We start from the raw sequence: 225,376 nt of genomic DNA, 5'->3' as shown, positions 1-225,376 counted from the left end.
GTCGGACACAAAACGAACGCCCCTTCCCCACCCCTTTCTCTTATCCACATCGAGATGTTAAAAAGAGAGAGGTGGGGTCCCGCCGCAACCGCAAGAATCGGGAAGAAAAGCAGTTGGACGCGGCGCGGACGATCGCGCCGGATGACACCGCGGATCTCGCCTCCCAGCCCACGCACGTGCTGCGCGCGCTGGCGGATGAGGAGCTGCACAGCACGGATGAATCCATCCGCAAGGGCTCCGAGGAGCTGGACCTGGCGGTGGCGGAATTCGGCGAGGAACGCACGCGCAGCTTGTCCCGCGCGCTGTCTAACTCCCGCAAGACGCTGAACAACGCTTATGGCCTGCACCAGCGCATACGCAGCGAGCTGTACGCGGATGAGAACGAGCAGCGATCGATCCTGGTGGAAATTGTATCCACGTGTGGGCAGGCCGATGACGAGCTGGATGCGCGCTCCGAGGAGTTCGCCCAGCTGCGGCGCGAGCTGATTGACGCACCGAAGTTGGTGGACGAGCTACGGCAGGAGAACATCGCGCTGCGCACGCGCATTCCGGATGCGCGACAGAAGTTGGCGCAACTGGAGCAGCGCTACTCCCGCGAGCAGCTGGTCTCTATCGTAGACAACCCGGACGTGGCCGAGCACGAGATTGACGAGGCGGAGAAAGCTCTGGATGAAGCACGTACGATGCTGAACCTGCCCGCCGGGCGGCAATCCGGGCTGGTGGATGCGCTGAATGCCGCACGCATGGCGTGCCAGCAGGCGGACAAGCAGCTTTCGGCCGTGGAGCGGGCTGAAGAGCACATGACCGCTGCGAACCGGAACTTGGACGCGCTGAAAACTGAAGTAGCCGAAGAGCTAGCTGAGGCCGCTGATCTGCGGAAATCCGGCGCGGACTTTGACCGCTCCGGCTTGGACGCCGCGGTGGCGCGCGCGGAAAGCGCCTTGCAGCGGGCCCAGGAGATGGGCGATACGGATCCGCTGGGATGTTACTCCGAGCTGCTCGAAGCGGACGGCCAGCTAGACCTGGAGATGGACGAAGCGCGCGGCGCCGATAACAACTACCAGCGCACCATCCAGATGGTGGACCGGACGATCCACGACGTGCAGCAGCGCTTGCAGGCCGTAGAGGACACGATTTCCAACCGCGGAAAGATCATTAGCGTGGATACGCGATCCTCGGCACGGGCCGCCCGGGAGGCGCTGGACTTTGCCGTGCAGCGGCGGACTGAGCAGCCGAAGGAGGCGTTCCTGGCGGCCCAGCGAGCAAGCCAGATGGCCACGACGGCATCAGCGCAGGCCCAGCGGGATATCGAGGAGTTCAACCGGAGGAATAGTTACCGCGGCGGAGGTGGCGGCGACATGATCACCGGCATGGTGCTGGGTAGCTTGCTCAGTGGAAATGGTGGCTTCGGTGGAGGCTGGGGCGGCGGTTTCGGCGATGGTGGCTTTGGCGGGGGCTTCGGTGGCGGAGGTGACTTCGGCGGCGGTGGCTCCAGCAGCTTCTAGCTCGGCTCTGTTTGGCACACCAGCGCGGATGCCAAACAGGAGCTAGATAAGTCCGATCCAGTACATCACCGCGAACGGAATGAACAGCAGCATCAGCAGCGTCCATGCCCAGACGGAGGAAACCATCCGGACTTCCATGCAGCGTCGCGCCACCCAAGACACGAAGATCTGCACGTCAAGAGGGAGCTTCTCCCCCGGTCCCTCAAATTCCACATGCAGGTTTCGCAGCCCACGGTTGTTCGAGGTGAACTGACCCGCCTTCTGTCCGTCGATGTCGAGCACAAAGTTCTTGCTGGATTCCGCCACAATCTCAATGACGTGCCGGTCTGCCTTCACTGTGTACCGGTCAGACTTCTTGAATGACTCGTCGTTGCCGACCGCCGTCCACTCACCAGTCCCAGTTTGCGCGGTAAGTCCCTCAACTTTGCCGCCAGCGTCACCATCACCATCACCACCAACACCACTGTCGGAAACCTCAGCCGTCTCCAGCTTCCACACATCTCCACCGAAGCGGATGTGCGTCACGCCGCGCTCGTCAGCAAACTCAGCCACTCGATCCATGTCATCGGCTGGACCAGCATAAATAGGGAACGTGTGCCCATCACTTGGCACACCCCAGCGAATATCCTTGTTCATCTGCCGTTTAGCAACCAGCCAGGCGCTGCGCCAAGTAACCCTGCAGGTCCTCGATCTGCACGCGCTCCTGCTCCATCGTGTCGCGCTCGCGCACGGTCACCGCATTGTCTTCGAGCGTGTCGAAGTCCACGGTCACGCAGAACGGCGTACCGATCTCATCTTGACGGCGGTAACGGCGGCCAATAGCGCCGGAGGTGTCGTATTCCACGTTCCAGAATCCACGCAGCTGTGCGGCAACCTTCTCCGCGGTCGGTGTCAGCGTCTCCTTCTTAGACAGTGGCAGCACCGCGACCTTCACTGGAGCTAATCGGCGGTCTAGGCGAAGCACGGTCCGAGAATCCGTTCCGCCCTTGGAGTTAGGTACTTCTTCCTCGTCGTAGGCGTCGACAAGGAACGCCATCATCGCACGGGTCAGACCGAAGGAAGGCTCGATGACCCAAGGAACGTAACGCTCGCCGGTGGCCTGCTCGAAGAAGCTGAGATCCTCGCCAGACTCCTCGATGTGGCACTTCAGGTCGTAGTCCGTTCGGTTGGCCACGCCCATCAGCTCGCCCCATGGGTTGCCCTGGAAGCCGAAGTTGTACTCCATGTCGATGGTGCCGGCGGAGTAGTGCGCGCGCTCGTCCTCTGGCACGTCGAACTGACGCATGTTTTCTGGGTCAATGCCCAGTTCAACGAACCAATTCCAGCAGGCGTCTACCCATTCCTGGAACTTCTCGTCCGCCATGTCTTCGGGCACGAAGTACTCGATTTCCATCTGCTCGAACTCTCGGGTGCGGAAGATGAAGTTGCCCGGGGTGATCTCGTTGCGGAAGGACTTACCCACCTGGCCGATGCCGAACGGCGGCTTCTGGCGGGAGGTGGTCAGAACGTTCTTGAAGTTGACGAAGATGCCCTGCGCGGTTTCCGGACGCAGGTAGTGCAGGCCTTGCTCATTGTCGACTGGGCCGAGGAAGGTCTTCATCAGGCCGGAGAACATCTGCGGCTCAGTCCACTTGCCGGGCTGGCCGGTCTCAGGATCATTGATGTCCGCCAGGCCGTTCTCCGGTGGGTGGCCGTGCTTTTCCTCATATGCTTCCAGCAGGTGGTCAGCACGGTAGCGCTTGTGAGTGTGCAGGGATTCCACCAGCGGGTCGGTGAAGGTAGCCACATGGCCGGAGGCCTTCCACACCTGGCGAGGCAGGATGATGGAAGAATCGAGGCCCACCACGTCGCCACGGCCTTGGACGAAGGTGCGCCACCACTGCTTCTTGATGTTTTCCTTGAGCTCCACGCCTAGCGGGCCGTAGTCCCATGCGGAGCGTGTTCCGCCGTAGATTTCTCCACATGGGTAGACCAGACCTCTACGCTTAGCGAGGTTTACAACAGCATCGACAGTGCCAGCCATGTTTCGCGGTGCTCCTTGGAAATCTATGTAGGAAACGGTGTGGGAAGACTCTGGGTTGAGGTTTCCCAACGGAAGATAGTGCGTGCTTACTGGTTCACATCCTAGCGGTTTGGCAGGACAATGCAGCTACCGGGGTTTGCGGCGTTTGCGCGCCCACTTCCGCTCCCTGTTTCCGTGTGTTGTTGTGTTCTTCTTCCCGACGGCATACTCCTCCCACCCTCCGCGTTGGGGTAACCAAGAAGCTCAATGACAAGACTCCGGATAGTAACCGGGACTCCACTCCTGACTCGCGGGAGCAGCACACCCCGCGTTGACTGAGCCTCGTTTTGCACAATGATCCCCCGAAAGTGCCACGCACCTTTTCGCGACCTGGGGAAATGCAAAACCCGTGGCACTTCCGGGGGATCGTTGTGCAAACCGCTGGACCAGACGCCAGAAATGGACGGCTCGGGCCGAAGTAACGGAGCGGAAAACCTGGCACACGGGCCATACTCGGACAACGCAGTAACCGCACACAAGCACACGGGCGATACTCGGGAACCCCTGTGAACCAGCAGAAGATATAAAAGAACCCGCAGCTAGGGGGGGTTGCTGCGGGTTCCGGCCACGCTGTTCTCCGAAGAGAATGGGGCCTGTTCCCATAAGTTGGCGCAGCGTAGGGGGGGGTTAACACTGCGCCAGGGAACTACGTACATTAAACGTCCCACGTTGGTGGGTGTCAAGTCCTGGAGGGTTCTTTCCTCGCGCTTACTCGGCGGGCAAGGGCTGGATTATTGACACCTAATTGAAAACGATGATCTTGACGCTTAAGCTGGGGCTCTACCTGCAGAATCTCCGTATCCCACTAGCCGAGATGTCGCGAGCGACACACGAGAATACGCCAGCAATCCGTAGAAATAAGATTCACTCAACGCAGGCACAACGTACACACCGCAAACTCGCGATGCATTGCGCGCCAAGGAGCTTTCCATGACCCGTTCGACCGCTGAAACTCAGAACACTTCCGAGGGTTCACGGCCCAAGATCGGGCAGCGCAACACCCGACAGCGCGCTGCCGTCCAAGACGTGTTGGAGGGAATCACTACCTTCGCCTCCGCCCAGGACATCCACATGAAGCTCAGCAACGAAGAGAAAAAAGTGGGTTTAACCACCGTCTATCGCACGCTGCAGCAACTTTCTGAGCTAGGCGCCATAGACACTCTCCAGGACGATTCCGGCGAAACCCTCTACCGCAGCTGTGCCATGGATACCCATCATCACCACCTGGTGTGCACTAACTGCCGCACCACCGTGGAAATCGACGGCGGGCCCGTGGAAGATTGGGCGGAAAACACCGCCACAAAGTACGGCTTCCAGAAGTCCGGCCACACCGCCGAGATCTTCGGCCTTTGCAAGAACTGCCAAAAGACCAGCTAGCCCGCGCTGACCCCAAACAGGGTTCCCAGCAGGAACGTCACGCCAGCCGCGCCAAAGCCGATCAACAGCTGGCGCAGCGCACGCTTGCCCGGAGCCACGCCGGAAAGCAGCCCCACAATAGCGCCCGTCATCAGCAGCGCAATCCCCACCGTCACGCTGGCGATAATCGCCGCGGAGGTGCCGGAAGCACCGAACACATACGGCACCACAGGGATCACCGCGCCCACGGCGAAGCAGAAGAAACTAGAGATCGCCGCGGACATACCCGAACCGCCTGGCTCCTCAATATCCTCGACCGCCGAGCGCTCCAGATCAGACTTATTCCAATCATTGGCGCCCGCCTGGATGTGCTCAAACACGTCCTGAGCCTTGGCGCGGGCATCGTCCGCGCTCATGCCGCGGGCACGATAAACCAACTCCAGCTCGTTTTCTTCCATGTCCAACTTGGGAACGGATTCTTGAGTGTGGGGATCGGGGCGGTTGGCGTCGAGCAATTCCTGCTGCGAACTGACCGAAACATACTCACCCGCCGCCATCGACAACGCACCGGCCAGCAAACCAGTCAGACCCGTAATCAGCACCACGTGCGACGACGCGCCCGTGCCGACCATGCCCAACACCAGAGCCAAATTGGATACCAGACCATCGTTGGCACCGAAGATCGCCGCGCGGAAATCGCCGGACATCTTCGCGCGCCCACGAGCCGCCAGCCCGCGCACTACCTCGGCGTGAATCGCTTCGTCCGCGATCATCTGCTCCGAGGCATCCGCATCCTTGATGTAGTTGTTGCGGGACTCCGCGGACTGCAGCAGCGCCAACACAAACACGCTGCCGAAGCGCTTGGCCATCCACGCCATCAGGCGTGTGCTCAGGCTCGCCTGCCGCGGCAGACCTACGTGCTCACCCAGGCGGGCGCGCCAGTACTCCTCGTGACGAGTCTCCGCCTCCGCGATGCCCATGAGAATCTCGCGCTCCTCGCCGGTTTTCTTCCGCGCCAACTCGCGGTAGACCGCACCCTCGGCACGCTCGTCGGCGAGGTGCTTCCGCCACCGCGAGATCTGCTGGCGCGTCGGCTCAATCCCAGTTTCTTCGACCACCGCTCTCCCCTACTTCGTCCCGCCGAAACGGCGATCGCGCTTGGCGTATTCCAACACAGCCGCACGCAGGTGTTTCGGCGTGTAGTCCGGAAACAGTACGTCCTGGTAGACCATCTCCGCATACACGGACTGCCACGGCAGGAAGTTGCTGGTCCGCTGCTCACCCGAAGGCCGCAGGAACAAGTCCACATCCGGCATGTCCGGCTCATCCAAGTACTGCGCAAACAGTTTCTCGTTGACGTGACGAGGTTTGATCCGACCCTTCGCCACCGCGTCCGCCACCCCGCGCGCCGCGTCCACGATCTCCGCGCGCCCCCCGTAGTTCACGCACATCGCTAAGGTCATCTTGGTGTTGTCTTGGGTCAGCTCCTCGGCCTTTTCCAGTTCGGAAATGACCGACCGCCACAGCCTGGGCCTTCTGCCCGCCCATCGCACGCGCACGCCGAGGCTGTTGAGGTAGTCGCGTTGTCGCCGTAGGACGTCCCTGTTGAACCCCATCAGGAACCGGACCTCTTCGGAAGATCGACGCCAGTTCTCCGTGGAAAAAGCGTATGCCGAAAGGTAATCCACTCCGAGTTCCAAGCACTCCTCCACCAGAGAGATCAGAACGCCCTCGCCCCTCTCGTGACCTTCAGTGCGCACCATCCCCCGCTCTTCGGCCCAACGGCCGTTGCCGTCCATCACGATGGCGATGTGACGAGGAGTTAACTCCGTGGGGATATCTGCGCGATCAATATGGTCAAAGTTCACCAGTCCCATATTGCCAAAGAGTGCGCCTTAAATAAATAAGCGCACGGTGATCTTCTTGGGTGGTCCCTCGATGAATTCCGGGGGATCTCGGGATTTTCTACAGCGCGCCATACGCCGTGCATGGCGCTTCCAACTGCTGGCGGACATGCCCCAGCAATAGCTCGTGGGCTGCGCGGGCGATTGTGGAATCCTGCAAGATATCCGCCGCAACATCCGTGCGCCCCTTCGAAAGCAGCCACAGCGCATGCACCGCTTCTGCCGGCGGATGTGTGGCACCCGGGGGACGACACAACCCGCAGACAGCGCCACCCGCTAGGGCGTGAAACGCCCGGTGTGGCCCCCGGGCTCCGCACTGCGCACAATCCACCAAAGACGGCGCCCATCCAGCTTGCTGGAGACTCTGCAGGACAAACTGATCCACGGCAGATACCGGTGGCAGATGGGAATCGGGCGTGGCGAGGGTGTTGAGTGTGGCGTCGAGAAGAAAAAAGACCTCAGAATCGCCAAACAATAAGGCCATCTCCAACAGTGCGGACGCGGCGAAAAAGAGGTCCGGATCAGCCACAATGGCGGGCGCGTAAGTGGCCACGGTGGTCGCATCCGTCACATTCGCCAACCCGGAGGGGCCGGACTTGCGCGAGGGGTAGATCTGCACGTTCACCCGGGAAAAGCGATCCAACCTCGCGCCGAAACGAGACTTCGTCTTGCGGATACCCTTGGCCACCCCGCGCACCACGCCGTGCTTTGCGGTCAGCATCACCAGAATCAGATCCGCCTCACCCAGCTTGTGGGTGCGCAACACAAAAGCCTCGTCGCGGTAGTTCGGGGGACTACCGTAATGAGGCATGTGGACTTCCTAATTGAGCGAGAGCCCTTAGAAGGACTGGTTGTTGTAACCACCGAAAGGATCGTTGGTGGCAGAGGCCTGAGTGTTGGACTGTGCGAGGCGGTTGTTCATGCTCATCGCAGCCTCCGAGGTGCGGATCTGCGCTACAGAGACTTCCAGAGACACGCGGAACAAAGCCAGCATCGTCAGACCCAGCAGCAAGACGATAGGGACACCGAAGATGAGGCCGAATACAGCTTCTGCGCCACCGTCTGCCAACAGTGCCAGGCAGGCGATGATTCCGAAAAGCGTGTACAGGCTGATGACCACCATCGAAATGATGTAAACGGTCTTAGCCACAGATGGGGTGGCGTACTTGGTAAAGCTCAGATCGAACAGAGCGCTGAAGAAGCTGTCCTTCTTGGCACCGGCGATGGGAGCCTGCTGCTGCGGGTAGGCGCCAAACGCGGCCTGGTTCTGGCCGTAAGCACCGTACTGCTGATCCTGACCGTACTGCTGGGTCTGGCCGTAGCCGCCGGACTGCTGATCCTGACCGAACTGTTGATTCTGGTTGAACTGCTGGTCTTGACCGAATTGCTGAGTCTGGTCGTAGCCGCCGAACTGCTGATCCTGACCAAACTGCTGAGTCTGGTCATTGGCACCGAACTGAGTGGTGTGATCCTGGTTGTCCTGGGAAGAACCAAACGAAGAGCTGGCGGCGTGGGAGCCGTAACCGGTGGAGCCGGTGGAATCGTTACTTCCGTTGAACTCAGAGTTGGATGCTGAGTTGGATTCTGGGTTGGAATCAGAGTTGTTGGGATCTTGTGGAGTAGTCATAAGTGTGGGGATACCTTTCGGTCAGTGCCTTACAGTGCCTTCGAGATTCAGATTTAAAACCTACCAGCCTAGAAGCCCATCCGGCCCAGTTGCTTCGGATCAGACTGCCAGTTTTTCGCGACCTTCAAACGCACGTCCAAAAAGACGTTCTGCCCCACCAAATCAATGATCTGCTTGCGCGCATCATGCACCGTCTTGGACAGCCTACGTCCGTCCTTGCCACGCAGTATCGCCTTCTGGCCTTCGCGCTCCACGTAAATCACCGCGTGCACATCCAGCACGCCCTCGCGCGTGGGGTTGGGCAGTACTTCGTCGATCTGCACGGCCACGGAGTGCGGGAGCTCATCGTGCAGCCCGGACAAGGCCGCTTCGCGAATGAGTTCCGCCATGCGGGTATCGCGGTCATCATCGGTGATGTGATCATCCGGGTAGTAGCGCGGGCCCTCCGGAAGATGCTGAACCAGCACATCCATGAGCACCTCCAGCTGCACATCCTTGGTCGCGGACACGGGAACCACGTCACCGCCCAGCAGATCGTGCAAAGCCAGCAGCTGAGCACCCACCTCATCCTTGGATGCCTTATCCAGCTTGGTCACCACACCCACCAGCGGAGTCTTCGGCGCGGCAGCACGCACAGCCTCCACGATCCAACGGTCGCCCGGACCAATCTTCTCGTCCGCCGCCACGCACATGCAGATCAGATCCACATCGGAGTAAGTCTCCTTGACCATCTCATTGAGGCGCTCGCCCAGCAGCGTGCGCGGACGGTGCAGCCCCGGCGTGTCCACCAGAATGATCTGCGCATCCTCGCGGTGCACAATGCCACGGATTGGGTGGCGCGTGGTCTCCGGCTGGTCAGCGGTGATGGCGATCTTCTCACCCACCAAGGCATTCGTCAGCGTGGACTTACCCGTGTTCGGGCGCCCCACAAAGCTCACGAAGCCCGAGCGGAACCCCTCTGGGGCGGAGAAATCAGCGCGCGCGACAGGGGCATCTACACCCGCAGAGGCATCTGCCATCGCATCCTCGGGTAAAGCGGACTCATCGGGGAAGTCGGGGAAATCTGGAAAGCCAGTAGCCATGGGGTGTCATTTCTCTTGGTGTGAATGGGGTGTGGCGTCGGAGACAGAATCAACACGCTGCACCACCGCGCTACGAATCTTCATGCGACCACGCCTATCGCGGCCACCCTCGAACAAAAAGTGCAGTCCAGCAGTGGTGATCTCGGCGCCGGGAAGCGGAACACGGCCCAGCTCAAACGCGCCCAGACCAGCCACGGTCTCCACTTCCTCGTGTTGCTCATCGGAGAACTCAATATCCGGAGTGTCCTCGAGGATCTCCACGGGATCCTCGTCCAGATCCTCTGGGCTCGTGTCCTCGTCCTCATCGCGGCTTTCCAGCTCGGTGATCATCTCGGGGTCATTGAACAACTCCTCGACTTCCTCCAAGCTCAGACGCGCGACCACGCGGAAACGGCCGTCGCCCAGATCCTCGACAGGAGAAACCTCGGTGGCATCGTACTCATCCGCGATCTCACCCACGATCTCCTCCAGGATGTCCTCGATGGTGATCAAACCAGCGATGCCGCCGTACTCATCCACAAGCAAAGACAGGTGGATCTGCTCAGACTGCATGTCCTGCAGCAAATCATCCAGCAAGCGGGAATCCGGCACGAACTTCGCCGGGCGCATCACCTCCCGAACCTGGATCGCCCGCTGAACATCCGTCACGGAACCGCCAGTACGGGAGGTCTCCACGATGATGTCCTTCAGATAGACCACGCCGATCACGTCATCCACGTCCTCACCGATCACCGGCACGCGGGAATGACCAGAGCGGATGCACAGGTTCAGCGCCTGGTGAAGGTTCTTATCGCCCTCAATCCACAGCATCTCCGTGCGCGGCACCATCACGGTGCGCGCCGTGGTGCTGGCCAGGTCAAACACGGACTGGATCATGCGCCGCTCGTCGGATTCCACGATGCCGCGCTCCGAGGCGATGTCCACCATCTCGCGCAGCTCGATCTCCGTGGCGAAAGGACCGTCGCGGAAACCCTTGCCAGGAATCAGCACGTTGCCGGCCTTCACCAGCAAGTGAGAAACCGGGCTGAGCAGCGTTCCCACTGCCAACAGCACAGGAGCGGCCAACAAGCTGACCGTATACGGATTCTTGCGGCCCAGCGTGCGGGAGAGCACGCCGATAACCACGAAGGAATAGATGGTCACCACAGCGATAGTGGCCACGATCGCCCACGTCTCGCTGTCCATAACGCGCAGCAACACAGCCGCCGCCAGCACCGCGCCCGTGACCTCAGAGATGGTGCGCAGCAGCACCAGCAAGTTCACATGCCGCGCCTTGTCCGTCACCAAACGCAGCAGACGCTCCGCACCCGGCTTGTCCTCCTTGACCAGGTTTTCCACCCGCGCCCGAGAGATAGTCACCACTGCGGCTTCCACCGAGGACAGCACACCGCCCAAGGCCAGGGTCAGGAACCCGATGAGGATCCCCACCACCGTTAATGTGTCCATGCGGCTCGCTTTCCGTCGTGCTGAATCATGCTGTTAACCCTTGCCCATGCTGGAGGAATCATCGCGATCCGCCGCGGAAGGGAACGCGCCGGCGCCGGAAGGCTTCGGCCCGAACTTCACGCCGCGCTCCACTTGCGAGTCGTACCAATTGGCCAAGATCTCATTCTGCAGCGAGAACATCTTCTGCTCCTCGGCCGGGGTGACGTGGTCAAAGCCCAGCAGGTGCAGCACACCGTGCACGGTCAGCAGATCCAGCTCGTGAGCCAGCGAATGGCCCGCGCGGGTCGCCTGGCCTTCCGCGAAATCGGGGCAGAGCATGATGTCTCCGAGCATCGCCGGCGAGGTCGGTGGACCATCCTTGCGGCCCCACCCTGGGGTCAGCTCGTCCATCGGAAAGCTCATCACGTCCGTGGGACCAGGCAGATCCATCCATCGAACGTGCAGGTCAGCGATAGTATCCTCGTCCACGATGTGGATGGATAGCTCCGCGGCGGAGTGCACGTCCATCGTCCATAGCGCGTAGCGCGCCACGTCAATCAATTCTTCCTCGTTGACCTCACCGCGCCCGGATTCGTTAAAAACCTCGATGCTCACTGCTTGCCCTTCTTGCTGGTCGCCCTGGTTGCGGCCTGTTCCCGTAGCCGTTCTTTTTCATCTTCTCGACGCAATTCTTCTTCCGCCTCAAAGTGGTCATACGCTGCCACGATGCGGCTGACCAGGTGGTGCCGGACCACGTCGTCCTGATCCAGGCGAGCGATGTGCACCCCATCAACATCGTTCAGGATCTTCTGCGCCACGGACAGTCCGGACTCTTGGTGCCCGGGGAGGTCGACCTGCGTGAGGTCGCCCGTGACCACCATCTTCGAGCCGAAGCCCAAGCGGGTGAGGAACATCTTCATCTGCGCCGGAGTGGTGTTCTGCGCCTCGTCCAGAATCACGAAGCTGCCGTTGAGGGTGCGCCCGCGCATGTAGGCCAGCGGAGCCACCTCGATCACGCCAGTTTCCATCAGCTTGGGGATGGACTCAGGATCCACCATCTCCCGCAGGGCATCGTGCAAGGGGCGCAGGTAGGGATCAATCTTGTCCCCCAGCGTGCCGGGGAGGAATCCCAGCTTCTCGCCCGCTTCCACCGCGGGGCGAGTGAGGATGATCCGCTGCACGTCCTTGTTCATCAGCGCCTGCACGGCCTTGGCCATCGCCAGGTACGTCTTGCCCGTACCAGCAGGCCCGATGCCTACCACCACGGTGCTTTTATCGATCGCGTCCACGTACTCGCGCTGTCCCAACGTCTTTGGGCGCACGGACTTGCCGCGGTAGCTGACGATGGGTGCGGTGGACGTGGTTGCTTCTGCGAACGACGCCGAGGTGGATTCATCCACCAGCTGGATCACTCGCCTGGTGGTATCGGGCGTGATCTGAGATCCCCTAGCGGCCAGGGTGATCAGCTCCTGGACGATGCGCCGGGCACGAGAGACTTCCGAGGCCTCGCCACGAATGGTGATGTGATTGCCACGGGTCAGCAGATCCGCGTCCACTGCATCTTCCACGACGCGCAGGTTTTCATCGGCGGCTCCGGCCACCTGCACCACTGCGTCTGGATCTACCTCCACCGTGGAGCTGGCGACCCGAGGGCGAGCAGCGCTGCGCATACGCGCATCAATTGGTGGTGTCATGTCAGCCGATTGTAGCCTTACCCGTCTCGTTTCCCCAGCGTGCAGTCAGTACGCCTAGCGCGCCCAAAGCTACGCTGGCTGCCGTGGCGGTGCGCAACACCTCCGGACCCAGCCGAATGGGCTGTGCGCCCAGCGCGGCAAACTGCTCCAGTTCGTCCTCACTGACACCGCCCTCAGGACCGACCACCAGCACCACGTCTTCCACCCCGGAAAAGTCCACGGCTTGGATCCCCTGGGTGGCGGACTCGTGGAGAATCAAGATTTTTGGTGCGGAGGAGGCGGGGTTGGCGTCGAAAAAAGAACCCAGATCCTGTGGGTGGCGCAACAGCTCCGTGACCTCGGGAAGCAGTAAGCGCCGGGACTGCTTAGCTGCGGAACGGGCAGCATTTTCCCACTTCATCCGCGCTTTTTCTTCCTTGCCGTCCCACTTGGCGATGCTGCGCGAGGCAGCCCACGGAATGATCCGGTCCGCACCCGCCTGGGACATCAGATCCACCGCGAGCTCAGCGCGGTCGGACTTCGGGATGGCCTGCACCACGGTCACGCGAGGCACCTGGGGGGTAACCCCCAGCTGCTCGTCAACCACCACTTGGCCTGCGGACCAGTGCCCACGAATGGCGCTGCCCACGCCATCGGTGACCACCAGGGGTTCACCGTCGCGCATGCGCTTGACCTCAGTGTGGCGTGCCTCGGCACCCGTCAAGGCAAACGCGGAACCCGCACCGCAATCCTGCGGCAACGGGTGGATGAAGACCGGATCCGTCATCTAGCGCCCGAACTTGGCGCGCAGGCGGGAGAACAATCCGCTGCTGCGGCCCTCGGACAAGGTGGCCACGCCCGCGGTCTGCTTGGAGTGCGCGCGCAGCTTTTCCAGCAACTCCTGGCTCTGCTTATCCACGGAGGTAGGAATCATGACGTCCACGTGGGCGATCAAGCTGCCGGAGCCCTCGCGGCGCAACCGCGGCATGCCCAGCCCGGACTGACGGACCGTGGAATTAGGCTGCGTACCAGGGACAACGTTCACGGTGGTCACGGAGCCATCGAGCATCGTCACGTCCACCGAGGCGCCCAGAGTGGCGTCCACTGCGGGCACCTGGAGGGTGACGTGCAGGTCATCGCCATCGCGGAGGAAGTAGGGGTGCTCTTCCACGTGGATATCCACGTAAATGTCGCCGTTCGGGCCGCCGCCGGGGCCTACCTCGCCCTTGCCTGCCAAGCGGATGCGCATGCCATCGGCGATGCCGGCTGGCACCGCAATGTCGAGATCGCGACGGGAACGCACGCGGCCATCGCCGGAGCAGTTCTCGCACGGATCCTTGATGATCTCGCCGGTGCCCTGGCAACGTGAACACGTGCGCGCCACCTGCACGCGGCCCAAGATGGAGTTCTGCAGCTCCGCGACCTGGCCCTGACCCTGACAGGTCGGGCAGGTTTCGGGCTCGGACTTGTTGGCAGAGCCGGTGGCATCGCAGACATCACACTGCACGGCGGTATCCACGGTGACATCGCGCTGCACGCCCGTGAAGGCGTCCTCCAGGGAGATCTCCATCTGCAGCAGCGCATCGGCGCCGGGGCGCACGCGGGATACGCGCGGGCCGCGGTCGCCACCTTGGCCGCCAAAGAAGGCGTCAAAGATATCGCCCAGACCGCCGCCGCTGAAGCCACCGAAGCCGCCGCCTGGCTGTCCGCCGAAGCCGCCCTGCTCTTCCGGATCGCCTCCGGCATCAACGATGGAGCGCTTCTGCGGGTCGGTCAGCACTTCCTGTGCCAGCGCCGCTTCGCGGAACTTCTCCGCGGCCTCCTCAGTAGAATTTACGTCTGGGTGATACTTGCGCGCGAGCTTGCGGTACGCCTTCTTAATCTCCGCATCAGTTGCATCGCGATCCACACCGAGGATGCCGTAGTAATCTCGTGCCACGTTTCGGTCTCGCCCCTTCACATCAGGTAGTTGGCATAGTGAGTCCTCGATAACCGTATTTTCTGGAAAGGTTCTTCCAGATAATTTCTATCGAGGTAAGTTAATCAACTTTCACAGTCTACTCGCCCTACTCGCCCGCCAAAATGCGAGACACATAGTGCGCCACAGCAGCCACGCTGGAAATAGTCCCGGGATAGTCCAAGTGCGTTGGCCCCACCACGCCCAGGCTTCCCAGCACGGCAGATTGGCTGCCGTACCCAGCGGAAATGACCGAGGCATGGCGAAGCTCTTCATCCTCGTTCTCCTCGCCGATGCGCACTTGCCAGTTCATGTCTCGCGCTCCGTTGAGCATCTTGAGGAACACCACTTGCTCTTCCAGCGCGTCGATCAGCGGGGCGAACTCTCCAGCACCGATGAGGTTGGAGGTGCCAGCCAGGATGAGCTTTTCGTTGGGCCGTTCCAACAGCGTTTCCACCAGCACGGTGGTCACGGCCACGATTGCCACGCGCAATCGCTCGGCCATAGAAGGCCCCTTCGCCTCACCTGCCTGCGCGGAAATCTGGGCGCAGGCCTCATCCAACGTTCTGCCCACCATCGCGCGGTTGACGAACTCGCGCAGCCGGGACACGTCTTCCTCAGACAGCGCTTCCGGAAGGTCCACATTGCGTTGGTCCACGCGCCCGGTATCGGTGATCAGCACCAACAGCAGCCGCTGCGTTCCCAGGGAGACCACTTCGCAGTGCTTGACCCGCCCCACGCGCAAATCCGGCATCTGCACCACTGCCACCTGGCGAGTCAACTGCGCGAGCAACTGCACGCTGCGGCGCAGCACGTCCTCCAAGTCCACGCCGTTTTCCAAAAAGTCCAGGATGGCATGCCGTTCCGCGCGACTAAGCGGCTTGACCCGATGGATGGCATCCACGAACTGGCGGTAGCCCTTGGCTGTGGGGATACGCCCGGAGCTGGTGTGCTGCTGAGTAATGAAGCCCTCGGCCTCCAGCACGGCCATATCGTTGCGGATCGTGGCGGAAGAAACCCCCAGCTTGTGCCGATCCACCAGCATTTTCGAGCCCACGGGCTCCTGCGTGGAAATGAAATCGGAGACGATGGCCCGCAGGACCTCGTTGCGGCGTTGTTCAGTTCCTGCTGACATAAGCCCTCCTCTTTCCTCTGTGTACCGCAGAGTAGCGCCGCTGCGCTTTACTCCTGCGCTTTTCTCCTGCGCCCTACTCCTGCGCCACGATGATATCTGTCACGATACCGTCTGCTAAGTAACGTCCCTGCTCAGTCAACTTGATCCAGGAACCTTCCCCGCTGTTGAACGGGCGATCCTCCCCCGCCTCGCGGGTCAGCAATCCCAGCAAGACGTACTTATCGATCACCGCAGCTACCGCGCGCGCGGAATCGTCCACCACGATCCCCTCGGCCAAACGCAACCCCAGCATGATGCGCTCCGTGCGCAGATCCTGGTCCGTCAGCAGCTCGGTGGAGGTGATGGATGCGGGCTGGTCGATGTGTGCGTCGGACTCAATCAGACCAGCGAAGTACGTACCCGGACGCTTGGCATTGACCGTGCGCGTCAACCCGCCTGGGTTGTGCCCGAAGGCCTGCGGCTTCAACGACACGCAACCGTGCGCACCCGGGCCTGCGCCCCACCACTGGCCGCCGCGCCAATAGATGAGGTTGTGCTGGCACTCGCCGCCGGGCTTGGACCAGTTGGAGACCTCGTACCAGGAGAACCCGTGCTCCTGCAGGGCGCGGTCGATCATCGTGTAGCGATCCGCCAGGACGTCCTCATCGGGCGCGGGCAGCTCTCCCCGGCGAACCTTGCGCGCCATCGCAGTGCCGTCCTCCACGATCAGCGAATACGCGCTGACGTGATCCACGCCCGCGCCCAGCACGGCGTCCAGGGAAGCGTGCAGGTCATCGTCGGTTTCGGTGGGTGTGCCGTAGATCAGATCCAGGTTAACGTGCTCGAAACCCGCAGCCATCGCCTCCTGGGCGGCGGCCACAGGGCGGCCCGGCGTGTGCTGACGCTCCAGCACCTTGAGCACGTGCCCAGCCGCGGACTGCATGCCGAGCGAGATGCGGGTGAAGCCTTCCTCACGCAGCTTCTCGAAGTACTCCGGGCTAGTGGATTCCGGGTTGGACTCGGTGGTGACTTCCGCTCCTGGGGCCAGCCCCACCGTGCGCTTGACTGCCCGCAGAGCGCGGTTGAGGCCCTCGTGTCCCAGCATCGAGGGCGTACCTCCGCCGAAGAACACCGTCTGCACTCCCGCGAAGTCCCCGGGCACGTCCCACATCGCCGCGGCCCGGTCCAGCTCCGCTTCCAAAGCGTTCAGGTAGCCAGGGATGCTGTTACCGTGTTGGTCCCCCAGCTCCTGCGGGGTGTAGGTGTTGAAATCGCAGTATCCGCAGCGTGTGGCGCAAAACGGGACGTGGATGTAGAGCCCGTGCGTGGGGTGTGTGGTGGAAAGAGAGTCAGGTGAAACAGCGTCTGTCATGATGTGACTAGACTACTGCGTCCCGCGCTTGGCGCCGCTGGAGGATGCGCGCAACCACCGCATCTACCCGCGCCCGCTCCTGCAGAAACTCCGGTGGAGCCTCGCCTCGCATGGAGTGCGCCAGCGCCGGCTGCCGGTCGATGATCGCCCCGAAACGCCCCGCGATCTCCACGGTGTGCTGGCGCGCCTTCGAGTACGTCTGCGGCAGCAGCACGGACTGCGCCTCCAGCGCCAGGCTGGTCTGCTCCACCACCCATTCGGCCAGCTCAGTCAGCTCGGCGATGTGCCGTTCCACGTTGCTGCGCATCCACAGCCGCCACGCCGCGGTGGAAGCCATCGCGCCCGGTTCCTCCGGTGCGGTCTCCGTGGTGGTTGCGTTGCTATTTTTTTCCGACGCCAACTCCGCCACGTCCGCGCCCGTCTTATGCAGGAAGCTCAGCGTGCGGCCGGGGTGGGGATAGGTGGAGGTGATCCCGGACATCTGCCCGGAGCGGACACCAGAGACGAACGCTTGGCGCAGTCCGTTGAGCTCGGAAAGTTCAGGGCGAACCTCGGAGCGACCTTGCTCCACGATCTCGTCCAGTTCCATCAGACAGTCTTGGACCAACTCTGGGTCCCAATCCCCGATGGCTTGGGAGACGTTATCGATGTACCCGGCTATCTCATCGCCGATGTCATAGATGTTCTGGGTGAGTTCACGAACGCGCAAGGCAGCATCGTAGTGCACGCGTGACACTCCTCTCCCAGTCGCGGCGCTTTTCAGGGCCGGGCCCTAGAAAATTGCTCGCGGGCCGCGTCAGCCGGCCTGCGATATTCACGCCTGCAACCATAAAACAAGGCCACGCCTCCGGGGCGGAGGCGTGGCCGGTGTGGGGCGGACTTATTTGTCCCTATTTGCCGGAGTAGATCCAGGCGATGTCATCCGCGAAGTGCTCTGCCACCACAAAGCGCTTGAGTTTCATGGATGGCGTGACCTCGCCCTTTTCCTCGGAGAAGTCACGGGACAAGATGCGGAACTTCTTGATGCCTTCCGCGTTGGACACGGACTGGTTGGCCTCGTTGACTGCATCCTGGATGGAGGAGCGCAGAATCGGGTTCTTTGCTGCTTCCCTGACTGACGTGTTGGCAGGCAGGCCGTTTTCCTTCTTGAAGCGCTCAAAGGCTTCTTCGTCCAGAGAGATCAGTGCGCCGACGAACTTCTGATCGTCACCCACCACCATGGCCTGGGAGATCAGCGGTGCGGATCGAAGGATGTCCTCCATCGGTCCTGGAGAGACGTTCTTGCCACCGGCGGTGACCAGGATTTCCTTCTTGCGGCCGGTGATCTTCAGGTGGCCGGTAGGCAGCAGCTTGCCTAGGTCTCCGGTCTTGTAGAAGCCGTCTTCGGTGAAGTCCTTCTCCGTGGCTTCTTCGTTCTTCCAGTAGTAAGGGAAGACCACGCTGCCCTTGAGCTCGATCTCACCGTCTTCGGCGATGCGCACGGTGTTGCCGCCAACGGGCTTGCCCACGGTCCCGATGATGTTGTCTGGATCAAAGTTCACGGCGATGGCCGCGGTGGACTCGGTCAGGCCGTAGCCCTCGAAGATGCGCACGCCTGCGCCGCGGAAGAAGTGCATGAGTTCCGGGTTGAGCGCGGAGCCGCCGGAGATACAGTATTTCAAGCGTCCACCCAGCAGCTTGCGCAACGTGGAGTACACCAGGCGGTCGAACACTAGGTGCTTGGCGCGCAGCGCCAGGCTTGGGCCTTCGGAGCTGTCTTGCGCCTTGGAGTATTCGATTGCCACCTTTTCGGAGGCCAGGAAGATTTTATTCTTGATTCCGCCAGCCTCGGCTGCCTTTGCCTTGGCGCCGGCGTGCACCTTTTCGAAGATGCGTGGAACGCCCAGGATCATGTGCGGCTGGGAACGTTGGAAGGCGTCCAGCAGGGTGGAGACCTCAGACCACAGGGTCTGCTGCCCGCCACCGATGAACACGGTATAAGACACCGCCCGCGCTAGCACGTGCGCAAGTGGCAAGAACATTAGCGTTTCATAACCGGGTCCACAGGCTTCGCCAATAGGGTTCGTGATCAGGCCGCGGACTTCCGAAAGCCAGTTGTAGTGGCTCAGCGCCACGCCCTTGGGGCGGCCGGTGGTGCCGGAGGTGTAGACGATGGAGTTGATGGACTCCGAGGTCATGTCATTGATGCGCTTGTCCAGCTCATCTTGTTCGATGCCCGCGTCCGTGCCCTCTTGGATCAGGTCCTTGATGGCGCCGTTGTTGATGGAGAAGACCCGACGCAAGTGCGCAGTGCCCTCCTGCGGCTCGCCTTCCTTGACGAAAGTCTCCAGGCGCTGGGTGTGCTCGCTGTCTTCCGCAATAGCCACCACGGCACCGGAATCTTGCACGATCCATTCGCACTGAGAGGTAGAGGAAGAAGGGTAAATGGGCACGGAAATGGCGCCACATGCCTGGATGGCGAAGTCCACCAGAACCCATTCGTAACGGGTGCCGGACATGATGCACACTCGATCGCCTGGCTGTACGCCATTGGCCACCAGACCCTTGGCCACCACATAGGCTTCCTCGAGGAATTCGGACACCGTGACGGTGGTCCATTCAAAGTTCACTGGGCGGTGGAAGCTCACCGCATCTGGCTGCTCCGCAGCGAAATCTCGCGCGGCGGAGATCACTGTCTCGCGTTCGCCCACCGTGTACAGAGCCTCGGAAGTGAAGTCCGTCATTGTTCTCCTCAAATTGACACTCAAGAGTCTTGGTCAGGTTCCCTGGCACTCTTTCGGCTGCGTCCGGCGGCACTTCAAATCAGCGGTGCGAACCGTAACGGTCTGCGTCAGAGTTACTCACGCTTCTAATAATATATATGAGTGAAGCAGATCACGTTTCCACGCTAAATCGCGGGGTGGGTTATTGGCGAACTCCGCTGGCACAGGCATCCCCCAACCGGCACAATGAAACACGTGACTTCCCAGCCCCCACACACCACCGCACCCGTTCTGTCCACCACTGATCGCGAAAAGCTCGTTCAACTTGCACAGTTGTGCGGAGTCTCCACGGGGTACACCGGCCAAGACGGCCAGCGAATGGAGGTCTCCCCCGCCACGATGATTTTCGCATTGCGCGAACTCGGGGTAGCACTACCGGAACCGGTCGATGGCGAGTCCATTGAGCTCGCTACAACCCGCCTACGCCAGCAACACTTGGAGGCGGTGCTGGAGCCCACCATCACCGCGATCGCCGATACTCACCGCGATATCCGAGTGCATTGCCACGATGGTGACGCAGTGCGCGTCTGGGTAGAAACCGAAGCAGAGGGACATCGCATCGATTGCGTGCAGACGGACACGTGGGTGCAGCCCGTCACCATCGGCGCCACCACATATGGCACCGCCACCTTCACTCTCCCGGCCCTGCCTGCGGGATGGCACACTCTCCATGCGGAAACAGAGGGCGGACAGCAATCTCGCCACGTAAACTCTACCTTTTTGGTCTCCCCTCCCAGGCTCAGCTCCGCGGAGAAGTTCGCAAAAGAACCGGCGGTCGGCGTGATGGCCCAGCTCTACTCCCTGCGGGACCGGGAATCCTGGGGCATCGGCGATTACCGCACCCTCCACGCCTTCGGCGATGCCTTGCAGCGACTCGGCGGTGCGGACTTTGTATTGGTCAATCCGATGCACGCGGCGGAGCCCACCCCACCGGTAGAAGATTCCCCCTATTTGCCCACCACGCGACGGTTCACCAACCCCATCTACATCCGCGTGGAAGACACCCCGGAATACCGCGCTCACCCGGAACTGCGGGAAACTATCGCAGGTATGAAGGAATCGCTGTCCGAAGTCAACGGTTCCGCAGAAGAGCTGGAGAGAAACCCCGTTCTGGCGTCGAAAATAAGGGCGTTGTACCTGCTGTGGGCCGCAGGGCTCGGCGAACAACGCGAGGAACATTTGCGCGCCTACCGCGAACGGGAAGGCGAGGGCCTAGAAGGCTTTGTCACCTGGTGCGCGCAGGAGGCTCGCTCCTACGGCGCTGAGCACCACATGGAGCTGAGCGCGGACTTCTATGCATGGGTGCAGATGTTGTGCCAGGAGCAGGAAACTGCTGCTCAGCAGGCTCTGCAGGAGAGCATGCGCATCGGGCTGATGGCCGACCTCGCCGTGGGCGTGCACCCTGACGGCGCGGACGCGCACACGCTGGACAACGTGCTGGCGCCCGGCGCGAGCGTGGGCGCTCCTCCAGACGGATACAACCAGCTGGGCCAGGACTGGTCGCAGCCACCGTGGCACCCGTGGAAGCTGGCTGAGCAGGGCTACAAGCCATGGCGGGACATGCTGCGCACCATCTTGCGCAGCGCCGGCGGCATCCGCGTGGATCATGTGCTGGGTCTGTTCCGTTTGTGGTGGATTCCGCGAATGAGCTCGCCCACGCAGGGCACGTATGTGCAGTATGACCACGAGGCGCTGATCGGGACCCTGGTCCTCGAGGCCGAGCGCGCAGGAGCCGTGGTGATTGGCGAGGACTTAGGCACGTTCGAGCCGTGGGTGCAGGACTACCTGGCCAGCCGCGGAGTGATGGGCACCTCCGTGACTTGGTTCGAGGGCGACGAAAACGGTGCGAAGACTCCAGAGCGCTACCGCCAGCTGGCGCTGGCCTCCGTGACCACGCACGATCTGCCGCCCACGGCCAGCTACCTGCGCGGCGGCCACATTGAGTTGCGCGAACAGCTGGGCGTACTCACTCGTGACACGGAAGAAGAGTACGCGGATGACGCGCAGTGGCAACAGCAGGTGCTGTCCACCATGGGCAGCGTGGGAGCTTTCCGGGGGCTGGCCTGCCAGGACTACTTTGGGCCCGGCGGCGGCATCCACAACGAGGCACAGCAGCCCCAAACCGGCCGGGACCAGCGCCCGGGAGGCGCCGACGGTCTAGAGGGCGAACAATCCAGCGGCATCCTCGAAGGCATGCACCGCTTCCTGTCCTTTACCCCCTCGGCGCTCAAGTGCGTGGCGCTGGTGGACATGGTGGGTGACCTGCGCGCGCAGAACCAGCCGGGCACCACGCACGAGCTCTACCCCAACTGGTGCATCCCCCTGTGCGACCACGATGGCACCCCGCTATTCGTGGATGATCTCATTGAGCATCCACTGGCTCGCCGCGTGTTGGCCGCAGCCAAGGGCGAGCTATAGCGAGTAGCTGGTTCGGCTAGAAGATTTGCGTGGCGATCCACGCCACCACGAGCAGCACGATCAGCAGGATCAGTGCCTGGCGGACCTTGGAATGGTGCTTCATGTTCTAGCGGTCCTTTCGGGGAGTGGATTCTTGCGGCGTGTTTACTACTGGCGCGATGCGCTCCGGATCTGTGGCTGACGTTGGCTGATTCGGCACGGTATCAATGCCCAGCATCGCACGTTCCTCGTGGTTCGGCGGAATCACCCTCCACATCAGTGCATTGAGCCCCCATCCCACGATCGCCGTGATGAGCAGCACCACCGCGACCATCAGCGGGGTCTGCAACCACACTGGTAGGTTGATCAGCCATTCAAACATCACCGTTGAATCTTAGCCTCACTGTCCCCCGGCGCCAGTCAGCCCTCGCCGCACCAGCAGTGGTTCCACGCTGCGTTGCATTCCGCGGAACATCCAGAAGGCGTCGTCATAATCGATGGTCGCGCCGCGCGAAAGGATCATGCGACGGAATCGGTCGCCAGCGAAGCGCACGTCGTCAGGATCGATCGCCGTTTCTTGTTCTTCTTTATTTTCGACGCCACCGCGAGCCGCTCCGGTATCCACGAAGGCCTTGAAGCCGTCCGCATCCAGCACTTCTGCCCACAGGTAGCTCCAGTAATCCGCGGAGTAGCCACCGGCAAAGATGTGGTTGAAGTACGCGGAGCGGTAGCGAGGAGCCAGCGCGGACTCCATATCCACTCCTGCCTCTTCCAAGGCTCGGCGCTCGAATTCCTCCACGTCCGTGACCTGTTCTGCCTGCTGGGCATCCAGCTTGTGCCACGCCAGATCCAGCCAGCACGCGGCCACAAATTCCGTGGTGCTAAAGCCCTGTCCCCACTGCGCCTGCTTGGTCACGGCAGCTGCCAGGTGCTCCGGCAGCGGTTCTCCGGTGTCCACGTGCTTGGCATAGTTGCGCAGTACGTCTGGCTCCAGCGCCCAGTTCTCGTTGATCTGCGAGGGGAACTCCACGAAGTCGCGTGGCACCGAAGTGCCGGACAGGCTGGGGTAACGAACGTCGGACAGCAGTCCGTGCAAGGCGTGCCCGAACTCGTGGAAGACGGTAGCCACCTCGTCCATACTCAGCAGTGCCTGCTCACCCGCGGCGGGCTTGGCCACGTTCAGGACGTTGACCACCACGGGCAGCTGCCCGATCAGGTTGGACTGGTCCACAAAGCTGCTCATCCACGCGCCGCCGCGCTTGGTGGGGCGGGCGTACATGTCCGTCAGCAGCAGACCGATCTCCGCGCCGGGGTTCAGCGAATCCTCCCCCTCGCGGACTTCCCACACCCGCACGTCCTCGTGGTAGCCAGCGAGGTCATCGCGCGGAGTCACGGTGATGCCGTACAAGCGTTGTGCGGCGAAGAACGCGCCGTCTTCCAGCACGCGGTCCAGCGCGAAGTATTTCTTCAGCTCGGCCTCGTCCACGTCCAGCTCCTCGGCGCGCTGCTGGGCGGACCAGTACGGCCAGTCCGCTGCGGTCATCGGCTGGTCGTGTTCCCCCGAAGCGTTCTCTGTAGCGCTGAGCGTCACGTTCCGCTGATCCTGCGCACGCTTGAACTCGCCCCACGCATTGGCCACCGCTGCTGGCGTTAGCTGCCCCAGCAGCTCCTCCACCGCGTCCACGGAACCCGCGGTCTCCACCTCAGTGACGTATTCCGCGTGATTGGCGTACCCCAGCAGCTTCGCGCGCCGGGCGCGCAGGCGGACGATCTCCAGCAGCGTCTCCTGGTTCTGCTGGCCGCCCCTGCCCAGCGATGCTTCATGCACCAGTTGGCGCGCCCGAGGGTTGGCCAACTCCTCCAGCACCGGCTGTACGCTGGGCAGACCTAGGCGAATCAACCAGCCCTGCTGCCCGGAACTGGCCGCGTCTTCGGCAAACCGGCGCTGTGTCTCCTTGTCCAGGCCTTCCAGCAAGGACTCGTCCGTCAACAACACCGCAGAAGCCTCAGTGGAGGCTTGCAGGTGGCTTCCGAATTGGGTGGTCAGGGTGGCGAGTTTGGCGTCGATACCACGAAGATCCTCACGCTCCTGCGCGTTCAAATTCGCGCCACCACGCACGAAACGGCGGCGCCAATACGTCTGCAAAGCCTCCTCCTCGCTGCCTTCAGGAGCAGCAGGGATCGCCTGCACGCGCTCCCACAGCTGCTCGTTGAGCAGCATGTCGCTGACGTGCGCAGCCAACTCCGGCGAGACGGTCGCCTCTACCTCACGCACCTCAGGGGTGGCCATCGTGCCCGCGTAATTGAACACAATCGCCAGCACCCTGTGCAGCATCTGCCCCGCTGATTCCAGGGCCTCGAAGGTGTTCTCCCACGTCGGCGCCTCCGGATTGTGTGCAATCGCGGCGATCTCCGCAGCGTGATCCGCCAACGCAGTGCGGAACGCGGGAACCAGACTGTCCACCTGAATCTGGGCAAAATCCGGGAGCTCGTAAGGCAGTTCTGATGGGGTGACAAAATCTTCCATAGTCACCACTGTAACCACCCTCCCCGCTAGGATCGCAGACCATGAGCCTTGCCCCAGAGCCGAATCCTGAGTTGGACGTATCAACCCACCTAGGCACGTATCGCGGGTGGAGCGGACCCAGGGCCTCGCACTGGTCGGCCATCGAATACGCCGAGCCGCCGCGCACCGTGAAAGAAAAATTCAGCCCCACGCGGCCCGCCGAGCCGTTCACCGGGGTACGGGAGTGCCTACCGCACGCGGACATTGGCCGCCACACTTTGTCCGTCACCGCTCCCGCCGGCCCAGTGGATCCGCAGGCTGGTTTGCCAGTCATCGTGTTTGTGCACGGCGGTCGCTTCCAGTCCGGCCACGCCAACGGCCCGTGGTACCGCGGCGATGCCTTCGCGGAATCCGGGTGCATCGTAATCAGCGTGAATTACCGCTACCGTTTCGAGGGATTCTTGCCGTTAGAAGGCGAACCTCTTCCTTTTGACTTCGGTGCCAATTCTTCTAAGGCAAACTCCGAGCCTCCCTACTACCGCGCCGTTGAAGACTTGATCACGGCCCTGCGCTGGATCCGGGACAGTATCTCCGCGTTCGGGGGAGACCCGCACAACGTCACGGCCATGGGCCAATCCGCAGGCGGCTCCCTGATCACCTACACCTTGGGCAGCCCGCGCGCCCGCGACCTGGTGCAGCGCTGCGTGATTCTCTCCCAAGGCCTGCCCCGCGTTCCCTGGACGGCGCGCACCCGCATGGCCCGGCGCGCGCTGCGCGGACCGCTGTCCTTTGAGCACGTCAGCACCTTGTCCGACGAGCAGGTGGCGCACGGATTTTCTCGCTACGCCCGCCGCTACTTCGATGACTGCGCCATCGGCCTATTTCCCCACTCCCCGGAAAACATGCCGCCGATCCCTATGCTGATCGGCACGCTGCGTGACGAATTCGTTCGGATGGGCGTAGCAGAGCGCTTGGACACGGCCTACCGCGAAGGCAACCCCGTGACCCGAGCGCTGGCAGACAGGGCCATCCGACTTTTCTCGAGGAGTTTGGGAGTGCCGAGTGCAGCGTCGAAACAAGAAAAGAAGGCCTGGCGCGAGTACTGCGACAGCATCGAACCACCGCGTCCACTAGGCCGGGCAATTGGCGATGCGGCGATCCGGAAGTTCGACGTGGCCACGATGGAAGCCCACGCCCCACAGGCTCCCACCTGGGTCTACGAGTTCCACGGCGGTGCGGGCGACGTGCGCGCCCGCGGCACAGACGCCCAGCACTGCGCGGACATTCCGCTGGCGTTTAACTGCTTGGACGTGGCGCCCGTGTCCATCGCTCGCTTCTGCGGACCCAATGCACAGCAACGCCTGCAGCCATTAGCGGATCGCTTCCACCATCTGATCGTGGATTTTGCCCACGGCAGCGAACCAGACTGGCCCACCTTCCATCCGGATACTGGGCGGCTGACTAAGCAATTCGACATGTCCACCTGTGCCGAGGACCTCGTGGTGGATGCGCATGGTCCTGTTCGCCGCTTCTTCCTGGAAACGTACAGTAGAAAACATGTCTAACTCGCAACCCACTACCCCATCCCTGCACGTCCCCGATGTCGCCACGTTGCGCGCCCGCGGCACCATGAAGTGGACGCGGTATCCAGAGGATGTGCTGCCGTTGTGGGTGGCCGAGTCTGATTTCGATACGTGCCCGCCCGTGCTTGAGGCTGTTAGCGATGCGGTGCAGCGCCAGTACTTCGGCTACAAGGGGGACGGCCGCCCCGTGGAGGAGGCGCTCGCCGCATTCAGCGAGGATCGCTTTGGTTGGCAGATCCAGCCCGAGTGGGTGCGCGTAGTTCCGGACGTGGTCAAGGGCGTGGCCGTTGCTGTGGACGAGCTCACGCCCGCCGGTTCCTCCGTGGTCGTCCCGCTGCCGTCCTACTACCCATTCTTCGACGTGCCGCGCTCCACGAACCGCCCCACCGTGCATATCCCGATGATCGTTGTGGAGCGCGAGGGCAAGTCCGAGTGGACCTTTGATTTCGACGCCATGGAGAAGGCATTTGCCGCCGAGGATGCCGAGCAGCCAGTGGGCGCGCTGATACTGTGCAGCCCGTATAACCCTCTGGGCAGGGCTTTCCGTGCAGAGGAACTGAACCGCATCGTGGAGCTAGCGGATACCTACGGCGTGCGAATTATCTCTGACGAGATTCACGCGCCGATCGTATACCCGGGCGCCACGCACATCCCTACCGCATCTTTGAGTGAGAGGGCTGCGGAGCTGACTGTGACGGTAACGGCCACTTCCAAGGGCTGGAATACCGCGGGCCTGCACTGCGCGCAGATGATCTTCACCAATCCTTCGGATCGCGAAAAGATGGCGAACGTGCACAACCTGCGCACGGGTGAGGCATCCACGCTAGGCCTGATCGCTGCGGCGACGGCCTACAACGAAGGCCGCGAGTGGCTGGACGAGGAAGTGGCCTACTTGAACGGCAACCTGGACCTACTAGAAGAGCGCATCCCAGAGGTGCTCCCGGGTGCTACGTTCATCCGCCCGCAGGCCAGCTACCTGCTGTGGATTGATGTTTCCGCAGTGCCCGGTTTGGCGATCCAGCCGGCCAAGACCCTGCTGGAGACGGCGCGGGTCGCTGTGTCCGAGGGATCGGTGTTTGATCTGGGGCGCGACGGGCACATTCGCCTGAACTTTGCCACCTCCCGAGAGATCCTGAATGAGGCCCTGGACCGCAAAGGTGCAGCCGTGCGCAACCTTCAGTAGCAACTCTTGTCTGGGTGGCAGTTATGCTTGCCCGTATGTTCAAGGCCTTTTCCAGAATTCTTCGTTTTACCCGTGAGCTGTGGCCCTTCTATGTGCTGGTGATGATCAGCTCCGTGGTCACGGCTCTGCTGGCGCTGGCCACGCCATTCCTGGTGGGGCGAGCCACCGATGTGATCGTGGAAACGTTGCGCAACGATTCCCCTGCCGAAGCCGCCATGAAGAGCATCATGTGGATCGCTCTGGCTCTGCTGGCAGTGGAGCTGACCAGCACGGTTGTGCGCAACGTGGGTGGCTGGTTCGGCGATGTGCTGTCTACTCGCATGCGCCAGATCCTGTCTGATCGCTACTACGCCAAGCTGCTGTCCTTGCCACAGAGCTACTACGACAACCAGGTCACGGGCACCATCATCTCCCGCCTGGACCGCTCCATTTTAGGTCTGACGGACTTCGTCAACTCTTTTGCCAACAACTTCTTCTCCATGTTGCTGACAGTGGTGATGATTCTGGGCATAACCGCCGCCTACTACTGGCCGCTGGCTCTGCTGCTGGCCATCATCTTCCCGATGTACCTCTACTTCACCACGCTGACCTCCAAGAAGTGGATGGTGTGGGAGAAGGAAAAGAACTCCAACATCGACCTCGCCCAGGGCCGCTTCGCCGAGGTAGTGGGCCAGGTGAAGGTGGTGAAGTCCTTCGTCACCGAGCTGCGAGAGCTCAGCCTGTTCCAGAAGCACTTCAGCAACGTAGTGAACCTGACCCGCGGGCAGTCGCGGTACTGGCACATGATGGACATCATCCGCCTGGGCATCATGAACCTGATCTTCTGCGCCATCTACTTCACCTTGTTCTGGCGCACGCTGACCGGGCACTTCAGCCTGGGCGACATGGTTCTGCTGCTGCAGTTCGTGGTGATGGCCCGCCAGCCAGCACAAATGATGAGCTGGTTGGTGGACACCGCCCAGCGCGCGGCTGCCGGTTCCATCGATTACTTCAAGGCCATGGACGAGCTCGAGGAAAAGTCCGCCAACCCGGTGCTGGTAGATGCCTCCCGTCCGAGTGGTGCGATGAGCATCTCCGAGGCAGACGTCAACGCGTCCGTGCGTCCTCGTATGCAGGCGCCGGCAACCGGGCCGGTCATTGAGTTCGACGACGTCACCTTCGAATACATAGAGGGCGAGCCCGTGATCCACAACGTGTCCTTCTCCGCCTCCAAGGGACAAAAGATCGCTCTAGTCGGTGAGTCCGGCGGCGGTAAGTCCACGCTGGTCAACCTCCTGCTGGGGCTCTACTCCCCCACCAGCGGCGCGCTGCGCGTGTGCGGCCAGGAGCTCTCAGACACCACCGCCTCGGAGCTGCGCAGCTCCGTGGGCGTGGTCTTCCAGGAGCCCGCACTGTTCTCCGGCACAGTCCGGGAAAACATTGCCTACGCCCGTCCGGATGCCACCCAGGAGGAAATCGAGGCAGTGGCCAAGAAGGCCTATGCGCACGATTTCATCTCCAACTTCGCCCAAGGCTATGACACCCTCATCGGCGAGCGAGGCCTGCGCCTATCCGGTGGACAGAAGCAACGCATCGCGGTGGCTCGAGCAATGCTCAAGGACGCCCCCGTTCTGGTGCTGGACGAGGCAACCTCCGCCCTAGACACCAAGGCCGAGCGTGTAGTCCAGGCCGGTCTGGAAAAGCTCATGGTGGGGCGCACCACGCTGGTCATCGCCCACCGGCTGTCCACGATCGCGAATGTGGACATCATCGTCACCCTGGATCAGGGACGCGTGGAAGAAGTAGGCACGCCCGCGGAACTGGCAGTCTCTGGCGGTATCTACTCCGAGCTTCTGCGCTTGACTGCCTCCAGCTCCGCCGCGGATCGCGAGCGGCTCAAGCGGTTCGGCTTCCACGATGGGGCTGAGGATGATGAGGATGAAGACGAGCTTGGCGTCGAACTCAAGGAAGACGAGCGAGGCGCAACCTCGCAGACCACATCCACCACCAATTAGGTGACTTGGCACCGTAAAGGTGCCTGCAGGCTGGCAGAACCAGGCTCAACGGCGAAGATCCCGCAGGTAGGACTACAATTAGAACCTATGACTGAATCATTCCCATTGACCATCACCGAATTCGAGGATCGACAGGGAAAGACGATCGCCGTCGGCTCTGACGAAGCCAAGGCTGCAGAAAAGCTGACTCGTGAGAACGACCGCGGCCACGTCTTCCACAGCTGGTCCGCGCAAGCCAAGATCAACCCACTGCCCGTGGCCAAGGCCCAGGGCTCGTGGTTTTATGACTACTCCGGCAAGGGTTACTTCGACGCCGGCTCTCAGCTCGTCTCCGCCAACCTGGGGCACAACCACCCCAAGCTGGTCGAGGCCATCAACAACCAGCTGGGCCGCGTCACAAACCTCAACCCTGCGTTCGCCAGCGACGTGCGTGGCGAACTAGCCGAGGAAATCGTCCGCAAGGCACAGGGTGATTTCTCCCACGTGTTCTTCACCAACGGTGGCGCGGATGCCGTGGAGCACGCCATCCGCATGGCCCGCAAGCACACCGGCAAGGCGAAGATTCTGACTGCCTACCGCAGCTACCACGGCGCCACCGGCTCCGCGATTATGGCCACCGGTGAGGCTCGCCGCCACGGCAACCCCACCACCGACGGCGATATCAAGCACTTCTGGGGACCATTCCTCTACCGCTCCGCCTTCCACGCCACCACCGAGGCCGAAGAGTGCGAGCGCGCGCTGCAGCACCTCGAGGACACGATTGACTTCGAGTCCGACGTAGCCGCGGTAATGGTGGAATCCATGGTTGGCTCCTCCGGAGTCATCGCCCCACCCGAGGGCTACCTGAAGGGCATCCGCGAGATCTGCGACCGCAAGGGCATCCTGTGGATCGCCGACGAAGTCATGGTTGGCTTCGGCCGCGCGGGCCGGATGTTCGCCTACGAAAACGGCGGCGAGGACATCCAGCCTGACCTGATCACGTTCGCCAAGGGCGTCAACGCTGGTATCGCTCCGCTGGGTGGCGTGGTCATGACTGAGGCCATCAAGTCCACGTTCGACGAGACCCCTTACCCAGGCGGATTGACCTACTCCGGTCACCCACTGGCGTGCGCCCCTGGCGTGGCCGCGCTGAAGGTCTACGACCTAGAGAACATCTACTCCACCGTGCGTGAGCTGTCCTCCAGCATTTTGGAGCCACGCCTGCGCCAGCTCACAGACAAGCACCCGTCCGTGGGCAACGTGCGCGGCACCGGCTTCTTCTGGGCGCTCGAATTTGTGGGCGACCAAGAGGCCAAGACCCCGCTGGGCGCTGAGGCTATGAGCGCGCTTGGCGCGGCAGCGAAGGAAGCAGGTGTGTGGCCAATGGTCTCCGGCCACCGCGTGCACATCGCTCCTCCGCTGACCTCTTCCGCTGCTGAGCTGCAGTTCTTCCTCGATGTGCTGGATAGCGCCATCGACAAGGCAGACGCCGCTCTGTAGTCAATACTTGCGGTTCAATAGCCGCATTTAGGCACAAAGAAAGGAGGGTCGAGGTTTCCACCTCGGCCCTCCTATTGTGTGCTCAGTGCGCGAATTCTACAAGGAGTAGAAGTTCTTACTTCTCGCCTGCGTCGCCCAGAACCTTGTTCACGCCATCGGCGATCTTGTTCTTGGCTTCGTTAGCCTTCTCCTTGGCACCAGCTACGGTCTGGTCAGCGCGGCCTTCGTTCTCCAGCTGCTCGTTGCCCGATGCGGAGCCAGCAGCTTCCTTAGCCTTGCCGCCCAGACCTTCAGCCTTGTTCTTCAGTTCATCAGTAGACATAAAGCTTCTCCTTTTGCCTTTGTGACCCCTGCGAGGGGGCTTGCTCTTTCGATCGTAGCGAAAAAGCAAACCGAAGCTATGTAGCCTGCAAACTGCCAGGAAAGTGACAGGTTACTGGCACCGTCCTACTTGGAGTAGTCGTAGAAGCCCTTGCCGGACTTACGTCCAGTGTGGCCTGCAGTCACCATGCGGCGCAGCAGTGGGGGGCATGCGTAGGAGGGATCGCCATACTCCTTGTACATCACGTCAGCGATGAAGGCGCAGGTATCTAGGCCAACCATGTCCGCCAGGGTCAATGGACCCATTGGGTGGGAAGCACCCAGCTTCATGCCGGTATCGATGTCTTCTGGAGTAGCCACGCCCTGCTCCACCATGCGTACTGCGGAGAGCATGTAAGGCACCAGCAGGAAGTTCACGATGAAGCCGGAACGGTCCTTAGCGCGCACGGCCGTCTTGCCCAGGGTCTCGGTCGCGTAGCCCTCTGCGCGCGCGATGACCTCTTCATCGGTGGTCAGCGCGGGGATGACCTCGACCAGTGGCAGGACAGGGACGGGGTTGAAGAAGTGCAGGCCGATCACGCGGCCAGGTTTCTTCGTTGCCGACGCAATCGTCTGGATAGGCAGCGAAGACGTGTTGGAGCACAATGCTGCCTTCGGATCTTCCACGATCTCATCCAGCTGAGAGAAGACGTCCTTCTTGACCTCTTCGTTCTCGATGATCGCTTCGATAACGATCTCGCGGTCAGCGAAGTCCTTCAGCTCAGTGGTGAAGGTCAGGCGACCAAGCGCTGCGTCGCGATCCTCTTCGCTGAGCTTGCCACGCTCAACAGCCTTGCTGAGGGACTTCTCGATGCGACCCTTGCCTGCGTCGGCAAACTCCTGCTTGGCGTCCCAGACCAGAACGTCACTGCCAGCTTTGGCTGCAACCTCTGCGATTCCGGAACCCATCAGACCTGCACCGATAACACCTACGCGCTGAACCATTGTCACTCCTTATTTGTTGGGGATGTGATTTATCCATATCTAGCCTAGTTGCGAGTTAAGGAAGATGGGGAGACTCCCCTCACTTATGTGAGTTTTCCTTAAGGCTCGCGCACTCTCTGAACGGCTAAGACTTTTCCTCCGTAGAGCTCTCCTGAGACTCACCGCCGACAGAACTATCGGTTAATCCCTCCGTATCGTCCGTAACTTGACCCACCACACCGAGGTCACCTTCAACGCGTACGTTGCCGGGGATGATCAGGTTGCCCTCTTCGTCATATTCGAAGCGAGGCAGTTCGTTGCCCTCTTCGTCATAACCAGGGGCTGGCTTGGACTCATACATCTCCAGCTTCTCCGCAGAATCCGCCTTACCCCACTCGCGGGTGTTTGGCTCGGGACGGTACTGCATGTCGTCCGACATACCGCGGACCAGCGAATACATCATCACGAAGAAGACCAAGAAGAACGGGAACCCAATGATGATCACGGTCTCCTGCAACGCCGTAATGCCGGCGTCTGGAGACATGACCAGGATCGCTCCTGCCACCGCACCGATGGCGATGGCCCAGCCCACGCGGTAGTACGTGGGGGTCTTGTCCTCCTCGCCAGCGGCGAACATGTCATTAATCAGCGCGGCGGAGTCAATGGAGGTGACGAAGAAGATGGCCACCACAATCAGCGCAACGATGGAGGTAAACGTGCTCAGAGGGAAGTAATCCAGGAAGCCGAACAAGGCGAATGCTGTGTCACCTTCGTGGACAACCGGGTTGGTCAGCGAACCTGGATCCTCGCGCTCGATGTGCACGCCAGCAAAGCCAAAGATGGCAAACCAAATGATGGTGAACAAGGTGGGCGCTACCAGCACACCACCGACGAACTCACGGACCGTGCGTCCGCGGGAGATACGGGCGGCGAACATGCCCATGAATGGCGACCAGCAGATGGTCCACGCGAAGTAGAAGACCGTCCACATGCCCTGCCAACCCGGGTTGACCTCCATGGAGTCTGACCAGAACATCAGCTTTGGCAGCCACTCCGCGTAGATGGACACGGAATCCAGCGTGCCGCGCAGCAAGAACAGGGTCGGTCCCACAGCCAGCACGAACAGCATCAAAGCTGCCGCCATCAACACGTTGATATTGGAGAGCAACTTAATGCCCTTTTCCAAACCAGCGGCCGCGGACAGGCAGGACACGCCCACGATCACCACGATGATCGCGATCTGCATCCACGCCACGGTCGGCGCTCCGAAGACCTTCGCCATGCCGGAGTTGATCTGCAGCACGCCCAGGCCCACGGACACGGCGATACCGAACACGGTGCCCACGATGGACAGCGCATCGATGACCTTGCCTGGCCACTTGTAAATCGCTCCGCCCAGAATCGGCGAGAAGATCGAGGACAGGCGTGGCGGCAGGTTGCGCTTGTAGATGAAGTAACCCATGCCCAGGCCGGGCAGAGCAAAGATCACCCACATGTGCAGGCCGAAGTGGAACATGGTGAAGCCGATGGCCTCGCGGATGGCGGGGAGCGAGCCCGGTTCCGCGTCCTGCATCGGCACGTTGGTCATGTGGTTGAGCGGCTCGGCCACGCCCCAGAACATGAGCACGGAGCCCAGCCCGCCGGCGAAGAGCATGGCGAACCAGGACGGCGTGGAGTGCTCTGGGCGTTCGCCATCCTGGCCCAAGCGCATGCGGCCGTATCCACTGACGAACAGGAAGACCAAGAACAGGAATGCGATGGAGACACCACCGACGTACAGCCAGTTCAGGTTCGTGAGCAACCAGTCCGAGACGTTGCCCAAGCCGCTGGCCGCTTGGTCCGGGAAGATGATGGTGGCGGCCACGAACAGGACGATGAATCCTGCGGCCAACCCGAAGATGGTCGGGTCTACCTTGCCGTTCTTTTTCTCTTCTTTATTTTCGGCGCCAGCCTTCGCTGCATCCGCAGCGTGTGGCGTGGACTTACTTGGCGTGGTGCCGGGCGAGTTCGAGCCCATGGCAAACCAACATCCTTTCTAGAAGTTCCTGCAGGTCGCAGTGCTGGCTGAGCCTGCGGTGTCTTGTAGTGGTGGAAAGTTCATTTCCCTGTACTCAGGCCACGTTACCTACGCCCCGAGACATCTTTGCCTGTTTGCACACATCTTTTTTGAGGATTTCTTAACCCGCATATAGGAACAACCACAAGTGAACCTCTAATGACCTGTCAGAGCGGTCACAGCTTCTTTCAAGATTCTCGCCTTAACGTAGTCATCACTGGTCAACAGAAAGGAAGCAATTCACGAACGGTCATTTTTCTCCTCTTGAAACGTCAGCACTGAAGCCCCCGGGATCCGCATGGACCTGGGGGTTAAGTGTTTTTGTTGATGTTCGTGAGGTGTCTAGGCGCTCGCCCCGCGCGACCGTTTCCAAAATGATCCCTCGGAACCCTTCCAGAAAGACCACTGCAATCCGCCCGGCCAGTACCATTACCGTTCGTGAGCACAGACGCACAGTATCTTGAGCAACTCATCCGCGACGTCCGCAGCGCGATCCAGCACCGCGACGCCACCCAGTGGCGTCTAGACACCATCAGCTCCGGCGGCACCGCCCCGACGATCGGCAGCGATGACGATGCCCGCGTCTTTGCCTTCCCACCCACCGCGGAAACCGCCGCCTACCTGGCACAATTCCGCAATGTGAACTTCGGCCAGCTCCGCCAGGACCTCGCGGGGATCCAGCTACCCGTCCTCAACCAGTTCGAAGCGCAAGCCAACGAAGCACGCAAAACCAGCGCCTACCGCGGCCTGCGCCGCATCTTCTCCTCCCGCCCCATCGAAGGCGAGCAGGTCGTCGCGTGGATGGAATCCGTCAACGTCCCGGCCATCCATTCCATCCTCTCCGGCATCGACGCCGCCCTGGGCTCCACGGATCGCAACGAGTTCATCAACCTCCATCCGGAATCTCTCCGTGGTCAGATCGAGGCCGACCTGGTGCGTCTCACCGGGTGGCCCGTGAGTTGGGTCGACGCCAACCTCGTCAATCGCCACGTCCAAGCCTTAGGGTCCATACAAGCGGCCCGTGCCACTGAGCACGCTTTGGAAGCCACCGTGCAGAGGGCAGCCCGGGAGCTCAATACCGCCCAGGCACAGGCGGAACTCAACCGGACTGATGTATCTGTGCTGGATCAGATCACCGATGGTCGCGTGAGGCTGAATCAACTGGCGCATATGACGATCCCGCAGATTGCGGCGAGCCAGGCGTCGGAACTCATGAAGATCGATGGAGTGGGCGAGAAGACCGCGAACCAGGCAATCGCGGCGGCGCGGAGCTACTCCGCGGACGTGATTAATTCGCAAGTGCCGGTGATCAACTATCAGGACAAGGTGCCGTGCACGGAGTACGTCACGGCGCTGGCGAACCTGCTGACATACCGCGATGACCTGCGAGATCTACCGGTGGACCCGCTGAATCTCACGCCGGTTCCGGACGGGACGATGGTGGCGGTCGCGGGTGTCAATGACCTCATCGAGGGTGGGACGTTTGAGCGTCCGCACCGTCCTATCGGCAGTGACGAGGCGTGGAATCTCTACGCGGTGCGGGCGGCGGAATTCCACGCGTACGGAGACTCGGGCTCCGGTTCTGAGGTGCCCAAGGAGATCGCGGAGCGGATCGCGGATATTACGCTGCGGGGCACGCTGCATGCGTCGCTGCGTGGGTACCAGTCCTTCGGCTCCAAGTTCATCCTGGCGCAGCAGAAGGTGCTGATCGGCGACGAGATGGGCCTAGGCAAGACGATGCAGGCGCTCGCTGTGTTCGCGCACCTGGCGGACGAGGGCAAGAAGCACGCTCTAGTGGTGTGCCCGCCGTCCCTGCGCATCAACTGGCAGCGCGAAATTGCGAAATTCACGGATCTGCCCACGCACATGCTGCACGGAGCGGACAAGGACGTGGAATTTGAGGCGTGGCAGCATTCTGGCGGTGTGGCGATCGCGGGTTATCCGGAGACTCGTAAGGGAAAGATGCTGGCAGAAAGTCTCCGTACCAGCATCGATGTCCTGGTGGTGGACGAGGCTCACCGTGCGAAGAATCCGGATTCCCAGCAGTCCCAAGGTGTGCACTCGCTGACCCAGCAGGCCGAACTGGCGGTGTACCTCACGGGCACGCCGCTGGAAAACCGCGTGTCCGAATTCGAGGTGCTGCTAGGTTATTTGGACGCGGAAATGCCCAAGAAGTTGGAGGAGGTTCGCGGGACGGCCAGCGGGTTCCAGAACGCCATCGCAGGGGTTTACCTGCGACGCAACCAGGTGGACGTGCTGAACGAGCTGCCTCCGCTGACGGAAGTCGAAGAGTGGGTGGAACCCAAGCCCGGCGACGTGGAGCGCTACGAGGACGCGGTGCGACGCGGACACTTCATGGACATGCGGCAGGCGTTCTCTAGCAAGGAATCCGCCAAGATGGAGCGCGTCACCGAGCTGCTGGACGACGGCGCGGAGGCTGGCAAAACCATCATTTTCACCTATTTCCGCAGTGTGCTGGAGAGCCTGACATCCACCTTGGGCGATCGTGCCTATGGCCCGATCGCAGGCGGGGTCAGCCACGAGGACCGGCAAAAAGCCGTGGACGAATTCACCGCGGCCGAGGCCGGAGCCGTGCTGGTATGCCAGATCACCGCGGCCAGCGAGGGTTTGAATATTCAGGCCGCCAACCGCATCGTGCTATTCGAGCCGCAGCTCAACCCCGCCACGGAGGCCCAGGCTATTGCTCGTGCGCACCGCATGGGCCAGGTCAACACGGTGGAGGTCCACCGCCTGCTCACCCCACACTCGGTGGAGGAGCGACTAATGGAGATGCTGGACAGCAAGCGCGCGTTGTTCGATCGTTTCGCCCGAGATTCCGTCACGGCGGATTCCACCCCGGAGGCCGTGGATGTCTCCGAGGCCAAGCTGATCGATCAGGTCATCGCCGCTGAGCGCGAGCGCATCGGTGAAACACCCCGCCTCTAGGCCGAAATCGCCACACTGTGCCGCTGGCCTTCGTCGCCCCCCAAACAGCGCCTCCGGCCAGCACCACCAGCTGTTATTCCTTCAGGAAGTCCGCCACCGGTACGCGGCTAATCACCAGGTCCACGATGCATGCGCTGCCACGGTGATCCGCCAGGAACTGTGCCAGCTCTCCCCCATCGGCTAGCTGCTCCGGCACGCTCACGCGCAGGCCGGGCACACCAAACGCTCGCCCAATCTCCGCGAAATTGACCTCGTCCAGCAGCATCGGCTGCTCCTCCAGGCCCTTCGGCACATACTGGTGTACTTCCGCGCCGTAGGCTGCGTCGTTCATCACGAACAGCGCACCGCCTGCACCCTGAGAGGCAGCGTTGAGGAACGGCCCCAGATCGGCCATCGCCATCTGCGTGCCCCCATCGCCGCTGATCAGGGCGGTGAAGCGATCCGGACGCGCCGTGGCCACGCCCGTGGCCGAAGACAGTCCCAATCCGATGGTCATGATCGCCCCACCCACCAACACGGTAGCCTGCGGATCGGGGCAGCTCAGGTACTTGCCCACCCATCCCAGGAAGTGGCCACCGTCTGTGACCACGCTTCTTTCCTGCGGCAACAATGTATCTAGCCGACGCAAAACGTGCCGGGGATCCAGCTTTCCGTCCTCGCCGCGCTCGGCGAAGCAACCCGGGTCCAGAGCCTCGTCCTCGGCATCCGGGATCTGGCCAATGGTCTCGCGCCAGGTCTTTTTATCCCGCGTCACCCCTGCCGAATCCGCGTCTCCCAGTTCCTGCAGTATCACCGGCAGCAGCTGTTCCAAAGGAACACGGTGCAGCTGATCGACCTGGATGAACGGTGCGCGAAGCGCGCTGGTTTTTGGAGTAGGGTCCCAGTCCACGCGCAAAATCTTGGCTTCAGAGTTAAAAATCGTGCCCTTGCGCATCTGCAGCAAGTTCATGCTGGCGCCCAGCACCAGCACCACATCAGCCGCGCGGAAGGTCTCCAGCCGTCCGCGCTGAGCGAAACCGCCACAGATCCCCAAGCTCCACTCGGAGTCCACAGCCCCGCGGGCCATCGCGGTGGTCGCGAACAGCGCGCCCAGGCGATCGCCCAGCAGCTTGGTTTCCACGGCAGTTGCGGACTCCACTACTCCACGCCCTACCAGCAACAACGGCCGTTCAGCATTCTGCAGCTGCTCAATAATGGACTCCGCTGCGCGTTGCGCGTCGTCCGCCCCGGCGGTGTCCGTCAGCGATGTCGTCACGGGTAGTTCGTGGGCCACGCCGTCCTCAATCGCCTCGCGCTCCAGCTGAGCGTCCACCAGGTTGTGTGGCACGGCTACCACCACTGGCTGCCGCGCATCGCGGGCAAACTCGAAGGCCGTATAAACGGCAGCTTCTGCCGAGGTCGGTCCGGCGATGATGGTCCGGACTTTCAGCGCATTGAGGATCCCTAGGGAATCCACGTCCATAGCTCGGGGGAGCAGGGTGTCGTCGACAAACGGCTCCACACCAGCTACATAAACCAACGGAATGCGCGCGGCCAAAGCCTCGGAGAGCGGCGTGAGCGCGTTGGTGAAACCCGGCCCGTACGTGGTTGTGGCCACGGCAATATCGCCGGTGGCGCGATAGTGCGCATCCGCGGCGGCGATAGCTCCCGCCTCATGGCGCATGCCCGTATACGGGGACTCCAGGCGCTGCAGTTCGCTGGCCAAGTAGATGTTTCCGTTGCCCACCACGCCGTAGGTTCGCGCGCCACGACGCTGAATCTCCAGAGCGATCGCGTGGGAAACCGTGCGCGGAGTCTGCCGCAAAGAATTCCTCATTACTGTTCCAATAGTTCAGTTGGCAGGTTCAATTCCGGCAAGCTCGGCAGCTCTTCCGGGTTCGGTGGCTGGATGGTGGGAGCCTCAAAGGTGGGCAAGGTTGGGACTTCCGGCAACGATGGCAACGGGTTGCTGCTGGTTTCCGGGGTGCTCTCGGTGGTCGGCGCCTGCGTGCTTTCCGTGGTGGTCGTGGTGTTTTCAGCAGTGCTGCGCGTGGTGGACGAGCGATCCTCGGATGAGGAATCATCTCCACTGAGCAGGATGTATCCAGCCATAAACAGCGCTAACAACAAGATGCCGATGCCCAGAACCCAAGCGGCAATGCGCCCGCTGTTGCCCGAGCGTCGCTGCTCGGCGGGCTGGTAGTCGCGAGCGCGGGGATTCGGCTGAGGGGCGTAACCGGGGCCATCGTTGCGGTAGGGACCACCAGCTGGCGGGTAGTTGTTTCCGGCCGGCGCGTAGCCACCTGGGTTGTGCGCGCCCGCTGGATATCCATTGCGGCCCTGCGGTGGGTAGCCTCCCTGCGGTGGATAGCCGCCCGGCGCGCCACGGTAGCCCGGATCTGGTCGCTGGAATTCCTCAGCGCGGTGATACTCCGGTGGCTTGGGTCCGTTCGGATCGGCAGGCTGCTCGCGCGCATCATCGCGGTGGCCGTCACGCGGAGAATCGGCGGGCGGCTGGACACGATCAAACATCTGGGTGGGCTGATCGTCGGGGTTGTCGAACTCCGAGTGGCGAGTCTCCCATTCGTCGGGGTTTCCGCCCGTGTGCTTATCCGTCATGTCTAGTGAATGTACGCGTTTGCGCTGCGAACATCCACGTTCTGCGTGCCCGGTCCACCGAACGTGAACGCTGCGGCGGTGTAGGTTGGTGAGATCGACGCCGAGGCGACCGTCGGCTCACCGTAATCCGACCAGCCCCACTTGGTGCCGGTGACACCGCGGAGCGTCGACGTTCCCCAGTTCTGCTGGGTGCCATCGGCAGCTACCGGCGAAGCCTGGCGCATCCAGTTCAGAATCAGGGAATTAGGGCGTGACAGGCGCACCTTGTTTAGGTATCGAGCGGTATCCATGGCGGAGGTGTAGGACAGTCCCCAGTGGGAGCCCCGCCACGTGTTACCCAGGCCAAATTCCCTGGCCACGGAGTTGATAGCCTGCGGGTACTTGCGGTCGATAATCTTTGCTGCATTATCGTCAGAGAAACGGATCATGCGTTTTGCCAAGTACGTATCGCGGTCCGAGCCGTCACCCTTGCGCAGGGCATAATCTGCCAAGTACAGCTTGACGATAGACAACCCTGGACGAGCCTCGTTTGCGTTCGGGGTTTGTAACACGCGGCCTGGCATGATCACCGCCATCGAGGTGCGAGCAGGCACGTTGGTCAGCATCACGTCGCCCTGCGGGGCGGCCTGGCCGTTATCGATGGAACCCAAAGGATCCGGGAAAGCTGGGTTATCGGTGATCCCGGGAACGGCAGGCAGTTGTGGAACGGGCACGTTGCCCAGCACATCAGATGAGCTCGGCACAGCTGGCGCTGGTGGCAAAGCCTGAGCGGGATCGAAACCAGGAAGCGCGGGCAAAGCAGGCAACTGTGGAAGAGCGTTTTGTGCTCCTGCTGCCGGGTCAGCAACTCCGACCGTGACCGCCATTGCGATCGCTACGCTGGTCACCCAGCGCGTCACGCGCCGAATGGAAAAGGCTGAGCTGCTCTTGTGCACGTCAGTGTTCCTTGGTTCATGAAAGTTTATTTCGATTATTCCCAAGGAATCTTAAACCAACGGACAGGTTCTAGGAACTTTATCGGGCGCTCTCGAACAAAGTTTGTTCCACTATGTGCTGGCTGACGGGGCTCAGCCCCCAGGCTTCCACTCCCACGTCCACCTGCCCTGGCGCAGTTACTGGTGTGGAGGAATGCAGGTGACCATGCACCAAGTACGGAACAGTCAGGCGCAGCTCGTCGAAACGGGAGGCCATGCCTTCATGTTCAAAGCCAGGCCGAGGAAAGTGGCTCAACCACACGTTTTGTTCCTGCCAGCGCATGATCTGCTGATCTTGCACCGAATCAAATACTTCAAGAAATCGCGCTTGGCGTTCATAGGCCATCTCGTGCAACGAGTGGCACGAGTCATGGTTGCCACTGATCAAGTGCACGTGCAGAGGTTCGCTCGCCTGGCGCAAAGGAGTGAGCAGATCATCCAGCAGCTCAAGCGCACGTTCTTCCTGCGGCCTCCAGCCACTCGAAATATCCCCGAGTACCCACAGAGTGTCGCCCGGCCGCACACTATCGCGGAGGTTGTTCAAGATCACGCGGTCGTGCTCTTCTACGTCATCAAAACCTCGCAGTTCAGCGACGAAAGGGTGCCCCAAGTGCAGGTCGCTGGTGAACCAGGTGGTTGGCATGTCCCTCTCCTTCGCTCTTTTCCCGCAATCGGACCGCTGCCGCTGGCGCCTCGAACGCGCTATGTCGAGCAGCTACTTCTAAAGCTCTTCGCCCCAGCCTAGTGAAAACTTCCACTCCCCCTTTTCTTCTCCCCTTGTCCTCCGCTCCATTCCCCCAAATTTCATTCTTTAGGATCCCTATCCCATAAGGTGATTTACATGACGTTTCACGCAAATAGCTCTCCCGGATCCTCTGCTCCACAGCCACCTTCGGCCTCCGCACGAGAAGAGCGCTCCGCCCGCATCGCCGTCTTCGCGTTCCCCGCCTTCATTCTCCTAGGCGCCATCCTCGCCCTATTCATGCCGAGCCCCTTCCTCCCCTTGGCGCAACACATCTCCGTGATGATCGCCATCATCATGTTGTGCATGGGCCTCACCTTGACCCTCCCAGACTTCGCCCTGGTGATCCGCCGTCCACTCCCCATCCTGGTGGGTGTCATCGCCCAGTTCGTGATCATGCCTCTCGGCGCCGTGTTGGTGGCCAAGTTGCTGGGTCTCAACCCGATGCTGGCTATCGGCCTGTTGATGCTCGGATCCGTCCCCGGTGGCACTACCTCCAACGTCGTGGCTTATCTCGCCCGTGGCGACGTCGCCCTCTCCGTGACCATGACCAGCGTCTCCACCCTGCTTTCTCCCCTGGTCACGCCCATCATCATGCTGCTGCTCGCCGGCGAGGAGACTCCCGTCAACGGAACCTCCATGGCCTGGTCACTCGTCCAAACCGTGCTGTTGCCGGTGATCGGCGGCCTAGTCATCCGTGTCATCTTCGACCGCTTCGTCTCCCTTATCCTGCCGATCCTCCCGTGGCTGTCCATCTTGGCCATCGGCGGAGTGGTGTTCCCTGCCGTCGCCAAATCTTCCGAAACGTTGCTGTCCATCGGCCTGATCATCATCGCGGCCGTGATCATCCACAACCTCTTGGGCTACGCGTTCGGCTACGGCGCCGCTAAGGTCTTCGGCTTCAGCGTGCCGGTCGCGCGCACTACATCCATCGAGGTCGCCACCCAGTCCGCCGGCCTGGCTTCCGGTATGTCCGGCAAGTACTGGTCCGCTGAGGCAGCCATCCCCGGTGCGGTGGCTGCGGTGTGGCACAACATTTCAGGTGCGTTGTTCGCATTCCTGATGCGCAGGATCGACGCCAAGAAGGGCGTTGCCGCCACCTCCCCACAGTCGCACGAGGATCCCTCCACGGTTGTGACCTAGGTGGTCCTCGTTATCCACAGTCAAAGTGAGTGTGGATAACCGAACCGGCATGCCCGCTGATCCAGCGGGACTGTCCGACCCGTTTGTTATCGTGACCAAGCGCGCACAAGTACGGGCGTGACGTCGAACAAACAAACTTGTAGGGAGGGGACGGCGATGGCGACACTAGAGACAATCACGCTCAAAGTGGAAAAGCTTCTGCGCATGGCCGCAGATCGCGAGGGCACAGCCGAGGGGGATGTGTTCCGCGATAAGGCCTTCGAGCTGATGGCGCAATACGGGGTGGAAAAATCCCAGCTCAACGCCGGGGAGAAAGCAACGGCTGAGCGGCGAGATATTGACCTCGTGGGCACGTATACGGACATGCAGTTCATGCTGCTCAATGCCTTGGGAACGGTGCTGCACTCTCAAGTGGTGATGTTTAAGGTGCCACGCAGCTCCAAGGTGTCCAAAGCGGTGATTTTTGGGCGCCCACACCACGTCGAACGGGCGATCATGCTCTATGGATTCTTGAGCACCGCGATGATTGCGGGAGCCACCACGATGACGGACATGTGGCCGGATCCAAATGTCTCAGTGACCACGCGCAAGCGCAGCTGGATGACGGGATTCATCTCGGAAATTTCTGCACGTCTGCGGATCATCGAAGCCGATCACACTGAGGACTACGGCCAGGCCGCCAGCTCTGATGGCTCACACGCCGACAGTTCTTCTGGACGCAGCGGTGGCATGAGTGGCGCATTGGTACTGCAGAAGGATCGAGAACTGGCCGAAGATCTCGCGCGCGAGCACTTCCCTTTTCTGCGCAGGAGCAGATCCGGGCACAGGACGTTCGATGCACAGAGTTTTCACCACGGTGCCAAAGAAGGCCAAGCCATGGACTTGGGGCAAACCCGTGTGGGGCGCACTGTGGGCGTGCTTCCCCGAGGCAACGCGGGCTAGCTGTTCTGGCCGCCTGCGTGATGAGGGTTTTCCCTACACTAGGTCAGCATGCGCATGTTTGGATTTTCTGAATACGGTGGCCCCGAGGTTATGCAGTTCTTTGATGTCCCTCGGCCTCGGCCGGGTAACAAGGACATCCTCATCGAAATGCGCGCAGCCAGCGTCAACCCTGCAGACATCAAAGTGCGCAACGGTGATCGGCGCGGCAAAGTAGACGTGGAATTTCCGATGGCGATCGGCCGCGAAGCCGCGGGGATTGTCCGCGAAGCCCCAATGGACTCCCCTTTCCATGCCGGTCAGCTCGTCTTCGGCAGCACATCGGCAGGCACCGGAGCGATGCAGCAGTTTGTCCTGTTGAACATGGAACAATCCGCAGTGGTGCCCCGCGGACTCGCAGCAGGACATGCAGCCTGCATTCCGGTCGCCTTCGGCACCGCGTGGGATGCTCTGCACGAACTCGACCTCGCTGAGGAAGATACCGTGCTGGTCAACGGCGCAGGCGGTGGGGTGGGCTCGGCCTCCGTGCAGCTGGCGCGCGTATTGGGATTTCGCGTAGTGGGCATTGCCAGCAGCGCAAAGAAGGGCTTCGTTGAAGAACTTGGGGCCACCTTCGTTCCTTACGATGCTAACGATTGGACCGAACAGCTAGACAGCGCCGCTGAACAGTTCCACGCGGTGGTCGACGCTGCTGGTGGGGAGACACTCCGGCGTGCTGCAACGCTGGTGCCACAGGGCCAAATTCGCAGTGCGGCCGACCAGAAGCTGGCAGAACAGCTCGGTGGTTCGGGGATAACTCGGCGTCGAAACACGGCAGTGTTCGAAGAACTCGCGGACCTCATGGCCGAAGGAAAGATCAACGCCCACCTGCGCCGAACCTACTCCATGGACGATGCTGCGCAAGCCGTGGCAGACGTGGAAACCGGCCATGCCCAGGGCAAAACTGTGGTCACGCTACCCGGCCAGCCGGTCTAGGTAACGACCTGGATCGAGCCCTGGCAAGGCGCCATGGCACCCGTGAAGTGGTTAGTACTGTGTGCCCGGAACGGAAGTTTGCGGAGCAATTGAATCTGTCGTGTCCGGACTCACCACGCTGAACACGACTAGCGCCACGATCACCGCAGCCCAGATCGATAGCCAGCGCCGTTTCGGCAGCACCGGAACCTGATCAGGCTCCGAAAATAGTTGAGCGTCCTGCGGACTCATCCGTCCCAAATCCCTGCGGTAGGCAACGTTAGCCTGGGTCCAGTTGCGCACGAGCTTCTGATCCTCGTGGTTGCGCCACAACCAATAACTACCGGGCACACCGAACATCACGGCCATGGACAGCCCATAAAGCAAGTTCTGTAGGTATGGCATGCTACTGGACGGAATCACCGCTCCGAACAGCATCAATCCGCCGATTCCAGCGCCGATCCACGCCGCAATCTTCTTCGGCTTCGTGGGCCGGTACTTCTCTAGTCTGTGCTGAGCGTCCTGGTTTGCCAACTGCGTGTGCAGCCCTTGTTGATCCCTGACCTGCAACTGAGGCGGTGCGGACAGTCCCTGCAACCACGCATTCAACGCCTGGTTATTAGTGGGCGACGTTTCGCCATAGGGCGATCCATACGGAGAATTCATGCGCGCTGCACCTTGCTTCCTGTGCTTTCTTTGGCCTTTAACCCGCAATACCACTCAGCCCGCGTGAAAAATCTTAAGACATCACAAGCAGATTAATCGGAATCCGTGGACAGCGCAGCCACAAACGCTTCTTGAGGCACAGAAACACTGCCGATATTCTTCATGCGCTTCTTGCCCTCCTTCTGCTTTTCCAGCAGCTTGCGCTTACGGCTGATATCGCCGCCGTAGCACTTGGCCAGTACGTCCTTGCGCAGTGCGCGAATGTTCTCGCGGGCAATGATCTTGGAACCAATGGCCGCCTGCACAGGCACCTCGAACTGCTGACGCGGGATCAGTTCCTTAAGCTTGACAGTCATCTTGTTGCCGTACCACTGCGCGTTGTCGCGGTGCACGATCGCCGAGAACGCATCCACTGGCTCGCCCTGCAGCAGGATATCCACCTTGACCAGGTCAGAAAGCTGATCGCCGCTCTCCTCGTAGTTCAAAGACGCGTACCCCTTGGTGCGAGACTTCAACTGATCGAAGAAGTCGAAGATGATCTCACCCAGCGGCATCGTGTAGCGCAGCTCCACGCGATCCTCGGACAAGTAATCCATGCCGCCCATTTGTCCACGCTTGGACTGACACAGCTCCATGGTTGGACCCAAGAACTCGGAAGGCACAATCACGGTCATCTTGACCATCGGCTCGTAAACCTCGCGGATCTTGCCGCCCGGCCAGTCGGAAGGGTTGCGCACGATCAGTTCGGATCCGTCTTCCGAAACCACGCGGTAGACCACGCTCGGTGCAGTAGAGATCAGATCCAAGTCGAACTCGCGCTCCAGGCGCGTGCGGGTGATCTCCATGTGCAACAGGCCCAAGAAGCCACAGCGGAAGCCGAAGCCCAGGGCCACGGAGGTCTCGGGCTCGAAGGTCAAAGACGCATCGTTGAGCTGTAACTTCTCAATCGCCTCGCGCAGGTCGGGGTACTGATCTGCAGAAATCGGGAACAGTCCCGAATAGACCATCGGGTTCGGCTCGGCATAGCCCTTCAGCGGAACGTCAGCGCCGTTGGCAGCCCACGTGATCGTGTCACCCACCTTGGACTGACGCACGTCCTTCACGCCCGTGATGATGTAGCCCACTTCGCCCACGCCTAGACCCTTGGACTTCAGCGGCTGTGGGGACACCACTCCGATCTCCAAGGTTTCGTGGTTGGCGCCCGTGCTCATCATTTGGATCTTCTGCCGTGGCTCTAGGGCACCATCCATCATGCGCACATAGGTCACCACACCGCGGTAGGTGTCATAGACAGAGTCGAAGATCAGCGCACGCGCAGGGGCGTCCGCATCGCCCACTGGAGCTGGCACCAGCTCGCACACGCGGTCCAGCAGTTCCGGGACACCCTCGCCCGTCTTACCGGATACCCGCAGTACATCTTCCGGCTCACAGCCAATGATGTGCGCGATCTCGGAGGCGTACTTCTCCGGATCGGCAGAAGGCAAGTCGATCTTGTTCAGAACCGGGATGATCTCCAGCTCATTTTCCATGGCCAGATACAGGTTGGCCAGGGTCTGTGCTTCGATGCCCTGAGCGGCGTCGACAAGAAGAATCGCACCCTCACACGCCTCCAAGGCGCGGGAGACCTCATAGGTGAAGTCCACGTGACCGGGCGTATCAATCAGGTGCATGACCAGCTGCTCGCCCTCGTGCATGCCAGTGCGTGGCGTCCACGGCAAGCGCACGTTCTGCGCCTTGATGGTGATGCCGCGCTCGCGCTCGATATCCATGTTGTCCAAGTACTGGTCGCGCATATCGCGATCCTCAATGACACCGGAGAGCTGCAAAATACGGTCCGCCAATGTGGACTTGCCGTGATCGATGTGGGCAATGATGCAGAAGTTGCGAATTCGGCTCGGATCAGTGAACGTCTCCGCGGCGTAATTCTGCTTCTTGCCTGCCATACGTGGAACCCCTTAAAAAATATCGGTAACTGCCCCTGAACCTTACTAGAGACCAGCCCAAACCCAGACATTCCCGTCAAGGGCACCTCTAGCGAGTGTCACTCGCGTTATGATCAAGCCCATGACTGCGCGCCCCGCCTCCCACACTTCCCAGAAGGGCCAATCAGACAAGCCTTCTGGGAGCGCTGTGCGCCGTTTTCTGCGCAAGAATTTCACCACAAAGAACAACCTGGAAGACGGCCTCGAACTGCTCAACGAGTACTTGGGCCTGACGTCGGGCGCCCAGATCTATTCGGCCACCAAGGACGAGACCGTCAAGGTCCCCACCCAACAACTTGCGCGCGCGGTGATGTACGCCCCGGACATGGATGGCCAGGCGGACCCCGGCGAGGTCATTTGGACCTACATCCGCACTCAAAAGGGCGGCGACCTGCAGCTGCGGTCCATCTTGATTGTCGGCCGTCACAAGCACACGCTGTTTGGTTTGCTCATCAGCTCTGATCCCGCGCACATGCACAAGCACAACTGGATGCGCATCGGTGCGGGTCCGTGGGATCGAGAAAGCCGCGAGTCTTCCGTGTGTTTGGACAAGGTGTTGGAGATCCCCGAATCCGAGATCCAGCGTCGCGGTGTGTCCATGCCGGAGCGTCGTTTTGATCGCATCGCCGCCCGTTTGCGTTCCGAGTTCGGCTGGACCTAGCCCGCTGTTTGTTCCCGGCCCTCTTTTTCCCGACGCAAGCAATTAGCTATTCGGGCAATTGTGCTGGTAAGTTAGTAACTCGTTCATATGTGGGCTCATCTTTTGGGGGCTCGTGTCGCACACCGCAGGACCTTGGGCGGTTTGTCAGAGAACACACGGGCACACACTCCTGGTGAGCCACTAGTGACGCACACACTGATTTATAGAAAGAGGTATGCCACTCATGGCAAACATCAAGCAGCAAAAGAAGCGCGTTCTCACTAACGAGATCGCTCGCCAGCGCAACCAGGCCATCCGTGCCCGTCTGCGCACTGAAGCCAACAAGTTCAACTCCCTCGTTGACGCCGGCGACAAGGAAGGCGCTGAAGCTCAGCTTCGCACCGCTTCCCGCCTGTTCGACAAAGCAGTGACCAAGGGCACCATTCACCGCAACAACGCGGCGAACAAGAAGTCCAGTATGGCTCAGCGTCTGAACAAGCTGTCTTAATAGCAGCTCGTTCGGCTTGCTTGAAACAAGTCTCCATGTGGAATTTTTTCACGTGGAGACTTTTTCTTATGCGCACCCATCTGGCTTTATGCCTTTATAGTGCTTAGGGGTACGCTGGTGAGTCACTAACCGCCATTGTGATCTGACATGTTTCAAGGATTTCAAGGAGAAGTCTCACGATGAACGACCGTTTCCGGTCAGCTCTTTTGGGTACAGCCCTCGGCGATGCGTGGGGCTACCCCTACGAGAACGAGGACGATCCACAGTGCACTCCCCTCCCAGAAAAGTTGGTTGTCAGCGATGACACACTGATGACTCTGGCTTTGTCCTCCGCGATGCGCAGGATCGATCAGGACGATCTGGATCGAGACAAAGGCATGGCTGTCATCGGCGAGAAGTTCTTGGATTACTACCAAGATCCGGATTACGAGCGCTCCTCCGGCACCGCCACCACGGAATCTCTGGACCGACTAGAAGATTTGGGCACCAACCACTGGGAAGCCTGCTCTTCACATTCCAACGGTGCCGCGGCCATCATGCGTGCCTCCGCCAGTGCCCTGTTGGCGCCTTCCGATCAAGGTGTGGGTTGGTCCGTGTTGCAGGCGATCATCACCCACGATTCTGATCTCGCCCGCGCCGCTGCTGCCACCATGGCGACGGTCATGCTGGCACCACGAGGAAGCAACCTGTTCGACATCGCCGAGGGCTTGGCGGGCGATTCCCACTTCGACCACGATGTGCTGCTCAGCGATCAGGAAAAGTCGGAGATTCTGAAGTCCATCAACTCCGCGGCTATTCGGAAGTTGCAGGGTCCAGCGGTTCCGCTCACGGAAATCTACGCGCGCCTGCGCGAGGTGCGTAAATTCCTCACGCCTCACCTGAAGGACGGTAACTTCGAGGAGCTCTATGCCCACCGCAATAAGTTCGCGAAGATCTTCGGCAAGAGCTACGACGCGGCCTCCTGTACCGCGTCCGCGCTTCTGCTAGCGCAGCTGTACCTAGACCACAAGGATCAGTACGCGCCGCACGATTTCCTGCACGTGGCCGTCAGCTGGCCGGGCAACCGCAACACCCGCGCGGCCGTCACCGGCGCCATGATCGGTGCGCATTTGAAATCCGCTGACCTGTGGGAGCAGGACTGCAGCTACGTGTTCGAGGATCGCTACAACGAGGCAATTCACACCGGCCGCTGGAAGGGCTTCAAGAAGACTCGTCCTGCGGCAGACGCTCGCTAATTCGAGCGGGCCAGCTCCGCGATCGTGCGGACGGCTAACTCGATGGCGAAGTCATTGTTCGCGGCCTGGCCTTTCACGCCTGCGTCCAGGTCAGCGGTGACTTGCACGGCGCGGGCTACTGCCCCAGGGGACCAGCGGCGGGCCAGCTTGATGGTCTTATCCAGTTTCCAAGGGGGCATGCCGAATTCGGCGGCTTGGCGTCGGGAATCAATACGACGATTCTCTGCCACCTTGGCGATGTCTGCGACCATTCCGGACAGGGCGCTGGCCAGCAACACCGGGGACACCCCCAGCTGAAGGGCGCGGCGAACCGCGGCCATGGCATCCGCCACCCGACCGTTAACCGCCAGGTCTGCGACCTCGAAACCACTGACTTCGGCCTTGCCCGAGTAGTACTTCTTCACGGCCTTCACGGTCACTTCACCATGAGTATCGGCGACTAGCTGGCTGACCGCGCTGGATAGCTCGCGGAGGTTGGTGCCCACGGCTTCGACCAGCAGGTTGGATACCTCGGGCGTGACGCGCACTCTCCGATCCTGGAACTCTTGGTCCACAAAGGATGCCAGTTCGCGTCCCCGCAGCTCTTCGGCAGAGGTCACCACCGCACCCAACTTCGGCCAGGACTGCACCAGCTTCTTGTTCCGGCCTTTGCCGGTGTGCAGCAGGATCAGCACCACGCCCGGCGCGGGATCCTTGATGGAGGCTTCCAACGCATCCACGATTTCCTTGGCCACGTCCTCGATTCCCCAGACCACAATGATGCGATCCTCCGCGAAAAGCGAGGGGCTGAGCAGCTCGATGATCTCCGGCGCGGACAGTTCCGATGCCTTGCGGATTTCCACTGGCAGATCGTCATTTCCCGCGTGCTTGCGGGTGGCCTCGACGATGACCTGACGGCGACGTTCTGCGAGGAATTCATCGGCGCCCACGATGAGGTTGACGGGGGCCGGCGCGGCGGTGGAACTCATGCGTTCGATCATTCCATACCGCCGGTGTAGTCCGTCAGTTCTGTTCCGTCGCGGCACGGGTAGAACACCGGCACGCCGTCGTGGGTGACGCTCGGCCGGTTATGAGGGCGGCCGCAGCTGCGGTTGACGATGACATCCACGCGCGGATCCAGTCCTTCGAGGCGTAGTGCGTACTCGTCATCGCTGACCTCATGGACTCGTTTCCCAGCGAGGCTCACCGTGCTGGGCACCGCGGCCATGTCGCGCTCTTCAGGAGGCGGCTCCTCGAAGTTCAGCGTCAGGGCGAGTGCGGTAGCAACGGCTAACCACGCCCATCTGAGCTGCCGCCAACGGTGCAGGAAGAACGCGCTGGAGATCACCAGGGCGAGAACCGCTGCCCAGATGACGCCCCAAACGGCTCCGCCCGGTGTTTCCACTCGCGGCACCTGGGCTAAGCTTTCCGCGACCGTGACGATCCACCACGCAGGTGGCAAGAGCCCTCCGCTCAGCAACCACGCTAGTTGTTGTGGCACGTGGAAAGAGCTGAGCACGCCACCGATGGGAGCAAGCCCTAGGCCCACCACCGTGATGGGAGGCACGCACCAGGCCACCAGTAGATTCGCTGCAATCGCGGTCACTGAAACCGTACCGGTCATCAGCACAATCACCGGAGCTGTAACAGCATCCGCCGCAATGGACACGCACACCAACCGCACTAGCAGCGCTTCTGCCACGGTGGGCTCTCGAGCCCACCAGTCGTGACAACGGTGGGTCCACCACCTCAAGAAGCTAGTGCTCATCCGCGGTGCCAACAGCACGATGCCCACGGTCGCGACCACAGACAACGCAAAGCCGAAACTTACGGCCAGCCCGGGTGACAGCAGCAAGAGCACAATCACCGCAAAGCACAGCGAAGCCACCACATCCGACCACCGCACCGTCGCCACAGCCACCACTCCCACGGAACCCATCACAGTGGCTCGCAGCACGCTGGGCTCTGGCCCCACCACCAGTACAAATGCGCCAAGTGCCACCGCGCAACCCAGCGCCGTCCACCGTCGCGGCACCGACAATGCAGTCAGCATCACCAACACTGTCCCGATCACCACAGCAACGTTGGCCCCACTGACCGCCGTCAGGTGACTCAGTCCCGTGGAGACAAACCAGTCCCCCGCCTCGGGCGATTGCCTGCTGGTATCCCCCACCACCATGCCAGGTATTAGCCCCGCCTCGTCGCTTGGTAACGGCGAGACCGCCCATCGCAGTCCGCCCCTCAGCCACGCCGTCCATGCCCACACGCCGTCTGGTTCGGGATCGTGTGCCCATTCGACACCACGCTCACCCCGTAGCGTCACGGGAGCCAATCCCGGGCGGTCGTCTAGCTGCATCGTTGCGGACATGCTGATTCGGTGTCCCGGCTGAAGGTTCAGAGCATCGATCTCACCTGCTTCAGCTCCGCTGACTGACGCGGCCTCGGCCGAGTCTTGGTGTGCTGAACCGTGCGCCCTCTCCACGTTGAGGAACAGCGGAATAGTCCCGAGCTGCGGTACATCAACGGGGATCAGAACGCTTCCCTCTGCCAGTTGCTTCGGAGTGCCCGCCACCGTGAACTCGCCGACGATACGCGGGCTGTCACCTGCGAAGACCTGTGTGAGCGCCGGGGTGGCGTCGAGAATAAGAACCCGAGCCCATGCACTCCCGGCACCAATCACGCCACTTGCCAGAGCCACGACCGCGGTGCGCCACCAGGTCAGAAGATGGTCGGTGAAAGCGCTCGTCGGGCCGAAGGCACCCCGCCAACGGAACGCCACGAGCACAACCACCAGAGTGAAACAGACGGCGGTCGGCCACGGCCCACGAGTGATAATGGTCGCGGCGACGGCCAGCCACATAACCAGTGCTGCAGGAACCAGCCGGAAGTCGTGCCCGCGGCGCTCACGGATGGCCTCCGGAGAATGCGCATCCCGATCAGCACGCTGCCGGTGGGTAGCGATGAGTGCATGCGCACTATCAGACGGTGACATGATCTTTCATCGCTTCGAACTTGGCGGGCCCGATGCCACGGACCTCCATGAGCTGCTCGATGGAGGTGAACGCGCCGTTGGATTCCCGCCAGGTAATGATCGCCGTCGCGGTGGCTGGCCCTACCCCGTCCAGGGTCTCCAGTGCAGTGGAATCTGCGGTGTTAATGTCGATCTTCGCGTTCGCTGCGTCCCCCGTGGCGCCACTGCCCGCTCCCCCGCCACCGCCAGTTGGCGCACCAGTCCCCGCACCAGGGGCACCGGCGCCAGAACTTCCTCCAGCACTTCCTCCAGCTGCCAGCCCTCCGGGATACGTCACCGCGCTGCCTTGCGCATCCACGAGGATCTGCATGCCGTCCACCACCTTCTCTGCCAGGTTGATGTGATGCAACTGCGCACCCGCAAGGCCTCCACCGGCCTGTTCAATCGCTTGTCCCACGCGGGTGTTCGCGGGAACCTCCAACAAGCCTGGCCGTGGGACTTTTCCCTGCACGCTCACCACCAACGGCACCTCGGGGTCGTCGGTCTGCGAATTCGCACTCGCAGCATCAGTCGCGCTGACGGAGGCGGAAGATTCAGCAGGCACGTCCGTTGCCGCCATCTGTCCGGGCAAAGCACTTGCTTCGCTCGGCGCGCCACCAAGAGAGTTCTGCGGGGACGATCCCACCGGAGATTCGGACTGCATGCTGCACCCAAAGAGCACCGCTCCTGCCATTGCCAGCACCGCCACCATCGCGATGACTGCTTTGGCAGAAACTCGCCCCATCCCCACGGTGGTATCAAAGTCCACCGGCTCTACCTCGTGATCCGGCATGGGCTGAACCAGCGCATCGATCCGTTGCCGGATCTGTGCGCTTCCTGATTGCTTCGTCCACTGTGCCCCCATGGGGACGAGTCGACCACGAACATGCGCCGAACTATCGCCCGAACCCCACCGTTACTCCGCTGAAAGTGCAGGAGCCTGTGGAAAATGCAACGTTGTGGAAAGTTCAGCTCACCACAGCACGGTCGATACCGCGATCGCTCCCGGTCCAGAGTGAATCGCAAGCACTTCACTAGCTTCCATGAGTTCAAAATCCACCTCTGGAATCTTCGGTGCCGGAGCCTCGGATTCCTTGGCCGCATCTTCCGCAGCAGCTGCCGTGCACGCAATGTTTTCTCGCATGGACGTCACCAGCTTCTCAGCTACCTCGACCGCGGAAACCTGCTGTACGGCCACCTTGACCGTGCGCGGGTCTGTACCTGCCTCTGCCGCACGCTGGACCTCGTCGGTGACCACCGCAGTGACCATCTCCACCATCTTCTCCATGGCCTTGTGCTGGGTGCGAGTCTTGGCCGCCAGAGCAATCTTGCCTTCGGTCAGACGCAGAATCGGCTTGATCGCCAGGGCCGTGGACAGCAGTGTCTGGCCGGGAGACAAGCGTCCGCCCTTGCGCATCGTATCCAGCCGGTGCAGGTACAACAGCAGGTTGGACTCCGCGATGACAGCCTGAGCGGCCTTGGCCACCTCGTCCAAGCTGCCGCCTTCGCGCGCCACCTCGGCGGCCTTGAGTGCAGCAAAGCCGTTGGTCATGGCCACGCTGTTAGTGTCCAACACGCGCACTAGACCATCGAAAATACCCGCAGCCGTGGTGGCGTTGCTCCACGTGGCAGACAGTTCCTTGGAGATGTGCACGGCCACCACACCGTCATCTCCTCCACGCTCCAGCAGTCGCGCATAGCAGGCGGTTAGTTCGAGCGCGCCCAGCCCTGCGGTGGTGCGCTCTGCACCCTTGCCGCTGGTGTGCAGGTCAACGATGGTTACGCCTGCTTTGTCCGCCATCTCCTGGGTCAGGCAGGAGGAAGAATCGGTCACTACGTGAACGGTCATGCTGGTGCGTCCTCTCCACCTTCGTCGGGGCTCGCGGACTGCGCGTTCGGGGCGGTGCCTGGGGTGGCTGCCATGTTCCATCCCTCGAGGTGCCAGCGCGGATCTCGCCACCAGTTCTCGCTGTCCATGACAGTCATGGGCACGCGGGAGCCGTCGATCGCAGCAGGCGATTGTTCCGTAGCCTCCACCGGGAATTTGGGGCGGGCCACCAACTGTGACCAGCGCACATTGCCCAGACCGGAGAACATGGAGAAGTGCAAGATCGGCAAATTCAGCAGTTGCGCAGTCAACGCGCCGATGGTCCCGCCGTGGGCCACCATCACCACGGTGCCGCGGTCAAAAACATCGGTTTCCATCAGCTCGTTGACCGCTTCGTGCGCCCGGCTGGCCACCTGCACGCGCGTTTCTGCTCCGGGTGGCGCCCACTGTGGGTCGTGTCGCCAATACGCGCGTTGGCCTGGGTAGTCGCGGTCGATTTCCTCGTGGCTGGCCCCCGTCCATTCCCCCAAGTCCGTTTCGCGCAGGCGTGCATCTGTTTCGACGCCAACTCCCCAAAACTCACTCAGCAATTCCGCCGTATGCTGAGCTCGCTTGAGGTCGCTGGAGTACACCGCAGCTACGTTCCAATCGGCAATTTCTCGTGCCGTTGCGGTGGCCTGAGCGATGCCTACGTCAGACAGCTCGGTATCCAGCTGTCCTTGCATCCGTCCGGTGGCGTTATAGGTGGTTTCGCCGTGCCGCACCAGAACTATTCTTCGCTCTGCCATGGTTTTTCCGCTTTCCCTGTGCCTAAAGTGGCCGGGCTTAGAGCTCGTCGCTATCGGGAGTAGGACCTGCCAATGGCAAGTCATCGATGCTCATTGCTTCCAGGACGTCCACGTCTACGTCGTCATCCCAGTTGCTGCTGCGCTGCGCCTGCTCCACGCCCTCAACGGGGATCTGCGGAGCGTCACGCCACAGGCGATCGAGCGCGTAGAACTCGCGCTCCTGGTTGCGCTGCACATGCACCACGATGGAGCCGTAGTCCAGCAGCACCCAGTGTCCATCGCCGCGTCCTTCACGACGCAACGGCTTGATGCCTTGGACGGTCAGTGCTTCTTCAACTTCATCGACGATGGAGTTGACCATGCGCTCGTTATCGCCGGTAGCGATGACAAAGCAGTCGGTAATGGCCATGCGGTCAGAAACATCGATAACCAAGATGTCTTCTGCCAGCCGGTCCGAGGCAGCACGCGCTGCTACGGAGGCTAGGTCAATGGCTTCAGGGGTGGCAGTCAAAAATAAACCTTTCACAGTGTCTTGAGCGGCCGTCGAGAAACCTCATGGGAATCTCAAAACAGGCTCAAGAATCGAAATAGAAAAATGGCGGACGTGCGCTTCGCGCAAACACACTTATCGTATCGCGTTGTGGCCGCTAGCCCCTAGTCAGCAAGTGTCCTAGTCTGCGGATTCCCTCGAGTCCGCGAGATCCATCACTGACGTCTGATTCGCAGCATTGTCTTTTGGGGCATACATGCGGTGCTTAGCGATGTACTGCACCACTCCATCAGGCACCAAGTACCAGACAGGCCGACCTTGTGCCGCGCGGTCTCGGCAATCAGTGGAGCTGATGGACATTGCCGGAATCTCCACGAGGCTCAAGCGCCCAGCGTCGACTTCAGACTGAAGTGGGGCAAGGGTGGCGTCGGCGTCTTCACCATCACCAATACCCGGCAAGGTGTAACCCGGGCGCGTCACGCCAACGAAGTGAGCGAGATCAAACATGGACTCCCAGTCGCGCCAGGTGACGATCTTGCTGAGGGCATCCGCACCCGTAATGAAAAACAGCTCAGCATCGGGGTATTCGCGCTGCATATCGGCCAGAGTGTCGATGGTGAAGGTGTCTCCCCCTCGATCAATATCCACGCGGGAGACTTGAAAGCGCGGGTTGGACGCGGTGGCGATCACGGTCATGAGGTAGCGATCCTCCGCTGGGGAGACGTGCTTGTCCTTCTTCTGCCACGGTTGCCCGGTGGGGACAAAGACCACCTCGTCCAGGTGAAAAAGATCCGCCACTTCGCTTCCCGCCACTAGGTGTCCGTGGTGGATTGGGTCGAATGTGCCGCCCATGATGCCGATCCGGCGCGTGGGTCGCTGAAAAGTCATGCGCACCAGCATACGTTCTCGTGAAGGGGTTTTCCGGGCTGTGGCTCTCAGAAAACTCGCAGGCAGCCAGGAGAAGATGACATGTCCCTCATAGGATTCTCAGATTCGTTTCCTGTGCTACCTGAATGCGGATGGGACATCCATCACAGCAGCGGATCTTAGTCTCAATTTTGTTCGCATGACCACTTGCCCCCTCGACTAGAAAGGGACACCCCGCTATGTCTCCCATTCAGAACACCAACAACCAGACGACCTTTGAAGGTCGTCCCCTTGATCGCCCGGAAGAGGACATCGAAGACCAGGGTCTACACTTCGATCTGACCACCATTCAGAACCGCGTTTCTCGCCGCGGCTTGCTGGGCATGTTCGGCATTGGCGCTGGCGCCACGGTCCTCGCCGCATGCTCTCCTGGTTCCGGTACTTCTGCAGCGAGCAGCTCCGCTACCTCCTCCGCTGCTGCCACAACTGCCGCCTCAGTGGACAACATCACCGAGATGAACACCGAAACTGGTGGCCCCTACCCTGGCGACGGCAGCAACGGCCCCGACGTGCTCGAGGAAGTCGGCGTGGAGCGCCAAGACATCCGCAGCAGCATCGGTGGCGGCGCCACGGCAGACGGCATTCCTATGACGCTGACCATGAACATCATCGACATGGCCAACAACAACGGTCCAATGACCGGCGCCGCCGTCTACCTCTGGCACTGCGATGCACAAGGTCGCTACTCCATGTACAGCGAAGGCGTGGAGGATGAAACTTACTGCCGTGGCGTACAGGTGGTAGGCGAAGACGGCAAGGTAACGTTCACCAGCATCATCCCTGGCTGTTACGACGGCCGCTGGCCACACCTGCACTTCGAAGTGTTCCCGGACAAGGAGTCCATTTCCGACGCCACTAATGCCGTGCTGACCAGCCAAATCGCGATCCCTGAAGACGTCTGTAATGACGTCTACGCCGTGAGCAACTATGACGGCTCCGCGGAAAACCTCGCCAAGGTCAGCCTGGATACGGATGGAATCTTCAGCGATGGCGCGGATGCGCAGCTGCCGGAGACCACCGGCGATATCAAGTCCGGCTACACCATGAACATCAACGTGGGCGTGGACACTACCACGGAGCAAGAATCTCCGAGCATGGGCGGCGGCCAGGGTGGCCCCGGCGGCACTCCCCCGTCCGGCGATATGGGAGGCCCGGGCGGCACTCCTCCTAACGCTAGCTCCAGCAGTGCCAGCTCTTAAGATTCACTAGAGCTTCACCCAAGATGAGGGGTCAGGCGCGGAAATCATGCTTTCGCGCTAGGCCCCTCTTCCCATAGGCTTAAAGATGTATCATATAAACACCTTTTATGTCTAAGCAGAGGTATCGATGTCCACGCGTCGCCCGCCCACTCCCACCACGCCCGAAGCAAGTGCCGAAGCCAAGTCCAAAACAAGGCCCAAATTCAAGCGAGGCGGTATCAACCCGTGGGTCCCCAATCAGCACGGCGCGTGGGCCATGCTCATCCTGCCGCTGCTGATCGGCTTCATCCTCGGACTACGCATGTCCCCCGCCCCTTTCCAGAGCCCGCGCACTCTTGTTCTCCTGCTGAGCATCGCCGCCACCTGGATCCTCGGTTACTTCATGTTTTTCGCCTTTGACCTCTGGTTTAAGGCCCGTAATCCGCAGCGCAAGCGCCGTTATCGCACGCCCATGCTCACATACGGCAGCCTCGTGGCAGGCTTCGGCCTCCTCACACTCGCCTTACGCTGGCAGATGGTGCTGTGGGTGTTCTTCTTTCTTCCGTTGGTCACGTGGGCATTCGTCGAAGTTGTCCGACGCCAACCTCGTTCCCTCTCCAGCGGCATCTCCACCACACTCGCGAGCTCTCTGATGATCCCCGTGATGGTCTCGGCCGCCACTGTGCCCTTGCCGGAGTTCTTGTCTTTCCAGCCTCTCGAACTCCTCACCGCCACCGTGGCGGTTGCCTTGTATTTCGTCGGCACCATTCCGTATGTCAAGACGCTGATCAGGGAAAAGGGCAATCCCGCCTACCTGAAGCTATCGTTCTTCTACCACTTCGCCGCGCTTCTCATCGTCGCTGCCTTCAGCCTCTGGCTCATGGCCGGTGGACGCTTCCTCGTCAGTGGTGGGCTGCTGATAGGGCTGTTCGGCTGGTGTCTCTACCGCACTCGGAAAATTCCCGCCCTGGCAGCACAAAACCCACGCGCGTGGACTCCCAAGCGCGTGGGTGTGTGGGAAATGCCGCCGACTCTCGTCCTCGGCATCGCCTGCGTGCTGTGCCTCTAGCGGCTCACGCAGCCCTCATCGGGCTGCCTCTAACGAGCCGCCTCTTACTGCTCTTATGGGCGCACGTGACCGTCACCATTGATGACCCACTTCGTGGAGGTCAGCTCTGGCAGTGCCATTGGGCCACGGGCGTGCAGCTTCTGGGTGGAGATGCCGATCTCCGCACCGAATCCGAACATCTCTCCATCGGTCCATGCAGTGGAGGTGTTGATGGACAGTGCCGCTGCGTCCACGTAGGTCTCGAAATGGTTGATCGCGGAGTAGTCGCGAGCGGAGATAGCTTCGGTGTGTCCGGAGCTGTACTTCGTGATGTGCTCCACGGCACCCTGCACGCCATCGACGATGGCGGCAGCGATATCGAAGCTCAAGTACTCATCGGTCCAGTCCTTGTCCTCTGCTTCCACCACGTCATCGACCAGGGAGTCCAGCTCGGACTTCTCACCGTGGATCGTCACGCCTGCTTCCTGCAGGGCGGTCAGGACGCGCTTCTTGTCTTCGTCAGACAGCGCCTTGTCCAGCAGAACCACCTCGGTAGCGTTGCAGACGGAGCAACGGCGAGTCTTGCCGTTGATCACCAGCTGGATGGCTTCGTCAACGTCCGCGGAGGCATCGACATAGAAGTGGCAGTTGCCCGTACCGGTCTCGATGGCGGGCACGGTAGCACCGGTGACCACGGCGTTGATCAGGCCGGCACCACCGCGAGGGATAACCATATCCACCAAGCCACGAGCGGTGATTAGGTCCTGCACGGAGTCATGAGTCTCGCAAGGGAGCAGCTGGACGATGTCGCGGGATACGCCGTGCTTTTCAGCGACGTCCTGCAGGATCTCCACGACCTGCTCGTTGGTGTGGCGAGCGGACTTCGAACCACGCAGCAGTGGGACATTGCCGGACTTGATAGCGAGGCCAAAGGCATCCACGGTCACGTTGGGACGAGCCTCGTAGACCATGCCCATCACACCCAGTGGCACGCGAACCTGCTTCATGCGCAGGCCGTTGGGGCGGGTGAAACCACGGACGATCTCTCCCACCGGATCAGGCAAGCCCACAACCTGGCGCAGACCGTCGGCGATACCGGCGATGCGCTCCTTATCCAGGGACAGACGATCCAGGAGGGAATCATCAAAACCGCGCTCACGGCCGGCTTCGAGATCCTTCTCGTTGGCAGCCAAGATGGACTCGGTATTGGCCTCAAGTGCATCGGCTGCATCGAGCAGGAGGTCATTCTTCTGCTCGGTGGTCAAGAGAGTGGTTTGGCTAACGTCCTTGGCCTTGCGTGCCTTGGCGAGAACTTCATCGCGTTCTGCTTGGCGCTCGGGGGTCAGGTCAGTTGCGTTCTGATTGTTCTCGTTAGTCATGTCCTTCCACTTTACCGAGGTTGAACGCAACCTGCAGATATGCATGTAGCGAGTGCAAAAATCTCATTGCACTCGCTACATGGGATGAGCTATTCGGGTCTCGCTACCTGGACGCCGGTGAGTTACTCGGGTCTCGCTACCTCGGCGCCCACCGACGAAGCGCTCAAGCAAGAACTACCGAGGAAGCTCGGCGCGGTTGGAGTACGTGGACAGGTAGTCCGCGTGCACCACTGGGCGCTGCGCGATATCAGGCAAGTCATTGGTGGACTTTCCGATGATGCCGTCCAGCATCGTGGAATCGTAGCTGACCTCGCCACGGCCCACCAGGCGCCCTTCGTCGGACACGATGTCCACTACGTCGCCCTGGGAGAAATCGCCTTCCACGCGGGTAATACCCACGGACAACAGCGACTTGCGTCCCTCGATGACCGCATCCACAGCACCCTTATCCAAGTGCAAGCGACCATGGGACTCGGCCGCGTAGAGGACCCAGAACTTCCATGCGGACAAACGATCTTCGCGTGGCCAGAAGCAGGTTCCCACCTGGGCTTCATTCAGTGCGGCGCCGATGTTATCCATAGAGGTCAGCAGCACGGGCACGCCCGCGCGGGAAGCCAGCCGGGCTGCGGAAACCTTGGCTGCCATGCCGCCGGTACCCAAGCGGCCACCGTCGCCGGCCACCACTCCGCGCAAATCCTTGCCGGACTTCACCTCGGGCACAAACTGCGCGCCAGGCTCAGCGGGGTTACGGTCAAACAGGCCGTCCACGTCAGAGAGCAAGAACAGAGCATCAGCGAAGGCGAGGTGGCTGACCAGTGCAGCGAGGCGATCGTTATCGCCGAAGCGCATATCGGAGGTGGCCACCGTGTCGTTCTCGTTCACAATCGGAACGGCCTTCAACTGGCGCAGACGGTCCACAGTGCGCTGGGCATTACGTGCGCGATCGCGAACCCCGGCGTCGGACGCAGTCAACAACACCTGGCCGATCGTTCGACCGTAACGGGCAAAACTACGCGCCCACTCCTGAGCCAACAGCACCTGTCCCACGGAGGCAGCAGCCTGCTTGGTCGCCAAGTCGGTGGGCTTCTGGCTGAGCTCCAAAGGACCCATGCCGCAGGCCACAGCACCGGAGGACACCACGATCACGTCGGTGCCTCGTGCCATGCGCGCCTCGAGGGCATCGGCAATGGTATCGATGCGATCTGGGTCCACGCGGCCGTCGTCGTCGGTCAAAGAAGAAGAACCAATCTTCACCACGATGCGGCGCGCGGACGCGATGTCCTCACGGTAGCGAGAGGCATGGCCAAACGCTGGGTGATCCTCATCGATGTCCGGATCCGGGAACTCGATGGTGGTCGCTGGAACCACCGGACCTGGGCGGTGCACCGGCCTGGTGCCGTAGCCCCCAACAGGTTGAAAGGGCTCGGCGATCTCGCTTGGGCCGGAATACACAAAACCCGATGCCGCGCTGGAGGCCCCTGGCACCTCGCTCGGCTGTGCGAAATTCTCTTCGTTATCCGCAGTTGACATGCGTCCCAGTATGCCAGCTACTTAATGTTTCGGTGAAAAACTACGCTGCATTAAGCGCATTAAGTGCGCTTAACCTTCCCAGCGCTCGGTATCCGCCTGCTCGCCGTCGCCGAAATCCAACTCGTCGATCAAGCCTCGGCGCGCCTGGGAGGCACGCTTGCGCTCGTCGGAGGTCACACGCTGGTTCTTCTCCAAACGCTGGTCCGTACCGCGGCCGGTAGGAGTCATGTCCACGCCCGCAGCGGTCTGTGGATCCCATTCGAACGTGATTGCTCCGATGGTCACCTCAGAGCCCTCCACTGCTCCGGCCTTCCACAGCTCCTGCTCCACGCCAGCCTTGGCCAGACGGTCCGCGAGGAAGCCCACGGCCTCGTCGTTTTCAAAGTCTGTCTGCTTGATCCAGCGCTCCAGCTTCTCGCCAGACACGATAAATGCATCTGGGTACTCGGGGTCCACGGAGACCTCGAAGTCCGCAAAGTGTCCACCGCGAGAGTTCTTGCGCAAAGACTGCGGGGTGATCACCTGCGCCGGCTTGGACTCAATCGGGTGATCCTTACGGTGCTGGGCGATGATCTCTGCCAGGGCGTACTTCAGCTCATTGAGTCCCTTGTGCGCCACGGTAGAGATGCGGAAGATCGGCCAGCCGAACTGCTTGAGCTCTTCTTCCTGCAGGTCAGCCATGTCTTCCGCGTCCGGAACATCCATCTTGTTGAGGATGATCACGCGCGGGCGGTCTCGCAGATCGCCCAAACCGGAATCCGTGGACAGTTCAGACTGGTAATTGGCCAGTTCCTTCTCCAAAGCCTGAATGTCATCGATCGGGTTGCGCTCGGCCTCCAAGCTCGCGGCATCCACCACGTGAGCCAGCACGGCAGTGCGCTCAATGTGGCGCAGGAAGTCAAGGCCAAGACCCTTGCCTTCGCTGGCACCAGGGATCAGACCCGGCACGTCCGCCATAGTGAACACTTCATTGCCCACATTAACCACGCCCAGGTTGGGAGCCAGCGTGGTGAAGGGGTAGTCAGCAATCTTCGGCTTAGCCGCCGAGAGTACGGAGATCAGCGAGGACTTGCCCGCAGACGGGAAGCCCACCAATCCCACGTCGGCCATGGACTTCAGCTCCAGGGTGACGTCCTTGTGCTCCCCCGGCTCACCGAGCAGTGCGAAACCCGGAGCCTTGCGTGCCTTAGAGACCAGCGACGCATTGCCCAGGCCACCGTGGCCACCTTGAGCGACGATCATCCGTGTGCCCACACCCGTAAGGTCCGCCAGCACGTCCCCGCGTTCGTTGATAACCACGGTGCCCTCGGGCACGGGCAGTACGCGGTCTTCACCGCGGGCACCGTGACGGTGATCGCCAGCGCCGTTGGCTCCACGCCCGGACTTAATGTGCGGGTGGAAGTGGAAGTCCAGCAGGGTGTGCACCTGGGAAGAGACCTCGAGGACGATGTCTCCGCCGTGTCCGCCATTACCGCCGTCCGGTCCGCCGAGGGGTACGAACTTCTCGCGGTGGACGGAGGCACAGCCGTGGCCTCCGTCGCCGGCCTGCAGGTGCAAGACCACACGGTCAACGAATTGCGGCATGGGCGGATTCCTTTCCTCATGCTGAGGGTGTTGTCTAAAGACAAAGCTACAACGAAACTGCGAGTGCTCAACGAGTTCATCTCGCACTCATAAAAAATCCGCCAGCAGGATGTCTTCCATCCCACTGGCGGTAAAACGAAGTTCGGGGCTTTAGGCCTCGACAACCTCGTCTTCAACGATGCTCACGGTGCGGCGATTGCGCTTGGTGCCGAACTGCACGGCGCCTGCCTTGAGAGCGAACAAGGTGTCGTCGCCACCACGGCCGACGTTCTCACCTGGGTGGAAAGAAGTTCCACGCTGACGGATCAGGATCTCGCCAGCCTTGACCTGCTGACCGCCAAAGCGCTTCACACCGAGACGCTTGGACTCGGAATCGCGACCATTGCTGGAGCTAGATGCACCCTTCTTGTGTGCCATGAGTGTCTCCCTCCTTAAGGAAGAGTAAGTGTCTCGGTAGTTTACTTGATACCGGCGACCTTCAGAACCGTGAGGTCCTGGCGGTGGCCGTAACGGCGCTTGTAGCCGGTCTTGTTGCGGTAGTGCATGCCGCGGATCTTAGGGCCACGGATGTGCTCCACGATCTCAGCATTAACAGTGATCTTGGCAAGCTTGTCACCGGTGGTGACATCTGCTCCGTCGACGACGAGAACCGGGGTGAGAGCCACGGACTTACCCGGCTCACCCTCGATCTTCTCGACCTTGACGAGGTCACCTTCGGCAACCTTGTACTGCTTGCCGCCGGTCTTGACGATCGCGTACATGGTAGGGCTACCCCTTTTTTCTCTCTTCGACTCAGGAACTCGCGCGCGGCTTTGCCGAAGCTAGGCTGCGTGTTCGCCCTGACTGGACAATAGTTTTCACTGCGTTCTTTTCGCTGGAGCGCTTCGGGAACTCGCGGCGATGCAAAGGGCATCTGCTAGGTGTTTCACGAACCGTCTGGGAATCCCGCGGGCAGGATTCTGGTGCGCAGCAAACGCGCACGTCGCCAGCGATTTGAACAGCGACTGCTCAAGACTACCCGCTGACCGCCGTATAACCAAAATCTCCCTGGATTGGCTCACGGCGGCGATTTTCCGCGCCATGCCAGCGCGGAACCTCCGTGCGTGGCCGGCCTAGTTGGACCGACGTACCACGCGCCGTCCGCGTCCCCTCTTTTTGTTCGACGCCACCTTCGCCTCCTTCGGCTTCTGGGCAGTGTCCTTGGGCGCAGAGTCCTTCCGGGCAGTATCCCTGCGTGCATCGTCCTTAGGTGCATCCGCCTGCTGCTGGAAGTCCTCCGGACGCGGAGGGATATCCGACCGGGAATTGCCTCGAGTATTGCGCTTGCGACGTGGCGAGGAATCGAACTCCGCCTTTGCCTCCGCAAAACTCTGTCGTGCCTCAGCGGGCTTCCGCTGCTGCTTCCGCTGGTCGCGATCTTGCCGGCCACGATCCTGCTGAGTCTGATCCTGCCGAGCCTGATCGTGCTGAGCTTGCCCCTGCTGACCCTGGTCCTGCTGAACCGCAGGCGCAGCAGAGCGAACTACCCGGCGTACTCGACGCTTCGTGCGCTTGGACTCCGAACGCTGCGCCGCTACACGGTCAGCAGAGCTGGTGGCGCGGTGGGAAGCGGAACGGGAAGAACCGGAACCCTGCTTCGCATCCTGGGCAGACTTACCGCGGCCGGACTCCTTCTTCTTGCCACCCGCAGACTGATCCGAGGAGGTCTGGTGGTCGGCGGGAGCATGGCGTCGGACAACACGACGAACCCGACGGCGCTGCGTGGCCGTGGCACCACTGCCGGAACCACCGCGGCCATTGGCCTTGTTCTCCTCGCGCGGCTGCTTGTGCTCGCGAGACTCCTCCGCGCGCTTGTTCGACTGCTCGGCATCGCGCTTGCCGTGGTTGCGCTCGGACTTGCGCTCAGGCTTGCTCTCGGACTTCTGCTCGGCCTTGTTTGGAGCCCTGCGATCGTCCTTGCGAGTTTCCTTCCGCTCTTCCTTATGCTCCTCACGGCGCTGCTTTTCCCGCTTGGCCTGCTGGCGCTCCTTACGGTGACCATGATCCCGACGCGGATGAGTGTCCTCTTCTTCCTCGTGCTCCACGGGATCTGCGTGCACAATCACGCCACGCCCACCACAGTGCTCGCACACGGTGGAAAACGTCTCCAACAAACCGATACCCAAGCGCTTGCGGGTCATCTGCACCAGACCCAGAGAGGTCACCTCTGAGACCTTGTGACGGGTGCGATCGCGTCCCAAGAACTCGGTCAATCGGCGCAGCACCAGATCCTGGTTTTCCTCCAGCACCATGTCGATGAAGTCCACCACGATCATGCCGCCCAGGTCACGCAGGCGCATCTGCCGCACGATCTCCTCGGCTGCCTCGAGGTTGTTCTGCGTGACCGTCTCTTCCAGGTTGCCGCCAGAGCCGATGAAAGATCCGGTGTTGACATCCACCACCGTCATCGCCTCGGTGTGGTCGATGACCAGGTGACCGCCCGATGGCAGCCACACCTTGCGGCTCAGCGCCTTGGACAGCTGCTCATCCAGCTCCATGCCGGCGAAGATGTCCTGGTCTGCATGCTGCTCTGGGTGCCACTTGACCACTCGGTCCTTGAGATCCGGCGCCATGCGGCTGACGTAATCACGCACGGTGGCCCAGGACTTGTCGCCATCCACGATGAGCTGGGAGAAGTCCGGATTCAAGATGTCCCGGATCACCTTGATCAGCATGTTCGGCTCTTCGTAGAGCGTGACCGGCTGGGAGCCCTTGGAGGAACGCGCCTTGTTCTCTTGCTCCAGCACGTTTTCCCACGCGCTGTGCAGACGGTTGACGTCCTCGCCGATGTTGTCCTCGGAGGCATTTTCCGCAGCCGTGCGGATGATCGCGCCACCCTCGCCCGGGATCACTCGCGAAAGGATCCCCTTCAGGCGCTTGCGCTCTGCCTCTGGCAGCTTGCGGGAAATCCCCGCGGTGGTGCCGCCTGGGAAGTACACGAGGTAACGCCCGGCAAAGCTCACGCGGGCAGTCAGGCGTGCGCCCTTGTGGCCCACGGGATCCTTGATGACCTGCACCATGATCTGATCACCCGGTCGCAGCGCGGAATCGATGCGACGGTTCTTGCTGTGCAAGTGGGGGGAATGCCAGTTCATCTCGCCGGAGTACAGCACCGCATTGCGACCGGTTCCCAAGTCGATGAATGCAGCTTCCATGCTGGCCAGCACATTTTGCACGGTGCCCAGGTAGACGTTGCCCACCATCGAGTGCTGGGTTTCGCTGGTCACAAAGTGCTCCACCAGCATGCCGTCTTCCACCACGCCCACCTGCGTGGTCAGACCCTCGTGGTCGGTGCGCTGAGAATCCCGCACCACCATGACGCGGTCCACGGATTCCCGGCGCGCCAAGAACTCGCTGCGGCTCACCACATGGCGGGATTCCTTGCGGTTCTCCTGCTTCCACCGGCGGCGGGACTCCAGGCGCGTGCTGCCCTTGAAGCGCACTGGCTCATCGACGATGTCTGCCTCGTCGCGTTCTGCGGGGTGCAGGTCGGAAGGGTCGTGGTCGGCATTATCGTCGGCGCTGTCTACCTGCTGATCGTCGGTGCGATCTTCCGCCTGGTCGCCTCGTCGGTTGTTCTTTGCCCGACGCCGGTTCCGATTATTTCCACGCCCCTTCTTCTCTGGGGCGGTTTCGTCCGCATCGGAATTCTGCGCGTCAGACTTCTCCGGCTGGGTGTCTTCCGGCTGGGTGTCTTCCGACTGCGCGCTGTCCGACTCGGTTTGTGCTGAGTCTGACTTCTCCGGCTGAGAACCATCTGCTGCAGTTCCCGCATCCACGCCGACTCGTCGCACCACACGACGAACCCGGCGCACCCGACGCTTGGGCTTCTGCTCGGACTCCGTGGACTCATTGGACTGCACCGATTCGGAGGAATCCGCATCGCCATCGTTGTTAAACAGCGGCGCGATGATCTGATCCACCGTGGCATCCGAAGGATCGTTCTCAGCCTCAGGCTCAGCCTCAGACTTAGCTTCATCAGCACTCTCAGTGTGCGCCTCAGCCACCTGTGGCGCGACCTCCGTCGCTGGCTCTGCCACCGCAACGAACTCGCCGGTAGCTCCCCCATCAGCCAACTGCTCGGCAGATACGGACTCCGGCGCCTGCTCACCCTGTACCGCAGGTTCTTCGACAACCTTGACGTCCGGCTTGGCGGACGTCTTCGTCTCCGCCTTCCTTGCCGTCTTCTTGGTGGACTTCTTAGCGGTCTTCGTCGTCGACTTTCTGGTCGCAGTCTCCTTCGCGGCCTTCTTTACCGTCTTCTTCGCCGCCTTCTTGGCAGTCTTCTTCGCGGCGGTCTTGGGTTCATCCTTTTTATCCGACGCCAAGCTATCCAGCACGGTCTCTATCTGCTGCTTGGTGACGGTCGAGGCAGCGCGCTTGTCACTGATGCCCTGCGAAGTCAGGACGCTAAGCATTTCATTGCTGGATACTCCCAGCATTTTTGCCAACGCGTGGACTCGGGTCTTCTCCCCCAATTCCGTGCGATTAATTTGTGCAGCTTGAGCTGCTAGTTTTTGGGCTTGGTTAGCCACATTTCTCCTTCATGCAGGCGGAAATCGCCTCTGAGGAATGCGTCGCAACCGAAAGCATGCCTCGGGCGACCGCTGCGCAATAAAAAGTACAGTGAGGTCTGGTTAGACATCGGCCGCATCGTCGTTGTGGGTCAATATCCATGTTCCATTCTTGCACACTCGCGGGACAGGCTGCGCATGAAGCCTGTCCGGTGGACCACTAAAGTGAGCTGCATGGAAATCACGGCGCAGCAGTTTATTGACCTCGGCAAGAACAGAAGCATCGGCGTAGGAACGCGGGCTGCTTTTGCTGCGCTCCTCGCCGTGGCCATTGCCGTGACGGTTGCCCAGCCGGGACGAACTGTGGGATTTCTGATTCTGTTGGTCTGTCTTGCCGGGTGCGCAGTGGTGTGGTGGAAGGCGATGCGCCGTCCCGGGGAGCGCTTCAATAACTACGATCCGCTCAAGACGGATGTGGAAGCCCAGCGCACGGCTACCAATTGGAGAGAAGAGATGCGGCTGTTGGGAGTGGTTGTCTCCGGATTCTTCCTCGTCAACATCGGTCGCATCTGGCCAGGTTGGGGCACCGGCCTCATCGTGGGGCTCATTGGATTCGCACTGTTCTACACGCTTCTTGGACGCCAGTTGTCTCGGCCGCAGTATTACACGCTGCCGGAGGATCTCCTGGAGGCTCGCGACGGGTCTGCAGGTGGGGAGCATGGCGTCGAAGAAAAGGGCGCTGCACAAGAAGATGCCGTGCTAGCCCGCGGCCCCGAGGCACTGATCGCCGGAGCCTATGCACTGCTGCTGGTTCCGGGCGGATTTCAAATGCACAACGCGGTAATGGTGAAGATCCTCTCTGAAAAGCTGCGCGCTTCTGAGGCGGATATCAACAACGCTCTGACGCAGGCCAAGAAGTCCGGTGACGTGGTGACCATCCGCGAACTGCGCAGCCGGGATGAAGCACTGGAGTGGGTCACCCTATCCCCCAAGTCCAGCCATCAGTACCAGGAACGGATCAAAAACGGCCAATAGCAGGACACACTCCACTAGCAAAGGCACAAGCAAAAGTCCCCGGTTACACCGATTAAATGGTGCTACCGGGGATTGCTCGTTGGGCGGGCGCAAGGCCCCACCGACAGCGTGAAGGCTTACAGGTTGGGGAACCAGATGCCGATCTCGCGCTCTGCGGACTCTGGGGAGTCAGAGCCGTGAACCACGTTCTCGCCCACGGTCAGAGCGAAGTCGCCGCGGATGGTGCCTGGAGTGGCCTTGGACACTGGGTCCGTGCCGCCGGCCAGCTGACGCCAAGCGTCGATGGCGCGCTCGCCTTCAACGATGCCTGCAACCAGTGGTGCGGAGGTGATGAAGTCCACCAGCTCGCCGAAGAATGGCTTGTCGGAGTGCTCTTCGTAGTGCTTCTCAGCGGTCTCGCGGTCAGCGGTGCGGAGATCCAGCTCCACCAACTTCAGGCCCTTGCGCTCGATGCGGGCGATGATTTCGCCAACGTGGCCGTTCTTGACGCCGTCTGGCTTGATCAGGATGAGTGTACGTTCAGTCATGGTTGCCGATTCTACAGCCCACGCGCTCCCCTCGCGCGTTCGCAGTCCCCCTTTTGCGCGGGCCTAAATGTCTAGGTGCTGGCTCGGCAACAAGCCCCGCTTCATGCGCTCCTGCAGGTTATTTCGCAGGTGGTAGATGTACCACCACACGGCGGCGAACATCAGCGCCACCACCCCCATGGAAATGTGGACGAAAAATCCCGCCACGGCCACTACCTGCAGACCGATATTCAGTACGTCGGCAAACTTGGCCTTCTGCACGAACGCGGCGGCCACCATCAGCAGTCCCAAGCCAGACACATAGATCAGGTTGAGCGTGGTGGCAGCCTCGCCATTGTCCACGCGGGTCACCACGGTCAGCACCAGCAGGATCACGATGGCTTCCATGATGTGAGTACCAGCCATCACACCGCGCACGCCCTTCAGAGGATCGTTCTTCGGCGCATGCCCGGGGCCTAGTGGCCCCATCTTGTCTTGCTGCTTGCTCGCCATGTGTCTGGCACTCCTGTCGGCTGATTCACGCGATACGTGAGGTGTACTCCGATTGGTTACTGTACTGCGCTGCAGTTCCGCCGCGAAAAATTGTCTGCTATACGGAACTAGGCAGGATCCTTGCCGAACAAGGTTCGCGCCTCACCTGCGGTGACCACGGATCCGGTGATGATTACGCCGGAACCAGAGAGCATGCCATCGTCATCTTCCTCCGCCAGTTGGGTGGCCAGCTCCACCGCTCCGGGCAGGTTGTAGGCCACATGGACGCGCTCTTCCCCAAAGGCATCGCGAGCGTATTCCGCCAACACATCCGCATCCAATGCGCGAGGCGAATTCGTTTGGGTCACCACTACTTCGTCCAACACGGGCTCCAGGTTGGTGAGGATGCCACGCGCATCCTTATCGCCCAGCACTCCGACCACGCCGATCAGGCGTCGGAAAGAAAAATCGCGATCCATCGCCGCGGCCAGCGCCTTGGCACCGTGGGGGTTGTGGGAGGCATCGATGAATACGTTCGGCGCAGAGCGCACGCGCTCCAAACGGCCCGGCGATTCCACGGTAGCGAAGCCCTCGCGGACGCGGTCGATGTCCAGCTGGCGCTCACCACCGGCGCCGAAAAAGGCTTCCACGGCGGCCAGCGCCATCGCTGCGTTATCTGCCTGATGAGCTCCCGAAAGGGGCAGGAAAATGTCATCGTAAACACCACCCAAACCTTGGATGGTCAAACGCTGTCCCCCCACGGCCACGCTGGATTCCAACACGGCGAATTCCGCACCGTCACGCGCCACCGCGGAATCCTTCTCCACGGCTTCCTCCAGCAGCACGCTCATCGCGGCCGGATCCTGCTTGCCGATCACCGTGACGTTATCCGGCGGAGTGAGCAAATCTTCGGCGTCCCAGCGGGACTTGATGATGCCTGCCTTCTCCCCCGCGATCAGCTCGATGGTCTCGCCCAGGTAATCCGTATGGTCCAGCCCGATGGGCGTGATCACGGCCACGTCTGCATTGACCACGTTGGTGGCATCCCAACGACCGCCCATCCCGGTTTCCACCACGGCCACGTCCACGGGCGCGTCCGCGAAGGCAGCGTAGGCGATGGCCACGAGCACCTCGAACTTGCTCATCTTCGGGCCACTGTCGGCCTCGCTACGCGCATCGACCATCTCCACGTACGGCTTGATCTCGTTCCAGATCGCCACGTAATCGGCGGGGTGAATGGGCTTGCCATCCACCGCGATACGCTCGGTGACCAGCTGCAAGTGCGGGCTCGTGGTCCGCCCGGTGCGACGGTGGAATGCGCGCAGAAGGGATTCCACCATGCGCACCACGGACGTCTTGCCGTTTGTGCCAGCCACGTGCACAGAAGGGAATGCGCGCTCGGGGTTACCCAGCAGATCCATGAGCAGCTCGATGCGCTCCATCGACGGATCGATCTTCGTCTCTGGCCAGCGCAAATCCAGCTCTGCTTCGGTCTCCGCTAGCGCCCGCATTTCCTCGGCGGTCACGGGGCGGACAATCGCCTCCTCGGAGTCAGCTGCAGAGGTGTGCTCGGCGTTGGCGTCGATCGGCAAGGCCAGTCCGGACTCATCGAGCGTGACTTCGCCGAACTCGGGAAGTTGCTCCAGGGCCGCCTCGATCGTCGCGTCATCGGTGGGCGCGTCCTGAGTTGTGGCTTCGAGATCTGCGTTCTCCGCGCCACGGTTGTCCTTGCTCACTGATGTCTCCGTTTCTCTGTTCTGGCTGGCGAGGTGCGTGCTAAGTAACTGAATGCGACAGCTGGCTCTAGGCCTGCGGCAGTTCGGCCAAGCGGGTAGAGATGCGCTCGTGCTCCTCGTGTGCCACGCGCTGACGCTCCTTGATGCCTTCCACGACCTTCTCTGGCGCCTTGGCCAGGAAGTTCTCGTTGCTCAGCTTCTTGGCTGCGTTGTCCAGCTCCTTCTGCGCCTCGGCTAGGTCCTTCTCCAGTCGCTTGCGCTCGGCAGCCACGTCCACGGTGCCGGAGGTATCCAGTTCCACGGTGATGGTGGCTTGAGACAAGCGCACCTCCAGCGAGGCGGTAGCGGTGAAATCTGCTTCCGGCTGTCCCAAGCGCACCAGCGAACGCACGGCTGGCTCCAGCTCCACCAGATCAGCTGCAGCGAAGTCCACGCTGGCAGGGACCTTCTGCGTGGGCTTGACTCCCTGATCACTACGGAAACGGCGGATTTCCGTGACCATCTTCTCCACGTCTTCCATACGACGCACAGCGTCCTGGTCCTGCTCTGCTCCACCGTTGGTCAGCGACTGGTCTGGCCACGGGCTGATCGCCAAGGATTCTTCGTAGCCCTCCACGCCTTCAGTGAGCGTCGTCCACAGTGTCTCTGTGACAAACGGCATCGCTGGGTGCAGCAAGCGCAACACGGAATCCAGCACCCGGCCCAGCACCAGCTGGGTATTGATGCCGCGAGCAATCTCCTCCTGGCTGGCAGCATCCCAATCACGCGGGATCTGCACCTTGGCGATTTCCAGGTACCAATCGCAGAACTCGCCCCAGGCAAAGCGGTAGAGGGACTCATTAGCCCAGGAAAACTCGTAGCGATCCAGCGCCATGTCCACGTGCTCGCGCACGGCTTCTAGACGATCCAGGATCCAGCGGTCCGCGTCAGTCAGCTCGTCACGGGCAGGCAGTTCACCCACCTGAGCGCCGTTCATCAGCGCAAACTTGGTGGCGTTATACAGCTTGGTGGCAAAGTTTCGGGAAGACTGCGCGGAATCATCGCCCACGGGCAGATCGCTGCCCGGGTTGGCGCCACGAGCCAGGGTAAAGCGCAGCGCATCGGCGCCGTAGTCCCGCACCCAATCCATAGGGTCGATGCCGTTGCCCAAAGACTTGGACATCTTGCGGCCCTGCTCATCACGCACCAGTCCGTGCAGGAACACGTCGCGGAACGGCACCTGCGGACGTCCACCGCGCTCTGCAGACGGCACGCCATTAGGGCCGCCCGCCAGCGGGGAACCGTCCAGGGTGTCCGCGAAGGTGGAGAACATCATCATGCGCGCCACCCAGAAGAACAGGATGTCGTAGCCGGTGACCAACACGGATGTCGGATAGAACTTGGCTAGCTCATCAGTAGCATCCGGCCAGCCCATCGTGGAGAACGGCCACAGCGCAGAGCTAAACCAGGTATCCAGAACGTCTTCGTCCTGCCGCCAGCCTTCGCCGGTCGGGGCATCGTCGTCGGGACCACAACACACCACTTCGCCGTCTGGCCCGTACCAAATCGGGATTCGGTGACCCCACCACAGCTGGCGGGAAATGGACCAATCGTGCATGTCATCCACCCAGTCAAACCAACGTGGTTCCTGGGAGGCGGGGTGAATCACGGTATCGCCCTCGCGCACAGCATCGCCGGCCATCTTGGCCAGCTGGTCTACCTTGACGTACCACTGCAGCGACAGGCGCGGCTCGATGGCCTCACCGGAGCGCTCGGAGTGGCCCACGGAGTGAACGTACGGGAACTTTCGGCCTACGATCCGTCCCTGCTCCTCCAAAGCTAGGCGGATCTGCTCGCGCGCCTCGTAGCGTTCCATTCCATCGAACTGTGTCCCCGTGTTGGCGATGTGCCCGGTTTCGTCCATGATCTCCGGCATGGGCAGATCGTGGCGCTTGCCCAGCTCGAAGTCGTTCGGATCGTGCGCCGGGGTGATCTTCACCGCACCGGTTCCGAATTCGGGGTCCACATAATCATCGGCCACCACGATCATGCGGCGGTCATCCAGGAATGGGTGCGGCAGCGTGGTGCCCACCAGATCTGCGTAGCGCTCGTCGTCTGGGTGCACGGCCACGGCCACATCGCCCAGCATGGTTTCCACGCGAGTGGTGGCCACAATCACGTGCGGCTCATCATCGTTGAGGGAACCGTAGCGGATAGAAACGAGCTCGCCCTCGTCATCCGAGTGCACAACCTCGATATCGGAAATCGCGGTCTGCAAGGTCGTAGACCAATTCACCAGGCGGTTCGCGCGGTAGATCAGCCCTTGATCAAACAGAGCCTTGAAGATCTTCTGCACGGCTCGGGACAACCCCTCATCCAAGGTGAAGCGCTCACGGGACCAGTCCACAGAGTCACCGATGGCCCGCATCTGGTTCTGGATGACCCCACCGTAGCGCTCCTTCCACTCCCACACGCGCTCAATGAACTCTTCGCGGGAGTAATCAAAACGGCCCTTGCCTTCGGTCTCCTTCAGGCTGGCTTCTACCTTGGTCTGGGTAGCGATGCCTGCGTGGTCAGCACCAGGCAGCCACAGCACCTCAAAGCCCTGCATGCGCTTGCGGCGCGCCATATGGTCCATCAGGGTGTGGTCTAGGGCATGGCCCATGTGCAGCTGGCCGGTGACGTTCGGCGGTGGCAACACGATGCTAAAAGGTGGCTTCGAGCTGGACGCATCCGCCGTGAAGTATCCCTTGTCTACCCACCCTTGGTAGAGGTCCTTTTCTACCTCTGCCGGGTTCCATGCAGCAGGCAGTTGGGAGGAACGGTCGGCGCCGATGGAACGTCCAGCAGCGCCGGAGGACTGGGGGTTCAGGCTAGATGTGCTCACGAATCACCAGTGTAATAGACCTCCGGACAGCCCCTTCATTCAAGGCGTAACCACGCCCAAGCCCAAGCGCAATGCGCCCACTGCTTCGTCGAGTGCGGCCCGTGCTCCTCTCCATACCCCGGTGGAATTCACGAAGGGGTGCACCAATCCTGGGTGTCGACGCAAACTCACCAGCACTCCCGCGTCTCGCATCCTCCTTGCATACTCCTCCCCCTCATCACGCAAAGGATCGAATCCCGCCACAGCTACATAAGCAGCCGGTAACCCGGAAAGGTCCTGCGCCGCGAGCGGGGAGACATACGGGCTATCCCTATCGTCCTCATTGGGTGTGTAGTGCTCGCGGTACCAACGCATGTGCTTGGCCGTGAGGAAGTAATCTTTCGCAAACTCTCTGTGGCTTGCGGTATCCAGGGTGCGCAGATCGGTCGCAGGGACAAACAACATTTGTAGCCGAGGTAGCGCTTTGCCTTCGTCCCGCAGCCGCAGACACAGTGCGGCAGCGAGGTTGCCTCCTGCGGAGTCCCCTCCCACTGCCACGCGGTGACGGTCCACCCCCGGGATCTTTCCGGACAAGGCGGCGCTGGCCACGGCCGTGACGTCGACCAATCCGGCGGGAAACGGTGCCTCCGGTGCCAGGCGATAATCCACGCTGATCACGGCCACCTCGGCTTTTGCGCAGATCCAGCGGCAGGTGGAATCGTGTGAATTCAGCGAGCCGAGCACCCATCCTCCGCCGTGCATGTAGATCAAGGTGGGCATCTCCTCTGACTCCGGTGCGGTGCCGCCTCGCCTAGCCGGGCGGTAATGACGAACTCGTACGCCGTCGACCAGATACTCCGTGACAGAGCCGACCTGCATATACGTCAGCGCGCCGTGGTGCGCCTCGTGGTCAATGATGGTGCGCCCAGCCGACGGCTCGAGGTCCGCGAAGTCTTCGCCAGATACCACTTTTAGCGCCAGCAAGGAGGCGCGGACATCAGCGTCCAGCGTGTCGCCATCGGTGTTGGTGGGTTGCCCGAACAGACGCAACACGGCGGGTGGAAGCGATGTTAGCGCACCAGCAGCACGGGCGGTGATGCGTGTGGCCAGCGGGAACGTCGGTGGTGAGACGGTGGTAGGCGCGTGAGGAGAGGTAATGTTTTATAGCCAAACATAACTCCCTTATTCCGTGGGCAGAAACGGCAATCCTCGCCGGGAGAAAGTTAGACCAGTCCTTGGTCCTTGACGGTCTGGAACTCCTCCTGCAGCTCCGCCACGGTCTTATCAATGCGCTCCTGCTGGAACTCGTTGATGCTTAGCCCTTGGACGATCTCCCACTGGCCATCAACCAACCGGCACGGGAAGGAGCACACGATGCCCTCCGGCACCCCATAGGAACCATCGGAAGGCAGCGCCACAGAAACCCAGTCATCGTCGATGCCATTGAACCAATCGCGCATGTGATCCACCGCGCTGCTTGCTGCGGAGGCTGCGGAAGAACGCCCGCGCACCTCAATGATCTCCGCGCCGCGCTTGGCCACGCGAGGGATGAACTCCTCCGTCAGCCACGCCTGATCCAACTGGTCCGCCACCGGCTTTCCATTCAGCGTTAGCTCTGTGACATCAGGGAACTGCGATGCCGAGTGGTTGCCCCACACAATCATCCGATCCAGCTCGGCCACGCCCACACCCAACTTCTCCGCAACTTGTCCCAACGCGCGGTTGTGGTCCAGGCGAGTCATGGCCGTGATCTGTCGCGGGTCGGTTCCCTCGGCATGTGCCGCCACGATCGCCGCGTTCGTGTTCGCTGGGTTGCCCACCACCAGGACGCGCACATCGGGAGAGGCAACCTCGCCGATCGCCTTGCCCTGCGGGCCAAAGATTCCACCGTTGGCCGCCAGCAGATCAGAGCGCTCCTCGCCCTTTTGCCGAGGCTTCGCACCCACCAAGAACACGGCGTGAGCGTCACGGAAGCCCTCGTGCAGATCCTCCGTCACGGTAATCTGCCCCAGCAGCGGGAACGCGCTATCGAGCAGTTCCATAGCCACGCCCTGGGCGGCCTTCACGCCCTCGCCCACCTCGATGAGTCGCAGGTTCACGCGGCGCTCGCCGAACACCTCGCCAGTGGCCAGACGCCACAGCAGGGAGTAGCCAATCTGCCCGGCAGCGCCCGTGATAGCCACGTTGACTTCTGCATTGTGCGGCTCGCCGTTGCCCTGGGTCTGGCCTGCGAGGTTGGCGGAGGTGGGTTCTTGAATAGTCATCGTGAACTCCTGCGATGGTGATGGTTTAAGGTTCAACTTCCACGGTAGTCGAACCTGCGCCTAGGGGTTTCGCTCTCAAGCTTCCCGCTGATTCCCCTCCATTCGTCTCCCCTCCACTCACCTCCCCCTCCGGGTGCCAGCAGGCAGGCCGTGACTAGCATGAGGACGTGTCTTCCCCATCAGATCCTGCGGCTTCATCTCGGCGAGACAGTGGCTCCGTACCGCTGCCTTCGTCGTGGTCGCGCTATGGGTTAACCGCCACGCAGTACCAGGAACTCATGCAACAGGCGCTGTCCGTGTTAGTGCGCACTGGTCCCGCGGTTCCAGAGGCCACCATCGCAGAGCTGGCGGAATCCGCCGGTCACGAGCCCTCTCACCAGCTCTTTCAGGACACTGAGTTGCTCTACGACGAGTGCCTGCGCTTTGCCTTATCCCAACTGTGGCCCGCGGCTGACGTGGTCTCCGCCGATTCCGTCTCCTCCGCCGTGCCCGCCGATGCGATCCGCACCCTGTTCCGCGAGTTATTCCGATGCGGACGAAACAATCCGCAGGCGCTGCGTTTCATTGTGTCGGAGAACCTCTTCGATTCCGCGCAGCTGTCCCGCCGTCACGTCCCCTTGGACGATTCCCCAATGATGCTGCAGCTGGATCGAATTCTCATGCGCGGCCACGATGTCGGAGCTTTCCGCGCGGGCATCTCCGCCGAGGATGTATACGTCCTCATGCTGTCCCTGTGCAGTTTCCCCGTCTCCATGGGGTCAACGTTTCACAAGCTCTACGGCATGAACGCCACCGATGCCAGCAACACAGCTGGTCTGGAAGCTCTGGCGACTGATGCCGTCCTCGCGTTCCTCACCACCCCCATGCCCACCTCGCAGGGCAGTAGCTACACGCATTCGTCGCTCTCGTTGGCTGTCGGCCCGTCGGTAGCAGCGACGTTGTACTCCCGCGAGCAGTCCCCCGCCCCGTTGTCTCGTGGTGTTGTTTCTTCTTCGTCCGACGCAAACACCGACTACTCAGCTACCGATCTGTATCGGCACGAGTAGCCGGTGTGCTTATCCGCTAGGCGGATTTCTTGTCCCGCTTAGCTACTTCTTCGTGGGTCAGCAGCGTGGGCTCAGCCTTGCCCGCAGCACAGTCTGCGGTGATGATGACCTCTCCGGTGTCCTCATCTTCCGGAATGGAGAACATCACTGGCAGCAGAATGGATTCCATGATGGAACGCAATCCGCGGGCTCCAGTTTCGCGAGCCAGCGCCTGCCGAGCGATCTCCTTGAGCGCATCTTCTTCAAAGGTCAGGCGCACGCCGTCCATATCGAAGAGGCGCTCGTACTGACGCACCAGTGAGTTCTTCGGCTCGGTGAGCACGCGCACCAATGCTTCTTCGTCCAAGTGCCCCACGTGAGTGAGCACCGGAAGGCGACCGATGAGCTCTGGTATCAGGCCGAACTTCACCAGATCTTCCGGCTCCACGAACTCGAACGGATTATCGTCCGCCTCAGACTTAGAAGAGATCTCTGCACCGAAGCCCAGACCCTTCTTGCCACGACGTTCCGCGATCACGCCTTCCAGACCGGCAAAAGCGCCCGCCACGATGAACAGAACGTTCTTCGTATCAAACTGAATGAACTCCTGGTTGGGGTGCTTGCGCCCACCCTGCGGTGGAACAGACGCCACAGTGCCTTCCAGAATCTTCAGCAGCGCCTGCTGCACGCCCTCGCCGGACACGTCACGCGTAATCGAGGGGTTCTCAGACTTGCGGGAGATCTTATCCACCTCATCCACGTAGATAATTCCGCGCTGGGCCTTATCCACATCGAAATCCGCCGCCTGCAGCAGCTTCAGCAGAATATTCTCCACGTCTTCACCCACGTATCCCGCTTCGGTGAGAGAGGTGGCGTCGGCGATAGCAAAAGGAACATCCAACATACGAGCCAGCGACTGGGCAAGATACGTCTTACCCGAACCCGTCGGGCCCAACATCAAAATGTTGGACTTGGACAGTTCCACCTCGTCATCAGAACGGCGGGCGGTCGCGTTGGACTGCTCCACCTGGATGCGCTTGTAGTGGTTGTACACAGCCACGGCTAGAGTGCGCTTGGCCTCGTCCTGCCCGATGACGTACTTGTCCAAGAACTTGGCGATAGCAGAAGGAGTGGGCAGCTGCTCGGAATTCTCCGAGGACGGAGCCGCGAGCATCTCCTCTTCGATGATTTCATTGCACAGCTCGATGCACTCATCGCAGATGTAGACGCCCGGGCCGGCGATGAGCTTGCGCACTTGCTTTTGGCTCTTCCCACAGAAGGAGCACTTCAGCAGTTCAGCACTTTCTGGCATACGACTTTGCTACTGCTTTCTATCGACGCGCGCAGAAGCGAGTTCCGCGCGCATTGACTGGTTGAAACGACTGCCCCCAAGAATACTCCGGGGTGAGACAAAAAAGGTGTTCCCCAGTGCCGTGTCGGACACTGGGGAAACGTACCCGCCGAACAATCGGCAGGCATATGGTGACTGCCGCGGATTACTCCTGAGCGGACAGCTTGCGGTACTCGAATACCTGGTCGATGATGCCGTATTCCTTGGCTTCTTTGGCGGTGAGGATCTTATCGCGGTCCGTATCGATGCGAACCTGCTCCTCGGTGCGGCCGGTGTGGCGAGCCAGCGTCTTTTCCATCAAGGTACGCATGCGCTCGATTTCCTTGGCCTGGATCTCCAAGTCAGAAACCTGGCCCTGTACGCCGCCGGAAGCGGGCTGGTGGATCAGGACGCGGGCATTTGGCAGTGCCGCACGCTTGCCGGGAGTGCCGGCGGCCAACAGCACAGCGGCTGCGGATGCAGCCTGGCCGAGGCAGACAGTCTGCACGTCTGGGCGGACGTACTGCATCGTGTCATAAATGGCCATCAAGCTGGTGAAAGAGCCACCTGGGGAGTTGATGTACATCGTAATATCGCGATCAGGGTCCAGTCCCTCCAGGACCAGAAGCTGCGCCATGATGTCATTCGCAGAAGCATCGTCCACCTGGGTTCCCAGGAAGATGATGCGCTCTTCGAACAGCTTGTTATAAGGGTTGGATTCCTTCGCTCCGTACGTGGAGTGCTCCACGAAGGAAGGAAGGATGTAACGCATATCAGGCATCTTCATTCTTACTTCTCCTTCGCAGAAGTGATGACGTGATCAACAAAGCCGTAGTCCTTGGCCTGCTTGGCCGTGAACCAACGGTCGCGGTCAGAATCCTTGGCGATCTGCTCCACGGACTGGCCAGTGAACTCAGCGATGAGCTCTGCCATTTCCTTCTTCGTGTGAGCAAACTGCTCGGCCTGGATGGCGATGTCCGCTGCAGTGCCGCCCACACCAGCGGATGGCTGGTGCATCATAATGCGGGAGTGTGGCAGAGCGTAGCGCTTGCCCTTGGTACCTGCGGAGAGCAGGAATTGGCCCATGGATGCGGCCAAGCCCATGCCATAGGTAGCGATATCGCACGGTGCGTACTGCATGGTGTCAAAGATGGCCATGCCCGCAGTGACAGATCCGCCCGGAGAGTTGATGTACAAGGAAATGTCCTTGGTGGGATCCTCTGCAGAAAGCAGCAGGATCTGGGCGCACAGCTTGTTGGCGATCTCGTCATCAACCTGGCTACCGAGGAAGATAATGCGCTCCTTCAGCAGACGCTCAAATACCGAATCAGTCATGTTCGGCATTTCCCCGCCGCCGTTAGCCAGCGGAATGGAATGAGTACTCATGGTGCTCCTCATGGAATGGACGTTGATGTATGGGTCTCAAGCCTAGTCATCGCTAGGCCAAGGTTGTGCCTCGGATCGGGGTTGTTCGCTGACAGCGCACGGACTTCCCGCGCCGCTGCCTTTCGGACCTTGAGGCTCCCGATCCCAGGCAACGAAAAACCTCGAATCGTTGTGCCGTAAAGGCGCCGCAGATTCGAGGTGCTTCGAGAATTTAGAGAGTCAGAGACTACTCAGAGTCCTTCTTGGTGGATTTCTTCGTGGTCTTCTTCTCTTCCTTCTTCTCGGTCTTCTTGGCAGCCTTCTTCGCAGGAGCCTTCTTGGCTGATGGCTTGGCATCCTTGTCAGCCTTCTTGCCTTCGTACTTCTTGGACTCGGACTTATCGTCCTTCTTGTCCTCAGCCTTGTCAGCAGATTCCTCAGACTCAGCACCCTCGGCAGCTGCCTCGTCGATGCCGAAGAACTGCTTCGGATCAACGTCGTTGCCGTCCGTATCCTTCACGGAAGTCTTGGCAATGTTGATAGCCAAGGACTTGCCGCGGCGAACGTCGGCAAACAGGCTCGCCAGCTGGCCGGCCTGCTGCAGCTGCATGATGAACTGATTGGGATCCATGCCGTACTGCGCAGCGGTGAAGTTGATGTGATCCATCAACTCGTCCTGAGAAACCTCAGGCTGCTCCTTGTCTGCCAGGGCATCCAAGAACAGCTGGGTGCGCACGGAATCCTCGGCAGCTTCGCGGGAGTCCTCTTCAAACTTTTCGCGGGTGATGTCCTGGGCTGCGAGCATGGCCTCGAAGGTCTTCTCGTCGCCACCGAACTGGCCGATGATCTGCTGGATCTGTCCCTCAACCTGGTCGTTGACAACAGCCTCAGGCAGAGCAACCTCAGTCTGCTCCAGAGCAGCGGCCAGAACCTTGTCGCGGATCTCTCCGGCCTGGGTGTTCTTCATCTGCTCTTCAACCTGAGTCTTCAGGGAGTCGCGCAGCTCGTCCAGGGTGTCGAACTCACTTGCCAGCTGAGCGAAGTCATCGTCCAGCTCAGGCAGCTCGCGCTCCTTGACGGAGCTCACCTTGACGGTGACCTCTGCCTCTTCGTCGGCGTGCTCGCCGGCGACCAACTTGGAGGTGAAGGTGTTCTCTTCGTCGGCCTTCATGCCAACCAGTGCGTCGTCCAAGCCCTCAACGAGGGAGTCGGTTCCGACTTCGTGGGACAGACCCTCGGTAGTGGCCTCTTCCACTGACTCGCCGTCGATGGTGGCGGACAGGTCGATGGAGACGAAGTCGCCCTTCTTGACCTTGCGGTCAACGTTCTTCAGGGTGCCGAAGCGTGCCTGCAGGTTCTCCAGCTCGGCGGCGATCGCGTCGTCGTCAGCCTTCAGCGGCGCAACCTCAACGGAGATCGTGGAGAAATCAGGAACCTCGATCTCTGGGCGTACGTCCACCTCAGCGGTGAAGGTGACCTGCTCGCCGTCCTTCAGCTCTGCGATGTCGATGTCTGGCTGGCCCAGCACCTTGAGGTCGTGCTCTTCCACGGCTTGGCTGTAACGAGAAGGAATCATCTCGTTGAGCACCTGGTCCAGCACCACGCCGCGGCCCAGACGAGCCTCGAGGATCTTGGCTGGGACCTTGCCCTTACGGAAGCCCGGCATATTAACCTGCTGAGCCAGGGCCTTGTACGCCTGATCGAACTCTGGCTTGAGCTCCTCAAAAGGAACCTCGACGGTGAGCTTGGTGCGGGTGGCGCTCAGCTTCTCTACAGAGCTCTTCACGAATGCACACTCCTGTTTTTCTTTGGTTTACAGGCTGGCCGATCTGGGCATGCCTGTGTGGTCGGCTCTCAATTTTATCTGGTCGGCAACATCCACGTCGTTGGGGGTCGCTTTTGCACGTTCTGTTGGCCAAGTAGCAAACCGTTCCCCCGCTCTCGTGCGCACCTTCGTTGGCCATATTTTTCGACGCCAACCTCGTCCCAGCCATACTTCCGTACCAAAACTCACCGGGCTCCCATTATTTCCGCTGGACAATGTGGCGCGTGTGACTAGCTGGTGGCAGTTTTTGTACAGAAGCTTGATCTACCCCAAGCGCCCGCGCCCTAAGCGCCCGCGCCCCCAGTGGCCGAGACTCGCCCAGGTCACGCACTCAGCTCGCCCCGGAAACGAGCTTGGCGTCGGAACGATAAGGACGGGAAGAAAAAGAGAATAAGAAAACCGGCCTGCCAGAATATTCTGACAAGCCGGTTGACGTTAATGGTCGGGATGACAGGATTTGAACCTGCGACCCTCCGCTCCCAAAGCGGATGCGCTACCAACCTGCGCCACATCCCGACGAGAGGGAACGACGGGAATCGAACCCGCGTCTTCAGCTTGGAAGGCTGAGGTATTAGCCACTATACGACGTTCCCGTGTCCATCACTAATCGGTGTCACCCCAAGGGGTGACCATGTGAAATGCGGACCGAAGTCCGTGTGATTTCCACGAGAAGTTACTCTACATCATCACCTCCCAAGGGCAATAATCACAGGCCCTTGAAACCTGAAAGCCGAGGTACATTGCGCAAATTGGAACGCGCCAAGTCCACCATCTTGCCCACTCCGCCTTCCAAAACCGTCTCCACGGCGGCTCGAGAAAAGCCCGCAACTTGCTCCAGAGATATCTCCGGCGGGATGCTCAACGCGTTCGGATCGGTAACCACGTCCACCAGAACCGGTCCCGGATGGGCGAAGGCTTCGCGCAAGGTCGACTCGATGTCCTCGGGGCGCTCCACGCGGTAGCCCTTCATACCGGCAGCATTGGCGATGTCCGCGTAGTTAACGAGCTCGTGGTCCGTGCCGAAGTCCGGCAGGCCGGCCACCATCATCTCCAGCTTGACCATGCCCAGCGAGGAATTATTGAACACCACGGCCTTCATCGGCAGGTCGTGCAGCTTCGCTGTCAGCAGCTCACCCAGCAACATGCCAATGCCACCGTCGCCGCACATGGCGATGACCTGCCGGTCCCGATCCGCGAACTGCGCGCCAATGGCCTGCGGGAACGCGTTGGCCATCGTGCCGTGGCGGAAACTCGCGAGCAGCTTCCGCTTGCCGTTGGGATTGATGTAACGCGCGTGCCAGACGTTGCACATGCCGGTATCGGCGGTGAACACGGCATCCTCGTCCGCGACCGTATCGATGATGTCCGCGAGGTATTCGGGGTGGATCGGCGTGCGTTGGTGGTGCTTTTTCGTATAAGCCTCGACGACATGGCTCAGGTTCTTTTCCTGCTCCACCAGCATGTCATCCAGGAAGTCCCGGTTGGGCTTGTCCTCCACCAGCGTCATCAGCGCTTCACATGTTGCTGCCACATCGCCGTGAACCGGAACGTCTACGGACGTGCGGCGCCCGATGTTCTCTCCCTTAATGTCCACTTGCGCCGTGCGGGTCTTCTCCGGCAGGAACTCGGAGTAAGGAAAATCGGTGCCCATCAGGATGAGCAGGTCTGCGTCATGGAACGCCTTGGAGCAGGCGCCGTAGCCCAATAGGCCGGACATGCCCACGTCAAAGGGGTTGTCGTAGTGCAGGTATTCCTTGCCTCCATAGGCGTGCCCCACGGGCGCCTTGATCTTTTCCGCCAGCGCCAGGACTTGCTCACGGGCATTGGCACAGCCAGCTCCGCCGAAGATGGTGATTTTATCCGCTTGGTTGATGGCATCTGCCAACTGTTGGACTTGCTCCTGAGCAGGCACCACAGTGGGACGAGCAGCGGAAATGGTGGACTGTAGCTGTGGAGCATCAACCGCTTGCTCCGAAGACACGTCACCGGGGATGACCAGAACGGACACTCCCTTGCCAGCCATCGTGGATTGGATGCCGTGCTGCAGAATCTTGGCGCCCTGCTCCGCAGAATTGGCCATCTCGCAGTAGCCGGAACACTCGGCGAACAGCTGCTCTGGGTGGGTCTCCTGGAAGAAGTGCGAGCCGATGAACTGGCTCGGGATATGGCTGGCGATGGCCAGGACCTTTGCACCGTTTCGGTGCGAATCATAAAGTCCCTGCAGCAGGTGGAGGTTTCCCGGTCCGCAGCTGCCCGCACACACGGCGAGCTTGTCCGTCATCAACGATTCCGCGCCCGCAGCGAATGCCGCCGCTTCTTCATTGCGCACGTGGACCCATTCGATGGAGCTGCGCTTGACCGCATCCACAATCGGGTTGAGGCTATCGCCCACCACTCCGTAGATCCGCTGTACCCCGTTGTTTTCTAGAGTTTCGACCAACTGTTCTGCGTACGTACGTGACACGGTTTCGTGACCTTTCCGAAAAATGTTTTGTGGGAAGTTCGTCACATGCCTTCAGCTGCACCTAGTGGCACGGTCGAGATGTTGCCGCGGAACCCGGGCGCTGCCTTGGTGGGTGTGAACGTTTTCCATGTTACGCGGAGCAAAAATAGAGGTGGACTGTCCAAAAAATGTAGCAATCTTTGCAATTTCCTAGCGTGCGCTTAGTTTTCCTCTAAAGTTCATACACATGGAACCGGTAATCATTGATCGAGTCAGCAGTGTGGAATTGTGGACCGCAATCCAATGCGCAGAGTTCTCTGGAACGGCTCGCGGGACATTCACCAGCTATGCAGGCAGGGGACGCGCTCCCAAGCCCGTCACTAAGTTCCACGGACTGACGTTGTGGAACTCCGATGACATTAAGCAGTGGCAAGAAAAGCGCACCGCCCAGCGGGGTTAAAACCTCCCAGCACGATTAATCACAGAGCACGGCTGATTGAGACATCACCACGTGGCTTAGCGTCTCAACTCATCAGCAAAATGCAGTGAGCCTAAAGCCGTTAGCCAATGAACAAAGGCGCTGAGTAGGAAAACCTACTCAGCGCCTTTGGCTTGTGCTTTTACTATTGCCCTTAGTTTTCCGGCAATGCCGGAGCGTCTCCGGTGCGCTCGTATTCAGACAGAATGTCGATACGGCGCTGGTGACGCTCTTCGCCGCTCCACGGCTGCTCCACGAAGGCATCCACGATCGCCAGTGCTTCTTCCTCGGAGTGCATGCGGCCACCGAGTCCGATGAGCTGGGCCTTGTTGTGCTCGCGAGCCAGCTTGGCGGTTTCCACGGACCACGCCAGTGCGCAGCGTGCGCCCTTGACCTTGTTCGCGGCGATCTGCTCGCCGTTTCCGGAACCGCCCAGCACGATGCCCAGGGATCCTTCGTCCTCTACAACGCGGCGTGCTGCCTCGATGCAAAATGCTGGGTAGTCATCGTTGGCGTCGTACTCGTGTGCACCGCAATCGATGACCTCCAGACCCTTGTTGGTCAGGTGATCTTTGATCACGTTCTTCATTTCAAAGCCGGCATGGTCGGCACCAAGATAAATACGCATGTCTGCAGATCTTAGCGAATAGCTTCCGAGCCGTTTCGCTTAAGCGAATTCTGGCTTGGGGTCTTCGGTGCGGGAGCGCTTCAGTTCGAAGAAGTGCGGGTAGCCGCCCAAGGTCACGGATGCGTCGAAGAGTGCGCCTGCCGTCTCGCCTTCTGGGATGCGAGTGAGCACGGGACCGAAGAATGCGCGCTCTCCCAGCTGTACTACTGGGGTTCCCACGTCGTCGCCCACCAGGCTGATGGCGTGATCGTGGCTGTCTTGCAGCTGCTTCATGACTGAGCCCTCAGCGTCCGCATCCTTGTGCGCTACGTCGAACAGTTCCGCCTTGGCGCCGATTTCCGCCAGGGTTTCCTTGATGAGCTCGTCGTAGCCGTGCGGATCCTGCTTGTGGCTGTTGCCTTCGGAGTGAATCTTGGTTCCCAGCACGGTGTAGTACGGATCCACCAGCTCTGGGCTTTCGGTGTGCAGAGCCGCAGCCACGAGTGCTGGTCCACGAGCTGCGGTCATGGCGCGCTCGTAGCCTTCGGACAGGCCTTCGCGTCCGTCGTTGAGGATGAACAGGCTCATGGGTGCGAAGTTGAGCTCAATTTCGCGGACTTTTTCTACTTCCTTGAGCCAGCGGCTGGTGACCCAGGCAAAGGGGCAGGTGGCATCGAAGTACATGGTGACGGGTTGCTTAGTAGTCATGTCAGCCACTGTAGACAAATCAGTCTCCCCGGCGCTGTCTGGCGGTTGAAATTGCTCTTCACCTGTCCCCTCAAGGTCTTGTCCGAGCCGGTTTAGTCTGGGCCGTGAGTAGGGTGTGAAACATGACTTCAACAAACCTGAATCGCCATGAGGCCGCACAGCGCGCGCAGTTGATCAGCGACGTGCACTACACCATCGATTTGGATCTCAGCGGCGGTGGCGAACCGTCCACCACCACGTTTGCTACCAACACCACCATCGGCTTTACCTCCCAGGCAGGCTCCACTTTCGTTGACCTGCGTGCCCCGGAGGTTCACAGCGTGATCCTGGATGGTCAGGACATCACCGATGCTGCCGTTCCCCGTGTTGATTCTGTATTCGACGCCACCAGCGGCATTCAGCTCCAGGGCCTCTCTGAAGGCCAGCATGAGTTGATCATCCGCGCCGATGGCGCGTACTCCACCACGGGCGAGGGCTTGCACCGCTTTACCGACCCAGCGGACGGTGAGGTGTACATGTACACCCAGTTTGAGACAGCCGATGCCAAGCGGGTATTTGCATGCTTTGACCAGCCAGATATCAAGGCAACGTATGACGTCTCCGTGACCACCCCGGACGGTTGGAGTGTGGTGACCAATAACGTGGTCGCGCAGGAGCATGGCGTCGAAGAAAACAAGACCGTGCACACATCCACGGTGGACTACCTGCTGTCCACCTACTTGATCGCATTCTGCGTGGGGCCATGGCACGTGGTGCGCGACGAATGGACGGGCACGGTGACTCCCCACCCAGAGACCTCCGCGGACGCGGCAGCAGCTGCTCGCGAGCGTGGCCAATTGACCACCGAGGGCGAAATGACCGTGCCGCTGGCGCTGTACTGCCGCAAGTCCTTGGCGGAATACCTGGATGCGGATGAGCTCTTCGAAGTTACCAAGCAGGGCTTTAACTACTACGCCGAGCACTTCGGGGTGGGCTACCCGTTCTACAAGTACGACCAGATCTTCTGCCCCGAGTACAACATGGGCGCGATGGAAAACGCGGGCTGCGTGACTATTCGCGACGAGTACATCTTCCGCTCGGCGGCCAGCCACTACCAGTACGAACGCCGTGCGGACACGATTCTGCACGAGCTGGCGCACATGTGGTTCGGCGATCTAGTGACCATGCAGTGGTGGGATGATCTGTGGCTCAACGAATCCTTTGCCACGTGGTCTGCGGCCATGAGCCAAGCAGGAGCCACCAAGTACACCACCGCGTGGGTGACCTTTGCCAACAAGGAAAAGGCGTGGGCCTACGGGCAGGATCAGCTCTCCTCCACGCACCCCGTGTTCAGCGATGCCTCGGACATCGTCACGGTGGATGCCAACTTTGACGGCATTACCTACGCCAAGGGTGCCAGCGTACTCAAGCAATTGGCCGCCTACGTGGGGCTGGAAGCCTTCTTCTCCGGAATCCGTGCGCACTTCGCTGCGCACGCTTGGGACAATGCAACGTTTGATGACCTGTTGCAGGCCTTGGAGAAATCCTCTGGCCGCGACTTGTCCGCATGGGCAGATCAGTGGCTCAAGACCACCGGCATTAATACTTTGGCGCCGAAGTTCGAGATTGCTGAGGACGGCACGTATTCCAGCTTCTCCGTGAGCCAGTCCGGTGCGCAGCCCGGCGCGGGCGAAACCCGCACGCACCGCGCGGCAGTGGGCGTCTACTCGCTGAACCAGGACAGCGGAAAGTTGGAGCGCACGGCGCGCGCCGAGCTGGACATTGCGGGCGAGCTGACGGACGTCACCGAGCTGATCGGTGCGCAGTCCGGCGATTTGGTGCTGGTCAATGACGATGATCTAACCTACGCGTTCATCGAGATGGATCAGGAATCGCTGCGCACGGCGACGGAGAACATCGACAAGATCGCCGATCCGATGCCTCGCTCTCTGATCTGGTCCGCGGCCTGGCAGATGACGCGCAACGCGCAGATGAAGGCGCGGGACTTCGTGGCACTCGTGGCTCGAGGAGCCGCATCCGAGACGGAAATGGCTGTCCTGGAACAGCTGCTGTTGCAGAGCCGGGCGGCGGTCAGCAATTACGCAGACGAGCAGTGGGCACGCACGGAAGGTTGGCGCGAACTGCGTGGCGCGTTGCTCAATGGGGTGACGTCCTCGACTGGCCAGGCACAGCTGGCCTTCGCTCGTGCTTTCGCGGGGTCCAAGCACTCTGAGCACTCCGCGGATGTCCTGCGCGTTCTGTTGGGTGAAGCTGATGCGGTCAGCACGGCTGGCCCGCTGCAAGGCAAGGCTGCACAGGAAATGGCACCTGGTCTGGAGATTGACCAAGACCTGCGATGGACCTTCATCATCGCGCTGTCCGGTGCACAGGATGCCACCGGCGAATCCGCCGAGGACGTGGAGAAGCGCATCGCTGCGGGGCTGGAACGGGATTCTTCCTCAACCGGCAGCATGTTGGCTGTGCAAGCTCGGGCCGCACTCCCTGATGCGGAGATCAAGGCACGAGTCTGGGAGGACATCACCGTGCGCGGACCAGAGCTGTCCAACCTCAAGCTGCGCCACAGCATGGCCGGTTTCGCGCATGTCGGACAAGGCCACCTATTGGACGAGTTCGGCCCGAAGTACGTCACCGTTGCTCCAGAGCTGTGGGAGGCGCTGTCCCCAGAGATGGCCTTGCGCACTCTCGAGGGCATGTACCCATCGTGGGATCACCGGGACAGCACGGATCAGGCCATCGCGGAGCTGATTGAAGCACCAGCTACTCCCGCAGGCTTGCGCCGTACGCTGCGCGAGGGACGCGATCGCGTTGCTCGGGCTAAGGCGGCACGCGAGTTCGACCGCTCTTAAGAACCGACCTCACGTGCCTCTACACTGGAGGTATCGGATCCACTTTCTCTTGAGGAGGAACCTCCAGTGAGCAACTTCTACGAGGCCGTTGGCGGGGAGCAGACGTTCCGCGCCATCGTCCACGAGTTCTACAAGCAAGTTCCAGACGATGACATCCTCGGCCCGATGTACCCGGCCGAGGATCTCGACGGCGCCGAAGATCGCCTGCGTTGGTTCTTGGCTCAATACTGGGGCGGCCCGCAGGAATTCAATGAAAAGCGCGGGCATCCTCGCCTGCGCATGCGCCATGCGCAGTTCACCATCGATGAGGCTGGTCGTGACCGCTGGCTGCAGCTGATGTCCAACGCTCTTGAAAAGATCAGCCCGGAACAACTGCCCAACGAGTACCGCGCGGCGATCTGGGAGCACATGGAGCGGGTTGCCAACATGCTCATCAATGCCCCTTCCGGTGGGCACGGCGAAATGCACCCCGGTATGCACCCGGGCATGGGCACCAGCAGTGGCCAAGGTATGACCCCCGAGACGATCCCTCACGATACACAGCACAGTTCCTCCACCAGCTCCACGCCAAATGAGCACTCGGGTTCCTAGAACGTGGAGCTAGCTCCCCATGCCATCGCGTTGTTGATCAGCGGCAGCGCGATCGCCGGATTCATCGACGCCATCGTCGGCGGTGGCGGACTGATCATGATCCCACTGCTGCTCATCGCAGCTCCCGGCCTGCACGAAGCCACGGCGCTGGGTACAAACAAGCTCACCTCGATTGGCGGCACCACTTCCGCAGCCATCAGCATGCTCCGGCGCGTCAAGGTGGACCGAAGGCTGCTGACCATCGCCGCGCCACTGGCATGTCTGTGCAGCGCAGGAGGCGCTCTGCTGGCCACCCTGATCAGCAGCGATGTGATGCGTCCTGTGGTGATCGTGCTGCTGGTGTGCGTGGGCGTGTACGTGACGTTGCGCCCCGGTTTCGGCACGGAGATCGAGCGTGCCACCACCGTCACGAAGGCCAAATGGCTGGGCGCCATCGCGGTGATCGGCACCATCGGCCTATACGACGGTTTCTTTGGCCCAGGCACCGGTACCTTCTTGATTATCGTGCTGACGGCGCTGCTGTCCCGCAGCTTTATCCAGTCCTCCGCGATGACGAAGGTCATCAACTCCTCCACCAACCTGGGCGCTTTCGTGGTCTTCGCAGTGTCCGGTCACGTCTGGTGGGCGCTGGGCTTCGCCCTGATCATCGGCAATATTGTGGGTGCACAGTTCGGCGCGCGCATGGTCATGACCCGAGGTGCTGGTTTTGTACGTCTCATGTTGCTGGTGGTGGTCATCGCCATGAGCATCAAGCTCACCTACGACCTCGTCGCTGCCTAACTTGCGAACTTGGTTGGAGCCTAACTTGGTTGGGGCACCCGAGCCAGACCGCCCGGCCGCGGCGAGTAGATCGTGCCAAAGAGTGCGTCAATTCTGATCCACGACCCAGTCACAGACACCCGCACCAGGTCGTATTCTTCCATTCGCGGGTCCCCTGGTTTGGCCGCAATGCCGAGTCCACCCAGTGCGGCGATGTGTCGGCCCGTCAGTGCTACTTGTTCTTTATCCGACGCCAACGTCACCACATCCTGCTCCAGCAAAGATCGCGCTACTCCCCCGGGCGCTGCTGCGTCTGCGTTCTCTTTGCCCATTGCAGCGTGCGCCGAACGGATCTCTCCTGCTGGAACGAAGTCCACCACGGTAAATCCCTCGTGCGGGGGCAATGAACCGGTCCACATGAAGTCCATTCCGCCGGTCAGCTGGATGGATTCCTCCGCGGCGGCCTCACCTGCTATCTCGCGAAGCTTCGCAGGCAGGTCGCGGGCAGCCACGACCGTCTCTGAGCTGACGATTCCCGGGACTCGCTGTACCAGCACGCTGTGCAGCGGTGTGGTGACGAAAATGTCCACGGCCCCTTCGGTCACCGAGGGGCGAATGCGAGCCAGCGCGTTGCCATCCATGGACAGCGCGCGTTCCACGCTGAGTGCGGCTCGCTGGTACGGGCCAGCAATTTTCTGTGCGGTCTGGGAATCGTTCGCGGTGGGGACAGTCAGCTGAGCAGTCATTCCCCCAGTGTAGGCAATGAGCCTATAACTGAATCAGCTGTATGCCTCTTGCTCTTCCTCCACTGGGATGAGGAAGAGGCCGAGGTTGGCGATATCCTGCTCCGACCATTCGCGAGACTTGCCGGTCATCATGTCCACTCCCACCATGACGGTGTCCACGGTGCACACGATGCGACTGTTGGAATCACGGCATTCCTGGCGCATGATGCAGGATTTTGTTCCCACTTGCGTGATAAAGGAGCGGACCGCTACTTCGTTCTCTCCGGGAGAGAGCGGGCGTGGGTAGTCGATGGTGGTGTGGCGGACGAAGAAGGGCGGTACGGCGATGTCCATCTCTGTGAGCACGTCTCGCAGGAAGACCATGCGGGCATCTTGAGCGAACTCGAGGTATTTGGCGTTGTTGACGTGCTGGTACTGGTCGAAGTCAGTCCATCGCAATTCGCGATGGCAGGTGTGCCACCGCGTTCCGAGTTCTTCGTGCTTCACAAAAGACATTGCTAATGAAACGTCCTTTCATACAGGAGTCGCGTTGTTGAGGTGTTTCCAGTCTTGTTATCTACTACAAGACTGTTTTAGTTAACAACATTTTTAAGTGTTATGCGCCTCCGGCATGCAAAAATCCCCATCTTTTGAACCAATGTTCAAGAAATGAGGATCGCTGCGCAGGTTTTTAGCGGGTCAGCCTACGGTGCGTCACGCGGTGTGGGCGTGCCGCATCCGGGCCGAGACGCTCCACCTTGTTCTTCTCGTAGTCTTCGAAATTGCCCTCGAACCAGTACCACTGGCCTTCTTCCACGTTGCCCTCCCACGCGAGAATGTGGGTACAGGTGCGGTCCAGGAACCAGCGGTCGTGGGAAATCACCACAGCACAGCCGGGGAACTTCTCCAGCGCGTTCTCGAGGGAGCCCAGGGTTTCCACGTCCAGGTCATTTGTCGGCTCATCCAGCAGGATCAGGTTTCCGCCCTGCTTGAGGGTCAGCGCCAGGTTCAGTCGGTTGCGCTCACCACCGGAGAGCACCTTGGATGGCTTCTGCTGGTCTGGACCCTTGAAGCCGAAGGCGGACAGGTAGGCGCGGGATGGCATCTCGTTTTGCCCGACGACAATGTAGTCCAATCCGTCAGAGACGACTTCCCACACGGTCTTTTCCGGATCGATGTTCGCACGGTTCTGATCCACGTAGCTCAACTCAACCGTGGAGCCGACCTTGACCTCACCGGCGTCTGGCTCTTCCAAGCCAACGATGGTCTTGAACAGGGTGGTCTTACCCACACCATTGGGTCCAATCACGCCGACGATGCCGTTGCGCGGCAGGGTGAAGGAAAGGTCTTTAATCAAGACGCGGTCGCCGAACCCCTTGGTCAGGTTCCTCACGTCCACCACCTGGTTGCCCAGGCGTGGAGGGGTAGGAATCTGAATTTCTTCGAAGTCCAGCTTCTTGAACTGCTCTGCCTCCGCAGCCATTTCTTCGTAGCGCTGCAGACGAGCCTTGTTCTTAGCCTGGCGAGCCTTCGCACCGGAACGAACCCACGCGAGCTCTTCCTTCAGGCGACGCTGGAGCTTCTGGTCCTTTTTGCCAGCCACTTCGAGACGCTTCTGCTTGGTCTCCAGGTAAGTGGAGTAATTGCCCTCGTAGGGGTAGAGCTTTCCGCGGTCGACCTCACAGATCCAGCCTGCGACGTGATCGAGGAAATAACGATCGTGTGTCACGGCCAGCACGGCGCCCGGGTAGTTCGCTAGGTGCTGCTCCAGCCACAACACGGACTCGGCATCCAGGTGGTTCGTAGGCTCATCGAGCAGCAGCAAATCCGGCTCGCTAAGCAGGAGCTTAGCCAGTGCAACACGGCGACGCTCACCACCGGAGAGCTTGGTGACGTCCGCATCAGCAGGAGGACAACGCAACGCATCCATGGCCTGCTCAATCTTGGAATCGAGCTCCCATGCATCTGCAGCGTCAATCTTCTCCTGCAGAGTGGTCATCTCTTCCATGAGCTCGTCGGTGTAATTGGTCGCCATCTCCTCGGCGATTTCCTCATACCGCTGACGAATCTGGAAGATTTCGCCCATGCCCTCTTCCACGTTCTGACGAACGTTCTTTTCTTCGTTCAGAGGTGGCTCCTGCAACAGGATTCCCACGGTTGCTCCGGGATCCAAGAAGGACTCGCCATTGGAAGGCTGATCGATGCCCGCCATGATCTTGAGGATCGAAGACTTACCAGCGCCGTTCGGACCCACCACGCCGATCTTGGCTCCCGGGTAGAACGACATGGTGACGTTATCGAGGATGACCTTATCGCCGTGCGCCTTGCGCACGTTCTTCATCGTGTAAATGAACTCGCCCACGGTGAACTCTTCTTACCTTTCGACATATGTGTGTGCCGTCTGTACCCACTGAACGCTGGACTAGCGCAACGCTAAACTCGCGGCATCCAGCGGGAACTCACCGGAGCTCTTTCCAGCTCCAGTGACGACGTGCATGAATTTCCCCCTTCAGTGTACGTCCTCTACTCAGGCAGTCCTGAATTAAGCATCGCCTACCGAACTAGCGCCCCGCGACAGCACCGGCGAAGGTGGAATCATCGACAGGCAATTCCCTGCCACCTGACTGCGTGGAGGCTGACGAGTTTCCATATCCTTGCGTATTGGCCGTGCTCGATTGACCATTTGCACTCCCCACAAAATATGAGTCCTTCGGCTGAGACTGCTCTTCCTGCTCCGCTTGAGCCTGTGCTTCCGCCTTCTTCTGCTCTTCTTCTTGCAATCGCCGGTGCTGATCCGCACAGACACGAGCCTCCCGCTGATTCAAATCCGGTCCCACGTGTGAGGCACGCAAGCGCAGCATGCTGCGTACCGTTCCCGCCTCAGGGCCTTCCTGCACGGTCCACGTGGACTGCAGCAAGCGACCGTAGACAATCACTGGCATTCCCTTACGCAAGGTAGCCAGCACATTGGTACCCAGGCGATCCCAGCACTGAACCTGGAAAAACGACGTATCGCCATCCTTCCACTGACCATCGCGGTTCTTGAAACTGTGGTTCGTGGCGATGCGAAACTCCACAACCCGCGAATTTTCCCCAAAAGTCTTTTCTTTGAAGTCGCTGGCGATGCGCCCAGCAATAAACATTTGTGATTGGTCCGTACTCATGACGTGGCCTCCCCGCCCTATCGATACCCCGCGCCAGGCTTGTCCCGATGCGGTTGTGCCACTCACTGTGTCACGAGCCCAGGACAATACGAGGCCGCGTCAGATCACGCCTGTGGAGACGACCAGTGTGGATTGCCCGTTATTCACAGGCAAAAAATGGGGATTGACTGGGTGGTGGGGAGTATGGCGTCGGGAAGGAAACAACACCTACACCTACTCCCGGTGACGCTGCTGACGCTTGTGCTTATCCGAATGCAGTGCGCCCTGGACCTCGTTCTTTTGGTAATCGGAGGTGTAGTAATCCCGCGTGGAACCATCTGCATTGCCGGAGGCCAAGCCCGCCAACATCTGGTTGTAGGCCTCCAAGTCCTGCTCGCCGGAACGCTCCTCCTTGCGGTCATGCCGCTCGCCTTCCCGACGATCCGAACGCGCCCACTGAATACCGTGCGCAACGGACACAATGACCAGCGGCACCTCACCGATGGCCCACGCCAGGCCGCCACCCACCAGCTGCTGATGCAATAGATCCACGTGGAACGGCAGATCCAGCGAATTATAAAACTCCTGGTTGAGAGGCTCGCTCATCTGCATCATCGCGATACCAAACCACGCGTGGAACGCAGTTACCGCAAACAGCGTCAACATCTTCACAAACGGCGACAACTGACGCGGAGCCGCATCCACACCCACGATCACCCAGTAGAACAAGTAACCCGAAATGATGAAGTGCAACATCATGAACAGGTGGCCACCGTGCTGCGGCGCCAACCAATCGAACAACGGCGAGAGATACAAGTAATAAAAACCAAGCGTGAACTGCACACCCGCCACAATGGGATTAGTCAGGAAGCGGGACACAGGGTTGTTAATGAACACCACCAGCCACTCACGAGGACCAGGTACCCCGTTGCGTCCCGCGGGGGGAAGCGCGCGCAACAGCAGGGTCATCGGACCGCCCAGCACCCAGAAAATGGGCACGGTCATGGACAGCATCATGTGCTGCAGCATGTGCGGAGCAAACATCGCCATGGAATACATGCCCAGCCCGGAGCTGGTGCACACGAATAGCAAGACGTTGCCGGCGGTCCACCACAGCAGGCGGGAAATCGGCCACTGAACGCCCCGCTTACGCACCACAAAGTACGCCCACATGTAAATGGCCTGCAACAAGATGGCGCCCACGCCAAAGACCAGGTCCAAGCGCCAATTAGTCAAAAATACGCCCAGGCTGGGCGGCTCGGTCAGGGTGTATCCCAGAAGCACGTCCTGGCGAGTGAGATCCAGCTGCTCAGGCAGCGGAGGCGGGATCCTAGACAGGGAGATAGCCACGCCCACGGCCGCAGCCATGAACAGCACTTCGCCGATGGCCAGACGGATAAACGGCTTGCGCTGAGCTTTGTCACCCTTGCCATCCGGACCGGACAACGCCTCCAGCTGCGGAATGATCTTCGAGCGCTGCATCCAACCGAAGCCCGCCAGGATCACCAACAACACGAACTTCGCGGTGATAGCCAGGCCATAATCGGTAGTCAACCAGGCGGAAAACTTCACGCGCAGGGAGGCGTTGATGAGACCAGAGATGGCAACACCGATGACCGCGCACAGCGCCAAGAAGCTATAGCGCTGTGTGATGACCGCCAGGTGAGGTCCGCGACGCTTGGCATGAGCAATCAAGGCCAGCAGACCACCCACCCACAGCGCGGACAGGATGATGTGCCACAGCAGGGAGTTCACACCGAAATCGTGATTACCACCGCTGGCCGAGTGACCTTCCAAGGCGATCGGCACCAGCGACAGGATGGACAAAGCCAAAAACACTGGCTGCCAGATCCACCGCCTCGTCAGCAGAGAAACGAATCCGGCCAAGAATCCAAAAATGGCCACCCACTGCCACGCCTTGGCCGCAGAGACCTGCTCCAGCGCCACGCCCCAGTAATCCGGCTGGATCGCCTCATTCAGCGGTGAGCCGGACACATCGGACAAGCTCAGTGGAATCATGAACACAGCACAAATAGCCCACAGGAACATCGACCACGTTCCCGTGCGAGCTGCGCGGAAACCGTCCAAGTCTAAATAACCGTCCTTACGCGGCGGGGTGCCGAGGGCAGACATCAAGAATCCGCCGACACCGAGACATGCAACGAAAGTGCCCATCGCACGTACCAACGGCAGACCAAGCGTGGTGGCCTCGCCAGGATCAGGAATGCCCAGTGCAACCAAAGAATCTGAGGTAAATGAGTACCCGATGAGTCCACCCACAAGCCCCGCCACCACCGTGGCCAAGATGTAAACCAAAGCCGGAGAGCTCATTTTTTCCGGCGATGCCGAGGTGGAAGTTATAGGCAAATCCGCTGGCTGTGGCTCGGGGTTGTCCGTCCGTGCCGCATTGGAGGTCTGATCATACATAGTCTTACCGTACCGCTCGCCCCAATGAACTCCACCTTCGTGTGCCGTGGCATACTTTATGCGGATCCCCCAGATGGACGCTTCTTGTGGTACAGCACTATGCAGCCCGCCAGTGAGCGTCCGCGTGATGGTGGGGTTCCGCGCCTCCGTAGCTCAGTGGATTAGAGCAGTGGGTTTCTACCCCACGTGTCGCGGGTTCGATTCCTGCCGGGGGCACAAATTAGACGCGAAACCTAGCGAAGCTAGCTGCGCGCTGCCATCACATTAACGACGTTATCGTGCACCCACAGAGCCATAGTCTCAGCTGCTGGCACCGCAGAACGGCCCAAGTCCGTCAGGGTGTAAACCACGCGAGGTGGGGTCTCAGGATAAGAAGTGCGGGTCATCATTCCACTGTCCGTGAGCATGGTTAGACGCTGGGACAACACTTTCTGGGAGATCCCCTCAACGCTGTTGAGAATCTCGCTGTAGCGCTTGGGCTCCTGATCCAGGGTGAGCAAGATGAGGATCACCCATTTGTCCGCGACTGCTTTCAGCAGTTTCCTACTAGCTTCATTGCTTTTCAGGAGAGCAAGAGGATCATTTTCGCGTCCTCGTACGGCCACGGCTGGTTCGTTCATAGGAAAACCTTAACATTCAATGAGCATACAGATGCAGATTATAAGATTCTTCATTATCAGGCAGCATTGCAAAGCGTGAATCTTCCGCTGATTCAAACTTCTTAAGAAGTATGACACTTCAACTACCCTTTGCGCTCAATGGGGAGAGAACCTGTCTCGGGTACAGGTAACGTGGGATAGACGAAAGTGGCGTCGGACAAAGAGAAACAACAACAACTCACCGCACCGAACGCCTCACAAACACTGCTCGCGCAACCAAGGAGAAACGGCATGTCACACGAAGGCTCCCCGGCCATTCCCGCACCTACCAGCGGAAGTTACGCGGTAGTGACGGGTGCCTCGTCCGGAATCGGGCGGGCTATCGCGCTGGAGCTCGGCAAGCGTGGACATAACCTCATTCTGGTCGCCCGCAGCACGGGGCCCATGGAAGAGGTTGCCGCAGAGCTTCCTAACGTGGAGGTTCAAGTTCGCTCCGTGGATCTGTCCCAGGCTGAGGTGCGCCTGCCGTTCCTGGACGAACTGCGCAACACGGACGTGCACATCATCATCAACTCCGCCGGAATTGCAACCTTCGGCAATTTCATCGACTTGGACTACAGCTACGAGCGCGCCCAATTCGAACTCAACGCCACTGCCCTTTTCGAGCTCACCGCTGCCGTCATTCCAGGAATGGTTGCACGAGGCGAGGGCGGCATCGTCAACGTGGGCTCCGCGGCCGGAAACATGGCGATTCCCGGCAACGCCACCTACGTGGGCACCAAAGCCATGGTCAACACCTTCACGGAGGCGCTGCACTACGAGCTCAAGCCCGCGGGCGTGAACTGCACCCTGCTGGCCCCAGGTCCCGTGCGCGAAGCCCGCAAGGAAGGCGAAGACCTCACCGAGGTTGACGATGCCGTTCCGGACTTCCTGTGGACCACATACGAAGACTGCGCACTGGACACTCTCGACGCACTCGCCAAGGGCAAGCTGCGCGTTGTACCCGGGCCGCTGTCCAAGGTGATGAACCTGGTCTCAACCTACGTCCCCCGCCGAGTCACCGCCCCAATCATGGGCAAGTTCTACTCCAAGATGGCAGCCGAGGAGGCTGAAAAGAAGTGAGCGAAAATTTGAACACTGAGAACACCGCGCGTACCAGCAGTGCAACCACCCCGAACCAGATCTCAAAGCAGGATCGGATTGTCTGGGCTGATTGCGAGATGACCGGCCTGGAACCGGACCGGCACGTGCTGGTGGAGATCGCGGTCATCGTCACCGACTCACAGCTCAACCCGCTGGACGAGGGCATCGACCTAGTCATCCACGCCTCCGAGGACGAGCTAGCGGAAATGGATGACTACGTTACCAAGATGCACGGCTCCTCTGGCCTGACCGAGCAGATCCGCGAATCCTCCATCACCGTCACAGAGGCCGAAGCCCAGGTTCTGGACTACATCAAGCAGTTCGTGCCCATGTCCGGCATGGCGCCGCTGGCAGGAAATTCCATCGCCACCGACCGCACCTTCATCACTAAGTACATGCCTGATCTGGACAATTACCTGCACTACCGCATGGTTGATGTCTCCAGCATCAAGGAACTCGCCCGTCGCTGGCACCCGCGGATCTACAACGGGCAGCCGGACAAAGGAATGTCCCACCGCGCGCTGGCCGATATCCGCGAATCCATCCGCGAGCTGGCCTTCTACCGCGAGGCAATGTTTGTTAGCCAGTCTCCTGATTCCAAGCAGGTCAAGCAAGCGGCTCAGCGGGTCACCGAGCAGTTCCCCATCGACTAGCCCGGTTGACCGCGGCCACCACCGGCCCCGGCCCTGATCACGACCACGACCACGTTGGAATAACCCCCGCGTAACTAGGTTTTTTGGATTGCGCGCAGCCGTGGTCTAACATGAACTTCGCTGCTCGTACGGCGGTTTGAAACCGTGCTGCAAAGCAACGAGCACAAATGGTGACTGTAGTTCAGTTGGTAGAGCACCAGGTTGTGATCCTGGGTGTCGCGGGTTCGAGTCCCGTCAGTCACCCCAAAGCTTCATTTCGGCGTCTCGCGCATTAGTGCACGGGGCGCCGTTTTGCATTGTGCGCACCCTAGTACGCTGGTAAGTACATTTCCTCACTCTGCGCGCGTCCGCACGCCGGTTAGGGACCTTGACTAAGCGCACACCAATCGCGAGCTAAAGAAAGGACATTCGGTGAATCAGCACCTTCCCGCATCCCCGGAACTCCAGGACGCGTTTCGCACCGTCTTCCGTGGACATCCCGCTGGAGTCACCCTGATCACCGGAACCGTCGACGGCCAGCCGGTAGGCATCACCGCCACCTCGGTGTCCTCCCTCTCCCTCGACCCGCTCGCCGTCAGTTTCTCCTTCATGAAGCCCACCGGGTCCGCAGAGCGGTTGTTGCGCGCCCATTCCTTGTTGATCCATTTTCTTTCCGACGCCCACGCCGACGTGGCCGCAGCCTTTGCCTCCTCCACCGCGGAGCGCTTTTCCGCGCAGCAGGGCTGGGTGACCGCCCCCACGGGCGAGCCTTACCTGCCCGGAGCGCGGGCAGTGATCCGCGTGAAGGTCGCGGATACCGCGCACTCTGGTTCGGCCACGCTCGTGGCCGCAGAGGTGCTGGAGGTCCACAATCTGCAGGAAACTTCGGCTCTTCTCTACCAGGGGCATCGCTTCTACAGCATTGAAAATGCGCTGCCTTTGGCGTCGGAAGAAGAACACAAACACCCCTGACCAGCCGCAACAAAAAGAACAGACCCTCGACCATTTTCGGTCGGGGGTCTGAATTATTTGACCGGAGCGGGCGCTGACCTAGCCCTGATCAGCGTTGCCGGCGCTCCAGGTCTCCCACGGGATGTTCCAATCGCCGAGGCCGTCGTGTCCATCCAGCTGCTCGCCTGTGGTGTTCTTGACCTCTACGATGTCGCCGCGCTTGAAGTTTTCGTAGACCCACTTCGCATCCGCCGGCGAGACGTTGATGCATCCGTGCGACTGGTTAGTGTTGCCGAACGCCCACGATGCCCACGGTGCCGAGTGGATGTAAATGCCCGAGTAGCTCATCTGCGTGGCGTAATCCACGTCCGTGATGTAGCCGCCCTCAGCCTCTGAGTAACCGAAGGTGTTGGAGTCCATCGTCAGGCGGTCGTACTGATCGCCGATCTGGTAGACGCCATTGGGCGTGGACCAGCGGCCACCATCGCGCCCAAGGGACACGGGCATGGTCTTGATGACCTCGCCGTTTTGGTAGATGGTCATGGTCTTATCGGAATCGTCGACGACAGCTCGCAGCGCATCGCCGATGGTGAAGCTCGCCGAACGGTCTGCCTCGCCATAGACACCGCCGCCGAGATCGTGGCCGTAGAAATCGCCCTCAACATCAACCTTGGTTCCTGGTGCCCAGTACTCCTCGGGGCGCCAGCGCAGCGTCTGGTTGGAGATCCAGTAGAACGCACCTTCGACGTGCGGGGTGGTCTTGATGCTGATGAGGTCCTCGACAGCCTTCCGATCCGTGATCGCGGTATCGAACTGGAAACTCACGGACTGCCCCACGCCGACCATGGAGCCATCCAAGGGCGAGAGCGCCGCGTTGGTCTGACCAGCAGGAGATTCGGTGGTGAACTCTGCAGTGAACGTCTCATCCTTGTTCTTAGCTTCCAAGGTGTAGGTCCGTCCGTAGCCCAGCTTTTCGCTGGCGGTCCACTTCTTGCCGTCCTTGGACTTCTTGCCTTCCACTTCCCCACCGGCTTCGTTGGTGAGGGTCACTTCGGTGAGCTTGGAATCCGAGTTCACGTCCACCATATCCGCGACAGGAGTGGAATCATCCCCGTCTTCAACGTTGGCAGTGATTGTGTCCTTGGGGGCTTCCTCGCTCTGGGCGACTTGATCCGCTGTCCCTCGGGATTCTTCACCTTCGCCCGTATTGATGGTGCAGGCTGCAACGGTGAGGGTAAGACCCACTGCCGCGACCGCTGCAGTCACGCGACGCAGAGTGGAAGCAACCGAAATTGTGGTGTGAAAACGCATTGCTCTCCGAACAACATATAGCTTGTGAAAATAGACGCAGACCTGCGCCATCATGGCCCTCAAGCGGGGCATATTCTTTGAGACCCTACTCCCCCGTCCCCGCAATGACTATATGGAAACGCCAAACGAAACCCAACTGTTATCTTATGAGAATCAGCGAGTCTTCTTCGGTTTCGGCTGGGTTGTGGTGGTCGTTTTTCGGAAGCCCGACGCAGACTCACCTGCAGCCTCCACAAAGCTTGCCGGATGCTTCTCTAAAGCCCTGCGAGCAGGCGATTTGGCACCTGCAGAGAGTGCGTATATAGTTTTTCTTCGTTGCAGAGAACACAGCGCGGTTCCGCTGCACGAATCAGTAACTGGGCTAATAGCTCAACTGGCAGAGCAGCTGACTCTTAATCAGCGGGTTCGGGGTTCGAGTCCCTGTTAGCCCACCAGTTATCTTGATCACCCTCGATCGCATCCCCGCAGGATCGCAATCGGGGGTTTTTCCATGCCTTTTGCAGCATAACTTTCACCTCAAACCACCTCTCATGGAATGAACTCCTCCGCGCAGGCATTGTAGGGAGTATGAGTTCACCTTCCATTCCACTTTCTCTGATCGACTTTGCCAACGTCTACAGTGGCGAGCGACCCGCCGATTCCTACCGGCGCAGCGTCCAGTGGGCTCAGCTTGCGGAGAAGCTGGGCTACAAGCGCATCTGGTACGCCGAGCACCACAACATGAAGTCCATCGCCAGCGCCGCCCCAGCGGTGCTGATCGCCCATGTTGCAGCTAATACTGAGTCCATCAACTTGGGCGCAGGCGGCGTGATGCTGCCCAACCACTCGCCTCTGGTTATCGCTGAGCAGTTCGGCACCCTCGGAGAGCTCCACCCTGGACGCATTGACTTGGGTCTAGGCCGCGCCCCCGGCACGGATCAGATGACGCTGCGGGCACTGCGCCGCGAGCCCTCGGCCGCAGAGAATTTCCCCAACGATGTCGCCGAGTTGGCAGGCTACTTGGGTTCGGAATCGCGAATCCCTGGCGTCGAGGCAACACCCGGCAAGAACACCAATGTTCCGCTCTACATCTTGGGCTCTTCCCTATTCGGCGCGCAATTGGCTGCACACTTGGGACTGCCGTACTCTTTCGCTTCGCACTTCGCACCGGCCGCACTGCAGCAAGCGGTACGCGTCTACCGCGAAAATTACCAGCCCTCGGAACGCCACCCGGAGCCCTACGTCATCGCCGCGGTGAACGTCACCACTGCCGATTCAGAAGAGGAGGCCGCCCGCCAAGTTGAACACGTGAAGCGCTCCCGCGTGCGCGCCATGGCTGGCCGCGGACGGACGCTGTCCGAGGAAGAGTTGGACATGCTGGTGGACTCCCCGGCAGGCGAGCAAATCCTCGGCATGCTGCAGTACTGGGCACAGGGCACGCCAGACCAAGTGCGCGCCTACCTGGACGATTTCGCCAAGCACGCGGATGCAGACGAGCTGATGGTTTCGCTGAACTCCACGTCCACTGAAGAATCGCTACGCTCAATGGAACTGCTGGCGAAGGCTTGGGAGCTGTAGCCACACGGAACTGAGAGTTGGGAGAAGACACGAGCGATGTCGATCCGCTGTTCTCCCACTTCTACGACTTTTTCGACCTCACCGGAGCACTGCCCCAAGGAGCCGACCTTTGAGTACTACGATATCTACCCCCTGACGGACCATGATGCCGATGCCACCGAGGCCGTCCACGCCGCCTTCGACGAGCACTTCGGCGAGGATTCCCTGGTCATCAATCCCCTTCCCGCCTCTGAGGATTTCTCCTACATCCCCGACAAGCTCGGCGTTCCCTACGTCTACTGGGGTCTAGGCGGCTTCGCGGACATGGATAGCAGCCCTACCAACCACAATCTCGGTTTCGCACCGGATCTTTAGCCCACGTTGGATCGCGGTGCCGAGGCCGCAGTGGTTTCCGCGGGCGTGTGGTTGGCGACCTCTAAGTAGGTTACCGTGGTGGGGCTGTGCCGGCCTTATCGTTAGGTGGAGGTGTTTTCTTTCCGACGCCACAGCTCAATAATCTGCGGCGCATACGCCCCCACCACGAGCATGGCGATCATCCGCATGACCTGCACCACTGTCACCACCGGGTCGGAGCCTGCCTCGTGGGCAAATGCCAGCACCGCGTAGATTCCGCCCGGAACGGTTGCTAGGTATGCATCCAGCACTCGCAGGTCCGATACCCCGCTGATGATTAGCGCGACTCCCAAAGAGCTAATGATCATTAGCAGAACCACGCCGATGATGATCGGCAGCGCCCCAGCGAAGTGACGCAATGAACTCTTGGTCAGTGTGCCACCGGCTTGGATGCCAATCAACGCGTATGCCGCGTTCACCAGAAGGCCATCGGGCTGTAGAAATGCTTCCGGCGCACCCAGCAGGTTCGCGATGACGGCAAAGGCCACCCCGAGCAGCAAGTAAGGCGAGGACACACTGAACCAACGCTGCGTGAGCTTGGTGAACAGCCACACTACCGCGATAGTCAAAGCCACGCCCACGATAGGTTCCCAGTTGGTCGCCCACCACGGGCCGGACTGCTCTGCGCCACCGGAGCCCCCGGAGCTTCCCACTCCCCCGAGAACATGCACCATCACTGGCAGCGTTAGCACAACAATGGACAGGCGCAGGTACTGGGTCAAGGTGGTAAAGCGCATGTCTGCGTCGTCCATATCGCGAGCCAACATGACCATGGCGCTGGCACCACCGGCCATCACCGAAAGAATCGAGGTGGCCGGGGTAACCCGGCGAAACCGCACCAACAACCAAGCACCCAGGGCACAGACTGCGAAGGTGGTGGCCAGGGACAGCACCACCGCGCCCGTGTAACTCAACGCGGAGGACATTCCCACGGTGGCCAGCGGCGCGGCACATAACAGGGAAATGATGACTTGGGCGGGGATCATCGCCTTTTTAACGGGCTGAATCTTGCGGTCGCCAAAGATGGCGAAGATGCCGAAGACCAGCAAGAAGCTGAAGATCCATGCGGCCGGAATACCGGCCTTCGTGCCGAAGATGCCACCCAGCCCAGCCACCACGATCAGGGCAACAATTGCACCCCAACGTGCAACAACCCCGGATGCCTCAGCGGCAGTCCGGGGTCGGAAGAAACGAAGCTTACTCACTTAGCGAGTAGCAGCCAGCAAACGCTGGATCTCCTTGATCTGCTTCTTTTCCTTGCGCTTGGAAGAGACAGTCAGAGCGACCAAAGTCACCACGCCCAGAGCCACGCCACCGGCGATCATCTGGAACTTTGGCTCCTTGGCAGCGCCGAAAGCCTGAGACTTGGCATCGTTAGCCAGGTTCTTAGGAGCTGCACGCACAGACAACTCATCCAAGGTGTGGGCAAGCTGGTTGCGGGTGCGCTCAATATCGCGCTGGATGGCATCGATGCTACGGGCCACGGAAATTCTCCCTTGTACATGTACGGCAGGCTTCACAAACTAATTAACTCGATCCATTGTAAAGGATCACGGGGAAGCTGACAGCAGTTCGGGGGCGACTATCCCATGGTGCGAGGCTCGGTACACTGGCAAACATGGCTGAAAACACTGACACTCAGAACACTGACAACCCCAACGTGCGTCTTGAGGAGGGTCAGGCTGCACCGCAGTTTTCCCTGCTCAACGCGGACGGCGAGACCGTTTCCTTGAGCGATTACAAGGGCAAGAAAGTCATTGTGTACTTCTACCCCAAGGCTGATACGCCGGGCTGCACCACCGAGGCCTGCGATTTCCGCGATTCACTGACTGAGCTCAACGGCCAGGACGTGGAGGTCGTAGGAATCTCTCCAGATAAGCCGGAAGCGCTGAAGAAGTTCACCGATAAGTACGAGCTAACGTTCCCGTTGCTCTCCGATGCTGACAAGTCCGTCATGAAGGCCTACGGCGCGTATGGAGAAAAGAAGAACTACGGCAAGGTCGTGGAGGGAGTTATCCGCTCCACTTTCGTGGTGGATGAGCAGGGCAACATCGCCCTGGCGAAGTACAACGTGAAGGCAACGGGCCACGTGGCGCGCATCATCAAGGAGCTGGAGAAGTAGTTTTCCGGTTTCTCTCGATCCCGGTTCCTCGGTTCCACTTAAGTCCTCGCCACCGGGCTCCCCCTAGTTCCTTGCCACTGGGTTCGCGGGCGCTCCGGGCTCCCCATAAATCCTCGTCGCCAGGTTCGAAGGGCTCCTAGGCTAGGGATTGAGTAGTTTTCCGGGGCGGTTTGCACAATGATCCCCCAGAAGCGTCACGCCCTTTCCTGCGACCTGGGAAAACGCAAATCATGTGGCACTTCTGGGGGATCATTGTGCACATGCCCTTGTGATAAGCGGGATCATCGTGACGAGCGGGATTATCGCGGGAACAAGGGATTCGGCGGGTATGGGAAAACCCCATCTATTGAGGTAGATGGGGTGTGGTGCGCCTGGGGAGACTTGAACTCCCACGTCATAAGACACTGGAACCTAAATCCAGCGCGTCTGCCAATTCCGCCACAGGCGCATCGTGTCGCATTCACTTTCACGTTCGCACGCTAAGGCAACACCGAGCTTAATCCTAGCAAGACAGCGGTTGGATTCTTCAACCCGCAGGTAGGTAGAGTGTTTCACTGTGAGCACCCAGCAGCATCGGGACGATTTCCCCGCCAACCAGCACGCTAAGAAGGCTCAGCCCTTCCCGCTGCGGGTTCGAATCATCCAAATTTGCTTTCTCGTCGTGGCCGTTTTAGCCACCATTGGACTCGCATTCTGGCAGTGGGAACGCTTCACGTCCGCCTCCGGGGACTTCCAGAACTTGGGCTATGCCCTGCAGTGGCCAATTTTCGGCAGCTTCATGGTGTTCGCCTATTACAAGTACATGCAGTACGAGCGCGAACGCCTCGAGGGCGAGGACATGGCCGCCGTTCCAAAAAAGGTCCGCGAGTCCATGCGCGAGATCCCAGATGATTTCATCGAGTTGCCGGGCAACAGTTCCGGTACGGATCTTCAATCCAACGCCCTAGTCGATGATCGACGGCGCTCCTCCCGCACGGTCCCGCGGGATAAATAACCCCAGTCCTTCACAACCCCTAGTCTTCGTTTTCTAGAAAGAAGCACAGAAATAATGACTAATGCCACTATCCACCCCGAGCGTCAAAAGCGCGTGGCCAAGAGCCTGAAGTTCTACTCCATCGCCGCGATCATCACCGGTATTTGGCTGTTGGTACTAGTTGTGGAGATGATCGCAAAGTATCTCGTGTTCGGCTCTGGCAATGAGCCAGCGTGGTTTTCGTTTATTGGCCCAGCCCACGGCCTGTTCTTCATGGTGTATGGCATAGCCTGCTTGGACCTCGGCACGAAGGCCCGCTGGGAGCCAGCCAAGTGGCTCACTACTATCTTGGCTGGTGTGGTGCCTTTCTTGAGCTTCTACGTGGAGCGCAAGCGCCGCCTGGAGGTTAAGGAAGCCTTCCAGCTTCCTTAACCCGCGCCGGCAGTTTTAATCCGCGCCGGCAGTCTCCACTGCCACTTCGTCGATGTCCTGATCGGTCGGTGCGGTGGGCCGGTAGGTGGAATCATCGGCCTGATCCTCTGGACGTTCCCAAGCGCGCTGCAGGCAAGAGAGCACGCCCACGGCCGCCGCGCGTACGCCCACTGGAAGGGTCTTCAGATCCGGCAAGAACATCGGATTGTGGTTGGTCGGGATGTCGATATCCAACCGACCAGCCTTGTCCGCACGGTCCCACTGCCACCGTGGCGTAATGCCCACCGTCCACAGCATGTACGGAGCGCCAAACGCCCTGGGGAGCACGGGGAAATCCTCGGATGCCGTCCATGGCTCCATGTCCACGGATTCCGCAGCGAATGCCTGGTCGAAGTTCTGACGAATGGTGGTGAAAACTTCCTCGGAGTTGTTGGTCGCTCCCAACATGCCCACGAACTTGAAGCTCGGCTCACGCTCGGCACCCATGGACATCGCCTCGGCGCGCACCACGCGTTTAATGGAATCCACGCACTTCTTACGCAGCGCTTCATCATAAAAACGGCAGCTCAGCGAGATCTTCGCGGAATCCGGAATCACGTTATTCGCCTTGCCCGCTTCCACCGAGGCAACGGTGATCACAGCGAACTGGTTGGGCGGAACCTCGCGAGAAACCACGGTCTGCAGCTTCATCACCGTGGATGCAGCTAGCACCACGGGATCCACAGAGCGGTGTGGCATGGAGGCGTGAGCGCCGCGACCGTACAGCGTGATTTCGATGGTGGTGGAGCTGGTCATCACCGGTCCCGGCGCGGTAAACACGCGCCCTGCAGGCCCAGCGATGATGTGCTGCGCAAGACACACATCCGGGCGCGGGATCTTGGTGCCCAGTCCATCGGAAATCATTCCGTTGGCACCGATCGAAGCCTCCTCGGCGGGCTGGAACAATGCCACCACGGTGCCCGACCAGCGATCCCGGGTTCCATCCAGCACTCGCATGGCACCCAGCAGGGACATGGTGTGGTGATCGTGTCCACAGGCGTGCATCGTGGGAACACGCTGCCCTTGTGCATCCAGCTGGGAGTGCTTGGACTTGTAGTCCACGTCTGTTTTCTCTGCCACTGGCAGGCCGTCGAAATCCGCACGGAACAGCACGGTGGGGCCTTCCCCGTTTTCCAGCACTGCGGTGATGCCGTAGCCACCAATTCCGGTGGTCACGTCCCAATCTTTGAAGTAGCCGAGCTCGCGGATGATGCGTTCTGCGGTCCTTTCCTCCGCCGTGGAGAGTTCCGGCTCTCGGTGGAATTCCTTGTAGGTTTCTTCCAGCCACTCCAAGTCCAGCTGGCCTCCGTCGGCCACCGTTTCCTTGTCGAACCGTCCGCCGTACAGCGGGCCCATGTAATCCTCGACGATTTCCGCGGGGCTAGCGGCCAAATGTCCTCGAGGGCTCAGGGTGCGACCTGATGTGGATCCCGTTTCGGCGGTCACGGACTGATGTTCCTTTCAGCAGAGTGGGAGTGCTTATGTACTTACTGGAGCAAAAGCCACCAAAGGCGTTTTACTCAGGCTGTCTCTAGTCTACTGAGCCTTTCCAAAAGCGGTACTAACTTCGCCAAAGCCTTTCCGCGGTGGGAAAGTTCGTCCTTCCTTTCGGCGGATAGCTGCGCCACGGACTTGCCTGGTTCCTCGTCAGGCAGGAACAGCGGATCGTAGCCGAAGCCACCCACACCCTGCTCTTCCCGGGCGATGCGCCCCTCCCAGCGGCCTTCTGCCACGTTGACCGTATCCATGCCAGCAGCTACAGCAATCTCCTGGGGTAGTTCCATCACGCACACAGACACGTAGTGCGCGCCGCGTCGTTCGTCGGGAGTATCGGACAATTGTCCCAGCAGCAAACGGTTATTCGCGGCGTCGTCGCCATGCACACCAGACCACCGTGCGGACAGCACACCGGGCATGCCACGCAGCTCGTCGACAGAGATGCCGGAATCATCGGCGATGGTGACCAGCCCGCTGTGGCGCACTCCGTCGGCAGTTTTGATGCGCGCGTTGTCCACAAAATCCGCGCCGGTCTCCGGAGTCTCCGGGTATTCGGCCACGTCGCGCAGGCTCACCAGCTCGATGCCGGTCACCCCCGCGTTATCGAGGACCCGGTTGAGTTCCTTGAGTTTCTTTTCGTTTCTCGACGCCACCAGCACCCGCATTAGTTCAATTCTCCTGCGAGTGCTTCCTTTTGTTTTGCGATGAGCTCTTGCAGGCCGCCTTCGGCGAGGTCTAGGAGTTGGTTCAGCTCGTCTCGGGTGAATTCGTTGTGCTCGCCGGTGCCTTGGATCTCCACGAAGCGGCCTTCCTCGGTCATGACCACGTTCATGTCGACGTCCGCACGGGAATCCTCCTCATAGGGAAGGTCCAGGCATGGCACGCCGTTGATGAGGCCCACGGAAATAGCGGCGACTGGGCTGCGAAGTGGCTGGCCCGGAACCACGCCCTGCTCCTGCAGGTATGCCAGCGCATCGGCCAGTGCTACGTAGGCGCCAGTGATGGCAGCGGTACGGGTGCCGCCGTCTGCCTGGAGCACATCGCAGTCGATGGCGATGGTGTTTTCGCCCAGTTCGCGCAGGTCAACAGCTGCGCGCAAGGAGCGGCCAACCAGACGAGAGATCTCGTGCGTGCGTCCCTTGACCTTGCCGCGCATGGACTCGCGCGGCATGCGCTCATGGGTGGAGGAAGGAAGCATGGCGTACTCGGCGGTCAGCCAGCCTTCGCCGGAATCGCGCTTGAAGCGTGGAACACCAAATTCCACGGAAGCTGTGCACATCACGCGGGTGTTGCCGAACTCCACCAGCACGCTGCCGGCGGGATTGGAGGTGAATCCTCGGGTGATGCGCACGGGGCGCAGTTCGTTGGTGGCGCGGCCGTCCGCGCGGGTAAAGGTTGTGTCGTTAGCCATGTCTGCCACCTTACAAGGCGGTCAGGACAACTCTCCGAGCGGCAAATTTGGACGACCGCTCAATTAACTTCCTAGAAGTTGAGCACCATTCCGGCGTGCGCCACGATGATCTCCCCATCGAACTCTCGCTGGGCACCCCGCAGCGCTGCGTCTTTGTCACCCCAAGGCGGTACGTGGGTCAGCACCAACGTGGTCACCCCAGCTTCTGCGGCCGCACGCCCCGCTTCCTGCCCAGACATGTGCATGCCCGTGGGCTTGCCCTCGGAGGTCTCGCCCCATCCAGCCTCGCACAGCAGCAGGTCCGCTCCCTGGGCAAACTGCGCCAAAGTATCCGTGGCAGCGGTGTCGCCGGAGTACACAAAGCTCTTGCCCTGGGCATCGTGAATACGCGTGAGGTAGGCCTCCGTTGTGTGCACAGCGGGGGCGGCGAAAACCTGGAAATCACCGACGGTGTGGGATGGCCAGGAGTTGGCGTCGAAAACACCAAAACCCACCTCATGAACACGGACGTCGAAGGTGTCAGAAATGTCGTCTGGAGAATCTGGGTAATCCGCGCCGGCCATGGACAGGTGCTTTTGGGCGATCGCCGGCCCCAGCAACGTGTGCGTGCGCGTGGCCGCGGCCGTGGGGTGGAAACGCCGCCAGACCAGCAACGATGGGAAATCTAGGCAGTGGTCGGCGTGCATGTGGGAGAACACCACGTGGCACTCGGACGGCTCGATGCCTTCGGTGGCCTGCATGGCCGTCAGCACTCCCGGGCCTATGTCTAGCAACACGCTCTCTTGGCCGGAACCGCGCACGAAGTACCCAGACGCGGGGGAATCCGGGCCCGCTACGCTGCCAGAACAGCCCAAGACAATCAGTTCCATAGATGCACATTGTCACATGGATTGGGCATTTTGCCCTAAGGAAAACTCCATAAGTTAGGAAACGTCACACGGGGTGCGCCGTTGCCTGCTTCCTCACTTGTGCACATTTGCCCCGGTGAAGGCGCCTAACGCGCATAAATCCCCGAAAAACTTAGCGGAACAATTCCGGGATGTGAGACACGGACGTAATCGCCGGGCCCAAAAACCGCGTGGCCAAGGAGGCGAAGCGCGCCGGATCGCCCGTGGATTCGAAGCTCAGGCTCACCTCGCGATCGGGATCCGTATCCGCGAGCTGACCGGATTCGCTCAAGGTGCGGTACACGGATTTCGCGGTCTCCTCCGCGCTGGATACCAGCGTGACCTCATCGCCCATCACCAGCTGCACCACGCCCGTGAGCAGCGGATAGTGGGTACAACCCAGCACCACTGTGTCCACCCCGGCTTCCTTCAACGGCTCCAGGTAGTTCTCCGTGATGCCCAGTATCTGCCGTCCGGTGGTGATTCCCCGCTCCACGAAGGGCACGAATAGCGGGCATGCCTCGGAATACACGTCCACCTCCGCCAGGCCTTCGTCCGCGATGTAGCGCTCGAAGGTGCGCTCATATTCGCCCGAGGCGACGGTAGCGGCCGTTCCAATCACTCCGACCTTGCGGTTGTGTGTGGTCGACGTGGCCCGTTTTACCGCGGGCAGGATCACGGGGATGACGGGCACGTCGTAGTCCTCGATCGCAATGTCTGCAAACGCCGCGGACGCCGAGTTGCACGCGATCACGATCATCTTGCAGCCGCGAGCCACCAAGTCATCCGCCACCGCCCGCGCGTACGTGCGCACCTCGTCCAGGGACTTATCCCCGTAGGGCGAGTGCGCCGTATCGCCGATGTAGATCAGCGATTCGTGCGGCAGCTGGTCCACGATCGTGCGCGCCACGGTCAGCCCGCCCACGCCGGAATCGAATACGCCGATGGGTGCGTTGTTGAACGTCTCCGGTCCGATGTCGGCAAGGTCAACGTTGTTCGTCACCTGGTCATCGCCCATGGTTGATTCCTCTCTGTGGCGCAAGCAGTTGGTCATTGTTCTTTTTGTTCGACGCCACCCCGCTCGCCGCGGCGATTACTCCGCCGATAGCTCCAAACAAGTGCCCTTGCCAGCTAACGCCTTCTTGGCCGGGGAGCATGCCCCACACCGATCCCGCATACGTAAAGCCGATGATGATGCCCAGCATGATTTGTGTGGCGTTGCGGGTGAAGAACCCGCGGACGATGAGATAAGCCATCCACCCATAGATGAGTCCCGAGGCACCCACGTGGACGGTGTACGGATTGCCGAAGTACCAGACGGCACCGCCTGCCACCAGCGCGATGATGATGGAACTAATCCACACTTCTCGCTGCCCGGACAAAGCCAGGACGAACAGTAGTATTGCCACGGCGGAAGAATTCATCACCAGGTGCGTGAAATCAACGTGAATGAAGGGGGCGAACAGGATGCCCCACAGTCCGTCGGTATCGCCGGGACGAATTCCGTAGTAGATCAGCCGGTGGTGCATGAATGCATTGACGATGTGCACGACCCACAGCACCACCAAGAAGGTAAACGTGGTCAGCCCGGCAGAGACGAAACGGTTAGGCTTCTGCTTTCTCTTCGCTGGAGGAGTGCCTGCAAAGTTGGGACCGCCAAACTGAGAGCCTCCGTAGTGAGGCCCGCCGTAGCTAGGACCTGTCATAACCGGCGGCCTCCTTCCACGAGGGAGTTTCATAGGCAGTGGTGGCGTTCAACACTGCGTGGACAATCGCGCGCTCCACGCAGTTGGCTCCCGTTGCAGAGAGCATGCTCATGCCAATCGGATCCACGCTCGTGGCCTTGTCCGAGGGACCCTCCTGCTGCTGGGCTGTGGACAATGCAAACAGCGTATCGCCGTCCATCGGCATATGCACTGGTCGGATGGCTCGGCTCAGCCCATCGTGTGAAGACATCGCCAGCCGCTTGGCTTGCGCTTTGCTGATCGGCGCATCCGTGGCCACCACGCCAATGGTGGTGTTGAGCTCAGAAAAGCCCACCATCTCCGGCAAGATCTTGGTTCCCAGCACGTTCATCGCTGCCATCTTCTCCACGTTGTCCATAGGCACCGTGACATCCTTCAGGTTTCCGAACTCCTCGCCGAGTTCCGCCTCCGCTCCCCACAACATCCCTGTTGCTGGGTTGAACACGGTCCCTTGAGGATTGACCACCACGGCAGCGCTGACGGTGTATCCAGCTAAAAGCGTGCCTTCCGGAAATACTGCGCTGGCCTGGCCGAAGCCGCCTTTGAGCGCTCCAGCAGCAGCACCCAAACCCGCGCCCACGTTGCCCTGTTCGTGAGTTGCGTTCGTGTCCTCATTCCCGGCGCGATAATTCTTTAAGGCGCGCCGGGCAACCTCCACTCCCGTGGCTTGGGTGGGACGGGACTCCCACTTCCCCAACAACAGGTCAAAAATGACCGCTCCCGGAACAATCGGGATCTTCAGCTCCGGGGCGAGTTCTCCGAGAACGGGAAAACCAATACCCTGGGACTCCAGCTCGGACATGACGCCCGCGATGGCGTCGAGACCAAATGCGGACCCACCGCACAGCGCCACCGCATGGATCGCACCCACGGTGTTTTCCGGAGACAACAAATCCGTCTCCCTGGTTCCGGGACCTCCCCCGCGAACATCGACGCTGGCCACGGCACCTTCCGGGGCCACAACCACCGTCACACCGGAATCTCCCTGGCCCTCGTCACAGATCGCATGGCCCAGACCCAACCCCGGTACATCCAGCAAGCCATTGCGCGCGCCGGGCGTACAACCGAACAGCTCCACGCTCATTAGCGCGACCCGTCAGGACGATCCTCGGGGTTGCCTGGCTCATCGCCGAAGGAGTCATCGATATCCAGGTCCCCCATCATCGCAAACATCAAAGAATCCAAGTGCCCGCCGAGCCAATCCATGTACTGCTGGGCGGCCACGCAGCGTTCGTCGTCCTCGCCGTGACGCGCGATCAGCGTCTGCAGCTGCTGGTAGTGATAGGTGCGGATATCGCTGACAGCGTTAGTCCACAACCGCGCCTCGGACTCGGAGAGCGTCAAGTTCACCGAGCCATCCGGTCCCAGGGCATCGGCCACCACGCGCAGGCTCAACAGCTTATTGCGAATGATGTCCGTCTCGTTGAGCTGACGCATCAGGGAGGCATCGCCCTCGACTTCCTCCGCGCCGTCTTTGAAGAAGGACGGCAGCAAGCGGGCGAGCGCGGGGTTGTCCGGGGCATCGGCGTGCCCCGAGGTCATGCCGGTCAGCTCGGCCAGCTCATCTTTTGGTGCGCTGCGCACACGTTCCATCAGCGCATCGGCGATGGTGGATGCACTCTCCCCCAGCATTTCCCGCTCCAACGGCTCCAGCCTGGTCACATACCGTGTGCCACGCATCATGCCTTTTTTCTTCGACCATGCATCCATGGGTGCTAGCTTCCTCCTCGAAGCGGGTGGGTCGTAATGAAACCTAGAGAGTGAAATCTGGAGAACCAACCAGGGAAAAGTTAACCGTCCGAGCGCTGCATCGTGGCCCACAGACCGGCAGTTTGCAGCTTCTTCACGTCTGCTTCTACCTTGTCGCGCTCCCCAGAGCTGACCACGGCTTTGCCTTCGTTGTGCACCTGCATCATCAACTCCGTGGCCTTCTTGCGCGAATAGCCCAAGGTGGTTTGGAAAACATAGGTCACGTAGCTCATCAGGTTCACGGGATCATCCCAGCAGATGCACAACCAGGGCAGGTTGGCTTCCGTGAGTGTGTCCGGAACCTTTTCCTCTACTGGCGTTGCTGTTGGTGCTGCTGGAGACGTCATGACCTACACCATACCGACCTCTCCCCTGCTGTGTCCCTGCCCAACCGACGCATGCTGTCCGAACGGGGTACTAGAGTGATACGGGTGACTTCCACTGAGAACCGTGAATCCGCGAACGCCCGCAGTACTCGTCAGCGCTCTTCTGCCTTGCTGACGGATAAATACGAGCTCACCATGCTGGAAGCAGCACTTGCTGATGGCTCCGCGCACCGCCAGTGTGCCTTCGAGGTCTTCACCCGGCGCCTGCCTAACGAGCGCCGCTATGGCGTGGTCGCGGGCACCGCCCGCGTCCTGGCAGCTGTGCAGGACTTCGTGTTCACGGAAGAGCAGCTGGAGGACTTGGACTTCCTTAACGAACAAACGCTGGAGTACCTGCGCAATTACCGGTTCACCGGGCAGATTGATGGGTACCGCGAAGGCGAACTGTACTTCCCCAACTCCCCGATTCTCTCCGTGCGCGGCACGTTTGCCGAATGCGTGATCCTGGAGACGGTGATCCTGTCCATCCTGAACTCCGATTCTGCCGTGGCTTCGGCCGCCGCCCGTATGGTCACCGCCGCCGCGGGGCGTTCCATCATCGAGATGGGGTCGCGGCGCACGCACGAGTATGCCGCCGTCACCGCCGCGCGTGCTGCGTACCTTGCGGGATTCGACGCCACCTCGAATCTGGAAGCCGCTCGTCGCTACGGCATCCCTGCCTCCGGTACCGCTGCGCACGCATGGACTCTCCTGCACGTGGATGACAACGGAATGCCTGATGAAAAGGCCGCTTTCCAAGCACAGATCGATGCCCTCGGCGTAGGTACCGTGCTGCTGGTAGACACCTTCGACATTGCCCAGGGCGTGAAGAATGCCGTGGAGGTCGCTGGTCCGGAGCTCGGCGGCGTGCGCATCGATTCCGGCGACCTGGGTGTTCTCACCCGCGAGGTTCGGACGCAACTCGATGAGCTAGGTGCCACGAAGACCAAGATCGTGGTCTCCAGCGACCTCGACGAATTCACCATCGCGGCACTGCGCTCCGAGCCCGTCGATACCTTCGGCGTGGGCACCTCCGTGGTCACTGGCTCCGATGCTCCTACCGCCGGCTTGGTCTACAAGCTGGTCGAGGTAGAAGGCCACCCCGTGGCCAAGCGCGCCCGCGGAAAGGCTTCGCAGGGCGGGGCCAAGGCCGCGGTCCGCCTTTGCCGAGCAACGGGCACAGCAGTGGAAGAACTGACGTACCCATTTGGTGGCGAGGAGCCGGCGTCGAACGGCTTCACCACCCGCGCGCTAACCGTGCCTTTGGTTCACGACGGCGAGCTGGTGGACAACCTGCCCACCCTGCAAGAATCCCGCGACTACCTGGCCGCACAGCTGGTCACCCTGCCGTGGGAAGGCCTGGCGCTGACTCGTGACGAACCTGCACTGACCGTGCGCCACATTTCCCAGTGACGGACAAGCAGAACTCCACACAGAAGCTGCTCGCGACCGCTGTAGATTCGCTGGGCGGCACCCCGCGCGCGGGCCAGCAGAAGATGGCCGATGCGGTGCATTCCGCCATGTCAGAGCACAAGCACCTGGCGGTTCAGGCCGGCACGGGCACGGGTAAGTCGCTGGCCTACCTGATCCCGGCTATTCAGCGTGCCATGGGTGATGACCTGCCAGTGATTATCTCCACCGCCACCATCGCCCTGCAGCGCCAACTGGTGGAGCGCGACCTCCCGCGGCTGAGCAAGGCACTTAAAGAAGAGCTTCCCCGGCCACTGGAATCTGCAATTCTCAAGGGCCGCAACAACTACTTGTGTCTGAACAAGGTCCACGGCGGCGCGAAGGAGGCCAACAGCGATACGGGTGTGCATCCCGATGCCGAAGCCTTGCTCTCCTCCGAGGAGATTTCCCACACCGGTGCGCAGGTCAAACGCCTGCACGAATGGGCCAATGAGACTGAAGATGGAGACCGCGACAACCTGGAACGCGGTGTCAGCGATCAGGCGTGGCGCCAGGTCTCCGTGGCTTCTCGCGAGTGCCTGGGTGCCTCGCGGTGCCCGTTCGGCGAACAGTGCTTCGCGGAGCTCGCGCGTGCCAAGGCCGCGCAGGCGGATGTGGTGGTGACTAATCACGCACTGCTGGCCATCGATGCGATGGCCGATGCGCCCGTGCTGCCGGAGCACGACGTGGTGGTGGTCGATGAGGCCCACGAGCTGGTCTCGCGGATCACCTCCGCTGCCACCGCCGAGCTGTCCCCCACCGCCATCGCCATCCTGGCCAAACGCGTGGAAAAGCTCGCGCCGAAGGCGGGCGAGAGTGGCAAGGACGCTGGCTCCGAGCTCGAGGACGCCGGGGATGCGTGGACCAAAGCTTTGGATTCCGCCATCGCCGCCTCTGAGCCCGTGGGCCGTCCGGGTTCCATCATCGGCAGGTGGACCGAGGTGCCCGTTGGTTTGGACGTCACGCTGGCATCCCTCCGCGATGCCGCGTGGAAAGCTAACCGCACCATCAGCGGGATCCCCGCGGGCGAGTTCAGCAACGATCCCGCCCAAGCCGCCGAACGCCAGGCTCTGATCGCCGCCACCGAGGAGTTGCACGATACCGCCCAGCGCGTGCTGTCTGCCTCTGCCCCTGATGCCGCCGATAAGCCCGCTGACCTGCTGGGTGAAGATGTGGTGTGGCTGTCTTCAGACCTCAAGCGAAAGCAGATCTTCGTGGCGCCGTTGAGCGTTGCCGATCTGCTTCGCCAGCGATTGTTCTCCCAGTCCACAGTCATTTTGACGTCCGCAACCCTCGCCCTCGGAGGCAAGTTCACCGGGATGATGGCGCAGTGGGGTCTTTCTTCCGACGCCACCACCCTGGACGTCGGCACTCCCTTCGATGCCCGCACGCACGGCATCCTCTACGTGGCCACGCACTTGGATAAGCCAGGGCGCGAAGGGCTTTCTGCCGATGCCATCGACGAGACCGCGCAGCTCATCAACGCTGCCGGTGGGCGCACGCTCGGGCTATTTTCTTCCCGGCGCGCCGCGGAGGAGATGGCGGATCAGCTCCGCGGAGTGGTCCCGCACAAGATTCTGTTGCAGGGCGAGGATTCCATGTCCTCGCTGGTCGAGCAGTTCCGTGAGGACGAGTCCACGTGTCTGTTCGGCACATTGGGCCTATGGCAGGGCGTGGACGTGCCTGGGCCGAGCTTGTCCCTGGTGATCATCGATCGCATTCCGTTTCCACGCCCTGATGATCCCTTGATGAAGGCGCGGCAGGAAGCCGCGGCGAAGGCTGGCCGCAATGGCTTCATGGAGGTTGCCGCGACCCATGCCGCACTACTGCTGGCCCAAGGCGCGGGACGGTTGCTGCGTTCGGTGGATGATCGCGGGATGGTCGCCGTGTTGGATCAACGTTTAGCGACGGCACGCTATGGCAGCTTTTTGCGTAATTCGATGCCGGACTTCTGGGAGACCAACTCGCAGAAGACGGCGCTGGGCGCGCTGCGCCGTCTTAAGCCATGATCCTAGTGCGTTCGATGCCATCGTTAATGCGACGGTTGTAGCCGTCGAGTCCGCGTCGCAATACCAGCCCCAAGAACAAGGTTGGGATCACAAACAGCAACAGGGTGCCCAGCTGAATCCAAATATCGCCCTGGTAGATTCCCGCCATCGCGGAGCGCATCGCGTTGATCGCGTGAGTGGCGGGCAGCCAGCCGCTAATGTGCTGGAACCAGTCTGGCAGCAGTGGCAGCGGATAGGCGCCGCCAGAGCCTGAGACCTGGATAATTAGTATGAGCACCGCTATGGCCTTGCCCGCATTACCGAAAGACAGCACCAGTGTGTAGACGATGAGCATGAACACCAGGCTCGTCACCATGCACGTGAGCAGGAGCAGAAATGGATGCTTTGGTTCTGCGTGGGTGAAGACAAGTAGACCCGCCACAGCCAAGGTGGCCTGCACCAAGCCGATCAGCGCGAAAATACAGTACCGGCCGAAGTAGCTCTGTGCCGGGGAGAATGCTGGTTCGTCGGCATCGGAGGCTTCCTCTTCGGAATCTTCCTCGCCTGCTACTTCGTCAGGATCGTCGCCGGCTCCTACCTCTTCAGCATCCTCGTCGTTGTACTCAGCTTCGTCTTCGTATTCAGCGTCTTCGTCGGCGAGTTCGGCGTCGGACTCAGAATCCGTACCCATCATCTGCCGCTTGGTATACGTGACTGCTGGACGCACCAACACGGCGGTGAGCAGCGCGCCCACCCACAGCGCCAACGTTGTGTACAGAGGTAGCATGCCGGCGCCGAAGCTCACCACGGGGTAGACCTCTTCACGCGCTACCGAAACAGGAGAAACCAACTGGCTAGCCAGGGCCTCCGGGTCTGCCCCCGTGATTTGGGCCAGACGAGAGAGATCTCCGGTCTTGCCCGCATTGGCGAGCTCACCTTCCAGATCAGAGAAGCGCTGGCTCTGCTCATCGAGCTTGTCCGCCATTGTGCGAGCCGAATACTGTGCACTGGCGAGACTCTGGTCCAACGATCCCGGCGAATCGCCCAGCTGGCCTTTGACCGTGTCCAAGTTCTGCCGAACAGCAGCGATGTCATCGCCCAGCTGGTTGAGGGTGCCGCCCAATTGCTGGAGCTGAGGGCGGAGATTCGTGTTGTACGAATTGCGGGCATTCTCCACGGCGTTGCGCGCCCTCTCGATCGCATCACGCACGCCTTGGCTGGATTCTTGCGCCGATGCGCCCCCTGCACGGATATCGCTACTGGTCTGAGTCAAGCGATCGTGCAGGTCCTGGCTGCGTCCGATGGCAGCATCCAGACCAGCCAGCGCTCGCTCGATATCGGGCTGTGCCTGAGCTGGGGTGGGCTGCACAACCGTCTGGTCAAGGGTATCTCGCAACTTCTGCAGACCGTCAGTCTGTGTCTGCACTCGCTGCGCGATGGAATCAAAGGTGTCCGCAGCGGAGTTCCCGGTACTGTCCACGTTCTCGAACAGCGCATCTAGGCGCTGCCCCACGAGGTCATAGCTATTCGACGTCGCATTCAGCGAGGCCTCGACCGAATCCGAGGCGCCGCCAACTGTCGCTTCCAATCCGGAGGCATCCTCAGTGGCACCGCCGATGCTCGTATTGGAATCATCGAACTGCGCACCCGCCGCAGACGCGATATCGCCCGCGCTCTGAATCAGTGGCCGGGACGTGTCCAAAAGATCCGCGAAGGAGCGCACGGTCTGGGCTCCGGAATGTAGCCGCACGCTCACGTTTCCCACGCGGGATTGAATGCGTTCGAGGGCGGCTTGAGTATCGGCCTCATTGAGGTAATCGTCCAGCGAAGAAACCACACCGAGACCAACCGCGCTCACCGTCTTAGTGAAGTTCGCATTGATCTGGTTGATTACACCGTCAGCGCCCTGAGAAGTGATGACCGTGGACAGGGCATTCTTCTTCTGGTTGGTATACAGGTCCAGCTTTGTGGACTCGGTACCCGTGACATAGAAGTTCAGCAGTGAAGTACTGAAGTCTGGCGGCAGGACGATCGAGGCGTAGTATTCACCAGATTTAGTTCCCTCAATGGCCTCGTCCTTGCTCGTGATGACCCAATCGATCTGATGGTTCCGGCTCAGCTGTGCCAGAACCTGGTCACCTACGTTGACATCCAGCGCAGCCAGATCGCTCTTGTATCCCTCGTCGGTGCTTGCAACCGCGATCTTCAGCTCGTCCGTGCGCGAGAACGGATCCCAGCTGGCCAGAACATTGAACACGGAAAATAGCATCGGGATAATGACTAGGCCAAACACCACTAGAGCGGTCATGGTGTTGTGTCTAATGGACCAAATATCCTGTGTGAAGATTCTTCGCGCGCTCATCATGATGGGCTACCTTGGCCGTCGTTCGTGGAATCCTGACGGGATTCGCCGTGGCTACTCGCGGTGAGGGTGGATTTTGGTTCGTTGGACTCTCTTGGCATTGAGCTGGCAGACATCGTTGAAGAGAGTTCGTCTCGTAGCTCCTTCGACGGCAATTCAGACAGGGTGTAAGCGTGCCGGTAGCTTTGCTTGACGTACTCCAATCCGGCCACAAAGGCAATGATCAGGAAGAACCATACGCACAGCAATCCAAATAGGATGTCGCTGTGATCTCGGAGGAACTGTGCCAACAGCGCGATCACCACGCTGCCAACGAGTCCCACGATTGCCACTAAACGCAGCAAGAACGAGTAGTTTGTGCGTAACGTCTTCCATCGATGGTCGAGCGTATCGCGGAAAGCATCCTGATCGCGCACGGCGATGAGCACATCGCGCAGGCGATATCCATGCCCCGCAACTTCCACTCGGTCGCTAACGATTAGCTCGCCCCTGTCCAGCTGTTCGTTGACCAAGCGCATCACATTGGCGAGTCCGCGCTTCAGCAGGACTCCCACCACGTAGGCCATCAGCGCCATGAATCCCAAGACTCCCACGGACTTCCAGTAGAAGGTGCCATAAAAGCCGCCAATGGTTTCACGCAGCGCATCCACACCGTACGTAATCGGCAATAGCGGGTGGATCAGTTGGAAGAAGTCTGGCGTCATTTCAATCGGATACAATCCCGAGGCCCCCGTGATCTGTAGGAAAGCAAGCACCACTACGATTCCTCGGCCTAAGTGCCCCAAGGTAGCGACCAAGCTATAGACGATCGTGACGTAGCTAATACCGATGAACACCGCCGTGCCGATAAAGACCAACGGGTTTACGGTTTGCACGCCAATGATGAGGTTACCGATCGATACGATCACAGCCTGACAAAAAGCAAATATGCCGAGCAAAGCCAATCGCCCGCTCAAGGCCTGCCTGACAGACAGCCTCCTGAGGCCTTCCCTATCCACCTCCACGCGGAAGATGATCGTCAACATGAAGGCGCCGATCCACAGCGACAGGTTGGTAAACAGAGCCGCCATACCGGAGCCATAGGAGCTCACGGGGTAGACAGCGTGGCTGTTGATCTCAGCAGGTGAGGCGAGGAAGCGGGAAATTCCCACGGAATCTAAAGATGTCACGGTATCCAGCAAGCTGCCATCTTCGGCGAACTTCAAAGCCGCCACATCCATCTTCGCGGTGTTCAGACCATCGGCCGTCTCCTCGAGTTCGCTCCCAAAAGTGCCCAGCACATTGCTGGTTTTTCCCAACTGCTCACGCACTCCATCCAGGAGCGTGATCGAGCTTCCGATCTGGTTTCGGGTAGCACCAATCGCGCCGGAAAACCCGCCGGCAGTGTTGTTCAATCGGGTGATGGCCGCTTGGACTTTAGGCAGCGTCTCTCCCGTGGCTTTGTGCAACGCTTCAGCGGAATCATTGGCTTGTCCGGTAGCTTGTTCCAGCGCATCGCTGGCATCATTCAGAGCCGTCAGCGATTCGGAAGTATTGGTACCCAGTGCATCAAGGTCATCCAAGATGGCCCGGTTTTCCGCGTTACGCTCCTCCAAACCGTTGAGAGCGTCCTGCAATGGCTGCGTAGCACCCGGGGCCAGCGCCGTGGCACGCAGCATTCCCTGCAGCTGTTCCACTGTCCGCTCGCCCTGTCTCAGAGCATCTGAGGCATCACGGCGTGCGGTTCCCACAGTGGAGTTTGCTCGTTCCAGCTCTCCGGCGACTGAGGCCACCGCCGAGTTCGCAGATGCCGTTCCATCAGCCAATGCACCCGTGCCATCCACGAAGGCGCCGGAAGTCTCCGTGGCGAATGTAGAGATCTCACCTTGCACGTCCGTCATGATCGATTGAACTTCTGATAAAGACTGCTGCGCCGTATCCAGGGAGGTATCAACCGAACGCAAGGTATCTTGAGCCGCGACGATAGTCGGGTCCGCATCAGCTATCTTCTGCTGCACCCCAGCCAGCTCATTGCTGGCATTATCCAGCGTCCGTGAGGTCTCATCAAAGGCATCGATCGCATTGCCTTGCGCGCTATCCAAATGATCTTCCAGGCGACCGCCCTGCTTCTTGAGCTCCTTGGTCACCGCGTCAGCGACCTTTTCCTTGACCACCGAATTGATGACGGCATCCAGGCTGTTTGCGCCCGTGTCCGTGATCTTGGGAGAGATCGCGGAGATCTTTTCGTTGACCTGATACTTCAGTTCAGGTTCCGAGTACTTGCCCTCGAAAATGCCGAGAATATCAGCGGTGAACGAGGGAGGAATGGTGATGGAGGCGTAAACATCGCCTTTACGCAAGGCCTCGTCGGCCTCCTGGGCATCCATGAACGCCCATCCCAGCTGGTCATTCTCCTTGAGGTTGTCCTCAAGTTGGCCGCCCACATCCAGCGGACCAGTCAGAGAAGAGGTATCCCCCGTGTCCTCATTAACAACCGCCACCTGAATGTTTTCTACATTCTCGTAAGGATCCCAGAAGGCCGCAACGTTAAACCAAGAGTACAAAGCCGGGGTAACCATCACGCCGATGAGGATCACCCATACCTGAGGCACCCTCAATAGGCGGGCGATATCCCTTAGCAGTACGGTCCACGTTGTCCTCACGGTTCATCATGCTAGCACCTTGAGCTACGCCCTCTAGCAACGATGCTAGTTCTAAATGTAGAAATATTTTTGTAATGCTCGCGCTTGTTGGAGCTTGGCGTCGACTCGAAAAAACGAACTTTCACCCCTCGCCACGTGACCGCGAGGCCCATTTATCGCATTGCGACTATTTGCCTTCAGAAACAAACTATGATTGGGGCTTCACGGATCCCAACCAAGGAGAACCATATGCCAATCGCCAGCTCTCAAACGGATATCGAGTCCCCACAACTCGGACTTTTCGACCTCCTCTACGGTGATATCGATTCCGAACTAGAGGACAAGGTAGCAATCATCGATGTGGCCGACGGCACCGAAACCACCTACGCCGAGCTGCGGACTCACACCGAATCCGCCGCCGGAGGCCTGTACCACCTGGGCGTTCAACCCGGCGATGTGGTGGCGCTACACTGCCCCAATTCCGTGGGCTTCATCGTCGCCGCGCACGCTGTGTGGCGACTCGGCGCTGTACTGAGCCCCGTGTCCCTGCTGGCCACCGAAGATTCCATCGCCGCCCAACTCGAGGACAGTGGCGCGTCCATGTTGCTCACCGTCGCTGCCCTCGGTGAGACGTCCGCCAACGCCGCCAAAAAGGTCGGTGTGGAGCAGGTTATTTTTCTCGACGCCAACAACGGGCTGCAACAGTGGTTCGCCGAGCGCCGCACCGCTCCTAAAGTCAAGATCAACAGCGCGTCTCACCTGGCCGCACTCCCCTATTCGTCTGGCACTACTGCTTTGCCCAAGGGAGTCCAGCTAACTCATGAGAACTTGGCGATGAATGTCATGCAGGCCAAATCCATGGGCTTGGTGAAGAAGGACGATGTGGTCTTCGGCGTGCTGCCGTTCTTCCACATCTATGGACTCACGGCGCTAGTCAACCTCGCCCTGGCTACAGGAGCCACGCTGGTCACGCTGCCGCGCTTCGAGATTGACAGCTTCTTGCGCGCTCACCAGCGCTTCAACGTCACGTTCTCCTTCATTGCCCCGCCCATCGCGGTGCTGCTAGCCAAGCACCCGGCCGTGGACAACTACGACCTCTCCTCGCTACGCGCGCTGTTTTCCGGCGCTGCCAGCCTGAACGCGGACCTCGCAGCTGCGGTGGAAGAGCGCTTGGGCGTGCACATGCAGCAGGGCTACGGCATGACGGAAACCTCTCCGATGACGCACATCAACATCAAGCCAGAGTATGACCGCGGCGCCATCGGCGAGGCAGTGCCCAATACCTCGCACAAACTGATGGATCCGGAGACGCTGGAGGAAATCGATCTGCCAGCTGGCGAGGAGCTCTCTGAAGTCGGCGAACTGTGGATCCAAGGGCCACAGGTCATGCGCGGCTACCTCAACCGCCCCGAAGAAACCGCAGCCACCCTCACGGATGACGGATGGCTGCGCACCGGCGATCTGGCCGTGCAAAACGCGCAAGGCCACGTGTTCATCGTGGACCGCCTCAAGGAACTGATCAAGTACAAGGGCTACCAGGTTCCGCCAGCCGAGCTAGAAGCCGCCCTGCTCACCCACCACAACGTCGCAGATTCCGCCGCCATCGGCGTACAGCGCGAGGGCGAGGAGATCCCTAAGGGCTTCGTGGTTCTTCAGCCCGGAGTGGAGGCCACCGAAGAGGAAAAGAACGCGATCATGGCACACGTGGCCGATCGTGTTGCCCCATACAAGAAGATCCGGGAATTGGAATTCTTGGACCAGATCCCTAAGTCTGCGACCGGCAAGATATTGCGTCGAGAATTAAAGAAACGCGAAACCGAACGCTAGTCCTCCAGCGGAACGCGACGGTAAGTACCGTCGCGCAGGTCCGCGTCCTCGATCTCATGGCGCGAGATTCCCAACAGGAACAGCACTTGGTCGAGGAACGGGTGGTTCACTGCAGCGTCCGCCACCTCACGCAGAGCAGGCTTGGCGTTGAAGGCAATACCCAAGCCGGCCGTGGAGAGCATGTCAATATCGTTGGCGCCATCGCCCACGGCCACGGTCTGGGACAGCTGAATGCCATTGGACCACGCGAACTCCTTCAATGACTCCGCCTTGGCACGACGGTCAATAACCGGGCCGATGACCCGTCCCGTGAGCTTGCCCTCCTTGATCTCCAAGGTGTTGGCTCGTGCGAAGTCCAGCTCCAGCTCCCGCGCCAGCGGCTCAATCACTTGGATGAACCCGCCAGACACCACGCCCGTCTTGTAACCCAACCGCTTCAACGTGCGGATTGTGGTGCGTGCACCTGGGGTGAGCTTGATATCGCGCGCCACGTTGTCCACCACGGAGGCATCCAGTCCGGCCAGAGCCTTCACGCGCTCGTGGAGGGATTCCGAGAAGTCCAGCTCGCCGCGCATCGCGCGCTCGGTGACCTCGGCAACCTCCGCTTCCTTCCCTGCGTACGCGGCCAGCATTTCGATGACCTCGTGCTGAATCAGAGTGGAGTCCACGTCGAAACAAATCAAACGCTTCGCACGCCGCGCCAATCCGCCGCGCTCGATGGCGATGTCCACGCCAATCTCGCCGGTGAGCTCCGCCAGAGCCTTACGAAGAGGCACACCGCCCCCGGGAGACGCATTGGCCACGGTCAGCTCCAGCTCCAACCCGGTGACTGGGTAATCGGCGATGCCATGAATCGAATCAATGTTGGCACCGTAATCCGCGAGCGTCTGTCCGATCTGCGAGATGTGCGCCGCGGTCACCGGCTGCCCAATCACCACCATGACGTGGGTAGAGCGTGGACGGGTCGATTCCAGGTCTCGGTCCGCTTGCACCTGCACGCCCATGCCATAGGAACTCAGCGTGGCCTGCATGCCGTCGCGCAGTGAATCGAGGTCTTGTTTCCCCACGCCGGCCAGCGCAGCCAAGGACAGATTGCCGCGGAAGACGGACTGCTCAATATCCAGCAGCTGCACCTGGAAGTCAGACAGGATGCTAAAGAACGCTGCGGTCACGCCGGGGCGGTCCGGGCCGGTGACGGTCAGTAGTGCCGGCACGAGTCCGTCTTCGAGGGTGTCAGTCACGGTGCCTTCGAATTGCGAGTCAGCGTGTGGGTTGGATACGGGGCTTGTGTCAGAAGTCATTGTCCCTAGGTTCTTTGTCTGTGCTTATGTGTGGCGCGTTGTGTCCGCCGGAAGCAATTATCAATCTCTGACTAGGTTACGTCATAGCAGAAGCCACACCCTGCGTAGTTAGGGTGTGGCTTTTGTCTTGCTAGCTCACAAGCAGTGCACTGCAGTTGTGTACTTTCGTGCGCGCCGGAAGCAGGTGCTGCTTAGAAGTGGCGTCCCACGTGAGCTTCGTCGCGCATGCGCTTGACCATGTGTGGGTAGTGCAGCTCGAACGCTGGGCGCTCGGAGCGGATACGTGGCATGGAGGTGAAGTTGTGGCGTGGAGGAGGGCAAGACGTTGCCCACTCCAGGGAGTTGCCGTAGCCCCATGGATCGTCCACGGTGACAACCTCGCCGTAGCGGTAGGACTTGAACACGTTCCAGAGGAATGGCAGCACGGAGATTGCCAGGATCAAGGTACCGATGGTGGATACCTGGTTGTAGATGGTGAAGCCATCCGTTGGCAGGTAGTCCGCGTAGCGGCGTGGCATGCCCTTGTTACCAACCCAGTGCTGGATCAGGAACGTGGTGTGGAAGCCGATCGTGGTCAGCCAGAAGTGCAGCTTGCCCAACTTCTCGTCCAGCATGCGGCCGGTCATCTTCGGGAACCAGAAGTAGATTCCGGCGAAGGATGCGAAGGTCACGGTACCGAACAGGGTGTAGTGGAAGTGAGCCACCACGAAGTAGGTGTCAGAGACGTGGAAGTCCAGCGCTGGGGAAGCCAGCATGACACCGGTCAGACCACCGAAGAGGAAGGTAGCGAAGAAGCCGATGGAGAAGATCATCGGAGTCTCGAAGGTCAAGCGACCCTTCCACATGGTGCCCAGCCAGTTGAAGAACTTCATGCCGGTTGGCACGGCGATCAGATAGGTCATGAACGCGAAGAATGGAAGCATCACGGCGCCGGTCACGAACATGTGGTGAGCCCACACGGCCATGGACAGTGCAGCGATGGACAGCGTTGCGAAGACCAGACCCACGTAGCCGAACATTGGCTTCCGGGAGAACACTGGGAAGATCTCGGAGACAATGCCGAAGAATGGCAGAGCCAAGATGTAAACCTCAGGGTGTCCGAAGAACCAGAACAGGTGCTGCCACAGGATGGCGCCGCCGTTGGCGCTGTCGAAGATGTGGCCACCGAGCTTGCGGTCGTAGTACACGCCCAGGGCAGCTGCGGTCAGCAGTGGGAAGATGAGCAGAACCAGCAGGGAGGTCACCAGGATGTTCCAGGTGAAGATCGGCATGCGGAACATGGTCATACCCGGTGCACGCAGACACAGGATGGTGGTGATCATGTTGACTGCAGAGGCAATGGTACCCACGCCGCCGACACCCACGCCGAGGATCCAGAGGTCAGAACCCACACCTGGGGAGTTAATGGCGTTAGCCAGCGGCTGGTACATGGTCCAGCCGAAGTCAGCCGCACCACCTGGGGTGAGGAAGCCGGTCAGCATGATGACACCACCGGCGGTGGTCAGCCAGAAGCCGAATGCGTTCAGACGTGGGAACGCCACGTCTGGGGCACCGATCTGCAGCGGCATCACGTAGTTAGCGAAGCCGAACACCATCGGGGATCCGTACAGCAGCAGCATGATGGTGCCGTGCATGGTGAACAGCTGGTTGAACTGCTCGTTAGACAGGAACTGAAGTCCTGGCTTAAACAGCTCGAGGCGCATGAGCAGGGCCATCAGGCCACCGATCATGAAGAAGCTGAAGGACATCATCATGTACATGATGCCCAGCTGCTTGTGGTCGGTCGTGGTCAGCATCAGCCATGCTTTGCTGCCCCGTCGACCTTGCTCGTTGAGCGGCGCCGGGCGGCTCGGAGCGACCTCGTGGGTCTCCCGTGGCGCTACTGCGGTCATTGGTTCCTCCTGACTACGCAATGATGTACTCGTCTTGCACATCATCAATTTTTTTTCTCTGCTGCTCAGAGGGCATTGATCGTCACGCATGTCCTTCTGAGGGCAGGAACATCTTCATCGTAATGGCTGGCAGCAGATTTCAATAGTCTGGCAGCGGCCTGTGTGAATGTTTTGTTCTTTTTGGGGGTGCTTAAAAAGCCCAGTCGTCGTCAGTCGTATTTTCCGCCTTGCCGATCACGTAGGAAGAGCCGGAGCCGGAGAAGAAGTCGTGGTTTTCGTCGCCACCAGGGTTCAGCGCGGACAGGATCGCCGGGGAAACGCGGGTCTCTTCGGCTGGGAACAGCCCTTCGTAACCCAGGTTGTTCAGAGCCTTGTTCGCGTTGTAGCGCAGGAAGCGCTTGACGTCCTCAGACCATCCCAAGTCGTCGTAGAGGTCCTCGGTGTACTGGGCTTCGTTGTCGTAGAGGTCAAACATCAGCTCGAAGGTGTGATCCTTGAGCTCCTGCTGGCGCTCTGGGGTCTCCTGCTCGAGCGCACGCTGGTACTTGTAGCCGATGTAGTAACCGTGCACGGACTCATCACGGATGATCAAGCGGATGATGTCTGCCGTGTTAGTCAGCTTCGCGTGGGAGGACCAGTACATCGGCAGATAGAAGCCGGAGTAGAACAGGAAGCTTTCCAGCAGCACGGAGGCAATCTTGCGCTTGAGCGGATCGTTGCCCTCGTAGAAGCCGAGGATGATGTCTGCCTTCTTCTGCAGCTTGTCGTTTTCCTCGGACCAGCGGAATGCGTCGTTGATCTCCGGGGTACTGGCCAGCGTCATGAAGATGGAAGAATAGGACTTCGCGTGCACGCTCTCCATGAAGGAGATATTGGTGAACACGGCTTCCTCGTGCATGGTCTGCGAGTCTTCAATGAGCTTGACCGCGCCCACGGTGCCTTGGATGGTGTCCAGCATGGTCAGGCCGGTGAACACGCGCATCGTGGTCTGTCGTTCGATGTCGTTGAGCGTGTGCCAGCTCTGCACGTCATTGGACAGCGGCACCTTTTCTGGCAGCCAGAAGTTGGCGGTCAACCGATCCCAGACCTCGAGGTCCTTGTCATCGGTGATGGCGTTCCAGTTGATGGCTGATACTGGGCTGCCAACCTCGTGGTGCGCAGGCGACTTCGGAGCATGATCGCTCATTGAAAAACCCCTTATTTTCTACCGCGCTAAATCTTGACGGTTTGCGCAGTTGAAGTACTTATTTTGTGTAATTTACCTTCATGGCATTGCAGCCTGTTCAGGCACTGGGAGCCATGTTACCTGTTGGTCTAGGGCGTCACCTATGCTGTCCGTCACCTCTTTGCTGCCCGACGCCAAACCCCTCCCTCACCAGCTTTTTCTACCCACTCCGGTTGGTTATATTTCCATTAATTGATCGCGCCTATCCTTGCCTTACCTTTCATTAGGCAAGGCTAGTAATCCTAGCGCAGCTGGAATTTTGCTCTTAAACTTCATGGCATGGCTATCAACGAGAAGTTTTCCGAGCAACTGAACCACCAAGTAAACGCTGAGCACCAGGCAGCGTTGATTTACACCCAGCTGGCTTACGAGCTGGATCAGCTGAGCCTTGTCGGCATGCGCGACTGGATGTTCGCCCAGGCTGCTGAAGAGCGTGAGCACGCACAGAAGTTCGCGGATCACCTGCTGGATCGCGGCGAGCGCGTCCTGCTCAAGGAGATCGACGTTCCTGAGCTGAAGGTAGGATCCGCACTGGAGGCTTTCGAGCACTCACTGTCTCACGAGCGCAAGGTCTCTGAGATGATCCGCGAGCTGGTCCGCACTGCTGATCAGGTCGGCGATATCGATTCTCGCTCCGTGCTGAACTGGTTCCTCTCCGAGCAGATCGAAGAAGAGGCTTCTGTCGAGGAGATCATCGAGCGCATCAAGCTGGTCGGCAACGATGGCGCTGGTCTGCTGCGCATCGATGGTGAGCTGGGACAGCGCGACCCAGAGTAAAAAAAACTGCTTCAGAGCTGCAATGCTCTGAAGCTCTTCACCACAAGTAGTGCACCGCACACTAACCACCCCATTAAAAAGGCCGGGTCCGGAAGAAAACTTCCGGGCCCGGCCTTTTAGCTGCCGTTACAGCATGCAGCTCACGCAACCCTCAACTTCAGTACCCATCAGCGCGGTCTGGCGCAGACGGATGTAGTAGATGGTCTTGATGCCCTTGCGCCATGCGTAGATCTGCGCACGGTTGATATCGCGGGTAGTGGCGGTGTCCTTGAAGAACAGGGTCAGGGACAGTCCCTGGTCCACGTACTTAGTTGCCACCGCGTATGTGTCGATGATCTTTTCGTAGCCGATCTCGTAGGCATCCTCGTAGTACTCGAGGTTGTCGTTCGTCATGTACGGCGCTGGGTAGTACACGCGGCCGATCTTGCCTTCCTTGCGGATTTCAATGCGGGAGGCGATCGGGTGAATCGAGGAGGTCGAGTTGTTGATGTAGGAGATCGATCCTGTGGGAGGAACGGCCTGCAGGTTCCGGTTGTAGAGGCCGTGCTCCTGCACGGATGCGCGCAGCTCGTCCCATTCCTTCTGGGTAGGGATCTGCACGGAGGAGTTGTCAAACAGTTCCTTGACCCGCTGCGTGGTGGGCTGGAATTCCTCCACGTTGTAGCGGTCGAAGAACTCGCCAGTGGCGTACTCGGAGTTTTCGAAGCCGTTGAACTTCTCGCCGCGTTCCTTAGCGATGGCGTTGGAGGACTTGATGGCCTCGAACATCACGGCGGCGAAGTACACGTTGGTGAAGTCCAGCGCCTCTTCGGAGCCGTAGTGAATGTGCTCGCGTCCCAGGTAGCCGTGCAGGTTCATCTGGCCCAGGCCGATGGCGTGAGAGTTGTCATTGCCCTGGCGAATGGACGGCACGGAATCGATGCTCGTCTGGTCTGCCACGGCGGTCAATCCACGGATGGCGGTATCGATGGTGCGGGAGAAGTCCTCGGAATCCATCGCGCGGGCGATATTCATGGAGCCCAGGTTGCAGGAGATGTCGTCGCCCACGGTGTCGTAGGTGAGGTCGTCATTGAATACGGACGGGGTAGAGACCTGCAGGATCTCGGAGCACAGGTTGGAGTGCGTGATGCGCCCCTCGATGGGGTTCGCGCGGTTCACGGTGTCCTCGAACATGATGTACGGGTAACCGGACTCGAACTGGATCTCGGCGAGCGTCTGGAAGAACTGACGCGCGTTGATCTTCTTCTTGGAGATGCGTGGGTCTTCCACCATCTCGTCGTAGTGCTCGGTCACGGAAACGTCCGCGAAAGGCTTGCCGTAGATGCGCTCTACGTCGTATGGGGAGAACAGGTACATGTCGTCGTTACGGCGGGCCAGTTCAAAGGTGATGTCCGGAATAACCACGCCCAGAGAAAGCGTCTTGATGCGGATCTTCTCATCCGCATTCTCGCGCTTGGTATCCAGGAAACGCAGGATGTCCGGGTGGTGGGCGTGCAAATAGACAGCACCTGCACCCTGGCGCGCACCCAGCTGATTGGCGTAGCTGAAGGCATCTTCCAGCAGCTTCATCACGGGGATCACGCCGGAGGACTGATTTTCGATGTGCTTGATCGGCGCGCCGTGCTCACGCACGTTGCTCAGCAGCAGCGCCACACCACCGCCGCGCTTGGACAGCTGCAGCGCGGAGTTGATGGAACGGCCGATGGATTCCATGTTGTCTTCGATACGCAGCAGGAAGCAGGACACGGGCTCACCGCGCTGGGCCTTGCCGATATTGAGGAAGGTCGGGGTGGCGGGCTGGAAGCGTCCGTCCATGACCTCGTCCACCAGGGCCTCAGCCAGCGTGCGGTCGCCGTCGGCCAGTCCCAGTGCCACCATGGACACACGATCTTCAAAGCGCTCCAGGTAACGGCGGCCATCGAAGGTCTTCAGGGTGTACGAGGTGTAGTACTTGTACGCACCGAGGAAGCTCTGGAAGCGGAACTTCTTGGCGTAGGCGCGCTTGAACAGGGACTTAATGAAGGCGAAATCGTACTTCTCCAGCACTGCTGGGTCGTAGTACTTGTTTTCCAGCAGGTAGTCGATCTTTTCTTCCAGGTCGTGGAAGTAGACCGTGTTCTGGTTGACGTGCTGAAGGAAGAACTGGTTGGCCGCCTCGCGGTCCTTATCAAACTGGATGTTGCCCTGATCGTCGTACAGGTTCAGCATCGCGTTGAGGGCGTGGAAGTCTAGTTGATCTGCCTGGCTAACGGGCTCTGCCACGTTCTTGCCAAGTTCGGTCGTGCTGGTCATCGGCCTTGCTCTTTCCTGATTGTTTTCTTGCCTGGTCACCACGTGGGTGGCTGGCGGGTGCTGTCTTTTTGTGTCCGTGTTAGCGAGCGCGGTGTGCGCGTGGCCCCGATGGCATACCTATGTCATGCTACGGATTCCCATCGCCCGTTGTGCCTTAACGTGCGCTCAAATTCTTCGAGCCCCTCTTGAACTCGACGAACGTCGTGGTCGGTGCCCATGAGCTCAAATCTGTAGAGGTATGGCACCCCACATTTGGCCGCCACGATGTCTCCAGCCTTGCAGAAATCTGGTCCGAAGTTGAGGTTGCCCGAGGCGACAACTCCCCGCAATAGTGAGCGGTTCTGCTCGTTGTTGAGGAATTTGATCACTTGTTTAGGTACGGGCCGGCTGTAATCACCGGTCATGCCCGCTCCTCCGCCGTAGGTGGGGACGATCAGCACGTGGGGCTGGTCTACCACCAGTTCGCCTTCGGACTTTCGCAGTGGGATCCGGCGGGATTCCACGTCTAGTTTTTGGACGAATCGGTGGGTGTTGAGCGAGGTGGAGGAGAAATATGTCACCAACATGGTTGTTCTACGTCCTTTCCTTTTCGACGCCAAACTCGTCAATATCTGCACTCTCCCCATCGTCTGCAGCAATGGGCTGATCTGGTGTCCACGTGAGAAAGCGCGGTACGAGGGCTACGGCGATGAGCGTGCCGATGATCACCAGCACTCCCCCGGCTGCGGTGACCGTGCCCGCGCTGAAACGCGTGCCCGCCGCGCCGTGGACGATGTCTGCCAAGCGTGGGCCACCTACCACCACAACGATGAACACTCCTTGCAAGCGGCCGCGCATGGAATCCGTGACTCCCTCTTGCAGCATGGTGGAGCGCAGGACGGCGCTGAACATGTCTGCGGTGCCACCCACGGCGAAGGCGAGGAACGCGATCCACGCCCATAGGCCGATTGTGCCGTCGGCCTGGGACACCGCCAGTCCCATCACCACGATGGCGGCGCCCCACACCAGGATCGCCAACGTCACGCCCAACCCGCGCCGTGCGATGGCGGTGACGCGCCCGGAGAACACGCCGCCCAGCACAGCACCGATGGGCAGTGCTGCGAACAGCAGGGCGTACATGAGTCCGCCGTCTGTGCCTTCGCCGAAGTCCACGTGGGACATCTGCGGAATCAGTGCGCGCGGGGAGCCGAAGATCATCGCGATCAGATCCACGACAAAAGTCATGAGAATAATCGGCTGGGTCAGCAGGAATGCGAAACCTTCGGCTACGGAGCGGAAGCCGGGGCGCTGAGTGGTGGCGTCGGAAGAAGAGGAATCAGGGCGCAACGAAGGCAGACGGTGCACGGCCCACAGGGTGGCGAACAGAGCGAGGAAATCCAGGAAGTAGAGCCAGGAAAAGCCCAGTACGGGGATCAACGCGCCGCCGACGAGGGGTCCCACGATCGCGCCGAGCTGCATAACCGTCATGTTGAGGCTGACGGCCGCGGCGATGTTCTCCTTGCCCACCAGCTTGGGGATGATCGCGGTGCGGGTGGGCTGGTTGATCGCGAAGAAGGCCTGCTGCACAGCGAACAGGCTCAGGATGAGCCACACGTTGTTTAGACCCATTGCGGCCTGTGCCCAGAACCCAGCGGCGGAGACGATCATGCCGATGGTGGTGATATGCAGAAGGATGCGCCTATCCATCGCATCCGCGAGTGCGCCGCCATAGAGGCCAAAAATGACGAGCGGCACGAGGCCGAACAAGCCGGACAAACCGACATAACCGGAGCTGCCAGTGACGGCGTAAATCTGGGCGGGAACGGCGAGGATGTTGAGCTGTGCGCCGATGACAGTGACGATGTTAGCTAGCCAGAGATGGCGGAAATCATCGTGCTTCAGCGGGGCGGTATCCGCCATCAGCGAGCGCAAAGCCATGAGACATTCCTTTAAGCGACCATAAGAAAAGCCAGCCGGATTGAGCAGAGATACCGACTGGAAAGAGCGCTGTAAATTAGCGCGAAAGATGCGGCAACGTGGTGTGCCGCCGCCCGCACTTTTGTAGCGCGGTGCGAGCTAGTTACGCAGCTGCAGAAGAAAGCTCGCGGATGCGGTCTGGGCGGTAGCCCGACCAGTTGTCCTCGCCGGCAACCACAACAGGTGCCTGCAGGTGACCCATGGCCATGACGTAATCGCGCGCGTCATCATCCAGGCTGATGTCCACCATGGTGTACTCCAAGCCGGCCTTATCGAGAGCGCGCTTGGTAGCGGTGCACTGAACGCAAGCTGGTTTGGTGTAAAGGGTGATCATTCTGCTGCTCCTTGGGAAGATCCGGCGTTTCGCCGGATGAAGTGTGGCGGTTCAGACGCGGGCGCTAGGGCTGTTAGCGGTGAGCTCCTATGTCCGCGTGACTTGTCTGAGATTACACATCACACCGCTGTGACACAACCCGAAAAAACACAATATTTTGGGCAGTTGCATGCATGTAAGCACTACATATAGTGGTTTTAAGGAGCGAACCTGCAGGTGGTCGAAAACCCTGCCACTAGATATTGGTCGCTAAAAAAAACATTCTTGTAATTTCAACCGCGTTGCCCGTGCGTTGCCCACCGTATGAGACAGCGCAGTTCAGGGGCCCCAAAAAACTCTAGAAGGCGAACTGCTCCAGGATTACAGCAATAAAGCCCAGATACCACGCCACCAGAATCACCGTCGCAGGCATCACAACCCCGGCAGCAGACGCGCCGTCACGCCTTTTTCGGCCCTGGCTGATGATGTGTGCCACCGTCATGACGAACAGCGGGAGCATCACGGACCACACCACCATGCAGTACGGACACAAAGCCACGATCTCGTAAATCGCCGCATAAGCCAGGTAGTGCACGAACAGCACGCCGAGCCCCAACCCCGCAGCCGTGGAGTACCAGATCCATCGTGGCAGCGTCACGCCACTAGCAATCAACACGCCGAGAGTCATCACCACGGGAAACCCGATCATCCCCAGGAAGGGATTAGGAAAACCAAACGCCGAGGCTTGATCCGACTGCATCACATCCGTACAAGAAATCACCTCGTTGAGCGTGCAGGCGGGGCTGAAGCTGGCATCCAGCATCAGCTGGATCTTGTCGTACATAATCAGTGTGGAGAACCCCAGCCCGATCGTCGCCAGTACCAACATGGCGATTCCAAAAGCTCTACTGGCGGGCATAGTCTTCATGGCGGGCACTCCCTAGAGGCAACAATCGAGGCAATTTAAGACGCGTGGTCTCAATTCATCCTATCGCGAGAAACTTTCCCCACATACGCCAAACCCCTCGCCACACAGAATGTGACGAGGGGCTCAGTGAGCGTAGGAACCTACGCGGGCACGAGGGTCTTAGCCCTGACGAGCCTTGAAACGTGGGTCCTTCTTGTTGATCACGAAGACCTTACCGTGGCGACGCACAACCTGGGCACCCGGCTTGTTCTTTAGCGACCGAAGCGACTTACGAACCTTCATCGGGCGCTCCTTTCTTCATCGGCGACTTTTTAGCTGGTCAACGGAGCAGTTACACCGTCAGTTTCCAGCGACCCGGTGGCACCTTCCACGCACCGGGCACAAACACAAGGGTTGAGTTTACCCACATTCCGCCCTTGAACCAAATGCTTGCTGACCCCAGCACTACAACCGCGCATCGCGCTACCATCAAACCATGACTTCCCTGCACAACCGCATTATCAATGAACTCGGCGCGCAGCCGTCCATCGACCCCGCCGACGAGGCCGAACGCCGCATCTCCTTCATCGCGGATTACCTCAAATCCACCGGCGCCCGCGCCTTGGTGCTGGGCATTTCGGGAGGGCAAGATTCCACTCTGGCTGGTCGTCTCTGCCAGCTTGCGGTGGAACGTCTAAATTCCTCTGAGACCGACGCCACCTCCGTCTCCCCCGCCGTAGCGAACACTGCCATTGACACTCGCTACCGCTTTATCGCGGTACGCCTCCCCTATGGCGTGCAGGCTGACGAAGACGATGCACAGATTGCGCTGAAGTTCATCGAGCCTTCGCAGTCCGTGGTGGTCAACATCAAGGAAGCTACTGACGCGGCAGCAGCGGCGGTGACCCTGGCAATGGATATTGAGGAAGTCTCAGACTTCAACAAGGGAAACATCAAGGCTCGACAGCGCATGGTGGCACAGTACGCCATTGCCGGGGAAGTCGGTGGGCTTGTCGTCGGCACGGATCACGCAGCTGAGGCAGTGACGGGTTTCTATACGAAGCACGGCGATGGTGCGGCGGACCTCGTTCCCTTGGCCGGTCTGACGAAGAACCAGGGTGCGGCCATTCTGGAGTACCTGGGCGCGCCGGAATCCACGTGGAAGAAGGTGCCCACCGCGGATCTGGAGGAGGACCGTCCGGCGCTGGCGGATGAACAGGCGCTCGGCGTGACCTACCGCGATATCGACGGCTACCTGCAGAGCACACACAACGGAGATGACGTGCCGAAGGAATCCGCGCAGCGCATCGAAGACCTCTGGTTCCGCAGTAGGCACAAGCGCGCGCTGCCCGCCACCCCTGATGACCAGTGGTGGTTGGAGACCAAGCACTCGCTGGGCAACTAGGTCACGCTGTGAGCCGTAACCAAAGCAGCCGGATGATCCTGCAGAACCAAGCTGCCTAGCAAAGGGTCAACGGTGGCAGCTGCCATTTCACGAGGGACTGGCACAAGTATCGGCGCCATCATGGGTTGAGACACTTACCAATCAGCTCCCAATACTGAGAACTAATGTCGCATCCAGAGGTTTCGCAAAATCTATTTCCAAGTTTTAAACGAAAGGAAACTTTGCCTCGGGCATTCATGCACCGCAAACGTGAGACCAATTCTTAACTAACGTTTCCTCGAATTCACCTTATGACACTGAAAAACCCCGCCTCCAAGGGCGGGGTCTTTCTATCCCATGAATGCTGGGATTTTTCGAGGCTTAGACAAACAAGCCAGCGACAGCCGAGACGAAGCCGGTGAGGCCTCCGGAAACCAGGCCAACCAGGGTGCTCAGGAAGGTTGCAAAAATGTCGATCATGACAGATCCTCTCTCTTGGTGGCGCCTTGGGGACAGTGGGTGTTGTTTTCGGCGCCGTTACTTAAACAATCGTCAGGCTCCCCACTTAGTTACACCGGGGGGAGAAACTACCCCGCCCCAAAACGCATGTTCTCTTCCCTCAGTGAGCCCCACCTGTCGTTTCCGGCGCCACCCCGCACATCTATAGATACCCCCGCCAATCCTGGTTCAGCACGGGGAGATATGCACTGGAGTGAAACTTTATAATAACTACATCGCAAGCATCAAACAGGTTGAGCAATCCCCTGCGCGCTCGAACAGCCCCCTAAGGCAAACCCTTCGCGGCAAATTGGGAACCTCAGTTCAACAACCTCCACCATTGCAAAATTGAAAATTCCTAGCCTTTGAACCGCTGCACTGCCAAGCAAAAATCACTCTCATGAGGTGCAAAAAAGGCATAAAAAACCCGGCCGCCGTAGCGGCCGGGTTTAGACGTTTAGAACTTAAAACGTCAGGTCAGGCTCGTCTTAGTTGAACAGACCAGCAACAGCCTCGACGAAGCCGGTGATGCCGCCGGAGAGCAGGGAGACGATGGTGGATGCAAAAGTAGCGAAGATCTCGATCATGAGATAATCCTTTCAGTTAGCGGCGCCGCGGGGACAATGTTTTGGTGTCGGCGCCTTCACGTAGACAATCGTTCGCGTCTGGCATTAGTTACACGCGCCGGAAAATCAACCCCGCCTGCGTATAACGTTTTGTGATTTATACATGCGCTCACCACCATTTTTACACTGTTGCGAAACCACCGAAAATTACCCCCGTTGGCGCCTGAGCGATCCTCGTTGATCCCCTCGATGCCTGCACCCTCACAATCAACGATGTCGTCACTGATCTGCTGTCGGTTCAAGACCATGAGGTCATGACCCGCAGACTCCGGTTGGCTGAGCACTTCCACCTTGAAGTACCTATCGCCTTGCTGAACCTGGCGCCCTCCGAACGCCGGGATGGCACATTCCACATGGCGAGACCACACAATGAAAGTGTTTTTCCCCTGCGATATCGATTTGTAGAACGCAGGTAGCCATACCTAGTGCCTCATCTTCGCCTCTGACCAACCGAGCCTCGTTTCCCAACTGCTCACATTCTCGGCGCACACCACACCAATACCCTCAGAGGTAGCAACACCCATTATGGTTCCCCCGCGGTCACTATATCGATGCCATTGCTTGGCGATAGCAAAGTTTGAGCACCTAGCTGCACCAACACCGGTTTCAATCCCCCGGAAATTTACGCTTCCCCAGCCCCGCATCAAAACAAGAGAAAACCCGGTCAAAAGACCGGGTTGAAATTCTTTCCGTGGAGCTAAGGGGACTCGAACCCCTGACCCCCACACTGCCAGTGTGGTGCGCTACCAGCTGCGCCATAGCCCCGTACATTTCGGCTGATTATCAAGCCCAAAGACCCGAATCTCAACTGCGAATTGAACGTCCTTAAAGCTACCCGAACAGCTTGCAGCCAAACAAATCGCCAGTTCGCAAGGGGTTGTGGGGAGCATGGCGTCGGGCAAAAAGAAACCCAGCCGCCTCACTGCGACTGGGCACCTCAACGTCAGGAATTCACAGAGGCTACTTCACCACGTCCGGAACCCAGGACTGCACCTTGTTGTCCGATCCCTTCTTCAGCTCTACCCGCTTGCCGTCTGCGTAAACCAACGGAGAAGATACGGAGCCTTCGCGCTCGGTCAGGTCATCGGCGTTGGCCTTGACCACGGGAAGCACGGCATCCTGAACCTCACCACTGGAGATGGAATCAATCACAGACTGGTCCAGGTCGTACGCCTGCAGAGCCTGACCAAACTCCTCGTAATCCCACTTGCGGGCAACCTCAGTCTGGTTAGTCAGGAACTCGCTGTGAGCGTTCCAAAAAGCCTTCGCATTGCCAGTCTCAGCAACTGCCAGGGCCACAGCCGCACCGCGGGTAGAAGAACCGGTGGCCTCGCCGTCCAAGAAGTTCAGGAAGTTGAACTTGATCTTGACCTTGCCCTCGTTCAGAGCCTGCAGAGAATCCTCGTGATCCGCTTCCGCCAGCTCAGCACAGTGAGGGCAGCTGAAGTCCTCGAAGATCTCCACCACGGGAGCGTCCTCCTTCAGGTCCTGGGAAGCCAACACCACGGAGTTACCCTCGCGCGCCACAGTGAAGTTCACATCTTCCTGCGGCATCTCAGCTGCCAGCTGATCCCCACCGGTGTTGTTACGCACCACCAGGAAAACTACTACTGCGGCAATCGCGAGAATCGCGACGATAATCCATAAAAAGCCACTTCCACCTTTAGAGTTTGGGGCTTTGATCTTCTGGCTCACAGACGTGAATCCTTTCAGGAGTTGTCAGCAACGTGCACCGCTCGCGCACGATTTTGCGCGCGACGCGCATGATAATGAATCAACCCTAACCCTTGAAGGGGCCTTGTCTCCAATGACTTCCCCGGTCAGAGCCCAATTGCCAGCAAACTGTTAGGCCATCACTTGGTCAATCACAGCCTGAGCTTCCTCAAGCACGCGTTGCAAATGTTCTTTGCCCTTGAAGGACTCCGCGTAAATCTTGTACTTGTCCTCGGTGCCCGATGGGCGAGCCGCGAACCACGCATTGTCCGTGGTTACCTTCAGGCCGCCGATGGCAGCACCGTTACTTGGTGCCTCCGTGAGAATGGCAGTGATGGGTTCACCTGCCAGTTCCTCGGCCGTCACATCAGCAGCGGAGAGCTTCTTCAGCGTCTCGCGCTGCTCGCGATCCGCAGGCGCATCGATGCGGGAGTAAACCGGCGCACCGTACTTCTCCTCCAGCTCCGCGTATCGCTGGGATGGAGTCTTGCCCGTCACCGCGAGGATCTCCGCGGCCAACAAGTCCGCGATAATGCCGTCCTTATCGGTAGACCACACCGTGCCGTCCCTGCGCAGGAAGGATGCCCCGGCGGATTCCTCACCACCGAAGCCCACGCTGCCGTTGACCAGCCCGGGCACGAACCACTTGAATCCCACCGGCACCTCGTTGAGCGTGCGCCCCAGGCCGTCCACCACGCGGTCGATCATCGTGGAGCTGACCAGAGTCTTGCCCACAGCTGCTTCTGCCGGCCACTGCTCGCGGTGCGAGAACAAGTAGTCCACAGCCACAGCCAGGTAGTGGTTCGGGTTCATCAAGCCGGCATCCGGGGTGACGATGCCGTGGCGGTCAGAGTCTGCGTCGTTACCCGTGGCGATGTCGTACGAGCTGGCCCCGTGCCCCGCCACCGCGCTGACCAAGCTCGCCATAGCCGAAGGAGAAGAGCAGTCCATGCGGATCTTGCCGTCCGAATCCAAAGTCATGAAGCCAAAAGCGGGGTCCACCTGGTCATTGACCACCGTCAGGTCCAGGTTGTGCACCTCGGCGATGCGCGCCCAATACGCCACAGAAGCACCGCCCATCGGATCGGCACCGATACGCACGCCCGCCCCCCGGATCGCGTCGATGTCGATGACCTCCGGAAGAGCGTTCACATAGGTATTGAGGAAGTCAAACTTCTCGATGCACTCGGCCTCTTCGGAGCCAGCACCAACACCGGAGCCAGCAGAATCTGCCCGTTGCACGCCCTCCAGCCCCGTATCCAGGTAGGCATTCGCCTTGTCCGCGATCCACGAGGTCACGTCTGTATCCGCAGGTCCACCCGTGGGCGGGTTGTACTTAAATCCGCCATCGCGTGGCGGGTTGTGCGACGGCGTGATCACGATGCCATCCGCGCGCCCCTGGTCCGTTCCCTCCGGTCCACCCGGCAGCCGCTTGTTGTGTTCCAGAATCGCAAAGGAGATCGCCGGGGTGGGTACAAAGCCATCCTCGGCATCCACAAAAGTGCGCACACCGTTGCCGGCCAGCACCTCCAGTGCGGTGGCATGAGCAGGTTCGGACAGCGCGTGTGGATCCCTGCCGATGAACAGAGGGCCATTAATGCCCTGTTCGCGGCGATAATCGACGATTGCTTGCGTCATCGCCAAAATATGCGCCTCATTAAACGCACCATCGAAAGAACTGCCACGGTGACCCGAGGTACCAAAGGAGACTCGCTGGCCCGCATCCGTGAGATCCGGCTGGATGCCTTTGTACGCCGCTAGGAGGGCGGGGATGTCTGTGAGGTCTTCTGGGAGGGCAGGCTGCCCGGCGCGTGGGTGCATGACGTGCTCCTTTGTTGTGGGTATGTCTCCAGCCTGCCCTAGTTTGCGGCGGGTGTCGCGGGCACTCTCCCCCAAATGCGTGCGTTGATGTGGTGTTGTTTTCTCGACGCCAACCACCTCCCCTTTTCCACCCCCTTGATCGAGAAACCACGGGGAAGTTGTCCAAATAGGTTCTCGAGGTGAGATTTTCCTAGTACGTTTTTCCCATGACTGACGTTTCATTTGCTGAAAGCCTCAATGAGAAGCTCAGCGCTATCGACTCGATTGTGTGGGGTCCGTTCCTACTCATTCCGCTGTTGCTGGGCACCGGGCTGTTCCTCACTATTCGCTTGGCCGGTATCCAATTCCGCTATCTCGCGGTTGCTCTTCGCCACGGTCTGATCGACCGCAACGACGACGGCGGCGAGGGTGACATCTCCCAGTACCAGGCTCTGACCACCGCTCTCGCTGCCACCGTGGGTGTGGGCAACATCGTGGGCGTGGCCACGGCGATTGGTGTGGGAGGACCGGGCGCTTTGTTCTGGATGTGGATCACGGGCCTGGCCGGCATGGCCTCGAAGTACAGCGAGGCATTCCTGGGTGTGCGCTTCCGCACCCGTGATTCCCGCGGCAATATCAATGGTGGTCCGCAGTACTACTTGGCCAACGGGCTGTCGAGCGGTTTCGGCAAGTTCCTCGCGTGGTTCTTCACCATCGCAGCCATCATCGCCTCCTTCGGCATCGGCAACCTCACGCAGGCCAACGCCGTGTCTGCTGGCCTGCATGACACGTTCAACATCGAGCCGTGGATCAGTGGCGTGGTGATGTTCGTGTTCGTGGGTGCAGTTCTGCTGGGTGGCGTGCAGGCCATCGGGCGCGTGACCAGTGCTTTCGTGCCGCTGATGATCATCATCTACTTGATCGGTGGATTCATCGTCCTAGGTATCCACGTCTCCAAGATCCCCTCCGCACTGGGTTTGATCTTCAGCGATGCTTTTAGCGGTACCGCTGCAGTGGGTGGCTTCTTGGGCTCCGGCATCATCATGGCGCTGCAGATGGGCGTGGCTCGCGGCATCTTCTCCAATGAGTCCGGCATGGGTTCGGCGGCTATTGCGGCTGCTGCGGCAAAGACCACGCACCCGGTCCGCCAGGGACTGGTGTCCATGACTCAGACCTTCATCGACACGATCATCGTGGTCAGCATGACTGGTCTGGTGATCGTGACCACGGGCGCGTGGGAAGAAGGCAAGGAAGCTGCGGGGACGATGACCGCCACGGCGTTTAGCACTGGCATCGGCAGCCAATGGGGCGGAACCATCGTCTCCGTATCCGTGGTGTTTTTCGCCTTCTCCACCATCTTGGGTTGGTCCTACTACGGTGAGCGCAACGCGGAGCGTGCGTTTGGCGCGTGGGCTTCGCTTCCTTACCGCATGATCTTTACCTGCGTGGTGTTCGTGGGCGCCACAACCGAGCTGGAGCTGGCGTGGACTTTCGCGGACTTGGCTAACGGCCTGATGGCGCTACCAAACTTGATTGGCCTGATCCTGCTATCCGGCCTGGTGGTTCGCGAGACCAAGGCTTACCTGGCGTTTGACCCGAAGCTGCGGGCGCGCCCGGATGACGTTCACCAATTCCTGGTGGAGACCAAGAATCCTTGGCGTACGTAGGTTTTGCTCCTGGGCTGGTTTAGTTCCTGGGCTGAGCTAGTGGCAGCGCCAAGACAAAAATGAAGGGCATCGCACAGTGTGTGCGGTGCCCCTTATTTAGGGTTGTTGGGGATTACTCAGCAGCAGGAACGTCACCGGTGGTCTCGGTAGGAACCTCGGCCGGATCCGCTCATGGCACAGTTGCACCACATCATTCGCCCCACTTTGCTCTACTCTGAACTTTATGGGCGATGCAGTTTCCTCTGACACTTACACTCCAAAACAGCGCACGCGTTACCGCCAGCGCCTGATGGGAGACCTCGAGGTTTTCGATCGCCTCCTACAGACCGCAGATTTTATCGACGAAGGCACCATCGGCTTGGAGCTGGAGCTCAACCTTGTCGATGATCAGATGCAGCCGAGCCGCAGCAGCGAGGCCGTTCTTGCCGAGCTGTCCGACGAGTACCAATCGGAAATTGGCTCGTTCAACGTCGAGCTCAACCTTCCCCCGCACACCATCAACGGCACTGGTCTCAGCCAGCTGCAGGACGAGTTAACCGCGCGGTTGGATGCAGTCAAGGACGCTGCAAGTAAGGCCGACGCAAGCGTCGCGATGATCGGCACTCTCCCCTCGTTAACCACGGAATTTCTCACCGACCCTGCATGGATGACTCGCGAGAACCGCTACCGAGCACTGAGCAACTCCGTGATCGAGGCACGCGGCGAGCTGGTGCGGATCGACATTTCACGAGACGAGCACTACCTCCACGAGTTCGAGGACATCGCTCCAGAATCCGCCTGCACCTCGATGCAGTTGCACTTGCAGGTGGCGCCGAAGCGGTTTGCGGATGCATGGAATGCGTCCCAGGCCATCGCCGGCATTCAGGTGGCAGCTAGTGCCAACTCTCCCCTGTTCGCTGGTCACCAGCTGTGGCACGAGTCCCGCGTGCCGCTGTTCTATCAAGCCATCGATACCCGCACGAATGAGCTCGTCAACCAAGGCGTGCGCCCTCGCGTATGGTTCGGCGAACGCTGGATCACCAGTGTGTTCGACTTGTTTGAGGAAAACGTCCGCTACTTCTCTCCACTCTTGCCCGAGGACCGCTCGGATGCGGGCACGCCGATTCTGGACGGCGAGAACCCCGCGTTGCATTACCTGAACTTGCAGAACGGCACGGTATGGCGCTGGAACCGTCCGATCTACGATCCGGGCACGGATCAGCCGCACATTCGTATCGAAAACCGTCTGCTGCCCGCGGGGCCCACCCCGGCGGATATCGTTGCGGATGCTGCTTTCTACTACGGCCTAGTGAAGTACTTGAGCAACCAGGCTCGACCTGTTTGGTCCCGCCTGCCATTTACTGATGCTCACGATAACTTCAACGCGGGAGCCCGTGATGGTCTGAACGCGGAGATGGTGTGGCCCACCCTGGGACGCATTCCGGTGACCAAGCTGATTTCTGAGTACCTGCTGGATCAGGCTCGTCAGGGCTTGGAAGCGCTAAATGTGGATGCGGAACTGATCGACAAGTACCTGGGCATCATCGAAGGGCGCATGCGCAATCATCAGAACGGCGCGTCTTGGCAGATCGCGGCACTACGCCAAGCAGGCGGAGAGATGACAACCCCGGACTCCCCGGAACGACGCGAAGCTATCGCCAAGGTTCTTCGGCGCTACCTCGAGCTGCAGGAAACGGGCGAGCCTGTGCACACCTGGCCCACGACGATGCAATAATCCCGGCTTCGCCCGCTCATCCCGCGCAAGCATTGCTTCGAGTCAAAAATTCCCCTCACCTGCACAAACAGGTGAGGGGAACTTTTCCTTCTGTGGAGCCGCCGGGAATTGAACCCGGCCTGCCCTCAGGTCAGAGAAGCAGAAAGTCGCATCTACCTGCCATTTCGATCACGGTGGATAAGATTCAATTCCCCCGAATCAAGGGAAAGTGTGGGCAAAATGTGGGCAGGGAACGAATCTGGAGAATCCTCGGGGAGAGAGAAGGCCTAATCGAGGCAGCCAAGGAGGATCAGGGGCGGTACCACCTCAAGAATTGGCGCGGCTTCAGACGCCATAGTTGACGCCATGCCTCTTTAACGCGCGCGAGCCCCCTTAGACTCACGGGGAGGGAGACTGGGCAACCCCACTCTCCTTTGACCTCCAGGCAAAGCTCGTGAATTAAGAAGCCCCTCCCCTCGAGCGCGCGAAGCACTCAAGAGAAGGGGGGGCTCAGCTACTTCCAGCAGAGTTAGCGTTAGGCGGAAAGGTCTAGCTTGACCACACCGGATTCTCGAGTCACAACTGGCTTGAAACGGCCTTCCACACGGAAAGTGAGCTGGTTGCGAGAGAAGTCTTCTCCACTTGAGTTCCATGCCGCTTCGAGATTGCCGTCACTGTAGAGCTTGATGGACTCCTGCGAGATGAGGTAGCCCGCGCCGGTAGGTACTCGATGGGACACCACGGTCGGCACTGACCAGAGGGTACGTTCGATCTGATTCACTGGTGTGGCGCCGAAGATGAACTGTCCACTTCCTGATGTCTTGGATAGTTCGATTGACTGCCAATCGGATGGTGACAACACGAATGCGGCGGGGTTGAGTCCTGAGCTCTGGAGCTGGGTCAGTCCGCTTCGAGTGGTAGCGAAGACGTCGGTGTCGAAGGCCTGGGTCTTGGCTCCTCCTGCAGTTTCGAGCGCTTCAACGATCAGGCCTTCTACTCGCTCCATGACGCCTGCGGTCATTTCCGAGGCGAGGAAAGAGTTCAGCGCTGCAATGTCGCTGAGGAGATACTTGTCGATGCCCTTAGACAGGTGCGCCACGACTTGGAGTGCCGCGTCGACGCGCTCGAATCCGTAGTCCGAGGTTGGCTTAACTGCTCCTGTTTCAACAACATCTGCGTTGTTGGTGCGTGCAGTCTGTCGAAGGTAGGAGAACTGAGGGCTTGCCACTCGTTCGTGAGGGATGAGCTCCAAGATGGACAGTGCTGGCGCCTCAGACTTCTGGATTTCGATGGAAGTCATTGCAGGAACGAGGACGTCTCCTGAGGCGGGGATTGCCTTTTGGTTCCAGACGTCGTGTTCACCTCCTCGCATGGCTTTGACGGTGGCTTCGGCAACACGTTCGTGTCCGATGCGGGAGACGGGTAGTTGAGATTTGGTGTCCAAGGTATGGCCTTCCATATGAGATGCGCCCGCGCTTTTGGCACGGCGGATTTGATCGAATATCTTGTTTGCTTCTGCGTTCTTCTTCGCTGTGGAGATGAACTTTTGAGCGGCGCGGAGAGCGCGCTGCTCGGGCGACGTTAGGCGTCGATCATTGTTTGAAGCGGTTGTGGCAATGGTCTTGATGAGATCTTCAGCTTCCGGGATGAGGGACTTGTGGATCCCTCGTCGAGCTTCTTGAGCGGCCGTAAGGTCGCCACGCAACAACTCTGACCGGAATTTGGCGATTGCTTCAGCTTCAACCGTGCGTTGTGCCAGTTCGGACAGGGAGGTGTCTGGGTCGCTTCCTTCGAGAGCGGTAAGCAGTTCATGTCCGTCTACCGAGTCGAGCCGGGACGAGTCCGAAACGCTTTTTGTGCCATTGACTAGCGCTTGGGAATCTGCTGGGTTCAGTACAAGTGAGACCTCTTTGAGGTCAATCTTGTTGATCTTGTTGACTGGGGTTCCGTCGATCTCGCTGGGTTCTACTTCGGTTGCGTTGAACCCGATTGAAAGTCCCCGGATTCGTCCGGCCTTCACCAGCTTGTGAGCTTTCACACCGGATTCTGAGTCAGTGTCAATGACAGCGGAGATTTGGAGGCCTTGTTCATCTTCTTCCGCTTGTGTGATTTCTCCGATGTGGGATGTGATTGAGCGGTCGTGTTCGAAGAGCAGGGGCACTTTGGTGCCGTCCTGGAGATGCTTCTGGAGCGATTCTTTGAATGCTCCGGGGGCGATGGTGTCCCCGTATGCATCTATGTTGTTGAAGGTGCTGGCATATCCGGAGATCATGCCGTCTTGTGCTGGGTCTGTTTTGACCTTGAGGTCTGCCAGCTTGGTGGTTAGATCCATTGTGATCCTTAGGATTTTGAGGTTCTAGCGCATGCGAATTGCGCTCTTGTCGTTGTGCGGCTGTTAATGCGGCGGAGCTGATGCTCTACGCGGCTTTTTGCGGCGAACAAGCGGTCTAACACTTAACGGCTACGCATGCGGTTCCCTGAGGGAATGGCATGTCTTTAGCGGTTTGGTGGAACCTGAGTTCGATTATATCATGTCTCGTTTTCTATGAACTCACGGAGATTTTCTTAATTTTCTTTCGTTCCTTGCATGACGGAATGGGGCAGGCGTGGCAGTGGTGGTGGATGTAGGTGAGGCGGTCTTGGTATTCGGTATCGGTCTCGGTGGTGGTCTTCTCCAGATCGAACAGTGGGGCTTTGCCCGCGCATAGAGCGCCGTCGAAGCGTTGCGGACGGATGCGGGCGATGAGGCGGGTGACGTTATCGAGGGATAAGTCCCATTGGTCGCGGACTTGATGCGGCGAGGGCAAGGGTGGCTTGTGAGACGAGGCCATTAGGCGGCCTTCCTCTTGATGAACTTGCCGGGCGAAGACTCAGCAATCAGGCCTTCAGACTTCATGCGGTCGAGCTCGTCTGGAACATCAGCACCACTTCCTATGACCTCTCTGACCTGTCGCATGATCGCGCCCTGGCTGAGCGCGTGAGAGTCGCTGAGCGCTTCGAGAATCACCGAGCGACCGTCGGGAAGTCCGGAGCTATTGCGAGGGGCGTCTGTGTACACATTTCCATCACCATCGCCGGCCGCCTTAGTTGGTTCAGGCCATAATCCGTACTCTGCAGCTGGATCATTCGGGTCGCTATCGCCGTTGCCTTGCCCCGAAGATTCCCCCGAAGGTGCCGAAGATGCCCGTATATATGTGCGGGAACCTTCGGAATCTTCGGGCACCTTCGGGAATGGAATATCAATCGTCCACATCCATCCGGCACCCATTCCCGCCTTGGTCGTGGAGACGCCAAACTTCTTACGAGCCTTCTTCACTGCGTTGTCTGACAGTCCAGCAGCATTGGTGACTTTCAGGACATCCTTCGCTGGAGCGCTACCGCCTTGACTGATGAGGTAGTCCACAACAACCGCTTCAATCTCGCTTCGTTCGTCGAACTCTCCCTCCTGCTTTTGCTCTAGGAAGTCGCTAGCTTTGTCATCCGTGAATTCACCCCACTGGATCACGCCAACCTGAGTGAGCTCACCGTCATCAGTTTGAACCGGCGTGGAGGCAATAGACGCCTTGCGGTTCACAATCTTGCTCGCAAGGTTCGCCTTGGTGTTTGAGACCACCAATTCCCCTGCATCGTCCAATGCGACGGCAAGCACACTTCGCGCGATCTGAGACCATGCAATCGAACCCAAGAGCAGCTTTCCCGTGTCCTTGCCCTCTTGCTTACCGAAGTGAGCCAGCCCCACAATCGTGATGCCGTAACGATCAGCACACGACGCAAGCGGCTCGAGGAACTGCCGCACGTGGTCATCTTTATACCCATCGAGCTTCGGATCCATTGACGACTTCGCAGCGTCAAGAATGACGAACTTCACGCCCTTGGATGCCAACTCATAGAACAAGATTTCAGTATCCGACGGCAGGCGAAGATGACCTTCGGCGCCGGTTTCGGTCACAACGTCAATGAAGTAGACGTTGTTCAGATCAGCGCCGGCCGCCTGGAGCCGAGGCTTGACCGTGAACGCTCGAGAGTCTTCAGAGTTGAGATAGGCACACTTCATACCCTTCTTGCTGAACTCCGCGACCCATGAACAAGCGATCGTTGATTTGCCCAACCCTTCTCGCCCCGCCAAGAGGGTGAGCATGCCTGCAGGGATCCACTCGTCAATCAGCCACGAAACTTTCTCCGTCTTCACCTGTGTGGCTTGGATTAGTTTCACGCGACGGCGAGCAACGGTGTCTCCAACGGTGACAAAATCCTGAGGGGAATGGCCGGTGACGATATGGTCTGCCGCGTCTTTACCTTCAGCAGCACGAACAACAGAGATAGAAGCCGGTGGCTTGTCGAGCTTCTGGAGATGCATAGCGAGCTTCTGGGCACGCTTGATACCAGGGTCATCATTGTCTGCAACGATAGTCACATCTCGAGAGTCGAGAACAGACCAATCCGAAGTGTTCAGACGAGCATTCGCGCCACCGTGCTGAGAGACCGCGGGTAGAGACCAGGACGCATGAATCGCGTCGACATCTTTTTCTCCTTCGGTGATGAACACCATCCCGTCAAGGTTGAGTGATTCGACGCCGTAGAGTGCTCGGATCTTGTCCTTGCATCCCTTAGTGCACTTGCTTGGCGCTACACCGTGGGCACAGCATTGAGTGAACGTCTTCTGAGCAGAACGCACAACGGAAAAGCCATCGGAGTAGTTGTACGTGCGGCTGTAATTCTCGTCGTATAGATCCCCAACCGTGAGTCCGATGTGCTCGAGAAATTCAGTCACACTGGACTGTTGGTCAACGTTGTCATCGTTGAAGGAATAGATCAGCGTCTTTTGCTCGTGCGGAATGTAGGTCACTGAGGTACCGCGGTCTCTGTCCCCATGCCCTGGTGTTTGGATCTGGGCTTTGTGGGTATCAGAGACGCGAACTTCAAGACCTTCATGTTTCGCAGCGGTGATAATGCGATCGAATGAGGTGGCGGTAGCAGCCATGAATCAGCGGAACCTTAAGAGGATAGAAGGGTGGGCAGGGGGTCAGAAGAACCGGTGTGTGCCGGTGTGTTGGTAGTACTTGCTGCCGATCTTGTAGGTCAGGGCGGCTGCATTAGCCGCGGCCTGGCGCCGTTCAGCAGAGGTCAGGCAGGTATCGCAGACGAAGCCGACGAGGTGCCCGGCGTCGAATTGTTCATTCCACTGGTCGGCATTGCCCAGGCTCATTCGTCTTCCGCAGCGTGAGCAGTGACGGTTGTTGTTCATGGTGCGGTTGGCCTTCCATTCAGAGATGTGGCAGATGGCAAGTAGGACAAAGGGGAATGAGGCGATGGCGGCGCTGATGATGTCCAGGGCGTCGAAGCTCATTCGTCCTCCCCCTCTACGTCGGTGATGTTCGTGAGTTGGTCGAGCAGGTTGGTCGTATCGGCTCCGGTTTTGTGGGCGTCGACAATGTCGTACATGAGCTCTTCGCGGCGGATGGCTCGGTCGTTGGCGCGCTGCATACGCTCCTGCTGCTGCTTCCTGGCACGTGCCTGAGCGGACTGTTCTTCAACACAGTCGTGGCAGATCTGAAGGCCGGTGTTCTGCTGGATGGAACGGGCGGCGGCTGAGCGGCTGGCAACAAAGGTGATGGATTCGTCGATGGGTGCCGTAGAACCGCAATAGTGGCGGTGGTGGATGCCGGTGGACTTCCCCCGGTTGAAAAGGTGAAGGTGTCCCATTGGGCTGGTAGTCTCCTTGTTAGAGTTACTTGGTAGGTGCTCGTCTTGCTCGGTCGTTGGCGCAGCCGGGCTTTTTTCATTTGGGTTAGGCATTGGGGTTCTCCTTGTTGAAGTTGCGGGTGATGTCTTCGAAAGCCTTGTTTTCAACGAAGTCGTTGTAGCCGTCGAAAAACGCTTCTTGTACGGCCTCGGCTTTCTCAGTACCCATGTGGGCTTTGAGCAGATCAACGACAAGTCCGATGAACAGGGCTTGGTTGTCGATGGCGTCTCTGAGCTCGAGCAGTAGCTCGGTTTGGGCTTCGGAGGCCTTGGAGAACGCGGTGACGAGTTCTTCCAGGGTGGGCTTGGCAGTCATGGTTAGTCCTTGTCGTGGGCGGGCTGGGAGGTGGGTTCGAGCAGGTGATGGGCTTCGAGGGCGTGTGGGTCAACGTGTCGACTAAACGGCTTCATTCGTTACCTCCTTTTCGATAGAAGATGGTGGCGGCTTTGTCGTAGGCCTTGTCGAGATGGATGGAGAATTGCTCGAACTGCCTGAAAGTCATCCTGGTTGTCCCGATAACGACGTCAGCCCTATCTGTGACTGCGATGCGACCAAAACCGGGAATCTCTTCGAGGACGAGGGCGTTTTTCACCCGGTGATCCCCTCTTCCGAAGTTGAGGTTCGGAGATTGTTTTCTTCCCACTCGAGGACGTCCTCTACCCGGTAAAAAACTTTCCGTCCAACCTTGAAGAAGCGAGGAGCCTTTCCCGTATATCGGCGTTGCGCCCAGGACTGCCGATTCGTCCCCGGATATCGAGCGCATAGATCTTCGTCTGTCAGTACGCGAAGCATGAAACATTCCCTTCCTGTATGAGCGAGTGATGTCAGTAGTGACTCACTCACGTACAATCAGTACCAGCAATGATCGAGTCATGTCAACACGGAATCATTACTGATTCTTTTAGGTCAAAGGAGAACCGATCATGGATAATGAAGGAATGACGATAGGCGCCTTCGAATATGCAGCAAACTCGCAGGTCATAGGATTTTCGAGCGGATTTGAAGCAAGAATGCCTGTTCGCTTAGTAGTCCCCGATCAACCCCAGCCGGGATACAAGACCTTTCTGGAATACGACTACCTAGGCGGGAAAATAGGAGTGACCTCTGTATCGGTGCTTCGCGACAATCTAGGAACAGAAGAGGTCACAAGCGAACTACTCCGCGGAGTCCGGATCGCTGAACACACTCGGGACAACCTAGAGAGAATCGTCACTCGATTCGGAAAGCAAGCGTTACCAAACGACTCAGAAATCCTCACTCAGGCATCAATCGGCGCGAAAGATCCCCGGACACTGGCTCTAATCGAAACGCTTTACAAATTTGCCGAGCTAACACACCAGCGACCGGCAAAATTTATTCAGGAGAAAATGCAGTTGCCGCCAGCTACAGCAGGGCGTTGGATAAAGGCTTCCAAGCAAAAGCTCAATTGGGGATAGCCAATGGCAACGATTGAGCCCTACCAACTCAAGAATGGGGCGAAGCGCTACCGCGTCCGCTACCGCACCCCAGACCGCAAACAGACAGACAAGCGCGGCTTCACCACACTCAGAGACGCTAAAACCTTCGCTGCCACTGTCGAGGTAGACAAGCTCACCGGCTCCTACATCGCCCCCACCGCCGGAACAGTGACCATTGGAGACCTCGCAAAGCACTGGAAAGCATCACTCATCGACACATCCACGTCATGGCAAACACGGCAAGAATCCCTGTGGCGCGTCCACGTCGAACCACAGTGGGCACACTGGAGAGTCAACAAGATCACCACGGGCGAAATCCAGGCGTGGATCAACAAGCTAGCTTCACCAGATAAGGCACCTGCTCCCCTATCCCCTAAGAGCATCCGCCATATTGTCGGCGTCCTCGCCGGGATCCTGGACGTTGCCGTGACGAACCGGCACCTCATCACCAACCCAGCCAGAAGCTCCCTTAGGCTTCCGAGGGTCGTTGCAATTGAGAAAAACTATCTCACCAAAGATCAGGTGAAAGACCTCGTTGCAGAAGTGCCAGAGCAGTATCAGCCCGTGGTATGGTTCCTCGTCACGTCCGGCGCACGGTGGGGCGAAATGGCCGCGCTCCGGCCTAAAGACCTACTAGGCAACAATCGCGTGAGACTCGCGCGCTCGTATTCCAAGAACAACAACAGCGCGGTTCTGACAGACCTCAAAGGCCACGAGGCGCGCACCGTCGTCATTCCTCCTCAGGTGGAGGCCATGCTTCAGCAACAAGCACAGGGGCGCGGGTTGGACGATCTGCTGTGGGAAGCGCCGCGGCGCGGCGGTTCGCTAAGGCCACCAAAGTCCGGTCATTGGCTCAGCGAGGCGTGCGCGCGGTGCCACGCGAAGGACAACACCTTCCCCTCTAGGATGACGGCTCACGAGCTTCGGCATACTGCCGCCTCACTGATGATCTCATCCGGAGCGCATGTGAAGACGATCCAACGGCAACTAGGGCACAAAGACGCTGCGATGACACTCAACCAGTACGGGCACCTGTTCGACGATGACCTGGACTCCATTTCCGTAGCTATGGGTGCCGCGTTGTTCTAGGCCGATTGTGGGCAAAATGTGGGCACGTGCTGATTTCCACTCTTGCACTTACTCTAAGAAAAAGCCCCTCACCTGCATAAACAAGTGAGGGGGATAAGTGGAGCCGCCGGGAATTGAACCCGGGTCCTTCGCGACCTTGCCAGGGCTTCTCCGTGCGCAGTTCGCAGTTATCTCTACTCGGCCCTCCGGATCTTGCGAACCAGTCCGGATGATGAGCCCAGTTGCTCTAAGAAGTCCCGCACGGCCCGAGCAACCCGGCCGTGCAGCAAGTCTCTTTAGTCGATGCCGGTTGCTAGGTCAGAGACAAACCTAGGCCGACAGACACGCGGTCGCTGCTTAGGCAGCGAGGGCGTAGTCGCGCTGAGTGTTCTCGGCGCTTATAGGGTTGCGTCGACGCTCACGGTGGTCGATCGCCTTCACCGGCACGCTTCCCCTGGCTCAATGCACGAAGTCGAAACCAAATCGACCCCTTATGCAATCCCTGCTGTGGGAACGTGTTCATCCAGCAGGAAGGTTCAGGTTACTCTTTTTCTTTTTTTAACGCCACTTACCCCTCACCAGCGCATTCTTCCTGCACGCCGGCGGGCTGAGCCTGCGTTTCCATGTGGTGCATCCGAGCATGCATGGCTGTGGCGAGCCGCTGTCGTTCTGTTTTCAGCTTGGCTTCTCGGGACCTCTTGCCTCTGCGTACGGAGGAGATACCGAAGACGATGCCAAGAACAATGGGGACCCAGACTTTGGGATATTCGAGCGCCAATTCCACAATCCACGGCATGTCCCAGTGTGGGAGTTGCCAGTCCGGCCAAGGAATGCTCGGCACATTAATGTCCGGCCAGGGGATCTCGATGTGAGGCCAGTTGATGTGCGGCCAGGGGATGTTGATGTCCCAATCGGGGATGAACTGCGCGAGCCAGCGGATGATGGGCTCGATGATCTTTCCCAGTAGGGGCAGGGCAACCAGGGCAAAGATAGCCCATCCGGCCTTCCCCAGCCCCGCGAGCAGTGGATAGAACCAGCGCTTGAATGGGCTTTCTTCTATGGCTTGCAACCGCTTGGCACCGCGGGAGCCGGGTGGGGCATTCATCTCCAGGGTCACGCCACCGGCTTCGATGGTGGCCAGGCGCAGGAAGGAGTTCATTACTCCGGGTTCAAGCTTCAGATACGGTTTCGCCACGGCGAGCTCGCGATGGAATCCACGTGCTCCCACGGCACCCTTCTTGAAGCGCTTATTCCCGCGCTCGTCCTCTTCTTGAGAGAGGTCGAGCTTGACCTCCTTGAGCGAATCTTGGCGTGCGATGACCTGGTCATTAACTTTCACCAGGTAGGGGTGGTCCTCCATCGCCTCGCTCATCGTGAACAATATTTTCCCGATGATCGTGGGCTTCTCCGCGTTCTTCGCCTTGAGCTTCTCTAGGTCACTCGCCCGATCCGACGCGCTCACGTTTGACGATGCTGCTTCCGTCTCCTGTTCAACATCCGCCCCGTCATCGAAATCTTCGGCAAGCTTTCCCACCGTGCTCTGAGGAAAATCCGGATCCACTTCGCGCAGCTCAGCGAATGTGCCAACGAATACCTCGACCAAACCCACCTTGGCGTGCTGGGCACTCCAGCGCTCCATGAACCAGACCTCCCGCATCGCTGAAATTGAGCCACATGAAACTGCCACCGCGCAGACCGCGCGTCAGAATTGCACGCTAGCAGTAGTAGTGCAGCGGGGGAATGATCCCAAAGTCTGAATTCGGTAAAGCGTGCTTAAGCGTTAATGCCCTTGATGCGACGCCCCAGCTCGCGGGTCACTTCGCGCTCTTCCGTGCGACGCTTGATGTCCTGGCGCTTGTCGTAATCCTGCTTGCCTCGGGCAAGCGCCAGTTCCACCTTCAACTTGCCGTTGACGAAGTACAGCTGCAGCGGAACCAACGTGGAGTTGCCGTCGCGTACCTTACCCATAAGGGAATCGATCTCCCCGCGGTGCAGCAACAGCTTGCGGACTCGTCGCGGCGAGTGGTTGGTCCAGTGGCCCATGGTGTACTCCGGAATGTGCAAACCACGCAGCCAGACTTCACCTTCATCGATGGTGGCGTAGGCGTCGACCAAACTCGCCTTGCCCTCCCGCAGGGCCTTGACCTCAGTTCCCACTAGAACCACACCACACTCGAAGGTGTCGATGATGGAGTACTCGTGGCGTGCCTTGCGATTAGTGGCAACGACTAATGGGCCGGGTCCCTTACCGGAGCCGTCCTTGCCCTTATTCTTGGACTTTGCCTTCGATTTACCGGAATCAACCGGTGCTGCCTTTTTCGCCATGATTCAAGGAATCCTAGCATCTACCTGCGGGGGGATCGAAAATGCTCGTCACTGCGCGAACTGCACACAGCAGAACTAAGCGATGAAGAGCTCAGCGCTTAGTTCTTCACGTACCAACGTAAGGTCACCTGCGCAGTTACCGCGGCAACCAGAACGCCAACGATCACCATGAACGGTGCTGCCAGCCAGATATCGGCCGTGGTGATGCGAGCGATGAGGTTGGCGTCGTACAACGAACGCAGCGCGTTATCTGCCACCAGGAACTTGCCAGCGAACATGCCTCCCAAGGCCAGTAGCGCACCGATGACGGCGGCGACCACTGCCTCCAAAACGAACGGTGCCTGGGTGTACCAGCGCGAAGCGCCCACCATACGCATGATGGAGATCTCGTTGCGGCGGCTAAACGCGGTGATCTGGACCATGTTCACAATCAGGAACACGGCAGCCACGGCCTGGATCGCTGCCACCAGGAACGCGGCGTTACGGATCGCGTCCAGTTTGTTCGTCGCGGCGCGCAGGTCATCGCCCTGGTCCACCACGTTCAGCACACCCGGTGCATCACGGATGCCGTCGATTGCCTCGTCTTCGGTGGGATCTTCCAAGTGCACGTGCAACGCGGCCGGGAAGGCATCCTTGCTGGTCTGCTCCACCAAGCGCGGGTCAGAATCCCTGAAAAGATCCACGAAGCGGTCATAGGACTGCTGCTTGTTGCGGTAGTTCACGGACTTGACCGTGTCATCAGACTGCAGCTTATTCAGCAGCTCTGCACACTTTGGCGAGGAGCAATCCTGGTCTTGCGCAGAGATGGAATCATCCAGCTGCACCATGACCTCGATCCGGTCGATGTAGATGTCCTTGGTGCGCTCGGTCATCTGCGTGAGCAGCAGGCCGGTGGTCAGCAGCGCCAGGGAAATTGCAGTGGTGATGATCATCGCGATGGTCATCGTGGCGTTCCGACGCAAACCTGTGAAGGCTTCACGGATAACAAAATTTGATCGCATATCTAACGCCCCACTCCGTACAGGCCGCGCGCATCGTCGCGGATGACTCGACCCTTAGACAGCTCAATGACACGCTTACGCATGGAGTCCACGGCGACGTTATCGTGCGTGGACATCACCACGGTGGTGCCGTTTTGGTTGATGCGGTTGAGCAGGAGCATGATCTCCGAGCTCGTGTCCGGATCCAGGTTGCCGGTGGGCTCATCGGCCAACAGCACCAGCGGGCGGTTCACGGAGGCGCGGGCGATGGCCACGCGCTGCTGTTCACCACCGGACAGCTCGTGCGGGAAGCGGCGCTCCTTGCCTTCCAGACCCACGGTCTTGAGCGCTTCCGGCACTAGGCGCTCGATCTCTGAGCGCTTCTTGCCGATCACCTCGAGGGCGAAGGCGACATTATCGAAGACGTTCTTCTTGGGCAGCAGGCGGAAATCTTGAAAGACGTACCCGATGCGCTGCCGCAGCTTGGGCACCTCGCGTCCGCGCAGCTTGTTGACATGAAAGTCAGCCACGTGAAGATCTCCGGAATCTAGTGATTCTTCGCGGAGCATCAGTTGCAGAAACGTGGACTTACCGGAACCGGACGGGCCGATGAGAAAGACGAACTCTCCCTTATCGATATCTACGGAGACACCGTCCAGCGCCGGACGAGTGGACGTCCGATAGCTCTTGGATACTTTGTCGAATGTGATCACAACCCGTCAGTGTAGCCACAATAGTGTGACTATTGTAACCAATGTGACTCACGTTGCACTTGGTGCATTTCGCGATCAGTGCACATAAATGCATTCCGGTGTGGTTCAATGAGCCACATCACATGACGCCTCGAGGAACTACAGGACACGAACAGACATGAGTAGCTCGGCATCTACAGATCCAGACACCGCCACCGGCATGGCGTCGAAAAAACACGCAGCCAACAACAAGGCCAAGAGCAAGACCCCCAAAAAGGCCGGCCAGAATAACCAGGAAAACGCATCCGGTTTCCTGGGCTTCGTTGAAAAGTTGGGCAACAAGCTGCCGGATCCCTTCTGGCTGTTCGTGATCATTGGCGGACTCGTAGCCGTGACCTCGTGGATCGGCACCCTGTTCAACATGCAGGCCACCGACCCAGCCACGGGCGACCCGATCCTGGTGAAGTCCCTGCTTTCCACCGAGGGCATCAGCATGATGGTCGGCGATGCAGTGGAGAACTTCGTAACGTTCCCCGCATTGGGCCTGATCATCGTGGTCATGCTGGGTGTGGCCGTGGCCGAACAAACCGGCCTCATCAGCGCGGTGATCCGCGCCATGGTGGCCAAGGTCGGCCCGCGTACCCTCACGTTCGCCGTCGCCCTCGCAGGTGTAACAGGTTCTGTTGCCTCCGACGCCGTGTACGTGATTCTCATCCCGCTTGGAGCCATGTCTTTCCGCGCGATGGGACGCTCGCCCATCGTGGGAGCCATGGTGGCTTTTGCCGCATCCTCGGCAGGCTTCAACTCTTCGCTGGTGCTCAACATCACTGATGTTCTCCTGGCAGGAATCTCCTCCACGGCGGCGGGCATCGTTGAGCCGGACTACGAGGTTTCCCCGCTGGCCAATTACTTCTTCGTCTTCTTCTCCGCGATCGTGCTAGCCCTGATCATCACCGCGGTCACCGAGCTATACATGAACAAGAAGGCTCACGAGCTGGTCAACCACGATGAGATCAACTACGAAGAGCTCAGCTTTGACCGTGCGGCCGGCGCGAACAACTCCGAAGACGATGACCTGTTCGACACGGCAGAGAACAGTTCCGACGGCGCGGAATCTGACAAGCAACAATCCAAGGAACAGAGCGACGAAGAGCTCGAAGAGAGCCTGAAGCTTAGCCCCCGCGAGGTTAAGGCGCTGGTATGGACGGGCATTGCATCCATCGTCATGCTCGCAGCCTACTTCGCGCTACTGTTCTTCAGTGGCTCCCCTCTGCAGGGACCAGGTGGCGAGGTCATGGAATCGCCACTGATCAAGGACGTAGCCGTACCGATCACCCTGGCATTCTTCTTCCTTGGACTGGTCTACGGCGTAATTGCCGGAACCATCAATTCCCCAGGCGATATTCCGGAGTTCATGGCTCGAGGACTAAAGACCTTGCTGCCAATGATGGTCTTGTTCTTCGCAGTTTCCCAGTTCCTCGCATGGTTCCAGTGGTCCAACCTGGGCAACTGGACTGCGATCCGCGGCGCCGAGCTGCTGCAGCGCTGGGACCTCCCACCACTGGTGATGTTCGGCGCCTTTGTTCTGCTGGTGGCCGTGGTGAACCTGTTCATCACCTCCGGTTCGGCACAGTGGGCGCTGATGGCACCCGTGGTGGTGCCGATGTTCATGTACGTCAACGTGTCCCCAGAAGTCACCCAGATGCTGTTCCGCATCGGCGATTCGCCGTCCAACATCATCACTCCGATGAGCCCGTACTTTGCTCTGGCGTTGACGTTCTTGCAGCGCTACTACAGCAAGTCCGGCATCGGCACACTAATGTCACTGGCCATTCCTTACTCCGTGGCCATGCTCGTGGGTTGGTTCCTGTTCTTCTGCCTGTGGTGGTTCACCGGCCTACCGTTGGGTCCAGGAACGCCGATGGATTACACGCTGCCGCAGTAGACAGGCATCGAATCTATTGGCCGCATGGCGGAAAACGCACATTCTAGCGGCTTAGCCTTGAAGGAATTTGCAGAAAATGTAAAACTTTCTGCCCGGATCTCAGGTGATATGTAGGCTGGCCACATATGCCACGCTGCCACTTTGGCAGACACAGCCCACCACCCACCAGGAGCGCTAGATGAGCAATGCACCCCGCACCGCACGCTGTGCGCGGGGTGCATTGCTGTCTCCAGATGCTGGCACCATTAACCCCCTCCCGCACCACTCGGCCTACTGGCCAATAACCATCGACATCGCGGGTGCTCACCACTTCGTTCGCCTCGACGGTGACCGCCCGCCCGTCGGCTAACGCAGCTCACTAACCACTCTTCGGGTTCACTCACCCGTACTTCACCAACAAAACAATCCGCATTGAGCACTCCCCTGCGACCCAGCGGAGCTTTCTCAAGCACCGAAAAAGAATGTGAGGACAGACCTTGTCTGCTTCAGAGAACAATTCACACACGGTTGCCACCGACCGTTCCGTGCCTACCGAAACGTTGGATCCACACACTGACCGCCTCTCGAAGGATGTCGAAGCGTCCGTAGGTGCGGCGATTCGTCGCGCTGAAAAGTGGCTGGAGGTGGAGGAAACTTCCAAGTCCACCCAGCAGCTGGCAGACATGGTTCACGATCCGAACGGCGTGGAGTTCACCTTCGCATTCGTCGACCGCGTGGCTCGCCCAGAAGACGACAAGGTCGCAGCACACGAGTTCGCCAAGATCGCCAGCCCACTGAACAAGAAGTCAGAGACCCCAGGCTTCATGGGTCTACTGGATACTTTCCTCGTCTCGGCCGGTTCCATCGCCGCTCCCCTGCTGCCCAACGTCGTCATGCCCATCGCCCGCACCTACCTCCGACAAACAGTGGGTCACTTGGTGCTCGATGCCGAATCTCAGGCGCTCGACGACATGCTGGACAAGGCCAAGGAAGATGGCTTCACCCTTAACCTGAACCTGCTGGGCGAGGCCGTGCTGGGCGAGGCCGAGGCGCAGAGTCGCCTCGATGACATTCTGGATCTACTGAAGAACCCCAAGGTGGACTACGTCTCCGTCAAGGCGTCCGCCGTGGTCTCTCAGCTCAACCACTGGGATATCGATGGCTCCACCGAGCGCCTGAAGGATCGCCTGCGCCCGCTGTACCGCCAAGCGCTGAACCGCAACCCGCACCCCTTCATCAACATGGACATGGAGGAGTACAAGGATCTCGAGCTCACGCTGAAGCTGTTCACCGAACTGCTGGGCGAGGAAGAATTCCTCGAGCTGGAGGCCGGCATCGTGTTACAGGCTTACCTGCCAGACACCTTGGGTGCCCTGCAGCACTTGGCCGAGTTCGCCAAGGAGCGCGTTGCTCGCGGTGGCGCGCCCATCAAGGTCCGCCTGGTCAAGGGCGCCAACCTGTCCATGGAGCGCGTGGACGCAGAGGTGCACGACTGGCCGCAGGCTCCTTACCTCACCAAGGCCGAGGTGGATGCCAACTACGTCCGCCTCATGGACTGGGTGTTGCGCCCCGAGCATGCAGATAGCCTGCGCATCGGTGTGGCCAGCCACAACCTCTACGACGTGGGGTTGGCTCACGAACTGTCTGTCGCTCGCGGTGTGGAATCACAACTAGACATCGAAATGCTCCAGGGCATGGCTCCCGCGCAGGCTGCTGCCGTGCGCGAGGTCACCGGCCAGGTCATCCTGTACACCCCCGTGGTGAAGAAGGAGAATTTCGACGTGGCCGTGAGCTACCTGGTCCGCCGACTCGAGGAGAACGGCGCCAAGCAGAACTTCCTCTACGCCCTGTTCAGCGACGATAGTTCTGATTCGGATACACCGGGCATGTCCCCCATGGAGTCCCAGGAAATGCGTTTCCGCAATTCCGTGCGCGACCGTTGGGATACGTTTGCAGGTCGGCGTCGGCAACAAAACCGCCTTGAGGAAGAAGAACAGAAACTCGGCTGCCGTAGCGGGGCCACCGAAGGCAACTTCGTCAACGAGCCGGACACCGACCCAACGTTGCCGGCCAACCGCGCGTGGGCGCGCCAGATCGTGGACCCCTCCTCCGACCCCGGCGAGCCAACGTCTCGTTTGGTCACCGATCCTTCGGAGATCGACGCCATAGTCGAGCGGACCAAGCAAGCCGGCGAATCCTGGTCTCAGAAGACCGGGCACGAACGCGCTGAACTACTGGACAAGGTGGGAGACGCCCTGGCCAACAACCGTTCCCGCCTGATCTCGGCGGCCGTATTCGAGGCCGGTAAGACCATCGCCGAGACTGATCCCGAGGTCAGCGAGGCCATCGACTTCGCACGCTACTACGCCGAGTGCGCCCGCGAATTGGATCGTCAGCGCAGCAGCATGTTCACGCCATACAAGACCGTGGTTGTGACCCCACCGTGGAACTTCCCCATCGCTATTCCCGTGGGCGGTTGCCTGGCTGCACTGGCAGCAGGCGGCTGTGTGATCCTTAAGCCTGCACCTGAGGTGCTGCGCATCGCTGAGGTCTTCGTGGATGTCATGCGCGAAGCGGGAGTCACCGAAGATCAGTTGCAGCTGGTCAACGCGGACGAGGCAGATGCAGGCCAGCGCCTGATCAGCCACCCTGAGGTGGAATCCGTGATCCTCACCGGCGCTTCCGAAACCGCGAAGTTGTTCCGCGGATGGAAGCCAGAGATGGTCATCAACGCAGAGACCTCCGGCAAGAACGCCATCATCGTGACCCCGGCGGCGGATCCTGACTTGGCCGTGGCGGACATTTACAAGTCCGCGTACGGTCACGCGGGCCAGAAGTGCTCCGCGGCATCATTGATCATCACCGTGGGTTCCATCGGAGAGTCCAAGCGCTTCGTCGGCCAGCTGGTGGACGCTGTGAAGTCCATCAAGGTGGGACCGGGCTACGACATATCCACCTGGATGAACGGCGTGATCGCCGAGCCAGGTGAAAAACTGATGCGCGGACTTACCAAGCTGGAAAAGGGCGAAAAGTGGCTGGTCAAGCCGGAAAAGCTCAACGATGAAGGCACCCTGTGGTCCCCTGGCCTGCGCGATAACGTCAAGCCCGGCAGCTGGTTCCACACCCACGAGTGCTTCGGCCCTGTGGCTGGCATCATGCACGCCGAAACCCTGGAACAAGCCATTGAGTGGCAGAACTCCACGGGCTTCGGCCTAACCGGCGGCATCCACACCATCGACGTGGACGAGACCGCCCTATGGCGCGAGAAGGTCGAGGTGGGCAACGCATACGTGGAGCGCGGCATCACCGGCGCTATCGTTCGCCGCCAGTCCTTCGGCGGTTGGAAGAACTCCAGCATCGGCAATGGTGCCAAGGCTGGCGGTCCAAACTACGTCTCCCAGCAGGGTCGATGGACCGAGGGCGATCTCAATCAGCTGGTCTCCGCATCACTGCCTACCCACATCACGCAGATGCTCCGGGAGATCTTGGGCTTGGGCTCCCCTGCGCTGTCCAGGGCAGATCACGCATGGCTACGCCAGGCGGCGGAATCCGATGCTTACGCCATGCAGACCGAGTTCGGCGTGGAACATGATAAGACGGCGCTGATCGTGGAATCCAACGTGTTCCGCTACAAGCCATTGCTGGAGCCACTCCGTGTTCGAGTGCACGCCGATGCCAACCCTCGCGACATCCTGCGCTTGCGCTTGGGTGCCGCGGCCACCGGCACGGACCTGGACATTTCCGCTGATCACGACGTGTCCACCGATTTCGGCGAGCTGGGACAGAGCATGCGCATCATCAGCGATTCCGACTTCGCTGAAGAGATTTCTACCGCCCAGTCCGTCCGCGTGCGAGTGGTGGGCTCGGCACCGGACGAGCTCTACGAAGCCGCCGCTGATTCCGGCAGCGTGATCCTGGATCAGGACATTCTGGCTGAAGGACGCCGTGAGTTGCTGCCCATGCTCCTCGAGCAGGCGGTCTCCACCACCGAGCACCGCTTCGGCTACATCCACGGCCTAACCCCTTAAGGTTCGCACAATTTAGGCCGCGAAAAGGCCCTCGGTAAGGCACAACGCGTGTCTTACCGAGGGCCTTTGTGCGCGCTAGCTGGATCGCCTGCCAACTCGCTCGTCCAATGCTGACAGAGACCGCAGTCGCTTAGCCTTCCTTGGAAACCTAGACGTTGAAACCCCCAGTCGATGCCGAAACTGTCCTTGGGGGCCAAGAGTTCAAAAACTTCGTAACGCTTATGCTCGCTTAAGCTTCAACGACTCTACTAAAATTCCGTTCCGCCAAATTTGCTAAACGCTTTCGTCGGCGAATGGGTAGTCCGTGTAGCCCACTTCCCCACCGCCATAGAAGGTCTCCGCGTTCGGTTCATTAAGCTCCAGGCCGTCCTTCCATCGGCGCACCAAATCCGGGTTGGCGATTAGCTGACGACCCACGGATACGGCATCGGCGCGGCCGCTGTCCATCAGCTTCTCCGCCCCATCCAAGTCCGTAATTGTGCCAAAGCCAGTGTTCAATAGAGTCTTGGTAGTTCCGTTGGAGCGGATAGCTTCCACCATCTTCCCGATTAGCTCACCGCTCGTCGAATCCTTGTGCAGAACAGAGACATATGCGAGGTTCAGCTTAGCCAGGTTATTCAGCAGAGCTAGGTAAGTCTCTCGCGTGACCTCAGGATCCGTCTCCAGCACGCCTTGCACGTTGTGCTCGGGAGAAAATCGCACGCCCACTCGGTCTGCGCCAATCTCCTCGGCAACAGCGCGAATCACCATTTCCGGCAGCTTAATTCGATTGTCAACGCTGCCACCAAACTCGTCCGTGCGGTGGTTGGAACCAGGCGAGAGGAACTCGTGCAACAAGTAACCGTTGGCTCCGTGGATTTCCACACCATCAATGCCAGCATCCACCGCGCGGCGTGCAGCGGCCCGGAACTCTTCGACGATACGAGGGATCTCTTCCGTCTCCAACGCACGTGGAACTGGCGCTTCGGCCTTCCCTTCGAAAGTGTGCACAGCCGACCCACTAGCCAGCGCGCTGGGAGCCTCTGGCTGCTTGCCTCCCAGCAAGTCAGGATGGGACATCCGACCACCATGCATAATCTGCATGAAAATCAGACCGTTGTTGTGGTGCACCTGCTCGGCAACCCTCTGCCAGCCATCCTGCTGCTCTTGAGTTTCGATTCCTGCTTGGCCAGGGAATGCGCGAGAACTCACCGCAGGAAACGTACCCTCGGTGACGACCAAACCTGCAGAAGCTCTCTGTGAGTAGTACTCCACGTGCAAATCGTTGGGAATCCCGGACCGCCCGGCGCGCTGACGCGTCAGCGCAGCCATGGTCACGCGGTTATGCAGCTGATAACGGCCAAGTTCCAACGGCTGAAATAGCGCGGCTGACGATTGAGACATAGTTCCTCCTGCAGTGAAATAAGTTTTCTTGAGGTCCGGTACAGGACCACGTGCAAGGTTCAAGGCACCAGGCACGCAGATTATTCCGCGCAGCAACAAAAGCTACCACGACCAGCTAGGATCCCTGCTGCTCCGCCATCCGCCAGCGGATACCAGCCTCGAGGAAACCGTCCAGATCGCCATCGAGCACCTTAGATGGGTCGTTGACCTCAAAGTTCGTCCGCAAATCCTTGACCATCTGGTACGGGTGCAGCACGTAAGAACGCATTTGATTACCCCAAGAGTTGGAGCCGTCGCCCTTAAGCGCGTCCATCTCCGCACGCTCCTCCAGACGCTTACGCTCCAGCAGCTTGGCCTGCAGAACGCGCATAGCAGAGGCCTTGTTTTGAATCTGCGACTTCTCGTTCTGGCACGTCACCACGATGCCGGTGGGAGTGTGCGTCAGGCGCACCGCGGAATCGGTGGTGTTCACGGACTGTCCACCCGGGCCAGAAGATCGGTACACATCCACGCGGATATCGTTTTCATCGATGTCAATGTGGTCCGTCTGCTCCACCACGGGGAGGACTTCAACTTCTGCGAATGAAGTTTGGCGTCGACCTTGGTTGTCGAACGGACTGATACGGACCAGACGGTGTGTGCCCTGCTCCACCGACAACGTCCCGTACATGTACTCGTCATGCACCACCAAGGTTGCGGACTTGATGCCGGCTTCCTCGGCATAGGAAACGTCATACAGATCCACCTTGTGACCTGCCTTTTCCGCCCACCGCGTGTACATGCGCAGCAACATCTCGGCAAAGTCTGCCGCGTCCACACCACCCGCAGCGGAGCGAATGTTGACCACTGCCTCGCGCTGGTCGTACTCGCCGGAGAGCATGGTGGTGACCTCGAGCGACTCGATTTCCTTGCGCAGCTCGCCACGCTCCTCATCAGCCAGGGCGATGGCCTCCTTGGCCTCCTCCGGCGAATCCGCGGACTCTTCCTCCGCCATGTCATACATCACCGGTAGATCTTCCAAGCGCTGGCGCAGCCCACGGACACGTTTGAGCTGGGCCTGCACGCGCGAGAGTTCGCTGGTCACGGTCTGCGCATAATCCGGGTCGTTCCACAGCGAGGGGTCTGCAGCCTGGTCCTCCAGCTCGCGCGCTCTATCCGCGAGGTCTTCGAGGTTCAGCACCTTCTCGATGGTGGTGAGGGTGCCGTCCAGTTCCTTCAGATCTGCAGTAACTTCCGGTTGCATAATGCGCAAGTCTACCTGCCAGCATGCACAATAGAATGCATGGCTCAACAATCCTCAACCTCTTCCCAGACTTCACCGAACTCCCCAATCCCCGAGGAGATGCTGGACGCGATCATCAAGACGTTCATCGTGGCCCACGTGGATGACGCGGACGAGCACCTCGCGCAGGCGCTGGTGTACAACGCAGGGCGACTGGCGTGGAGAATGCGCGAGTCCGGCCTCACTACGGAGCAAAAGACCAGCGTGTCTGACGTGGTTACTGCGGCTGATCATGCTGCGGAGAAGTTCATCAGTCAGGCCCTCACCGTGATTCGGCCTCGCGACGGCCTTCTCGGCGAAGAGGGAACCCGCAAACCTTCTGCGTCTGGACGGACCTGGGTGGTGGATCCGGTGGACGGCACGTACAACTTCTCTACTGGTTCGGACTACTGGTGCAGCGCGCTGGCTCTGGTGGAGGGCGAGCCGGAGGATCCGACCCGCGTGATCTTCGGCGCGGTGCACCGTCCGGCCATGGGCCAGACGTGGTTTGGGGGTCCAAACATTGCGACCACGGAGGATGGCAAGCCCGTGACGATCTCTGCGGTAACGCCGGAGGAAACCTGCTTGGCCACCTACCTGCACCCCACGGACCTGAAGCGCGAGGATGTCACCGCGGCGTGGACGGGCGTGACTCAGCAATTCGCTACGGTCCGCATGCTGGGCAGCGCCTCGGTGGACATGGCTGGGGTGGCTTCGGGTCGGCACGGCTGCTGGATGCAACGCAGCGTCGCCTCTTGGGATTGGCTGCCGGGCCGAGCGCTGATCGAGGGGGCCGGTGGCGCGTCTGTGCGAGTGGAGTCCGGCGGCACGCAGTGGTCCATTGCGGGTGCGAAGGACTGTGTGGAAGCGGTTCGTGCGAGCCTCACATAGGTAACATTTTTCACTGCTTTCACAGCGAAATGGGAAAATGCGCCGTTTTCCACTTCCCCTAGCCCGCGTTCGCGGGTTACACTTCGATGCATGACGGATTCCCAGTCCTCCCCCACCATCTCGCCTTATGCCGACGATCTCACGCTGGCTCTCGCCCTCGCCGATGCCGCTGACACCATCACCATGGCGAGGTTCGAAGCGACCGACCTCCAAGTGGAATCCAAGCCTGATCTCACGCCCGTCAGCGATGCCGATACCGCGGTGGAAAAAGAAATCCGGTCCATGCTCTCCACCCATCGCTCGGAGGACAGCGTTCTAGGGGAAGAATTTGGTGGCGACGTCACTCTGACCGGCCGTCAGTGGGTCATCGACCCTATCGATGGCACCAAGAACTTTGTTCGTGGCGTTCCCGTGTGGGCTACGTTGATCAGTCTGCTGGTAGACGGCAAGCCGGTTTTGGGCATGGTCAGCGCACCAGCCCTGTCCCGCCGCTGGTGGGCAGCTGAGGGCACCGGCGCATGGCGCAGCTTCGCTACTCCCGCGGTTCCCGTAGGCGGCCAGGTACCGTCTGCCGCACCTCGTCAGCTGTCAGTGTCCAAGGTGGGCAAGATCGAAGATGCTTCAGTGGCAATTAGCTCACTGTCCGGATGGGCAGACCGCGGCTTGCGCGAGCAGTTGCTCTCCCTAACTGACCGCGCGTGGCGCCTGCGCGGATACGGAGATTTCTGGTCTTACATGCTGGTAGCCGAAGGTGCAGTCGATATCGCTGCAGAGCCGGAAGTAAACCTGTGGGATTTGGCCGCACTGGCACCCATCGTCGAGGAAGCCGGCGGGCGCTTCACGGACATCACCGGCGTTGACGGACCACACGGCGGCTCAGCAATCGCAACAAACGGCCTCCTACATGAGGAGACCGTTTCTAAGCTGGCCGCTCAGTAGCCAATTGTTTGGACGCTAGTTTTACAGCTTCTGTGCAGCCCTCGCGATGGATTCCACCACGCCCTTTAGCTGCGCGTTTGCGCCTTCAGGAACCACGACCTTGCCATCGGAATCCAGGGCGGTAGCCAGATCGATTCCCACCTGGCTGCGCACGTCATGCATCTCAAAGTTGGAGACGATCTGTCGCCAGTGCTCCACCGCGCGAGCGCCCATCGTGAAGCCGTATCCCACGAAGCCTACGACCTTGCCGACCCACTCGGAACCCAGCAGGTCCACGGCATTCTTGAACGTTCCGGGGACGCTGTGGTTGTACTCGGGGGTGACGAACAGGAACGCATCGGAGGAATCAATCACCTGAGACCAACGGGCCACGCGCTCGTCGTCGTACTGCTTGTTCTGCGCCATAGGCACAACCTCCGAGGTGACCGGCGGGAGGTCAAAATCCTCGAGGTACTGGACATCCAGCTGCACATCGGTGAGCTCACTGGTGGCGAATTCTGCCTGTTCAGCGACCCATTCGCCGATCTGATGTCCAGCGCTGTTCCTGCGTACAGAACCGACGATAGCGGTGATCTTCATGCCTGTCCTTTCGTCACTCGCCGCGTCCCACAGCGAGATATAGTTGATAAGTCAATTAAAAACCTTACCTGAAACGGTGGCTACTAGCCCTCCACGGAAATGTACTGAGTCTCGAGGTACTCCCCCAGCCCCTCGAATCCGCCTTCACGGCCAATACCAGAGCTTTTGACACCACCAAAGGGAGCGGCGGCGTCGGAAAGAAGACCACGATTGACCGCAACCATGCCGCACTCCATGGATTCCGCGAAGGACAAGGTCTCGGCGAGGTTCTCACCGCAGACGTAACCGGCCAAGCCAAATGGGGTGTCATTGGCCACGCGCAGTGCCTTGTCGGTGGTGCTGAAGGTCTGGATAGCGAAGACGGGACCGAAGATCTCCGTGTTGGCAATCTCCGAATCCGGAGAGACGTTCGTCAGCACTGTCGGTGGGAACCAGAAACCGTTCTGATCCAGCTCCGGGTGCGTTTCCGGGAACTTCTCCAGCGCTTCCACACCACCCAACTCAACCGTGGCGCCTTCTTGGACAGCGTTGGCGACCAGATCGCGAACCTTGTCGCGCTCCTTCTCGCTAACCATCGCGCCGACCTGTACGTCCTCTTGCGTGCCTGGGCCGATCTTCATCTCCTCGACCTTCTTGACCACGGCCGCGGTGAAATCCTTGGCCAGCGAGTCATGGACGATGAAGCGGTTGGCCGCGATGCACACCTGACCAGCGCCACGCATCTTCGCCGTCACGGCCGCGTCCACTGCCTTGTCTAGATCCGCGCTTTCTAGTGCTACGAACGGTGCGTTTCCTCCCAGTTCCAGGGACACGCGCATCGTCTTTTTCATTGCTTTCGCCGCCAACTCCTGGCCCACCTCAGTGGAGCCAGTGAATGTGAACTTACGTAGGCGATCGTCATCCAGGATGGCGGAGACATTGCTGGCAGATGAGGTGGGCAGGATCTGCACCACGCCTTCTGGAACTCCAGCCTCGCGCATGAGATTGCCCAGGTACAGGGCGGTTAGCGGAGTCATCTGCGCAGGCTTGACGATGGACACGCAGCCAGCGGCCAGCGCTGGAGCCACCTTGCGGGCGATCATCGCCAGCGGGAAGTTCCACGGGGTGATGGCGAGCACTGGGCCCACCGGCACGTGGTGCGTCACGACGCGGCTATCGCCCTTGGGAGCGGTGCGGTATTCACCGCTGATCGCCATGGCCTGCTGGGAGAACCAGCGGAAGAACTCTGCGCCGTAGGCCACCTCGCCGGTGGAATCAGGCAATGCGCGTCCGAGCTCCTTGGATTGCAGCAGCGCCAAGTCTTCGGTGTTGTCCGTGATGAGCTGGAAGATCTTGTAGAGAATCTCGCTGCGCTGCATGGGGGTGGACTTAGCCCATTCCTTTTGCGCATCTGCGGCGATATCCATCGCGCGACGGGCATCGTCTTCCGTGGCGCTCTGGATGTCCACGAACTCTGCGCCGGTGGCGGCATCCACCACGCTGAGCGTGTCCTTATTGCTTGCCGTGACGAATTCTCCGCCGAGGAAGAGACCGGTCGGTACCGTGATCTCGCGATCCGCTGCGGAAATGGTGGTGGTGAGTTGTTGATTAGTCATACGCCCCACTCTGCCACCGACTTCCCAACGTGTGCAGAATTATTTCACTAGCCTAGAGCGGAGAACATCCCTAGCCGCTTGACAACAATGCACAGGCGATCCGGGGACGAGGTCACAAAAACAGCCGACCCGTCCGTGGTGCGCCAGGAGGATAGACCGTGAACGTTCCAGTGAACTCCAGCTCAGTAACCAATACTCGAGACTGGGCTACTTTGGAAAAGCATGCCGCACAGCTCCGCGCCACCACGCTTCGTGAGCTCTTCGCTGATCAGCCGGGGCGCGCGGCGGATATGACCTACGATGTCGGCCCGCTGCGCGTCGATCTGTCCAAGAACCTCATCGACGATAACGCTCTGCGGACGCTGACTGATGTCGCCCGCGATATGGGCATCGAGGAATACCGCCAGGCACTGTTCAACGGCGAGCACGTCAATGTCACCGAGGATCGCGCTGCCTTGCACACGGCTTTACGCATCCCCGCCGAGCATGAGTTCAGCGTCGATGGGCAGGACATCGCCGCGGACGTGCACGACGTGCTGGGGCGCATGCGCGATATCGCCCGCTCCCTGCGCTCCGGCGCATGGCGCGGCATTAGCAACCACACCATCAAGAACGTGGTCAACATCGGCATCGGTGGCTCAGACCTGGGTCCATGCATGGCCGCCCGCGCACTGCGTCCGTACCTCACGGCAGGGATTATCCCGCACTTCATTTCCAACATTGACCCCAACGATGTCGCGGGCACCCTCGATGGACTCGACGCTGAATCGACGCTGTTTGTGGTGGCCTCCAAGTCCTTCACCACGTCTGAAACCCTGGCGAACGCTCACGCCGCTAAGCGTTGGTTGCTCAAGAAGCTGTCTCAGGAAGGCATCGCCACCGAGTCCGAGGAAGACATCCAGGCGATCACCGAGAAGCACTTCGTGGCTGTCTCCACCAACGAGGAGAAGGTGCGCGAGTTCGGCATCGATCCCCGCAACATGTTTGGCTTCTGGGACTGGGTTGGCGGACGTTACTCCGTGGACTCCGCCATCGGCCTATCCCTCATGGCGGCCATCGGCCCACAGGACTTCATGGAATTCTTGGAAGGCTTCCACGCGGTGGATGACCACTTCCGCACCGAGCCACTGGAAATGAACGTTCCCGTCATCATGGGTCTGCTGGGTGTTTGGTACACCAACTTCTTTGGCGCGCAATCGCACGCAGTGTTGCCATACAACCAAGATTTGCACCGCTTCCCTGCCTACTTGCAGCAGCTGACCATGGAATCCAATGGCAAGAGTGTTCGTCTCGACGGTAGCGAAGTGGATCTGAACACCGGTGAAATCTACTGGGGCGAGGCCGGCACCAACGGCCAGCACGCTTTCTTCCAGCTCCTGCACCAAGGAACGCACTTGATCCCCACGGATTTCATCGGCTTCATCAATAGCCACGATGATAAGAAGGCTGCTGATGGAGAGACCAGCATGCACGACATGCTGATGAGCAACTTCTTCGCGCAGACCCGCGTACTGGCCTTCGGCAAAACTGCCGAAGAGCTGCGCGAAGAGGGCGTGGATGAAAAGCTGATTCCGCATAAGGTCATGCCCGGCAACCGCCCATCCACCACGATCCTCGCGGAGAAGCTCCGTCCGCGTATCCTCGGCGCACTGATCGCTCTGTACGAGCACATCACGTTTGTCCAAGGCGTGGTGTGGGGCATCAACAGCTTCGACCAGTGGGGCGTAGAGCTGGGCAAGAAGCAGGCCAATGAACTGCTCGCCTCCGTGGAAGGTAAGGAAAGCAGCGATGCCGGGGATTCCTCCACGGACGCATTGATCACCTACTACCGCAGCCTGCGGGACAAGTAAGCAGCTGCGCTGAAAGCGCCGGACGAGAGAAGGTTGGCGTCGGGGGAATCGATGTTCTGATCATTATGCGTGGAGGTATCAGCCTCTGGGCGTCCCACCTGAGTGACCTTGATGTAGTTGACCAAACGGCCACGGTCAGTCTTGCCATCACCGAAGTTCAAGTTGGCGATGAGCTTGCCGTCGCCCTCACGGATGGGGTTAGACAGGGTGGTCTCAAAGGTACGGGTGGAGGTCGCGCGGTCAAAGCCGAGGTCGCGGGTGTACGCGCCATTGAACCAACCTGGGGTGATCAGGCGATCCACGCCCTTAGGTCCCTCAGCGGTCTTGACCTCAATACGGAAAGTGGTCAGAGGGAATTCCTGGTAGTAGGTGGTGTTGCCCACATTGGTCGCGGAGATGGACACGAGACCTGCATAGCCGGGAACCTTACCTGCTGCCACGCGGATCTCAGGCTTGAGATCGAGGACGTCCTTGCCCTGGGTTTCATTTCCCTGGGTTTCATCGGCCTGAGCTGGAGTTTCCGCGGTAGGAGCGGCGATAGCTGGAGCAGCGGTGAAGACGGTTGCGCCCAGCAGAGTTGCTGCCAAGCCGCTGCGGAACGAGATCTTGCGAAGAGTCATGATGATCTTTCCTTCTGTTGCGAGTTACTTGTTGGAATCAGCTGGGTTGTCGTACAAGCGAACCTGAACTTCGTTCTTCACTGGGTTCAGTGCAGACCAGAAGGTCGGGGTGGACCAGGTTCCGTTGGACTTGCAGTACTGCTGGGTACCGGTCATGTGGATGGTGCGGAAGCCGTACTTTGCCTCACCAGTGTGGCCTGCTGGGTGTGTGCCTGGGCGCCACCGGTGAGCCCAGCGGTGAGAACCATTGCGGTTACTGCCGATGCGAGAACCCAGGTTGCGCCCTTGCGTAGATTCGACGAGTAGGTTCTGGATTTTCTTCTCAAAAAGCGCTGGACAAATAAACTACGTCACCTGTCGCGTGATTTCTCCTGAAAAATTAACCGAGCCTTGTCGACTGGTCGATGTACACACTAAAGAGCGGCGACCACATGCGGAAGCAAAAAAAACGTTCATTCCACCGCAAACTTTTACTCCGGTCCTTACCTCAACGCGCCCGTCATGCTTTTTAACCCTGCGAATGGATCACAAAAAAACTCCAGCGCGTTCAACTTCGGAGGTACGCGGCTGTTCAGCCGCCTACCCCAGCTCCAACTCTTGGCAGTTCGGGCACCACCAGATGATCCGCTCCAGCTCGCCGCCATCGACATCCGGATCCCCACCCGCAAACCGGCCGCCCAGCGAGGACTTCTCGATCGCTTCCCCGCACCTGCGACACGCTTTGCTGGCCCGCCCAAAGACGTAGTTGCCCATCCCAGGCCGGCGATCGCCGGTGAAAATACGGTGGGCCTCCAAGCGGTTTTCCCACATCACACGCCGCGACAGATCAATTGCCTTCTCCACGCCCCGGGCACCCACCTGCCCCACGGGCACAGCCGGGTGCCAGCCCAGGAGGAACATGATCTCCGCACGGTACTCGTTGCCAATTCCAGCAACGTTCTTCTGGTCCAGCAACGCCGCCCCGAGGCTGCGCTCCGGCCGCTGCATGATCCTGCGCACTGCCTCATCGCGCCCTGCTATCCCCTGCCACCTGGGATCATGGCCGGGTTGGGGCCACTGGGGATCTAGAATGTCTGGCCCTAAATGTTCAATCGTGGCGTCGTAAGACGACTCAGGAAAAAGACGCACAAACCCTAACGAATGACCAACGATCTCAATGTCCTGACCACCCGGGTGCTGCGGGCTAAAACGCAGCACGATGCGCGCAGTGAACCCTGGCCGACGCCACCGCGTACCCGCAGCGTGGATGGCCCACACGCCCTCCATTTTCAGGTGCGTATGCACCACCGTCTCACCGATGTGCATGAACAGGTGCTTGCCGTAGGGCCACACGCGGTGGACCGGTTGTCCGGTCAGGGACTGCGTGGCGAAGCGAGGCACGCGGATGTCCGTGTGGGTCACTGTGCGTCCGGTCATCCACTGCAGGCGGTTGGATAGCTGCAGGACGGAATCGCCCTCAGGCATGATCTCGCCTCCCCTTTCCACAGGTCAGGATCACTTGATACTCAGCCCCTTGGGAGTCAGGCGGGCACCGGCGGCCGTCCATGCTCGGGTATCGGTCTCCATCACGCCGTGGCCGTCGATGCGTTCCATCACCACCGGCGCCAGCCTTCCGGACCGCACCGCCGCCGTGAGGGCATCCACGATGTGGGAAATAATGTTCGACACCACACTCGTCTCCTCGTCACCAAAGCTCGTAGCCTGCTTGTCCCCCAGCACGGTTAGATTGCGCGCGCCGCGGGTCAAGTGAGCCAAAGGCTTGCCGCCACGCAGAATCACCAGCGCGCCCGCGCCGCGGTGTGGCGTGTGCACTCCCTCATCCAGCTCCGGCCACGGCAACGCGGCGCCGAAGGGATTGGCTGGGTCTGCAGCGGCAAGCAACACGGAGTGGACGGGCGGGGCGGCGGCATCGGTACCGTCCTCCATGCGCCGCAGCTGCGTGATCACTCCGCGGGGCGCGAACTGCGCTCCGCCGAGTCCCTCCACCACGTAGCCGCGCAGCACCACGCCGGAATCTTCCCAGGCAGACAACGTGCGATACGCCTCCGCGAAGCCGCCCGCGGATTTCTCCGCGACGATGGATCCCCTGGTCACCACGCCATAGCGATCCAGCCAGGCCTCACCCTTGGCCACGGCACGATCGGCGGCAGTGGCCTCGCTGAGAGGCAGCGCCGCCCATCGTCCGGGCACCGAGGCATGAGCGTTTAGCGCTGCCCGGCGCGCGCGGGCCTGCTCACTCTTCGCTGCCTGCGCAAAGGAGGTGCGGCCCATGCGGAGTCGCCTTTGGGAGCCGCGACCTCGGTCTCTGCGGGGAGCACGGTGCGCGGACTTGCCTCCGGACCCCGCCTCGACAAGGCGGCGCCTAATGGCCGCGAAGGAGTCCGGGGTGAGCAGGGCGGCGTCGAACAATTCCCACATCGCCGCATCCACATCCGCGTGATCGGCCCCGGTGACCTGTGCCAACTCGCTGGCTAGGAAGGCACCACCGTGACTGACGTGCGTCAGGATCTGCTCGGCCACCAGGTTGGTCACGGCGCCCTGCTCGGCGGGATCCAGCAACACGGGAGCCAACTCCGCGGGCAGCAGTGTCACCAGCGGATCATTGCTCCCCACCGAACCCGCGCCCACGGCCAGCACATCGCCAGTGCTCAGCAGCTCGTCCAAATCTTCCGGACGGTAGTTGGGGATGCGCGAAGGCAGCACCACTGTCTCCCACGCGCTGGCAGGAAGCGGAATGCCTGCCAGCTGCTCAATCACGCTGAGCAGATCCTCGCGCTCCGATTCACCCACGCCGTGCCAGGCCTGCAAGAACGTGGCATACGTCTGGCGGCTCACGGGTTCCAAAGCGCCACGAGCTGCGGCCAGGGTGGCCGAGCGCAACCTGCGTAGCATGCCCACGTCCAAAAACTGCGTGGGAGCCTCCTCCGCTTTCACCCCTTCTGCCAGCACAAACGTGCCGGATTCCAAGCGGCGCTGATCCACCCAACGGCGCAGCAGCATCTCCGAGGTCGCCACGCCCAAGCCGAACTCCGCGGCCGCCTCGGCTGCGGTGAACGGGCCACGATTCCTCGCCCATCGCAAGATCAGCTGGTCCATCGCATCTGGCACCTGCTTCGGATCCGCGGGCGAACCGGGAGGCACAGGCACACCTAGCCCGTCGCGCAACAGCGGCAAGTCCTCCACCGCGGCCAGCTTTCGCCCGCCGCCGAAGTTCACCTCCGCGATCCGTTGCGGAATCAGCGCGCGTACATCGGCCAGCGGATCTGCCGTGCGCGCTTCCGGATCAGTGGGCACCTCACGCCTGTCCACAATCTGCTCTGCAGTCAGCGGCCCCAACATGCGCAGCATGTCCACCACTTGCTCTACGTGCACTGCTCGGCGCCCCTCCGCCAGCCACTGTGCACCACTGACCACGGAGTCGATGACCTTGGGATCCAGCAGCAAGCCCTCGCCCGAGGTCCCCAGCACCTTGGCCAGAAGCGCCGGATCCACGGCTAGCGCCGCCGCCCGCTCCGCCGAGTCCCCTTCGTACATGAACGCGCTGGTGTACGTGAACAGCAAGGATTCAGCGAACGCACTGGGTGCTTCCGTGGTGACTTCGGCGACCTTGATGGCTTCCGCGCCGCCGCGCGTTTCCACCCCGCGAATCACCGCGCGTAATGAGTCCAGGTCATACACATCGTGCAGGCACTCGCGCATCGTCTCCACCATCACGGGAAACTCCGGATGGTTGCGCGCCACGTCCAATAGCTGCGCGGCCCGTTGCCGCTGTTGCCACAGCGGTTGCCGCTTGCCGGGTGTGCGCTGTGGCAGCAGCAGAGCGCGCGCGGCACACTCGCGGAATCGGCCCGCGAACAGTGCTGATGAGCCCACATTGTCCATCACATCAGCCACGATGTGATCCGCCACCTCACCGTCGTTGCGGGGTCCTTGTTGTTGTTTTTCCGACGCCAAGAGCAATTCCAACCCCGGCGGTTCCTCGGAGTACGGCAAACGTAGGACCATTCCGTCATCCCCAGCCACGGCCATCGCGTCGATGCCTGTATCTCTTTGCAGCTGAGCGGATAGTGCCATGGCCCACGGGGCGTTGACTCCCCTGCCGAACGGCGTGTGCACCACCACGCGCCAGTCCCCGATCTCGTCGCGGAAGCGCTCGATGAGCAGGGTTTTCTCATCTGGGACGATGCCCGCGGTTTCGCGTTGATCAGAGTAGAAGGCATCGAGGTTACTTCTGGTGTTTCCGCAGATGAAGTCCACTCCGCGGAGGTCTTCCAACGTCTGCTTACCCCAGCTTCGCCGATGCTCGCCGATCGCTTTTCCTAGTTCGACTGGCCGGCCCTCTGCGTCGCCGGTCCAAAACGGAAGACGGCCGGTATGGCCGGCGGCGGGTGCCACGATGACCTGATCACGGGTGATCTCCAGCACCCTCCAGCTGGACGCACCTAGCGTGAACACGTCCCCGACGCGGGATTCGTAGACCATTTCCTCATCCAACTCGCCGACTCTCCGCGCGCCGGTTTCTGATCCGGCGGCAAGGAACACGCCAAACATTCCGCGGTCGGGGATGGTTCCGCCGCTGGTCACGGCGATGCGCTGAGTACCGGGCCGTGCTATAAGGGTTCCTTCTGTGGGGTCGTAGACCACGCGTGCCTTCAGGTCTGCGAAGTCAGTGGATGGGTAGTGCCCGCTGATGAGCTCCACCACGGCGTCGAAAGCCTCGCGCGGCAAAGCTGCGAAGGGGTGCGCGCGACGAACAATCCGCCACCACTGTTCCACGTCCAGTTCGGCAGAATGTGCGGATTCTTCAGCGCTGTCTTGTACCGTTGCGCTATCTACATCCGCACTGTTCAACGGAGGCAAGGTGGCCGCCTGCACAGATGCTGCCACCGTCTGCTGGGCCAGCACATCCAACGCATTGGTCACCACGTGCAGCGGCTCCAGGTCTCCTTTGAGCAGCCGATCCACAATCACCGTGGCGGCCTCTGCATCCTGCTTGTGCAGCGGATAAATGGTCGCCGCGCTGGTAGCGCCGACGGTATGCCCAGCGCGGCCACAGCGTTGAATCGCCGCAGACACGGACGGTGGCGCGCCCACCTGGATCACGTGATCCACCAAACCCATGTCGACGCCCAGCTCCAGTGAGCTGGTGGCCACCACGCACTTGAGGTGCCCTGCCTTGAGCGCCTCTTCAATGTCTGCGCGTTCGTCCTTGGAAACTGACCCGTGGTGCGCGCGAGCGATGATGGGTTCCACCCCGCGGACAGTCGTGGATTGCGCCATGAGCTGAGCAGGATCACGCCGGGTGGGGGCGGCCAGCGCGTCTGGGTCATTCTCCTTGGCCCACTCCTCATTCAACGCGCCCGTGAGGCGTTCGGCGCTGCGGCGCGAGTTGACGAACACCAGCGTGGAGCGGTTGTTCATCACCTGCTCGTAGACCGAGCGCTGCACGTGCGGCCACACACTCTTTTGCTGCGGCAGGGCGGATTCTTTGTCCACGCCGCTGGCCACCCGGGCGCCGGATCCCACTTGGGTGTTTCCACCCAGCCCCTCGCCCATCAGCGACGGGCCCACCAACGCCTCATCGATGAGCGGCTCTTTCTCGGATTCCCCGAACTCCTCGTCTGCGTCTTCGTAGCGCGCTGCAGCAACGTCTTCATATACGGGTGGATCTTGGAAATCCTCCACCACGGAGCGAACGTGCACGTCCCAGGACTTCATGATCTTCGGATTCACCACCGTTACCGGTCGGTCACCGCCGAGGAAGCTGGCCACGGTATCGATCGGATTAACCGTCGCGGAGAGCCCAATGCGTTGCACCGGCGCGCCCGTGACCATCTCCAACCGTTCCAAGCTGAGAGCCAAGTGCGTTCCCCGCTTGGTTCCCGCCACGGCGTGCACTTCGTCCACGATGACGGTCTCCACTCCACGAAGAGTCCCCGCTGCCTTGGACGTCAGCATGAGGTAGAGCGATTCCGGCGTGGTAATCAGAATCTCCGGTGGGTTGCGAAGCATCTTGGCTCGCTCGTTGGATGGGGTATCACCGCTGCGTACACCCACCCGTACCGGCGCCACCGTCTCCCCCATTGCCGAGGCAGTGCGGGCGATGCCTGCCAGCGGTGCGGCCAGGTTTCGGTCGACGTCAACCCCCAATGCCTTCAGCGGCGAAACGTACAACACACGCGTTCCGGACTGCGCTGTGTCCGTGAGCAGGGATTGTTTAGTGAGTTCAGACAGTGACCAGAGGAACGCGGCCAAGGTCTTTCCTGAGCCGGTCGGCGCTACAACCAGCGCATGGTTGCCTTCGGAAATGGCGTCCCACGCTTGGTTTTGCACCACAGTCGGTTCCGTAAAAACATCCCTAAACCACGCCGATACGGGGGCATGAAACTTGTCTAGGGGTTCGCAGGGCATGTGCCTATCTAAACAGACAGCTAAAATCGGTGCTATGACGGCTGATCTCAATGATGAAACATTGGCGCTGCGCCTTGCGCAAGGCACCGGAGAAATTCTCAAAGGAGTACGAAACGTAGGCCTCCTACGCGATTCCAACTTGGGAGCAGCCGGCGATGCGCAGGCACAGGACTGGATCGCCCGCTGCCTGGAAGTGCATCGTCCAGACGATGGCATGCTCTCCGAAGAAGCCACTGATACCCCAGATCGCTTGGGCAAAAAGCGCGTGTGGATCATCGATCCCCTGGACGGAACCCGGGAGTACGCCTCGGGGCGCCAGGATTGGGCTGTACACATCGCCTTGGCCGAGGACGGCAAGATCACCCACGCCGCCGTGGGTATCCCTGACCTGGGCAAGTCCTTTCACACCGCCGAGGTCAAGGCTGTCGATGGCCCGGCAACCAACCGTTTGGTGGTCAGCCGAAACTCTCCTCCAAAGATCGGCCAGTACATCGCCGATGCGCTCGGCATGGAGTTGGTGACCATGGGCAGCTGCGGAGCCAAGGCAGTGTCCGTGATTTTGGGTGACAACGATGCCTACATCCACGCTGGTGGACAGTACGAATGGGACAACGCCGCGCCCGTAGGCATCGCCATGGCCGCAAGCCTGTACACCAGCCGCCTCGATGGCTCAGCGATCACCTACAACAACGAATCTCCCTACATGCCGGATCTGCTGATATGCCGCCCCAACATCTCCCACGACATCCTCGTGGCAGCAGCAAAATTCAAAGAAGAGCACGGCGACTTCGCAGGTTAGAGCAGGCCTTGTGTGGTCCGGAGGCCCTGACTACTAGGCTGTAGGCACACTGATCACCACCGGGAATAAGTTTTAGGGAGTTAGAGGTTGACGGCGGATATCAAGGACTCGGAACCACAGGCCACGGGCGCACCCATCCCCACCCCGTACGAGGATCTGCTGCGGGAGATTTTGGAATCTGGCGCCCACCGCGGCGACCGAACGGGAACCGGCACTACCAGCCTGTTTGGCCGCCAGATACGCTACAACCTCGCGGATTCTTTCCCTCTTCTGACCACCAAAAAGGTTCACGTGAAGTCCGTGGTGGGCGAGCTGCTGTGGTTCCTCCGCGGCGATTCCAACGTCAAGTGGCTGCAGGATAACGGGATCCGCATTTGGAACGAATGGGCGGATCAGGACGGCGAACTCGGCCCGGTCTACGGCGTGCAGTGGCGCTCCTGGCCCACCCCCGATGGCCGGCACATCGACCAGATTTCCCAGTCTTTGGACATGCTGCGCAATAATCCTGATTCCCGACGCAACATCGTCTCTGCCTGGAACGTCGGCGAGATCTCCAACATGGCTCTGCCACCGTGCCACCTGCTGTTCCAGTTTTACGTGGCCGATGGCAAGCTCAGCTGCCAGCTCTACCAGCGCAGCGCGGACATGTTCCTAGGCGTGCCATTCAACATCGCCAGTTACTCGCTGCTCACGCACATGTTTGCGCAGCAGGCAGGTCTGGAAGTGGGCGAATTCATTTGGACCGGCGGCGATTGCCACATCTACGACAACCACCAGGAGCAAGTTCGCCTGCAGCTCAGCCGCGAGGCACGCCCGTACCCACAGCTGGAATTAAACAAGGCCGCAGATCTGTTCAGCTATGACTTCTCCGACGTGAACTTCGTTGGGTACGACCCACATCCTGTGATCAAGGGAAAGGTGGCCGTCTAATGGCCGACGCCCAACCAGCCAAGGACTACCCGAACCTCACCCTCGCGGAGCTGCACGAACGGCTCGATGAGGGCGTGGAAGTGGCGATGATCTGGGCGCAGACCACCGACCTCGTAATCGGCGATGGCGACGATATGCCGTGGTATCTGCCGGAGGATCTGCAGCACTTTAAGCAGTCCACCGAGGGCTACGCCGTGGTGATGGGGCGGACGTCTTGGGAGGCGTTGGGCGATGCCTACCGTCCGCTGCCCAAGCGGGAAAACTTCGTGGTGACCAGCAACGCGGACTATGACGCACCGGGCGGCCACGTGTACACCTCGCTGTCTACAGCTATCGGTGCTGCGGCCGATTGGATGGAAGAGCACTCCGCGGATGAGCTGAGCAATACCGTGTGGATCCTCGGCGGCGGAACTGTGTACCAGCAGTGCATGGACGTGGCGGATCGCATCGTCATCACGGAGATCGAGATGCACGCCCCGGAGCGGTTCCAGGTCAAGGCACCAAGCATCCCCGGGGATATTTTCGAGTCCACCGCAACCGAGTGGAATACCTCTGCCAAAGGTCACGCCGTGGACGATGACCAGCCGTTGCGCTATCGCATCGTGGAGTGGACGCGGAAGACGTAGTGCGCGCTACCCCGTACAAACCCGAGCGCTACAGTGGCCCGTCCGGCAGGTCCTCGCTACTGAAGTGGCCGTGTCGCGAGCAGGTTGCAGTCCATCCCATCGGGTGAACTTGGACCTGCATTCTCCGGCCACAGTGGGCGCAAAACCGCGGTGGTTCCAACCCTGCGAGCGCTCCCCGGGAGGCTTTTACCGCTCCCCTGCTGTCTTGCCCGTCCTCGCTGAGCGCCTTGCCGGAGTAGACATCGAAACGGGCGGGCCCACTGGCCTCGCTGTGCTCACATCGAGGCATTGAGTGCCTTGATGGGCAGTTGCAGTTTGCCGAGCATGTCGATATCTCGTTCGGCAGGCCGCCCCAGCGTGGTCAAGTAGTTGCCGACAATGATCGCGTTGATGCCACCAAGCATCCCGCGCTCCGCCCCGAAGTCTCCCATCGTCAGTTCCCTGCCTCCCGCAAAGCGCAGGATGGTGCGTGGCAGAGCCAGGCGAAATGCAGCGATCGTTTGCAGCGCTTGTTTTGCCTCCATCGGTTCGATGTCCGCAAACGGTGTGCCAGGGCGCGGATCGAAGAAGTTCAGCGGTACCTCGGTGGGGTTGAGCTCCTGCAGGTCCATCGCGAATTCCGCGCGCTGCGCCAGGCTTTCTCCCATGCCCACGATTCCGCCACAGCAGACCTCCATGCCAGCTGCGGCCACCTGCTGCAGCGTGGCGATGCGCTCCTCCCACGTGTGGGTAGTCACTACCTCGGGGAAGTAGCTGCGTGCGGTTTCCAGGTTGTGGTTGTAGCGGTGGATCCCGGCCGCCTTGAGCCGGTCGGTTTGCTGTTGGGTCAGGATTCCGACCGACGCTGCCACGTGGATATCCACCTCTGCACGAATAGCCTCCACAGCTGCCTCGATCTGCTGCATCAGGTTTTCATCCGGGCCTTTGACCGCAGCGACGATACAGAACTCCGTGGCACCCGTCTTGGCCGTCTGTTTGGCGGCTTCCACTAAGTAGGCGATGTCCAGCGTCACGGCGCGGACAGGGGATTCAAAGAGTCCGGATTGGGCACAGAAGTGACAGTCTTCCGGGCACCCGCCGGTCTGCAGGCTAATAATCCCTTCCACTTCCACGGCATCTCCGCACCACTTCAACCGCACTTTGTGGGCGAGCTCAAGGAGGTCGTCCAGGTGAACTTCGTCCAAGGACAGCGCAGAGAGGGTCTCGTGGAAGTTGAGCCCCTCTCCGCGACCGAGGACTTTATCTTGAGAGATCTGCAGCAGGCGATCTGCGGGGATGAGGTAGGAGGAAGAAGGAGTCACGCGGGGATCTTTCGTCTATTGAATGGTGTTCAATTCCACTTTAGTGCCCATAATTGAACGCTGTACAATTTCGCAAGAATCGCCTCGGGTGAGTACGAAACCACACCTCCGAAAGGCCGCGAGCTTGGCGTCGATAAGAAAAAGAACATGAACGCATACATAAAGAGTGGGAAAATTCTCAGCCTGCTCCCACGATCTTCACAACGCATCACCCCTCCCCTCTAGACTGCAAAAAATTCATAACTGCAGTTCAAGGCAGCAAACACCACCGCAGCTCACCCCTTCCAACCGCGAGCAATTAATTCACTTTAGAAAATAAAATGGTTTTGCTCTGTAGGTTGAATCGCAATCACAGCTTGCCTGTGACGATCTTCACGGGAAACCGTCCACACACGGACGCCCGCAGTTTCAACAGAACACCAACAAAGAGAAAGGGAGAGACCGTTGAGCCAGCCTTTACATTCAGTGCAGCGGCACACCCCCACTCCTGAAGAATTCAAGGCGGCGCAACGCAGCCCCGAGTTCCAGGAACTACGGTCCAAGCAGCGCGGCATGACATTCCCGCTGGCGATCGCCGGCGTGGTCTGGTTTGTCATCTACATCTTCACGGCCATGTACACCCCAGGCTTTTTCGGCATCAAGCTCTTCGGCAACGTCAACCTCGGCATTGCCTTTGGCTTCCTGCAGTTCGTCACCACGTTCGCCATCACCTGGATCTACGTGAAGTTCGCAGACAAGGAACTCGAACCCCGCTCACGCGCCCTGCGCGAAAAGCTCGAGGGCCTGCCCCCAGCCACGAACGACCAGCCGACCGACCCCACGGCGCGGGCATAAAGGAGTAACTCGTGAATCTGCATTACCTCGCCGCTGAATCAACGGGCGGCAACCCTATCCTCAACATCTCGGTGTTCGTGGCATTCATCGTGGTCACCATGACCATCGTGACCCGCGTGAGCCGCAAGCCGCAGAAGTCCGCATCGGAGTTCTACACCGGCGGTGCGTCCTTCTCCGGTACACAAAACGGCCTGGCCATCGCGGGCGACTACCTCTCCGCTGCGTCCTTCCTGGGCATCGTCGGCGCCATCGCTCTGACCGGCTACGACGGCTTCCTCTACTCCATCGGCTTCTTCGTTGCCTGGCTGATCGCCTTGCTGTTGGTCGCCGAACCACTGCGTAACACCGGAAAATTCACCATGGCGGATGTGCTGTCTTTCCGACTTAAGCAGCGCCCCGTGCGTGTGGCGGCAGCATTCGCCACCCTTTTCGTGTCCCTGTTCTACCTGGTGGCACAGATGGCCGGTGCCGGCTCGTTGGTCTCCGTGCTGCTGGACATTCACGAGAAGTCGGGCCAGGCTATCGTCGTGGCCATCGTGGGCATCATCATGATCGCCTACGTGCTGATCGGCGGCATGAAGGGCACCACCTACGTGCAGATGATCAAGGCCGTGCTGCTCATCGGCGGCGTGATCATCATGACGATCATCATCTTCGTAGCAGTGAAGGGTAACTTCTCCCAGTTGCTCACCGAGGCCGTGCAGGCCCACGGTGGCAATGAGGCCATCCTCGAACCAGGCATGAAGTACGCCGAGTCCAACACCTCAAAGCTGGACTTCATCGCGCTGGGTCTTTCCTTGGCCCTCGGCGTTGCCGGTCTGCCACACGTACTGATGCGCTTCTACACGGTGCCTACCGCTAAGGAAGCTCGTAAGTCCGTGACCTGGGCCATCGTGCTCATCGGTGGCTTCTACCTCCTGACCCTGTTCCTGGGCTACGCAGCTGCTGCGTGGGTGGGCCCAGAGACCATCAAGAACGCTCCAGGTGGCGCTAACGCTGCGGCGCCGCTGCTCGCGTTGGAGCTGGCAGGACCCATCTTCATGGCGCTGATTTCTGCGGTCGCCTTCGCCACCGTGCTGGCGGTGGTGGCTGGCCTAGCTATTACGGCTTCTGCTTCCGTGGCGCACGATTTCTATAACTCCGTGCTGCGCAACGGCGAGGCTACAGAAGAAGAGCAGGTGCGCGTTTCTCGCATCACCGTGGTCATCATCGGCCTGGTCGCAATCGTCCTGGGCATTGGCGCGATGGGGCAGAACGTGGCCTTCCTGGTGTCCCTGGCATTCTGTATCGCGGCTTCCGCGAACGTGCCGACCATCCTGTACTCCCTGTACTGGAAGCGCTTCAACACCACGGGCGCCGTATGTTCCCTGTGGGTCGGCCTGCTCTCCGCGCTGATCCTCATCCTCCTATCCCCCGCTGTTTCCGGTGCCGAGACCTCCATGCTGCCGAACGCGGACTTCGCGATCTTCCCGCTGTCCAACCCGGGCTTGATTACCATTCCGCTGGGCTTCTTGGCTGGCATCGTGGGCACCTATATCGGCAAGCCGGACAACTTCGATGATCTCCAGGCGGAGATGGAAGTTCGCTCCCTGACCGGTGTGGGCGTGGAAGCTGCCGTGGACCACTAGTTCGTTCCCCAACTGGGGTCTCCTTGGTGGGGCCAGGTTGCAGGCTAACAGTTTTTTGTTCGACGCCACCGTGCGGGCCGATTTTCAATCGCCCCGCACGGTTTCTCGTATGGAAGGGCTACTGATGACGATTTGCAAACTATCTGTAACGTCGCTACCTTGCTCCACGATGTAAAAAGTGTGCCAAAATCCGGACACTTAACGTAAAGTAAGTTTCGGTTAGAAAATGACTCATGGAGTCCGATGGATTTTCGCAGGTGTGCGCCGTCTACCCACCTGCGGTTTTCAGTAAGAGCAACCCTTAGACGACGGAAACGGTAGTCAATCATGAAGCGCAAGATCTCCCACCTGGCCATCGCCGCCATCGCGGCTATCGCTCCCCTGGCTGTCGCTGCTCCTGCAGCCACGGCTGCTCCTGGCGGAACAACAGTGTTTGTCGGAGATTCCATCCCCTCCAACCCCACGCCGTTGAGCTACCTTGCAGGCAAGACGGGCTCTCCGCTTCCCGGCACGCACGTGAACGCCAACGGATGCGGTTCCGATGGACAGATGCCAAGCGCTTATGGCCAGGCTGCAGGCAAACAAACATTCGATTACACGTGTGCCGGCGCTTCCGTCCGCTCTGGTGGCGAGTTGGTCACCACTCAGCTCAATCACGCTGCGGCAGCTGGCAAGCTGAATGCTTCCACCAGTGAGGTTGTGATCATGGCTGGTGCCAATGACACCTACCCGCACATCCTCAACAAGGTGCCTCTAAACCAGATCGAGACCGATCTCACTAACGGCTTTGCCAAAACCATCAACCATGCGCACCGTCTGGCTCCTAACGCGCGTGTGAAGTTGGTTGGCTACAGCCAGATCTCCGCACCTAATGGCGATGTGTGTGTTATCAACTTGGGCGATAACACCATGCCCCTGGGCGCTATCCCGGCTGTGCGCGATTCCGAGAACATCCTGCAGCGTGCGGGCATCAATGCTGCAAACCGCGCGGGCGCGACCTTCGTGGATTCCAAGGCAATCAGCCAGGGCCACGATATCTGCGCTCCTGCGAACCAGCGCTGGATCATGGGCGTGGTGGACACCAGCCCTCAGCCTCACAATCTGATTGTGCACATGACCAACGCTGGTCTGCGCGCCCTAGCTACCAACGCGGCTCAGAAGTAAGCGTTCTGGCCTTCTTCCTCCGCTAGTGCCCCTGCGAAATAAATTGCAGGGGCACTTTGCGTTTGGAGGACTTTCCGTTGGAGCATCTCCGTTGAAGGTTTCCGTTTGGGGCACTCTTCGTTTGGGGCTAAAACTCCGTCATCTCTGGGCGCGCTAATACATAGCCGACCAAAAGGTAAAGTGTCTCACATGAAACGTGTCTCCGCTTCTATCGTGTCCATCGCCACCGCAGCCGCTCTCACTATCGGCGCAGTAACTCCCGCAGCGTCCGCGGCTACCAGTTCTACAGCCCCGGTAACCACCACTTACGCTGCGGATGAAGTCAACATCAACAGCTCCAACTTCAACCCCTTCATGCTGACGGGGCCGTTGTCTTGGGTCGTCGCACCGTTCTTCTTGGTGGCATTCCTCGCTGTTAATGCCATCTCCCTCATCCCCGGATCCAGCGTCTGCAGCATGCTCAACACACAAGCCTGCGTCTAGCTAACCGCCTCATCTGCACAATGATCCCCCGGAAGTGCCACACCCTGTTTCCCGACCTGCAGGTTTCCAAACTCGGTGGCACTTCCGGGGGATCGTTGAGCATCACGCGATCATTCGCGCACAACTCCGGCTCTGACGGGTAGTTGTTTTCTGGTGAACCCCGCCACCTAGTAGACTGCTGGAAGTGCTTTTCATCGCTTGTTCGATGTTCTGCACTTTTGCCCTAGTAGCTCAGTGGATAGAGCACCGCTCTCCTAAAGCGGGTGTCGCAGGTTCGATTCCTGCCTGGGGCACATCTACTCTTTGTTGGCGCTTACCTAGCCAGATTATCCACCTGGCCAGCTCCACCGGCTAGCGCCAGTTCGATGCGATCCATCCGAACAGTGCCGCTCCACCGATGACAGAGAGAATTGCTCCGGCCCACACGAGGAAGCTCTCACGGGAGCTTCCAAATACGCCGGGCTGCTGTTCATCCACACCACAATCTGCGTCCGTGGAGGAAGCGGCGCGCAGCGACGTGCCATTGGCACCTGCGTCATCTGCCCAGAGGAAGCGAGTGGTGCACTCGTCGCTGAAGGACGCATAGCCCTCATTGGCGAAGTTTTCCATGGCCGCTGGACGCGCCTGGATCCCCGTAACTGGTGCCCACTCAGTCCCCTTCTCCAACACGATCGAGGCTCCCTCACATGCTTCGTCGCACATCACGCGCAACTGGGAACCGCTGTAATCCAGTGCCATCACGCCGGTAAATGGCGACTGGTAGCTCTGCACCAGTTGTGGCTGATCTCCGGAAAGGTCAACGAACAAAACCTCGCCCGTTCCTTCTACGCCTCCTGCGAAACCGCCTGGAACAGCCTCGATGGCCTCTAGGCCAGCGTTGGCACCCAGGTTCTCCGGCAAGAATTCAGCCAAGTTCCACTCGGAGGTTGCGGACAGCGTCTCGCTAGTCTCCGTGGGGTAATCGAAACGCAACACCGAGGGGTGGGAAACGGACTTGTCCGCATTGTTGCGCTCGGTGGAGACGTACAGGCCGTCTCCGGTCGCCGTGATTCCTTCGGTATCAGGCAAGCCGGATCCGTCGGCGTACTTCAAGTCCCACGAACCGGCCAGGGTGTACTCGCCGTCCTTGTAGTCCAAGACGAACAAACGACTCTCGCCGTTGTTCACGATCCATGCGCGTCCGTTGTCATCAAAGTCGACGCCAGACATGTCCTCTACCTGGAACTCTTCCCCCAAGTCCAGGTTCTGAATCTCTTGCGGATCGAACGGCCACGGCTCGGTGGCAATATCCTCAGAGTCTCCTGCGCCTGCGTTCTTTTGATCGCGCGTTGGCTCACCCGTGACCGCGAATTCACCGGTCATGTCCGGAACACGGCCCCAGGTGGTTGCTGCGTGACCGTCCCACGTGGTTTCGTCGACCAGTTCCCCAGCCTGATTGAACAAGCTCACCGAGTCATTGCCGCCGAGCCCAAAGCCATTGTCGATATCGGTGTACAGGCTGTAGTAGCCACCGGACTCGATGGTTGTGCCTTCTGGGAAAACGATGCGCTCGTGGTCAGGATCGTTATCCACGATGCTCCAACCACTGATATCCAAAGTTTCGTTAGGGTTGGTGTTTGCCAGTTCGACCCAGTCACCAACAGAATCGCCGTTGGATTCCACCTCGTTGATCACAACCTGGTTACCGGCAGGAATTGCATCCTGAGCCTGAGCAGGCACAGCGAAAGCGGTAACGGCGACAGCTGCCGTCAGTGCAGCAGTGAAGGTACGACGAGACATGGGCTTCCCATTCCTAAGTTTTCCTGAAAACGACCTTCTCAAGCTATCCAGGCTCAGTTAACCCTCATTAGCCACAAGGTGAATTCAGAAAGAACCCACCACACTCGCGCCCTGCCCTCCTTATCCTGTCGCAGTCCTGCCCTCCCCCGGGAAGCAGGACCGAAACGTTTATTCGCCCGTGTGCCCCTTCAGCATGGAGGCAAAGTCCAGCCCTCCGGACTGCACGCGTGTACCCGCGTCCCGCTTCAACGCACCGCCGCGATATTCCGCAGGCCCCAAACCAGCCACTTCGCCTTCGGTGCGCACGATGTATCCCGCCAGCTCGGACGCTGCCCGCTCCACGCGCGGAACCATGCCTTGGCCGCCGTCTCCGCCGCCAAGGTCCTCGGTCGCAGCGAACACGCCGGTCGGCATCACGGTGGCGCGCAGATAAGTGAATAGCGGGCGCATCGCGAAATCAAGCACCAACTGATGGCGCGCGGTGCCAGCGGTGGCCGCGATGAGCACGGGCATGCCATTGAGCGAGTCGGGCGAAAGGGCGTCGATAAACATCTTGAACAAACCCGAATAGCTGGCCGAGAACACGGGGGTCACCGCGACCAACGCATCGGCGGCCGAAATCTTTTCCTGCGCCGCCTGCAAGTGTGCGCTCGGCACGTGCGAGGTCATGAAATTGGCCAAGTCCTGGGCGTATTCGCGAATCTCTACGAACTCCACTTCCAGGCCTTCCCCACGCTTGCCGACCTGAGAGCGCACCGCGGCGGAAATCTGATCCGCCAGCAGACGTGTGGTGGACGGGTTAGACAGTCCGGCCGTGAGAACCACTAGATTCTTCATCGTTGCGTCACTCCTCGAAAACAGAGTCGTTGGTCTGCTCGGCCTGCTCTGGGATGCGAGCAGGTTGCACCAGGTGGTGCGGGCTATCCGGACCAGCGGCCACCAGAGAGGCATGGGTTGGCGGATCGCTTGGCACATGCGATGGGCGGCGCAGATCCATCTCCTTGCGCATGATGGGGACGATCTCCTTGCCCAGGATCTCCACCTGCTCCAGCACCACATCAAGTGGCAGGCCCGCGTGGTCCAGCAGGAACAGCTGACGCTGGTAGTCGCCCACTCGATCGGCATAGCCCACGTAGCGCTCGGCGATCTGCTCTGGCGTGCCCACAGTCAGCGGAGTCATTTCGCTGAACTCCTCCAAGGACGGGCCGTGGCCATACACGGGGGCATTGTCGAAGAACGGACGGAAGTACTTCTTGGCCTCGGCCTCGGAATTCGCGGCAAAGAACTGCCCGCCGAGTCCCACGATCGCCTGGTCACCGGAGCCGTGGCCGTAGTGCTCGAAGCGCTGGCGGTAGAGGTTGACCATCTGTTCGGTGTGCTCGACGTTCCAGAAGATGTGGTTATGGAAGAATCCGTCGCCATAAAACGCTGCCTGTTCCGCAACCTCCGGGGAGCGAATCGATCCATGCCATACGAAGGGCGGGGTTCCGTCCAACGGACGCGGAGCAGAGGTGAACTGGTGTAGCGGAGTGCGGAACTCGCCTTGCCAATTCACGGATTCTTCGCGCCATAAACGACGCAGCAGATGGTAATTCTCGACGGCTAGCGGGATCCCTTTGCGGATATCCTTGCCGAACCACGGGTAGACCGCGCCGGTATTTCCGCGGCCCATCATGAGGTCAACGCGCCCTCCGGAAAGGTGCTGTGCGTAGGCGTAATCCTCGGCGATACGCACGGGGTCAGTGGTGGTAATAAGCGTGGTCGCAGTGGAAAACTGCAGCTTTTCCGTCTGCGCCACTAAATGTGCCATGAGGATCGGCGGGTTAGCGGGGGCCACAAAGGGCGGGTTGTGGTGCTGGCCCGTTGCGAATACGTCGAGGCCGACTTCCTCGGCTTTCTTGGCGATTTCTACTGTGGCCATGATTCGTTCGTGTTCCGAAGGAGTTTCTCCGGTCACGGGGTTGGTGGTTACGTCTCCGATTGTAAAGATTCCGAACTGCATGACTTCATTATGCACCCAAATAGGTGACACATCAACTACCTGGGGCGGTTACCCTATAAGGCATGCATGAACACCATGATCACACCCACCATCAGGCTGTCACTCCCACGGTAGAAAACTCCGCAGCGTTCCTTTTGCCGCACCTCACGAGCTCGATGGAGATTCTCGACGTCGGATGTGGCGCCGGAAACATCACGCTCGGCCTCGCGCGCCACATCGAATCCCTCGGCGGCAAGGCCATCCAAGTCCAAGGAATGGACGTCTCCGAAGAGGCCCTCAACACGGCCCGCTCTCATGCTGCGGATGCAGGGCTCGCCGTCAATTTCATCACCGGCAGCGCGGAATCGCTGCCCATGCCGGACAATTCCGTGGACGTCGCCTACGCCTCCCAATCCCTGCATCACATGGACGACCCCATCGCCGCCCTCAGAGAACTCGCCCGCGTCGTGCGTCCCGGTGGCCTCATCGCCGCCCGAGAGCTCGATTTCGGCACCCAAACCTGGTACCCGCCATCCCCCGGAATGTCCCGCTGGCGTGCTGTGTTCACGGTAATCGCCGAGCTGGACGGCCTGCACACCACTTCCGGCAGGCAATTGTTGTCCTGGTTCCATCGTGCTTCTTTGTCCGACGCCAACTTTTCCTCGTCCACCTGGTCCTATGCCTCCACCGAGGACCGCCGGGGCATGGCGGACGTGTGGATCGACCGGATGTCCGGCGAGGAATACGCACGCAAGGCCGCCGAGGCGCTAGGCGACGTCCGCGAGGACGGAACTCCCGGCGATTTGGCACGGGAGGCCATCAAGCAGGGGCAGGACGGATGGAACGAGTGGGCATCCACGCCCGGCGCGATCTTCGTCATGCCGCACTTCGAGGTCATCGCGCGCGTGAGCTAGTAGGACGCTGGTTTAGCGGCCCTTGAATTTAGGCAACCGCTTTTCGGCCCGTGCGGCGCGCGCTTCCTGCGCGTCTTCGCTGGCCCACGCGGCGAAGAACAGCTTGTCCAGCGATTCGTCGTTATGTGGGTCCGGACTATTTAGCACCCTTTTGGCGTGCTGCATACTCAGCGGTGCGCTCGCGGCTATCGCCTGCGCAATCTCCAGAGGCTCATCATGCTGCTCAGTGACCGCTGCGCGCGCCATGGCAAATCCAGTAGCAACAGCCTGATCTACTGACATGCGGGCACTACCGAGCAATAAATTACGCGCAAACGAGCCTCCCACCAGCTCCCGCGCCCGCTGGATCGTCCACGTATCCATCGCAAATGCATGCTGTGCGACAGGAATCCAACACTCTCCGCGATCGCCGAAAATACGCAGATCACAGGCAAGAATCAGCTGGCATCCCGCACCCACCGCAGGGCCTTGCACATCTGCGATGACCGGCACTGGAGAAGCGGTAATGGCCTGCAGCATGTCAGACAAGCTGCCCCAGAAATCGTCGGCATACACTCCGCCCGAAAGGTCTGCACCCGCACAGAATGCGGGTCCTTTTCCGCGAATGAGAATTGCCCGGGCGGTCCGGTCTTCCGCAGTCTCGCCTGTAGAAACCTCTCGCACCGCCGCGGCGATGCTGCGCGCCACCTCCGCCGTCAGCGCATTGCGCTTGGACGGGTTATTTAAAGTCACGACAGCCACATGCCCGTGCTGCGACAATTCCACGCTCATAGCTATAAAACTAGTCCGCGTCCAAGGCTACGGCGGCGTTTGTGTTCGCAATCATGAAAAAACATCGCTATTGCTAGGAACTCTTGACAAAACGTTGGGTTTATACAACAGTTCGTGTTATGTCCCCAAAGAAAAAGCCCTCGCGGCTCATCTACAACCGGGTGCGCCTTCTGCGTACCGACCGGGGCATGTCTCGCACCGAATTAGCATCACTCGTGGACGTCAATCCACAAACCATCGGCGCACTCGAACGAGGCGATCACTCCCCCAGCCTCGACCTCGCATTCCGGATCTGCGAAGTGTTCCAACTTCCAGTCGAGGCAGTTTTTAGCCTCACCGAATTCCGCCCACTATCCGCCGAGTTTTCCCCACACCACTCCGCTAGAAACTCCTAAGGAGAAGACATGTCCGCCAGCACCGCATTCGCTTCCTGGGCGGCGCGCAGGGAAGCCAAGAAAGCCGAGCGTTGGCATAAAAGCGTCCGCTGGATCGAAAAGAAATCCCCACCCTCCGGCCGGGACCACCTCTATATTCGCTGGTACTTCATAGGAATCGCCGTGGAACTAGTGGCCCTCCTTGCGTCGATTTTCAACTTCCTGGGCATCCTTTTGTGGTTGGTCGGCACGCTGATCATCGTGGTGGCATGGGTCATGCTCCGCTGGTCCATCCACCTCAAAGACGATGCGCCCTTGGAAGTGCTCGACGAATACGAAGCCGCTACCGTCAACTCGTGGCGCAAGATTGCCTACGGTTTCAGCACAGCCGCCAGCACAGTCTTTGCTCTCATCCTGGTTTTCTTCTCCACCAGGTATATGGACAACGCAGATGCGCTCATCCTCGGAAACGACACCATGCGCTGGGTCTACTGGATAACGCTTCTGTATCTGACGGTCCTATTGGCTATCACGGCACTCCCAGCGATCGGTTACTCCATCACCTTCGCCGATGACCCCGAAGAAGAAGCCGAAGACGAACCCACACGGTTGGCCCACAGTGGGCCACAATGAAGTGGCGTCGAAAATAAAGAAACACACCTCCACCCGCAAAGGATTCCCCACCATGGAAGCCCTCCACATTGACCATCTGAACAAGAGTTACGGCGACAAGCACGTGCTCAAGGACATGACATTTAGCGTGCAACCCGGCGAAATCTACGGATTCGTCGGATCCAACGGCGCCGGTAAGTCGACGACCATGCGCATCGCGCTGGGCGTGCTCTCCAGCGATTCCGGCGCGGTGCGCATCGGCGACACCCCGATGAATGACGACCTTCGTCGCCTCATCGGCTACATGCCCGAAGAACGCGGACTCTACGCTAAGGAAAAGCTCGCTGACCAGCTGGCATTCTTCGGCAGGCTCCACGGCATGGACAAGTCCCGCGCACAGAAAAACGCCGAAGGCCTACTGGAACGCCTAGGACTTGCGGAAAGGATGGACGACAAACTCGATGAGCTTTCTCTCGGCAACCAGCAGCGCGTGCAGCTGGCAGCCTCACTAATCCACGATCCAGAACTGCTGATTCTGGACGAGCCGTTCTCCGGACTCGACCCCGTGGCCGTCAACGTGATGAGCGAGATGCTGCAGGAACGCGCCCGAGCCGGCGTGCCCGTGGTATTTAGCTCCCACCAGCTAGACCTGGTGCAGCGACTATGCGACCGAGTGGGCATCGTGGCGCATGGCGCAATGAAAGCTGAAGGAACCGTCAACGAGCTGCGCACACGCGGACCGGTGCGCTTCGAGGTCGCCACCCCGGCGCGCAATTGGTACCCGGAATGGGCTCGCCTCGCTGGAGAGACCGAGCACTCCGTGCTGCTAGAAGTCGATTCTTCCGAACGCGACCAAGAGCTCCTGCACTCCGCGCTGAATGCAGGTCCCGTCCACGGTTTCGGCCGCAATGTTCCCGATCTCACCGAACTTTTTCGAGAGGTAGTCCAGGCATGAGCACCAGCACGCACACCCCACAGTCCAAGTACTCCAGCAATAACACCATCAAGACCGTCGCGGCGCGCGAGCTATCGGTGCTCCTGCGCTCCAAGGGCATCATCATTTCCGTGCTGTTGACCTTGCTGGTGACCGTGGGCGCCGTCATCGCCGCTAGCTTCTTCATGGATCAAGACGAAGACCAGCCCACCCTCGTGGTCTCCGGCATGGACACCCAGACTCTCTACTCCGTCAACGAATCCTTCATGCAGGAAGGTAACGAGGGCGCCACCGAAGGTGCAGGGCCCATCGCCGGCATGGGTTTCGGTGGTACGGATGGCATCGCGATTGAGGACGCTGATACCGGGGATGCGGCCGAGCAGGCTGTTCGTGATGGGGCCGACGCCGCCCTTGTCGCCACCGGTGAAGGCTCCGATGTGAAGTACGAGCTAATCAGCGACGGCACCGCCGATCCCTCCATCGTCGCCGTGGTGGGAGCCGCACTGAGCGCGAATGCGCAGAACACCGCGCTGGAATCCCTGAACGTGAACCCTCAAGAATTCGCGGATGCTATGCCACCGAGCACCTACAACACAGTGGACATCAGTCAGGACGATTCCAGCGAGGCCAACATCGGCGCGGTGGTAACAGTACTGATTGCCGTGGGCTTGATGAGCTTCTTCATCATGCTGTTCGCCGGAAACATCGGCTCGCGCGTAACCGAAGAGAAGTCCTCCCGCGTGGTCGAGATCATTCTGGCCACAGTGCGCCCGCTGGATTTCTTGGGTGGCAAGCTGATCGCCAACGTCATACTCGGTGTGGTCTCCAGCCTGCTGATCCTGGGCTCGGGCGCAATCGCCATTTCGGCGACGGGTCTGCTCAAGGACTTCCACTTGGACATGGCAGTTCTGCCGCTGATGTTGCTCTCCTTCATCATTGGCCTGTTGTTCTTCGGCAGCCTGTACGCCGCTGCAGGATCCATGGTCTCGCGCACCGAAGACCTGCAATCCACACAGGCACCGATCATGTTTCTCGTGTTCGGAATGGTCTACGCGCCGCTGTTCGGCTGGTCCATGCTGGATTCCACGGTGATGCAGGTGCTCGCATGGGTTCCACCTTTTAGCCTCACGGTGGCGCCGGTGCAGATGGCTGGCGGCAACATGACCCTGCCGATGGTGCTGGCCTCCTTCGCTGTCGCCTTGGTGGCGACTCTGCTGGTGATGCTGTTCGTCTCGAGGATCTACCGCAATGCGATCCTGCACAACGGCTCCAAGCTGACGTGGGTGAAGGCAATCAAGGGCGCTTAGCGTCAAGAAAACAGGGCGCATCGAAGGAAGATGCGCACCGCAGAAAGAAAAATGCCGCTATCTGGTTCACATGGGAACCAGATAGCGGCAAAATAATTGGAAGGCCTAGCCCTCGGCGTCGAGAAGGTCGATGATGAAGACCAACGTACGACCAGACAGCGGGTGACCCATGCCCGCGGGGCCGTATGCCATCTCTGGAGGGATGGTCAGCTGACGGCGTCCGTCAACCTTCATGCCGGGGATGCCGTCCTGCCAGCCCTGGATCAGGCCGTTGAGCGGGAACTTGATGGACTGACCGCGGTCCCAGGAGGAGTCGAATTCCTCGCCGGTTTCATAGTCCACGCCCACGTAGTGCACTTCCACCATGCCACCGGCTAGAGCCTCTGGACCTTCGCCCACGGTGATGTCTTCGATCACAAGATCCGTTGGGGCGGGTCCGGACTGTGGCTCGATCTGTGGCTTGCTCATGGGATTACTCCTTTTGTCATAAGACGTTCTACGCGTCCGGTACCCTGCGTGTTTGCCCTGCTCGATGCATTCTCGATCAAGCAGGCTGGGCACCCGTCATTGCAACTTCAGCCACCAGAAATCGCCAGTCGGCTTCGACTGGCAGTTCTGAAGTTGTGAACACGAATCCCATCAAGGGTAACAAAAAGTCCCGCTCTCCCCTTGCAACTTAATGCAGAAGGGAGCAGCGGGACTTACGTTTTCAGCCGAATTTCACGGTATCGAAGTAGCCCATCAGGCCAGTTCAATCACCCGAATCAGCCAGGTCAGCCGAACCAGTCAGGCTCAAGCCACCGAAGAATTAAGGCAGCTTGCGCTCTGGGTATCCGGTGTAGATCTGGCGAGGACGGTTGATCTTCGCGGTTGGATCGTTGACCTGCTCCAGGTAGTGAGCGATCCAGCCTGGCAGACGGCCCATGGCGAACAGGACGGTGAAGAAGTCGGTTGGGAAGCCCATGGCGCGGTAAATCAGGCCGGTGTAGAAGTCCACGTTCGGGTAGAGCTTGCGGTCGATGAAGTAGTCATCAGCCAGCGCGATCTCTTCCAGCTTCATGGCCAGGTCCAGCAGGTGGTCGCCACCGAGGTGCTCGAGGATCTCGTGTGCGGATTCCTTGACGATGGCAGCGCGTGGGTCGTAGTTCTTGTACACGCGGTGTCCGAAGCCCATGAGCTTGACGCCTGGCTCCTTGTTCTTCACGCGGTTCATGAAGTCGGTTGCATCGCCACCGTTGTTGTGGATTTCCTCCAGCATCTCCAGAACGGCCTGGTTGGCGCCACCGTGCAGTGGGCCGGACAGGGCGTTGATGCCTGCGGCGATGGAGACGAACATGTTGGCCTGGGAAGATCCGACCATGCGCACGGTGGAGGTGGAGCAGTTCTGCTCGTGGTCTGCGTGCAGGATGAGCAACTTGTCCAGGGCGCGGGTCAGGACTGGGTCCTGCTCGAATTCCTCGGTTGGGTAGCCGAACATGTTGCGCAGGAAGTTCTCGCGCGCATTCAGACCGTTGTCTGGGTACATGTATGGCTTACCCTTGGATGCGCGGTATGCGTATGCGGCAAGCATTGGCACCTTTGCCATGAGGCGGTAGGTGTTGAGCTTCTGGTTGTCCTTGTCCAGTGGGTCCAGGCTGTCCTGGTAGTAGGTGGACAGGATGTTCAGGGAGGATGCCAGCACGCTCATTGGGTGAGCGTCGCGTGGGAATACGCGGAACTGGGACTTGAAGTCCTCATCCAGCAGGGTGTGCTTGCGGATGTTGGTGTTGAAGTCTTCCAGCTCTTCGGAGCTTGGCAGTTCGCCGTTGATCAGCAGGTAGGAGACCTCGTTGAAGGTGGCCTTGTTGGCCAGGTCCGCGATGTCGTATCCGCGGTAGCGCAGGATGCCTTCGCCGCCGTCGATGTAGGTGATCTCGGACTTGGTGGAACCCGTGTTGACGTAGCCGGGGTCCAGCGTGGTCAGGCCGGTTTCAGCCAGCATCTTGCCCAGTGCGACACCGTCGTTTCCTTCGGTTGCACGGACGATGTCCATTTCGTACTCGCCACCGGGGTAGTGGAGGACGGCCTTGTCTGGATTTTCGGTAGCCATTGACATCCCTTTCTGATGCTCGCTTGCTAAGTCTTTAAGCGCGTTCCAGTGTAGCGCTTAGTGCTTAGCCCTGTTTTCCCTAACCTCGCTGCCGTGCGTCGTTGTTGTTTCTTTTCCGACGCAGACACGGCCGCTGATTTCACTTCTCGGTGATGCGCTGCGCGCAAGGTTGGCGAATCGGTTGTGCCGGTTTGCTCATATGTATTGCTACGAGTTCGCCAGCTCCACGCAGTTTTCCGCGCGGACGATTCGTGGGATGCCCCACATGTTAGCGAACTTGTGAGCTGAGCGACATAGAGTTGGCGGGAACTGAAGGGCAGGCGCTACCCCCGGCCACCAATGTTTCCTTATATTTTTTGAAGTATTTTCCACCGACCGCTGGTGCACGGACGCGCATTGTCTATCCTGTTAGTTGAGTTCTGTTCCTCCCCACAGAAAGTATCGAGAGCATTGAGCAACGAATTTCCCACCATCCCATCCGAACTGATTCCTTCTGACGGACGCTTCGGCTGCGGACCATCCAAGGTGCGCCCCGAGCAGCTGCAGGCCATCCAAGAGCACGCGGACATCATGGGCACCTCCCACCGCCAGCCTGGCGTTAAGGATGTTGTGGGCTCTATCCGCTCCGGCCTCGCTGATCTCTTCCAGCTTCCTGAGGGCTACGAGATCATCTTGTCCCTCGGTGGCGCCACCGCTTTCTGGGATGCCGCTTCTTTCGGCTTGATCCGCAATAAGTCTGCTCACCTGACGTACGGCGAGTTCTCCGGCAAGTTCGCCACCGTGTCCAAGAAGGCTCCTTGGCTGGACGAACCACAAGTTGTCGCAGCGGAGCCGGGCACCGCTCCGGATCCTTCCCAGCTGGATGGCACGGACGCTGACGTCGTCGCTTGGGCTCACAACGAGACCTCCACCGGCGCAATGGTGCCTGTCAAGCGACCCGACACGGACGCCCTGGTTCTCATCGATGCCACCTCCGGCTCCGGCGGCCTGCCTGTCGATATCAAGGAAGCAGACGTCTACTACTTCTCCCCGCAGAAGTGCTACGCATCTGACGGTGGCCTGTGGCTGGCTGCCTTCTCCCCCGCTGCGCTGGAGCGCGTCGAGGAGATCGCCGCTACTGATCGCTACATCCCTGCATTCTTGGATCTCAAGACCGCCGTGGATAACTCCCTGAAGAACCAGACCTACAACACCCCGGCTGTCGCCACGCTGCTGATGCTGGACAATCAGGTCAAGTGGATGAATGACAACGGTGGCTTGGACGGCATGGTCAAGCGCACCAACGAGTCTTCCCAGATCCTGTACCAGTGGGCAGAGACTCGCCCAGAGGCTTCCCCGTTTGTGGAAGATGCAGATTCTCGCTCCCTGGTGGTCGGCACCATCGACTTCACCGATGACATCGATGCAGCCAAGATCGCCAAGATCCTGCGCGCCAACGGCATCCTGGACACAGAGCCTTACCGCAAGCTGGGCCGCAACCAGCTGCGCATCGGCATGTTCCCAGCGATCGATCCTGAGGACGTGCGCAAGCTGACCGGCGCCATCGACTTCATCATCGACAACAGCCACGCCAAGGCTTAAGTTTTTCTTGAGACTTACGACGCGCGGTGCGGGACGCTTGTTCCCACGCCGCGCGTTGTGCGTTTACTAGGCTGTAGCAAATACCCACCACTGAAAACTTTCCCTAGGAGGCCCCCGTTGCAGGAGCTCAAGCTGATCCTTGCCGAGAGCGATTCCGCCTCTTTGGTCCTTCGCGGGGTGGAATCCGGCGAGGATTTCTTCCTGCCGGTGACCGAGGAGTTATGTTCTCTTCTTTCCGACGCCAACCCCGAGCCATCCAGCTCTGAGGACGTACCTACTCTGCCTTCTGTCAGCTCGGCCGACACGGGTGGGCACCTTACGTCTGTTTCTGCTGTGCAACCAGCCTCAGAGCAGGAAGATACGGAGGATTCTGCGGCTGCTGCTGACGAGCCAGAGGCCACCGTGTCCCAGCTTGTGGCAAGCGCTTCCGATGCAGAAGACACGAGCGATTCCAGTTCCGACGATGCCACGACTGAATCTGACGCTAAATCCAGCCCTGTAACCGGTGACGCAGAGCCAGAGAACAAGCGGGCCGACTGGTCCAATAGTGGTGTGGTGGCCCAGCATGACGTCGATAAGAAAAGACGGCACCGCATCCGCATCAACATGAGCCCGCGCACCATCCAGGACCGCGTGCGACACGGTGCGTCCATCGCTGAGCTGGCGCAGGAGGCTGATACGGACGAGGCGCGCATCGAGCCCTACGCGTGGCCAATCCTGCAGGAGCGGGCGCGCATCGCAGAGCTGGCGCGAGCCTCGCACCCTGTGACGGGCGAAGGTCCGTCGAAGCAAACCCTGTGGGAGGTGCTGGCCACGGCGTTGGCTGCGCGCGGATCCACTGTCAGCGATACCGAGTGGGTGGCCTACCAGGACCCGTCCCGCCGGTGGGTCATTGCAGTGCGGTGGGAGAAGGAAGCTGCAGGTCAGGTGGCTGCCCACGAGGCGGAGTTCCTGTTCGAAGAATCCACCTCTGCTCCATCTCTGGCTCACCCACTGAACTCCGTGGCCAGCGATCTCATCGATCCGCGCTATGGCCAGCCGGTGCGTCGCATCTCTGCAGTGACTCCGCTTCTGGGCTCTGATCCGGACGAGGACGACTTCTCCGAATACGACGAGTACGACGATAACGGCAACCCGCGCAACCCCCAGGGCGGCCGCGGCGGCCAACGGGATAACAGCGGCGAGGATCGCGAAGGCGAAGACTTCCTGTTGCACCCTTCCGATGAGCAGGACGATCGCAAGACCAAGCGCAAGCGCAAGGCCGTCACCCCGCACTGGGAAGACGTGCTGCTGGGTGTGCGCACCAACCCACGGAAGAAGAAGTAGGCGGACACTGTCATGCAGGCTCAAAAAACCCTGGTGACACTCTGGTTTATTTCCGCAGCCCAGCCACGCACGGTGCTGGAGGCTGAACCGCAGCCGGATCGGGGCTTCGCGCGCAAGTACTTGGCGCAGTACAACCCCTCGTGGCCTCTGACACATATCGGCGATTTCGACATGTCCCGCAGCGCCCCTCCCGGCACTGACGAGTTCTACATCGGTGGCTACCCGGAGCTGTCCGTGGTGCAGTCGGTGTTCACGGACATGCCGAAGATCTCCGAGATCCCCGAGCGTTTCCGCTCCCTGGTCAGCGCCGCGGATGTCTATGCAGTAGCGGTATCAGCTGATGCGGGGCAGGCGGACGGCGCGGGCTCTCCCACGACTGTGGACGAGGTAGACAACCCCATCACCGCTGAATACGGCGCCTTCGCACACTGGTCCGGCGGCACCCTCAAGAGGGCATTCTCCGCTACGCGCGAGATCGTCTTTGAAGATCAAGGCCTGCCCTACGCCTTCGAAAGCTCCTACTGGGCCGGCAACACTCCGGCGACGGGCATTCAGTTGCCGTTCATTCCCGCGGAACTGGCTCACGCTGCGGAAGCAGAGTGGCTCGGCTTTGCACTGTCTGATTCCCAGTTGGCCGTGCCGGTGAGTGCCTTTGCCATCGACGGCCGCCCCGAGGCGAAGTCAGAGACTACGGATCGCCACGTGCGGCCCGCAGTGGACAAGGTGTCCGTGTTCTCCGACGAGCAGGGCTACGACGATTACTCCGAAGCCCGCACCACTGCTCCCGGCGCGGAGACCAGCAACAAGCAGCTGGCCAAGGACATCGTGAAGTCCACGGGCCGGGCAGTCAGCACGGGGACGAAGAAACTCGGCTCGCTGGCGGGCAAGATCGGCGACGAAGTGCGCAAGCGGGCGCGGAATGTGGACCGCCCCACTCCTCCTCGCGCAAAGCGCGACAAGTAGCTGGCGCGGATCCCTGCACGAGATCTGCGCGCGGGATCTGTACGGGCTAGATGTCACCGCCGTTGCTGCGCGCCAGGCGACGCAGCCGGTGGAAGTGATCCACTGGACCGTTGCCCTGGCCCACGTGCAGGTCATCGGCGTATTCGATGGCCTCACGTAGCCATTCGCTAGCCCATTCCACGGCGCGCTGCGGAGAATCTCCCGCAGCCAGGCGCGTCGCCAGCGCCGAGGACAGCGAGCAGCCCGTGCCGTGCGTATTCTTTGTCTCCACGCGCTCCACGGCCACGTTGAAGACCTCGCCCGCCGGGGTAACCAGCGCATTGTCCGCTTGGCTGGAGCTCAAGTGCCCGCCCTTGGCCAGCACGCTTACGTTCATCTCTTTCGCAAAGCGCTGCGCCTGCTCCACAGCTTGGCGCACGGTGGTGGCCACGGGCTCTCCCACCAACATCGCCAGCTCGGGCAAGTTGGGGGTTACCACGGTGGCCAAACGCGTGAGCTCCCGCACGGCCTGCTCTGCCTCCTCGGAGAGCATCCTATCTCCGCTGGTCGCGACCATTACTGGGTCCAGCACCACCACGGGCACGCCCACGCGCAGCAACCAGTTGGCCACGGTCTCTGTGGTTTCCACGTCGCCGAGCATACCGATCTTGATCGCATCCACCTGCACGTCATCGAACACAGACTGCAGCTGAGCGTCCAGGAAGGACTGCGGCGGGGTGTGGATTTCTCGCACGCCCTGAGTATTCTGCGCCACCAGCGCCGTCACTACCGCCATGCCGTAACCACCAGCGGCACCGATGGATTTCAGGTCCGCCTGTACGCCCGCTCCACCCGTAGGGTCGGTGCCGGCGATCGATAGTACGCGGGGAATTGTGTCCATGATCAGTGTCCTTCGTTGCTGTTATTTGAGGTACGTAGGGCCTCGCTGGCCGCATAGAATCCGATGGCCGCCGCCGTAGCTACGTTCAGCGAGTCCGTGCCCGGCTGCATCGGGATTTTGGCGCGCACGTCCGCCGCCCGCATGGCATGTTCGGTGAGGCCGGGTCCTTCCGCCCCCACCATGATGGCCACCTTGTTGCGATGGGTGTGTGTACCGTCTTCTTTCCCGACGCCACGCACGATACTCGCCAAGTCATTGTCCGTGTTCGGAGTGAGAGCCACCACGGTGTATCCCCGCTCTTGCAGCTCAGTGAGGTCTCGCTGCCAGGTGGTGGGCGTCCCGGGAAAGCGCGCAAAGGGAACGCCGAGCACATGCCCCATGCTGACCCGCACACTGCGCCGATACAGCGGGTCCGCAGTGCCAGCGCCAAACAGCACCGCACGCACGCCTAGGCCTGCGGCATTGCGGAAGATGGATCCGATATTCTCGTGATCCCCCACGCCTTCGAGCACACAGATCACGTGGGGATCAGCAGAGCTATTGTCGTGGTCGGCATCAATTTGATCCAAGACTTCAGTGACGCTAGATTCTTCTACCCGATCCGCCGCAGCCACGAGCCCGCGGTGCATATCGAAGCCGGCGACCTCGCGAAGAGTCTCCCGGCTGACGGCGTACAAGGGAACCCCGGAAAGGTTTTCTGCCAGATCAGGATGGAAATGCGCGGAATCGGGCGAGGTGGCATCGAGAAGAATCCGCAACTTTTCCGGAAAACCGACCACGCACCGCACCGGGTAACGCGAGGTCAGCAGGCGGGGCACAACCAGCGTGCCCTCCGCGATCACGAAGCCCTTGCCGCCGGGCAGGTCAGGGCGTGAATCGGAGGAGTTGAGGTGACGGACATCATCGAGGCGCGGATCGGCGGGGTCATCGATGGACATCGGCTGTGCCACACCAGCAGATAACTGGGTGGCAACCGAAGCAGTGCTGGATGGTTCGTCGGTCATGAATAGCAGGTTACTGCAGCGCGTCCATCACCGGATCGACGGCGAAGTAGATCACGAACAGCGCGGCCACCACGTACAGCAGCGGGTGGATCTTCTTGCCGTTGCCCGCCACCAAGCCCATCAGCACGTAGGCCACAAAGCCCACGCCAATGCCGTTGGCGATGGAGTAGGTAAACGGCATGATCACGATGGTCAAAAACGCGGGCAGGGCCACGTGGAAGGAGGAGAAGTCGATCTCGGTGATCTGCGCCATCATCATTGCACCCACGATGACCAGCACAGGAGCGGCGGCCTCAATAGGCACCACCTCATAGAGAGGCGTGAGGAACATGGCCAGCAGGAACAGCACGCCGGTGACCACGTTGGCCAAGCCGGTGCGAGCGCCATCGGCGATGCCTGCAGCAGAATCCACGTACACAGTGTTCGAGGACGCGGAGGACGCACCACCCACTACAGCACCTATGCCTTCCACGACCAGCGCCTTCTTCAAGCCGGGGAGGCGATCCTGCTCATCCATCAACTTCGCCTGCTTGCCCAGCGCCGTCATGGTGCCCATCGCATCGAAAAAGTTCGCCAGAACCAGGGTGAACAGCAGCAAGGTCGCGGCCAGCACGCCGACGCGACTGAACGCGCCCAGCAGATCCACCGCACCCAGCAAGGACAAGTCCGGCATTCCACCCAGGCTGTCCGGGATAGATGGAACAGCGAGATTCCATCCGGCGGGGTTGGGCTCGCCGTCCTTAAAGGAAGGGCCCGCGCCGGTAATCGCTTCCACGATCATGGCGATGATAGTTGTCAACACGATGCCGATGAACAGGCCGCCGCGGACGTTTCGGACAACCATCGTGCCGCAAATGATCAGGCCGATCACGAATACGAACGTCGGCCAAGAAGCCAACGAGCCGTTGATGCCCAGGCCGACCGGCACGGTGGTTTGTGCTGCATCCGGGATTCGACGGACAAAGCCTGCGTCCACCAGGCCAATCATCGCGATGAACAAACCAATGCCCACGCCGATGGCGGCCTTCAGTGACGAAGGAATGGAGTTAAATACGGCCTCGCGGAAGCCGGTCAGCGCCAAAGCCACGATGACCAGGCCATTGATCACCACCAAGCCCATGGCCTCCGGCCAGGTCAGCCCCTCGGTGGCTACGAAGGTCACAGCCACCAGCGTGTTGATGCCCAAGCCCGTGGCAATACCGAATGGGTACTTGGCGATCACGCCGAACAAAATGGTCATCACACCCGCGGCGAAGGCAGTGGCCGCCGCTACGCGAGAGCCACCCAGCACGTCACCATTGACATCCGCGCCGGTGCCCAGGATCAGAGGGTTGAGCACTACGATGTATGCCATCGCGAAGAAGGTAACCACGCCAGCGCGGATTTCCGTGGCGAAGGTGGAGCCGCGCTCGGAGATGTGGAAATAACGGTCGAAAGCGCCGAACTTAGTGGGACTGGCGGACGATGAGTCGGGCTTAGTCGTTGGAGTGGGCTTAGTCGTTGGAGTGGGCTCAGTCGCGGAGGCGGGCGTGGTCGTAGAATCTGGCTCAGCCAAGGTGTTAAGACCTTACTTTGTATGGGAACGGCGAAACGTCACAGATGGAACAGATAGAGATTCCCATTAAACAATGAGTTTTTACAACCGTGTGCCACCCCGACGGGGGTTAGCCTCGCCGAACAGGACACTAAGTTCTAGCTGAACCGCTGGATGCCTTCGTCGTCGAATGCGCCGTAGGCTCGCGTGCTCGCGATCTCCGTATCGTCCTTTGTCTCTGCGTGCCCACCGCAACCGTAGGTGGCGTGCACTACTCGTCCGTCGGCGGAAAATTCATTGCTGCACACGCCGAAGTTCGATTCCTCGTTGCCGAACGGCAGGTAGAACGCGCAGGTGCGACACATCATCGGTGCCAGCTCCGCAAATTCGCTGTTAGGGCCAAAAGCCCCCGTGCGCCAACGTTGTAGGGCTTCATTCAAACCCCGTTGCGACAAAGTTTGTGGAGCCGATGGGTTGCGTGGGAACCCATCGTTGTTGCCCAGGTCTTTCCACGACGTCAGGCGCTCGTCATCCACGCGCGGCGGCAAAGTATCGCCAGGGCCCAGATCCCCCGGACGTACGCGATCCTCGTAGGGAATCCACTCCGGTGCCCGAGTGGCTTTCTTTCCCGCCTGCAGGCCCACTTCGTTGACGGTGATGGCTCCGGAACCTGGCACGCTGGCCAGCGCTGCGATCCACTCCCATCCCTTATATCCGGGTGCTTGGCTGAGGAAGCGATGAATTACCAGCTCGCCCACCTTTGACGCGCCGATGTGCTCCCCCAGGCTTGCTGGGTCGTCAGCAATTTCCCCCAGCGCTTCCAAGGCAATGTCCACCGCTTGCTGGCTAAAGAGGATGGGGTCTGCCTTAGTTTTTCTGGATTGCTGTCTACTCACGCACCCTATTATGCCTATCGATAAGGCACTATTGGTCACATGTTGTCTGTGACGTCCTCTGGCCTTGCTCGAACAATCGCGACTCTTGCCCTCGCATCGGTGGTCACCGTGGGTGCAAGCGGCTGCGGAGACGCCTCGCCCGGGGGTTCCAGCGATCAACCCTCCTCTGGCGCGTCGGAGCCTGCCGTACCGGTTTCTACTCCGGAGATCGTGGCCGAACACCCGTGGGATGCCAGCTCGTTTACGCAAGGCGTGGAAATGGCCCCGGACGGAACGCTGGTGGTGGGTACGGGAATGTACGGAGAGTCGCGGATCTATCGCACCACACTGGATAATCAGCAGAGTGATTCCCAGAAGCTGGATAGCGAGTACTTCGGCGAAGGCATCACAATTCATGGCGATGATGTCTGGCAATTGACGTGGAAAAAGGGCACGGCTTTTCGTCGAGACCTAGAAACCCTCGAGGAAAAGGGCACGGTGAACTACGAGGGCGAAGGGTGGGGCATATGCTCCACCGACGAGCAACTCGTCATGTCCAACGGTTCCGGAACCCTGACGTTCCGCGATCCAGAAACTTTCGCGCCCACGGGAACTGTCGATGTCACCCTCGGCGGCGAGGCCACCTCGCAGCTCAATGAGCTGGAGTGCGCTGACGACGGTTCAGTGTTTGCCAATGTGTGGCAGACAGACCTGATCTACAAGATTGACCCATCTTCCGGCGAAGTCACCGAAATGATAGACACCGTAGACGCTTTTCCCGCCGCCGATCGCCCCGGTGCGGACGTGCTCAACGGCATTGCAAAAATCCCAGGTACGGACCACTATCTGCTGACCGGCAAGTATTGGGACACCGCGTACGAAGTTCGCTTCTGAACGTCCGTGTCCTAGCATGAAGGGCGTGACTGAAGACTCCGCGAGCACCAACAACGAAAAGCCGAACCCGGATGCGGCAGCGCCGAAGAAGCTCTCGAAGAAGCAGAAACGACGGAAGGCACAGCGCCGGCAATTGCTGACCGTGCTGGCCTTGGTTGCGATGGTCGCTGTGGTGGTTGCCGCAGTGGTCGGCTACAACCGGTGGAAGGACGGGCACGTGGAGACGCTGCCTTCCGAGCAACGGATCACCGCTGTGGTCAACGGGCAGGAAACCGAGATCGCGCCGTATAGCGCGTGCGAGATCGACGACGCAGACTGCCAGCAGCAAGAGGGTCAGCCATTCGAACTGGATTTGCAGGGCGCGAAGGAGTTCACGCTGAAGCTGCCCAAGGACGTCTACGACCATGACTGGGCGATGCTGCAAATCTTCGACGATCCGGGTGCGAATACGGAGAAGTACTTCGCTGCTGACGAGGCGCAGGAAGTAACCGTCAAGCTAGAATCTGAACGAACTGCTGAAGACAACACCACCCCGCAGGTGGCTGTGGTGGAGATTCACTCCATGCTCATTGGCCTAGATAGCAATGGGGACCAGACCCCATACAATGCGGTCTGGTCCATCACGCCGAAGCCTTGAGCCGTCTAGCTATCTAGTTCCCGAGCGATCGTGCGTAGGATCTCTGCGATCTGTCGTGCTTCCTTCGGCTCTGGTCTGCGACCGGCCTCCAGGACAGGCAACACCCGAGAGTCCAACACGGTAATGGTGTCTTGAACCATTCCGCGCAGCTCAGCTGGCTTGTACTTGTGCTTGGCTCGGCGCGGACCTTCATCCAAGACGGTGACGCGCAGAGCCTGCGGACCGCGACGTCCAGCGGCGAAATCGTATTCCAGGCGCTGGCCAGGAACCAGTTCTGAAACTCCCTCGGGCAGAACTTGGGATCCCACATAGACGTCCTCATCCCCTGGGTTGGATACAAATCCAAATCCTCGGGTGGAGTCGTACCACTTCACTTTGCCGGTAGGCATCAGTTCACCTTCAACTTCCGTCGTATTTTGTACGTCTACATGGGCTACTTGGCGCGGCATTCCGTGGTGGGTACCGCTGTAGTTGTGGTCAAAAACTTTCCATGCGGGCGATAAGTGAATCGTTAGATTACCCAAGCACGGCGCAAGTCCCAAATGTCCCACCCGCCTCATTGCCCTGACTGCAAAATGTGATTTTACTCACATCACAAAAGCATAACGTTTTGGTTACTTTTAGATAAACGGCAGGCCAGCGGGGATTTCCTCATATGCGTACCCCACGGCGCTATGGCCACAAATTGGCATAAACGTGACTCAATCGTAATAAACCGCTATCGTAGCCAAGACAAAGCCGTTCGGCCGTCAGATTGAGGACGAACACCAACACCCCACCACAGCCAGTGGTGGCGGTTTCAGAAATCAGAGAGAAACACCAACGATCGAGGATCTACATCTCGCGACAATCGCGAAGAAATCCTCGGAAGGAATACTCACAGACCATGGGACGCCACCAGAAGCGCAACTCTTTCTCCACTTCTTCCCGCCTCGCAGTTGCAGGCGTGGCATTGGCCGGAGCCTCCGCCATCCTCGCACCAGCAGCACAGGCTGCACCAGACTCCGACTGGGACCGCCTCGCACAGTGCGAGTCCGGCGGCAACTGGGCCATCAACACCGGCAACGGTTACTACGGTGGCCTGCAGTTCTCCGCGTCCACCTGGAACGCCTTCGGCGGCCAGCAGTACGCACCAACCGCTAACCAGGCTTCCCGCGAGCAGCAGATCGCTGTTGCCGAGAAGGTTCTCGCCGCACAGGGCTGGGGCGCATGGCCTTCTTGCTCCCAGCAGCTGGGTCTGAACTCCGCTCCAACCCCACGCAACGTTGGCGCTACTCCTGCTCCTGCACCTCAGCAGGCAGTGAGCCAGCTGGCACAGCAGAAGGACGAGCTGGCCATCGACACGGTGTACAACCAGATCGTGGATCGCATTGAAGCAGAGGGCTACGAAGTTCCTCAGCAGGTCACCGACTACTACAAGGCTCACCGCGCCGAGCTGAACGCTCAGTACAAGGGCGTCGACGCTCAGGTTCAGCAGGCTGCTGAGCAGGCCGACAAGTACTCCGAACAGATCAACGCTGTTCTGCCTCGCTAATGTCAGTCTGATCTAGGCAACCACCTGGTTGCCTAGATGCAGCTGGATCAATAAAAGATCCGCCGTTCCAGAATCACCTTCTGGAACGGCGGATCTTTTGCTTATGAAGGCGGGGTCCGGCGCAAGGCGTATGAAAATCCTCACTCGGACATATGCCGAATCGGCGAATCACCACACACTGTGGGATTGATAGCCGAAGAGCTACTTGTTGATCACCGTGTAAGGGTGCACGTAGTTCAAAGTGGAAGGATCCACAGGAAATTCCACGTCACCATAAGGGCTCAGGGCGCCCGCGGTGTCAGCCACCAGCTCCGTGACGGCGTGCTTACCTTCAGGGATATCAGTCGGCCAGCCTGCATCGACGTAGCCCTTTTTTGAAACGTTAGACATGCTTTACATCTTTGCATAAGACGGCTCAAAACCACATACTTTGCCGGCTTTTGGATCCCCCTGTAACCCCTCATCAGCCCCCATCGGTCCCGCGTCATAGCCAACCCGCCTGTGCCCCGCGCCCTCTGCTGGGGTTTTATCCCATAGCAGGAAATGCACGCTGCAAGATCTGTCCACGAAGAACGCTAAAATAGAACGGTTATGAATACCTCCGCAAGTACGGAACCAGCCCTCACCTACCCGGTGTGGCTTTCCCAACATTCCGATGAAGAGATCGCCGCTTTGCTGTGGCGCCTTCACGCGGAGGGTTCGTCGGCTCTGGCAGAGCAGTTCCGCGGCACGACGATTCCCGAACCTGCACTCCACCAGCTCACCGCCTTGGAGCTCGCCACCGTGCACGCGGCCTGTGAAATTGGCGCAGCTTCTCATCCAGTGAGTTCCACAGATCTCGAAGACACTCTCACTGAACTGTTCGACATCGCAGGCACCCCTGCGGACAAACGTCCCAGCCGTGAAGAGCAACAGTCCGCGGTTGCCAGCTTGGCGCGATGGGGCCTGGTGTTTTCCCCTCATCTGCGTCTTAATTCTGAATCCCAGGGCGACTCTGAACTGCGCATCCCCGCACACCTTCCTCCCCTATTCGAGCCAGCCACCGAGGAACTGTGGCGCTTGGCTGATTGCCATCGCTGCCCCATCCCCACTGCGGAACTCCCCGAGGTAGTCAATAGTCTTCCCCCTCGTCAACGTCGCTTGCTCGGAACGCTTTCGCGCGCAGGAGGTGTCGGGAATTCCGCCTCTCTGCGGCCCTATGCGGATCCTGCCGCTCCACTGCCCACCATGGTGCGCCTGGGAGTACTGGATCAGCTGGACGAATCCACCGCGCGCCTATCGGGGCGGGTTGCCATGCATCTCAAGGGCGGATTCATTTCCGAACCTGGAGGCGATTTCCCCTGGATTCCGGCAGAAGATGCGCTCGCCCCACACCCCGATTTCCAGGCCTCAGCTCGTCCGGATGCCGCAGCCGCTTCCACCGCGGTACAGACGATCCAAGAGCTCACTGCACTCATCACGGACCTTAGCGCCCATCCCATTCAACCCCTGACCAGTGGAGGCATTGGTACTCGCGAGATCGGCAAGATCGCCCGTCGCCTCAACACCTCTCCGGAGACCGTGACGCACCAGCTCACCCTCCTGTACCTGTGCAACTTCCTCGCCCGGGAGTTTCCCGAGCCCACCCCGGCAGAAGACAACGGCGGTACTTACTGGGCTCTCACCGAGCACGCCTTGGATTTCGCAGAAGCCCCACTTGCCACCCAGTGGGCCATGCTTCTGTTGGGCTGGGCCGGCGCTAACTACCAGTCCTGGCTCACTCGAGATTCTGAGCAACGCCCCTTCGAGCCGCACCTGCATGCCACGTATGCCGCAGAGCTCCGTCGTTTCTTCCCTGCGGTTTTCACGGCCCCTAACCCGGAGACATATCTCTGGGCACTCCGCCCGGCTTTGGCCACGCACGCCACTCGCGTCGCGTGGAAGGAACTTGTAGAGGAGGCTCATCACCTGGGTCTCGCCGCACCTACCTCGTCCCTCCCTCCGAAGCAGGAGCACACAGGCTCTCCAGAGGTCACCGCCACATCGGCCACCCGTGCGTTGGGCACCGTCATCAGTCAGTGGCACCGCGCCCTTGCCTCGGGCGAGGCTATGCCGTTTCGCCACGTGGTCGCACAACTCGCCACCCAACTGGAGTCCGTTCTCCCCGACCCCGTAGACATGCTGATCATCCAAGGCGACCACACCATCATGGCGCCCGGGTTGCTCACCGCGGAAGACCACCGCGCTCTGTCTCGCATCGCAGACGCGGAATCCACCGGCATGGCCAGCGTGTGGCGCGTCAGCAAAAGCTCATTCCTCCGCGCCCTCTCGATCGGCGAAACCCCCGCCAGCATCTCCGATTTCCTCGGTCGCATGGCCCCCGGCGGGATCGAGTCCGTTCCGCAGTCCTTGCGTTATCTTATCGACGACGCCACCCGCGCCCTTTCAGATTCCAGCCAAGCCCCGGAGATCTCTGGAGCCACTGAGCGAAGCGGTCGCGGTTCCACTCCTCACCGAGTCCCCACCCCGCGCCGGCACGAGCTCGACCCTTCAGTGGACCCGCGCGCAGACTTCGCGAGGGAACTCGCGGAAGCGGTAGAAGGTTTTCGTCGTGCACTGTCTACCGCAGAAAACGACGACCCAGACACCGGCTCCCACAACTCTGATACCCGCACTGTCCGTGCCACCCGCGAAATCATGACCGAGCTGCGGCAGGCATACTCCGCGGGAACGAAGGTGCGCCTTCACTACGTGGATTACGCAGGAGCCCGGGCTAAAGAATGGATCTCGGTGATCATGATGAGCCCCTCTGTGATCTCCGCGGTCATGGAGGACACCGGAGAAAGCTTCACTGTGCAGCCACATCGCGTGGCCGCCGTGGAAGTGCCAGTGTGAGTAAACTTGGTAGATTGCGTGAAAATTTCGGCGCGCTGGCGTCGGAAAAGAAGAAGACACACACCTAAAAACAGAGGAAGAAGGGACCACGCGTGAGCATTGGAACCGGACCACTCATCGTGCAATCGGACAAAACGGTGCTGCTGGAAATCGACCACGAGCAGGCCACCGAGGCCCGCAACGCGCTGGCACCGTTTGCCGAGCTGGAGCGGGCACCGGAGCACATCCACACCTACCGCATCACTCCGCTGGCGCTGTGGAACGCACGCGCGGCGGGACACGACGCGGAGCAGGTCATGGACGTGCTGGAGCGCTACAGTCGCTTCCCCGTGCCACAGCCACTGCTTATCGATATCGCCGAGACGATGGACCGCTATGGGCGGCTCAAACTGCAGAAACACCCGGCTCACGGGCTGATTCTGGAGACCACGGACCGCGCGGTGCTGACCGAAATTCAGCGCCACAAGAAGATCAAGCCGATGCTGGGAAGCAACCTAGACGAGGACACCGTGGTGGTGCACCCGTCGGAGCGCGGCCGCCTCAAGCAGGAGCTGCTCAAGGTGGGTTGGCCCGCCGAGGATCTCGCAGGATACGTGGACGGCGAGGCGCACCACATAGAGCTCAGCCAGGAGCTGGAGCAGTGGGAGCTGCGCGATTACCAAGAGATGGCCGCAGATAGCTTCTGGGAAGGTGGCTCTGGCGTGGTGGTTCTTCCCTGCGGCGCAGGCAAGACGATGGTGGGTGCGGCCAGCATGGCCAAGGCCAAGGCCACCACGTTGATCTTGGTGACCAACACCGTGGCCGGCAGGCAGTGGAAGGACGAGTTGATCCGCCGTACCTCTCTGACAGAGGACGAAATCGGCGAGTACTCCGGCGAGCGCAAGGAAATTCGCCCCGTCACGATCGCGACGTACCAAGTGGTCACGCGCAAGACGAAGGGCGAGTTCCGGGCGCTGGAGCTCTTCGATTCCCGTGACTGGGGCCTGATCATCTACGACGAAGTCCACCTGCTGCCCGCACCCGTTTTCCGCATGACCAGCGACTTGCAGTCCCGGCGCAGGCTCGGCCTGACCGCCACCCTGGTGCGCGAGGACGGCCGCGAAGGAGACGTGTTCAGCCTCATCGGGCCGAAGCGCTTCGATGCACCGTGGAAGGACATCGAGGCCCAGGGCTGGATCGCCCCCGCGGATTGCACCGAGGTGCGCGTGCAGCTCACAGACGCAGAACGGATGGTGTACGCCACCGCCGAGCAGACGGACAAGTACCGCCTGGCCGCCACCACACCCACCAAGAACAAGGTGGTGCGCAAGATCATGGCGATGCATCCGGATGAGCCCACGCTGATCATCGGCGCATACTTGGATCAGTTGCAGGAGATCGCCGAGGAACTGGACATTCCCGTCATCGATGGCAAGACCGGCAACGCCACGCGCGAGAAGCTCTACCAGCAGTTCCGCGACGGTGAGGTGCCGGTGCTGGCTGTGTCCAAGGTGGCGAATTTCTCGGTGGATTTGCCCGGCGCGTCCGTTGCCATCCAGATTTCCGGCACGTTTGGTTCCCGCCAAGAGGAGGCGCAGCGTTTGGGCCGCATCCTTCGCCCGAAGCCTAACGGCGGCGGAGCGTTCTTCTACTCGATCGTTGCCCGGGACACCTTGGATGCTGATTATGCGGCGCATCGCCAGCGGTTCTTGGCGGAGCAGGGGTACGGCTACCGAATCGTCGATTCCTTCGACCTGCCGGATGCGCCCGAGGAAGCTGCGCCTTCCGAGTCTCCTGAGCCCGTCCAGCCCTCCGATTCCAACAATGCTAAGGAATTACCATGAGTTCTTTCATGACCCCCTTCCACTTTGACGTCGATGAGGACTACGCGCGCAAGCACAACGAGTTCTTCCGCGACGCCAAGCGCCTCCAGATCTCGGCGGCCATCCTCGCTGCCTTGATGATCCTGGCTGTGGTTGCGCTGTTTGTGTTCCTCGGCCCCACCGTCACCTCGTTCGCGCTGGGCATCACCTTCGGCTTTTTTGCGCTGATGTGCCTGATCATCATCCCGATCCTGCCGCGCAAGATGGGCGCCCCGCAGCACTACTACAACATGTACGATCTGGCTCCCGCGGTGGTGGCCAAGGTCAACGCGCGGGATATGGTCCTTCTTTCTTTGGTCGACGCCACGGCGAACCCTGATAATCCTTCTCGCCCAGCCTTGGCTGCGCGCCCTGTTACTTCTATCCCGGGTGTTCCTCGCGAGGTCGGCGCAAAGGTTCCGTCGATGGCTGTCACCGGTGTGCAGACGATGCATTCCAAGGGGCTTTTCGAAGAGATTTCACCCATGCCTGTGGCGTGGGGTACCGATGATCCGGCCGTATGGGAGGCAGCGGAGAAGGCGATTCCCGCTGATCAGTGGGCTGCCTTGGAAGGTTTTGTGGACTTGGTCGATGAAGTGTGTGAGACCAAGCGCAATTTGTTGCTGCTGGATCCGGAGAAGCACGGCACTCGGGGCTAGGCAGGTTATGTGCCGTACATGACCCTGCCACCAAAAACGTGACGGAGTACACATATTCTGTAGTCAACGGCTACCATGGCTCTAGATTGTTGAACAATTCCACATGGGGACCATTCCCACACAAGGAGTGAAGCAATGGCTCAGAACAACTCACCGTTGCGCATTGATCTCAATGCCGATTTGGGAGAAACCACCGCGGGAAATCCCGTCAGCGACGATGCAGCGATGGCCAAGATCGTCTCCAGCGCCAATGTGGCCTGCGGCTTTCATGCAGGAGACCCACACGCGATCTCCCAGACCATCGCCGCAGCTCAAGCAAACCAAGTGACAGTCGGAGCCCACGTGGGCTATAACGACATCGCTGGTTTTGGGCGTCGATTCATCGACTACGCACCGGCCGAACTCGCCGATGAAACCCTCTACCAAATCGGCGCTCTCGAAGCTCTGTGCAAGTCCCACGGCACATCCGTGCGCTACGTCAAGCCCCACGGCGCGCTGTATAACACCATCGTCCACCACGAGCAGCAGGCCCGCGCGGTCATTGACGGCATCAAAGCTTTCGGTGATCTCCCCGTCATGCTCCTGCCCGGCGCGTATGCGGCCGAGTACGCCACATCCCAGGGATTGCGGGTGATCCAGGAAGTCTTCGCGGATCGCGCGTACAACCCAGATGGCACGCTGGTTTCCCGCCGGGAAGAAGGCGCAGTCATCCACGACCCATCCGTGGTTGCCGAGCGGGTGTTGCGCATGGCCACCAGTGGCGAAATCGAGGCCATCGACGGTTCCGTTCTGACTCTCGAAGCAGAGTCTGTCTGCGTACACGGCGATTCCCCCGGCGCTGTCACGATGGCTGAGCAAATCAAGAACACGCTGGAGAGCAACGGCGTGCAGGTCGGAAGTTTCCTATGAGCCACTCCCCCTCCGCAGCACACACTGCAACCCCGCAACTGCGCCCCGTTGGCACCAAAGGTTGGCTGATCGTACTCCCAGATCTCTCGTCCGTGATGACCTGGCACGCGCAGCTGACCAGCTCTCCCCTGCGTGGTCAGGTGGAAGCCATCGCTGCTGCCACCACCGTGCTGGTGCTGTTCGCCACCCGCGCAGACGCCCAGCGTGCCCGCACCGAGCTACAGAGCTTCACCCCAGCGCAGCGCAGCGCATCCTCCTCGCGAGACATCACCATCGACGTGATCTACGACGGCGAAGATCTGGCGGGCGTAGCTGAGCACCTAGGTATCTCCACCGAAGAGCTCATCGAACGGCACACCCAACAGCAATGGACCGCAGCCTTCGGCGGCTTTGCCCCTGGGTTTACCTACTGTGTTCCCATGCTCGGCGAAGACTCGTCCTCGAGCACTAACGACGGTGGGTCATTCGAGTGGAATATCCCGCGGCTAGAAACCCCGCGTACTGCCGTGCCCAACGGCGCGGTAGGCCTCGCCGGAGACTTCTCAGCGGTTTATCCACGCACCTCCCCCGGCGGCTGGCAACTCATCGGGCGAACGGAAACGCCCATGTGGGATACCCACGCCGATCCCCCAGCTCTGCTCCAACCAGGTGACGCCGTGACCTATCGCTCAGTCCGCGATCAAGCCACCGTGACCTCTACTCACACACCGGCGGAAACCAAGCGCCCATCGCACTCGCGCACCCCGTCTCGCCCCGCATTCACCGTGGATAACCCCGGCCTGCAGTCACTGTTCCAAGACTCGGGTCGCCAAGGCTTTGGAGACATGGGCGTCAACCGTTCGGGAGCGGCCGACCGTTCCAGTGCATGGGTGGCAAACGACGTCCTCGGAAACCCCTCCGCAGCAGCAGTGATAGAGAACATCGGGGGCATCACCCTGACCGCAACCACGGATACCGTGGTGTGTGTCACGGGTGCCCTGGCCACCGTTACCGTAGGCGCCGCAGAACACGTTCTAGCCTCACCCGTACTCGTACGCGCCGGAGCCACTCTCACGGTTCAACCCACCTCCGAACCTGGCAGCGGGCTGCGCCACTACATCGCCGCACGCGGGGGCTTCATCGCCGAGCAGGTGCTGGAATCCTCTTCCACCGATGTCCTGTCCGGCCTCGGACCCCGCCCCCTGGAGCACGGCTGTGCCCTCAGCATCGGCCGACGCACCGCCACCGCTTCCGTCGGTGCCACCGGAAGCAACCCATTGCGCGCCACCAGCGAACTGCGCTGCATCCCCGGCCCGCGCGATGACTGGTTCTCTCGCCAGGAATTCGAACGCTTCTGCTCCACGGACTGGATCGTGACTGGACAGTCCAACCGCGTCGGGCTCCGCTTGGCGCTACCAGATGAGGACGAGTCTGGCGTCGACAACACAAACACCCCACTGAAACGCAGCCACGAAGGCGAGTTGGCCTCCGAAGGCATGGTCGCCGGTTGTGTCCAAGTTCCACCATCCGGCCTGCCCGTAGTCTTCCTCGCCGACCACCCCGTCACCGGCGGCTACCCCGTTATCGCCACGGTGCTAGAGGAAGACCTCGACATCGCCGCGCAACTCGCCCCCGGCGAGAAAGTTCGCTTCACCGCCCTGAGCCCCGAGACCCCGGAGAACTAAAGGAGTACCCACTTATGACCACCACCGCATTCCCCCTGAAAAAGGTGCTGATTGCCAACCGCGGCGAGATCGCAGTGCGCATCGCCCGCTCCGCCCGCGACCTCGGCATCACTTCCGTGGCCGTGTACTCCGAGGCGGACGTAGACAACCTGCACCCGCAGATGGCCGATGAAGCCTACGCGCTGCAGGGCAACTCCTCAGCCGATACCTACATGAACATCCCCGCCCTGGTGGACATCGCTCTGCGCTCCGGAGCCGACTGCGTGCACCCCGGCTACGGCTTCCTGTCCGAAAACGCCGATTTCGCACAAGCCGTCACCGATGCGGGACTAACCTGGGTCGGCCCTACTCCGGAAGCCATCGAGGCACTGGGCAACAAGGTCACCGCCCGCACCCTGGCCTCCAAGGCAGGCGCGCCCATGACCCCCGGCACCCCGGATCCCATCGCCTCCTGGGAAGAGGCGCGAGACTTCGCCGACGAGCACGGCATGCCCATCGCCATCAAGGCAGCCTTCGGCGGCGGTGGACGTGGTCTCAAGGTTGTTTATGATTACGACGACATCGAAGACGCCTTCGCTTCCGCCGGACGTGAAGCAGTGGCGGCATTCGGACGTGGCGAGTGCTTCGTGGAGAAGTTCCTCACCAAGCCCCGGCACGTGGAAACTCAGGTTCTCGCTGATACCCACGGCAACGTGCGCGTGGTCGGTTCCCGCGACTGCTCCGTGCAGCGCCGCTTCCAGAAGCTGGTGGAAGAAGCTCCCGCGCCGTTTTTGACCGACGAGCAGCGCACCAGCATCATCGAAGGCTCACGCGCGATCATCGCCGAAGCGAAGTACACCGGCGCCGGCACCGTGGAGTTCATCGTGGCTGAAGACGGCACGGTGAGCTTCTTGGAGGTCAACACGCGTGTGCAGGTGGAGCACCCAGTCACCGAAGCGGTCACGGGCGTGGACATCATCGCCGAGCAGTTCCGGATTGCGGCTGGTTTGGAGATCAGCTTCGACGAAGACCCAGAATCCCGTGGACACGCTTTTGAGTTCCGCCTCAATGCTGAGGACGCGGCCAATGGATTCGTGCCTTCCCCCGGCACCGTGGTGCGCTTCGAAGCGCCGACCGGCCCCGGCATTCGCGTGGATTCTGGCGTTCGTTCGGGCTCCACGATTCCTGGCTTCTACGATTCTTTGATGGCCAAGCTGATCGTGTCCGGCCCTACCCGCGAGATCGCTTTGAAGCGTGCTCGGGCGGCACTGCGCGAGATCACCATCGAAGGTGTGCGCACCGTGCTTCCTTTCCACAAGGACATCGTGACGCACCCGGCCTTCTCCGGAGATCACTTGGACGTGTACACGGACTGGGTGGACAAGGAGTACCAGCCAGGCATCGGTGCTGGCTACACCGGATCTTCCCCATCGGACATGGAGGCCGCATATGACGAGCGGACCACTATGACGGTCGAGATCGACGGACGCCTCCACCGGCTATCCATTCCTTCGGCCGTGATTGCGGGCGCTGCTAGTGCTGCTCAGCCTTCTGGTGCTGCGGGTTCCACCGGTTCCTCTGCTGGCGCCGGCGCGTCCAACGGCTCGGAGTCAGGCGCCGCAGCGGAGTCCCAGGATGGAGATGCAGCAGGTGCTGTCGCGTCTGGTTCGGGATCAACTTCCGTGCCGTGCCCCTACACCGGCGTGCTGGTGAATTGGCGAGTAGAAGACGGCGATACCGTTGAAGCTGGTCAGCCCATCGCCACCATCGAAGCCATGAAGATGGAATCCACCGTGGAGGCTCCTGCTTCTGGTGTGGTGAACCTGTCTTCGATCAGCGTGGGAGACAGCATCTCGCAAGGTGAATCGCTGGCGGTAATCTCCGCATAATAAACTGGAGGTTATGAATCCATCCGATTTATCTACCTCCAGTTCTGGAAGTAGCGCGGGAGAATCCTCCCGCGAATCTCTGGCCAGCCAGTCGCATAATGCCGCTGTGGAGTTGACGCAGGGGATCTCCTCCGGACAGTTCCGCCCAGGCGAGAAGCTCAACGAAGTGGACATCGCCGCTCAGCTGGGGGTATCCCGCAATACACTGCGGGAGGGCTTTGCCACGCTGGCCGCCCAAGGGCTCGTGGAGCGCATCCCACATCGCGGAGTATTTATCACTCAGCCCACGCTGACACAGATGCTGGACCTCTACACGGCGCGCATCATCCTGGAACCGGGCTCATTGCTGTGGGGTTCCCGCGTAGGGCTGGACGGCCTAGACGGAATCGTCCGCCAGGCGGAAGCTGCCCGCGATGAACAGGGCGGTAACAGTAGCGAAGTCGATATTCAGCTAATTTCCGACGCGAATCACGATTTCCACCGCACCATCGTGGCCAGTGCCTGTTCTCAACATCTAGAGACGGCAATGAGCCGGATTCTGGCGCAAATGAGGTTGGCATTTATGCACGCCACAGAAATAGATCCGGCTTTCCATGTTCACTTCATCACGGAAAATCGGATTGTCGCTGACTTGGTCGCAGAGGAAAAATACGAAGAGGCGGCTCAGAAACTTTCGGAATCTCTGAGCCGCACGCGGGATTACCTACCCCAATTCTTTACTGGCTAGCCCCACAAGGTGCCCAGCTTGGACAAAGATGACCATGCCAAGTACAAGGTCAGCAGCCAGGTAGCTACGCCGATCAGCAGCAGCCACGCTGGATACTTGTAGTTCTGCAGCAGATCCCTGCGGCGCCATGCGACCCAGAGCACCACGGCAAAGCCGATGGGCAGGATAAGCCCGTTGAACGCTCCGGCGAAAACCAGCAGCTTCTGTGGAGCCTGGTTTAGCCACAGGTAGATTCCAGCACACACGGCAATAAATGCGACGGTCATTAAGGATCGGGTTCGCAGGGAAGTCTTCTGCGTGGTGATGAAGCTGATGGAGGTGTATGAAGCACCCACCACTGAAGTCAGGCCAGCTGCCCACAGGACCACGCCGAAGAAGCGCAGGCCAATCTCACCAGCAGCGTGGTGGAACGCGTCCGCCGCCATGTTGTTTCCGGCGAGTGTGACACCCGAGGCAACCACACCGAGGATGGCGAGGAAGAGCAAGACGCGCATGATGCCGGTGACAATGATGCCCAGCACAGATACTTGAGTGATGGACTTGACGTTGTCCACACCGGTCAGTCCGGAATCAATGAGGCGGTGGGCGCCGGCGAAGGTGATGTATCCACCGACGGTGCCGCCGATCAGCGTGGTGATGATCAGGAAGTCGACCTGTTCTGGTGCCACCGTGTTCTTCAATGCCTCGCCCACGGGAGGGGCAGAGACCACTGCGACATAAATCATCAGCAAGATCATGATGGCACCCAGCGCCACCACGATGCGGTCCAGAGCAACACCGGCCTTCTTCGATACGAAGATAAAGATGGCGATCAGCGCGGAAATCGCACCACCGATGCGCGGATCCAGTCCAAACATGGCATTCATACCTAGGCCGGTACCGCCGATGTTGCCGATATTGAACACAGCGCCGCCAACGAACACGAATGCCGCCATGACCCAACCAAGGCCGGGCAGAACAGTATTTCCCAGCTCTTGGGCACGCAGGCCACTCACGCCAAGCACGCGCCAGACGTTGAGCTGGATTGCGATGTCTACGAGGATCGAGATGAGAATCGCGAAAGCGAATGCCGCTCCGATTTCCACTGTGAACACGGTGGTCTGGGTGATGAAGCCCGGACCGATCGCGCTGGTGGCCATAAGGAACATGGCACCAAGCGAGGCCAGAAATCCGGTGGCTCGGGTGACGGTCTGGGGGTTTGAATCTGCTGCGTGGGTCGCAGTATCTGCTGCTGCGGAAGCATGCCCTCGAAGTGCATCATCCTTGGGGGTGTGAGACATGAAGAGCCTTCCCTTGTTTAGTGATGGAAATCACCCTAAGGGATTGTTCAACAATATGTAAAGAAATGGACAGATTTTCCAGAGAGAAAACCTACCCCCACATGTCCCCTGCTAGGCCTGCTGCGCCAACCACTGTGCAGCCTCGTCCACCCTCCCGCGCCACACTGAAGGGGCCGCAATGATGTGTTCGGACGGGTAATCGCTGTACTTGTACTCTGCACCGCGGCCGTCCATCCACGCAGTGACCTCGTCCGCCGGCGTTCCGCGGGTATCTAACGCTGCAAGACTCACGTAATTGCGTGAGGATTCCACAGCTGCTGCAAAGCCTGCGGGAATCCGTGGGGTCATGATCAGGTGGAAATCCGCTTCACCAGCAACGTCCCGCGCAGCCACAAAGCCTGTGCCGAAAGTGATCAGTCCCACCTGGCTAGAACCGGATCCCCGCTGCTGCTTCACCCAGTTCTTCACGTCATTGAAAGTCTGCGCGACTGCTGCCTGCGTTGGCTCCCACGACCCAGCTCCAGGCAATGGATACACTACGTCGATGACTGTCACGCCGGAGCGTTCCGCGAGGGCTGCGAACAGCGGGAGCCAGAATTGGTCGTGGCTCTGCCCGTCTCCGAACCAACCGGGTCCGCCGTGCAGGGAAACGGCATAGGCGCCGTTCGGCTCTGAGGGGCGCAGGATCGTGGCCCGGACTCCCTCAGGAAGCTCGGCACCACCAAAGGGCGTAGCCGCAGGGCCGGTGCGCAGGTAGCTCACGTGCGGCATGGAGTGATCGAGGCCCGTTCCCAAGACCAGCAATCCACTGTGGGCCAGCAGATCTGGAGTCTTTGCCCACATGCGCTCAGTGGCTTCCTTGAGCTCCGCGGGGACTTCTTTGCCTTGTGACGTGAATTCCCGGCCTTCATCGGTAGTCAGCGAGCGAAAGATGTCGGGATAGTTGTCCTCGAAGAAGTTGCTGAGCTGCTCTACCTGCTGCTCGGGTGTCAGCAGCGCCACGCCTTCCTGAACATCCCTGCCGCTGCCGGGCAGGTTGACGATGTCCGAGTTCGGGGTCTGCTGTGCTGGTTCTGACTGGTTCCCTGGCGTTTCGCTCATGGATCCATTGTAGATCCCGCCAACATTCAGAAAACCAGTCCGCTGCGAACTAGTCCGCGATCGCGTCCAGCGGCGGCGTAGTGGCAGCCTTGTGAGCTGGCCACAGTGCGGCCACCACGCCCACCACTGCCGAGCCGATCACCATCAGAGCCAACTGGTCCCCAGGAACCACCGCTCCGGTCAGTCCTTGGTCTTGCATTGCCTGGATAAATGCCCATCCCAGGAACACTCCGATGACGATGCCCATCAGCGCGCCGTACAGTGAGATCTGCACTGCTTCCAGGGTGATCATCGTGCGGATCTGCATGCGCTTGGTTCCCACTGCGCGCAGCATGCCCACTTCTTGTTTCCTCTCCACCACGTTCAGGGCCAGAGTGTTAATGATGCCCAGGATTGCCACCACCACTGCCAGTGCCAAGAGACCGTAGAGGATGTTCAACATCTGATCCACCATGACTGCCTGCGAACCGGCGTATTCCGTCTTGGTTTGCACGCTCGCAATGACAAACTTGTCCACTGCGCTTTCCAACTCTTGACGTAACTGATCCTCATCCACTCCAGGCTTACCGCTGACAGCGATCAGCTGGATGGTTGTGGCAGCTGCTCCGTTGGACGCGAACTGTGGCACGTCCTTCTTAACCTGGGTCAACGCGGAATCACTCAGGACTATATTTCCCAGCAGCTTGTTGTCCTCGTAGGTGCCCCGCAGTTTCACATGCGCCAGACCCGCGGTGCTGGTGGGGCCAATGCCCACCGGCACGTCCTGGCCGACGGTCCACCCCTTCTTCTTGGCCATACTTTCGCTGGCCAGGAATCCTGGCTCGGCGAACGTCACGTCTCCGTCAACCCGCTCGATGTCCGTCACTGCCGTGGGGTCGCCGTCCATTACGAAACTAATTGGTTGGCCCGGTGCGGCAGATTCTCCGTCCACTGTGAAGCCGCTGACTCCAAATGTGACGGCATCTTGCACGTCATTGACGTCCTCAATTGCTTGGACAGCACCTCGCGGGACGGGGAACTGTCCCGGTCCGGCACTGGCAGGTCCTGCCACGATGTACTGCGCTTGGATACTGGAGTCCGTGAGTTCGGTGACGGAGTTTTTCATCGTCGCGCCGAACATGCCGATCGCCGCCACCAGCGCCACGCCCAGAGTTAGGGCGAACGCAGTAGTTGCGGTACGGCGTGGGTTCCTCTTGGAATTGGTCGACGCCAACTTCCCCACTGCCCCGAACGGCAGGCCAATAGTCCGGCCCACCAGCGGAACCACGGGGATAGCGAGGGCTGGAGAGACCATGAAGGTTCCGAGAATCATCAGCACGGCACCCAGGCCAATGATCCCGGCACGCGGCCCCGTGGAGGCGTCGGAAAGAATCCAGCCACCTGCCACTACCGCGACGATTCCAGCAAGCAGCACCACCGATCCCAACACTGTTCGCAATTTCAGCGAGCTGCTAGAGGAAACGTCGCCCATGCGCATGGCTTCGACGGGACGAACCTGGCCCGCGCGACGAGCCGGAGCCCATGCGCTGAGCACCGTCACCAACACTCCTAGGATCAGCGGCACGATGACTCCCATCGCCGTCAGAGCCAATCCAGATTCCGGAATGCCCATGCCCATCGAGTCCAGGGCGATGTAGATCAGCTTCACTAGACCGTAGCCCACTGCCACTCCCAGCAGGGATCCGATGAGCCCGATCACTGCCGCTTCGAGGACCACGGAGGCCGTCAATTGTCGTTGCGAGGTGCCCAGTGCTCGCAGCAATGCGAACTCACGCATTCGTTGCGCCACGATCATGCTGAACGTGTTGGCGATGATGAACGTGCCTACCAACAGTGCAATCAGGCCGAACGCTAGCAGGAAGTAGTTCACGAAGCTCAGCGCTGTGTTGATTTGTTCGGTCTGCTCGTTGACCATCTGGTCGCCCGTTTTAAATACGACGCCAGGATATGCGCCCTTCAGGTAGTCCACGAACTGCTGCTGGGATTCGTCCTGTGCGGATTCCAGCATCAATTCATCCACGACACCGCCTGAGCGAAACTCGTCAAGGAATGCAGGTTCTTCCATGAGGGCACCAAAGTAGCCCCCCACTTCGAAATCCTCGCTATAGATGCCCACCACGGTGACCTGGTGTGGCTTGGTGGGATCAATGAGGGAAAGCGAATCACCTACCGCGATGTTGTTCTTGTCCGCCGCGGTCTGATTGACGATGACCTCGCCCGGACCGTGCGGGGCGTGGCCCTCAACCATTTCCATTCCTTGGCTTACCTGCTGGTCATCGGAATAGTAAGGCCCCACCACGGAAGGCGCACCACCTGTTTTGATGGTGTTGTTGTCCTTATCGCCTACGACCACCTGCACATTGCTGGAGATATTGACGTTGGATACGTGTGGGTCACCTACCAGTCGTTGCCGGAACTCTTGGTCGAGACTCTGCCCTCCCCCCTTCTGTGAGAAAGCCACTGCATCCACATTCTTGTAGGTTGAGTCAACAATGCTATCGAAGGCCCTGGACAGCGAGTTGGTGAACATGAAGCTGCCAGCGATAAAGGCAGTACCCAGCACTACAGACAGAATCGTCAGAAAGAACCGCAACTTATGGGAGCAAAGATTGCGCATGGAAACGCGCGTCATGGCGCTGCTTGAGGAATCCATCAGTACTCCTCGATGCTGGTCATGGTCTGCAGGATCTGGTCCGTGGTTGGGCGCTCAAGCTCACGCACGATGTGGCCATCGGCGAGAAACACCACGCGGTCTGCATACGAGGCGGCGCGGGGATCGTGGGTCACGATGACCACCGTTTGATTATCCTTATCGACGGCAGTGCGGAGAATATCCAGCACCTCACTCGAGCTGTTGGAATCGAGGTTGCCGGTGGGCTCGTCACCGAAAATGATGTCTGGGCGGCTTACGAGCGCGCGGGCGCACGCCACACGCTGCTGTTGTCCGCCGGACAACTCTGAGGGACGGTGACCTAAACGCTTAGACAAACCAAGGCGTTGGGTGACTTCTGCAAACCAAGACTCATCGACCTTGCGCCCTGCGATATCGAGAGGAAGAGTGATGTTTTCTTTCGCAGTGAGGGTAGGCACCAAGTTGAAGGACTGAAAGATAAATCCGAGGCGCTCGCGACGCAATTGGGTCAGCTGCTTGTCCTTGAGGTGGGTGAGGTTCACATCTCCCACGAACGTATCGCCCGATGAGGCCGAATCTAAACCAGCCATGCAATGCATGAGGGTAGACTTGCCGGAGCCGGAAGGCCCCATGATTGCGGTGAATTGCTGGGTGGCGAATTCCACACTCACATCGTTGAGGGCGTGGACTGTTGTATCGCCAGATCCGTACTTCTTGGATAGTGATACTGCGCGGGCTGCTGCGGTACTCATAATTCTCCTGACCTCATGCGGGTAACTGATCAACAGTATCAAGCATAAGAAGTGCCGAGACATGAATACATCAGGGTTCCACCCTCATCTTGCTTCCTCGGGGTGGCGCTGATGCCGTCACTGTGCCCCGAACCTTCATCACCCGGTAGTCACATACTTTCCGGGTACACAAAAAAGAAGAGCTCTGGCAACGACCACGAAACGTAGTGTTTCGTATCGCTACCAGAGCTCTTCACACATCAATCTATTCAAAAAATTTTTGATGCCGGCGGTGACCTACTCTCCCACACCCTCCCAGGTGCAGTACCATCGGCGCAGACAGGCTTAGCTTCCGGGTTCGGAAAGGGACCGGGCGTGACCCCGTCGCAAAAACCACCGAC

General features: G+C 60.1%; 189 protein-coding genes, 8 tRNA genes, 1 rRNA gene, 1 other RNA gene and 2 pseudogenes. 74 read left to right on the top strand and 127 right to left on the bottom strand.

The annotated features are described in order from the left end of the window. Positions 1–71: 71 nt before the first annotated feature. Complete coding sequence (locus CS919_RS09525) at positions 72–1,505, top strand: coiled-coil domain-containing protein (RefSeq protein WP_099299240.1); 1,434 nt, start codon at positions 72–74, stop codon at positions 1,503–1,505. A 42-nt stretch (positions 1,506–1,547) separates the two neighbouring features. On the opposite strand, the gene CS919_RS09520 is transcribed toward CS919_RS09525, so the two are convergent. Together CS919_RS09520 and CS919_RS09515 are read right to left on the bottom strand one after the other, a co-directional pair. Beyond that, a complete protein-coding gene (locus CS919_RS09520) occupies positions 1,548–2,141 on the bottom strand; it encodes a hypothetical protein (RefSeq protein ID WP_099299239.1) in 594 nt (197 codons plus the stop codon). Between the two features lie 7 nt (positions 2,142–2,148). Beyond that, entirely contained in the window at positions 2,149–3,528 is a 1,380-nt protein-coding gene (locus CS919_RS09515) for a glycine--tRNA ligase (protein ID WP_099299238.1), read from the bottom strand. A 969-nt stretch (positions 3,529–4,497) separates the two neighbouring features. Here CS919_RS09515 and CS919_RS09510 point away from each other — a divergent pair. After that, positions 4,498–4,944: a Fur family transcriptional regulator gene (locus CS919_RS09510; RefSeq protein WP_099299237.1), complete on the top strand. Its 447-nt coding sequence runs from the start codon at positions 4,498–4,500 to the stop codon at positions 4,942–4,944. On the opposite strand, the gene CS919_RS09505 is transcribed toward CS919_RS09510, so the two are convergent. From CS919_RS09505 to CS919_RS09440, 14 genes are all read right to left on the bottom strand, one after another. Next, entirely contained in the window at positions 4,941–6,041 is a 1,101-nt protein-coding gene (locus tag CS919_RS09505) for a VIT1/CCC1 transporter family protein (protein ID WP_099299236.1), read from the bottom strand. The genes CS919_RS09510 and CS919_RS09505 overlap by 4 nt on opposite strands. 9 nt (positions 6,042–6,050) lie before the next feature. After that, a complete protein-coding gene (locus tag CS919_RS09500) occupies positions 6,051–6,791 on the bottom strand; it encodes an isoprenyl transferase (protein ID WP_370737759.1) in 741 nt (246 codons plus the stop codon). 97 nt (positions 6,792–6,888) lie between these two features. Continuing rightward, complete coding sequence (recO, locus tag CS919_RS09495; RefSeq protein ID WP_099299234.1) at positions 6,889–7,638, bottom strand: DNA repair protein RecO; 750 nt, start codon at positions 7,636–7,638, stop codon at positions 6,889–6,891. Between the two features lie 27 nt (positions 7,639–7,665). Continuing rightward, on the bottom strand, positions 7,666–8,454 hold the full coding sequence (locus CS919_RS09490; RefSeq protein WP_099299233.1) for a DUF4282 domain-containing protein: 789 nt from the start codon (positions 8,452–8,454) through the stop codon (positions 7,666–7,668). A 68-nt stretch (positions 8,455–8,522) separates the two neighbouring features. After that, positions 8,523–9,473 carry a GTPase Era gene (era, locus tag CS919_RS09485; RefSeq protein ID WP_194186715.1) on the bottom strand — a complete coding sequence of 317 codons (951 nt, stop codon included), beginning with the start codon at positions 9,471–9,473 and terminating at the stop codon, positions 8,523–8,525. Positions 9,474–9,542: 69 nt separating this feature from the next. Further along, positions 9,543–10,982, bottom strand: coding sequence for a hemolysin family protein (locus CS919_RS09480; RefSeq protein WP_099299231.1), 1,440 nt, complete (start codon positions 10,980–10,982; stop codon positions 9,543–9,545). 33 nt (positions 10,983–11,015) lie between these two features. Then, the gene (ybeY, locus tag CS919_RS09475; RefSeq protein WP_099299230.1) at positions 11,016–11,576 is read right to left on the bottom strand and encodes an rRNA maturation RNase YbeY; all 561 of its coding nucleotides are present in this window, start codon (positions 11,574–11,576) and stop codon (positions 11,016–11,018) included. Then, a complete protein-coding gene (locus CS919_RS09470; protein ID WP_370737758.1) occupies positions 11,573–12,655 on the bottom strand; it encodes a PhoH family protein in 1,083 nt (360 codons plus the stop codon). The genes ybeY and CS919_RS09470 overlap by 4 nt, the downstream gene beginning before the upstream one ends. Position 12,656: 1 nt before the next feature. Then, positions 12,657–13,421 carry a 16S rRNA (uracil(1498)-N(3))-methyltransferase gene (locus CS919_RS09465; protein ID WP_099299228.1) on the bottom strand — a complete coding sequence of 255 codons (765 nt, stop codon included), beginning with the start codon at positions 13,419–13,421 and terminating at the stop codon, positions 12,657–12,659. Further along, positions 13,422–14,573: a molecular chaperone DnaJ gene (dnaJ, locus tag CS919_RS09460; RefSeq protein ID WP_099299227.1), complete on the bottom strand. Its 1,152-nt coding sequence runs from the start codon at positions 14,571–14,573 to the stop codon at positions 13,422–13,424. It lies immediately after the preceding gene. A gap of 127 nt (positions 14,574–14,700) precedes the next feature. Next, positions 14,701–15,726, bottom strand: coding sequence for a heat-inducible transcriptional repressor HrcA (hrcA, locus tag CS919_RS09455; protein ID WP_099299226.1), 1,026 nt, complete (start codon positions 15,724–15,726; stop codon positions 14,701–14,703). A 73-nt stretch (positions 15,727–15,799) separates the two neighbouring features. Further along, the gene (gene hemW, locus CS919_RS09450) at positions 15,800–17,077 is read right to left on the bottom strand and encodes a radical SAM family heme chaperone HemW (protein WP_099299225.1); all 1,278 of its coding nucleotides are present in this window, start codon (positions 17,075–17,077) and stop codon (positions 15,800–15,802) included. A gap of 7 nt (positions 17,078–17,084) precedes the next feature. Beyond that, positions 17,085–17,804 (bottom strand): hypothetical protein, encoded by a 720-nt coding sequence (locus tag CS919_RS09445; protein WP_099299224.1) that lies wholly within the window; start codon positions 17,802–17,804, stop codon positions 17,085–17,087. Positions 17,805–17,967: 163 nt separating this feature from the next. Further along, on the bottom strand, positions 17,968–19,800 hold the full coding sequence (locus CS919_RS09440) for an AMP-dependent synthetase/ligase (protein WP_099299223.1): 1,833 nt from the start codon (positions 19,798–19,800) through the stop codon (positions 17,968–17,970). Positions 19,801–20,034: 234 nt separating this feature from the next. Here CS919_RS09440 and CS919_RS09435 point away from each other — a divergent pair, with 234 nt between their 5' ends. Beyond that, the gene (locus CS919_RS09435) at positions 20,035–22,257 is read left to right on the top strand and encodes a 4-alpha-glucanotransferase (protein WP_234990892.1); all 2,223 of its coding nucleotides are present in this window, start codon (positions 20,035–20,037) and stop codon (positions 22,255–22,257) included. A gap of 106 nt (positions 22,258–22,363) precedes the next feature. Here CS919_RS09435 and CS919_RS09430 read toward each other — a convergent pair whose 3' ends face one another. Continuing rightward, positions 22,364–22,621, bottom strand: a complete 258-nt coding sequence (locus CS919_RS09430; RefSeq protein WP_143341785.1) for a hypothetical protein — start codon at positions 22,619–22,621, stop codon at positions 22,364–22,366. A 15-nt stretch (positions 22,622–22,636) separates the two neighbouring features. Next, a complete protein-coding gene (locus tag CS919_RS09425; protein WP_099299220.1) occupies positions 22,637–24,763 on the bottom strand; it encodes a M3 family metallopeptidase in 2,127 nt (708 codons plus the stop codon). A 41-nt stretch (positions 24,764–24,804) separates the two neighbouring features. On the opposite strand from CS919_RS09425, the gene CS919_RS09420 reads away from it, so the two are divergent. From CS919_RS09420 to CS919_RS09405, 4 genes are all read left to right on the top strand, one after another. Next, positions 24,805–26,307: a carboxylesterase family protein gene (locus CS919_RS09420; protein WP_099299219.1), complete on the top strand. Its 1,503-nt coding sequence runs from the start codon at positions 24,805–24,807 to the stop codon at positions 26,305–26,307. Continuing rightward, on the top strand, positions 26,300–27,508 hold the full coding sequence (locus tag CS919_RS09415; protein ID WP_099299218.1) for a MalY/PatB family protein: 1,209 nt from the start codon (positions 26,300–26,302) through the stop codon (positions 27,506–27,508). The genes CS919_RS09420 and CS919_RS09415 overlap by 8 nt, the downstream gene beginning before the upstream one ends. 35 nt (positions 27,509–27,543) lie before the next feature. Then, positions 27,544–29,502, top strand: coding sequence for an ABC transporter ATP-binding protein (locus CS919_RS09410; RefSeq protein ID WP_099299217.1), 1,959 nt, complete (start codon positions 27,544–27,546; stop codon positions 29,500–29,502). A gap of 111 nt (positions 29,503–29,613) precedes the next feature. Continuing rightward, positions 29,614–30,981 (top strand): aspartate aminotransferase family protein, encoded by a 1,368-nt coding sequence (locus CS919_RS09405; RefSeq protein ID WP_370737761.1) that lies wholly within the window; start codon positions 29,614–29,616, stop codon positions 30,979–30,981. A gap of 115 nt (positions 30,982–31,096) precedes the next feature. Here CS919_RS09405 and CS919_RS09400 read toward each other — a convergent pair whose 3' ends face one another. The 3 genes from CS919_RS09400 to CS919_RS09390 form a co-directional block, all read right to left on the bottom strand. Then, positions 31,097–31,303 (bottom strand): CsbD family protein, encoded by a 207-nt coding sequence (locus tag CS919_RS09400; RefSeq protein WP_099299215.1) that lies wholly within the window; start codon positions 31,301–31,303, stop codon positions 31,097–31,099. Between the two features lie 125 nt (positions 31,304–31,428). Continuing rightward, positions 31,429–32,286, bottom strand: a complete 858-nt coding sequence (locus tag CS919_RS09395) for a 3-hydroxybutyryl-CoA dehydrogenase (RefSeq protein WP_099299214.1) — start codon at positions 32,284–32,286, stop codon at positions 31,429–31,431. A gap of 124 nt (positions 32,287–32,410) precedes the next feature. After that, positions 32,411–34,282, bottom strand: coding sequence for a BCCT family transporter (locus CS919_RS09390; RefSeq protein WP_099299213.1), 1,872 nt, complete (start codon positions 34,280–34,282; stop codon positions 32,411–32,413). 477 nt (positions 34,283–34,759) lie between these two features. Between CS919_RS09390 and CS919_RS09385 the strand changes: the two genes are divergently transcribed. Continuing rightward, complete coding sequence (locus CS919_RS09385; RefSeq protein ID WP_099299212.1) at positions 34,760–37,267, top strand: DEAD/DEAH box helicase; 2,508 nt, start codon at positions 34,760–34,762, stop codon at positions 37,265–37,267. 73 nt (positions 37,268–37,340) lie between these two features. Here the strand turns inward: CS919_RS09385 and CS919_RS09380 are convergent, their stop codons facing one another. The 4 genes from CS919_RS09380 to CS919_RS09365 form a co-directional block, all read right to left on the bottom strand. Further along, positions 37,341–39,083 carry a thiamine pyrophosphate-binding protein gene (locus CS919_RS09380; protein ID WP_099299211.1) on the bottom strand — a complete coding sequence of 581 codons (1,743 nt, stop codon included), beginning with the start codon at positions 39,081–39,083 and terminating at the stop codon, positions 37,341–37,343. Further along, the gene (locus CS919_RS09375; protein WP_099299210.1) at positions 39,083–39,865 is read right to left on the bottom strand and encodes a hypothetical protein; all 783 of its coding nucleotides are present in this window, start codon (positions 39,863–39,865) and stop codon (positions 39,083–39,085) included. The genes CS919_RS09380 and CS919_RS09375 overlap by 1 nt, the downstream gene beginning before the upstream one ends. Before the next feature lie 2 nt (positions 39,866–39,867). Next, complete coding sequence (locus CS919_RS09370; protein WP_099299209.1) at positions 39,868–40,800, bottom strand: serine hydrolase; 933 nt, start codon at positions 40,798–40,800, stop codon at positions 39,868–39,870. Between the two features lie 79 nt (positions 40,801–40,879). Then, positions 40,880–41,482 (bottom strand): metallophosphoesterase, encoded by a 603-nt coding sequence (locus tag CS919_RS09365; protein ID WP_099299208.1) that lies wholly within the window; start codon positions 41,480–41,482, stop codon positions 40,880–40,882. A 198-nt stretch (positions 41,483–41,680) separates the two neighbouring features. On the opposite strand from CS919_RS09365, the gene CS919_RS09360 reads away from it, so the two are divergent. From CS919_RS09360 to CS919_RS09350, 3 genes are all read left to right on the top strand, one after another. Then, positions 41,681–42,724: a bile acid:sodium symporter family protein gene (locus CS919_RS09360; RefSeq protein WP_099299207.1), complete on the top strand. Its 1,044-nt coding sequence runs from the start codon at positions 41,681–41,683 to the stop codon at positions 42,722–42,724. 156 nt (positions 42,725–42,880) lie between these two features. After that, positions 42,881–43,666 carry a DUF2786 domain-containing protein gene (locus CS919_RS09355; protein WP_099299206.1) on the top strand — a complete coding sequence of 262 codons (786 nt, stop codon included), beginning with the start codon at positions 42,881–42,883 and terminating at the stop codon, positions 43,664–43,666. Positions 43,667–43,720: 54 nt separating this feature from the next. Next, positions 43,721–44,638: an NADP-dependent oxidoreductase gene (locus CS919_RS09350; protein WP_228073197.1), complete on the top strand. Its 918-nt coding sequence runs from the start codon at positions 43,721–43,723 to the stop codon at positions 44,636–44,638. A gap of 51 nt (positions 44,639–44,689) precedes the next feature. Here the strand turns inward: CS919_RS09350 and CS919_RS09345 are convergent, their stop codons facing one another. Both CS919_RS09345 and lepA read right to left on the bottom strand, forming a co-directional pair. Beyond that, the gene (locus tag CS919_RS09345) at positions 44,690–45,283 is read right to left on the bottom strand and encodes a hypothetical protein (RefSeq protein WP_099299204.1); all 594 of its coding nucleotides are present in this window, start codon (positions 45,281–45,283) and stop codon (positions 44,690–44,692) included. Positions 45,284–45,375: 92 nt separating this feature from the next. After that, on the bottom strand, positions 45,376–47,226 hold the full coding sequence (gene lepA, locus CS919_RS09340) for a translation elongation factor 4 (protein WP_099299203.1): 1,851 nt from the start codon (positions 47,224–47,226) through the stop codon (positions 45,376–45,378). A 121-nt stretch (positions 47,227–47,347) separates the two neighbouring features. Between lepA and CS919_RS10890 the strand changes: the two genes are divergently transcribed. The 3 genes from CS919_RS10890 (at position 47,348) to CS919_RS09325 (ending at position 49,648) form a co-directional block, all read left to right on the top strand. Next, positions 47,348–47,926 carry a type II toxin-antitoxin system PemK/MazF family toxin gene (locus CS919_RS10890; protein ID WP_228073198.1) on the top strand — a complete coding sequence of 193 codons (579 nt, stop codon included), beginning with the start codon at positions 47,348–47,350 and terminating at the stop codon, positions 47,924–47,926. Between the two features lie 223 nt (positions 47,927–48,149). After that, on the top strand, positions 48,150–48,413 hold the full coding sequence (gene rpsT, locus CS919_RS09330; protein ID WP_099299260.1) for a 30S ribosomal protein S20: 264 nt from the start codon (positions 48,150–48,152) through the stop codon (positions 48,411–48,413). Between the two features lie 179 nt (positions 48,414–48,592). Next, on the top strand, positions 48,593–49,648 hold the full coding sequence (locus tag CS919_RS09325; RefSeq protein ID WP_099299202.1) for an ADP-ribosylglycohydrolase family protein: 1,056 nt from the start codon (positions 48,593–48,595) through the stop codon (positions 49,646–49,648). On the opposite strand, the gene holA is transcribed toward CS919_RS09325, so the two are convergent. From holA to nadD, 7 genes are all read right to left on the bottom strand, one after another. Next, positions 49,645–50,616 (bottom strand): DNA polymerase III subunit delta, encoded by a 972-nt coding sequence (gene holA, locus CS919_RS09320; protein WP_099299259.1) that lies wholly within the window; start codon positions 50,614–50,616, stop codon positions 49,645–49,647. The genes CS919_RS09325 and holA overlap by 4 nt on opposite strands. A gap of 8 nt (positions 50,617–50,624) precedes the next feature. Beyond that, entirely contained in the window at positions 50,625–52,619 is a 1,995-nt protein-coding gene (locus CS919_RS09315; RefSeq protein ID WP_099299201.1) for a ComEC/Rec2 family competence protein, read from the bottom strand. Next, a complete protein-coding gene (locus CS919_RS09310) occupies positions 52,606–53,502 on the bottom strand; it encodes a ComEA family DNA-binding protein (protein ID WP_099299200.1) in 897 nt (298 codons plus the stop codon). The genes CS919_RS09315 and CS919_RS09310 overlap by 14 nt, the downstream gene beginning before the upstream one ends. Before the next feature lie 108 nt (positions 53,503–53,610). After that, positions 53,611–54,486, bottom strand: coding sequence for a DegV family protein (locus CS919_RS09305; protein ID WP_099299199.1), 876 nt, complete (start codon positions 54,484–54,486; stop codon positions 53,611–53,613). Continuing rightward, positions 54,483–55,253, bottom strand: coding sequence for a histidine phosphatase family protein (locus CS919_RS09300; protein WP_099299198.1), 771 nt, complete (start codon positions 55,251–55,253; stop codon positions 54,483–54,485). The genes CS919_RS09305 and CS919_RS09300 overlap by 4 nt, the downstream gene beginning before the upstream one ends. Before the next feature lie 37 nt (positions 55,254–55,290). Next, positions 55,291–55,764 (bottom strand): ribosome silencing factor, encoded by a 474-nt coding sequence (gene rsfS / locus CS919_RS09295; protein WP_099299197.1) that lies wholly within the window; start codon positions 55,762–55,764, stop codon positions 55,291–55,293. Between the two features lie 159 nt (positions 55,765–55,923). Beyond that, positions 55,924–56,631 carry a nicotinate-nucleotide adenylyltransferase gene (gene nadD / locus CS919_RS09290; protein WP_099299258.1) on the bottom strand — a complete coding sequence of 236 codons (708 nt, stop codon included), beginning with the start codon at positions 56,629–56,631 and terminating at the stop codon, positions 55,924–55,926. 218 nt (positions 56,632–56,849) lie between these two features. Here nadD and CS919_RS09285 point away from each other — a divergent pair, with 218 nt between their 5' ends. Together CS919_RS09285 and CS919_RS09280 are read left to right on the top strand one after the other, a co-directional pair. Beyond that, the gene (locus CS919_RS09285) at positions 56,850–57,869 is read left to right on the top strand and encodes a dioxygenase family protein (RefSeq protein WP_099299196.1); all 1,020 of its coding nucleotides are present in this window, start codon (positions 56,850–56,852) and stop codon (positions 57,867–57,869) included. 127 nt (positions 57,870–57,996) lie between these two features. Continuing rightward, positions 57,997–58,917, top strand: coding sequence for a YwiC-like family protein (locus CS919_RS09280; RefSeq protein ID WP_099299195.1), 921 nt, complete (start codon positions 57,997–57,999; stop codon positions 58,915–58,917). A 53-nt stretch (positions 58,918–58,970) separates the two neighbouring features. Here the strand turns inward: CS919_RS09280 and CS919_RS09275 are convergent, their stop codons facing one another. The 6 genes from CS919_RS09275 to CS919_RS09250 form a co-directional block, all read right to left on the bottom strand. Continuing rightward, positions 58,971–60,275 (bottom strand): glutamate-5-semialdehyde dehydrogenase, encoded by a 1,305-nt coding sequence (locus tag CS919_RS09275; protein ID WP_099299194.1) that lies wholly within the window; start codon positions 60,273–60,275, stop codon positions 58,971–58,973. Positions 60,276–60,449: 174 nt separating this feature from the next. Beyond that, positions 60,450–61,805, bottom strand: a complete 1,356-nt coding sequence (proB, locus tag CS919_RS09270; protein ID WP_099299193.1) for a glutamate 5-kinase — start codon at positions 61,803–61,805, stop codon at positions 60,450–60,452. Between the two features lie 69 nt (positions 61,806–61,874). Continuing rightward, positions 61,875–63,389 (bottom strand): GTPase ObgE, encoded by a 1,515-nt coding sequence (gene obgE, locus CS919_RS09265; RefSeq protein WP_099299192.1) that lies wholly within the window; start codon positions 63,387–63,389, stop codon positions 61,875–61,877. A 150-nt stretch (positions 63,390–63,539) separates the two neighbouring features. Beyond that, a complete protein-coding gene (gene rpmA, locus CS919_RS09260; RefSeq protein ID WP_099299191.1) occupies positions 63,540–63,806 on the bottom strand; it encodes a 50S ribosomal protein L27 in 267 nt (88 codons plus the stop codon). Positions 63,807–63,847: 41 nt separating this feature from the next. Continuing rightward, a complete protein-coding gene (rplU, locus tag CS919_RS09255) occupies positions 63,848–64,150 on the bottom strand; it encodes a 50S ribosomal protein L21 (protein ID WP_099299190.1) in 303 nt (100 codons plus the stop codon). 351 nt (positions 64,151–64,501) lie between these two features. Then, positions 64,502–67,963 (bottom strand): translation initiation factor IF-2 N-terminal domain-containing protein, encoded by a 3,462-nt coding sequence (locus CS919_RS09250; protein WP_234990891.1) that lies wholly within the window; start codon positions 67,961–67,963, stop codon positions 64,502–64,504. 213 nt (positions 67,964–68,176) lie between these two features. Here CS919_RS09250 and CS919_RS09245 point away from each other — a divergent pair, with 213 nt between their 5' ends. Then, positions 68,177–68,977: a hypothetical protein gene (locus CS919_RS09245; RefSeq protein ID WP_099299188.1), complete on the top strand. Its 801-nt coding sequence runs from the start codon at positions 68,177–68,179 to the stop codon at positions 68,975–68,977. A 116-nt stretch (positions 68,978–69,093) separates the two neighbouring features. Here the strand turns inward: CS919_RS09245 and ndk are convergent, their stop codons facing one another. From ndk to CS919_RS09215, 6 genes are all read right to left on the bottom strand, one after another. After that, entirely contained in the window at positions 69,094–69,504 is a 411-nt protein-coding gene (ndk, locus tag CS919_RS09240) for a nucleoside-diphosphate kinase (protein ID WP_099299187.1), read from the bottom strand. Positions 69,505–69,567: 63 nt separating this feature from the next. After that, positions 69,568–69,996, bottom strand: coding sequence for a DUF4233 domain-containing protein (locus CS919_RS09235; protein ID WP_099299186.1), 429 nt, complete (start codon positions 69,994–69,996; stop codon positions 69,568–69,570). 107 nt (positions 69,997–70,103) lie between these two features. Then, positions 70,104–71,633 carry a bifunctional tetrahydrofolate synthase/dihydrofolate synthase gene (gene folC, locus CS919_RS09230; RefSeq protein WP_306345852.1) on the bottom strand — a complete coding sequence of 510 codons (1,530 nt, stop codon included), beginning with the start codon at positions 71,631–71,633 and terminating at the stop codon, positions 70,104–70,106. Positions 71,634–71,778: 145 nt separating this feature from the next. Next, positions 71,779–74,577 (bottom strand): valine--tRNA ligase, encoded by a 2,799-nt coding sequence (locus tag CS919_RS09225; protein WP_234990890.1) that lies wholly within the window; start codon positions 74,575–74,577, stop codon positions 71,779–71,781. 39 nt (positions 74,578–74,616) lie between these two features. Next, positions 74,617–75,609: an alpha/beta hydrolase gene (locus tag CS919_RS09220; RefSeq protein ID WP_234990889.1), complete on the bottom strand. Its 993-nt coding sequence runs from the start codon at positions 75,607–75,609 to the stop codon at positions 74,617–74,619. A 170-nt stretch (positions 75,610–75,779) separates the two neighbouring features. Next, positions 75,780–76,820 carry a malate dehydrogenase gene (locus tag CS919_RS09215; protein ID WP_099299183.1) on the bottom strand — a complete coding sequence of 347 codons (1,041 nt, stop codon included), beginning with the start codon at positions 76,818–76,820 and terminating at the stop codon, positions 75,780–75,782. 167 nt (positions 76,821–76,987) lie between these two features. On the opposite strand from CS919_RS09215, the gene CS919_RS09210 reads away from it, so the two are divergent. Beyond that, the gene (locus CS919_RS09210) at positions 76,988–77,866 is read left to right on the top strand and encodes a hypothetical protein (RefSeq protein WP_143341784.1); all 879 of its coding nucleotides are present in this window, start codon (positions 76,988–76,990) and stop codon (positions 77,864–77,866) included. A 16-nt stretch (positions 77,867–77,882) separates the two neighbouring features. Here CS919_RS09210 and clpX read toward each other — a convergent pair whose 3' ends face one another. From clpX to CS919_RS09175, 7 genes are all read right to left on the bottom strand, one after another. Further along, positions 77,883–79,157: an ATP-dependent Clp protease ATP-binding subunit ClpX gene (gene clpX, locus CS919_RS09205; protein WP_099299181.1), complete on the bottom strand. Its 1,275-nt coding sequence runs from the start codon at positions 79,155–79,157 to the stop codon at positions 77,883–77,885. A 184-nt stretch (positions 79,158–79,341) separates the two neighbouring features. Then, on the bottom strand, positions 79,342–79,962 hold the full coding sequence (locus CS919_RS09200; protein WP_099299180.1) for an ATP-dependent Clp protease proteolytic subunit: 621 nt from the start codon (positions 79,960–79,962) through the stop codon (positions 79,342–79,344). A gap of 2 nt (positions 79,963–79,964) precedes the next feature. After that, the gene (locus CS919_RS09195) at positions 79,965–80,561 is read right to left on the bottom strand and encodes an ATP-dependent Clp protease proteolytic subunit (RefSeq protein ID WP_099299179.1); all 597 of its coding nucleotides are present in this window, start codon (positions 80,559–80,561) and stop codon (positions 79,965–79,967) included. Between the two features lie 226 nt (positions 80,562–80,787). Then, positions 80,788–82,326 (bottom strand): trigger factor, encoded by a 1,539-nt coding sequence (tig, locus tag CS919_RS09190; protein ID WP_099299178.1) that lies wholly within the window; start codon positions 82,324–82,326, stop codon positions 80,788–80,790. Positions 82,327–82,804: 478 nt separating this feature from the next. Further along, positions 82,805–82,881, bottom strand: a tRNA-Pro gene (locus CS919_RS09185). 5 nt (positions 82,882–82,886) lie between these two features. Then, positions 82,887–82,958, bottom strand: a tRNA-Gly gene (locus CS919_RS09180). 113 nt (positions 82,959–83,071) lie between these two features. Further along, positions 83,072–84,829, bottom strand: coding sequence for a pyruvate dehydrogenase (locus CS919_RS09175; RefSeq protein ID WP_099299256.1), 1,758 nt, complete (start codon positions 84,827–84,829; stop codon positions 83,072–83,074). 226 nt (positions 84,830–85,055) lie between these two features. Between CS919_RS09175 and CS919_RS09170 the strand changes: the two genes are divergently transcribed. Continuing rightward, positions 85,056–85,268, top strand: a complete 213-nt coding sequence (locus CS919_RS09170) for a helix-turn-helix transcriptional regulator (RefSeq protein ID WP_099299177.1) — start codon at positions 85,056–85,058, stop codon at positions 85,266–85,268. A gap of 172 nt (positions 85,269–85,440) precedes the next feature. Here CS919_RS09170 and CS919_RS09165 read toward each other — a convergent pair whose 3' ends face one another. Together CS919_RS09165 and CS919_RS09160 are read right to left on the bottom strand one after the other, a co-directional pair. Further along, positions 85,441–85,914, bottom strand: coding sequence for a ribose-5-phosphate isomerase (locus CS919_RS09165; protein WP_099299176.1), 474 nt, complete (start codon positions 85,912–85,914; stop codon positions 85,441–85,443). A gap of 39 nt (positions 85,915–85,953) precedes the next feature. Continuing rightward, the gene (locus tag CS919_RS09160; RefSeq protein ID WP_099299255.1) at positions 85,954–86,601 is read right to left on the bottom strand and encodes a mycothiol-dependent nitroreductase Rv2466c family protein; all 648 of its coding nucleotides are present in this window, start codon (positions 86,599–86,601) and stop codon (positions 85,954–85,956) included. Between the two features lie 122 nt (positions 86,602–86,723). Between CS919_RS09160 and pepN the strand changes: the two genes are divergently transcribed. The 3 genes and pseudogenes from pepN (at position 86,724) to CS919_RS09145 (ending at position 90,818) form a co-directional block, all read left to right on the top strand. Continuing rightward, complete coding sequence (gene pepN / locus CS919_RS09155) at positions 86,724–89,447, top strand: aminopeptidase N (RefSeq protein ID WP_099299175.1); 2,724 nt, start codon at positions 86,724–86,726, stop codon at positions 89,445–89,447. Positions 89,448–89,513: 66 nt separating this feature from the next. Next, a pseudogene (locus tag CS919_RS09150) lies at positions 89,514–89,885 on the top strand (globin); the annotation flags it as partial. A 156-nt stretch (positions 89,886–90,041) separates the two neighbouring features. Continuing rightward, the gene (locus tag CS919_RS09145) at positions 90,042–90,818 is read left to right on the top strand and encodes a TSUP family transporter (protein ID WP_099299173.1); all 777 of its coding nucleotides are present in this window, start codon (positions 90,042–90,044) and stop codon (positions 90,816–90,818) included. Between the two features lie 20 nt (positions 90,819–90,838). On the opposite strand, the gene CS919_RS09140 is transcribed toward CS919_RS09145, so the two are convergent. The 5 genes from CS919_RS09140 to CS919_RS09120 form a co-directional block, all read right to left on the bottom strand. Continuing rightward, entirely contained in the window at positions 90,839–91,543 is a 705-nt protein-coding gene (locus CS919_RS09140) for a DUF8185 domain-containing protein (protein ID WP_099299172.1), read from the bottom strand. Positions 91,544–91,576: 33 nt separating this feature from the next. Continuing rightward, positions 91,577–92,038: an acyl-CoA thioesterase gene (locus CS919_RS09135; RefSeq protein WP_099299171.1), complete on the bottom strand. Its 462-nt coding sequence runs from the start codon at positions 92,036–92,038 to the stop codon at positions 91,577–91,579. Between the two features lie 175 nt (positions 92,039–92,213). Continuing rightward, positions 92,214–93,884: an energy-dependent translational throttle protein EttA gene (ettA, locus tag CS919_RS09130; protein WP_099299170.1), complete on the bottom strand. Its 1,671-nt coding sequence runs from the start codon at positions 93,882–93,884 to the stop codon at positions 92,214–92,216. Between the two features lie 199 nt (positions 93,885–94,083). Then, positions 94,084–94,686, bottom strand: a complete 603-nt coding sequence (locus CS919_RS09125; protein WP_099299169.1) for a single-stranded DNA-binding protein — start codon at positions 94,684–94,686, stop codon at positions 94,084–94,086. 213 nt (positions 94,687–94,899) lie between these two features. After that, complete coding sequence (locus CS919_RS09120; RefSeq protein WP_099299168.1) at positions 94,900–97,092, bottom strand: bifunctional copper resistance protein CopD/cytochrome c oxidase assembly protein; 2,193 nt, start codon at positions 97,090–97,092, stop codon at positions 94,900–94,902. Positions 97,093–97,234: 142 nt separating this feature from the next. On the opposite strand from CS919_RS09120, the gene CS919_RS09115 reads away from it, so the two are divergent. Further along, positions 97,235–97,308: transfer RNA gene (locus tag CS919_RS09115), tRNA-Arg, on the top strand. Between the two features lie 26 nt (positions 97,309–97,334). Here the strand turns inward: CS919_RS09115 and CS919_RS09110 are convergent. Next, on the bottom strand, positions 97,335–97,712 hold the full coding sequence (locus CS919_RS09110) for a winged helix-turn-helix transcriptional regulator (protein WP_099299167.1): 378 nt from the start codon (positions 97,710–97,712) through the stop codon (positions 97,335–97,337). 270 nt (positions 97,713–97,982) lie between these two features. Between CS919_RS09110 and cmrA the strand changes: the two genes are divergently transcribed. The 4 genes from cmrA (at position 97,983) to CS919_RS09090 (ending at position 100,438) form a co-directional block, all read left to right on the top strand. Next, positions 97,983–98,813, top strand: coding sequence for a mycolate reductase (gene cmrA / locus CS919_RS09105; RefSeq protein ID WP_099299166.1), 831 nt, complete (start codon positions 97,983–97,985; stop codon positions 98,811–98,813). Then, positions 98,810–99,487 (top strand): oligoribonuclease, encoded by a 678-nt coding sequence (gene orn / locus CS919_RS09100; protein WP_268803837.1) that lies wholly within the window; start codon positions 98,810–98,812, stop codon positions 99,485–99,487. Before cmrA ends, orn begins: the two co-directional genes overlap by 4 nt. A 170-nt stretch (positions 99,488–99,657) precedes the next feature. Next, positions 99,658–99,733 (top strand) — tRNA-His (locus CS919_RS09095). Between the two features lie 165 nt (positions 99,734–99,898). Then, complete coding sequence (locus CS919_RS09090; protein ID WP_099299165.1) at positions 99,899–100,438, top strand: flavin reductase family protein; 540 nt, start codon at positions 99,899–99,901, stop codon at positions 100,436–100,438. 78 nt (positions 100,439–100,516) lie between these two features. Here the strand turns inward: CS919_RS09090 and CS919_RS09085 are convergent, their stop codons facing one another. After that, a complete protein-coding gene (locus tag CS919_RS09085; RefSeq protein WP_099299164.1) occupies positions 100,517–101,728 on the bottom strand; it encodes a L,D-transpeptidase in 1,212 nt (403 codons plus the stop codon). Positions 101,729–102,086: 358 nt separating this feature from the next. Between CS919_RS09085 and CS919_RS09080 the strand changes: the two genes are divergently transcribed. The 3 genes and pseudogenes from CS919_RS09080 to CS919_RS09070 all read left to right on the top strand — a co-directional run. Continuing rightward, positions 102,087–102,162, top strand: a tRNA-Lys gene (locus CS919_RS09080). Between the two features lie 133 nt (positions 102,163–102,295). Then, positions 102,296–103,285, top strand: a complete 990-nt coding sequence (locus CS919_RS09075) for an LLM class flavin-dependent oxidoreductase (protein WP_099299163.1) — start codon at positions 102,296–102,298, stop codon at positions 103,283–103,285. Between the two features lie 90 nt (positions 103,286–103,375). Then, a pseudogene (locus CS919_RS09070) lies at positions 103,376–103,708 on the top strand (amidohydrolase); the annotation flags it as partial. Positions 103,709–103,740: 32 nt separating this feature from the next. Here CS919_RS09070 and CS919_RS09065 read toward each other — a convergent pair. Next, complete coding sequence (locus tag CS919_RS09065; RefSeq protein ID WP_234990888.1) at positions 103,741–104,883, bottom strand: AbrB family transcriptional regulator; 1,143 nt, start codon at positions 104,881–104,883, stop codon at positions 103,741–103,743. Beyond that, positions 104,884–105,162, bottom strand: a complete 279-nt coding sequence (locus CS919_RS09060) for a DUF3618 domain-containing protein (RefSeq protein WP_099299161.1) — start codon at positions 105,160–105,162, stop codon at positions 104,884–104,886. It lies immediately after the preceding gene. A gap of 134 nt (positions 105,163–105,296) precedes the next feature. On the opposite strand from CS919_RS09060, the gene bcp reads away from it, so the two are divergent. Next, positions 105,297–105,800, top strand: coding sequence for a thioredoxin-dependent thiol peroxidase (gene bcp, locus CS919_RS09055; protein ID WP_099299160.1), 504 nt, complete (start codon positions 105,297–105,299; stop codon positions 105,798–105,800). 363 nt (positions 105,801–106,163) lie between these two features. Here the strand turns inward: bcp and CS919_RS09050 are convergent. After that, positions 106,164–106,248 (bottom strand) — tRNA-Leu (locus CS919_RS09050). A gap of 108 nt (positions 106,249–106,356) precedes the next feature. On the opposite strand from CS919_RS09050, the gene CS919_RS09045 reads away from it, so the two are divergent. After that, complete coding sequence (locus CS919_RS09045) at positions 106,357–106,794, top strand: hypothetical protein (protein WP_194186642.1); 438 nt, start codon at positions 106,357–106,359, stop codon at positions 106,792–106,794. Positions 106,795–106,848: 54 nt separating this feature from the next. Continuing rightward, positions 106,849–107,205, top strand: coding sequence for a DUF3817 domain-containing protein (locus CS919_RS09040; protein WP_099299159.1), 357 nt, complete (start codon positions 106,849–106,851; stop codon positions 107,203–107,205). Between the two features lie 15 nt (positions 107,206–107,220). On the opposite strand, the gene CS919_RS09035 is transcribed toward CS919_RS09040, so the two are convergent. The 9 genes from CS919_RS09035 to clpS form a co-directional block, all read right to left on the bottom strand. Then, entirely contained in the window at positions 107,221–108,600 is a 1,380-nt protein-coding gene (locus CS919_RS09035; protein ID WP_099299251.1) for an amidohydrolase, read from the bottom strand. A 164-nt stretch (positions 108,601–108,764) separates the two neighbouring features. Then, positions 108,765–109,406, bottom strand: coding sequence for a non-canonical purine NTP pyrophosphatase (locus CS919_RS09030; protein WP_099299158.1), 642 nt, complete (start codon positions 109,404–109,406; stop codon positions 108,765–108,767). Continuing rightward, positions 109,406–110,152: a ribonuclease PH gene (gene rph / locus CS919_RS09025; protein ID WP_099299157.1), complete on the bottom strand. Its 747-nt coding sequence runs from the start codon at positions 110,150–110,152 to the stop codon at positions 109,406–109,408. Before rph ends, CS919_RS09030 begins: the two co-directional genes overlap by 1 nt. A gap of 71 nt (positions 110,153–110,223) precedes the next feature. Then, complete coding sequence (locus tag CS919_RS09020; RefSeq protein ID WP_099299156.1) at positions 110,224–111,021, bottom strand: MBL fold metallo-hydrolase; 798 nt, start codon at positions 111,019–111,021, stop codon at positions 110,224–110,226. Positions 111,022–111,172: 151 nt separating this feature from the next. Beyond that, positions 111,173–112,057, bottom strand: coding sequence for a glutamate racemase (gene murI / locus CS919_RS09015; RefSeq protein ID WP_099299155.1), 885 nt, complete (start codon positions 112,055–112,057; stop codon positions 111,173–111,175). Further along, positions 112,047–112,745: a rhomboid family intramembrane serine protease gene (locus CS919_RS09010; protein ID WP_099299154.1), complete on the bottom strand. Its 699-nt coding sequence runs from the start codon at positions 112,743–112,745 to the stop codon at positions 112,047–112,049. Before CS919_RS09010 ends, murI begins: the two co-directional genes overlap by 11 nt. After that, positions 112,732–113,868 (bottom strand): P1 family peptidase, encoded by a 1,137-nt coding sequence (locus CS919_RS09005; RefSeq protein ID WP_099299153.1) that lies wholly within the window; start codon positions 113,866–113,868, stop codon positions 112,732–112,734. The genes CS919_RS09010 and CS919_RS09005 overlap by 14 nt, the downstream gene beginning before the upstream one ends. Continuing rightward, positions 113,868–114,494 carry a DUF2017 domain-containing protein gene (locus tag CS919_RS09000; RefSeq protein ID WP_099299152.1) on the bottom strand — a complete coding sequence of 209 codons (627 nt, stop codon included), beginning with the start codon at positions 114,492–114,494 and terminating at the stop codon, positions 113,868–113,870. Before CS919_RS09000 ends, CS919_RS09005 begins: the two co-directional genes overlap by 1 nt. An 80-nt stretch (positions 114,495–114,574) precedes the next feature. Continuing rightward, positions 114,575–114,880, bottom strand: a complete 306-nt coding sequence (gene clpS, locus CS919_RS08995; protein ID WP_099299151.1) for an ATP-dependent Clp protease adapter ClpS — start codon at positions 114,878–114,880, stop codon at positions 114,575–114,577. Between the two features lie 84 nt (positions 114,881–114,964). Between clpS and CS919_RS08990 the strand changes: the two genes are divergently transcribed. Then, a complete protein-coding gene (locus CS919_RS08990; RefSeq protein WP_234990887.1) occupies positions 114,965–116,311 on the top strand; it encodes a nicotinate phosphoribosyltransferase in 1,347 nt (448 codons plus the stop codon). Continuing rightward, positions 116,308–118,356: an ATP-dependent DNA helicase gene (locus CS919_RS08985; RefSeq protein ID WP_200818371.1), complete on the top strand. Its 2,049-nt coding sequence runs from the start codon at positions 116,308–116,310 to the stop codon at positions 118,354–118,356. Before CS919_RS08990 ends, CS919_RS08985 begins: the two co-directional genes overlap by 4 nt. On the opposite strand, the gene CS919_RS08980 is transcribed toward CS919_RS08985, so the two are convergent. Both CS919_RS08980 and CS919_RS08975 read right to left on the bottom strand, forming a co-directional pair. Beyond that, the gene (locus CS919_RS08980) at positions 118,346–120,700 is read right to left on the bottom strand and encodes a YhgE/Pip domain-containing protein (RefSeq protein WP_268803832.1); all 2,355 of its coding nucleotides are present in this window, start codon (positions 120,698–120,700) and stop codon (positions 118,346–118,348) included. The two genes, CS919_RS08985 and CS919_RS08980, sit on opposite strands and share 11 nt — an antisense overlap. Further along, on the bottom strand, positions 120,697–123,339 hold the full coding sequence (locus tag CS919_RS08975; RefSeq protein ID WP_234990885.1) for a YhgE/Pip domain-containing protein: 2,643 nt from the start codon (positions 123,337–123,339) through the stop codon (positions 120,697–120,699). Before CS919_RS08975 ends, CS919_RS08980 begins: the two co-directional genes overlap by 4 nt. Positions 123,340–123,567: 228 nt before the next feature. Here CS919_RS08975 and CS919_RS08970 point away from each other — a divergent pair, with 228 nt between their 5' ends. Next, the gene (locus CS919_RS08970; protein ID WP_099299149.1) at positions 123,568–125,145 is read left to right on the top strand and encodes an AMP-binding protein; all 1,578 of its coding nucleotides are present in this window, start codon (positions 123,568–123,570) and stop codon (positions 125,143–125,145) included. Here CS919_RS08970 and serB read toward each other — a convergent pair. The 3 genes from serB to nrdF all read right to left on the bottom strand — a co-directional run bounded on the left by serB (position 125,142) and on the right by nrdF (position 129,524). Next, complete coding sequence (gene serB, locus CS919_RS08965) at positions 125,142–126,446, bottom strand: phosphoserine phosphatase SerB (protein WP_099299148.1); 1,305 nt, start codon at positions 126,444–126,446, stop codon at positions 125,142–125,144. The two genes, CS919_RS08970 and serB, sit on opposite strands and share 4 nt — an antisense overlap. 191 nt (positions 126,447–126,637) lie before the next feature. Then, complete coding sequence (gene ctaD, locus CS919_RS08960; protein WP_099299147.1) at positions 126,638–128,338, bottom strand: aa3-type cytochrome oxidase subunit I; 1,701 nt, start codon at positions 128,336–128,338, stop codon at positions 126,638–126,640. A gap of 190 nt (positions 128,339–128,528) precedes the next feature. Beyond that, the gene (nrdF, locus tag CS919_RS08955) at positions 128,529–129,524 is read right to left on the bottom strand and encodes a class 1b ribonucleoside-diphosphate reductase subunit beta (protein WP_099299146.1); all 996 of its coding nucleotides are present in this window, start codon (positions 129,522–129,524) and stop codon (positions 128,529–128,531) included. A 318-nt stretch (positions 129,525–129,842) separates the two neighbouring features. On the opposite strand from nrdF, the gene CS919_RS08950 reads away from it, so the two are divergent. Beyond that, entirely contained in the window at positions 129,843–130,340 is a 498-nt protein-coding gene (locus CS919_RS08950; RefSeq protein ID WP_099299145.1) for a ferritin, read from the top strand. Between the two features lie 126 nt (positions 130,341–130,466). On the opposite strand, the gene nrdE is transcribed toward CS919_RS08950, so the two are convergent. The 6 genes from nrdE to ykgO form a co-directional block, all read right to left on the bottom strand. Beyond that, complete coding sequence (gene nrdE, locus CS919_RS08945) at positions 130,467–132,632, bottom strand: class 1b ribonucleoside-diphosphate reductase subunit alpha (protein ID WP_099299144.1); 2,166 nt, start codon at positions 132,630–132,632, stop codon at positions 130,467–130,469. Between the two features lie 122 nt (positions 132,633–132,754). After that, positions 132,755–133,198, bottom strand: coding sequence for a class Ib ribonucleoside-diphosphate reductase assembly flavoprotein NrdI (gene nrdI, locus CS919_RS08940; RefSeq protein ID WP_099299143.1), 444 nt, complete (start codon positions 133,196–133,198; stop codon positions 132,755–132,757). Positions 133,199–133,205: 7 nt separating this feature from the next. Then, entirely contained in the window at positions 133,206–134,549 is a 1,344-nt protein-coding gene (locus tag CS919_RS08935) for an MFS transporter (protein WP_194186656.1), read from the bottom strand. 142 nt (positions 134,550–134,691) lie between these two features. Beyond that, a complete protein-coding gene (nrdH, locus tag CS919_RS08930) occupies positions 134,692–134,922 on the bottom strand; it encodes a glutaredoxin-like protein NrdH (RefSeq protein WP_099299142.1) in 231 nt (76 codons plus the stop codon). 337 nt (positions 134,923–135,259) lie between these two features. Next, positions 135,260–135,829 (bottom strand): vitamin K epoxide reductase family protein, encoded by a 570-nt coding sequence (locus CS919_RS08925; RefSeq protein ID WP_234990884.1) that lies wholly within the window; start codon positions 135,827–135,829, stop codon positions 135,260–135,262. A 159-nt stretch (positions 135,830–135,988) separates the two neighbouring features. After that, positions 135,989–136,111 (bottom strand): type B 50S ribosomal protein L36, encoded by a 123-nt coding sequence (gene ykgO, locus CS919_RS08920; protein WP_012732041.1) that lies wholly within the window; start codon positions 136,109–136,111, stop codon positions 135,989–135,991. Positions 136,112–136,304: 193 nt separating this feature from the next. Here ykgO and nadE point away from each other — a divergent pair, with 193 nt between their 5' ends. Further along, entirely contained in the window at positions 136,305–137,213 is a 909-nt protein-coding gene (gene nadE, locus CS919_RS08915; protein ID WP_099299140.1) for an NAD(+) synthase, read from the top strand. Between the two features lie 1,795 nt (positions 137,214–139,008). On the opposite strand, the gene CS919_RS08905 is transcribed toward nadE, so the two are convergent. The 3 genes from CS919_RS08905 to pgm form a co-directional block, all read right to left on the bottom strand. After that, positions 139,009–139,081, bottom strand: a tRNA-Ala gene (locus CS919_RS08905). A gap of 195 nt (positions 139,082–139,276) precedes the next feature. After that, positions 139,277–140,011, bottom strand: a complete 735-nt coding sequence (locus CS919_RS08900; RefSeq protein WP_099299138.1) for a DsbA family protein — start codon at positions 140,009–140,011, stop codon at positions 139,277–139,279. A gap of 150 nt (positions 140,012–140,161) precedes the next feature. Continuing rightward, on the bottom strand, positions 140,162–141,850 hold the full coding sequence (gene pgm / locus CS919_RS08895) for a phosphoglucomutase (alpha-D-glucose-1,6-bisphosphate-dependent) (protein WP_099299137.1): 1,689 nt from the start codon (positions 141,848–141,850) through the stop codon (positions 140,162–140,164). A gap of 206 nt (positions 141,851–142,056) precedes the next feature. On the opposite strand from pgm, the gene CS919_RS08890 reads away from it, so the two are divergent. Both CS919_RS08890 and CS919_RS08885 read left to right on the top strand, forming a co-directional pair. Further along, positions 142,057–143,496, top strand: a complete 1,440-nt coding sequence (locus tag CS919_RS08890; RefSeq protein ID WP_099299136.1) for an alanine/glycine:cation symporter family protein — start codon at positions 142,057–142,059, stop codon at positions 143,494–143,496. A gap of 223 nt (positions 143,497–143,719) precedes the next feature. Continuing rightward, positions 143,720–145,210: a glutamate-cysteine ligase family protein gene (locus tag CS919_RS08885; protein ID WP_099299135.1), complete on the top strand. Its 1,491-nt coding sequence runs from the start codon at positions 143,720–143,722 to the stop codon at positions 145,208–145,210. Between the two features lie 514 nt (positions 145,211–145,724). On the opposite strand, the gene CS919_RS08880 is transcribed toward CS919_RS08885, so the two are convergent. From CS919_RS08880 to CS919_RS08850, 7 genes are all read right to left on the bottom strand, one after another. Continuing rightward, positions 145,725–147,521: an HK97 family phage prohead protease gene (locus CS919_RS08880; protein ID WP_099299134.1), complete on the bottom strand. Its 1,797-nt coding sequence runs from the start codon at positions 147,519–147,521 to the stop codon at positions 145,725–145,727. A 211-nt stretch (positions 147,522–147,732) separates the two neighbouring features. After that, entirely contained in the window at positions 147,733–148,020 is a 288-nt protein-coding gene (locus CS919_RS08875) for a hypothetical protein (RefSeq protein WP_099299133.1), read from the bottom strand. Then, the gene (locus CS919_RS08870; RefSeq protein WP_099299132.1) at positions 148,020–150,170 is read right to left on the bottom strand and encodes an AAA family ATPase; all 2,151 of its coding nucleotides are present in this window, start codon (positions 150,168–150,170) and stop codon (positions 148,020–148,022) included. Before CS919_RS08870 ends, CS919_RS08875 begins: the two co-directional genes overlap by 1 nt. A 42-nt stretch (positions 150,171–150,212) precedes the next feature. Next, positions 150,213–150,536 carry a hypothetical protein gene (locus tag CS919_RS08865; RefSeq protein WP_099299131.1) on the bottom strand — a complete coding sequence of 108 codons (324 nt, stop codon included), beginning with the start codon at positions 150,534–150,536 and terminating at the stop codon, positions 150,213–150,215. Then, complete coding sequence (locus tag CS919_RS08860; protein WP_143341783.1) at positions 150,533–150,985, bottom strand: hypothetical protein; 453 nt, start codon at positions 150,983–150,985, stop codon at positions 150,533–150,535. The genes CS919_RS08865 and CS919_RS08860 overlap by 4 nt, the downstream gene beginning before the upstream one ends. Continuing rightward, positions 150,978–151,247, bottom strand: coding sequence for a hypothetical protein (locus CS919_RS08855; protein ID WP_099299129.1), 270 nt, complete (start codon positions 151,245–151,247; stop codon positions 150,978–150,980). The genes CS919_RS08860 and CS919_RS08855 overlap by 8 nt, the downstream gene beginning before the upstream one ends. A gap of 91 nt (positions 151,248–151,338) precedes the next feature. Further along, a complete protein-coding gene (locus tag CS919_RS08850; RefSeq protein ID WP_143341782.1) occupies positions 151,339–151,575 on the bottom strand; it encodes a hypothetical protein in 237 nt (78 codons plus the stop codon). 280 nt (positions 151,576–151,855) lie between these two features. On the opposite strand from CS919_RS08850, the gene CS919_RS08845 reads away from it, so the two are divergent. Both CS919_RS08845 and CS919_RS08840 read left to right on the top strand, forming a co-directional pair. Continuing rightward, positions 151,856–152,368, top strand: coding sequence for a hypothetical protein (locus tag CS919_RS08845; protein WP_099299127.1), 513 nt, complete (start codon positions 151,856–151,858; stop codon positions 152,366–152,368). A gap of 3 nt (positions 152,369–152,371) precedes the next feature. Beyond that, a complete protein-coding gene (locus CS919_RS08840; protein ID WP_099299126.1) occupies positions 152,372–153,478 on the top strand; it encodes a tyrosine-type recombinase/integrase in 1,107 nt (368 codons plus the stop codon). A 95-nt stretch (positions 153,479–153,573) separates the two neighbouring features. Here the strand turns inward: CS919_RS08840 and ssrA are convergent. The 5 genes from ssrA to ftsE all read right to left on the bottom strand — a co-directional run bounded on the left by ssrA (position 153,574) and on the right by ftsE (position 157,475). Next, positions 153,574–153,948: a transfer-messenger RNA gene (gene ssrA / locus CS919_RS08835) on the bottom strand. A 77-nt stretch (positions 153,949–154,025) separates the two neighbouring features. Beyond that, a complete protein-coding gene (locus CS919_RS08830; RefSeq protein ID WP_143341781.1) occupies positions 154,026–155,096 on the bottom strand; it encodes a hypothetical protein in 1,071 nt (356 codons plus the stop codon). A 134-nt stretch (positions 155,097–155,230) separates the two neighbouring features. Beyond that, positions 155,231–155,782, bottom strand: a complete 552-nt coding sequence (smpB, locus tag CS919_RS08825) for an SsrA-binding protein SmpB (protein ID WP_099299124.1) — start codon at positions 155,780–155,782, stop codon at positions 155,231–155,233. Between the two features lie 98 nt (positions 155,783–155,880). After that, positions 155,881–156,783 (bottom strand): permease-like cell division protein FtsX, encoded by a 903-nt coding sequence (gene ftsX, locus CS919_RS08820; protein WP_099299123.1) that lies wholly within the window; start codon positions 156,781–156,783, stop codon positions 155,881–155,883. A 2-nt stretch (positions 156,784–156,785) separates the two neighbouring features. Next, on the bottom strand, positions 156,786–157,475 hold the full coding sequence (gene ftsE / locus CS919_RS08815) for a cell division ATP-binding protein FtsE (protein WP_099299122.1): 690 nt from the start codon (positions 157,473–157,475) through the stop codon (positions 156,786–156,788). A 157-nt stretch (positions 157,476–157,632) separates the two neighbouring features. Between ftsE and CS919_RS08810 the strand changes: the two genes are divergently transcribed. The 3 genes from CS919_RS08810 to CS919_RS08805 all read left to right on the top strand — a co-directional run bounded on the left by CS919_RS08810 (position 157,633) and on the right by CS919_RS08805 (position 163,406). Beyond that, positions 157,633–159,399, top strand: a complete 1,767-nt coding sequence (locus CS919_RS08810) for an AbgT family transporter (RefSeq protein ID WP_228073200.1) — start codon at positions 157,633–157,635, stop codon at positions 159,397–159,399. A gap of 178 nt (positions 159,400–159,577) precedes the next feature. Beyond that, positions 159,578–159,748 carry a hypothetical protein gene (locus CS919_RS10730; protein WP_159460971.1) on the top strand — a complete coding sequence of 57 codons (171 nt, stop codon included), beginning with the start codon at positions 159,578–159,580 and terminating at the stop codon, positions 159,746–159,748. 175 nt (positions 159,749–159,923) lie between these two features. Beyond that, positions 159,924–163,406, top strand: a complete 3,483-nt coding sequence (locus tag CS919_RS08805; protein WP_370737760.1) for a proline dehydrogenase family protein — start codon at positions 159,924–159,926, stop codon at positions 163,404–163,406. A gap of 273 nt (positions 163,407–163,679) precedes the next feature. On the opposite strand, the gene CS919_RS08800 is transcribed toward CS919_RS08805, so the two are convergent. Continuing rightward, positions 163,680–164,789: an alkene reductase gene (locus CS919_RS08800; RefSeq protein ID WP_099299120.1), complete on the bottom strand. Its 1,110-nt coding sequence runs from the start codon at positions 164,787–164,789 to the stop codon at positions 163,680–163,682. A gap of 115 nt (positions 164,790–164,904) precedes the next feature. Next, on the bottom strand, positions 164,905–166,032 hold the full coding sequence (gene prfB, locus CS919_RS08795) for a peptide chain release factor 2 (RefSeq protein ID WP_099299119.1): 1,128 nt from the start codon (positions 166,030–166,032) through the stop codon (positions 164,905–164,907). A gap of 39 nt (positions 166,033–166,071) precedes the next feature. On the opposite strand from prfB, the gene CS919_RS08790 reads away from it, so the two are divergent. Both CS919_RS08790 and hisN read left to right on the top strand, forming a co-directional pair. Then, positions 166,072–166,941 (top strand): inositol monophosphatase family protein, encoded by an 870-nt coding sequence (locus CS919_RS08790; protein WP_228073201.1) that lies wholly within the window; start codon positions 166,072–166,074, stop codon positions 166,939–166,941. Positions 166,942–167,058: 117 nt separating this feature from the next. Next, entirely contained in the window at positions 167,059–167,880 is an 822-nt protein-coding gene (hisN, locus tag CS919_RS08785) for a histidinol-phosphatase (RefSeq protein WP_194186727.1), read from the top strand. A gap of 21 nt (positions 167,881–167,901) precedes the next feature. On the opposite strand, the gene CS919_RS08780 is transcribed toward hisN, so the two are convergent. Both CS919_RS08780 and CS919_RS08775 read right to left on the bottom strand, forming a co-directional pair. Further along, entirely contained in the window at positions 167,902–168,459 is a 558-nt protein-coding gene (locus CS919_RS08780; RefSeq protein ID WP_099299116.1) for an NADPH-dependent FMN reductase, read from the bottom strand. A gap of 83 nt (positions 168,460–168,542) precedes the next feature. Beyond that, positions 168,543–170,054, bottom strand: coding sequence for an NAD-dependent succinate-semialdehyde dehydrogenase (locus CS919_RS08775; RefSeq protein WP_099299115.1), 1,512 nt, complete (start codon positions 170,052–170,054; stop codon positions 168,543–168,545). A 158-nt stretch (positions 170,055–170,212) separates the two neighbouring features. On the opposite strand from CS919_RS08775, the gene pgi reads away from it, so the two are divergent. Beyond that, entirely contained in the window at positions 170,213–171,904 is a 1,692-nt protein-coding gene (gene pgi / locus CS919_RS08770) for a glucose-6-phosphate isomerase (protein WP_370737757.1), read from the top strand. Here the strand turns inward: pgi and CS919_RS08765 are convergent. The 4 genes from CS919_RS08765 to CS919_RS08750 all read right to left on the bottom strand — a co-directional run bounded on the left by CS919_RS08765 (position 171,880) and on the right by CS919_RS08750 (position 178,935). Further along, the gene (locus CS919_RS08765) at positions 171,880–172,524 is read right to left on the bottom strand and encodes a hypothetical protein (protein ID WP_234990883.1); all 645 of its coding nucleotides are present in this window, start codon (positions 172,522–172,524) and stop codon (positions 171,880–171,882) included. The two genes, pgi and CS919_RS08765, sit on opposite strands and share 25 nt — an antisense overlap. 24 nt (positions 172,525–172,548) lie before the next feature. Next, positions 172,549–172,680, bottom strand: a complete 132-nt coding sequence (locus CS919_RS10965) for a hypothetical protein (protein WP_268803817.1) — start codon at positions 172,678–172,680, stop codon at positions 172,549–172,551. Between the two features lie 423 nt (positions 172,681–173,103). Next, entirely contained in the window at positions 173,104–173,988 is an 885-nt protein-coding gene (locus tag CS919_RS08755) for a DNA-formamidopyrimidine glycosylase family protein (RefSeq protein WP_099299114.1), read from the bottom strand. Between the two features lie 30 nt (positions 173,989–174,018). Further along, positions 174,019–178,935, bottom strand: a complete 4,917-nt coding sequence (locus CS919_RS08750) for a DEAD/DEAH box helicase (RefSeq protein WP_099299113.1) — start codon at positions 178,933–178,935, stop codon at positions 174,019–174,021. A 34-nt stretch (positions 178,936–178,969) separates the two neighbouring features. On the opposite strand from CS919_RS08750, the gene CS919_RS08745 reads away from it, so the two are divergent. The 3 genes from CS919_RS08745 (at position 178,970) to CS919_RS08735 (ending at position 181,290) form a co-directional block, all read left to right on the top strand. After that, a complete protein-coding gene (locus CS919_RS08745; RefSeq protein ID WP_099299112.1) occupies positions 178,970–179,734 on the top strand; it encodes a 3'(2'),5'-bisphosphate nucleotidase CysQ in 765 nt (254 codons plus the stop codon). A gap of 135 nt (positions 179,735–179,869) precedes the next feature. After that, positions 179,870–180,664, top strand: a complete 795-nt coding sequence (locus CS919_RS08740; protein ID WP_099299245.1) for a thymidylate synthase — start codon at positions 179,870–179,872, stop codon at positions 180,662–180,664. After that, on the top strand, positions 180,664–181,290 hold the full coding sequence (locus CS919_RS08735; RefSeq protein ID WP_099299111.1) for a dihydrofolate reductase: 627 nt from the start codon (positions 180,664–180,666) through the stop codon (positions 181,288–181,290). Before CS919_RS08740 ends, CS919_RS08735 begins: the two co-directional genes overlap by 1 nt. Positions 181,291–181,318: 28 nt before the next feature. Here the strand turns inward: CS919_RS08735 and bsaP are convergent, their stop codons facing one another. Next, entirely contained in the window at positions 181,319–181,579 is a 261-nt protein-coding gene (bsaP, locus tag CS919_RS11070) for a biotin synthase auxiliary protein BsaP (protein ID WP_099299110.1), read from the bottom strand. Beyond that, positions 181,566–182,591, bottom strand: coding sequence for a biotin synthase BioB (bioB, locus tag CS919_RS08725; RefSeq protein ID WP_234990882.1), 1,026 nt, complete (start codon positions 182,589–182,591; stop codon positions 181,566–181,568). The genes bsaP and bioB overlap by 14 nt, the downstream gene beginning before the upstream one ends. Before the next feature lie 444 nt (positions 182,592–183,035). Between bioB and CS919_RS08720 the strand changes: the two genes are divergently transcribed. The 5 genes from CS919_RS08720 to CS919_RS08700 all read left to right on the top strand — a co-directional run bounded on the left by CS919_RS08720 (position 183,036) and on the right by CS919_RS08700 (position 186,993). Continuing rightward, positions 183,036–183,425: a DUF485 domain-containing protein gene (locus CS919_RS08720; RefSeq protein WP_099299109.1), complete on the top strand. Its 390-nt coding sequence runs from the start codon at positions 183,036–183,038 to the stop codon at positions 183,423–183,425. 11 nt (positions 183,426–183,436) lie between these two features. Then, entirely contained in the window at positions 183,437–185,053 is a 1,617-nt protein-coding gene (locus CS919_RS08715) for a monocarboxylic acid transporter (protein ID WP_099299108.1), read from the top strand. A 327-nt stretch (positions 185,054–185,380) separates the two neighbouring features. Then, the gene (locus CS919_RS08710; protein ID WP_099299107.1) at positions 185,381–186,217 is read left to right on the top strand and encodes a GDSL-type esterase/lipase family protein; all 837 of its coding nucleotides are present in this window, start codon (positions 185,381–185,383) and stop codon (positions 186,215–186,217) included. Between the two features lie 189 nt (positions 186,218–186,406). Next, complete coding sequence (locus CS919_RS08705; RefSeq protein WP_099299106.1) at positions 186,407–186,700, top strand: hypothetical protein; 294 nt, start codon at positions 186,407–186,409, stop codon at positions 186,698–186,700. A 220-nt stretch (positions 186,701–186,920) separates the two neighbouring features. Further along, positions 186,921–186,993, top strand: a tRNA-Arg gene (locus CS919_RS08700). A gap of 58 nt (positions 186,994–187,051) precedes the next feature. On the opposite strand, the gene CS919_RS08695 is transcribed toward CS919_RS08700, so the two are convergent. The 3 genes from CS919_RS08695 to CS919_RS08685 all read right to left on the bottom strand — a co-directional run bounded on the left by CS919_RS08695 (position 187,052) and on the right by CS919_RS08685 (position 190,481). Next, positions 187,052–188,479, bottom strand: coding sequence for a lamin tail domain-containing protein (locus tag CS919_RS08695; protein WP_099299105.1), 1,428 nt, complete (start codon positions 188,477–188,479; stop codon positions 187,052–187,054). A gap of 168 nt (positions 188,480–188,647) precedes the next feature. Continuing rightward, complete coding sequence (locus CS919_RS08690; protein WP_099299104.1) at positions 188,648–189,316, bottom strand: CE1759 family FMN reductase; 669 nt, start codon at positions 189,314–189,316, stop codon at positions 188,648–188,650. Positions 189,317–189,323: 7 nt separating this feature from the next. Then, entirely contained in the window at positions 189,324–190,481 is a 1,158-nt protein-coding gene (locus CS919_RS08685; RefSeq protein WP_099299103.1) for a CE1758 family FMN-dependent luciferase-like monooxygenase, read from the bottom strand. A gap of 62 nt (positions 190,482–190,543) precedes the next feature. On the opposite strand from CS919_RS08685, the gene CS919_RS08680 reads away from it, so the two are divergent. Further along, positions 190,544–191,374 carry a class I SAM-dependent methyltransferase gene (locus tag CS919_RS08680; protein WP_099299102.1) on the top strand — a complete coding sequence of 277 codons (831 nt, stop codon included), beginning with the start codon at positions 190,544–190,546 and terminating at the stop codon, positions 191,372–191,374. Positions 191,375–191,386: 12 nt separating this feature from the next. Here CS919_RS08680 and CS919_RS08675 read toward each other — a convergent pair whose 3' ends face one another. Beyond that, positions 191,387–192,145, bottom strand: a complete 759-nt coding sequence (locus tag CS919_RS08675; RefSeq protein WP_099299101.1) for an enoyl-CoA hydratase — start codon at positions 192,143–192,145, stop codon at positions 191,387–191,389. Between the two features lie 119 nt (positions 192,146–192,264). Here CS919_RS08675 and CS919_RS08670 point away from each other — a divergent pair, with 119 nt between their 5' ends. Genes CS919_RS08670 through CS919_RS08655 form a run of 4 tightly spaced genes read left to right on the top strand, consistent with a single transcriptional unit; the run spans position 192,265 to position 195,372 of the window. After that, complete coding sequence (locus tag CS919_RS08670; protein WP_099299100.1) at positions 192,265–192,540, top strand: helix-turn-helix transcriptional regulator; 276 nt, start codon at positions 192,265–192,267, stop codon at positions 192,538–192,540. 9 nt (positions 192,541–192,549) lie between these two features. Further along, positions 192,550–193,152: a hypothetical protein gene (locus CS919_RS08665; RefSeq protein ID WP_099299099.1), complete on the top strand. Its 603-nt coding sequence runs from the start codon at positions 192,550–192,552 to the stop codon at positions 193,150–193,152. A gap of 52 nt (positions 193,153–193,204) precedes the next feature. Continuing rightward, the gene (locus tag CS919_RS08660) at positions 193,205–194,086 is read left to right on the top strand and encodes an ABC transporter ATP-binding protein (RefSeq protein WP_099299098.1); all 882 of its coding nucleotides are present in this window, start codon (positions 193,205–193,207) and stop codon (positions 194,084–194,086) included. Beyond that, positions 194,083–195,372 carry an ABC transporter permease gene (locus CS919_RS08655; RefSeq protein WP_099299097.1) on the top strand — a complete coding sequence of 430 codons (1,290 nt, stop codon included), beginning with the start codon at positions 194,083–194,085 and terminating at the stop codon, positions 195,370–195,372. Before CS919_RS08660 ends, CS919_RS08655 begins: the two co-directional genes overlap by 4 nt. Before the next feature lie 105 nt (positions 195,373–195,477). On the opposite strand, the gene fkpA is transcribed toward CS919_RS08655, so the two are convergent. Together fkpA and CS919_RS08645 are read right to left on the bottom strand one after the other, a co-directional pair. After that, positions 195,478–195,840, bottom strand: a complete 363-nt coding sequence (gene fkpA, locus CS919_RS08650) for an FKBP-type peptidyl-prolyl cis-trans isomerase FkpA (RefSeq protein ID WP_099299096.1) — start codon at positions 195,838–195,840, stop codon at positions 195,478–195,480. Positions 195,841–196,180: 340 nt separating this feature from the next. Then, positions 196,181–197,461, bottom strand: a complete 1,281-nt coding sequence (locus tag CS919_RS08645) for a citrate synthase (RefSeq protein ID WP_099299095.1) — start codon at positions 197,459–197,461, stop codon at positions 196,181–196,183. A 450-nt stretch (positions 197,462–197,911) separates the two neighbouring features. Between CS919_RS08645 and serC the strand changes: the two genes are divergently transcribed. From serC to CS919_RS08630, 3 genes are all read left to right on the top strand, one after another. Beyond that, entirely contained in the window at positions 197,912–199,042 is a 1,131-nt protein-coding gene (serC, locus tag CS919_RS08640) for a phosphoserine transaminase (protein WP_099299094.1), read from the top strand. Between the two features lie 117 nt (positions 199,043–199,159). Then, positions 199,160–200,368 carry a septation protein SepH gene (sepH, locus tag CS919_RS08635; RefSeq protein ID WP_099299093.1) on the top strand — a complete coding sequence of 403 codons (1,209 nt, stop codon included), beginning with the start codon at positions 199,160–199,162 and terminating at the stop codon, positions 200,366–200,368. Between the two features lie 12 nt (positions 200,369–200,380). Further along, a complete protein-coding gene (locus CS919_RS08630; RefSeq protein WP_099299092.1) occupies positions 200,381–201,331 on the top strand; it encodes a DUF6928 family protein in 951 nt (316 codons plus the stop codon). A 46-nt stretch (positions 201,332–201,377) separates the two neighbouring features. Here the strand turns inward: CS919_RS08630 and thiD are convergent, their stop codons facing one another. From thiD to CS919_RS08610, 4 genes are all read right to left on the bottom strand, one after another. Further along, positions 201,378–202,211, bottom strand: coding sequence for a bifunctional hydroxymethylpyrimidine kinase/phosphomethylpyrimidine kinase (gene thiD / locus CS919_RS08625; RefSeq protein ID WP_099299091.1), 834 nt, complete (start codon positions 202,209–202,211; stop codon positions 201,378–201,380). Positions 202,212–202,213: 2 nt separating this feature from the next. After that, positions 202,214–203,149 carry a TrmH family RNA methyltransferase gene (locus CS919_RS08620; protein ID WP_099299243.1) on the bottom strand — a complete coding sequence of 312 codons (936 nt, stop codon included), beginning with the start codon at positions 203,147–203,149 and terminating at the stop codon, positions 202,214–202,216. A 76-nt stretch (positions 203,150–203,225) separates the two neighbouring features. Next, positions 203,226–204,632 carry an NCS2 family permease gene (locus tag CS919_RS08615; RefSeq protein WP_234990893.1) on the bottom strand — a complete coding sequence of 469 codons (1,407 nt, stop codon included), beginning with the start codon at positions 204,630–204,632 and terminating at the stop codon, positions 203,226–203,228. A gap of 275 nt (positions 204,633–204,907) precedes the next feature. Then, positions 204,908–205,645: a DUF3027 domain-containing protein gene (locus tag CS919_RS08610; RefSeq protein WP_200818370.1), complete on the bottom strand. Its 738-nt coding sequence runs from the start codon at positions 205,643–205,645 to the stop codon at positions 204,908–204,910. 39 nt (positions 205,646–205,684) lie between these two features. On the opposite strand from CS919_RS08610, the gene CS919_RS08605 reads away from it, so the two are divergent. Further along, a complete protein-coding gene (locus CS919_RS08605) occupies positions 205,685–206,518 on the top strand; it encodes a glutaminyl-peptide cyclotransferase (RefSeq protein ID WP_099299088.1) in 834 nt (277 codons plus the stop codon). A gap of 25 nt (positions 206,519–206,543) precedes the next feature. Further along, positions 206,544–207,155: a DUF2771 domain-containing protein gene (locus tag CS919_RS08600; protein WP_234990881.1), complete on the top strand. Its 612-nt coding sequence runs from the start codon at positions 206,544–206,546 to the stop codon at positions 207,153–207,155. A gap of 5 nt (positions 207,156–207,160) precedes the next feature. Here the strand turns inward: CS919_RS08600 and CS919_RS08595 are convergent, their stop codons facing one another. Then, on the bottom strand, positions 207,161–207,544 hold the full coding sequence (locus tag CS919_RS08595; protein WP_099299086.1) for a cold-shock protein: 384 nt from the start codon (positions 207,542–207,544) through the stop codon (positions 207,161–207,163). 497 nt (positions 207,545–208,041) lie between these two features. On the opposite strand from CS919_RS08595, the gene CS919_RS08590 reads away from it, so the two are divergent. Continuing rightward, a complete protein-coding gene (locus CS919_RS08590) occupies positions 208,042–208,689 on the top strand; it encodes a resuscitation-promoting factor Rpf1 domain-containing protein (protein ID WP_099299085.1) in 648 nt (215 codons plus the stop codon). A gap of 201 nt (positions 208,690–208,890) precedes the next feature. On the opposite strand, the gene CS919_RS08585 is transcribed toward CS919_RS08590, so the two are convergent. After that, on the bottom strand, positions 208,891–209,079 hold the full coding sequence (locus CS919_RS08585; protein ID WP_099299084.1) for a hypothetical protein: 189 nt from the start codon (positions 209,077–209,079) through the stop codon (positions 208,891–208,893). Between the two features lie 201 nt (positions 209,080–209,280). Here CS919_RS08585 and CS919_RS08580 point away from each other — a divergent pair, with 201 nt between their 5' ends. The 7 genes from CS919_RS08580 to CS919_RS08550 all read left to right on the top strand — a co-directional run bounded on the left by CS919_RS08580 (position 209,281) and on the right by CS919_RS08550 (position 219,231). Further along, a complete protein-coding gene (locus CS919_RS08580) occupies positions 209,281–211,563 on the top strand; it encodes a helicase-associated domain-containing protein (RefSeq protein ID WP_200818369.1) in 2,283 nt (760 codons plus the stop codon). Between the two features lie 92 nt (positions 211,564–211,655). Continuing rightward, on the top strand, positions 211,656–213,386 hold the full coding sequence (locus CS919_RS08575) for a DNA repair helicase XPB (RefSeq protein WP_234990880.1): 1,731 nt from the start codon (positions 211,656–211,658) through the stop codon (positions 213,384–213,386). Further along, positions 213,383–214,063, top strand: a complete 681-nt coding sequence (locus CS919_RS08570; protein WP_306345848.1) for a DUF3239 domain-containing protein — start codon at positions 213,383–213,385, stop codon at positions 214,061–214,063. Before CS919_RS08575 ends, CS919_RS08570 begins: the two co-directional genes overlap by 4 nt. Positions 214,064–214,198: 135 nt before the next feature. Then, positions 214,199–214,972: a LamB/YcsF family protein gene (locus CS919_RS08565; RefSeq protein ID WP_099299083.1), complete on the top strand. Its 774-nt coding sequence runs from the start codon at positions 214,199–214,201 to the stop codon at positions 214,970–214,972. Further along, positions 214,969–216,636: a 5-oxoprolinase subunit B/C family protein gene (locus tag CS919_RS08560; RefSeq protein ID WP_099299082.1), complete on the top strand. Its 1,668-nt coding sequence runs from the start codon at positions 214,969–214,971 to the stop codon at positions 216,634–216,636. The genes CS919_RS08565 and CS919_RS08560 overlap by 4 nt, the downstream gene beginning before the upstream one ends. 14 nt (positions 216,637–216,650) lie before the next feature. After that, positions 216,651–218,504 (top strand): acetyl/propionyl/methylcrotonyl-CoA carboxylase subunit alpha, encoded by a 1,854-nt coding sequence (locus tag CS919_RS08555; RefSeq protein WP_099299081.1) that lies wholly within the window; start codon positions 216,651–216,653, stop codon positions 218,502–218,504. Between the two features lie 13 nt (positions 218,505–218,517). Next, entirely contained in the window at positions 218,518–219,231 is a 714-nt protein-coding gene (locus CS919_RS08550) for a GntR family transcriptional regulator (protein ID WP_099299080.1), read from the top strand. On the opposite strand, the gene CS919_RS08545 is transcribed toward CS919_RS08550, so the two are convergent. From CS919_RS08545 to rrf, 5 genes are all read right to left on the bottom strand, one after another. After that, positions 219,228–220,511: an NRAMP family divalent metal transporter gene (locus tag CS919_RS08545; RefSeq protein WP_099299079.1), complete on the bottom strand. Its 1,284-nt coding sequence runs from the start codon at positions 220,509–220,511 to the stop codon at positions 219,228–219,230. The genes CS919_RS08550 and CS919_RS08545 overlap by 4 nt on opposite strands. A 111-nt stretch (positions 220,512–220,622) precedes the next feature. Next, a complete protein-coding gene (locus CS919_RS08540) occupies positions 220,623–221,612 on the bottom strand; it encodes a hypothetical protein (RefSeq protein ID WP_099299078.1) in 990 nt (329 codons plus the stop codon). Between the two features lie 49 nt (positions 221,613–221,661). Next, positions 221,662–224,265, bottom strand: a complete 2,604-nt coding sequence (locus CS919_RS08535) for an ABC transporter permease (protein WP_099299077.1) — start codon at positions 224,263–224,265, stop codon at positions 221,662–221,664. Continuing rightward, complete coding sequence (locus tag CS919_RS08530; RefSeq protein ID WP_099299076.1) at positions 224,265–224,996, bottom strand: ABC transporter ATP-binding protein; 732 nt, start codon at positions 224,994–224,996, stop codon at positions 224,265–224,267. The genes CS919_RS08535 and CS919_RS08530 overlap by 1 nt, the downstream gene beginning before the upstream one ends. Before the next feature lie 263 nt (positions 224,997–225,259). Beyond that, positions 225,260–225,376: ribosomal RNA gene (rrf, locus tag CS919_RS08525) — 5S ribosomal RNA — on the bottom strand.

The sequence above is a fragment of the Corynebacterium dentalis genome (genome assembly GCF_900232865.1).
Lineage (GTDB): Bacteria > Actinomycetota > Actinomycetes > Mycobacteriales > Mycobacteriaceae > Corynebacterium > Corynebacterium dentalis.
The sequence above is the reverse complement of the archived record's forward strand: the minus strand, read 5'-3'. Positions and strand labels throughout refer to the sequence as shown.

What these genes read in the sequence shown, in the direction of transcription:
- CS919_RS09520 (WP_099299239.1), bottom strand. Translation starts at nt 2,141, where the DNA reads ATGAACAAGGATATTCGCTGGGGTGTGCCAAGTGATGGGCACACGTTC.
- CS919_RS09515 (WP_099299238.1), bottom strand. Translation starts at nt 3,528, where the DNA reads ATGGCTGGCACTGTCGATGCTGTTGTAAACCTCGCTAAGCGTAGAGGT.
- CS919_RS09510 (WP_099299237.1), top strand. Translation starts at nt 4,498, where the DNA reads ATGACCCGTTCGACCGCTGAAACTCAGAACACTTCCGAGGGTTCACGG.
- recO (WP_099299234.1), bottom strand. Translation starts at nt 7,638, where the DNA reads ATGCCTCATTACGGTAGTCCCCCGAACTACCGCGACGAGGCTTTTGTG.
- CS919_RS09490 (WP_099299233.1), bottom strand. Translation starts at nt 8,454, where the DNA reads ATGACTACTCCACAAGATCCCAACAACTCTGATTCCAACCCAGAATCC.
- era (WP_194186715.1), bottom strand. Translation starts at nt 9,473, where the DNA reads ATGGCAGATGCCTCTGCGGGTGTAGATGCCCCTGTCGCGCGCGCTGAT.
- CS919_RS09480 (WP_099299231.1), bottom strand. Translation starts at nt 10,982, where the DNA reads ATGGACACATTAACGGTGGTGGGGATCCTCATCGGGTTCCTGACCCTG.
- CS919_RS09470 (WP_370737758.1), bottom strand. Translation starts at nt 12,655, where the DNA reads ATGACACCACCAATTGATGCGCGTATGCGCAGCGCTGCTCGCCCTCGG.
- CS919_RS09465 (WP_099299228.1), bottom strand. Translation starts at nt 13,421, where the DNA reads ATGACGGATCCGGTCTTCATCCACCCGTTGCCGCAGGATTGCGGTGCG.
- hrcA (WP_099299226.1), bottom strand. Translation starts at nt 15,726, where the DNA reads ATGTCAGCAGGAACTGAACAACGCCGCAACGAGGTCCTGCGGGCCATC.
- hemW (WP_099299225.1), bottom strand. Translation starts at nt 17,077, where the DNA reads ATGACAGACGCTGTTTCACCTGACTCTCTTTCCACCACACACCCCACG.
- CS919_RS09440 (WP_099299223.1), bottom strand. Translation starts at nt 19,800, where the DNA reads ATGACGGACTTCACTTCCGAGGCTCTGTACACGGTGGGCGAACGCGAG.
- CS919_RS09425 (WP_099299220.1), bottom strand. Translation starts at nt 24,763, where the DNA reads ATGGAAGATTTTGTCACCCCATCAGAACTGCCTTACGAGCTCCCGGAT.
- CS919_RS09420 (WP_099299219.1), top strand. Translation starts at nt 24,805, where the DNA reads ATGAGCCTTGCCCCAGAGCCGAATCCTGAGTTGGACGTATCAACCCAC.
- CS919_RS09415 (WP_099299218.1), top strand. Translation starts at nt 26,300, where the DNA reads ATGTCTAACTCGCAACCCACTACCCCATCCCTGCACGTCCCCGATGTC.
- CS919_RS09410 (WP_099299217.1), top strand. Translation starts at nt 27,544, where the DNA reads ATGTTCAAGGCCTTTTCCAGAATTCTTCGTTTTACCCGTGAGCTGTGG.
- CS919_RS09400 (WP_099299215.1), bottom strand. Translation starts at nt 31,303, where the DNA reads ATGTCTACTGATGAACTGAAGAACAAGGCTGAAGGTCTGGGCGGCAAG.
- CS919_RS09395 (WP_099299214.1), bottom strand. Translation starts at nt 32,286, where the DNA reads ATGGTTCAGCGCGTAGGTGTTATCGGTGCAGGTCTGATGGGTTCCGGA.
- CS919_RS09390 (WP_099299213.1), bottom strand. Translation starts at nt 34,282, where the DNA reads ATGGGCTCGAACTCGCCCGGCACCACGCCAAGTAAGTCCACGCCACAC.
- CS919_RS09380 (WP_099299211.1), bottom strand. Translation starts at nt 39,083, where the DNA reads ATGAGGAATTCTTTGCGGCAGACTCCGCGCACGGTTTCCCACGCGATC.
- CS919_RS09375 (WP_099299210.1), bottom strand. Translation starts at nt 39,865, where the DNA reads ATGACGGATAAGCACACGGGCGGAAACCCCGACGAATGGGAGACTCGC.
- CS919_RS09365 (WP_099299208.1), bottom strand. Translation starts at nt 41,482, where the DNA reads ATGCCAACCACCTGGTTCACCAGCGACCTGCACTTGGGGCACCCTTTC.
- CS919_RS09360 (WP_099299207.1), top strand. Translation starts at nt 41,681, where the DNA reads ATGACGTTTCACGCAAATAGCTCTCCCGGATCCTCTGCTCCACAGCCA.
- CS919_RS09355 (WP_099299206.1), top strand. Translation starts at nt 42,881, where the DNA reads ATGGCGACACTAGAGACAATCACGCTCAAAGTGGAAAAGCTTCTGCGC.
- CS919_RS09350 (WP_228073197.1), top strand. Translation starts at nt 43,721, where the DNA reads ATGTTTGGATTTTCTGAATACGGTGGCCCCGAGGTTATGCAGTTCTTT.
- CS919_RS09345 (WP_099299204.1), bottom strand. Translation starts at nt 45,283, where the DNA reads ATGAATTCTCCGTATGGATCGCCCTATGGCGAAACGTCGCCCACTAAT.
- lepA (WP_099299203.1), bottom strand. Translation starts at nt 47,226, where the DNA reads ATGGCAGGCAAGAAGCAGAATTACGCCGCGGAGACGTTCACTGATCCG.
- CS919_RS10890 (WP_228073198.1), top strand. Translation starts at nt 47,348, where the DNA reads ATGACTGCGCGCCCCGCCTCCCACACTTCCCAGAAGGGCCAATCAGAC.
- rpsT (WP_099299260.1), top strand. Translation starts at nt 48,150, where the DNA reads ATGGCAAACATCAAGCAGCAAAAGAAGCGCGTTCTCACTAACGAGATC.
- CS919_RS09325 (WP_099299202.1), top strand. Translation starts at nt 48,593, where the DNA reads ATGAACGACCGTTTCCGGTCAGCTCTTTTGGGTACAGCCCTCGGCGAT.
- holA (WP_099299259.1), bottom strand. Translation starts at nt 50,616, where the DNA reads ATGAGTTCCACCGCCGCGCCGGCCCCCGTCAACCTCATCGTGGGCGCC.
- CS919_RS09315 (WP_099299201.1), bottom strand. Translation starts at nt 52,619, where the DNA reads ATGTCACCGTCTGATAGTGCGCATGCACTCATCGCTACCCACCGGCAG.
- CS919_RS09310 (WP_099299200.1), bottom strand. Translation starts at nt 53,502, where the DNA reads ATGGGGGCACAGTGGACGAAGCAATCAGGAAGCGCACAGATCCGGCAA.
- CS919_RS09305 (WP_099299199.1), bottom strand. Translation starts at nt 54,486, where the DNA reads ATGACCGTTCACGTAGTGACCGATTCTTCCTCCTGCCTGACCCAGGAG.
- CS919_RS09300 (WP_099299198.1), bottom strand. Translation starts at nt 55,253, where the DNA reads ATGGCAGAGCGAAGAATAGTTCTGGTGCGGCACGGCGAAACCACCTAT.
- nadD (WP_099299258.1), bottom strand. Translation starts at nt 56,631, where the DNA reads ATGACTTTTCAGCGACCCACGCGCCGGATCGGCATCATGGGCGGCACA.
- CS919_RS09285 (WP_099299196.1), top strand. Translation starts at nt 56,850, where the DNA reads ATGTCTCCCATTCAGAACACCAACAACCAGACGACCTTTGAAGGTCGT.
- CS919_RS09280 (WP_099299195.1), top strand. Translation starts at nt 57,997, where the DNA reads ATGTCCACGCGTCGCCCGCCCACTCCCACCACGCCCGAAGCAAGTGCC.
- CS919_RS09275 (WP_099299194.1), bottom strand. Translation starts at nt 60,275, where the DNA reads ATGACTAACGAGAACAATCAGAACGCAACTGACCTGACCCCCGAGCGC.
- proB (WP_099299193.1), bottom strand. Translation starts at nt 61,805, where the DNA reads ATGTCAACTGCGGATAACGAAGAGAATTTCGCACAGCCGAGCGAGGTG.
- obgE (WP_099299192.1), bottom strand. Translation starts at nt 63,389, where the DNA reads ATGCCGCAATTCGTTGACCGTGTGGTCTTGCACCTGCAGGCCGGCGAC.
- rpmA (WP_099299191.1), bottom strand. Translation starts at nt 63,806, where the DNA reads ATGGCACACAAGAAGGGTGCATCTAGCTCCAGCAATGGTCGCGATTCC.
- rplU (WP_099299190.1), bottom strand. Translation starts at nt 64,150, where the DNA reads ATGTACGCGATCGTCAAGACCGGCGGCAAGCAGTACAAGGTTGCCGAA.
- CS919_RS09245 (WP_099299188.1), top strand. Translation starts at nt 68,177, where the DNA reads ATGGAAATCACGGCGCAGCAGTTTATTGACCTCGGCAAGAACAGAAGC.
- ndk (WP_099299187.1), bottom strand. Translation starts at nt 69,504, where the DNA reads ATGACTGAACGTACACTCATCCTGATCAAGCCAGACGGCGTCAAGAAC.
- CS919_RS09235 (WP_099299186.1), bottom strand. Translation starts at nt 69,996, where the DNA reads ATGGCGAGCAAGCAGCAAGACAAGATGGGGCCACTAGGCCCCGGGCAT.
- CS919_RS09215 (WP_099299183.1), bottom strand. Translation starts at nt 76,820, where the DNA reads ATGACTATTCAAGAACCCACCTCCGCCAACCTCGCAGGCCAGACCCAG.
- clpX (WP_099299181.1), bottom strand. Translation starts at nt 79,157, where the DNA reads ATGCCAGAAAGTGCTGAACTGCTGAAGTGCTCCTTCTGTGGGAAGAGC.
- CS919_RS09200 (WP_099299180.1), bottom strand. Translation starts at nt 79,962, where the DNA reads ATGAAGATGCCTGATATGCGTTACATCCTTCCTTCCTTCGTGGAGCAC.
- CS919_RS09195 (WP_099299179.1), bottom strand. Translation starts at nt 80,561, where the DNA reads ATGAGTACTCATTCCATTCCGCTGGCTAACGGCGGCGGGGAAATGCCG.
- CS919_RS09170 (WP_099299177.1), top strand. Translation starts at nt 85,056, where the DNA reads ATGGAACCGGTAATCATTGATCGAGTCAGCAGTGTGGAATTGTGGACC.
- CS919_RS09165 (WP_099299176.1), bottom strand. Translation starts at nt 85,914, where the DNA reads ATGCGTATTTATCTTGGTGCCGACCATGCCGGCTTTGAAATGAAGAAC.
- CS919_RS09160 (WP_099299255.1), bottom strand. Translation starts at nt 86,601, where the DNA reads ATGACTACTAAGCAACCCGTCACCATGTACTTCGATGCCACCTGCCCC.
- pepN (WP_099299175.1), top strand. Translation starts at nt 86,724, where the DNA reads ATGACTTCAACAAACCTGAATCGCCATGAGGCCGCACAGCGCGCGCAG.
- CS919_RS09140 (WP_099299172.1), bottom strand. Translation starts at nt 91,543, where the DNA reads ATGACTGCTCAGCTGACTGTCCCCACCGCGAACGATTCCCAGACCGCA.
- CS919_RS09135 (WP_099299171.1), bottom strand. Translation starts at nt 92,038, where the DNA reads ATGTCTTTTGTGAAGCACGAAGAACTCGGAACGCGGTGGCACACCTGC.
- CS919_RS09125 (WP_099299169.1), bottom strand. Translation starts at nt 94,686, where the DNA reads ATGAGTACGGACCAATCACAAATGTTTATTGCTGGGCGCATCGCCAGC.
- CS919_RS09120 (WP_099299168.1), bottom strand. Translation starts at nt 97,092, where the DNA reads ATGTATGATCAGACCTCCAATGCGGCACGGACGGACAACCCCGAGCCA.
- CS919_RS09110 (WP_099299167.1), bottom strand. Translation starts at nt 97,712, where the DNA reads ATGAACGAACCAGCCGTGGCCGTACGAGGACGCGAAAATGATCCTCTT.
- cmrA (WP_099299166.1), top strand. Translation starts at nt 97,983, where the DNA reads ATGTCACACGAAGGCTCCCCGGCCATTCCCGCACCTACCAGCGGAAGT.
- CS919_RS09085 (WP_099299164.1), bottom strand. Translation starts at nt 101,728, where the DNA reads ATGCGTTTTCACACCACAATTTCGGTTGCTTCCACTCTGCGTCGCGTG.
- CS919_RS09075 (WP_099299163.1), top strand. Translation starts at nt 102,296, where the DNA reads ATGAGTTCACCTTCCATTCCACTTTCTCTGATCGACTTTGCCAACGTC.
- bcp (WP_099299160.1), top strand. Translation starts at nt 105,297, where the DNA reads ATGGCTGAAAACACTGACACTCAGAACACTGACAACCCCAACGTGCGT.
- CS919_RS09040 (WP_099299159.1), top strand. Translation starts at nt 106,849, where the DNA reads ATGACTAATGCCACTATCCACCCCGAGCGTCAAAAGCGCGTGGCCAAG.
- CS919_RS09035 (WP_099299251.1), bottom strand. Translation starts at nt 108,600, where the DNA reads ATGGGCCCGCTGTACGGCGGACGGTTCGACAAGGAAACGGTGGCCGAC.
- CS919_RS09030 (WP_099299158.1), bottom strand. Translation starts at nt 109,406, where the DNA reads ATGCGGGTGCTGGTGGCGTCGAGAAACGAAAAGAAACTCAAGGAACTC.
- rph (WP_099299157.1), bottom strand. Translation starts at nt 110,152, where the DNA reads ATGGCTAACGACACAACCTTTACCCGCGCGGACGGCCGCGCCACCAAC.
- CS919_RS09020 (WP_099299156.1), bottom strand. Translation starts at nt 111,021, where the DNA reads ATGGAACTGATTGTCTTGGGCTGTTCTGGCAGCGTAGCGGGCCCGGAT.
- murI (WP_099299155.1), bottom strand. Translation starts at nt 112,057, where the DNA reads ATGGGCGATGACCAGGTGACGAACAACGTTGACCTTGCCGACATCGGA.
- CS919_RS09010 (WP_099299154.1), bottom strand. Translation starts at nt 112,745, where the DNA reads ATGACAGGTCCTAGCTACGGCGGGCCTCACTACGGAGGCTCTCAGTTT.
- CS919_RS09005 (WP_099299153.1), bottom strand. Translation starts at nt 113,868, where the DNA reads ATGAGCGTGGAGCTGTTCGGTTGTACGCCCGGCGCGCGCAATGGCTTG.
- CS919_RS09000 (WP_099299152.1), bottom strand. Translation starts at nt 114,494, where the DNA reads ATGGATGCATGGTCGAAGAAAAAAGGCATGATGCGTGGCACACGGTAT.
- clpS (WP_099299151.1), bottom strand. Translation starts at nt 114,880, where the DNA reads ATGACGTCTCCAGCAGCACCAACAGCAACGCCAGTAGAGGAAAAGGTT.
- CS919_RS08980 (WP_268803832.1), bottom strand. Translation starts at nt 120,700, where the DNA reads ATGATGAGCGCGCGAAGAATCTTCACACAGGATATTTGGTCCATTAGA.
- CS919_RS08970 (WP_099299149.1), top strand. Translation starts at nt 123,568, where the DNA reads ATGCCAATCGCCAGCTCTCAAACGGATATCGAGTCCCCACAACTCGGA.
- serB (WP_099299148.1), bottom strand. Translation starts at nt 126,446, where the DNA reads ATGACTTCTGACACAAGCCCCGTATCCAACCCACACGCTGACTCGCAA.
- ctaD (WP_099299147.1), bottom strand. Translation starts at nt 128,338, where the DNA reads ATGACCGCAGTAGCGCCACGGGAGACCCACGAGGTCGCTCCGAGCCGC.
- nrdF (WP_099299146.1), bottom strand. Translation starts at nt 129,524, where the DNA reads ATGAGCGATCATGCTCCGAAGTCGCCTGCGCACCACGAGGTTGGCAGC.
- CS919_RS08950 (WP_099299145.1), top strand. Translation starts at nt 129,843, where the DNA reads ATGGCTATCAACGAGAAGTTTTCCGAGCAACTGAACCACCAAGTAAAC.
- nrdE (WP_099299144.1), bottom strand. Translation starts at nt 132,632, where the DNA reads ATGACCAGCACGACCGAACTTGGCAAGAACGTGGCAGAGCCCGTTAGC.
- nrdI (WP_099299143.1), bottom strand. Translation starts at nt 133,198, where the DNA reads ATGTTGGTGACATATTTCTCCTCCACCTCGCTCAACACCCACCGATTC.
- CS919_RS08935 (WP_194186656.1), bottom strand. Translation starts at nt 134,549, where the DNA reads ATGGCTTTGCGCTCGCTGATGGCGGATACCGCCCCGCTGAAGCACGAT.
- nrdH (WP_099299142.1), bottom strand. Translation starts at nt 134,922, where the DNA reads ATGATCACCCTTTACACCAAACCAGCTTGCGTTCAGTGCACCGCTACC.
- CS919_RS08925 (WP_234990884.1), bottom strand. Translation starts at nt 135,829, where the DNA reads ATGAAGACTATGCCCGCCAGTAGAGCTTTTGGAATCGCCATGTTGGTA.
- ykgO (WP_012732041.1), bottom strand. Translation starts at nt 136,111, where the DNA reads ATGAAGGTTCGTAAGTCGCTTCGGTCGCTAAAGAACAAGCCGGGTGCC.
- nadE (WP_099299140.1), top strand. Translation starts at nt 136,305, where the DNA reads ATGACTTCCCTGCACAACCGCATTATCAATGAACTCGGCGCGCAGCCG.
- pgm (WP_099299137.1), bottom strand. Translation starts at nt 141,850, where the DNA reads ATGCACCCACGCGCCGGGCAGCCTGCCCTCCCAGAAGACCTCACAGAC.
- CS919_RS08890 (WP_099299136.1), top strand. Translation starts at nt 142,057, where the DNA reads ATGACTGACGTTTCATTTGCTGAAAGCCTCAATGAGAAGCTCAGCGCT.
- CS919_RS08885 (WP_099299135.1), top strand. Translation starts at nt 143,720, where the DNA reads ATGGGCGATGCAGTTTCCTCTGACACTTACACTCCAAAACAGCGCACG.
- CS919_RS08880 (WP_099299134.1), bottom strand. Translation starts at nt 147,521, where the DNA reads ATGGATCTAACCACCAAGCTGGCAGACCTCAAGGTCAAAACAGACCCA.
- CS919_RS08875 (WP_099299133.1), bottom strand. Translation starts at nt 148,020, where the DNA reads ATGGCCTCGTCTCACAAGCCACCCTTGCCCTCGCCGCATCAAGTCCGC.
- CS919_RS08870 (WP_099299132.1), bottom strand. Translation starts at nt 150,170, where the DNA reads ATGGCTGCTACCGCCACCTCATTCGATCGCATTATCACCGCTGCGAAA.
- CS919_RS08865 (WP_099299131.1), bottom strand. Translation starts at nt 150,536, where the DNA reads ATGAGCTTCGACGCCCTGGACATCATCAGCGCCGCCATCGCCTCATTC.
- CS919_RS08860 (WP_143341783.1), bottom strand. Translation starts at nt 150,985, where the DNA reads ATGCCTAACCCAAATGAAAAAAGCCCGGCTGCGCCAACGACCGAGCAA.
- CS919_RS08855 (WP_099299129.1), bottom strand. Translation starts at nt 151,247, where the DNA reads ATGACTGCCAAGCCCACCCTGGAAGAACTCGTCACCGCGTTCTCCAAG.
- CS919_RS08845 (WP_099299127.1), top strand. Translation starts at nt 151,856, where the DNA reads ATGGATAATGAAGGAATGACGATAGGCGCCTTCGAATATGCAGCAAAC.
- CS919_RS08840 (WP_099299126.1), top strand. Translation starts at nt 152,372, where the DNA reads ATGGCAACGATTGAGCCCTACCAACTCAAGAATGGGGCGAAGCGCTAC.
- CS919_RS08830 (WP_143341781.1), bottom strand. Translation starts at nt 155,096, where the DNA reads ATGGAGCGCTGGAGTGCCCAGCACGCCAAGGTGGGTTTGGTCGAGGTA.
- smpB (WP_099299124.1), bottom strand. Translation starts at nt 155,782, where the DNA reads ATGGCGAAAAAGGCAGCACCGGTTGATTCCGGTAAATCGAAGGCAAAG.
- ftsX (WP_099299123.1), bottom strand. Translation starts at nt 156,783, where the DNA reads ATGCGATCAAATTTTGTTATCCGTGAAGCCTTCACAGGTTTGCGTCGG.
- CS919_RS08810 (WP_228073200.1), top strand. Translation starts at nt 157,633, where the DNA reads ATGAGTAGCTCGGCATCTACAGATCCAGACACCGCCACCGGCATGGCG.
- CS919_RS10730 (WP_159460971.1), top strand. Translation starts at nt 159,578, where the DNA reads ATGAGCAATGCACCCCGCACCGCACGCTGTGCGCGGGGTGCATTGCTG.
- CS919_RS08800 (WP_099299120.1), bottom strand. Translation starts at nt 164,789, where the DNA reads ATGTCTCAATCGTCAGCCGCGCTATTTCAGCCGTTGGAACTTGGCCGT.
- prfB (WP_099299119.1), bottom strand. Translation starts at nt 166,032, where the DNA reads ATGCAACCGGAAGTTACTGCAGATCTGAAGGAACTGGACGGCACCCTC.
- CS919_RS08790 (WP_228073201.1), top strand. Translation starts at nt 166,072, where the DNA reads ATGGCTCAACAATCCTCAACCTCTTCCCAGACTTCACCGAACTCCCCA.
- CS919_RS08780 (WP_099299116.1), bottom strand. Translation starts at nt 168,459, where the DNA reads ATGAAGATCACCGCTATCGTCGGTTCTGTACGCAGGAACAGCGCTGGA.
- CS919_RS08775 (WP_099299115.1), bottom strand. Translation starts at nt 170,054, where the DNA reads ATGACTAATCAACAACTCACCACCACCATTTCCGCAGCGGATCGCGAG.
- CS919_RS08765 (WP_234990883.1), bottom strand. Translation starts at nt 172,524, where the DNA reads ATGACTCTTCGCAAGATCTCGTTCCGCAGCGGCTTGGCAGCAACTCTG.
- CS919_RS10965 (WP_268803817.1), bottom strand. Translation starts at nt 172,680, where the DNA reads ATGACCGGTACCCAGCAGTACTGCAAGTCCAACGGAACCTGGTCCACC.
- CS919_RS08755 (WP_099299114.1), bottom strand. Translation starts at nt 173,988, where the DNA reads ATGCCTGAGGGCGATTCCGTCCTGCAGCTATCCAACCGCCTGCAGTGG.
- CS919_RS08750 (WP_099299113.1), bottom strand. Translation starts at nt 178,935, where the DNA reads ATGCCCTGCGAACCCCTAGACAAGTTTCATGCCCCCGTATCGGCGTGG.
- CS919_RS08745 (WP_099299112.1), top strand. Translation starts at nt 178,970, where the DNA reads ATGACGGCTGATCTCAATGATGAAACATTGGCGCTGCGCCTTGCGCAA.
- CS919_RS08735 (WP_099299111.1), top strand. Translation starts at nt 180,664, where the DNA reads ATGGCCGACGCCCAACCAGCCAAGGACTACCCGAACCTCACCCTCGCG.
- bsaP (WP_099299110.1), bottom strand. Translation starts at nt 181,579, where the DNA reads ATGCCTCGATGTGAGCACAGCGAGGCCAGTGGGCCCGCCCGTTTCGAT.
- CS919_RS08710 (WP_099299107.1), top strand. Translation starts at nt 185,381, where the DNA reads ATGAAGCGCAAGATCTCCCACCTGGCCATCGCCGCCATCGCGGCTATC.
- CS919_RS08705 (WP_099299106.1), top strand. Translation starts at nt 186,407, where the DNA reads ATGAAACGTGTCTCCGCTTCTATCGTGTCCATCGCCACCGCAGCCGCT.
- CS919_RS08695 (WP_099299105.1), bottom strand. Translation starts at nt 188,479, where the DNA reads ATGTCTCGTCGTACCTTCACTGCTGCACTGACGGCAGCTGTCGCCGTT.
- CS919_RS08690 (WP_099299104.1), bottom strand. Translation starts at nt 189,316, where the DNA reads ATGAAGAATCTAGTGGTTCTCACGGCCGGACTGTCTAACCCGTCCACC.
- CS919_RS08685 (WP_099299103.1), bottom strand. Translation starts at nt 190,481, where the DNA reads ATGCAGTTCGGAATCTTTACAATCGGAGACGTAACCACCAACCCCGTG.
- CS919_RS08680 (WP_099299102.1), top strand. Translation starts at nt 190,544, where the DNA reads ATGCATGAACACCATGATCACACCCACCATCAGGCTGTCACTCCCACG.
- CS919_RS08675 (WP_099299101.1), bottom strand. Translation starts at nt 192,145, where the DNA reads ATGAGCGTGGAATTGTCGCAGCACGGGCATGTGGCTGTCGTGACTTTA.
- CS919_RS08670 (WP_099299100.1), top strand. Translation starts at nt 192,265, where the DNA reads ATGTCCCCAAAGAAAAAGCCCTCGCGGCTCATCTACAACCGGGTGCGC.
- CS919_RS08665 (WP_099299099.1), top strand. Translation starts at nt 192,550, where the DNA reads ATGTCCGCCAGCACCGCATTCGCTTCCTGGGCGGCGCGCAGGGAAGCC.
- CS919_RS08660 (WP_099299098.1), top strand. Translation starts at nt 193,205, where the DNA reads ATGGAAGCCCTCCACATTGACCATCTGAACAAGAGTTACGGCGACAAG.
- CS919_RS08655 (WP_099299097.1), top strand. Translation starts at nt 194,083, where the DNA reads ATGAGCACCAGCACGCACACCCCACAGTCCAAGTACTCCAGCAATAAC.
- fkpA (WP_099299096.1), bottom strand. Translation starts at nt 195,840, where the DNA reads ATGAGCAAGCCACAGATCGAGCCACAGTCCGGACCCGCCCCAACGGAT.
- CS919_RS08645 (WP_099299095.1), bottom strand. Translation starts at nt 197,461, where the DNA reads ATGGCTACCGAAAATCCAGACAAGGCCGTCCTCCACTACCCCGGTGGC.
- CS919_RS08630 (WP_099299092.1), top strand. Translation starts at nt 200,381, where the DNA reads ATGCAGGCTCAAAAAACCCTGGTGACACTCTGGTTTATTTCCGCAGCC.
- thiD (WP_099299091.1), bottom strand. Translation starts at nt 202,211, where the DNA reads ATGGACACAATTCCCCGCGTACTATCGATCGCCGGCACCGACCCTACG.
- CS919_RS08620 (WP_099299243.1), bottom strand. Translation starts at nt 203,149, where the DNA reads ATGTCCATCGATGACCCCGCCGATCCGCGCCTCGATGATGTCCGTCAC.
- CS919_RS08605 (WP_099299088.1), top strand. Translation starts at nt 205,685, where the DNA reads ATGTTGTCTGTGACGTCCTCTGGCCTTGCTCGAACAATCGCGACTCTT.
- CS919_RS08595 (WP_099299086.1), bottom strand. Translation starts at nt 207,544, where the DNA reads ATGCCTACCGGCAAAGTGAAGTGGTACGACTCCACCCGAGGATTTGGA.
- CS919_RS08590 (WP_099299085.1), top strand. Translation starts at nt 208,042, where the DNA reads ATGGGACGCCACCAGAAGCGCAACTCTTTCTCCACTTCTTCCCGCCTC.
- CS919_RS08585 (WP_099299084.1), bottom strand. Translation starts at nt 209,079, where the DNA reads ATGTCTAACGTTTCAAAAAAGGGCTACGTCGATGCAGGCTGGCCGACT.
- CS919_RS08580 (WP_200818369.1), top strand. Translation starts at nt 209,281, where the DNA reads ATGAATACCTCCGCAAGTACGGAACCAGCCCTCACCTACCCGGTGTGG.
- CS919_RS08570 (WP_306345848.1), top strand. Translation starts at nt 213,383, where the DNA reads ATGAGTTCTTTCATGACCCCCTTCCACTTTGACGTCGATGAGGACTAC.
- CS919_RS08565 (WP_099299083.1), top strand. Translation starts at nt 214,199, where the DNA reads ATGGCTCAGAACAACTCACCGTTGCGCATTGATCTCAATGCCGATTTG.
- CS919_RS08560 (WP_099299082.1), top strand. Translation starts at nt 214,969, where the DNA reads ATGAGCCACTCCCCCTCCGCAGCACACACTGCAACCCCGCAACTGCGC.
- CS919_RS08555 (WP_099299081.1), top strand. Translation starts at nt 216,651, where the DNA reads ATGACCACCACCGCATTCCCCCTGAAAAAGGTGCTGATTGCCAACCGC.
- CS919_RS08550 (WP_099299080.1), top strand. Translation starts at nt 218,518, where the DNA reads ATGAATCCATCCGATTTATCTACCTCCAGTTCTGGAAGTAGCGCGGGA.
- CS919_RS08545 (WP_099299079.1), bottom strand. Translation starts at nt 220,511, where the DNA reads ATGTCTCACACCCCCAAGGATGATGCACTTCGAGGGCATGCTTCCGCA.
- CS919_RS08540 (WP_099299078.1), bottom strand. Translation starts at nt 221,612, where the DNA reads ATGAGCGAAACGCCAGGGAACCAGTCAGAACCAGCACAGCAGACCCCG.
- CS919_RS08535 (WP_099299077.1), bottom strand. Translation starts at nt 224,265, where the DNA reads ATGGATTCCTCAAGCAGCGCCATGACGCGCGTTTCCATGCGCAATCTT.
- CS919_RS08530 (WP_099299076.1), bottom strand. Translation starts at nt 224,996, where the DNA reads ATGAGTACCGCAGCAGCCCGCGCAGTATCACTATCCAAGAAGTACGGA.